Below are 209,782 nucleotides of genomic sequence, written 5' to 3'. Positions count from 1 at the left end.
CTTTTGGGTTCAGTCTATTGTGAGTGGCTCTATATAATTTATTCTTTAGGGCTTACACATTAAACCTGAAGTGCATGATGTCGCCATCTTCCACTACATAGGTTTTTCCTTCTACACCCAGTTTACCTGCATCTTTACACGCGTTTTCAGAACCTAGAGTTACGAAATCGTTGTATTTAATAACCTCTGCACGGATAAAACCTTTCTCAAAATCCGTGTGGATAACACCAGCAGCCTGAGGTGCAGTAAAGCCTTTGGTAATAGTCCAGGCACGTACTTCCTGTACACCTGCAGTAAAATAAGTGTAAAGGTTTAATAATTTATAAGCTGCACGAATCAGTTTGTTTACACCCGATTCAGTTAAACCTAAATCAGCTAAAAACTCCTGACGCTCCTCATAACTTTCAAGTTCTGCAATTTCCGACTCGATTTTAGCCGAAATCACCAAAACTTCTGCATTTTCATCAGCTACATTGGCTTTAACCAAATCAACGTATTTGTTGCCGGTAATTACCGATGCCTCATCTACATTACAAACATACATTACCGGTTTTTGGGTAAGCAGACCTAAATCTCCAATGAAATCGAAATCCTCCTGAGCTAAAGGCGCGGTGCGGATCGATTTTCCACTTTCCAGGTGCGCTTTTACTACCGTTAAAATTTCGTAAGTACGTTTTGCATCCTTATCGCCACCTGTTTTAGCCATTTTTTCAACCTTTTGAATGCGTTTATCCACAGTGTCCAAATCTTTAAGCTGCAATTCGGTGTCAATAATTTCCCTGTCGCGGATCGGATCAACAGAACCATCTACGTGGATCACGTTACCATCATCAAAGCAACGTAAAACGTGGATAATCGCATTTGTAGCACGGATGTTTCCTAAAAACTGGTTTCCCAAACCTTCACCTTTCGATGCACCTTTTACTAAACCGGCAATATCTACAATCTCGATGGTATTTGGCTGTACCTTGTTGGGCTTAACCAATTCAGCAAGTTTAGTCAATCTGTCGTCAGGTACCGTAATTACGCCAACATTGGGCTCAATAGTACAAAAGGGAAAGTTTGCTGCCTGCGCTTTTGCGTTTGATAAACAGTTAAAAAGAGTCGATTTACCAACATTTGGTAAACCTACTATACCACATTGTAATGCCATTTATATTTTAGTATTTATTTTATAGTCAATAGTCTTTTAGTTGATGGTTTATAGTCAAATGTCTATGCACCATGCTTTCCTCCTAAAAATCGGGCAAAGATAAGCTTTTATAACCTTTAATTAAAGGCAGTAATTTGTGGCAGATGGATATTTTATCTAAGTTTAACAAAAATTACAGATAACACACATGGAAGATTTAGAACAAGAAGTGCCCCAGGAGGTAAAATTAATCGTTACCGAAGAAATGCGGAGCTATCTTTACGATATTACAAAATGGGCCAAATTCTTATCAATTGTCGGTTTTGTATTCGCTGCTTTCATTATTTTGGCTGCCTTAAGCATACCTTCTATAATATCAAGCAACCCGGGTTTAGCAAAACAGTTTGCTCCACTTGGGCAGGGAGGTGCAACCATTGTAACCGTGGTTTATTTGCTATTGGGTTTATTTTATTTCTATCCGAGTATATTATTGTTCAGGCTGGCCAATAAAGGTAAACAAGGCGTGTTGTTTGGAGATCAGGAAAGTTTAGATGCCGCAATACTGAGTTTAAAATCCCTTTTTAAGTTTTGGGGAATTATAACCATTGCCATAATTGTAGGCTATTTCTTATTGGTATTTATTGTAGGCGCAGGCTTGGCTATACGTTAGAAAGAGCGCAGCAATAAAAAAAGCCTTTGCAATTTTCATTATGCAAAGGCTTTTTTGTGAAATTATATTACTTAGAAAGAAAAATCATCGCCTGGTCTGCTGCTATGTTCTCCATTTTCTGAATATTCGTAACGTTTTTCAACCACATCCTGATGGGTTTTGATATAATCAACAGTTTCGTTTAGGCCTTCAGCGAATTTTTCGAAATCTTCTTTGTATAAAAAGATTTTATGTTTTACAAATACACCGTCTTCTAATCTTTTCTTGCTTTCGGTAACTGTTAAATAATAATCACCCGATCTCGTAGCCTTCACGTCGAAGAAATAAGTTCTCTTACCTGCTCTTACTTTCTTTGAAAAAACTTCTTCTCTTTCCTTGTTGTCGAATTCTCCCATGGTTGGTATTGATGTTGGTTTTTGGTTTCGGTAAATATAAAGCAAATATTTAAAGTTCAAAATACAATTTTGATACAATTTAAATTGTACGGCTTTCTTCTTCTAAAAGTTGGTTGTTATAAAGCTCGGTATAACTGCCATTTTTACTAAGTAATTCATTGTGTGTGCCTTGTTCAATGATTTTTCCATCATCGAGGACTAAAATTTTATCCGCATTTTTAATTGTAGAAATTCTGTGGGCAATTAAAATACTGGTCTTTCCAAGCATAATTTTACCCAGGTTTTGTAATATTTCCTCCTCGGTTTTCGTGTCAACCGCCGAAAGACAATCATCAAATATTAAAATTTTAGGAGATTTGATCAGCGCACGGGCTATAGAAACCCGCTGTTTTTGCCCGCCAGAGAGTGTAATGCCACGTTCGCCCAGCATGGTTTCGAACTTTTCTTCAAAATCGATGATGTTGTTATAAACCGATGCATTTTTGGCTGCCGTATGCACTTCTTCATCGGTAACGCTATCTAAACCAAAGGCAATGTTGTTTTTAATTGTATCCGAAAAAAGGAAAACTTCCTGTGGTACAAAGCCAATTTGCCCCCTGTAATCTTTCAGGTTTAGTGCCTTAATATTTTTACCGTCCACATCAATCTGGCCGTTTTCTACGTCGTACATCCGCATAATGAGGTTGGCTAAAGTAGATTTTCCAGAGCCTGTTTTGCCGATTATGGCTACAAATTCACCATTTTTAATTTCAAAACTAACATCTTTCAAGGCCTCGATTCCAGTATCAGGGTAGGTAAAGCTTACCTGGTCAAATTTAATATTGCCGGCTAAAACCCTTTCTTGCGTTTCTTTGGATTGGATATCAGAAGGGATATCTAAAAATTCATTTATCCGCTTTTGCGATGCAGCTGCCCTTTGAATTAATGAAGTTACCCAGCCCAGCATGGTTACCGGGAAAGTTAACTGGTTAATGTAAATGATAAATTCGGCGATATTTCCGGCGGTAATACTGCCATTCATTACCTGTATACCACCTACATAAATGGTTAAAATGGTACTTAAGCCAATTAATAGCAACATAGTAGGGTAGAATAAGGCCGAAACCCTTACCAGGCCCATCGAATCTTTTTTGTATGCGTTGCTCTGTATTTCGAACATATTGCGCGTATAATCCTCACGCACATACGATTTGATAATCCTGATCCCCGAAAAGCGCTCTTGTACAAAACTCGATAAATCTGATAAACGCTCCTGTATCTTTCCACTCTTTTTAAATATAAGAGTGTTTACATAATATATAATGATAACCAGAAAGGGCAAGGGGAGCAGACAGTAAATGGCCAGCTTGGAGTTTACATCAAACATCGACCAGATAATAAGTACCGATAATACAAAAGTATTAATGGTGTACATAATGGCCGGACCAACATACATCCGCACGCGGTTTACATCTTCAGTTGCGCGGTTCATTAAATCGCCGGTGTTGTTGCGACGGTAAAATCCTAAGCTCAACTCCTGGTAATGCTGGTAAATGTCGTTTTTCATGTCAAATTCGATATGCCTCGACATTAAAATAATGGTTTGGCGCATAAAGAATAAAAACAGTCCGCGCATTAAATAAAGGGCAATAACCAGTAAACCAAAGTAAAGCAGGTTACTGCTAAAAATATCGTAAATAATAGCTTGACGGTTAAAGCCCCCAAACAAGTTAAAAATCTGTATGTTTTCGGTAATCAGGTCAACCGCATAACCAATTACCTGGGCAGGTACTACGCCAAAAATATTCGATATTACTACGAAAATACTCCCCGGAATAATCCACCACTTGTATTTTAGAAAGTACTTGTTTAATCGGCTCAGATGTTTCATGTTGTACAAACTTAGATAAAATTGTTATTTCGTGTGGTATATTTATCTGTTAAGCACTAAGGTTTAAATAATAATGACATATTTTTTTAAACCCCGGCGTTTTTAATGCTTTGGAGCTTAGTGTGGCAGAATTAATTTTGTTATAGTTTCGTTAAATACATGTAATAATGGTTTTTTATTCTAATTTTGCAGCAGGTTAGCCGAACGTTCATATGCCAGCAAATTCGCAGACAGATTTTTCCATTTTAGATCAATTAAGTGCTTACGGGCATAAAAAGTTGGTTTTTTGCAATGATCCCGATACAGGTTTAAAAGCAATTATTGCTATACACGATACCACATTAGGCCCGGCTTTGGGCGGTACACGCATGTGGAGTTATGCAACCGAAGGCGAGGCCTTAGAAGATGCCCTTCGTTTATCGCGCGGAATGACCTATAAAGCGGCCATTACAGGTTTAAACCTGGGTGGAGGTAAAGGGGTAATCATTGGCGATTCTAGAAAAGACAAAACCGAAACTTTAATGCGTAGCTATGGCAGGTTTATTAAAAACCTGAATGGCGAATTTATTACTGCCGAGGAAATGGGTACCAACACGCGCGATATGGAATATATCCGTATGGAAACCAATTATGTTACCGGCGTGCCCGAATCAATAGGTGGTGCGGGTAACCCAGCGCCATTTACTGCCCAAGGCGTATACTTAGGTATTAAAGCCAGCGTTAAAGAAGTTTTCGGAACAGATATGCTTGCCGGAAGAACTATCGTTGTACAAGGAATTGGTAATGTAGGCGAACATTTGGTAGCACTTTTGAGGAAGGAAAATGCCGAAGTTTTGATTAGCGATATTAACCAGGAGCAATTAACTTACGTAGCCCGTAAATACAAGGCAAAACCGATTGAAGCCGATAAAATTTTTACCACCGAGGCCGATGTTTATGCTCCATGTGCAATGGGGGCAACGGTGAACAACAAAACCATCGAAAAAATGAAATTTGCAATTATTGCAGGTTCGGCAAACAATCAATTAAAAGATGAGGTTTTAGATAGCGAATTGTTGTTGAAAAAAGGAATTTTATTTGCGCCAGATTATTTAATCAACGCAGGAGGTTTAATTTCGTGTTATTCCGAACTAACTGGTTTTGGTAAAAAACGTACCGTACAACTTACCGAGAATATTTACGATGCCACACGTAGTGTTATTAAACTAAGCAAGGCCGAAAATATCTCAACTAATATTGCTGCAAACCGCATTGCCGAAAAACGGATCGCAGATATTAAAAAAATTAAATCGTCATATTAAATAATAATTATTAAAAACAGGTTTTAAAAACCACACTCGTTCTTACATTCATGTTAAACAGAAGGCACTTAAGAATCAAAGCTTTGCAAAACATTTTTGCATGGCACATGGCAGACAAAAAAGACATTAAAGGTGATTTGAAAACTTTAATGCAAAGCATCGATAGCGTGTACGAAATGTACATTTGGATGCTCTCTTTAATGGTAGAAGTTACCGAATTTACTGCTAACGACGCTGCAGAGCGTCAGAACAAGTTTATTAAAACAGCTGAGGATATTAATCCGAACATGAAATTGCTGCACAATAAATTTAGTGTTTTATTACAGCAAAATCCTGATTATGTTGCTGCTGTAAAAAAATACAAAGTAGACTGGGGTTTCGATCCTGAAATCCGTAAAACAGTTTACAATTCTTTAAAAGCATCAAAAGAATATGCCGAGTATCTGGCTGATCCTAACGAGAGCTTAGAATCATCAAAAGATATTATCAAATACATTTTTCGTAAAATTATTTTAAAAAGCCAGGCAATTATTCAGGTTTTCGAAGAGAAATTTATCAACTGGCAGGTAGATCACGAGGTAATGAAAGGTATGGTTGCCAAAACCCTTAAAAACTTTACTTTCGAAGATCCTTTTAAAAACAAACTGACCGAAATTAGTGCCGATTGGGTAGAAGACAGCAAGTTTGTACAGGATCTTTTTGTCCACACCTTGCAAAACGATGCCAAATATCAGGAAATGATTGCTGATAGGACTAAAAACTGGGAATCGGAACGTATTGCTTTAATGGATACTATTTTGATGAAAATGGCAATCTGCGAGCTCTTGAATTTTCCATCTATCCCGGTAAAAGTTACCATCAACGAATATCTGGAGCTTTCAAAAGATTACAGTACACCGAAAAGTAATTCATTTATTAACGGTATTTTAGACAAAATTTTAGGCGATCTTAAGAAAAACAATACCATTAAAAAGATTGGCCGCGGATTAATTGAAGACTAAAAAATGAAGAAAATATTTATCCTGGCCATTGCTGCGATTTCATTTACAGCTTGCCGCAATGCAAACAATCAAACTTCAGAAACAGCTTCGGCGGTTTCGGTTGGAAACGATACTTCAAAAACAGCTAAAGTTGCACCTGCCGATGCACCCGTTATTGTGTTCGAACGCGATATTTACGATTTCGGTAAAATAGAGCAGGGCGAAAAAGTTAAGCACGATTTTAAACTGAAAAACACAGGTAAAAGTCCGCTTATCGTTTCAAATGCAACAGCAACTTGTGGCTGTACCATCCCTCAGGTGCCTGGCGAACCTATTTTGCCTGGTAAAGAAGGTATTATTAGCGTAGTATTTAACAGTGAAGGTAAAATGGGTATGCAGGATAAAGTAGTAACCGTTACATCGAATGCCAACCCAACCACTACTACTGTACATTTGGTAGGCGAGGTATTGGCTAAAAAATAAATTGGCTAATGGTAAGGTAATTTGCCTTTTGGCACATTTCAAAAACCATCAACTACTCACAAAAACAAATAAAATAAGAAATGACATCAACAGTAATTTTACAGGCAGCAGGCGGTAGCAATATGCTAAGTACAATTGTACCAATGGTATTAATCATGGTAGTTTTCTACTTCTTCATGATCCGTCCGCAAGTTAAAAAGGCAAAAGATCATAAAAAATTAGTAGCAGAATTAGGTAAAGGCGATAAAATAATTACCACTGCAGGTATTCATGGCAAAATTGTAGATTTAAACGAAACTACTTTCTTAATTGAAGTAGAAAGCGGAGCTAAAATCCGTTTCGATAAATCGGCAGTTTCTTTAGATGCGACAAAAGCAGTTGCTCCAGCTAAAGCGTAGGCAGAAATAATTAAAATGAAGAGCAGTCCCGAAAACTTTCGGGACTGTTTTTGTTTTACTACATTTGGTTGCGTACATTTTTAGATCAACAGTTTCAGGCTTACATCTAACAATTATTCATTATGCCATTTATTAGATTAACTAAAATTGAAAAAAGACGTGTATTTAGCTTATTAGCCTGTTTATTGCTGGCTATAGCTGCATGGTTTTTTATGGCATTGAACAACAAATATATTTATACAGCTAAAACTGTTCTGGTATTTAAAAATACACCAACCAAAAGAGCTTTTTATCCTTTACAATCAGATACGATAGATTTACAGGTAGAAGGTACTGGATGGCAATTGCTTTTTGCCCGGTTAAGGATTAGTCCACCCTCGGTTTCTGTTAATTTGAGCCAGCTTAATACCAAGGATTTTATTGTGTTTTCCGATCAGCTGTTTAACATCAACAGGCAATTGGAAAGTACCCAAAAGGTGATTTCGGTTAAGCCCGATACCTTGTATTTCGATTTTACTAAACGGATAGTGAAAAAGGTTCCGGTAAAACTGATAGATAAGCTCGATTTTGTAAAGCAATATGGTATTTCGAGCGAAATTATCCTGAACCCTAAGTTTGTAAAAGTAGCCGGACCGGTAGAAGAACTGGCTAAAATAAAAAGCTGGCCAACTGACACACTAAAACTGAATAAAATACAGGGTAGTAGCACCGTTAGGGTAGCTTTACAGCACAGTATTCATAAAAATGTAAGTATTTATCCTTCCTCTGTTGAGGTGAAACTTCCTGTTGACGAGTTTACCGAAAAAACGATAGAGGTTCCTTTAAAATTGCTGAATAACAGGAATTACAACAGTATTAAACTTTATCCTAAGAAGATTAAAGTTACCTTTTTGGTTGCTTTAAGTAATTACGATCAGGTAGATGATAGTTTTATTACTGCAACAGTTGATGCTGATGAATGGCAAAATTTAAAGCACCGTCAATTGACAGTTAAAATAACCCAATTTCCTGATTATTGTAAACTGGTGAGTGTAATGCCCTCCAAAATAGATTTCATTGTAGAAAAATAATGTATAAAGTAGGTATAACAGGTGGTATTGGCAGCGGTAAAACTACTGCATGCAAGGTTTTTGAGGTACTGGGGATTCCTGTATTTTATGCCGATACCGTGGCCAAAGAGATTATGTGCAAAGATGCGGTGCTGGTAGCGGGTGTTAAAGCAGCTTTTGGCAACGAAAGTTATTTTGAAGATGGAAAACTAAACAATAAACACATTGCCAGTATTGTTTTTAATAATGAAACAGCACTTGCACAACTCAATGCGCTGGTACATCCGGCAGTTTTCCGTGCCTTTGATGCATGGGAAGCTACCATGCCATCAGATACTCCCTACACCTTAAAAGAAGCAGCTTTGTTATTCGAAAGTGGTTCATATAAAATGTGCGATACCACCATTCTGGTTACTGCTCCTTATGATCTTAAACTGAAAAGGGTAATGCAGCGCGATGGCGTTTCCGCAGAGCAGGTTAAGGCCCGCATGGATAAGCAGCTTAGTGATGAAGAAAAATCGAAACTGGCCAACTATTTTATCGTTAATGATGAGCAAAAATCCATCATCGAACAGGTTTTAGCTTTACACGAGCAATTTTTGAAGGCTGCAGAAGTCCTCAAAGTTTCTAAAGCATAATCTACTCTAATCATATAATCCTTAAATCCTCTTATCTCAATCATGATTTTAGCAGATTTTATTACCATTACCCCAACGGGTTTATATTGTGTTTACGGCGATTTTTACCTCGATCCGCAACAACCTGTAAAAGAAGCGGTAGTTTCTCATGCGCATGGTGATCATGCAATAGGTGGTAGTCAAAATGTGTATTGTACGGCAGCTACTGAAGCCTTTATGAAACACCGTTACCGTAAATTCGCCGCGGTTGATTTTTATATTAAAGCTTATCACCAGTCGTTTAAAATAAAAGAAGTAATCATTACTTTTTATTCAGCCGGGCACATTTTAGGTTCTGCACAGGTTTTAATGGAATATAAAGGTGTTAAATACCTCTATACAGGCGATTATAAAATAGAACCCGATGACACTTGTGAGCCTTTCGAGTTTGTTAAGGCCGATGTGCTGATTACAGAGAGTACGTTTGCCAATCCGGATACGAAACACCCTTCTGCAGTAGAAGAAATTAAAAAGCTAAATTTAACCAATGCCAATATCATGCTGGGTGCTTACGCCCTGGGCAAGAGCCAACGTATTATTCAGTTGTTGAGCGAACACTGCCCAACTAAAAATGTGATGGTGCACCACAGTATAATGCCCTTTGTTAAAATTTATGAAGATTACGGCATGAAACTAGGCAGTTACAAGATGTACGATCGCAAAGTGATGAAAAATAACCACGAGCACCAGGTGTATATTGTACCGCCAATGGTTTTTCACAGCTACCATAAAGCCATTAATGTGGTGAGGGCCTTTGCTTCGGGTTGGAAAAACCTGCAACAGCAAAATGGCATAGCGCTTTACATTTCTGATCACGCTGATTGGGAAGCCATTTTAGAAACCATTCAAAAAGTAGAACCCCAACAAGTATGGACTTTGCATGGCGATGGTAAGCAACTGAGAGATTATTTTGCAGGTAAACTGGAAGTTAAGATACTCAATTAGGTAATGATGGAATGATGGAGTTTTGAATGATAGCATGCTAAGATAATTCCCAAATTCATTCATTCAATAACTCGATTATTAAGGGTGGAATGATAGGATTTTGAATGATAGTGCGATTCTCAAATTCATTCAATAATTCTATATTCACTCATTCAAAATTACCAAAATGAAAGAAGGTGAAGATTTTTATTTTAACGAAGATGGTCTGATGGTTTTTACAGAAGCTTATCATTTAAAGCGCGGTTATTGCTGTAAAAATAAGTGCAAGCACTGCCCATGGGGTTTTGGAAAGAAAAAAGAAAAAAAATAGTTCAGCTTAACAGTTCGCAGTAAGCAGTTTGCAATTAGCAGTTGATCTTATGGAACTTTTTATCTCAAACTTAACATAGTTATAAATGTCGCTCAGCGCCACATCAAATCCCATCGAAACAAAGGTTAAGGTCTCAGAAATGTCTTTATGCTTGTTTAGCGTCTATTTTTTTTTTCATTAATGTAATATGCCTCTACCGAAATTGATTCAGAATCGATCATGATACATTCCTTTAATGATGGAATATCTTTATACAGGTTAAATCTTTTGCCCTCGTCGTAATTTTTGGTTGAAGGTGATAGGATTTCGATGATCACTGTCGGTAAAATAAAGGTTTCTTCATCAACATCGCTGTGCATTAAACCATTACAATAAATGGATATGTCGGGATAGGTGAATAAGGTATTCTCTGGAATATTCATTCGCATATCACTTCCATAAGGTCTGCAGGGCTTGCTTTTTAGTTTGTTACCTAATTCTAAGAAAATATTACTAAAGATTTCATTGTGATTGCCTCCAGCTCCCGACATGGCCAATATCTCTCCCATATAATACTCATGTTTTGCAGTCGATGGTTTTCCATCTCCAGGTATTTTTCAACGGTGTAACGTCTTTTGTTATAAGCTACAGCAGGTTCATTTGCAATGTTTTCTATATACGAATTTAATTCATTTTGAGCAGATGCAATAAATTTAAACGATTATAAACGTTTAAAACCGGCTGCAGGGGCGATTGCTTGAAAATGGCGAATTGTTAACTATTTAAATTGGTTAATTGCAAACCGTAAACCGCCAACTGATCTAATGCCCAGCGAAGAAGCCGATCAAGGCAACACCGATACCCAGTAAAACAGCAAGCATTTTGCGGGTATTAATTTTATGGTCAGCACTCGATTCGAATAGGATAGTGGTAGAAATATGCAGAAAAATACCAATTACAATGCCCATAATTTTGTTAAAATAAGCATCTACGCCACCAATACTTCCATTGCTCAAGCCTACGCTCACATAAAACCCCAATGGTGCCATTACAGCAAATATGATCAGGTAAAGCATAATGCTGCTCTTTTTAAAATGGTTTTGCATTAAAATGCTTGCCAAGGCAAATGCAGCTGGGATATGGTGTAAAGAAATACCGAAAATCAACTCGTTATGCTGCTCTTTTGCAAGAGGCATTCCTTCTAAAAACGCATGCAAACAAAGGCTGATCATGATACCGAAGGGAAAAACGTGCCCATCGTGGTGTTTATGGATATGGCCATGTTCTACACCTTCCGAAAATTGCTCGAGAAAAACCTGTAAAAGGAAACCTACTAGTATAAAAATACCAATCTGTGCTTTATCCGGGCCGCTGTAGGCATCGGGAATGAGGTGTAAAACCGTAATAGCAAATAAATACGCCCCGCTAAAAGATAAAATAAGCTTTAGCAGCTTCGATTTATCACTTTTAACTAAAAAAATGGCTGTTCCACCTAAAAAGGCGCAAAAAAAGAGTACACAGAGTTTCCAGATTTCCATAGGTTAAAAATCAGGTTGTAATTTTTTAAATATTCTCGAACAAATAATGCCAATAATGATACCCAAAAAAGCACCTGTTGTTACATCTACCGGGTAATGTACACCCACATATACCTGCGCAAAACTGATAATAAAGGCCCAGAATAACCCTATTGGTAAAATGGGTTTCCAGCGGCTATAAAAAAGGCAAATCAAAAATACCGCAATGGCAAAATGATTGGTTGCATGTGCAGAAGGAAAACTTAGTCCGCTGCCGCAGGGTACTCGGTGTATAATATCATTGGCCAGGCTCATATCATTGCAGGGGCGTACTCTTGAAACGAAAGGTTTTATAAGCCTTGAAGCAATTAAATCGCCCATTGCGAAGGTGAAAAGTACCATCCCAATAATGTAATATCCCTGTTTTTTGTATTGCTTTATGCAAAAAACAACAATAAAAAGGTACAATGGCGACCAAAAAAAGCGATTGCGCATTAAGGGCATTAACCAGTCAAAAAAGCTGTTCGAAAGTCCGCGGTGGATTTTCAAAAATAAGGCTACATCAAATTGTTGTATGCTTTCTATCATGCTTTTTTGCAAATTAAAATTAAGCGGTCTGAATCTGATTCGTTGAAATCATCAAGCGCGTAACTACCAAAGGTTTTTTCGATTACCATTCCGGCTTTGATCAGCATGCGCTGAAAATCTTCGAAACTAAAAGCTTGTACACGCTCTTCGAAATTGTAAACCTTTTTGTTGTCTTCGAAATTTATTTTTTTGATAATTTTTCCGTCAACCACATTTTTAGTGATATTAAAAGTAATACCATCCAGGGATTTGGTTTCGCAGGAGTTTAAATTGCGGATGATTTTTTCAGTGTTAAAGTAATCTAAAACCAGAATGCCTTTAGCTGTTAGGCATTTTCTAAAGGTTTTTAGCGCATTTACATGGTCTTTCTCTGTATCAAAATAGCCAAAGCTGGTAAACAGGTTTAGCGCGATATCAAAATAATTGATGTAAAACAGCCTCCGCATATCGTGTACCAGGAAGTGGAGTTTATTGTTTTCGAACTGTTTGGCGTATTTAATGCTCTGTTCCGATAAATCTATTCCGGTAACATCAAAACCTTTTTTGTTAAGGTAAATGGAATGACGGCCTTTTCCGCAGGCAATATCAAGCATTTTTGCATCCTCTTGCGGTTGCAGGTACTGCGTAAGTTTATCGATGAAAAATTCGGCTTCGGCATCATTTCTTTGCTGGTAGAGAATATGATAATATGGCGAATTAAACCAATATTGAAACCACTTGCGTTGCATATATAGCCTTTTATGTTTTGGGAAGTTGCAAATATAAGCTTTTGCTGCCGCTCCTAAAGTTTTGGACATGCTTTTATGCAACATTATTGCATGAAAATTATTAAGCCACTGGCTTACAGATTTACAAACACAAATTTTAGAACAGTGCAAGGGAAAAGAGAAACGGAATAAAACATCGAGCTTTTATCCTGAAAACTCAAAACCGAACATACGTTTGATTTCGGTAAGTGCGGTATTTTTGTCCGTTACATCATATTAATTGATATAAAATCAATGTAAATAAACAGGTTTGAGGGCGTTTTAGATAATGGCTATTTTGTTTTTTTTGTTATTTTTGGGACTCAAATAAATTATACACAGTGACTTTAATAAAATCAATTTCAGGAATACGAGGAACCATAGGTGGGAGAGCTGGCGACGGCTTAACGCCATTTGATATTGTGAAATTTACTGCTGCTTTTGGTAGCTGGGTAGTAAACAAAACAGGCAATAAAAGAATAGTTTTGGGCCGCGATGCACGAATCTCGGGCGAGATGGTAAACAATTTGGTTATTGGAACCTTGCAGGGCCTGGGTATCGAAGTAATCGATTTAGGTTTATCAACCACTCCAACCGTAGAAGTTGCAGTACCAGACGAAAATGCTGGTGGTGGTATTATTTTAACAGCCAGCCACAATCCAAAACAATGGAATGCTTTAAAATTACTCAATGCCAAAGGCGAATTTATTTCTGATGCAGACGGTAAAGAGGTTTTAGATCTTGCTGAAAGCGCTGATTTTGATTTTGCTGATGTAGATAAATTAGGAAAAGTAATTAAAAACGATACTTATCTCCAAAAACACATTGATAAGGTTTTAGCCTTACCATTGGTTGATGTAGAAGCAATAAAGAAAGCCGATTTTAAAGTAGTAATTGATTGTGTAAATTCTACCGGAGGTATTTTTATTCCAGCTTTATTAAAAGCCTTGGGTGTAACCAAAGTAGTAGAATTATATTGTACACCAGATGGACATTTTCCGCACAACCCGGAGCCTTTGCCAGAGAATTTAACCGAAATATCGAAAGAAGTTCAAAAGCAAAATGCCGATTTAGGTATTGTTGTTGATCCGGATGTTGACCGTTTATGCTTTGTGAACGAAGACGGCAGCATGTTTGGCGAAGAATATACCCTGGTTGCCGTGGCCGATTACGTATTGAAAAATACACCTGGTAACACAGTTTCAAACCTTTCATCAACCCGTGCTTTACGTGATGTTACTGAAACTGCAGGAGCCGAATACAATGCATCAGCAGTAGGTGAGGTTAATGTGGTAAATAAAATGAAAGCCAGTAATGCTATTATCGGTGGCGAAGGCAATGGTGGTATCATTTACCCTGAATCGCACTACGGTAGAGATGCTTTGGTGGGTATAGCCTTGTTCTTAACGCATTTAGCTAAGTTTGGTAAATCTATTTCAGTACTTAGGGCCAGCTACCCACAATACCATATCTCTAAAAATAAAATTACCCTTACGCCAGAAATGGATATCGATAATTTGTTGAAACAGGTAGAAGAAAAATATAAAAGTCAGCCTTATAGCACAATTGACGGTTTAAAGATAGAATTTGATAAAACTTGGGTACATTTGCGCCGTTCAAACACTGAACCGATCATCAGGATCTACAGTGAAGCAGAAAATGAAACCATTGCTGAGAATCTAGCAAACAAAATCATTTCTGACATTAAAGAAATATTACACCTTTAATCCGTTTTGATCAACGCAATTTGATCAAACGTTTAAGGTAAAAAACCGTGGTTTAACAATTTGTTAAACCACGGTTAATAAAAATGGGAATTATTGGCAACAGTAGTCCCAAAGTGAACTAACTAATTAATTATTCGTAAAAATGAAAAGGGTCTATTTAGATAATGCGGCCACAACGCCTTTAGATAAAGAGGTAATCGCAGAGATGACAAACGTGATGGAAAATTACTTTGGTAATCCATCTGCCATTCATGCGTTGGGCCGTGAAGTGAGAACGTTGGTAGAAAAGGCCCGTAAAACTGTTTCAGGCTTATTAAACGCATCACCATCCGAAGTATTTTTTACATCAGGAGGTACCGAAGCCGATAATACTGCTATCCGTTGTGGCATTTTTGCCTATGGTATTAAACATGCCATTACTTCTAAAATAGAGCATCACGCGGTTGAGCATACGTTAAATACTATGCTTAAAAATGGCGAAATTGATAAATTAAGTTTCGTTAATATAGACGAAAAAGGAAATATCGATTACAACCATTTAGAAGAACTGCTTCAAAATAATGAGCGTACATTTGTTTCGTTAATGCATGCCAATAACGAATTAGGTACACTTACTGATATGGTTAAAGTGGGCGATATCTGCGAGAAATATAATGCTATTTACCATGCCGATACCGTGCAGACCATGGGGCACTACCGCCACAATGTACGCGAACTGAAAGCACACTTTATTGTTTGTGCTGCACACAAGCTCCACGGGCCAAAAGGTGTAGGTTTCCTTTACGTAAACAGCAACATTAAAATCCCACCAATGATATATGGAGGTGCACAAGAACGCAACATGCGTGGTGGCACAGAAAATGTATATGGCATTGTAGGGTTGGCTAAAGCGCTCGAAATTGCTTATGCAGAAATGGATGAGCACCAAACCTACATTCAGGGCTTAAAAGATTACCTTAAGACACAACTTATTGCCGAAATTCCAGGGATTGCTTTCAATGGCGAAACCGATGCCGATAAGAGTTTATATACGGTGTTAAACGTATCATTCCCCGAAATGGATATGGCCGATATGTTGTTGTTTAATTTAGATATCAATGGTATCTGCGCCTCTGGTGGCAGCGCCTGTTCATCGGGCTCTAATATTGGCTCGCACGTGTTAAATGGCATCAAAGCCGATCCAAATCGTCCTTCAGTACGTTTTTCTTTCAGTAAATACACGACTAAAGAAGATCTGGATTACGTAATAGAAAAAGTAAAAATGGTTGTGAAGCAAAATGCTTTAGCATAAAAATATCAATAACCAAATAGGAGAGTCTCAATGAAAGTTGGGACTTTTTTTGTTTAAAAATTGGCTGTTTTTTTTGAAAAGCAGGCACAGCACTTTGTTTTAATGTTCGTCCTGCTTTTCATTAAATTCCGATGAAGGATTGGAATGCCGTTTTAATCAGGTTTATAAATGGCAGCCGGTGCTACTATTTGCAGTTGAATAGCATGTATCTGATTTATTTGCTTAAAAAAAAGCTCTTGCAAAAACCGAAAATAAAACTTATATTTAATTAAAATAAGGGCAATTCAAGCCATTTTACCTGTAGTTCCTAAACGAAACCTTATCATATTCCCCATGGTATAAGGTTAAGCAAATTTTAAAATAGCTTTTTTGAGGAGGCTCCGTCGCAAACAAAAAAGCATTTGTATTAAAATTCGTTAACCCCGAAAACTAACAAGTTTTCTACAATCTATATCGTCATGGAAAAGAGCCAAACCAACCAAAATCTAAAAAACGCGAAGCCGGAAGAAAATTTAAATGAAGACAGGAAACACATTTACAAGTTTATCCTGGCACCATTTTCATTCGAGTCTTCCAACCATTTTAATAAAATACACAAAAGGAGGTTCCACTCCTTTGGATGTATTCACGAATTAGGAAAACTTCCGGGAGCCATGCTTTAATCCGGGCGTTATTAAATCCCAATGCTTTTTTAGCTTTTCTTCGGAGAGGCAGTGGAAAGGTTTAGCCTTCCTGATAAACATATTCCTGGAACGGCTGATAAAAAACAATCTGATTTTTAGCTTGTTGCTATAGTACATCAATTTAGAGAGCTATGGAAACAAATAAAGAAAAAGGTAAAGTTGTTGAGAACGATTTGCTGGATAAAAAAGCAGAAGCTATGCGGGATGATAGCCTGGATGAAAATAAATCATCGAAAATAACCACTAACCTGTTTAGTAAAAACGATAAAAGGAAAAACAATCCCTTAGGGCCAGGGCACGAGCCCGGACCAACCCCTGGGTCAGGAATATAATGCTGGCCAGCAGAAAAAATACGGCAAATTGATTACATTTAAGCCACGGCAAATGCTGTGGCTTTTTAATTGAGATAAAATGGAAAGAAGAAACTTTATCAAACAATCTGCTTTGGCTATGGCCATGCTTTCTTTATATAAAACAGATGTTTTTGCACAACAGGATTTGTTACGGGCTTATAACTTTAAACCCTTACGTAATAATGTTGGCATATTTACCGAGCAGGGAGGCACCATTGGCTGGCTCAATGCAGGCAATGGTTTTGTGGTGGTAGATGCTCAGTTTCCAACATCTGCTCCCCATGTAATTGAAGAACTGAAAAAGCTGGGTGATAAACCCTTTAAATACCTGATTAATACGCATCACCATGGCGATCATACAGCGGGCAATATTGCCTTTAAAGATTTGGCGCAAAAAATAGTAGCTCACCAAAATTCGCTGGTTAATCAGAAAAGAGCGGCAGAGAAAGCCAATAACCTCGATAAACAACTACTGCCTGATACCACTTTCGGTACTGGCTGGAAAGCCAAGATCGGTGACGAGCGAATCAGTGCATATTATTATGGTTCGGGCCATACCAATGGTGATGCAGTTTACCATTTCGAGAATTCGAACATTGTGCACGTTGGAGATCTGGTTTTTAACCGCAGGTTCCCGTATATCGACAGGGAGAATGGTGCTCACATCGGCAACTGGATCACTGCATTGGATAAAATCATCAGCCAATTCGATAACGATACGCTTTTTATCTGGGGACACAGTCTGGACCCCGAAAAAGTAACCGGAAACAAAGCTGATATAAAAGCTTATCAGAATTACCTACAAAGTTTACTCAGTTTTGTAGGAGCTGAAATTAAAAGTGGCAAAAGTAAAGACGATATTTTAAAAGCCACAACTATTCCAGGTGCACCCGAATGGAAGGGCGATGGCATCCAAAGAAGCTTAACTGCTGCTTATGATGAATTGAAGGGAGTTTAGTCTCCTGGTGGATCGTCATTTCGAGCGAAGTGAAACGAAGTCGAAAAATCTGATTAAAGATGTTTCATTCACTTCGCTATAATTAAAAAAACATTTTTTTGTTTTGGAATTAACCAGTATACGATAATTTTGGCCTTATAACACTTGCAAATCTTTTTTCAATTTATAAACATTCTATATTTAAAATAATTCTAAACAGGGCTTGTTAATCTGACCTAACTAAACCCTTATCTGCTATATTTGTGTTACACAAAATCGAACATCAGATATGGATGATTTTATCGCAGCCCGTTCCCAAATGGCCCTGTCTCTGGGCTTTCACATTATTTTTTCGTGCATTGGTATGGTGATGCCGTTTTTTATGGCAGTATCTCATTACAAATGGTTAAAAACAAATAACGAGGTATATAAAAACCTCACCAAAGCCTGGAGTAAAGGAGTGGCCATTTTCTTTGCCACGGGGGCCGTTTCTGGTACCATGCTTTCGTTTGAGCTTGGTTTGCTCTGGCCTAAATTTATGGACCACGCCGGATCGATATTCGGGATGCCTTTTTCGTTAGAAGGAACAGCGTTTTTTATCGAAGCCATTGCCCTAGGCTTTTTCCTGTACGGCTGGAATAAACTCAACAAATGGTTCCATTGGTTTACCGGCATGGTGGTTGGTGTAAGCGGGCTGGCTTCCGGTATACTGGTTGTGGCTGCAAATGCCTGGATGAACAGTCCGGCAGGATTCGATTTTGTAAACGGCCAGTATCTAAATATCGACCCCATACAGGCTATGTTTAATAAAGCCTGGTTTTCGCAGGCCTTGCATATGTGTTTAGCTGCATTTACGGCCACCGGTTTTGCCGTAGCAGGGGTACATGCTTTAATGATATTGCGCAACAGCAACCGGGAGTTTCATTTAAAAGCCTTTAAAATTGCTGCGGTATTTGCCTGTATTGGTGCCTTGCTGCAACCTTTAAGCGGCGATATTTCAGCTAAAGATGTGGCCAAAAGGCAACCAGCAAAACTTGCTGCTATGGAAGCCCTTTATAAAACCGAAAAACCTGCGCCCTTGTTAATTGGGGGAATTGTAAACGAAAAGGATAAAACGGTTAAAGGGGCGATCAAAATTCCCGGAGCTTTGAGTTTCCTGGCGCATGGAGATTTTGGCGCTGAGGTGAAAGGCCTCGATCAGATTCCGGAGAATGAGCATCCACCGGTAGCGGTAACACATTATGCCTTCCAGATTATGGTGGGGATTGGCACTTTGCTGATGCTGATTTCGCTGGTTTACTTCTTCAATCTAATCAAAAAACGATCTTTATTAGAACAACCCTGGTTGTTAAAACTTTTTGTAATGGCTATACCGCTAGGTTACGTTGCATTAGAGGCCGGTTGGGTCGTAACGGAGGTTGGACGTCAGCCATGGATAATTTATGGTATTATGCGTACTAAAGATGCAGTTACACCAATGCCGGGGATAGCTTACTCTTTTTACATCTTCTCTGTCATTTATTTTTCGCTGAGCATTATTGTAACCTTTCTGCTTTACCGTCAGATTAAAATGGTACCTGTATTGTATAATAAAACTGGACAGAATAATCATTAACCACAGATGAAAAGGATGAAAACAGATGAAAATTCTTTAAAAATCTGTGTTTATCTGTGTAAATCTGAGGCAAAAAATAAATTATGGAACAAGTTGTAATTACCTTTTTATGTATGGCCATTCTGCTCTACTTTTTATTGGGGGGAGCCGATTTTGGTGCCGGAATTATCGAACTGTTTACTTCGACCAAGAACCGGAGTAAGACCCGTAAAACCATGTACCAGGCTATTGGCCCGGTATGGGAGGCCAACCACATGTGGCTGATTATTGCCATCGTAATTCTTTTTGTGGGTTTTCCGCTTATTTATACCACCATGTCGGTTTACCTGCATATTCCATTGGCAATTATGCTAATAGGAATTATTGCCCGCGGAACTGCATTTGTTTTTCGCCATTATGATGCCGTTAAAGACGATATGCAATGGTTATATAACCGCATTTTCAGGTATTCGAGCTTTGTTACCGCTTTGTTTCTGGGCATAATTGCCGGCAGCCTGATTTCGGGGCATATCGATACACAGGCGACAGATTTTTATACAGCTTATATATCCGGTTGGTTAAACTGGTTTTCGGTAGCTGTGGGCTTCTTTACTGTAGCGCTTTGTGGTTTCTTGGCGGCAATCTACCTGATTGGCGAAACGAAGGAAGCGCATGATAAACGCCGCTTTATTAAAAAAGCCGAATTTATGAACATAGCTGCGGTAGTTTTTGGTGCCATGGTATTTATTGCAGCGCAAAGGGATAAAATTCCGTTAATCGATTGGGTTTTTAAAAGTAGTGTTGGTTTATCGGCCATTGTTCTGGCCAGTTTATCGCTTGTATTGTTGTGGTATCTGTTAATTAAAGGTAAAACCAAGGTTTTACGCATTTTAGCGGGCTTTCAGGTAACGATGATCCTTCTGGCGATTAGTTATGCCCACTTTCCCAATTTTATCCGTTTAAAAAGCGGAGAGGCGATTTCGCTACTGGAAACCGCCGGACCAGAGAAAACCATTTACAGTTTGGGTTTGGCACTTTTGCTGGGAAGTGTGCTGATTTTACCTTTTTTAGGATATTTGTTTTATAAGTTTCAGAAAAAAGAGGAGTAGAAAATAAGTTTGGAATGGAAAGTTATTAGTCGGCAGAGAAGCATCATATTTTTAAAAAAAAGTGCTATAATAAGGGCGTAAAATATCCAAATATACAATATCCTATAAAACCCAGGAAAACTGCTAATGTAATCACCGATATTACCATTTTAGTACTTCCTTCTATAAGATCGATGTTTTCTGAATTAGCTTTTAATCTGGTTGATAATTTTAGGCCTATTGTACTGTCGTATAATCCTAAGAATGCGTTTGTAGCTAAAATAATTATTAATTCGAAATGACTAGATAGTAGGTAGCCAATACCAATATAAACTGAAAAAGATAATACGCTTAAGTAAGTATATTTAAAATTAAATTTCCTGGAGGCTACTGCGCCAAGGGTATCAATTAATGTAATGCAAAATAATCCGGTTAAAAAGTAAGCTGTCAGTAAATATAGATACGTATTCATTAGTTCTTTATGATGGTATTACAGTCGTAATTTATAAAAAAAGAGCACCTGTTTCCAAATGCTCTTTTATAAAATGATTCAAAATACTGATCTACAAGCCACCTTTACGGTTCGATTTTGTTTGAACAGGCCAGCTTGCCGGTTTACCCGTACGTTCGTTTACCGGTAAATCTGCAGCTTTTTCAGTAGCAGTTTTTTCAGGGTCTTCTGATGCCATATAAACCATGATGGCAGCTAAAATTACATTGCTTTTAATCTCGTCGAAAACCAGTTTATCGTAACTGTCGCGGTTAGTATGCCAGGTATAGGTGCCGTAATCCCAGCTGGTTGAGCTTAACGAATAACCCAAAGCACCTGCAGCTACAAACGAAGCAAAATCAGATCCTCCTGCACCCGGTGTGCCCGGGAAGCTGGTTTTGATCTGGTTTTTAATCGTATCTGGTACTGCTGCCAACCAACGCGTGATGTAATCTTTTGATTTGGCAAAGCCTTGTCCGCCGATATTAACCACGCGGCCGGTACCGTTGTCTTGGTTAAACAATGCCTGTAGGTTACTTACAATTTCGGGGTGATCTTCTACAAAAGCCCTTGAGCCGTTTAAACCCTGCTCTTCGCTGCCCCAATGGCCAACCAGGATGGTACGCTTAGGATTAGGATAAATTTTCTTTAAAATACGCATGGCTTCCATCATCAAAATGGTTCCCGAACCGTTATCTGTAGCGCCACTTGCACCATCCCATGAATCGAAGTGTGCCGAGAGCATCACGTATTCATTCGGTTTTTGCTTCCCTTTTATCTCGGCAATGGTGTTGAAAGTAGGTACTGCACCTAGTTTCTTTGATTCTGATTCGATTTTAAGCACAGGTTTGTTGCCATTTAAAGCCAAGCGGTAAACCAGGCCATAATCCTCTACCGATAAATCCAGGGTTGGTACTTTTGTTGTATTGGCACCAAAAATTTTATCAACGCCAAAGCCCTGCGACCAGTTGTTGATCACTATTGCTGCTGCACCTGCATTTTCTAAAGCTACAGGTAAAGTTTTAGCGTTATAACCTGTTTTGGCAATACCAGCAGCAAATGCTTTTGCGGCATCGGCCTTTTGTTTTTTAAATTTTTCGAATAAATCTTTTGTGGCAAATTCTTCCCAGTTTTTTTCTGGTCGGCCAGAAAGCTGGTTCATAGAAATCAGTACAATTTTACCTCTTACATTGGGTAACCATTTTTGAAAAGCTACCGAATCGGTTATTTCGGGCAGGATAATTGCTTCGGCATTAATGGCTTTTCCGTTAGTTGACGGACTCCAGGCCAATTGTGTTCCTTCGAGGGTTCTCACCCGCGGACTTACTAAGTCAATATGCGTAACGCCTCTTTCCCAGCCAGCCCATTCGCCCCACTTTTCATTTTTGGCCGAAATGCCCCAATCGCTATATTTTTTTACTGCCCAATCGTTGGCTTGCTTCATTTGTGGCGAACCCACTAAGCGTGGACCCACAACATCCAGCAATTCGTGTGCAAGCTTTTCTAATTGCGAGTTTTCATTTACTTCTTTAACAATATTGTCGATTACTTTTTTGTCTTGTGCGAAAACAATGACCGAAGCGCATAGCAATAGCGCAGAAAACAGTAGCTTTTTATTCATAATTAAGTTAGGTTTAGTTATTTGATAAACTAATTTATGAAATAAGGGCTAGGATAGAGGGATGTTAATGGAAATGTTGCAGTGGAGTTGAGTGGTGTCGGCTGTTACCAGCTGAACGCTAAATTGATGTTCGCAAGTTTGTAAAAGAAAGGTCAGATGGTAAGATCTGACCTTAGGGTTAACTAAAAGCTTTTCTTCTGTACTTTATCGTGAAAAGGTAAGTATTCTGATAGTGCTGCTGAACCATACCAGTTATACAATTCTGGTTCTAACAGCTTGGCCTTAATCGCCGGATCGTTTTCCAATAGTTGTTTGGCCTCGTCCATTGATTTGGTATTTAGAATAAAGATACCGCGGTAATTCTTATCGTTTTTGCCCATTGGTCCGGCAATTACCAGTTTGTTTTGCTCAACCATTTTGCCCATGTTAGCCATGTGGCCGGCAAAAAGGCTATCGGTTTTAGCTTTGGTTTCTGTGGTATTGGTGCCCGATTTCAGGATCACCATGATGTACATCTTCATGCCGTAATCATCGGCGCCGAGTTTTTTTGCAAGCGCTTCATCGTATGGCGCCTTAGCCTTTTTATCTTGAGCGGATACAACCAGGGTAGCAATGCTAAGGCAGATGGCGAGTAATATTTTTTTCATGTTGTTGTGGTTTGGTTAGTTTAAAAATAAGAAAAATTGTGGTGTTTTTATTTTTCTCCATTGGAGAGCGGGCGCAAAAAGACCTTATTTTTCATTGGGAGGGGACTTATAACAAAAAGCAGGACTGAAATAACCGAAGTTCTTCAAGCCCTGCTTTTCTAAATATCAATTAATCAGTTAAACAATTAACTGATTAAGCAAATCTAATTATTCATCATTTTAATAAAAGCGCCCAATTTAGCTTTCATGGCTCTTCTATCTACAATGAAATCGAGGAAACCGTGCTCCAGCACAAATTCTGAAGTTTGGAAACCTTTAGGTAAATCTTTTTTAATGGTTTCTTTAATTACCCTTGGGCCGGCAAAACCGATCAGTGAGCCAGGTTCGGCAATATTGATATCGCCAAGCATAGCATAAGAAGCGGTAACACCACCTGTGGTTGGATCGGTTAATAAAGAAATATAAGGAACTTTAGCCTGACCTAGTAAAGCCAGTTTAGCCGATGTTTTAGCCATTTGCATCAATGAAAATGCAGCTTCCATCATTCGTGCGCCACCAGATTTAGAAATCATCAGGAAAGGCACCTTGTGTTTAATGCTGTAATCGATAGAACGGGCAATTTTTTCACCTACTACCGAGCCCATTGAGCCGCCAATAAAGGCAAAATCCATACAGGCAATAACGATATCCTGACCTTCAATTTTACCCACTCCGGCGCGAATCGCATCTTTTAAGCCGGTTTTAGCCTGGCTTTCTTTAATTCTATCGGTGTAAGGTTTATTGTCGTTAAATTTTAAAGGGTCGCCTGATGTTAAGTTAGGGAACAGCTCTTTAAATTCGTTATCATCAAATAAAACCTCGAAATATTCTTTTGAGCCTACTCTCAGGTGGTAATCGCAGTAATGGCAAACGTATTTGTTTTCCTGAAGTTCTGCCTGATGTAGCGGTTTTTTACAATTTGGACATTTATTCCACAAACCATCCGGTGCTTCTTTTTTCTCTTCGGTTGTGGTAATGATACCTTTTTTTTCTCTCTTAAACCAAGCCATATAATTTTTTGAAGAATTGGATTGCAAAGAAACGAAAAATATCATCAACTTTACCAATTACCCATAACCAAATTCCAATAAGCCTATCAATTTCGTCAAAATTACCTGCAGCCTCCTGTTTGTACACAAATCAGGAATAAACAAAGCAAGCCTTTAGAAATCTTAATTATCAGGGAAGGTATTTTAACAGACTGATCAGGTTTTCTGAATTAAATGCCCTGGAGGGTTTGAAAATAACATATTGAAATATTGCTTATTTCTATAGGTGTGTCTTTTTTACACTAAGGATAATGTGTTTTTTACACTAAATAGCCCTTATTTTGCTGTCAGGCAAATAATTCTGTTGTTATAAAAGCTTGAAATGTTATTTTTTTTTATAACTTCGGACTTAATAAAATTAACAAGAAATGAGTTTAAAAGGCTACAAAGGCGTAATTTACGGAGATGCCGTTCAAGAATTGTTTGAGCAGGCTAAAAAACATCAGTTTGCTTTACCAGCAGTAAACGTTACCGGTACCAATACGGTAAATGCGGTAATGGAAACTGCAAAGGCAGTAAATTCGCCTGTTATGATTCAATTATCTAATGGTGGTGCCCAGTTTTATGCTGGTAAATCGTTAGATAACGAGAAATTACAGGCATGTATTTTAGGTGCTGTATCGGCAGCTAAACATGTACATTTATTGGCAGAACATTATGGTGTTGCCGTGGTTTTACATACCGACCACGCAGCTAAAAAATTATTGCCATGGATTGATGGATTATTGGATCACGGTGAAAAATTCTTCGCAGAAACCGGCAAACCTTTGTTTTCATCTCATATGTTAGATTTATCAGAAGAGTCGATTGAAGAAAACATGGAGATTTCTGCTAAATATTTAGCACGCATGGCTAAAATGAACATGACTATCGAAATCGAGCTTGGTGTAACAGGTGGTGAGGAAGATGGCGTGGATAACAGCGATGTAGACAGCTCTAAATTATATACGCAACCAAGCGAAGTGGCTTATGCTTACGAAGAATTAAGCAAGGTTTCTCCACGCTTTACTGTTGCAGCTGCTTTTGGTAACGTACACGGTGTTTACAAACCAGGTAACGTTAAATTACAACCGGTAATTTTGAAAAACTCTCAGGATTTCATCAAAGAAAAATTCAGCTTAACTGCAGAGAAACCAATTAACTTCGTATTCCACGGTGGTTCTGGTTCTTCTCAGGAAGAAATCAGAGAAGCTATTTCTTACGGTGCAATTAAAATGAATATCGATACTGATATGCAGTGGGCATTTTGGGAAGGTATTTTAGAATATTACAAAAAGAACGAAGCTTATTTGCAAGGCCAGATTGGTAACCCTGATGGCGATGATAAACCAAATAAAAAATATTACGATCCACGTGTATGGTTGCGTAAAGCTGAAGAAGCTTTCGTTAAGCGTTTAACTGCTGCTTTCGAAGACTTAAACTGCATTAACGTTAACGATAAACTGTAAATGGATTTTAAGGTTGGAAAGTTGAAAGGTTTAATGTTATAACCTTCCAACATTTTTAACATTTCAACATCAAACAAAAGCGCCATAGGTATAAAAACTTATGGCGCTTTTGTTTGTTTAATGGTATATTTAAGCAAACAAAAGTGTAATGATAAAATCTAAAGCTGATACTAAAAAAAACAATCTTTTTGAAAGGTTTGCCAATGCTGCGACCAAGTTTACGGGAAGCTCTATAGCCTTTATTGCCGCCACCGCAATTGTTATTCTTTGGGCTGTAACCGGACCAGTATTTGATTATTCTGAAACCTGGCAACTGGTTATTAATACTGGTACGACCATTATTACTTTTTTAATGGTTTTTTTAATCCAAAAAGCACAAAATAAGGATGGAAAAGCAATACAATTGAAATTGAATGAGCTGATTGCTGCGCATGAAAAGGCCAGTAACCGGATGGTAGATATTGAAGATTTAACCGAAAAGGACCTTGATCAGTTACACAAATTTTACGTTACGCTGGCTACATTAGCCAAAAAAGAGGCCGATATTCATTGTTCTCATTCAATTGATGTTGCAAATGAGCTGAATGAGCTAAAATTAGAAAAGAATAAACACTTTAAACACCACAATAATGAGTCTGCAAGTTCAAAAAATTAACCACCCAGAAGATTTAGATAAAGCATTTGTTATTCGCAAAACTGTATTTGTAGATGAGCAGAACTGCCCACCTGAACTGGAGTGGGAGCATGAAGACGAATCAGTACATTTTTTGGCCACACATAACGGGCAGCCTTGCGGCGCCTGCCGCTGGCGTAAAACGGATAGTGGCTATAAACTGGAACGTTTTGCGGTTTTAAAGGAATTTAGAGGTCATGGGGTCGGTCGGGCATTAATTGCCGAGGCTTTATCTGATTTACCCGAAGATGCGCATTACATTTATCTCAACTCGCAATTAGATGCCATGAGTTTATATGCTAAGTTTGGTTTTGTTGCCGAGGGCGAGCAGTTTGAAGAGGCCGGTATACAGCATTTCAGAATGGTGAAGCAGGTTTAGCGATTAACTACGATTTAATTCCTCCGTCATCTCGACCGGAACGCAGCAGAGTGGAGAGATCTACCTCGAGATAGATTTCTCGACTTCGTTGCACTTCGCTCGAAATGACGATAAGCGAGTGAATGTGAGCAGAAAGAAATCAGCCGAATATCCTTCCTGACAAAGCCATCGCCTCGTTCCATTTATCCATGTTCAGGTATAAGCTTTCTCCTTGTGCATTTAAGAAGCTAATCACATCTTCGGTAGCAATGTTGCCTGTAAGGTCATCAGCAGCCATAGGGCAGCCTCCAAAGCCTTTTAAAGCAGAATCGATCCGTTTTACGCCTGAATTGTAAGCAGCGGTTATTTTTTCGAACCGTTGGGCAGGAGTGGAGTGCAGGTGAATACCAATCTCTGTATTCGCAAACCTTGAAATCAGTTTAGGCAGTATACTTTCAATTTTCTCAGGCGTAGACACACCAACCGTATCAGCCAAAGATAAAATCCCGACACCCTTGTTTACCAAGACATCGGCCCATTGCTCTACAATTTCATAATTCCATTCATCGCCGTAAGGGTTACCAAAACCCATTGAGAGGTAAACTACAGCCTCCTTATTCTTTTTAACGCAAAGGGCAAGCATTTCTTCGACCGTGTTTAGTGATTGTGTAATGCTGGAGTTGGTATTGCGTTGCTGAAACGTTTCTGAGATAGAAAAAGGGAAACCGAGGTAGTTGATCTCTTCGTGCCTTATAGCGGCTTCTACGCCCCGTAAATTGGCTACAATGGCCAGTAGCTTGGTCTCGGTATTGCTTAAATCGAGATTAGCCAAAACAGCAGCTGTATCTGCCATTTGCGGAATGGCCTTTGGCGAAACAAAACTTCCAAAATCCAAAGTATCGAAACCTACCTGTAGCAGTAAATTCAGGTATTCGGATTTTAATGCGGTAGGGACAAAATCGTGTAAACCCTGCATCGCATCGCGGGGGCATTCTACTAGCTTGAACTGGTTTGGGCTCATATTTTTGGTTTAAGCGCAAGTTGGGGAAAGTTTTCGTTAAAAAAAAGTTAAAGCATGGCGTTAGTTATCAGTTATCAGTTTGCAGTTAACAATTATCAATTACCGGTTTGCAGTTTTCAATTACCAATATACAATTACCAATTTTCAGTTGAATTTTGGCTATAAATCCAGTTATCTGTTTGCAATTTTCAGTTTGATTATGAAACATTTGGTATAGCCTAATAGCCAATCCCAATGAACCAATGACCAATTATCAGCTCGGTTCTAAAATAATAGCTATTAACTATGGACTATAAACCAATGACCAATGAACTCGTTAAACCTTAACTTCTTTTACACCGGGCACTTCCTCGCGGTAATCTACACTTCTATCTTTTGCAAAGGTTCTGATAATTAAACGGGTACCTCTATCGTAGCTAAAGTAACTCCAGATCCAGTTTACGAACACAATGATCTTATTACGGAAACCCACTAAAGTCATCAGGTGAACGAACATCCAGGTAAACCAGGCAAAAACGCCCTGAAAGCGAATTTTACCGATATCGACCACTGCTTTGTTCCTGCCTACGGTAGCCATAGAACCTTTATCGAAATATTTGAACTTTTCTAAAGGTTTGTTTTCTATAATATTGATCAGGTTTTTGGCCAGATGATGCCCTTGCTGGATCGCAGCTGGAGCAACTCCGGGGTGACCGTTAGGTGTTTCTTCATCAATAATGGCGGCCACATCGCCAATGGCGTAAACATTCGGATAACCCACAATCAGATTTTGGGTGTCGGTTTTTAATCTTCCGCCTCTTACAATTTCGGCTTTATCGAGCCCGTTTATCACCTGACCTTTAACACCGGCGCTCCATATTACGGTTGAACTTAAAATAGGGGCTTTATCTTGTAAAGTAAGTGTATGCCCGTCGTAACCCAGTACCCGTGTTTCGTTCATCACCTGCACGCCCATATCGGTAAGAAAATCTTTGGCCTTTTTTTGCGCCTGGGGCGACATCACACCCAACAATTCTGGCGAATTTTCAATAAGGTAAATATTTACCTTATTTACATTCATCTCTGCATAATCGTTCGGGATAACATGTTTTTTAAGCTCTGCAATGGCTCCAGAGGTTTCTACACCTGTTGGACCACCTCCAACCACGACAAAGTTTAATAAAGCACTCTTTTTATCCGGATCTTTCTCTATCAGCGATTTTTCGAAATTCTGTAAAATCAGGCTTCGAAGGTCAAGCGCTTCCGGAATGGATTTCATTGGCATCGAATTGGCTTCGATTTCTTTATTGCCAAAGAAATTACTGGTAGAACCGGTTGCAATAACCAGATAATCGTAACTAATTCTGCCAATATCGGTTTGCAGACAATTTTCAGAAGCGTTTACTTCGGTAACTTTGGTAACCCTGAAAATTAAATTCTTTTGCCCCTTAAAGATCTTTCTGAGTGGGAAGGCAATCGAATCGGCTTCTAAACCACCGGTTGCCACCTGATATAATAAGGGCTGAAAAGTATGATAGTTATGTTTATCGAGCATGACTACCTGAAAAGGTTTGTTTTTTAAACGTTTAGCTAACTCAATCCCGCCAAATCCTCCGCCAACAATAACTACTCTGGGGTATTCGCTTTTAGGAAGTTGTAAATCCATTTTCTATTGGTTTATCTATTGCTAATGTAACAAAAAGATGGCCAAAAGGTTTAAATAATAGCGTTTTGGCAGGACAAATAAGTAGTTTGGCTGATATATAACGTTTGGATGACTAAGGTAAAATTGGTTGGTTTCTGAACGCTGTTGAATGTTCGTTAAGCCTGATGGGAGCGGGCATAGAGCGCCGCGAAATAAAGCAAACAGCAGGATTATCTGAGCTGAAGCACTACTGGTATTGCTTTTAAAAACGGTTCTGCTAAAGTAAGTAGTAAAGCCGGTTATTAATCACTCCACTTTTAGGATATCGGGCAGTGAATTTCTCTTGTTACAACGCTAAACATCCATTTCCAGATGTATATCCAACGGCTCGAGGTCGAACAGTTCCTGATCAATTTCTTTGGTTAAACAGGCGCCCGACTTCAGGTAAAAATCTACCGAGGCTTTGGTGGGAGTTGCCGAGATATAAAGTTTTTTTGCCTGATAATTCCGGCCCACTTTTTTAATTTCTTCAACCAAATGCTGGCCGATTTTTTTACCTCTCCAGGCATTGCTTACGTAAAGGATATCCATTTTACAATACTCGCATCGAAGACCTCGCTTTCTATTCTCTATAGATGCTACACCAACCAGTGTATGATTGATAAAGGCCCCCACAACCTCGCCGTCACCTTGCTTAAGGTGTTTTTGCTTTTCAATTATGGCAGCAAGCTCGGCTGGCTCAAAAGCAGTAACAGTTTCGTTTACCTGTTCAGTTAAAAGCTGTCCTTTTTTGTAGATATAAACTTCTGATATGTTTTCCGAACGGTCAATCTCCGCTATTTTATTAAGCTCTTCTAAACTTAAAGGACTGTAAGTAATGTTTTGCATAATGCAGGGCAGTTATCCAAAAATATAAAAATGCGAATTATTAAGAACAAAAAAAACGCCCCGATTAAAATCGAGGCGTTTATATATTTTAAGATTTTGAAATCTTATTTTTTCTCTGCAGAGCTACCCAAATCGATTACAATAGGAGTAGAGATACATAGTGATGAGTACGTACCAATGATACGACCGATTAACAGGGCGAAAATAAATCCGCGGATACTATCGCCACCGAAAATAAAGATTACCAATAATACGAAGAATACGGTTAACGAAGTTAAAATGGTACGGCTTAAGGTACTGTTTAACGCGAAGTTGATTAAGTTGTTACGCTCTTCGCCATGTAAATCGTCTTTACCAGCTTCTTTCAGTTTCTCACGGATACGGTCGAATACAACAACAGTCTCTGTCATGGTGTAACCCATTACGGTTAAGATTGCTGCAATGAAATCCTGACCAATTTCTAGTGAGAATGGCATAAGGCCGTCTAAAATGGTGTAGAAAGATAATACCATTAAAACGTCGTGGAATAAGGCGATTACCGCACCTAAACCATATTGCCATTTTTTAAACCTTACAACGATGTAGATAAACATGAACAAGCATGAGATCAATACCGCATAGAAAGCACCGTTTACGATATCGCTGGCGATAATCGGCGTTACTTTTTGCGAGCTTACGATTTCATATTTAGAACCTGCTAAACCTTTGTTTAAAGCATCTTCAACAACTTTATCGGTTTTAACATCTTGATCTGCAATGTGGAAAGTAGTGGTGATTTTTACCTGGCTATCTTCGCCTGCAGTTTTAACCTCTGGAGTTTCGTTATCAAAAACAGGAGTTAATTTCGATTTTATATCTTCAGTACTTACTGCTTTATCGAAGTGTACTAAGTAAGTTCTACCACCTTTAAAGTCTACACCAAGGTTTAAACCACCGTTTTTGAAATACATACCAATACCAGCAACAATGATGATGGTAGAGATAATGTAATAAATTTTACGACGGCCAACAAAGTTGAAGGCTAAGTTTTTGAATGCGTTACGGGTTAAGTTGTTATCGAAGTTAACTTCGATTTTACGGTTTAACAACGAATCGAAAACTACTCTTGAAATGGCTACAGCAGCAAATAACGACGAAAGGATACCAATACATAAAGTAGTTGCAAAACCTTGAACCGGACCACTACCAAAAACATAAAGGATGGCACCTAAAATGAATAAGGTAACGTTCGAGTCGATAATTGATGGCATAGCATGTTTGAAACCTTCTTTAATGGCAGCACCAACATTTTTACCATGTGCAAGCTCTTCACGTACACGTTCAAAAATAAGGATGTTTGCATCAACGGATAAACCGATGGTTAACACGATACCGGCAATACCAGGTAAAGTTAACACAGCGCCCAATGATACCAGGATACCGATAACGAAGAACAAGTTGATTAAAAGGGCAAAGTTAGCAACCCAACCAGCACGGTGATAATATAACGCCATGAAGATTAAGATTACAATAAAGGCAATTACGAAAGAGATTAAACCATCGTGGATAGCTTGTGCACCTAAAGTAGGACCAACAATGTAGCTACCTGCAATACGTGCAGGAGCAGGTAATTTACCCGCTTTTAAGATGTTTGATAAATCTTTGGTATCTGCTTGCGTAAAGCTACCGGTGATTTGCGAAATACCGTTAGGGATTTCGTTTTGAACAGTAGGAGCAGAATAAACCTGGTTATCTAATACGATTGCAATCGCTTTTAAGTTATTTTTATCAGCAGAAGCTTCAGCAGTAATTTTTTTCCATTTTGCAGCACCTTCGCTGGTCATGTACATGGTTACTTCTGGTTTACCTTTTTGGTCAAAGTCAGCACGCGAATCGCTGATCGCCTCACCACCTAAATCTGGTTTACCATCGGCACTTACTACTTTAATGGCATATAGTTCGAAAACTTTAGAACCTTCTCTTGGTCTAACGCTCCACATAAATTTCATCGTAGATGGAATTGCGGCAGCAACCTCAGGCATTTTTAAATAAGCATTAACTTTTGCTGTATCTTTTTGTAACGACATACCCACAACTGCACCTGGCATTAATTGTTGTTGTCCGTTTTGGCCCTGGTAAATAGGCAAATTAAGTACAGCATATAAAGGGTTAGATTTTACCAGCTCAGCTCTAACCGCCGAAGAATCTTTTTTACCTAAACCAGCAAGTTTACTACCTTTTGCAGCAGTATCTTTTGCAGCAGTTTTTTCTAAACCAGCTAATTTGCTTCCGGCAGCAGCAGGAGCAGCAGTGGTATCTTTTGTAACAGGAGCAGCGGTTTTTAATGTTGCAGCTAAAGTTTTGTTAATGTTTTCTAGTAAAGGAGCAACTTCTTGTACCTGGTATACTTGCCAGAACTGTAATTCGGCAGAACCTTGTAAAAGTTTAGCAATACGCTCTTTATCTTGTACACCTGGCATTTCGATTAAGATGCGGTTACTGCCTTCTTGTTTTTGCATGTTCGGACTTACTACTCCGAAACCATCAATACGAGAACGTAATACAGTAAACGAACGGTCAATTGCGCTGGTTGCTTCTTTTTCTAAGAAAGATTCAACGTCGCCATTGCTTGCATTTGGTTTTAACTGCGATGCGTTATCCTGATTTGAAAAATAATCAGCAAGTTTTACACCTGGACTTAATTTTTCAAATTCGTTAACGAAAATTTTGATGTAATCTTTACCACCGGCATTTAACTGGATCTGCGCGTTTTGAACAGCTTTGTTGAAGTTTACATCGGTAGGGTTGCCCGCTAACGATTTAACCAGTTCAGCTAACGATATCTCCATCGTTACGTTCATTCCGCCTTTTAAGTCAAGACCCAAATTAATTTCTTTCGATTTTACCTCCTGATAAGTGAATCCGGTTACGGGATAAACTTTTTCGGTACTCATCGAATCTAAGTAAGCCTTTTCTTTAGCTAAGTCACCTTTCGCATAGTTTTTTGCGTCTTTTTCTACCTTGGATGCAACCAAAGTAAAAGAGAGGGCATACGCACAAACGATAGCCAATACTATCGCTATAAACTTAATAAAACCTTTTCCTTGCATTGTTTGTTTAAAATAATTTTGTCTTTCGCTGTTTTTTAACAAGTCGGCAAATCTAATTAAATTTTTAAATTATAGAACCCCTTAATTGATAATTTATTAAGATTAGTTTCTAAGATAGAATTATCGAGTCAAAATAGTCAGGGATCGGAGGCTCGAAGTCGGAGGCAGATAGGTTTTTCCTATGCAGACACTCTGGTTAAAAATACTAGTCCTGCGTCAAAGCTTTGAATACGGAAGTTTAGTCGGATACAACGCATTGCTTGGGGTGATTTGCGCCTTCTTCTCTGTGAGCTTTGCGGTTAAAGCTGTTTATTTCCTTTCCAGCACCTCAAAAGTGTAATCATATTTATTCTTTTCATCGGCCTTGTATGGCTCTGAGCTGATTACAGTCCATTCACTGCGGTCAAAATCCGGGAAAAATGTATCTGCATCAAAGTTATGATGAATCGTGGTAAGGTAGAGTCTATCTGTTTTAGGTAATGCCTGTCTGTAAATTTCGGCACCGCCAACAATAAACACTGGTTTTTCTTCTGTTTTAGTAATTGCCAATGCCTCATCCAGGCTATTTACCACTTCAACACCTTCAATTTTTAATTCTGTATCTCTTGTAATTATAATGTTTCTGCGGTTTGGCAAAGGCCTGCCCACAGAATCGAATGTTTTGCGCCCCATGATAACCGTATGGCCAGAGGTAGTTTGCTTAAAAAACTTTAAATCGGCCGGCATGTGCCATAAAAGCTGGTTGTTTTTGCCAATAGCGTAATTTTCGCCTACTGCAACAGCTATAGATATTTTGCTCATAATTTATTAGTTAGTTCATTAGTTCATCTGATTTGATGAACTAATGAATGATGTTTTGCCTTATCCTAATACGTGGTGGGCCAATACTCTTTGTACATCGTAAACGTTTACCGATTTGTTAAACTTTTTTGAGATGCTTGGGTTTATTTCACTCGAAACCCAGATTTTCAGCTCTGCATCCAGGTCGAAAGTCCCGGCCGTTTCTACGCTAAAACGTGAAATGCTTTTATACGAAATCGATTTGTATTCTACTTTTGATCCTGTAATACCTTGTTTATCGATCAGTATTAAACGCTTATTGGTAAAAATAAACATATCTCTGATCAATTTGAAACCCATTTCAAATTCTTCGCCTTCTGTAAGAAGTAGTCCGAATTGCTGTTTTAATTCTTCCTGGCTCACTGCACCTGCATTGCCGAGGATTGCGGAAAATAATCCCATTGTTGTTTTAATTTAGATTTATGATGAGAATAATTGTATTAAATTTTTTTTGACATAGTAGTTAACATCACCTCTGTAAAACGTGTCAATTGTTTTAATAAGCTGGGTATGGCTATACCGCTACTATACCTTTAATATGAGGATGTGCCTCATAGTTTTCAAGCGTAAAGTCTTCAAACTTAAAATCGAAGATGCTTGTAACATCCGGATTGATTTTCATGGTTGGAAGTGGTTTAGGTTCGCGGCTTAATTGTAGGTTGGCCTGTTCGATATGGTTATTATATAAATGTGCATCGCCAAGGGTGTGGATAAAATCGCCGGCCTGTAAACCGCAAACCTGCGCTACCATCATGGTTAATAAGGCGTATGAGGCAATGTTAAAAGGTACGCCCAGAAAAATATCTGCACTGCGCTGATACAGCTGACAGCTTAATTTACCATCGGCTACATAAAATTGAAAAAAAGCATGGCATGGAGGCAAGGCCATATTTTCGATCTCGGCTACATTCCAGGCCGAAACAATAATGCGACGCGAATCGGGATTGTTTTTGATTGTGTTGATGATATTGGTAATCTGATCAATGTGCTGCCCATCAGGAGTAGGCCAGCTTCTCCATTGCGAGCCATAAACCGGTCCCAGGTTGCCGTCTTCATCCGCCCACTCGTCCCAAATGCGTACGCCGTTATCTTTAAGGTATTTAATATTGGTGTCGCCAGTTAAAAACCAGATCAGTTCATGTATAATAGATTTTAAGTGCAGTTTTTTGGTGGTGACCATTGGAAAACCGTCTTGCAGGTTAAAACGCATCTGGTAGCCAAAAACACTGATTGTTCCTGTTCCTGTACGGTCGTGTTTTTGTGCGCCGTTATCCAGCACATGCTGCATTAAATCTAAATACTGTTTCATACTATTCTGATAATTTACAAATATCTAAAATTTATCATTGTCAGTGGTTTTTAGTTTTCTACATAATGTAAATTTTAAACAATAAATTTTACTTGTTTACTTTTGCCTATTTTGTATACAACATCGTATGTTTGCGTCGGAACAATATTTGACTTTGGGTGGGAAATCTCAAATCTCAAATCTCAAATCTCAAATCTGCATGCTAGCTTTCCCCAACGCAAAAATAAACCTTGGCCTAAACATCACCGAAAAACGGGTAGACGGTTATCACAATCTGGAAACTGTGTTTTATCCTGTACAAATTAAAGATGCGGTAGAAATTGTGGATGCAGCGACAACTTCCTGTAAAGTTCATGGTATTGATATTCCGGGAGATGCAAACGATAACCTTTGTTTAAAAGCCTATCATTTAATTGCGGCTGATTTTGAAATTCCTGCACAGCAGATTAATCTGTTCAAAAATATTCCGGTAGGGGCAGGTTTGGGAGGAGGATCAGCAGATTGCGCTTTTGTAATCAAATTAATCAACGATAAGTTTGGTTTGGGGCTTTCGGTTTCGCAAATGAAAGGTTATGCTCGGAAGCTAGGTGCCGATTGCGCTTTCTTTATCGAAAATAAATCGGTTTATGCTTTTAATAAGGGCGACGAATTTGAAAAATGCGAAATTGATTTGTCAGCCTGGTATAAAGTTTTGGTAAAACCGCCCGTACACGTAAGCACAGCCGATGCTTATGCGCTTGTAAAACCTCAAAAGCCTTTGCAATCATTAAAAGAAATCATACATTTGCCTCCAACAACATGGGAAAATAAGGTTATCAACGATTTCGAACCATCGGTATTCGCAAAGTATCCCCAAATTCGTCAAATAAAAACCAGTTTATACGATGCAGGCGCAACATTCGCTTTAATGAGTGGTAGCGGTTCATCGGTTTTTGCAATTTTCCCCACTGCGGTTAAATTGCCTGAACTGGAACAAAACAACTTGGTTTATTACAATATTTAAATAAGGTAGAAGGTTAAAAGGTAAAAGGCATAAGGTCTTGATACCCGATACTCACTATCTGGAGCTGACAACATGAACATCAATCTGATCCGCAAAAGCGGTAAATTTAATTTTGAAGCAGAAAACGAGAGCGGTTTTACTGTAGAATTGGATGCAAAGGCTGCTATTGGTGGCGAGGGCAAGGGATTTAGACCAATGGAGATGCTTTTAATTGGTTTAGGTGGTTGCAGTGGTATAGATATGGTTAACGTACTTACCAAGCAAAAAGAACCTTTAAACGATATTAAAATTGCCATCAACGCAACGCGTAAGGACGAAGAAATGCCCCCGATTTTTGATGTAATTGATATCAACTTCGAGCTTTTCGGCAATTTAAGCGAGGCCAAGGTACAAAGAGCACTCCAAATGACCTTCGATAAATACTGCTCGGTATCGAATATTTTAGGCCGGTCGGCAACCATTAACTTTACTTATAACATCAATAAATAGCATAACCGGGTGTTGAAGAGAACATATTAGGTAGCAAGTATTGAGTATCAGGATGAGTTTTCTGTACTTGATACTAAATACTTGCTACCAAAGTACCTTGAATACCCAAATCTTAATCACAATGAAATCTGAAAATTTTGAAACCATAGCTATACGCACTCAAACCGAAAGAAGTTTACATAAAGAGCATTCGGCACCAATTTACCTTACTTCGAGTTATAAGTTTGATGATGCGGAAGAAATGCGTGCTTTATTTGCCAACGAAAAAGAGGGGAATGTATATAGCCGTTATTCAAATCCAAATACATCAGAGTTTATCGAAAAAATGTGCCTGTTAGAAGGAGCAGAAGATGGTTTTGCCACTGCAACGGGGATGGCAGCTATTTTCACCACTTTCGGGGCTTTCTTAAAAAGTGGCGATCATATTGTTTCCAGCCGCTCAGTTTTTGGTTCTACTCACCAGTTGTTAACCAATGTGTTTTCGAATTGGGGTGTAACTTTTGATTATGCCGATTTAGATAAACCTCAGGATTGGGAAGGTCTGATTAAGCCTAATACCAAAATGATCTTTGTCGAAACCCCTTCTAATCCAGGTATCGATATTATTGATCTCCAGTTTTTAGGTGATCTGGCCAAAAAACACAATACCTTACTGGTAGTTGATAATTGTTTTGCTACGCCTTACCTGCAACAACCCATTCAGTTTGGTGCACACATTTCTATTCACTCTGCTACAAAGTATATCGATGGACAAGGGCGCGTATTGGGTGGTATTGTTTTAGGTAGCAAAGCACTGATTGCCGAAGTGGTAGGTTTTGCCCGTCACAGTGGTCCGGCTTTATCGCCGTTCAGTGCATGGATTTTGTCTAAAAGTTTAGAAACTTTGGCTATCCGCATGGACCGCCATTGTGAAAATGCATTAAAAGTAGCCGAATATTTAGAAAAACATCCGAAAATTAAACTGGTGAAATATCCGTTTTTACCTTCGCACCCACAGTACGAAATTGCCAAAAAGCAAATGAAGCAGGGTGGTGGAATTGTAACCATTGTGGTTGATGGCGGTATTGATGCAGCCCGTAAATTTATGGATGGTTTGCAAATGTTCTCGATCTCGGCAAATTTGGCCGATACACGTTCGATTGCAACACACCCGGCAACCAGTACGCACAGTAAACTTACTGAAGAGCAACGCAACGAAGTAGGTATTGAGCAGGGATCTATCCGCTTGTCAATCGGTTTAGAACATATTAACGATATTTTAGCTGATATTGAGCAAGCTTTAGCTTAGGTTCTACTAAAAAATAAATAAGTAAAAATGGAGATGTTTTTTAGCATCTCCATTTTTGTTTTGTATAGAGCCTGTTATTCGTATTTCGAGAAATCTACTGCAAATATGCAACGGTTAACCTGACTGCCATTGTTAGCACCGGCATTGGGTTCAAATTCGGTTAAACTCCATAAATATCCGTATTGGGCTTCAAAGTATAGAGATTCAGCTCCGTATGGCCACCTGTATCTCACAGTGTTGGTATCGCCGTCTGTATATCTGGCTAAACGGGCAGTAGATCCATACGACTCGCTTGGCGATCCGGTGCAAGAAAGCCAGGTTCTGTTGCCTTTTCTAAACACGCCTTGTATGCCATGTGCATGGTCTGAAGCAAATAAACTGTTTTTAGGGATTACGGTTTGAATGCCCGAGTCTTGCAGTTCGCCCGATGTGTTGATCGGAAATCCGAAAATTTTGGGTACAATCGATGCATCTGCGCTACCTGCGTAGTACTGGCCTGTCCATAACTGGTTGTTTTCGTAATTTACCTGAACTGTAGAATAGGGGTCAGCATCATTAATTTTATAGTAACCTACTTGCGGAAGTATATAACGGTAATTAAAAGCATATAGGTTGCCGCTTGCATCCTTGCCGCATTTACTGTCGGTGCCGGTTCCTGTAGTTACTTCAATAATTTTATCTAAATCAAATACCCTTAATCCAAGGCTGGTACTACTTAAATAAACTTTGCCGTTAAAGTAGGCTATTCCGCCGGCATGCACATTTAAAGGTGCATAAACGCCATATTGCGTATAATCTAAGGTGCCGGTAGGAAGTGTGGGTTGTACCAGTAAAATATGTCTGTAAGTTAAATAAGTGGCCGAACTTGGGCTGATATCGATAAGGGTTATTCTCGATCCTTTGCTTTCTGCAGCATCTTTGGCATACCAGCTAACCAGCAAATAACGCACACCGTTTCTGGAGAAACCGGCAATTCCCTGTGGGCGCCATATAGACGTGGTTTCATCATCTTCATTCCACCTTATACCGCGAACCCTATTTTCTTCAGGGATATTAAAACCATATACTTCTGTATAAGCACTGCCGCCAATGGCCACACGGTTTTTATCAACCTGTGTTGGGTTTAAAAAAGTAAAACCGTTATTGATGTAAGCCGATGTATTGGTGTAAGCATTAACACTGGCAGCAGCACTGGTTTCTGCTGCTGTAGCCATGAGACTGTTTTTCTTTTGATTTGTTGTGCTGGCTTTTTCTTCAGTTAACGTGTTCTTTTGACAGGAAACTGCAAATAAGCACGAAGCTAATAGTAACAGGAGGATGTTTTTCTTCATGATTTTCTTTAAAATTTAATTGGTTTTAAAAGGTTGTTAGGGTTAAAAACTAGGCATGTAAAACTTGAACAAGTTAAAATGTATATATAAACTTAAAAATCAGGGGGTGTTAAGGATTGGTTATGTTTAACCTATTTTCCTCGAAAAAACTATATTTGATGAATCATCAAAATGTTACCTCAATGAGAATAAAGAATTTCAGTGCACTGCTGGGCTTAGCCCTTTTTTTTATAACCAAATCTAATTTTGCCCAGGAGCTTAGCATGCTTCCCCAGCCCGAATCAGTTAAAACGCTACAGGGTAAGTTTGTTTTCTCGGGTAGTACGGCCATTGTTGGTAATCAGGATAGTGTTTTTGCGATTGCTACTCAGGAAGTTAAGCTTTTGAAGAAAGATAGGGCAAGTGGGGTAAGCAATAAGCTATTGTTTGTAAAAGATGCCAGTTTAAAACCAGAAGCTTATCGCTTACGGATTAATCCTAAACAAATAACCATTGCCGTTAGCGATAAATTGGGTGCTTTTTGGGCTGTGCAAACACTAAAGCAATTGGCAGGAGCGAATGCATTTAAAACCAAAAATACCTGGACTTTACCTGCGCTAGAGATAAAAGATCAACCTAAATTTTCATGGCGGGGTGTACATCTTGATGTTTCTCGCCATTTTTTTGATATGGCTTATCTACACCGCTTTATCGACAGGCTTTCGTTTTATAAGTTTAATAAATTCCATTGGCACTTAACCGATGATCAGGGTTGGCGCATCGAAATCAAAAAATACCCTGAGCTTACAACAGTTGGGGCCTGGAGAAAATTGAATAACCAGGATTCAGCATGTTTAAAACTGGCCGAAACCAATCCCGATTACAAACTACCCGAAAAGCATTTCAAGGTAATTAACGGAGAAAAATTGTACGGTGGTTTTTATACCCAGCAGGAAATCAGGGAGCTGGTAGCCTACGCCAGCGCTAAGGGGATTGAAATCATTCCTGAAATTGATATGCCGGGCCACATGCAGGCGGCCACCAGGCAGTTTCCGTGGTTAACCTCAACAGGTTCAGTGCAAAAGGAAAAGAGCTTTACCGATCCGATTTGTCCCTGCAAGGAAACAACGTTTGAATTTGCAGAAAATGTTTTTAAGGAAGTTGCACAGCTGTTTCCTTCAAAATACATCCATTTAGGGGCAGATGAGGTTGAAAAAAGCAGCTGGAAGAATATTCCGGAGTGTGAGTCTTTGATGAAACGCGAGAACCTGAAAAGCATTGACGAGGTGCAGAGCTACTTTGTTAAACGGATGGAAAAATACTTCAATAGCCTAGGTAAAAAACTAATTGGCTGGGATGAAATTTTAGATGGCGGTGTTTCGCCAACGGCTACCCTGATGTATTGGCGTACCTGGGTACCAACAGCACCCAAACATGCGGCAGAAAAAGGGAACTATGTGATTATGACGCCTGGTGAATATTGTTATTTCGATGCCCAGCAAGATGCACATTCGCTGCAAAAAGTATATGGATTTAATCCAACTGGTTTTGGTCTTAATGCAAACGAACAACAATATGTTTTAGGTGGGCAGGCTAACCTCTGGACAGAATACATCCCGTCTGAGCAAAGGTTAGAGTATATGCTTTTCCCTCGTTTGCTGGCCATGTCTGACGTTTTATGGGGGCATCAGCAAAATTTCGAAACCTTTAGCCGGAAAATGGATCAGCAGTTTGCAGTTTTGGATGCCATGCACATCAATTACCGCTTTACCGATCTTAAAGGCTTTGCCGAAAATAATGTTTTTCTAAAATCGGCCTACCTCAATATCGAAGCGCCTAAAAATGCTGTTGTGCATTATACCACCGATGGAAGTACGCCAAAAATCGGATCTCCAAAATACATCAAACCCATTAATATCGATAAAACGCAAACCGTAAAAGCTGCCATATTTGGAGCTAACGGCAGGATGGGTGATGTTTTTACGGCCAATTATGTGCAAACCGATTACGTTGATGCCATATCGCTTAATCATCCAAAACCGGGTTTAAATTTTAGCTACTACCCTAAATTTTACAAGGTGGTAAACTTAATAGCAGAAGCTGATAAAACGAAAACTGCAACCACAGCTGCTATCGAAATTCCGGTTGAAGATAAAGCCGCGAGTTTTGCTACACGCCATAAAGGATTCTTTTACGCAGCTGAAGACGGTATTTATTCGTTTTTTCTTCGTTCTGACGATGGCAGTGTGTTGAAAATACAAAACAAAACCCTGGTTGATAACGATGGAATGCATTTTGCAATCGAAAAATCTGCTCAAATAGCGTTAAAAAAAGGCTATCATCCTTTTGAACTCTTGTTTCTCGAAGGTGGCGGTGGTTATACCCTGCAGTTAGAATATAGTATGGGTTCATCGAAACGCAAAGCCGTTTCTGCAGCTGATTTTGCTGTGGAATAATGGAGTGCTAAACATAAAAAAGCCGAATTTCTAAAAAATAGCCATGAACGATTTAGAATTTATTCTTTCTGAACTCAAAAATATTAGCGAGCCTGAATATTTGAAGAAAATGGCCCATTTTGGGATCGATATTTCCAAAGCTTACGGAATCCGGGTGCCAAACATCCGGAAACTAGCCAAACAGATTGGTAAAGATCAGGAGCTGTCGTTGTTGCTTTGGGAAACGGGTTTTCATGAAGCACGCCTGCTGGCCACTTTTATTGGCGATTATAAACAGGTCACAGTATCGCAAATAAACGCCTGGACAAACGATTTTAGTTCCTGGGATATATGTGATCAGGCTTGTGGAAATCTTTTCGTTAAAACGCCTTATTTTAAGTCGAAGCTATTGGAGTTTACGCAAGCCGAACCAGAATTTGTAAAACGTACGGGTTTTGTGCTCATAGCCGAAGCTGCGGTTCACCTTAAAAAAGAGCCCAACGAAACTTTCCTGGCTTTTTTGCCCGTCATTGAGCGCGAAGCTTACGATAACCGCAACTTCGTTAAGAAAGCCATTAACTGGGCGTTAAGGCAAATTGGAAAGCGAAATGCATTCCTGCATGAGCATGCCATTCAAACGGCAAATAATATCCTGGCTCAGAATAATAAAAAGGCAAATTGGGTGGCTTTAGATGCTTTGAGAGAACTGAACAGCGATGCGGTATTGGCCAAAATCAATAAAGACTAAAGCTTAAGGACCAAAGACTAAAGATACCAAAAGTGCACTCCAAACGCTAGCTGCTTATTTGGTGGACTATTTAAAGCGCTTTACGCCCAACGCTCTCCACCCTCTGCTCAGTCACTTCTTATCCTACATCAATGCACAGGTGGTGGCGTGGTATTAACTTTGTATCATAAACAAGAAAGGAAATTTATGTCACAGTTCATTTTGCACAAAGAAAACACCCGCGGTCATGCTAATCATGGCTGGTTAAATGCACACCACTCATTCAGTTTTGCTAACTATTACAATCCTGAAAGAATGCACTTTGGCGTGTTAAGGGTTTTAAATGATGACTTGATAGCTGGTGGAATGGGCTTTGGTGCTCACCCACACGATAATATGGAAATCATTACCATTCCGTTAGCTGGTGCAATTGCCCACAAAGATAGCATGGGGAATTCGGCGGTAATTAAAAACGGCGAAATACAGGTAATGAGTGCCGGTACAGGCGTTAGTCATAGTGAGTTTAATGCCAATGCCGACGAGGAGTTGAATTTATTGCAGATCTGGTTGTTTCCGAACAAGAAAAACGTTACGCCACGTTACGATCAGAAAACTTTGGAAGTTGCTGCCCGTCACAATAATTTTCAGCAAATCCTGTCACCAAATGCCAGCGATGACAACGTATGGATCCATCAGGATGCCTGGTTCTCCTTAGGTAAATTTGATGCCGGATTTGAAACCGAATACAAAATCAAAAAAGCTGGAAATGGTGTTTATGCTTTTGTAATCAATGGCGAGGTAACCATCAACGGTCAAACGTTAAGCAAACGCGATGCTATCGGTGTTTGGGATACAGATGTCATTAGCTTTCAGGCGAACAGTGCAGATGTTGAAGTGTTGTTGATGGATGTTCCGATGGAGCTGAACTAATTTAGAACAATCGTCATTTCGATCGTAGCGGAGAAATCTTTAGGTAGAGAGTAAAGGTTTCGCTTAATATGCGGTCGGAATGACGATTTGTTTTTTGTAGCAATGATGAGTTAAAATCTAAAAAAAACAATTATGCAAACTACTATACTTTACATCGGGAGGGATGCCGAAATTACTGTTGTGATGGATCGCTTACTCAATGCCAGGCCGGAGTGGAAGGGCATTTGTGTTTGTGCCGATGAAGAAGCAATTGCCATTTGCGAAAAACAAACAGTGGATTTGGTTTTGCTGGGAAACGGTATAAACCCTGAATGCGAAAAAGTATTAAGGACGAAACTTACCGCGCTTCAGCCCGGCTTAAAAATCATCCAGCATTATGGTGGGGGTAGTGGGTTGTTGTATGGAGAAATTATGTCGGCGCTAAATTCGTAAAAGAGAATTTCGTCATCTCGACTGGAGCGCAGCGTAATGCTGCCCGTACAGGCGGGGAGAGATCTTTAATTAGATTTCTCAACTCCGTTTCACTCCGCTCGAAATGACGGTTTATTTTTAAAAGATTTAGCTGACATTAACTAATGTAGTCTCTATCCTCATCACTCAACTCCTTTTTATTTCCCGTCGGCTGATTTTTTCGCTCAATCTCATCATCATAACTGCTTATTGTTTTTCTTGGCCTGCCCACAACAAAGCCGATAATGAAACCAATGATAATGCAGACACCAATAACCAAGAGTTTAGATACCGGAATGGTGGTAACCAAAAAGTCGAAATCTACAGGCTCGGTATTCACCATTAAAAAAATGGTTAGCAATGCCGTTAAAATAATAATCGAAATTGTTTTTGTACTCATGGTTTAAAAGCTATAATTGAATGAAAACTCTAATATCGGATTTTGATTGTAAATCTGATTAACAAAAACCAATCTTGCTCCTAAATCTACAACAGGCTGATAGCGCAAAAGGTTTACGCTGGTGTTTAATTCAACGCCATAGGTTTTAGGATCGTTAAACGTTGTGCCCTTGCCAATGTTCTCGTAGTGGCAAAATAAACCCGCCCTGAAATTACGTACATAAGCCAATGGGCCAAGTTCCCAATCCGGAAAGGCAAATGGAAAGCGGTAGTTCAAAAGCAGGCTGTTTTGCAATTTACTTTTTGCCTGGATATTGTTATAGCCGTACACCGTTGCAATTTCGGTAGCGTACTGGTTTACGCCTGTTGCTTTTTGATAATTGAAGCTCGCCAGAACAGAATGATTTTTGGCCAGGCCGGGGAAATATAGAAAACTTTCCAGCGCTAGTATTTCACCTTTCAGATTCTGATCAAACGGCTGGTGGTTATAGGTAAGCCTGAAAACCTGAGCCCACTTTGGCGCAATGTCTCTCTCGGTAGTGCGCACACTGTGGTTAAAAGTAAAATTGTATTCCATCGGAAATTTGAGTTCGCTGATAAAGTTAGTGGGCATGTTCTCGGGCATGTAACGTTGCGTAAAACTGGTAGCTGCATTCAGCGTAAAAGCGTAGTTCTCATTGCGTGCATTAAACGAAAGCGGGAGCGATGCATTCAACTTGATATAGTGTTCGCGCCAATCACCTTGCTGTACCGCATTTTTAGCACGGTAGAACGTTCGTTTTGGTCTGTTTCGATACAGAACGCTTAATACAGGATAAAGTGCTTTATAGCTAATATCTGCCGTGTATTCAAAACGCTTTAAATCGCGGTGATATTTTGCCCCGGTATAAAAGTCCATTGTGTTTAATAAATTGTTCGATTCGAGTTGCAGGCCAAAAATGTACTCGTTATCTATAATCGGAATAATACTGTGAACACTGAAAAGATTTAAGGCCGTTCGGTAGCGTTTAGCTTGGTAAGTGCTATCGGGAATGTTTTCGAAAACATTGCCAGTCTGTTCTTGCTGCTCTGCCGCTGCTGCAAAATCTACAAAGGCATTTTCTTCTACAGGTTTTTCTTCAATCTGTTTTTCTGCAATTTCATACCCGTTGATTTTGTAATCGTTAAAAACCATTTTTCCGTCGCTGGTTTCGCTTGGGTTAAAGGCGCCATATTTAGATGCACTTAACGCATTTATTTTTTTAGTGGCAATGTCGATATCGTAAATATTATCGATACCATTGAAGTGCGCGTTGAAAGCAATTTTGTCGTCAATAAAAACCGGTCTGCTCAATTGTTGCCGGCTGTTTTGGATTAACGCAGTTTTTTGTTCACCATCTATCAGACATAAATTTTTTCCTTTTTCAGTAACGCCGATATAGGTAATCTTTTTTCCGGTCTGATCGAAAGACGGCGTTTGGATAATTTCGTTTTCCGGATTAGGATGACTTTTTAAAATTTGCCCGGTTGTAGCATCAAGCTCTACCAGATTAAACTGGTTGTTCAGCCCAACACTGGCTGCCACAATTTTTTTTCCATCGTGAGAAAGGCTGGGAGAGAAGAGGCGGCTTTTACTGCTTAATTTTTTGAATTTTTTAGTCTTCAAATTGTATGAACAGATTACGCTATAGCTGCGTTGTTTGTAGCGTGGATCATAACGGATTTCATCCCAAACCAGAACATCATTTTTTAAGCTAAACCAAGGCTGTTCTTGATAGCCAATTCCGAATAATTTTTTCTCCGTTTGATCTTCGTTTATAATCACAAAATAACGAACATCTGTTTTGCTTTCCTTAAGCGCTAAAATTTGTTTTGGATTGATGCGTGTCGGTAAAAAATAGCTTGTGGCTAAAGCTGTTTTTTTATTCAGACTTGGATAGCTTTCTGTAGCCGATTTTTCTTCCTGCATTTTCCACTTCTCAGTAACCTGATCTTGTACCGATAGGAAATATTTTCGGGTGTTGGTTGCTGTGAATTTTTTTAAGCTGTTCGAAAAAGGGTAAGGTCTGACCGGTCTTTTTCTGATGTCGCCAAGCAAGCTGTCGGAAATGAATTGCCCGTATTTTTCTTTTAGGTTGGCCACCATCAAATAACCGGTTTGGTAGTAGCCCGGGGTAACGTCTTTGTTCGATCCGAAATAGGCTTTACTATAGCTAATTTTTTTGCCTTCCAAAAGTGAGGTACGGTAAGGCATGATCCAGTTGGGCTGGCGGCCCCGGCCCGAGTAGGTTAGTGCGGTCTCGTTCACAACGGCATCACCTTCGAAAAACCAGGTGGGAATGCCTGCGCCAAAGTAAGCGAAGTACACCAGCTCGGGGAAGGGGTGTGCTTGCGTTCCTGTCAATTTGTCAAACTGTGCAATGTGTCTAAGCTCATGTACTGCGAGGTTGTTTAGCCAGTCCTGACTATCGAAAAACTGCGGAGGAGTAGCATAGAATTCAGACTTCTTCGGAGCCAGCTGAACAAAGCCATTGGCCACTGTTCCGCGGTTCTGTAGCACAAGCGGAATACTGGTTTTTTGCTGCCTTAAACCCAGTCCTATTTGAGGGTAGATATAGGGTAGGGTATTGGCCATTCTTTGGGCTTCTTTTTCGAGTTCCTGGGGATAGATGATTTTAAAGCCTCCTGATAAAATATAGTTCCATTTTACACTAAGTGGGTTTTGTGCAGTGCTGAAAATCTGCCCAAAAACTGATGGTGAAATAAAGCTTAAGCTAAATGCACTTAAATAGCTGATAATTAATTTTTTGTTTGACTTTTTTAAATTCATTTAAATTCTTTGCTAAAATATTTAGTATTTCAAAAATTTCAAGTAGTCCGAATTGTTAATTTTTAATTTAACTGTTGATGTTTAAAATATTGATTTTTAATTATTAATGATTTTAACTTAAATCTATTAAATATTGTTTTAATTGAAAAATTTTTCAAAAAAATATGCTTTAATTGGTGTTATTAAAGCATTTTGTTTCTATTGTAATTTGACGGTTTAATTTACACTTATTAATCGATTTTCTTCAAAAAATTTTCACCCTATTTTGAAAAATGTATAGCTGTTAACGGAGTCTTCTGATTGTGAACAGTCTAAAAAATCAGCGTAAATATGGTGAGAATGCAAGTGTTTTTAACGGTAGATTAACGGTGTTTGGCTATCGGTTTACCTGGCCGTTTTAGACTTGATTTCGGTTTGAGAGTAGGCATTTTTGGTATTGTGATGCTACCCAATTAGCCTGGTTTTTACCTGGTAATTCAGTCTTGTTTTTTGCTTTTTGTAAGTGGTGCCGGAATTTGTTTTTCAGATTGTCGAGTAGGTTGATGACAAAATGTCTTGTGTTTTTGATTTGTAATTTAACTTTGATTTTTGATTTGTAGTCAAACTCTTCGAGTTGAAGCCCCGGTTTTTTAAGGCGATTTGGTCTTTTCGTTAAACAGTTTTTAATACTCATTTCGACCCTTGATTAGGGATTTTTATCCAAAAAATACATCGATTTTCTTGCTTCAAAAAGCTAGGTGCGAGGTGAAATTGTATGCTTTTTGCCTGTTTTGAAGCGAGGAATTAAGCGAAATTTCAATTTGTAAGGCAATTTCCTTGCGATATTCACCGTACGAGAGGGTTTTGCTGTGTTTTTTAATGGGCGGGTGTTTTTGGGGTAAAAAGTGCCATTATTGCTGTTTAAATTGTGTTTTTGACTGGTTTTTATACTTTTTAGCCAATGGGTGGGTTTGCATAGTTTTTAAAGCAATTATTGATAAAACTTCTTTTGTAAAGGCAATAAATAGCTTGTTTCTATGCTGTGGTTTGAGTGATTTTCTAACTCATGATTGACTCTTTTTTATCATGAGAAATGATTTTTGATCTGCTAAATAATACCATTTCGCTTAAGGGTTTTTTATTGATCTTTTGCTAGCTGCTCTTTTAATTTTTCTATGCTGGGCATTTTGAAGTAACCGATGTGCTTTTTGTTTTCTGTCTTTTGGTTCAAAAATATGTGGTTTTTACTTTCGTTTTTATAGCTCAAAATGTCTTTTTATTTCGGGAAAATGTTTGTAAACCACCTGGGTGTTTTACAGGTTTTATCCTGTGAAATTGGCTTATGTTTTGGTGTTTTTTTTTGTGACTTTTTGTGTTGGTTTTATCCCTGATTTGTTTTGTTTTTTTGCTTTGTTTCAAGTGTTAATATGATCTAATTTTTTGCTTTCTATTGGTTGGTGGTTATTATGTTTTTTAGTAGTTTTTGGTGCTCGATTTTATGATGGTATTTTCAGTTATTTTGATGTAATATATCGGTTAGTAAAATAGGCTTTTTTAGAACGAGGAAATTGTATTCTGTCTAGCCTTTTTTTAATATTTATCTGAATATCATTTGCTTCTTTTGAGGCTATTTTGTTTTAGATTTTCATTTTTTTAGTTTAATAATATCCTTGGTTTAAGGCGTCTCTTGTCATTAGTTATGATCAGGTAATTGGAGGGAATTTGGTTAGTTTTCGGTACTGACTGTTGCTCTTATTTGGAAAGCAGAACAACTTATTAATTGGTAAGAGAAGTATACGGCTATCTTGAATTAGTAATTGTTGCTTCGCCATTTTTTTAATCCATTTGGTAGGCTACTTATCTCCGGTTTAGTTTCCTCTTTTTTTGAGTTCTGTCTTCTTTTTTTAACACCTATTCTGCTTAGGAAGTGGATTGTTAAAGTTAATTGTTGCCTTCTCTTTTGCTTTACTAGTGTGCGTGTTTACGCGGTTTATTTGTTGGAATGTTGGTCGTCTTTTTTCCTGCTAGGCGTGTTCTTGTTATCCTATAGGCGCGTAGATCAAAAGCATGTTTTTAGCTCAATGAGTTACTTAGATTTGGCTCTGGTTTTATGTGTTGACAATTAGTTAGTTCATTTAAACTCGGTTGATTTGGGTTTACTGTGTTAGAAATTTTTTCTTAGCGAGAGGCATCGTTTTTTCAGTGTTGCAAGATTCTAGCCGTTAAAAATTATATTGAATTTTCCCGCAGATTTTACAGATTCATACGCAGATTTAAGTAGATCTGATGGCTATAATAAACCTATGTTTTTTGGTTTCAATAGTTGTTTGTTTGGCGCAAATCTGATTAGGTTTTTGATCTTTTTTCTTCTCAGCTTAGTAGAAATTACTTTGTCGGATCCGTAGGGTTCTTATCTGTATTCTTTGGGATGCATTGGTTTTTTTGACTGTCTGTTGCTTCTTAAATTTATGCTCGTATTAGCACAAATCCAGCAGGAACTATTCAGCTAAATCAATAAGAATATATTTCTTTTGTATAAAGCTCGGGGAATGGGTTGAGACGAAAACCGGCATTAAATCTGTTTAAGATTCAAGGCATGCGAGCAAATATGAAGATAATAAGCGTTGTTGCGCCCGGTAACTACAACTTGTTTTTTCGCTTTTTATAGATCGGATAAAGGAAGATAGATCCCAGGATAATGATTGCACCGATGTAAAATCCACCGGTCATCTGTTCCTTATTCTGAAAGAAAATGAAGGCCAATAAGATTCCGTAAACAGGTTCTAAATTGGTAATTAATGCAACCCTGAAAGCCGATAAAGTGCGCATTACCGATACGCCAGCTACATAGGCAACCGAGGTGCAAAGTGTACCTAAAAGTGCTAAATAGAACCAGTCGCTGGTGCTTAAATTAAAGTGCATACTCAACAACGATCCGTCGTACAAACGGTATAAAGTGATCCAGAAAAGGCCGCCAAGCAATTCGTAAAAACCAATAATTGAAGGCTCGCTTTTTTGAACCAGCGTTGAATTGATGATCGAAAAAAGACTCGAGGCTACTGCTGCAAGTAATCCGAAAATAATGCCTAAAGTATACTGACCTTCAAATTTAAAGATCATATAGATGCCTAAAATAATCAGCAGACCGATAAAAATATCTCCTGTTTGTATCGGTTGTTTTTTAATTATCGGCTCTAAAATAGCGGTAAATAAAGTGAAGGAAGAAAGGCAAACCAAGGTTACAGAAACGGTGGAGACCTTAATGGCATGAAAGAAAAATATCCAGTGGATAGCTACAATTGCGCCGGTTAAAAAGAACTGGATAAATTGTGTTCTGGTAATTTTAATGTTCTTCCTTGTGATTAAAAACCAGGCAAAAAGTGTAGCTGCTGCAATTAACACCCTGTACCAAACCATGGGGACAGCATCGATAGAAATTACTTTTCCTAATACACCTGTAAAGCCCCAAACAAAAACAGTAAGATGGAGGATGAGCAGGTTTTTTTTGGTTGCTTCCATTGTTATTTCGGTGCTTTTCTAAGCAGGTAAAAGCCTAGTAAGCCGAAAAATATAGTAGGCATAATTACCGCAGCAAAGGGAGGCAAACCACCCTTGGTAGAGAACATCTGTGTAAACTGGTTAAATACGATGTAAGCGAAGCTAATGAAGATTCCGATACCTAAAGATACTCCGACACCTCCACGCACTTTACGTGAAGATAAAGCCACGCCAATCAGGGTAAGTACAAAGGCCGAAAGTGGGTGCAGATAACGTTTATATTTTTCAAACTGCAGATCGTTCATAACGCCTGTTCCGCGAATCTTTTCTTTTCTGATCTTATCCGACAATTCTTTGGTAGTAAGATTTTGCACCACGTTATCATAGGCTGAAAAATCGTCCGGGCGCATATCCAATATCGTATCTTTAAGCTTGCCGTTGCCGTAAATCATCGTCTCTTTGAGCCCTTCAATCTTACGGATGGAGTAATTTGTTAACTGCCATTTGCGCTTAAGCGAGTCCCATTTTATATTCTCGGCAACAATCTTTTTGGTTAGTACATCGCCACTAAAATTATCCAGTGAAAAACGGTAACCTGAGTTGGTTTTGTTGTCGAAATTATCAATGTAGATATAGGTTTTATCATCCAGTTTCATGTGGATGTTGGATTTTGTTGAAGGATCGTTACGCTTTACGTATGTGTTTTCGAAGCGGTTTTTTAAGGTATTGGTATAAGGTAAAATGTAGAGATTGGATAGCAAGTTTGCCGAGAAAATGATGCTTGCTGAAACCAGATAAGGGAATAAAAAACGGTTAAAGCTTACTCCTCCACTTAATATCGGTACAATTTCTGTTTGATCGGCCATTTTAGCGGTAAAGAAGATTACTGCAATAAAATTGATCAGCGGCGAGAGCATGTTTACGTAAAAGGGGATAGATCCTGCATAATATTTAGTTAGGATACCCCAGAAACTAAGCCCGCTCTTCATAAAATCGTCCATCTTTTCAGAAAGGTCGAACACTACAATTATGATCACAAAAATGGCCAGTGTATATATAAATGTACCCAGGTATTTGCCGATAATGTACCGATCTATAATTTTAATGTTGCCTTTGATGATGTTCATTTTATAGCTTATTGCCTAATATTTTAACCATTTTGTTTTTCCACTCGTAGAATTCGCCTGCAATAATCTTCTCTCTGGCCTGTTTTACCAACCAAAGATAGAAATGCAGGTTATGTAAGGTTGCAATCTGTGCGCCCAACATTTCATTACTGTGTACCAGGTGCCTTAAATAAGCTTTGGTAGTTACCTGATCGGCATGCAGATCGCTTTCCGCATCAAGAGGAGAAAAATCGTTCTCCCATTTTTTGTTCCTGATGTTGATTATTCCATTTCTGGTAAAAAGCATGCCATTTCTTGCATTTCTGGTTGGCATTACGCAATCAAACATATCTATTCCCAGAGCAATGTTCTCTAATATGTTAATCGGAGTGCCAACGCCCATTAAATAACGTGGTTTCTCGGCTGGTAATATATTGCAAACCACTTCTGTCATGGCGTACATTTCTTCTGCAGGCTCGCCTACCGATAACCCCCCTATGGCATTGCCCTCTCGGTTCATACTGGCAATAAATTCGGCCGATTTAATCCTTAAATCTTTATATACCGAGCCCTGAACAATAGGGAAAAGTGTTTGATCAAAGCCGTATTTAGGCTGGGTATTATCAAAATGAGTACAGCAGCGCTCTAACCAGCGGTGCGTCATTTTAATAGAGTTTGCGGCGTAAGTGTAATCGCATGGATATGGAGTGCACTCATCAAAGGCCATAATGATATCGGCACCAATGGTACGCTGGATATCCATGGCATACTCGGGCGTAAAAAGGTGTTTCGAACCATCAATATGCGAATGGAAAGTAACACCTTCTTCTTTAATTTTACGTACTTTACTTAAAGAATACACCTGATAGCCACCGCTATCGGTTAAAATCGGACGGTCCCAGCCAATAAATTTATGTAAACCGCCTGCTTTTTCCAAAATATCAAGTCCTGGTCTTAAGTATAGGTGGTAGGTATTTCCAAGAATGATTTTTGCGTCAATATCATCTTTAAGTTCGCGCTGGTGTACGGCTTTAACCGTTCCGGCGGTGCCCACAGGCATAAAAATAGGGGTTTGTATTTCGCCATGGGCAGTTGTTACTGTTCCGGCCCTGGCTTTGGATAGTGGATCGTTAGCCTGTAAACTAAATTTCATAATGTATTTTTCTCGTCAAAAATCTGCCAAAAATAGCAAAAATTGAGGGCATATTTTTGTTTAATTTTTTATCAACATAAAAGTGTTTTACAGATTAAAAATGAGAAATTTGCGCCTATTTATTTTACCATCGTGATATTAACTCCGCTTGAAATTATTCTGCTCTCCATACTGGGCTTCTGCCTTTTAGTTCAGCTTTATTACGTGCTCTTTGTTCATTTAAAGCTGGCCCGGGTAAGTATAGAAGAAGTACCTTTATCGGCCAGAAAACCTATTAGTGTAATTGTTTGTGCCAGAAACGAAATTGTAAACCTAGAGCAATATCTACCTGCTTTATTGAGTCAGGATTACCCTGAATTTGAAGTGGTTGTGGTTAACGATCGTTCTTGGGATGGTACAGAAGAGTTTTTAGAAGCTTTTGAAAAGAAGCACCGTAACCTTAAAATAGTTAAGATTTTAGATAACGATAAGTTTATTGCCGGTAAGAAATTTGCCGTTACCATGGGAATAAAAGCAGCCAAATACGATTGGTTGGTGTTTACTGATGCGGATTGCATCCCGGCATCGAACCATTGGTTAATGGACATGCAGCAGCCTGCTGATGAACAAACGGAAATTGTACTGGGCTATTCGCCTTATATGAAAAGGAGAAGCCTTTTAAATGCGCTGATTCGTTTCGAAACCTTTTTTACGGCAGTTAATTACCTGTCTTTCGCCATTAAGGGGATGCCGTATATGGGCGTTGGGCGTAATATGGCGTATAAAAAATCCCTTTTTTTTAAGCATAAAGGCTTTGCTGCGCATATGCACATTCCATCGGGCGACGATGATTTGTTTGTAAACGCACATGCCAATGCTTATAATACGGAGGTGCGTTTGCATTCCGATAGCCATGTTTGGAGCGAACCAAATAAAACCTGGGCAGGTTACCTTCGTCAAAAGAAACGCCATTTCGGTGCCGGAAAGCTCTATAAACCGAAGCACAAGTTTATTTTAACCGTTCAGATCGTATTCCAGTTTTTGTTTTATGCTTTTTTTGCGGCTTGCATGTTTTTAAGTCGTGAAGCACAATATGTAGCCGCAGGTATTTTTGTGTTAAGCATCGTCATCAGGTGTTTTATTTATCCAAAACTACTTAAACGGTTAAACTATGGCGATTTGCGTTGGTGGTTCCCGATTTTAGATATACTTTTGTTTCTGTTTTTAATCCTGAATGGGTTTTTATCCATGTTCGGGAAGAAAAAAGTAAATTGGAAATAGTTCATAATCCTTTAGTAATTGCAATATGTCTGATGTAAAGCCAGAAATCATTTTAAAATATTTTCCTGATCTAACAGCAAAACAGTTAGCGCAATTTTCGCAATTGTTTGATTTATATAGTTTTTGGAATGCACAGATCAATGTAATTTCGCGAAAAGATATTGAAGAATTGTACGAGCGCCATGTGCTCCACTCATTGGGCATAGCCAAAATTTGCACTTTTAAAGCTGGCGAATCGGTACTGGACGTAGGTACAGGAGGCGGTTTCCCGGGTATTCCCCTGGCTATTTTATTCCCTGAAACCCAATTTTATCTGGTCGATTCGATAGGTAAAAAAATTAAGGTAGTTAAAGAAGTAGCAGCAGCATTGGGCCTGGAAAACCTGCGTGCCGATCATTTAAGAGCCGAACAGGTGAAAGAAAAGTTTAATTTCGTGGTTTCGAGGGCGGTTACCCGTTTAGGCGAATTTTATCCCTGGATACAAGGCAAGTTTAAAAAAGAATCGGTTAATGCAATTCCAAACGGCATCTTGTACCTGAAAGGGGGCGATTTGGCTGAAGAGATTAAAGAATCGAAACTGAAAGCAGAATTGTATCCGCTTTCAGCTTATTTTGAGGAAGATTTCTTTGAAACGAAATACGTGGTTTACGTATCGCAGTAGTTATTTTATTCTAACATAGCCATTTTTACCTCCAACTAACTTTCCTTCCTTTCTGAAGAGGAAAGTATATGAGTAATTTCCACTGGGAACATCTTTGGCATTCCAGTTATTTTGGTAATCTGAGGTTCTAAATATGGCTTTATTCAATGATGTGTTTAAAACGGTTAGCTCTGCAGTCGCGCCTTCTGGTATATTAACTAATAGCTTTTCATTCTTACTTTTGTCCAAATTATCCTGATATATTGTCTCTACAGCTATTGCCTTATTTTGTTGCCCTGTGGTGGTTAAATTATTCTCTTTTGTTTTAATTTCCTTTACTTCGCTATCCGATTTCACTTCCGATGCTTTATCGTAAGCTTTAATATAAACCTCCTTTAAGTTTTTATTGGACTGTGGAGTCGCTTTGATACTTGTCGCTCCTTCTTTGGTTTGGATTGGGTAGCCCTGAACTGTTCTGCTTGCTAAAGCATCTTTATAAGCTTTTACAGTTACTTCCTGTAGTTTTTTCTTTTCGTTGTTTTCAATAAGATAGCCTTGTACGGTTTTGGTTTCTAATGCATCTTTATCACCTTTTGTGGTTAGCGCCTTTATTTTTCTATTTTCGGTTTTATCTTTTTCAAGCGGAAGTGGAGGTGGCGAAACCTTAGTTAAGTATTTTATATTTTCTCCTGTAATTTCTACTGCTCCATTTTTGCCCTTTTCTTGCCCATATTTCTTTGTTGCAGCTGATTGATCGAGGTATTTTATCGAATTCGTATTGATAACACCGTAAAAAGTGCTATTGTCTGTTACTGGCTTTCCGTTAATTACGATATATCTTTGATCTATTATAGCCGCTTTTTGGGTTTTTATGCTGTACTCATTTTTTGGATAGAAAAAAGTTTGATTATCTGGTACTGCTATTGGTGGAGGGAACTTAATTCGATCTTTTTTTAAGATGGGAGGTTGTAAAGTGAAAACTATATTTTTTCCTGTAATCTCTATTGCGCCAAATTGTCCTTTAGTTTTGCCATATTTTTCAGTTGCCTCTGCTGTCTTTAAAAAATTGATCTCAGTAGCGTCTGCAGCACCATAAAATTTGTTTTTATCTGCAATTTCCTTTCCATTAATAACTATGAGCCTTTTTTCTAAAGAAACATAATTGTTTTTACCATCTCTTTTATAAGGTGGAAAATACGTTTTACTAATGGCGGGCGGGGGCGGAATACGTTTTACTCTAGTGTTAGGCTTTTCTTGTTGAGGTGGCAATTGTACACTTGCTTTCTCAGGTAGCAAGTCCACAAATCCATAATCTTTGGTAAAAGCCATCGTAGAAATGCATAATATTCCTGCAGTAATGGGCAGTACAACTAGCAGTTTGAGCCTTGCCCAACGTGCCGATTTCTTTTGATTTAGCATGCTAATTCTCTTTTTTAATATTGATGAATTGAATATTTGGTTAGTTAAGGTTAGGTTTTGGATACCAGTTGAATTTTGGATCAAAAACATCGCATAATGATATTTTTCTACATCGCACTTAGTGGTTTCTTCATCGGCCAGATACTCGTGAATTAACTTAATGTCTTTTTTAACGAGATAAACGATTGGGTTAAACCAATTGATAATTTGGATGATTTCAAATAACAGCACATCCAGACTATGTTTTTGTTTAATGTGGACCAGTTCGTGTTTGAGTATGGTGTTTTTTTCTGCCAATTGCGGATCTAAAAAGAGGAGGTTGAAGAATGAAAAAGCTATTTTAGAATCCTTTAAATCAATTAGTTTGACTCCATTATCCAATTTAACAGATGGTAATTTGCGCATGCTGATAATTTTGGATAAGTTGAAGAGCATTTTAAACAGAAATGCAATGGTTACCAGACTATAAATTGCGATAATCGCGTTATCGATAGTGAAGATACTTGGCTGATAGGTTTCGAGTGGCATGTTTTCTGTCATTACCACCTGGCTAACAACCGTTTCCGTAGTGGATGCTGCCGTAATTTGTTCGATTACAGGTGCTTTTAAGAAACCCAGCTGAAAAAATGGAAGAAGGAAAGCCAGGATTGAGCCAAAAATTAAATAACTTCTATTTAAACCATAAAAAGTATCATGGTATAGGAACAATCTGTAAAACCCATAAAATATTACGAAGTACAGATTGGCTTCGAGTAAATAATATAGCCAGCTCATCACTTGTTATTTTTAAGTTTTTCTGCCAATTGGATAATTTCATCAAGTTCTTCGGTGCTCATACTCTTTTCTTTAACCAGAAATGAAACCAGGCTTTCGTAAGAGTTTTCGAAGTAATTATTCATCACTTTATTTAGTGCAAACCGTTTATAATCAGTTTCTTTTATAATAGGGAAGTAGATGTAGGTATTGCCAATCGCTTTATGATCTACAAAACCTTTGGTTTCTAAAACCCTGATCACTGTTGAAACTGTATTGTAAGCGGGTTTCGGTTCGTTCATCTTTTCGATTACATCTTTTACCAGGGCTTCGCCCATTTCCCAAAGGATGAGCATAATCTGTTCTTCTGCTTTTGTGAGTTCTTTTATCATAGTAACTATTTTTATAGTTCGGTTTAATGAAGTTAATACTATAAAACTAGTTTTCAAACTATTTTTATAGTATTTGTTTTAATATGTTGATTATCAGTTTAATAATTTTTAACTCAAAATAGTAAGCCATAAAAAAACCTGCCTTTTAGGGGCAGGTTTGTATTTCGTTTGTATGCAATCACTATAACTTTTTGGCTTTTGGTATAAAGCTAAAAATCGTTAATATAAAAGCACCTAAAGTGCATGCAATACCAAGTAGGGATAAATAAAAATTATCAGCATTCATATTTTTAACTATTTGATAAGATATAAAGATAATTATTGGAAAAAACACTGCTGTAATTGCGACTATTATGGGCTTTTTAGTTTTCATAGGTGATTGAATGCTTGCAGAATGATTAACAGTAGAGTTAATTTTTCATGATTATTTTATCCTTTAACAGTTGTTGTAATCCGGTTTGCGCATCAATACGTTTTACTACATCCAAAACTACACCAGCTGCTTTACTAAAAAATGCAGGTGTAATGGTGCTATACTCGTCAGTAGCTTTGTGGTAATCTTTATGGTCTTCTACACCAAAATACAGAAAGGGGATATTTTTAGCATTAAATGCACCTTGATCGCTCTGGTTAGTCCAATCGTCGTGGCCTTGTTTAGGGTTATCGTGTCCTAGGCTCACTTTGATATTGGTTCGGGTGGTATCGATATATTGCTTTAGATCGGGATATTTAAAAGTACCACATACGTACAATTCGCCTTTATCACTATGACTAATCATATCCATATTCAGGTTAATGGCAATGGTACTAATTGGAATAGGGGGATTGGCTACAAAGGCTTTTGCGCCTTGTAAACCCATTTCTTCAGCATCAAAAGCTGCGAAAATGATGGTGTTATTGGGTTTGTTTTTGGCATAGTAGGCTGCAATTTTTAGTAATCCGGCGGTACCCGATGCATTATCATCGGCACCATTGAAAACCTCATCTTTAACCACGCCCAAATGGTCGTAATGTGCCGAAACTACAATAACATTGTTACCTTTTCCGGGAATGTAACCAATAATGTTAGTGCCATTTACTTTGGTGCTGTTTCTGCTGTTAAATGTAAATTCCTGGGCGTAATTTACGTGTTGCGGATAAGATTTTAGGCCCAATTTCTGAAATCGTGCTATAATATATGCCCTGGCCATTTCTGCACCTTTGGTACCTGTTTTCCGGCCCTGATATGCATCCGATGAAAGCACTTCAACATCTTTTAACAATTGGGTATCGAGCTTTTCGTTACTGGCTGTACTTTGGTTCTTTACTGATGAACAGCAGCTTAGCATCATGGCTAAGGGAATAATATAGAGGATTTTCATGAATAATAAGTGTTGCTGTCATTGCTTTTTGCCTCACAACGACGTATTGTTTAAATTTTTCTAAAGATATTAATTATTGGCGTATAGAAAGGAAAACGTTGTTAAAAGCACTGTATTGCGTTTATAAACCTGATGGCAAAGGCAGGCCGAGCTTTTCGCGAGGCTATAGTGTACAGTAGGACTGAAGGCTGCCAAAGGCTGTCTTTTTCATTTTCAAAATGGAAAAATGCTAAAAAGATTGCTTTCCCGAAAATCAGGGCAGGTTGTCGGCAAAAAAGCCTTCTTGCAATGACGAAAAGTTGAGGCTAAGCTGCAACTTCCCTCAAATCGACTGCTACAACCCTCGAAACGCCTTGTTCGACCATGGTAACGCCATAAATAATATCGGTACTGGCAATGGTACGTTTATTATGAGATACAATGATAAACTGCGATTGATCAGAGAATTTGCGGATAATATTGTTGAATTTATCGATGTTAGTATCATCCAACGGGGCATCAACCTCGTCGAAAATACAGAATGGGGCAGGCTTTAACAGGTAAAGCGAAAACAATAAGGCTGTTGCGGTTAAGGTTTTTTCGCCACCCGATAACTGGTTGATAGATAGCGGTCTTTTGCCTTTTGGACGGGCTACAATATCAATATCTGCTTCCAGTGGGTTATGAATATCTGACAAAATCAGGTCGCAGCTGTCTTCATCGTTAAACAAAGAGCGGAAAACCACAATGAAATGCTCGCGGGCTTGCGTAAAGGCCTGCATAAATTTATCTTTTGCTGTATCATCGATCTCTTTTATGGTTTGTAAAAGATCGGTTTTGGCAGCATTGAGGTCTTTTTTCTGGGTTTGGATAAAAGTATAACGTTCTTCCATTTCTTTGAAGGCCTCCATGGCCATTGAGTTAATGGCACCAAATTCATCCAGCTGGCGTTTCATTTTTTCTACCTTCTGGCGGATTTCAAATTCACTTTCAAGCGCTTCAATAGCTGTTTCAGTCTCTAAAAGATCGTTAATATCGATGTTAAACTCTACTGCCAAACGCTCTTTTAAAGCATTCAGGTCGATTTTTAACGCATTCTTTTTATCCTTGATTTCGGTTAAGAGAAAATCGGTTTCTTCGCGGTTTTTGCGGATGTTGATTAAATTGTTCTCAACTTCGTTTATACTGCCTTTGATTTCGAAATACTCTTTTTCAGCTTCGGCAAGACCCTTTTCCATTTCTTCACGCTGCTGATACATCTCTAAAAGGGTATCGTCGTTCAGGTCGGTGTGTTGTAGCGTAGCTGTAATTTGGGTAAGCGCTTCCTGCAGTTCTTTATCGTTTTGGGCAATACGTTTGTTTAGCGCTTCTTCCTGTACAAAGCGATAATCGAGGTCTTTTTCTAAACCCGATAACTTATTTTGTTGCTGGTGAAAACGGATGTTATCCTGGTTGTATTTACCTGCGTTATCGTTTACCAGATCAGCAATCTCCTGATAGTTAAGTTGCTGCTCCTGTAGGTTAATGTGGTCCTGCTGTTGCTTTTTCTGTAGTTCTACTAATGCCGGTAGTTTTTCTGAAAGCGATTTTTCTATCGATACAATTTTCTGTGCGATATCTGTTTTACGGTTTTCGCTGGTAGTAATAAACTCCTGGTATTGATCTCGGCGTGTTTGCACAGAAATATGTTCGTTATTTAAACGGTTCATTTCCTGCTGCAAAGCATTGATTTGGTTGATTTTTGAAGCTTCTTTTAAATTGAAAATCTGATCGGTTTCTACCTTAATTGCTTCGTTATATTTGTTAATCAGCGATTCTGATGCTTTAATTTCTTTGGCTAAATTTTCTAAATTCTTGGCCCGGCCAATCCTTTTACCTTCAAATAGGCCCACCGAGCCACCTGCCAGCGTAAATTTGGTTTGCGCATATTTTCCGTTTTTGGCCAGTACAGTTAAGGTGTCGCCGGGTGTTGTTTTAAAACGGTTTTCTTGTTCGTTAACAGCGATATAAACATTTTGCAACAGCAAAGTGCAAAGGTGCTGGTATTTTTTATCTACTTCGGTAACCGATAAAGCCGATACTAAACCTTCATGTTCGGCCAGGTTAGGGTTTTTATCGGGTATGTTTTCTAAAATAAAGAAATTGGCACGGCCACGGCTAGCATCTGTAAGCAGGTTAATGGCCTGAACGGCATCTGCATACTTATCAACCACATAATGGTTCATTACCGGTTCGAGGTAGTTTTCTATCGCAATGCGGTAATCTTCGTTACAGAATAAAATATCCGATAAAAGGAGAGCCGTTTTGGCAAAAGATGTATTTTTCTTTAAAAAGCGGATCGATTCTGGGAAACCTTCCAGGCTATCAACCAGCGATTTAGTGAGGTTGTACTCGTTCTGTTTGGCGTCTTTTTTCCGGTTTTCTGCAGTAAGTTTTTCTTTATTTGAACTCAGGTTTGTTTCTGAAGTAACAAGCTGTTCCTTCAATACTTCTTCTGCTTCGGTTAGGTTTTTAATGTTAGCCTGTTTCTCTCTCACCTGTATATCAAGTTCAGCCAAAGCATGGTCGAAAGCTTTTAATTCCAGGGTTTTGGTCTCGGTATCATCAACATTTCGGTTGGTTTCCTGCACCAATGCATCTTTCTGGATGTTAAAGATATCTATTTCCTTTTGCGATTGATAGATAGTACTTTGCAGTTCATTAAGCGATTTTAAGAGATTATCGATCCGGTTTTTCTCGGTTTGCTGTTGCTCACGGAGTGTATCCAAAGTAGATTTCAAGATCTTTAAGTCCGATTCCAGCTTGTTAAAAACTTCGGTTTCGGTTAAAATTTCCTCATTTAGGCGCTTAATGTTGTATTTAATGTGGTTAACCTGGTTTTTATCTTTTTCTAGTTCGCCCGATAAACGTGTTTCTTTTTCCTGTAAAAAACGCATCTGCTCGTTTTTTACTTTTTTCTCGCTCTCGTAAGCGCGTATTTTAGAAACAAACTCATTGGTGGCTTTTTGTTGTACCGAAAGGTTTTTCTCCTGACTGATGCTACCAACTTTAAGTTTTTGTAAATCAGCCTCGCCGGTATCGATTTTGGTGCTTAGCTCGGTTCGGTTTAGTAGTTGCTGCTGCTCCTGGGTTTCGAGTGCAGCTAAATCGGTACGAAAAAAGGCAATACGGTGGGTGGCCAGCTGTACACTCAACTCGCGGTATTGTTCTTTTAGCTTATAATAACGTTCTGCTTTACGTGCCTGATTTTCGAGTGTTTTCAGGTTCTTTTCAATTTCGAAAAGTAAATCTTCTACCCGTTCTAAATCGGTTTCAGTATCTTTTAACTTATTGAAGGTCTGTCTTTTGCGTAACTTGTATTTTGAAATACCCGATGCTTCCTCGAACAGCGACCTGCGGCTGTGCTCTTTGTTGGTGATAATTTCATCCACCATTTTAAGCTCAATAATCGAGTAACTGTCCGAGCCAATTCCTGTATCCAGAAAAAGGTCGGTAATATCTTTTAACCGGCATTGCACATCGTTTAAACGGTATTCACTATCGCCGTTCCGATACAGTTTACGGGTTACGGTAACCTGCGAATAGGCTGTAGGCAGAATATTTTTGGTGTTATCGAAACTGAGCGAAACTTCGGCAAGCTGGGCCTGTTTCCGGTTTTTGGTACCATTGAAAATAATGTTCTCCATTTTCTCCGAGCGGAGTGCTTTGGTACTTTGTTCGCCCAAAACCCAGCGCATGGCATCAATTACGTTCGATTTTCCGCAACCATTAGGTCCCACAATAGCCGTAACACCCTCATTAAAGTTGATGGTTACTTTATCGCCAAAGCTCTTAAAACCTTTGATTTCTAACTTAGTAAGCTGCATGGTTGTATTCGGGAAAAACCGACCCCAATATTAAGGATAATTTTGGGCTTTCGGGTTAACAATTTAAAAAAATAAGCCATATTTGATGTTGGAATCAATTTATGGATATAGAATCTTTTTATACAGGCTATCGTACGGCACAAGGTGATAAAATTTATCTTGGAGATAAAATCAGGGGAAAGTTTTTTTATAAAATGCAGGTTCAGTACGAAAAGGAAATGCAGTCATTTGTGCTGGTTTCGCAAAATTCGCAGTCGCCTTACCGAAAATACCTTATATCTGATCTTGAAAAAATTAATGGGTTAAGCATTGTTGGTAACCAGTTGTTCTTTAAAGAGCCCAAAGTAGGGGAAAAGGTAAAAATTACTGTTGACAACAAGGGTGATGATTTTCCTTTTGGTAGTATGGTAGAAGTTACGGAGGTTGCAGATGAATGGAATATTCGGGCTAAATCTTTGGTAAACGGGCAGCTGGTGCAGCTCAAAAGCGGCGAATTTTTGGAAGATAGATCTGGATGGTAGAGGGAATGGATTTAAATTATTTTCTTAACAATTCGCATCCTTATATTGGTAACAAAAAGCGCATCTAAACTTTAGTTGTCACGTTGAACCTGTCGAAACGCCTCCAAAAGTGTTGAGGTAAGCCCTTCGACAGGCTCAGGGTGACAATTTATAGAAAACTACTTCACAATCATCAGTTTTGCAAATTTGAGTAGCAATTGCTTATTACCCAACCCTTGAAAAAATACCGTTGCCTTAACATCAGGTAGTGACCCTTCTAAACTGATTATCTTTCCAAAACCGAATTTTTCATGTTCCACTTCCATGCCGCCCTGAAATTCGTGCGGTTGCGAAGGTGCAAAACCAGCTGTGGGTACATGGGCTTTAGCCAGTAAAGTGGTGGTTTTGGGGCGTACGGGTGGGGTAGAAGTTGTTGTTCCAGCAGGTTTAGGCTTACTGAAGAAATCGCGTGGCTGCGAAGTCCAGGTTTTGCGTTCATCATCAAAACTGCCTTCAATTGAGTTAGATCTGGCTGGTTTAACATCCAATTCCAGAAACTTCGGATTAATTTCGTTGATGAAACGACTTGGCTCGCAGTTGGTTAAAGTTCCCCAACGGTAACGCGAAGTAGCATAGGTTAAGGTTAATTTTACCTCGGCCCGGGTAATGGCCACATAAAACAAACGACGTTCCTCTTCTAAATCGGTACGGTTGGTGAGCGACATTTGAGAAGGGAAAAGATTTTCTTCCAATCCCACTATAAATACGTTCTTAAACTCCAAACCTTTTGCCGAGTGAATGGTCATTAAGGAAACGCTATCCTTGTTTTTATCACCATCTTTGTCATCGTTTGTTAAAAGGGCAACATCCTGCATAAAAACTTCAAGGCCTTTTTCCTCGATATCTTCCCGTTCAGCGAATTCCTTAATACCATTTAACAATTCCTGGATGTTTTCGTAACGGCTACGGCCTTCCACGCTATCGTCGGTATATAATTCTTTTAAAATACCGGCATGTTGCGCAATAAATAAAGCTGCATCGTAAGCATCCAGCTTTTTGGCTTCGGCCTGGAAGCTTTGCACCATCGTAGCAAAATCGTTCAGCTGGTTAGCTAAACGGCCATCTACATACATGTGGGCATTAGCAATAACTTCCCACATGGTTTTGCCATGCTGATCGGCAGCTACAATGATTTTATCTACAGAGGTATCGCCAATACCGCGTTTAGGGTAGTTAATTACCCTTTTTATGGCCTCTTCATCCTTCGGATTAAAAGTTAAGCGGAAGTAGGCAATTAAATCTTTAATCTCTTTGCGCTGGTAGAAAGATTGACCACCAAATATTTTATAAGGGATGTTTAATTTACGCAAACCCTCCTCCATGGCCCTGCTTTGGGCATTGGTACGGTATAAAATGGCAAAATCACTATGCTGAAGTCCTTTACTGGTCCGTTCCTGGATAATGGCTTCGGCAACCAATTTACCTTCTTCATTGTCGGTAAAAGCACGAGAAACTTTAATGCGTTCGCCAGGTTCATTGTCAGAAAAGACATTTTTTTCGAGCTGGTTTTTGTTGTTGGCAATGATACTGCTTGCTGCATCAACAATATTTTGGGTAGAGCGGTAATTTTGCTCTAACTTATATACTTTTAAATCTGGATAATCGCGTTCGAAATTTAAGATGTTCTGGATATTTGCCCCACGGAAAGCGTAGATACTCTGTGCATCATCGCCCACAACGCAGATATTCTGATAAGCAGCAGCCAGCTTTTTCACAATGGTATACTGCGAAAAGTTGGTATCCTGGTACTCATCCACCATTAGGTACCTGAATTTTTGTTGGTATTTATTCAGCACATCCGGGTGTTCTTTAAGTAGGATATTGGTTTTGAACAATAAATCGTCGAAATCCATTGCGCCAGCCCTGAAACAACGTTTGGCATAGGTTTCGTATATCTGGCCAATTAAAGGGCGTTTATTCTGGATATCTTCGGCCTGGATCTGATCGTTAGCCTGGTATTCGCCCCAGGAGATCAGGTTATTTTTAGCAGAAGAAATACGGCTAAAAACAAAATTGGCAGCATATAATTTATCATCGAGCTGCATTTCTTTCAAAATGGCCCTAAGTACGCTTTTACTATCGTCGGTATCGTAAATGGTAAAATTGTTCGGATAACCGATTTTTTCGGCTTCAACACGTAAAATTTTGGCAAACACGGAGTGGAAGGTTCCCATCCAGATGTTTTTTGCCTCGGCACCAACAACTTTACCGATACGCTCGCGCATATCTTTACTGGCTTTGTTGGTAAAGGTTAATACCAATATATTAAACGGATCGGTACCGGTTTGGATGAGGTGGGCCACGCGGAACGTAATTACGCGGGTTTTACCAGATCCGGCACCTGCAACAATCATTACTGGTCCTTTTGTATTCTCTACTGCAGCTCTTTGCTGCGGGTTTAATCCTTCTAAATAATCCAATTCGGCTCCTATTTTTTTGAGGTTCAAAAATAAGAATTCCCTGGTTTTTTAATGAGATTGTGGAGAAATAGAACCTGATTTTTTTTGAAAAGCCAAATCAAAATATTGTAAGCATGTTTGCTTATTCTTTTGTGTGATTTAATGTGGATATATATTGTCAAAATCGACAGGAAGCTCCGGTAGGCTCTCCAAATTAATTAATTGCATGTTTTTGGGATTGTTTTTTGAATATATAACATCTACTTCCAAGCCTTTATAAAATTTTCTGGAATAATTGTAACCATCGATTTCCTTTGTAATTATAAATTCCTTTCCCTCTTTGGTTACAAATTTTACATTTACTTTATTTGTTTTCATTCCAGTTCCACCATGGAGCACTCTTTTATACTCGGTTGAATTACCAGAAATTACAGTACCTATTGTTTGTATCTTTGATGACTGTAAGAGTTCATTTTCGGCATAATCGAATTTTTCAGAGAATAGAAAAGCCAAAATAAAGCAGGGGATTAGAAAAATAATGGCAAAGCTGTATTGGATGTTTGGCTTGTCTAATTCTTTTAGAAAATCAACCGTCCAGGTTCCATAATATGCATATGCGTGTAAAATAAAAAAGCAAACAACAAGAGCCCCAATGATAGATAGTAAAGTGGTGTAACCTATAACATCTTGATAAGGAATAATGGAATAGAAGAGATAAAAAGAGATTATTACACCTATTGTCCAGGCAGAGAAAATCATTAAATTTCTTTTGGGTAGATGTTTTAATTTTTCCTGTAGAACAATTTCTTTTGCTTTTTCGGTTATATCCTTAGCGTCATCATCATCCTTGGCGTTTGCTTTGATGAAATTTTCTATTTCAAATTCGTAAGCTTCGCTTCTGAACATTTGTGCCAGGGCATTAATTTTTTCTTCTTTAAGCATTTTTGAGCATTAATTTCCAAAACTAATATAGATAATTTTTATCCTAAATAAATAGCTAAGACCTATCCGCATACCAAGATTAAACAGAACCATTTTTAACTGCCCAATCTACCATTGAGTCGAGCACGGCGAAAAGATCCTCGCCAGGTTTGGTAAGGCTGTAGGTAACAACAGGCGGAACAACGGCTTGTGCGTCCCTGTATACAATATCATCGGTCTGTAACTGCTTTAAATGTTGGATCAGCATTTTTTCGGTAATCTGCGGGATGGCCCGTTTCAATTCGCTGTAGCGCTTGGGACCACTCATTAAATGGTAAATAATAATCGGTTTCCAGTAACCACCAATTTTTTCCATTACAAAGGTTACCGGGCAGCTGGTTAGTGCCACGCCCTTGTTAAAATTCCTGGTCGAACTCTCTTTAATCGCTGTCATGTTACATACTTTGGGGTAAGTACTTGTATAAAAGTAAGTGCAAATATAACTTTGTATTCATAATTTAAAAACAAAATATCATGAAAATAACATTAACAGGATCTTTAGGAAATATTACCAAGCCAATTGCCGAAACTTTGGTTGCCAAAGGTTACGAAGTAAAAATTATCAGCAGCAATCCCGATAGGGCTGAAGCCATTAAAGCAATGGGCGCTATCCCGTTAATTGGCAGCGTAGCCGATACTGCATTTTTAACAGCAGCCTTTACGGGTGCAGATGCTGTTTACACTATGGTACCTCCCGATTTTTCGGTGCCTAATTTTAAGGCTTATATTAGCGAAATTGGTAAAAACTATGCTGTAGCCATTCAGCAATCGGGTGTTAAGAAGGTAGTGAATCTAAGCAGCGTAGGTGCTGATTTGCCAGATGGAACAGGGCCAATTGCCGGATTGCATGAAGTAGAAAAAACTTTTGCCCAACTGGATGGAGTAGCCGTAAAGCATTTGCGTGCAGGTTATTTCTATATTAATTTTCTGGCCAATGTTGATATGGTCAAACATGCCAATATTTTAGGTTCTAACTTTGGTGCCGATGCAAAATTGGTATTAGTGCACCCAGGCCACATTGCTAAGGTAGCTGCCGAAGCATTTGAAGATGATTTTGCAGGAAAAAGTGTGCAGTATGTAGCCAGCGATGATGAAAGTACGCCAGCAGATGTAGCTAAAGCTTTGGGTACTGCAGTAAGTAAACCAGCGTTACCATGGATCGAATTTAGCGATAAAGATGCTTTTAACGGAATGACAGGAGCTGGCTTACCGGAAGAAATTGCCAAGAACTATGTAGAAATGGGCGATGCCATCAGGAGCAATGTACTTTTTGTAGATTATTTTAAGAACAAACCCGTTTTAGGAGGTGCTACTCTTCAGGATTTTGCAGCTGAGTTTGCTGTAGCATACAATGGCTAATGCACGATTCAGTTGCCTGGTTTTAAAACCGGGCAACTGCTATCCTGTTTACATCCAGCTTTCATTCCGATGCTCTACCTGGTATAGCCAATAGTTTACCAGTTGTTTAATTTCGGTATAGTTACCATATTTAAAGCGAATCTGACCTGCAGCAGTGTGCAGGCACAAATGGCCAACATCTGCACCTTTATGCCATGGATATTGAAATGTAGTGATGGCTTGTATTTTAGCAGGTGTTATAATTTCGTGCGAAATATCCCAGATACCACTCTTTTTTACAATAAACTCATCGCTAACCGAAATACAGTGCTTTTTAAAACTGATATAAATCATTACTATGCCTGTAACCAGATAAATAGCAGCTGCCGCTATAAAGGGCTTAACCTCTGGAACATTTAGAGCTATAATCAGAAAAATAATCACAGGCAAAACGAGTTTAAAGAAAATAGGCAGATTTAAAAAACGCCAGTCGGGAATAAAGGTTTTACCTGGCTTTGGAAGCTTGCTCAATATCATACGTAGCAATTCATCGCGCTCGGTAGGGTTACAGCCCGGAATTTCCATGGTATTGCCCTGCATTTCATGTCCTTTCTTACTTTCGCCAAAATGTGCCTGCTTTAAATTTACATTCAGCATATTTAGCTTCTTCTGGAAATAGTTTTGGCTGTATTTGGTAATCTGCACCTTGGCTGGGTTAACCAGTGTGTTTTTCTTCGCAATTAATCCTGATGAGAGGAGCAGGGCATCTTTATGCTGACTGATTTGAAGTTCAAAATACTTATAAAAAGTCCTAACCATATTAATTACCAGCAATACAACCAGCAATACACCAATTAAAATAAATGCGGTTACAATGGTTAACATGCCGGTAACGGTACTTTCTATTACATTTTTATCAATTTTAAAAGTATCCAGCAGTTGCTTTCCTTCGTAAATTACAGTGTAAAAGAATGCGGCAAGCAGTGCCAGGCTCTGGCCATAATTTGATGTGAGTCCAACCTTAAATAAAGTCCATGAGCTGATTCTTAAAAACGGGGTTTCCTCAACAATTTGAGCCTCTTCGGCCGTTTCCGGTTGGTTTTCAATAGCAACTTTTTTATGGAGTAAATGTGCTTTGAGGTTATATGCAGAGGTTTCATCAATGGCTTTGATGCTTACTTCTTCGCCATGAGCGCCAGCGGTATCTATTTTTAAACCGTAAACACCTATAATTTTCTGCAGGATAGATTGATTGATGTTAACCTGCTGGATTTTATCGAGCTGGATAATTACCTGGTCGCGGTTGAATATCCCTTTATTTACCACAAATTCCTGTTTTTCTTTATCTAAAAAGAAAGTGAATTTTACATACCATAAGTAGGCAAACAAGAAACTCCCCAAAATTATTACCGCCAGGCTCAATAGCACATAAATTAAATATGCACTTTGAATTTTTACAAAAGCGTAAATAATAAAGAAGATAAATGCCCGGCCAATGCTTAAGGTGGTGTGCGCAGCCATGATTACGATTCCGGCTGCCGATTGTCGCTGGGGTTTACTAAAATCGTTGTTCATTATGCTGGGGCAACGGTTTGGTTATCAATTAAATCCAGTTTTTTCAGTAGCAGGTCTCTGATATTTTTGGCTTCTTCAATAGGTATGCCCGAAATGTGGATATGACCTGTTTGGCCGCCTGCAGTAAAGAGCTGCAAAGAACCCAAATGAAAAGCCCTGGATAAAATACCTTCGTTAAGCTCGATGTGCTGAATTCTGTTTAAAGGTACAATTGTAGTAGATTCTGCAATGATACCGCTTTTGTATATCACATCGTGTGTACGGATTGCATAGCCTCTTTTCTTAAAGCTGATCCTGTAAAGAAGGAATAGTATAGCCAAAAGGGCCACATAAACAGCGATTATTAAGAAGGCGTATGCGCTGATTTCCTTGATGAAAATCAATAAAACAGCCGCACCTATTCCAATGATGCTTAAGAAAATAGAAAGGTTAATGCAAATAATTTTCCAGTAATTGGAGTGAGGATGTTGGAGCTCTATTTCTTCATATTTCGGAAGTGAATTGATATCGATCACCTCATTGGTAAATGTTTCTGTTGGCATTGTTAAAGATATAAAACAATTTAATCAGCTATCTGACTAATCATTAATTGTTTTGTTACCGCGCAACGATAAACTTTTTGGCAGCATTGTACTGGCCCGAATCGGATGAGATTTTAAAGAAATAAATTCCTGGAACAAAGGTAGAAGTGTTAATCTCTAACGTATGTTTTCCGGTGTTTAGGTATTCGTTTACAACAGTTTTAACCAGGCGGCCCATTAAATCGTAAATCTGGATATTGATTTTATCCGATTCGGGCAAAACCACATCAATGAAGGTTTGCATGGAGGCAGGGTTGGGGTAATTCTGCGTGACGGTAAATTTTAAGAACTTATCAAAAATAGCTTTGTTAATGGCATCGAAAATAACATAACTTACTAGCCTATAACCACGTGTATTGGGGTGAAAAGCATCCTGATAGAGCGAGAAATCTCTTCTCATGGCAGCGTTTACATCGGCCAGATAGATTTTGTATTCTGCTGCCAGGCGTCTGTATCCGGCATTTATACTTTTAATGTGCGCATTTACGGCAACATAGGATTTGATGTTACGATCATCTACATTTTGCAGGGTGCATAAAATAGGTACCAGCTTTTGTTTCAGGCTGGCTACAATAAAAGCGCGCATATTGGCAATGGTTTCCGCAACACTTCCTTTACCCGAACTAATTGATACAGCATCGTTAATGCCCATGTCTATCACAATAAAGCCCGTTCTATTGCTTATAGCATTGTCAATTCTAAGCAGCCCCTGAAAAGTTGTTTGTCCGCCAATACCATGATTGGTTATATCTATAATTTTATTGGTATAGCAGTTTAGAAAGTTGTTTTTTAACATGGTTTGAAAGCCCTGTCCGTTTACACCTTCAACAGTACTGGCACCAAAAGTTACAATGTTAATACTATCTTTCGAGTAATACTGAGCTGCTTCGGGACAGCTTACGCGTGTAGGATTTTGATTTGGGGCTGGAGCCTGCGCAAAAGACGAATTGCAAACACAAAGCAGTAGCAGCGATAAAAATACTAGTGCACTATGCTTCATTGTAAAATTTCTTTCTTTGCAGGTTTAAGGATATCTGTGTGCGCAATGTACAAAAAAGTAAATATAATTAATACCATAACTTTTCTTTTTTACAAACAATAAATCATTTTTTTGTCTTTTTCGGTATACGTGTTTTGAATTTTAAAAAAATGCGGATTAATCGTAAACCAATTTAAAATTATCAGGTTGCGATAATTAACCGGTTACACCGTCGTTTTGCCATTTCGTAACGATAAATTCAGGCACCTTTTTGCGTCGTTTATCAGGTAAAACCTATATTTGCCCAAACTAATTTTGTTATGCAAGAGATTAAAAATTATGTAGAAACGCACAAACAACGTTTTTTAGATGAATTGTTTGAATTATTGCGTTTTCCATCGGTTAGTGCCGATCCTAAATATAAAGGTGATGTTTTAAAAACGGCCGATTATGTAGCACAGAAACTGAAGGATGCAGGAGCCGATAACGTAGAAATTTGTCCAACAGCCGGATATCCTATCGTTTATGGCGAAAAAATTATTGATGCCTCTTTACCCACCGTTTTAATATATGGTCACTACGATGTACAGCCAGCTGATCCGTTAGAATTATGGCATACGCCGCCTTTCGAGCCAACTGTACGCGATGGTAAAATTTATGCACGTGGTGCATGTGATGATAAAGGCCAGTTTTACATGCACGTAAAGGCATTCGAACTGATGATGGAGACCAATACCCTGGCTTGCAACGTTAAGTTTATGATTGAGGGTGAGGAAGAGGTTGGCTCAGCTAATCTTGGTATTTTTGTTAAGGACAATGCCGAACGCCTGAAAGCTGATGTGGTTTTAATTTCTGATACTTCGATGATTAGCATGGAGCATCCATCAATCGAAACAGGATTGCGTGGACTTGCCTATATGGAAGTAGAAGTGGTAGGGCCGAACCGTGATTTACACTCAGGTGTTTATGGTGGTGCAGTGGCAAACCCAGCTACTATTCTCTGCAAAATGATTGCTTCTTTGCATGACGAAAACAATCACATCACCATTCCTGCTTTTTACGATAAAGTGGTAGAACTATCAGATGAAGAGAAAAAAGCCTTGAATGCAGCACCTTATGATGAAGCTGAATACAAAAAAGATCTTGATATTGAAGAAGTTTGGGGCGAAAAGGGCTATTCTACCTTAGAGCGTACCGGTACCAGACCAACTTTAGAAGTTAACGGGATCTGGAGCGGTTATATTGGCGAGGGAGCTAAAACAGTATTGCCAAGTAAAGCCAACGCCAAAATTTCGATGCGTTTGGTGCCTAACCAAAGCTCAGAAGAAATTGCTGAGATTTTTACCAGACACTTCGAAAGCATTGCACCTAAAAATGTAAAGGTAAAAGTTACCCCTCATCATGGTGGCGAACCGGTGGTAACCCCAACCGATAGTGTAGCTTATAAGGCTGCCGAAAAAGCTATTGAAGATAGTTTCGGTAAAACTGCTATTCCAACCCGTGGTGGTGGTAGTATTCCAATTGTGGCGCTATTTGAAGATGTTTTAGGTATTAAATCGGTACTTTTTGGTTTCGGTTTGGATAGCGATGCCCTGCACTCGCCAAACGAAAAATACGATATCTACAATTATTACAAAGGAATTGAGACATTGCCTTTATTCCACAAATATTTCGCTGAATTAAGCAAATAAAAACGAAAAACCGTCATTTCGGGCAAAGCGCAAAGTAGTTGAGAAATCTGTCTGGATGGATCACAGCGTTTCAGTCGGGATGACGGTTTCTTTTTTTGGAAAATAAAAGGTTTATATTTCATAGGTGCTTTCGTCCCGCTATCGCTTATAGTCCTCATTCAGTTTTCGATGCCCCGTCATGCTGAATTTATTTCAGCATCTCTTTAAATCTCTGTGCATTCCTTTGTATCCTTTGTGGTTAAATTGCTTTTTGTTTTGGCTATTGAATAAATAATATGCTTCACCTCTGTGTCCTCTTTGTGTTCTCTGCGGTTAAATTGCTCCAAGCTTAGCACTCTTTCTTAGCGCCTTTGCGGTTAAACAACAAACCCAATCCCCCAACTCATTGCGTTTAAACGCGAACCCTAATTTTTAAACCACAGATTTTTTTCTAAATTGTACCCATGAAATATTTATTCTCATCTCTTTTGCTTTTATCCGGGCTCGCTTCTTTTGCTCAGGATACTAAAACGATTAACCAATCTGGAAACCCAATTTTTAAAGGCTGGTATGCAGATCCGGACGCGGCCGTTTTCAACAATAAATACTGGATTTACCCCACTTACTCTGCTCGTTATAAAGAGCAGGTATTTCTGGATGCATTTTCATCCGATAATCTTGTAACCTGGAAAAAACACCCACATATTTTAGATACAGCTGCTGTAAAATGGGCCAATAAAGCCATGTGGGCACCTGCAATTGTACAAAAAGACAAGAAATACTATTTGTTTTTCGGTGCCAATGATATTCAGAATGATAAAGAAATTGGTGGAATTGGAGTAGCAGTTGCCGATAAACCTGAAGGACCTTACAAAGATCATTTAGGTAAACCTTTGGTTGATAAGTTCTACAACGGTGCACAACCTATTGATCAGTTTGTGTTTAAAGATAAAGATGGACAATACTACCTGATTTATGGCGGCTGGAAACACTGTAATATTGCCAAATTAAATAAAGATTTTACTGGTTTCCTGCCTTTCGAAGATGGAACTATATTTAAAGAAATTACTCCCGATAATTACGTAGAAGGACCTTATATGTTCATCAGAAATGGTAAATATTATTTCATGTGGAGCGAAGGTGGCTGGACCGGACCTGATTATTGTGTAGCCTACGCAGTAAGCGATTCTCCATTTGGTCCATTTAAAAGGGTAGGTAAAATTTTACAGCAAGATGCAACAATTGCAAGAGGAGCAGGGCACCATTCTTTAATCATCAATGAGAAAAAGAATAAATATTACATTGTTTACCACCGTAGACCATTAACAGAAACCGATGGAAACCATCGAGAAACCTGTATCGATGAAATGAAATTTGATGCAGATGGTAATATCCTTCCTGTAAAAATTACCAACGAAGGTGTTAAAGCACAGAAAGTTAAATAGTTTTACTTTTTAGCTCACAGTTTTTAGTTTACAGTTTGCAAATTGCCAACTGTAAACTAATTCGTTTTCAATACAGTCTCTTGCTGGCGTTTATTCAGCATGCTAAAACCGTAAGCGCAAAGTAACAAGATGCAAGCCAACCCAAACCAAAGCCAGTTATAACCAAATTGTTTGGCAATCAAAAACCCAAAATATGGTCCAATAACCTGCGCACACGACCAGCTCAAGGTATAACCTGCTGCATACAAGCCTCTGTTATGTTCATTGCTCCGACTAATTACAATGGTATTTATGAAGGGTAAGACAAACATTTCGCCGATTGTAAAAGTTACAATGGTTAACACGGCCGATATGACATGAAAAATAATCGGCGCGCTTAACAACAAGTAAGATATCGCAAAGAAAATAGAACCAATAATGATGAAAAACATGGGCGACTTTTTCTTTTCAATCTTATTGATCATAATCATTTCAAACAACGCGATTATGGCGCCGTTTAAACCTATAATAATCCCGATGGCAAACTCATCAATATGCCATTCCTCTTTAAAAAATACCGGCACCACTCTAAACATTAAAAAGGCACAAGTAATAAATAGAGTAGTTAAAAGAATAAATTTCACATAAAAAGTATCTTGCCAAGGCTTTAAAATAACCATAGTGTTGCGGTTTTCCTTTGCCTTTTTAATGAAATCCTGCACTTTCGGTAATAAAACTAAAATAGAAAGTCCAACCAGTATACTTACCGATCCCTCTACAATAAACAAAAGCTTATAATTAATAGAGGCAATAATCCCCGCCATACTAATCCCCGCCGACCAACCGATATTTACAGCCAATCTGTTTAGCGAATAGGAGCGGGTAATGGTTCCTTCAGTTGCATAGTGGGCTACTGCTGTAAAATTTGCCGGCCTAAAGGCTTCCGAAAAAAAGCTGATTACAACTGCCAGTATACATAAGGTAGAGAAATGGGTAATGGTTGAAAACAAGATAAACAACAATCCGCCGATTATCGACGAAATGATCTGCACAGGCCTGAACCCAATCATATCGGTTAATTTTCCACCGGTTGCTGAGCCCAGGATAGAACCTGCTCCAAATAAGGTAATAATCAGGCCGGCATCCATTGCTGATCGATGCAAACTCTGGGTAACATACAAACCCATAAACGGAACAGCCATGCTACCGCAGCGATTAAACATCATTACAATGCTCAATAACCAGGTTTCGCGGCTCAATCCGCTAAAAGAAGATTTATACGTATTTAGTATAAGTTTGTACATATTGTTTTCTTAGCACACAAAAGTAATAAAGCCCTGGCTATTTAGTATTACGAATCAATTTCTGTATCTGTTTTTACAAAAAATGGATATAACGGTTTTCTTTATTTTAAACATCATTTCTTTAAATTAATGCTCCAAAGCCAAAATCTGTTAGAAAAACTACGCAACATTAGCAACGATATATTAGAACCAGGAGATTTTTATGAAAAATTGGCACCTGCAATAACCGCTTATACCGATCTTTTATTTAATCTGGGAAAAATAGAATCGGATGGAGCGGCAGACAGGAAGCATATAAACCTGAAATTAGGTAATGCCATTGGTACCTTCTGGGCTGCAAACTGCGTGAAGGAGATATTTAGAACACAACGTTTTGTAAGAGGGTTATATTGGGCTGTTAAAGATAAACTTGCTCAGAAAGGTAGTCCTGTTCAGGTATTGTATGCAGGTACCGGGCCTTTTGCAACTCTGGCACTACCAATTATGAGTCAATTTAGTCCTGAAGAAGTTCAATTTTCTTTCTTGGAGATTAATCAAAACAGTTATAATAAGTTATTGGATGTAATATCAGCCTTTAACTTTCAGCAGTATGTAAAACGGATTGAACTTACAGATGCTACTAGTTATATTTTACCCGATAAAGAAGTCGATATTGTCTTAAGTGAAACCCTTAATAAGGCGCTGATTACCGAGCCGCAGGTTTTTATTATGCTTAATTTAGCAAGTCAGTTGGATGATCAGGCAATCTATTTGCCAGAAGAAATTACTGTAAATCTTTGTGCAAAAAAGAGAAACGAAAGGAACTTTACCAAGCTTGAAAAGCTAATTACTTTTAATCAGGCTGAAATGAAGCGTATTATAGGCAATTCTGGCGATCAACAATGGGTGTTTGATGAAATAAAAGCAGAATTAGGCGATAATGAAATAGAAGACCTATATTATGCGACTGAAATAAAAGTGTACAAAAATAATTTCTTAGGATATAACGATTCTTCTTTAAATTTTTTAGAAAAAGTAAAACCAGACCAAAAAGATTCGAAAACCCTGTTTTTTAAATATACAGCTAATGAAAGGCCTGGTTTTGTTGCATATGCAGAAAGCTTAGCAAAAGTCTGAATTTCATTTTCCTGGGTTACAATATTATATAGTAATCATTTTTTAATTTAAATAGATTTTACCCAAATTAGCGGTATATATAGTATATGCCGCCAGATAAGAGAGTTCCGACCAACAAGAATCCAGTTAACAGAAAGCCTGCTACCAGAAAACCTGCGGTAAAAAAAACTGCAGCCAATAAAAAAAAGCAGACTAAAATTCCTATACAGCTTAAAATTGCTATTGCTGCTTTATTGTTGGTTTTGCTTTCTCCGTTTTACTATGGTTATGTTTTAAAAGGTTTTGTAGCTACCTGGCGCTGGGTTAAAGATTGGGGACAAGATCCCAACTACCGTACATACGAGAGCTTTAATATCAAAATTCCTAAAAAGTATACCGTTCATGGTATCGATGTTTCCTATTATCAGGGCAAAATAAACTGGCCAAAAGTAAAGTCGATGAAAGAGGATGAGGTGCAAATCAGTTTTGCCTTTATCAAAGCTACAGAAGGCGTTTTAATGGTCGATCCGTACTTCCAACGCAACTGGCGCGAAGCCCCCAAATCGGGTATTATCTGTGGAGCTTATCATTTTTTCAGACCACGTAAAGATGGTAAAACCCAGGCTAAATTCTTTTTGCAGGTGGTAAATGTAGAGAAGGGCGATTTGCCTCCTGTGGTTGATGTCGAATCGCTGGATGGTGTTTCTCCGTTAAAAATGCGTGCCGAACTGTCCGATTTTCTGAATTATGTAGAGCTGAAAACCAAAGTAAGGCCAATTATTTACACCGGACTAAAGTTTTACGAAGATTACCTGGAAAGTCATTTCAGTGATTACCCTTTGTGGATTGCGCATTACTATCAATCTAAATTACGATTGGATAACAGCCGCTGGAAATTCTGGCAACATTCTGATAAAGCGAAAATTAATGGCATTGGCCATGTGGTAGATTTTAATGCCTTTAACGGCGATAGTTTAGCACTGGATAGGCTGTTAGTTCGTTAACTGGTTAATTGCTTAAACCAGTTAACTTGCCAAATTTGTTATCTAACTTTTTGCGTACCGTCCTCCTGAGATTGTTTCAGAATCTATTATACGTGATCCCATTTAATTGTCTAAATCTATCAACCGGTTATAAACAGCAAACAAATTGTTAGTAAGCTGACACTAAATGCCAAACTGATTAAGGAACTTTATACCGTCCAGCTTTCACATTTCTCTAAGAAAAACTCATCCGCTTCTGCGCCGATGCCAATTTCATCGGGTACATCCAGAAAGTAGCCATTATAAGTTAACCCGCCAACAACCGGATCTACCAGGTGGCCTAATAAAGCCGTATCAAGGTCAAAAAACTCTACATTCGGACTCGCATAAGCGAAATGTAGGTTGGCACTCAACGCAATTCTGGTTTCGAGCATACTGCCAATCATGCATTTAACGCCGGTTTGCAAAGCTTCTTCGTGTATTTTCTGTGCCTCCAGTATTCCTCCCGATTTCGAAAATTTGATGTTCAGGTAGGTTGTAGATTGACTATTGATTAGCTTACGGGCATCGTGGTGGTTGTAGCAACTTTCATCAGCCATTAATTTAATTGGCGAGTTGAGGTTGAGTTCGGCTAGTTTGTCATCGTACCAGGTGCGCATAGGTTGTTCACAAAACTCAATGTTGTATTTTTCAAGTGCACCCAAAGCAAACAGCGCATCATCAAAACTCCAGCCCTGGTTGGCATCCAGGCGTAAGGTTATTTCTTCACCAACCGCTTCACGAATATGTTTTACCCGTTCAATATCATCATGAACGTTTTTGCCCAGTTTAATTTTAAGGATTCGACAGCCCTGGCTTTTATATTTTAAGGCGGTATTAGCCATTCCTTCCGGCGTATCAATACCAATCGTCATATCGGTTTCGATGATACGTTTTTGTCCACCTAAAAACTTATAAAGCGGTAAATTGGCATGTTTAGCCGCAATATCAAACAAAGCCATATCAAAAGCACTTTTTATGGTGCTGTTATGATCGGCATAACCCAGCAAATCATTCATTCGCTCGGGAATATCTAACGGATCTTTGCCTTTTAAAATGGCGGCAAAATCCTTTGCCATAGCAATGCAGGTTTCCTGCGTTTCGCCCACAATCATCGGGAACGCAGAACATTCGCCAATGCCGTGGATGCCTGCATCGGTATAGATGCGGACCAATACATTTTGTGCAAAGTGCATGGTGCCTGTTGCAATCACGAAAGGCTCCATGGGGATGCTAAAGCGGTATATTTCGGTATGGGTGATTTTCATGTTTAAGGCTTAAGGTATAAGGCTGAGGGTGTAAGGTTTGTTGATCAGGATAATGTGTCTAACTTAATTTGTGACACAATGCGTCACGAATAGTATTATGAATCTAAAAGTATAAAAACAAAAACTAAATAGAAACAGGTTTGTAGATTATTAATAGATTTACGCTTCAAATTAAAACTCCATTTTCCCTGTTACATTTACATTGGCCGCCATGTCAGAAACTAATAATTTAATCCACGCTTCATCACCTTATTTGCTCCAGCATGCCCATAATCCGGTTAATTGGTACGAATGGGGGGCAGAAGCATTAACAAAAGCCAAAGCCGAAAAAAAACTGATTTTAGTCAGTATAGGTTATTCTGCCTGCCATTGGTGCCATGTAATGGAACGCGAAAGTTTCGAAAACCACGAAGTAGCCGAAGTAATGAACCGGCATTTTGTATGCATCAAGGTCGATCGTGAGGAACGCCCAGATATTGACCAAATTTACATGTACGCCATTCAGCTCATGACCGGAAGCGGCGGCTGGCCCTTAAATTGTATCTGCCTGCCCGATCAGCGTCCGATTTATGGGGGCACTTATTTTAGGAAGAACGATTGGATTAATATTCTGGAAAACGTGGCTGCCTTATGGATAAATGAGCCCGATAAAGCTATTCAATATGCCGAAAGGCTAATTTCGGGTATCCGCGAAAGCGAAAAGATAATTCCGGCAGTTAATCAAGAAGATTATACCTTAACTCATTTAGCTGAAATTATCGAGCCCTGGAAACGCCATTTCGACATCGGTTATGGTGGTTACAACCGTGCACCAAAATTTCCTTTACCCAATAACTGGGTTTTTCTGTTGCGGTATGGATTTTTAAAAGACGATCAATCTGTTTTTACGGCCGTTTGTCATACCCTCGAAGAAATGGGCCGTGGCGGCATTTACGATCAGATTGGGGGTGGTTTTGCCCGTTATTCAGTTGATGATAAATGGCACGTACCTCATTTTGAAAAGATGCTTTACGATAATGCCCAATTAATTAGTTTATATACCGAGGCCTATCAGTGTACCCGGTTCAATTCGTTTAAACAAATTGCAACCGAAACCATTGAATGGGCTTTTAACGAAATGACTTCGGCTGATGGCTTGTTTTATTCGGCTCTGGATGCAGATAGCGAAGGGGTAGAGGGCAAATTCTATGTTTGGGATAAAGCTGCTTTTGATGCTGTTTTAGGCAGTGATGCCGCTTTGATAGGCGAGTATTACAATGTTACTGAAGAAGGCAACTGGGAAGAGGAACAAACGAATATTCTCCGTAAAACCATCAACGACGATGATTTAATACAGAAATTCGGGATTGATGCAGAAACCCTATACAATAAGGTAGAAGTTACCAAAGCTAAACTATTAGCCGAGCGAGATAAACGTGTTAGGCCGGGTTTGGATGATAAATGCTTAACCGCCTGGAACGGGATGATGATTAAAGCCCTGGCCGATGCAGCAACAGTTTTAAACCATAAACCTTATTACGACAAGGCTTCGGCGGCAGCGCAGTTCATCTTAACTAACTTGATGTCCGAAGAAGGTGGTTTATACCGTAACTACAAAAACGGAAAAGCTTCTATTACCGGTTTCCTTGATGATTATGCTTTTCTGATTGAAGCTTTAATTACCCTTTACGAATATGATTTTGAGGAAAAGTGGCTGGATGAAGCCAAAAGTTTGACTGATTATGTATTGGCTAACTTCGTTGATGCCGATTCACCCATGCTCTTTTATACCTCTGCCGAAGGAGAGGATTTAATTGCCCGTAAACACGAGGTAATGGATAACGTAATTCCGGCCTCGAACTCTGCCATGGCACAGAACCTTAAAAAACTTGGACTGCTTTTTGATCTGGAAAATTATACCGAAAAAGCTGCAGAAATGCTTGCTGCGGTAAAACCTAAGATTAAAACCTACGGTTCGGCTTATTCTAACTGGGCCATACAGTTATTAAGCGAAGTTTATAGCACGAACGAAATTGCCATTACCGGATCAGCAACCGAAGCAATTAAATTGGAATTAGGCGGGCATTACATTCCTAACAAAATTGTATTGGGTGGAACAAAAAGTAACCTGCCGCTGTTAAAAGGTAAGCAAAGCAATGAAACAAAAGTTTATATTTGCCGAAATAAAGTATGCCAGTTACCGGTTAACACTGTTGAGGAAGCATTAGCGTATTTACAATAAAGAAAAATAGATGAATATTTCACCAAACTCAGTAGTCGCATTAACTTACGAATTGCATACTACTAACGAAGAAGGACAACAGGTTTTTGTAGAAAAAGCCGATGAGCAAAATCCTTTAGTATTTTTATATGGCGTAGGCATGATGTTGCCTAAATTTGAAGAGCATTTAACTGGCTTAAAAACTGGTGATGAATATGCTTTCGAATTATCTGCTGAAGATGGTTACGGTACAATTGATCCAGGTGCTTTTGCAGATTTGCCAAAAACCATGTTCACAGAAGCTGGTGGCGAATTGCCAAATGTTGGTGATGTGATTCCTTTGCAGGATAACAACGGTAACCAGTTCAGAGCAGGTGTTACTGCTGTACACGAAGATACCATTTCTGTAGACTTAAACCACCCAATGGCAGGTAAAAACCTGGTATTTAACGGTGTGATTTTAAACGTACGCGAAGCTACTCAGGATGAGTTGGCACATGGTCATGCACATGGTGCTGATGGTCATTCAGGTCACTAATTGATCGATAAATAAGATATGGAAAGCTCAGGAATAAACGCCTGAGCTTTTTGTTTTAAAGGTTTAATCCTCGAAAACCTCTTCCAGTATAAGTGTGAAGCCTGGTAAAATGCTGGTGGTTACTTTCTCACCACTAGTTAGTAGTTTGGTAGGTTTAAATTTTCCTTCTTCATCAAGAATATACCTGAAGAATGTTTTATCAGAAGTGCTTACAATCCAATATTCTTTAACACCGGCTTCTTCGTAAACTTCATATTTGTTAACTAGTTCCTTTTTATTATTGCCTGGCGATAAAATTTCTACTACAATATCGGGTGCACCTATACAACCTTGCTTATCCAGCTTTTCCTGATCACAAATTACAACAATATCTGGCTGAACAACTGTGATAACTTCATTGTTCTCATGTGTTTTCTTAGCCAATCGTATATCAAAAGGTGCAGTGTAAACTTCACATTGGTGACCTTTTAATGTATTGTAGATCGGATTATATATCCTTCCTAAATTTTTTTGGTTTAAACGCGAAGCAGCGGGACTCATTCTGAAAACATGTCCTTTAATAATTTCCAAACGTTCTTCAAAAGTAAAATGCAAATAATCGGCATAGCCATAACAGCCAGCAAAATCTACTTAGTTAACAGTTTGAATGGGAGGAAGCTCTTCTTCAGTTGGATATGGTTTAATATTTTTCATAGTGGCGTTAACCAAATATAATAAATATTAAACGATTGGCTAAAAATCGATCTTCAAACGTAAGCCGCCATTGGTAAGGTTCAGGTTTTCTTTAGAGAAAGTTTTCATTGGTAACCTTAAAAAAGGCTCGATTGAAATGTTATTCTTTTTCGAAATTTTCTGCTTATAACCCAGTGAGAAATTATAAAACCCGATGTATTTATCCGGATCTATATTGTTTTCGGGCTGCGGCTCCGTTGTTTTCTCCTGTACAATCAGCATTTTCTGATCGGCCAACCCATTTGCTGTAGAATAAGAAACATTTTGCACCTGATTAACAATATAATTATTCTGCTGGCTGTTGTTGATTACAGCCAATGCCGAAATACCAACACCAGTATAAAGTTTATCGCTAATGTTATATTTTAATTCCAAAGGAATGTTTATTCCGCGCACTTTGGCATCAACCGAAGTCAAATTTTTGCCCGATAAGCTTTGAGGAGCCTGAGCGTTCAGTGATTCGGTGGTACTGATTGAGGCATAAGAAACGCCAGAACTGATCGACAGTTTATTGGCTATGGCATATGATAGGGAAACACCATAGTTCATGGTTACCTTATTGTCATTTCCCATAGAAGGGGCTACATAAACATCGGGTGTCCATTTAGATGGCTGGCCTGTTTTCGAAACCGGCTTATTTTGATTATCGCGACTATCCTGCGCCAACAAATCCTCAAATTTCAATTTTTGGACTGTAGGAGAAGCAGTTTTTTTCTGCGTGCTTAAAATATCGATAGGTTTTACCGAAAAATTAACCAGATTAATTGCTTTAAGGGTATTATTGAGTAGGTTATTATTGGTTAAGTGAGTTTCTTCAGGGATTTGAAGCGCAGCATAGTTTGTGCTTTCGGCTGCTAAAGGTTTTATGTCACTTGTATTTGGAGTATTTCTGTTAATGGATAAAAGTGCCTCATTAGTACCATTAGGGTTGGTTACCTTTGCAGCATTTTCTTTGATTTCTATATTTTTATCAGCTGTTGCTTTAGTATTACTGTTATTATGTTGCTCTGCATGAGGTTTTACTGAAAGGGTATCATTTTTTTGTTCCTGTGTGTTAAGTGCAAAAAATACTCCGCCAAATACAAAAATTAAGGCAGCAGCTGCCCATAACGGCCAAAAAGCAATGCGTCGTTTCTTTTCTTCTTTTCCTGAAAAGCGCTCCCAGGCCCCCGCAGGATATTGTTCCTCGTGGTTTTGAAGCTGTGATTTGATATGCTCAATTAATTCCTTATCCATTTTTTTCATATGAATTAACCAAGGTATTTAGGTAAAGGGTACGTAACTTATTTTTAGAGCGTGTTAAATAAACACGGCTCGAACTCTCGGGGATATTTAGCATTTTCGATATCTCATCGTGTGCAAAACCTTCAATTTCATATAAGTTAAATACCAGTCTCTGCGTATCTGGTAAGTGATTTAGTAAGTTCAAAATATCATTAACATGAAGTTCGGAGGCTACTGAAACATGGGTAACCGGATGTTCGTGTTCTGCCAGATCATCAACATAAAACTGAATTTTCGAACTCCGTAATTTATCTATAGCTGTACGCGAAGCAATCTGCGCAATCCAGCCTTTAAACGAACGCTGTAATTCTTCGGGGTTTTTAGGTGGTTTGAAAGTGCCTACATGCTTGAAAATTTTGATAAACGTGTCATTTACAAGCTCTTCACTGTCCGAAGGGTTCTTGGTGTACCTTAAAATAATGCCCATTAAATAGCCATAAAATGATTTATACATCATTTCTTTACAGCCATTGTCGTTTTTTACACAGCCTTTTAAAATTTCGTCAAAACTGAGTATTTTTTTTACCACCCCTGTAAAGGACTATTTATTAAAGGTTTATCATGATTAATTTTTACAAATTTAAGAAAATAACACTGCCCAAAATGATGTGCAGTGTCATTTTCAGTTTTCCACAGGTAGAGTAGATTATTTGTTTGTCATAACCGACAAACCAACTCCTGTACTATCGGTTTTAGATGATAACCCTTTAGCCCAGATAGTATAAATTTTTCCTTTTTCAATTTTTACAGCAGGTAAAGTAGCTTTAACTGTTCCACCTTGTTTAAGCTGGAAAGTGTAGCTGTCGTTAGGTGCAATGTTGGTAAAGGTTGTAAATTCTTTAAATGCTTTAGCTGTAAATAATGGTGCATCAGTACCTGAAACAGCCAAATCAAAAGGGCTCGAACCCGGGCTTAAGTTTACAAAACGAACTTTAGCTTTGTCGGTTTCAGGTGCTTTTAAATCATCTTCCAAAACCAAAAGCTTGGTCGATTTTAAAGTGTCAACCACGAAAACAGAATAAAAGGATCCTGATTTTAAGGTTGCTGTAGCTGTAGTTAAATATTTTAATGAATCTTTTTTAGCTACTCCAACCAATCTTGTACCTGGATAAGCAGCATAGTAGCCTAAATCTTTGGTATAGGTAAAGCTGTTTATTTTTTGGTTGTCCAGAATAAAATCTAAGGCTGCTGTTCCTGGCGATGCGTGTACGAAGCCAATACCGGCAGCTTCGATCGGATCGTTGTTAAAATCTTTTTTACAGGCAGTTATAGTTAATGTAATTGCTAGGAGAGAGAAAATAATTTTAGTAGTGATACCGAAGTTTTTCAAATTAGTTTTCATTTTAATGTTTTAAATCAATTTTTTGAACAAAATTGGTTAATGGCCATTAACGCTTTTTTCTTGTAAAACGATTAAGGCAATGAAAACGCTACAGCAGGATGAGAATTTTTTTAAAAAAGAAAGCCGCCCAGAAAAATCGGGGCGGCTCATTAAATATATTTTTATGTTTTACGAATACATTTCTTCGCGTAGTTTGGCAACATCTGCATTGTTAATGTACTCATCGTAAGTCATTAACTTATCAATAGTACCTTTTGGCGTAATTTCTATAATCCGGTTGGCAACAGTTTCGGTTAACTGGTGATCTCGCGAAGTAAACAATATCGCACCTTTAAAATCTTTCATACCGTTGTTTAATGCTTCAATCGATTCTAAGTCAAGGTGGTTGGTTGGCTCATCAAACATTAGTAAGTTAGCTTGTTGTAACATCATTCTCGAGAACATACAACGCATTTTCTCTCCTCCTGATAATACCTTAACGTTTTTCAATACTTCCTCGCCTGAGAATAACATACGGCCTAAAAAGCTACGTACAAATTGCTCATCGGCATCAGTTCCAGAGTATTCGCGTAACCAATCTACAAGGTTTTCGTCTTTTCCGGCAAAATACTCAGAGTTATCGTTCGGGATATCGGCAGTACTGATGGTAACACCCCATTTAAATTCACCTTTATGTTTTGCATCGCGACCGGTTAATACATCGTAAAACGCTGCGGTAGCCAAACTGTTTTGTGATAAAATGGCAATCTTATCGCCTTTATTTACCATGAAAGTGATTTTGTCGAACAATACACCGTCATTTCCGGTTTTACCTAAGTTTTCAACCTGTAAAATCTGGTCACCAGCCTCACGGCCGGTATTGTTGAATATAATGGCCGGATATTTACGGCTCGATGCCTTAATTTCGGTAATATCAATCTTATCTAAAGCCTTTTTACGCGAAGTAGCCTGCTTTGATTTCGAAGCATTTGCACTAAACCTGCGGATAAATTCCTGCAACTCCTTCACTTTATCTTCCATTTTCTTGTTCTGGTCGCTACGTTGTTTTAACGCCAGCTGACTAGATTCGTACCAGAAGGTATAGTTACCGGTGTAGATGCTCATTTTAGCAAAATCGATATCTACAATATGCGTACAAACAGCATCTAAAAAGTGCCTGTCGTGCGATACAACCAATACAATATTCTGGTAATCGGCTAAAAAGTTCTCTAACCAGGCAATGGTTTCAATGTCCAAATCGTTGGTTGGCTCATCCAGTAATAAGATATCGGGGTTACCAAACAAGGCCTGGGCCAATAATACACGTACTTTTTGTGTGTTATCGAGCTCTTTTAATAATTTATAATGGTTATCTTCAGTTATGCCTAAGTTACTCAACATGGTTGCAGCGTTACTTTCCATGTTCCAGCCATCCATTTCAGCAAAAAGATTTTCCAGCTCTCCGGCACGTTCGCCATCCTTCTCGGTAAAATCTTCTTTCATGTAAATGGCATCTTTCTCTTTCATAATGGCATAAAGCTCTTTATGACCGATCATAACTGTTTCTAATACCGAAAACTCGTCAAATTCGTAGTGGTTCTGTTTTAAAACCGCCATTCTTTCGCCCGGAGTAAAAGCAACACTGCCCGAAGTTTGGCTAACTTCTCCTGATAAAATTTTTAGAAAAGTAGATTTACCTGCGCCGTTAGCCCCAATTACCCCATAGCAGTTGCCCTGGGTAAATTTTAAGTTAACATCCTCAAATAATGTGCGTTTGCCGTATCGTAACGATAAATTAGAAACTGAAATCATGCTATAATTGAAATAAGGCGCAAAGATAGGCAAAAAGGTTGAGGGTAGGAAAGTAGAAGGCTAAAAGTTGGAAAGTTATAAAATTGAAAGGTTAAAAGGCAGGAAGGTTGAAGGCGGAAGGTATTGAAAAAACAATAAGGTGTAATCTGTTAATCTGTGGCAAAACATTTATTTTAGCCTCATGGAAAACCATCCGCTACTCGAAACCATCAAAACTACCCTCCAAAAAAATAAAGTAGAAAAACTGGCTGCCGTTGCATCTGAAGATACTTTTTCTGTTAAAGATTTAATTGATATCAGTTTTTACGCGGATGAACAGATTGGTTTCAGGGCTGCCTGGATTTTAGAAAATGTATATTCTAGTCACCAGAAGAGGTTTTTGCCCCACACCCTTTATTTTCTGGAGAAGTTTCCGCTCCAAACCAATTTTTCGGCCTTACGGCATTTTGTTAAAATCCTGGCCTTTATGACAAAGAAAAATGCATCGCCAGAAATAAAGGAAATCATTGGTAATTACGATACCGACCATTTGGTTGAAGTGGTTTTTAGCTGGTTAATTGATGAAAAGGTACCCGTAGCCATTAAATCGCATTGTTTGAATATCCTGGCTAATTTAAATACGAAGCATAACTGGATTAAAGACGAACTGGTGGAAACAATGGATTTTTTAGTCGATAAAGAGAGTATTGCTTTTTTTGCAAAAGTTAAACAGATCAGGAAACAGTTATCAGTTAGCAGGTTATAATTTGCAATTAAATAGTTTGCGGTTTTCAGTTAGTTAAACGTCAAATCTAGCCTTAAACCTTCTGTTTTCCGTCTTTTACCTTATATTTACCACATGAGTACTACTTACGAAATTGTATCAAAAGTTATAAAAGAACGCCGCAGTATTTTTCCAGCGAGTTATATTAAGAAAGAGATTCCTGTTGAATTGATTAACCAGATTTTAGAAACCGCTAATTATGCGCCAACACATAAATTAACGGAACCCTGGCGTTTTGTGGTGATCAGAAAGGCTGGCTTAGCTAAATTGGGAGAAGAATTAGTTCGTTTGTATAAAGCTTTGGTGACTCCACAACAGTTTTTGCAGAAGAAATACGATAGTTTTGCCGAAAAAACGAGTCAGGCAGATTGTATTATTGCCATTAATATGCAGGTAAGCGGTAAAATACCAGAGTGGGAAGAATTGGCAGCCGTGGCTTGTGCCGTACAAAACATGGCGATTACAGCTGAGAGTTTAAAAGTTGGCGCTTACTGGAGTTCACCACCACTGATTGATGATTTGGGCGATTTCTTAAAACTGAAAGAAAACGAAAAATGCATCGGACTGTTTTACATGGGCTACCACAACGAAAAACCATGGGAGCCGAACCGTGGACCGATTGCCGAAAAGGTGAGCTGGATTGAAGAGTAGTTTATTGGTTGATAGCTGATGGATTATAGTCAATAGCCCATGGTTAATTTTGCTTACAGTTTGTTATCTTGCACCTTTACGTTTTCCATTTGATCCTGATATGCTAAATCCACTCGATCAATATTTCGAACAAAAAGATGAACCTGTTAAAAGCTGCCTGCAGTATTTAAGGTTGCTTTTAATTGGTTATGCCGGTATTACCGAGCATTGGAAATACGGCATGCCTTTCTATTATCATAAAGGAAAAATGTTCTGCTATCTTTGGATACACAAAAAACTCCATCAGCCTTATATTGGTTTGGTAGATGGAAAGCGCATTGAACACGAAGATTTATTACAGGAAAAAAGAGCCCGAATGAAGATTTTATTAATCAACCACCTGGATGATATTCCCAAAGCGAAGATCGAATCCATTTTGGAACAGGCTTTTGCATTTCGAAAGTAAATCTTCCATCTTACCCCATCTATTTTACATTATTTCATTTTCCAATATGTCTGCTTTAAAGTCGAATTTATATCAATTGTGTTTAACCTTCATTCAAAAAAGAATAGAAAATATAACCTATTCAATGGAGCAGGCACGCCAGGCTTCGAACGATGACACCAAGAGTAGTGCTGGTGATAAATACGAAACTACACGCGAAATGATGCAGCAAGAAATGGATCGTAACAGTAAATTGTTGTACGAAGCGGGGCAACAGAAAATAGCCTTGCAACAGCTTGAAAATGTAGAATCCATTAAGGTGGTAAAAAATGGTAGCATAGTTTTAACCTCTGAGGGTAATTTTTACATCAGCATTAGTGCGGGTGAACTAAATGTAGATGGACAGAAATTCTTCGCGGTATCGCAAGCTTCGCCTATTGGTAAAGCGTTGATTGGTAAAGCCAAAAATGAGGGCTTTAAGTTTAATGGGAAAGAATACCTGGTAAAAGAAATACTTTAAGATTGTAATGGGATATTAAAATCTGGGAATAAATCTGTTTAATCTGCGGGAATGATTTATTAATATTTATTCCCGCTGATTAAGGTGGTAAACGCAGAAAACATCAGTTCGCAATAGGCACTACGCAGTTTTTATGCTCGAGCTCGTTTTTAACGAGTGCGTTATAATTAAGCGTTTAAAACGCGATAAAATTTATTTCAAACCCATTCTTGCTGCAAAAGCAGGCAACAGGTAAGGTTTTAGTTCTGTAAAGGGAATAAACACCACAATCTGTCCCTGTGCGTAGCTGGCCACTTCGTAAGGGTTGTACATAAAAGCAAGGCCGCTGCTATTGAAGTAAAAGTTCTTGTTCGGCTTTAAATAATTATCGAACAAAACCGTGTTTAAAGCGTCGGCTGCTTTAACGTTATATTCTTTTCTGAAGTTTTTCTCTAAAATGCGCTGTAAGGTATTTGAGTCAATTTTGATTAAATCGCTCAAAATCATTTGTTTTTTGTTTTGGACATCCAAGCAATACATGGTACTGCTGTAATTGCCGTGTGCCCCTCCGGTATAGCTATCTGCTAAAAAATCGATAACTATATAACCGTTTCTATTGTAATTTATGCTTTGTTGGCTATTATTGGTGTAGTTCATCCAGGCCTCAAAATCGTCGGTTCTGCCATTTTTTTGCTGATCGGCTACTTCGCTTTTGTAATCCTTAAAGTAAGCCTCGGCTATAGCTTTAAAACCAATCTCGCGATCTACATTATTTTTAATTCCTGATATGCGTTTTAGTTCGGTATTAAGCCAACTAGCCTGCTCATCTTGTTTTTTAGGCTGTAGATATTCAAAACTGATCTGTGCTGAAGGCGATTTTGTTTTATTGGCAAAAGCCTTCGCCGAGTCCTGGTAAATGCCTGCTGTAAATTCGTAGCTGCCTTCAGGATACTCTTCTGTAAGTAAAATCTGGTGCGTTTTGGTTTTATCACCACTTTGCCAGGTGCCCTTAAATCCGTTGCCAGTCCATTTTAACGAAAGGTGTGGTTGTTTGCCATTCTGATCGAAATAATAATCGTAAAAGCTGTTCTCACGTAGCACTACGCTATCCTTACCAATTAAGGTATCGCTTGCCAAATTTAACCACGAACCGTCGTAATAATAGTTTCCATCATAATCTCCGTTTACCTTTTGCAGGTTCATTACTACCGGTTTACCGGCAATGGTACCTTTTAAACGTTTGTAAAAGTTTTCGGGTAAAGCGGTTTCGGTTGTTTTAGTACTGTCGGTACTTTCGTTATTTGCTGTGCTGTTTTTAGCATTGTTACAGGCTGATACAATCAGCAATCCGAAAAGGCAAAGAGGAAGAAGATATTTCATAAGGCAACCATTAATTTGCTTATAACTTACAGTCGAAACTAGGGTTTTGTTTTATTAAAGCTCTTGTTAATGCTGTAATAAAGGTTTTTGGCGGTATATCTTCCCGGGTCAATGATACGTCTGATTGTGTACAGCGGATAGTTTTCATCGCGTGCAGTCGATAAAATAAAGGCAGCCTTAAAACCATGTTCCTTCAGTTTATGCAGGTTTGCCGCTTTGTATACACCATATGGATAGGCGAAATATTCCACTTTTTTACCCGTAATTTCTTCCAGTTTTTTAGTCGGTTCATCAATCTGGGTTTTCCAGTCTTCATCAGTAAACTGGGCAAAGTTTTTATGATCGTAAGTGTGACTGGCAATGGTATTTCCTTCGTCGGCAAGCTGTTTAATCTGCTCTTTAGTCATGTAATTGATGCGGCCTTTTCTACCAATCGATACCGTCATGATAAAATAAACCCCCTTAAAACCGTGTTTTTTCAAAGTAGTAGCGCCAACGGTAAATTGATCTTCATCGGTATCATCAAACGTGATCATGATGGGTTTCTCCGGTAGTTTGGTTCCATACACCAGGTAATCGTAAAGCTGATCGGGCAAAATAGAATGATAACCGCTATCTGCCAGCATTTTCATGTGCTCCCTGAATTTATCGGGCGCAATGATATCATCGTGCGCCCTTTTGCTGTCGCTGGCAGTTGTATTTCTAATTTGGTGATAGCACAAAACCGGAACTTCCCTGCGCGCCAGTATCGTCTTAGCGCCTGCAGGTTTGGTATTGGCCGAATCAATTTTTGCTGTTTCTGTAGCCGTTTTTGCAGCAGGTTTTTCCTTTGCTGCATTTGAGGGCTGACATGAAGCGAATAACAGTGACGAAATAGCACTGTAGAGCAGAAAGTTTTTCATGTTCCTTTGAAAATAGTAAAGAAATTAAAAGCTGTTCTTAATACTGTTGCTTAATGTTTTTGGCGACCAGTAACCACTTGCAATAATACGACGGATGGTAAACAATGGGTCTTTTTCATCGCGTTTGGTTGAAAGTTGGTAAGCCATTCTGAAACCACGTTTTTTCAGTTCAGGAATACCTTCTGCATTCCATAAGCCAAAAGGGTAAGCAAACTCAGTCATTTTTTTGCCTGTAATTTCTTCCAGTTTTTTTGTTGGTTTATCCAGTTGCTCTTCCCAGTCTTTACCAGCATATTTTTTAAAGTTTTTATGGTCGTAAGTGTGGCTGCCAATTACATTTCCTTCATCAGAAAGCTGTTTAATCTGCTCTTTAGACATGTAATCAACAAATTTGCCTTTTTTGCCGATTGAAACCGTCATAATAAAATAAACCGCTTTATAGCCTAACTTATCTAAAGTAGGACGAACAATGGTAAACTGATCCAGATCGGTATCATCAAAAGTTAACATGATGGGTTTGCTTGGCAGGGCTGCGCCGGTGTTCAGGTAAGCATAAAGCTGATCGGGCAGGATGGTATGATAGCCGCTATCTGCCAGCATTTTCATCTGATCTTTAAAATTCTGGATCTCTACAATATAGTCTTTACCCACTTTTCCATCGGTTGGTTTCCAGTTTCTAACCTGGTGGTAGCATAAAATAGGCACTTGTTTTCTGGCTAAAATGGTTTTCGCATCAGCCACTTTTATTTTAGAAACATCGACTGCAGCGGCTCCTGCATTTTCAGTTGCCTGAGCAGTTTTTACAGTCGAATCTTTTCCTGTTGAACTTTCTGTTTGTGATTTAGATTGGCAGCTGGCGAATAGGATTGCACCTGCTGTTAATAACGTTAGTAAGCTGTATTTCATAGTGATAATATATGTTGCAAAACTATAAAATCCCTTAGTTATTTTATATCAAATGTAATGTTGTTGAAAATTATTTGTGCCCGGACGATATTTAAATTAGCTATCGTTTTTATTACAAAATTTCACGGCTTAATCGGCTTTAATTAAATAATTTAGCCGCTCCAAACAATTATTCATGAATAAACTTTATAAACTACTTGTTTGCGCGCAGTTTTTGTCGTTAACTGTTGTTGCACAAACCAAAACATTTACCATTACTGAGAATATTCAGTCACAACCTAAGGCAAATTATCAGCTTGCATCACGTTTTTCGCCAAATAAACTCAAAAAAATGGTGTATTCTACTGCTGTAGACCCACATTGGTTAAAATTGAGCAATCGTTTTTGGTACACTTTCGAAAGCCCGAAAGGCAAATTCTGGTACCTGGTTGATCCGGCTGCCAAAAGCAAAAAAACAATGTTCGATAATGCTAAACTGGCTGCAGATATTACCTTGATTGTACGCGATCCTTTCGATGCCGAGCATTTGCCTTTAGAAAACCTGAAATTTGCTCCTGATGAAAAGAGTATATCTTTCGAAATTAAAAGTACAGTTGATGAGCTGAAAAAAGACCGGAAGGATAAAAAAGCAGCCGATTCGATGCAAAAGAAAATCTATTCTTTTAAATATGAGCTGGCATCGGCAAAACTTACTGAAATCCCAAATTTTAGTAAGCCAAAACCAAAACCATCATGGGGTTCTGTAGCGCCCGATTCATCGGCTATTATCTTTTCACGCAATTATAACCTGTATTGGATGGATAAAGAAAACTACAAAAAGGCCGTTAAAAACGAAGAAGACAGCACTATTGTAGAACACCAGTTAACTAAAGATGGTGTTAAGTTTTATTCGTACGGAAGTGACGGAGATGGCGAAAATAATGTAGAGAACGAAAAAAACAATAAGAAACGCCGCGGTGCTTATGTACTTTGGTCGCCTAATTCGAAGTATTTTGTGTTAGATCGTACCGATTCGCGCAAGGTGAAAGACCTTTGGGTAATCAATAGTGTTACTGCCGGTCGGCCAACTTTAGAAACCTATAAGTATCAGATGCCTGGCGAGGCAGAAGCCCCTCAGGATGAAGTATTATTGTTTGATTTCAATGCAAAAACCTATAAAAAACTAAGTGTTGCTGCATTCAAAGATCAGAGTATTTCGGTTTGGAGTAAACCAGTTTTAAATAAAGACCGCGATAACGAATTCCGTCCATCAGTTTGGTTGGGTAACGACAGCCACTTCTATTTTTCGCGTACCAGCCGCGATTTAAAACGCATTGACATTGGTACAGTTGATATCGCCACAGGTAAAGTTACCCCTATAATCGATGAACGTTTTAATACTTATGTTGAAGTAAACCGCCCTGGTTTGGTAAACGATGGTAAAGAGCTGATCCATTGGAGCGAGCGTGATGGCTGGGCGCATTTTTATCTTTTTGATGAAAATGGTAAACTGAAGAACCAGATCACAAAAGGAGCTTTTCACTGCGAAAGTATTGTAAACATCGACGAGAAAAAGCGTGTGCTTTATTTTACTGCAAATGGGAGGGAAGGGAAAGAAGATCCTTACTATTTGCATTTATACAGCATTAATTTTGATGGTTCGAACATGAAGTTATTAAACGCGGGCGATTTTGATCATGCCAGTAACATGAACGATAACAATTCTTTCTTTGTTGATAACTACTCGAGGGTAAATACGGCGCCAAAATCTACTTTGTATGATGGTTCTGGTAAAAAAGTAATGGAGCTCGAAACTACCGATATTTCTTTGCTGGTAGCTGCCGGTTATAAATTTCCTGAGCCGTTTAAAGTAAAGGCTGATGATGGGATTACCGATTTATATGGCGTAATGTATAAACCTTTTGATTTCGATCCGAATAAAAAATATCCGATTATTGAGTATGTGTATCCAGGCCCACAAACAGAGGCGGTTAATAAAGCTTTTAGCAAAAGCATGGACCGCACCGAGCGCCTGGCACAATTTGGCTACATCGTAATCACAGTAGGTAACCGCGGTGGTAATCCTTCGCGTTCCAAATGGTACCATACTTACGGTTATGGAAACCTGCGCGATTACGGTTTAGCTGATAAGAAAACGGCTGTTGAGCAACTGGCCTCAAAATATGCTTTCATTGATGATACTAGAGTGGGCATTACAGGGCACTCTGGCGGTGGATTCATGTCTACAGCTGCAATGTTGGTTTACCCCGATTTCTTTAAAGCTGCTGTATCTAATGCCGGAAATCACGATAACAGCATTTACAACCGTTGGTGGAGTGAGAAACATCATGGTGTAAAAGAAACCATTTCTTTGAAAGGCGATACTTCATTTAAATATAGCATCGATAAAAACCCTGATTTGGCGAAGAACCTTAAGGGCCATTTATTGCTGATGCACGGTGATGTTGATAACAACGTGCACCCTGCAAACTCAATCCGTGTGGCTAATGCTTTAATGAAAGCTGGCAAACGTTTCGATTTTCTGCTAATTCCGGGGCAACGCCATGCTTTTGGCGATATGACAGAATATGCGTTCTGGAAACTGGCCGATCATTTTAACAAATATTTAATCGGTGATTTTTCAACCCCAAGTGATGTTGACCTGGTAGAAATGGACCGCGATATTGAACAGAACGGGAAGTAATTTTTAGTTATTGAATAATTTAAGAGATGCCTTGTGGAAACACAGGGCATTTTTTATGCTTTTTAAGGTGGTATGGCCACGGATGCACGGAAAAACACTGAGGTTTTGAGTTGTGATGCTACCGCCATGGTTTGTGTCACACAAACCATCATCTGCCTGCCCCGGAAAAACAAAAAAGGTTCCGAATCGCATTCGGAACCTTTAAGGTAATTAGCTGATCTGATTTGTTTTTTACTTGTAAAGGTAGTTTACCGCAATTACGTCGTTTGCATTAAAAGTACGGTTACCACCATTAGAGCAGGCTAGCATAAATGATGCTGCATCTGGTTGTGAAGGTGTACCCGGAATTCTTACCGCTCCCACTGTAGATTTACCTTCATTTCCTGCGCCACTAGCACCACAGCTAAATGCACGGTTCATGTAATCGGTGTGACGGAAACCAATACAGTGTCCTACTTCGTGCTGGATCACAGAAGCGAGGTACAATAAATTTGGATTGGTGCCATAAGCTGCCGCGTTGGTATTCATTTTGATCTGATTATAAGGATTACCTGAAGCGGTTGGGAAACCTGCTGAACCTAAAGTTATGAAACCGCCGCTAGGGCCCTCGTTAAAGCCAACCACATCAATGTTGCCGGTTGCACCGGTAGCCGCTCTCTGGAAGGTTATACGTAAACCCAAAGAGTTATACCTCGAAATCATGGTATTTACCGCATCGCTGTACACCTGTGGCAAGTTGGTTACTGATACGGTAATTACCCGAGGTAGTGCTTTAACTGTATTTGTGGTTCTGTATTGCTCAGTTTCAGCAATATTCAAATTGGCATCTGTCGAAACTTCCGTTAAATTGTCTTCTGTTAACAGGATATCTCCTTCAACTAAATAGCCGCCGTCTACTTTACGGATATTATCGGTACTAAAACCCAATGTTTTGATCTGAGAAAGGGTATTGTTTGAAATATCAGTTTTGTTCTCTACTGCATTTTCTGTATTATTACTCTTACAGGAGTATAGAGCGGTGGATAGAAGGCACGCGGCTGCCAATGATAAAAATCTGGTGTTTTTCATTTCTGTTAGGTTTAAATGAATAATGATTAAATAAGTTAGTTAATAATGTTTGCTAATTACCTTATAAATACTAATTTAGAGAAGAATTGTGATGTAAGCAAAATTTTACAATAAAATATTCTTGAAAGTCAGTACTGTATTTTTAGTTATACTAATTTGTCTTTGTGTAAGCGCTTTAAATGCACAATCACAACCAGGTGGAGTAGATAAAAATTTTCAAAAATTTATTTCCACAAAAGGTAATATTGAAATATTACCGCCGAACGAGCTGTTGTTGGTGCGGTTTAACCATGCTTTAACTGCAAGTGAAATTCAATTGTTAAAACCTAAAAAGAAACTCTCCGGCGATTACTTTATCGTTGAGAAAGGTGCTATTTCAATGCTTTCACCCAGCCTCGTTTTTCAAGGACCTGCCAATGGCTTGTGGAAGGTAAGCGATGGGTTGATGAAAGTGCTGAATAAAGGCAATAAAAAAGGCGACTCGGTGCTGGTTAGGCTTGTCGTTAAAAATTTAACTGCTTCGCCAGGCTTCCTTCAAAATTTAAAGGTAATCTCGGTTGACCTTGCGAATAATATCTGTAGAGTCTATATTTTACCTGATGATCTAATGCTGGTTTTGGCACACAATGAAGTGTTGTATGCTGATATTATAGCGGTTGCCAAAGAAGAAGTGGTAATTAATGGATTAGATTTAGGGCTGAACCAGATTGCCAATGCCCACAGTCTGTTTCCCGGTATCGATGGATCGGGAATCAATCTTTCCCTTAAAGAAGGGATGTACGATGTGACTGATCTTGATATTTTAGGGAAAACGGTAGCAGGAGCAACGCTCACAGGTAAAGCAACCTCGCATGCCACTACTATGGCAACTTTGGCTATAGGTAATGGCAATTCCTTTATTCGGGGTTTGGGAGCTGCCCCAAAAGCAAAACTGGCGTTTTCGAGTTTCGAAAATCTGATGCCTGATTTGCCTGGCGATTTGAATAAATTTCAGATTCGGATTCAAAACCATTCGTATGGTGTGGGCATTGATAATAATTATGGTATCGAAGCTGCTGCATATGATAGACAGGTTTTTGAAAACGATACTTTAATCCACGTTTTTTCGGCCGGTAATAGCGGTACACAAACACCATCTGCAGGGTTTTATCAAGGCATTGCCGCCAGGGCCAATTTAACCGGTAATTTTAAGCAGGCTAAAAATGTATTGGTTATTGGTGGCGTAAACAGGGAAAATGTTTCCGAAAACTTAAGCAGTAAAGGCCCTGCTTACGATGGACGTATAAAGCCAGAGCTGGTGGCTTTGGGCGAGGATGGTACTTCAGGTTCTGCTGCCATTACCAGTGGATCGGTTGTGCTTTTAGAGCAGTTTTATCGCCAGAAGTTTAAAAAGGCTCCTTCAGCTTCGCTCGTTAAGGCTGCTTTGATTAATGCCGCTGATGATTTGGGTACCCCACAGGTAGATTATGTATACGGCTACGGAAAACTGAATGTGGCGCAGTCTTTAAAAACTTTGGACGAAGATAGGGTTGCTGTATATACAGTTGCCAAAGCACAGGAATTGATTATTCCCTTAAACGTTCCGGCCAATGTAGCAGAGGTTAAAGTAACAATAGTTTGGAACGATCCGGCTGCGGTGGTAAACGCGTCGCAGGGTCTGGTAAATGGCTTAGACCTGAGTCTCGAAAATCCGGGAGGGAGTGTAACTCTACCTTGGGTGTTAAACGGCGCAGCTAACCTAAATGCACTTTCTGAGCCTGCAGTGCGTAAGGCCGATCTGATTAACAATATTCAACAGGTTACCCTGGAGAATCCATCAGCAGGGAGTTTTAAAATTCATATAAAAGGAGGCCGCATTACGCAAGGCATCCAGCAGAATTTTGCTTTGGCTTACAGCTTCAAACTTAAAAATGCCTTTTCCTTTATCACACCCGAAAAAGACGGTAGCTTTTTTGCCGCCGAAAGCAATTATATCCGTTGGGATAATACCTATACCTCCCAATCGGGCAATTTAACGGTGAGCTACGATGAAGGTTTAACCTGGAAAACGATTGCTTCGGGCATCGATTTAAGCAGGGGTTTTTATAACTGGATTGCTCCAGATCAGTTCTCGAAAGCCATATTGAAGATGGAAGTGGAAGGAAATATAATTTTTAGTCCCTCTTTTGTGATTTCGAGTCCCAGGGAGCTAAAAGTAGGCTATGTATGTAGCGACGGTGTAGTTTTAAACTGGAATCCCCAGTCTGGTGCAAAAGATTATACCATATATGGTTTGGTTAACAATGTATTAATGCCGGTTTTAAATGTAACTGACACCTTAACTAAAATAGACAGGAGCAAAGTAAACAGTAACTATTTTGCTGTGGCCGCAAATGGCACTGGTTTTACTGGATTAAAGAGTTACACTATCGATTACACGCAACAGGGTATTGCCTGTTATGTAAGAAATTTATCGGCTAATAACACCAGTGACGATAAAATAAGACTCGATTTAAGTATCGGTACCACAATCGATATTAAAAATATCATTTGGGAGAAACAAACTGGTGTAAATACCTACACCGTTTTGAAGCAAACACTGCCAGTTCAAAACCAGCTCGATTACAGTATTTTTGATGAAAAGCCCAAGCCGGGTATACAGTTTTACCGTGTTACTTTCGAAACCGCCAATGGCAAGTACACCAGCGATCTGGCTTCGGCAGTATTCCTGGAAGAAGACGATTTTTCTTTCTACCCCAATCCGGTGACAGACTACCTTACTATTTTAAGCGGGTCATTTAAAGATTATAACCTGTCTGTTTACAATATGCTGGGGCAAAAAGTTTTTGACGAAAAAGCATCGAGTACCAGCCGTTTTGGCCTAAATGCACTAGCCAGTGGTGTTTATGTAGGGGTAATTGTACAGAATGGTCAGCAGGTTAAAAAGTTTAAGCTGATTAAGAGGTAATCGCTCAAATGTTGCCTATTCTTCTTATTTTACAAAAAATAATACTATGTATATGAAAAAAATACTGCTGTTTTCTGCTTGTGCGTTCTCCTTTTTTGCGTCGTGCAGGCAAGGAACAAAAACAGCCGGCGGCTCTGTCGATTCTTTAGCCATTAAAGCCATTAACGAAAGCAGCTTAACGCAATACCTTTCGGTAATTGCTGCCGATAGTCTTCAGGGAAGAAAGCCTTTTACCAAAGGCGAAACCAAAACCATTAATTATTTAAAAGCGCAATTCGAACATCTGGGCTTAAAGCCAGGCAATGGCGACAGTTATTTTCAAGAAGTGCCAATGGTAGAAATTAAATCGGTGCCTGGAGATAACATGGTATTTAAAGGCAAAACCACATCGCTTAGCCTGAATTATTTAACCGATTTTGTGGCTGGTACGAGGCGAGTACAAGAGGAGGTAAGTATTAATAATTCGCCTTTGGTTTTTGCGGGCTATGGTATTGTTGCACCAGAGTATGGTTGGAATGATTACGCTAGCTTAAATGTAAAAGGAAAAACAGTAGTGGTATTGATCAACGATCCGGGGTTTGCTGATTCTACCTTATTTAAAGGGAAAAATATGACTTATTATGGTCGCTGGACTTATAAATTTGAAGAAGCAGCCAGGCAAGGTGCGGCTGGAATTATTATCGTGCACGATACCGAACCTGCAGCTTATCCTTGGACGGTTGTAAGAAGCGGTTGGTCTAAATCCAAGCTCAACCTGCAATCGCCCGATAACGGAATGAGCAGGGCGGTAATTGAAGGATGGATTAGCCTGGATAAAGCAAAACAGCTTTTCGCCTTGGATGGAAAATCATTCGATAAACTGGCTTTAGATGCGCATAAGAAAGGGTTTAAAGCAATTGATTTAAATATTACTACTTCGTTAAAGGTTAAAAATACCATTAAAAAGTCGGTTAGCTATAATGTACTGGCCACCATACCGGGCAGCAGGCAGAAAAATGAGGCCATTATTTATTCGGCACACTGGGATCATTTAGGGATAGGGGAGCAGGTAAAAGGCGATTCTATTTATAACGGTGCCGTTGATAATGCTACAGGGGTAGCCTCTTTATTCGAAATCGCATCAGCATTTAAAAAACTGCCTAAAAACCCCGAACGTACCATTTTGTTTATTTCTTATACTGCAGAAGAGCAGGGTTTATTGGGCTCAGAGTATTATGCCAAACATCCGGTTTTTCCGCTGGCTAAAACCGTAGCCAATATCAATATGGATATGATGGGGATAGCTGGCAAAACAAAAGATATTGTGGTTTATGGTTTCGGTCAGTCGGAGCTGGAAGATTATGCCGGCGAAGCCGCTAAAAAACAGGGGAGGGTAATTGTTCCCGATCCGGTTCCATCTTCAGGCCTATATTACCGCTCCGATCATTTTAACCTGGCCAAAGTTGGTGTTCCGTCTTTATTTACAGGATCAGGTGTTGATAATATTGAGCATGGCAGGGTGTGGGGATTGAAACAGGTAGCCGATTTTACCAAGCTCCGCTACCATTCGCCACAAGATAATTTTGATGCCAAAACATGGGATTTATCAGGTATTGTGGAAGATGTACGTATGCTTTTTGATATGGGCTATCGCTTAAGCAATGAAACTGGTTTTCCAAACTGGAAAGCTGGCTCGGAGTTTAAAGCAATCAGAGAAAAGAAATAAACAAAAAGCGCCCCGATGGTATATCGGGGCGCTCCTTGAAAAAAAAGTCATTAGTTAAATACTTCCTGCCGGAAGGATTTAATTAAAAGTGGAACTGTACACCTAATTTTGGTGCGAAAGTATTAGCTTCTAAACCGAAAGAGTTGCTGGTAGTTTTTGCACCAGTTGCTTCTGCTTTGATTTGGTTGTTTGCATAACCTAAACCGTTAACCGATACTTCGATACCGATTCTTTTGGTTGGGAAGAAAGCAAAACCTGGAGCAACGTTAACACCAATTGATGTAGTAGTACCTACTTTAGCACCTGTATCGCCGTTAGCATCAACTGCTTTTACGGTACCAAAAGCCATAGGAACTGATAATTGTCCGAAGAATTTAAATTGCTCAGATAAACCAACATAGTAACGACCAAATGGCGAAACCTGGAAAGCACCAATCTGGTTTGGAACTGCTCCGCTTACGGTTTTAGAATAAGTATAACCTACACCGGTACCGATTGCAAAGTTGTTGCTTACAAAATAACCAACACTTGGTATTACACTAAAGTCGATATCTGATTTTGCTGCACCTTCTACTTTTGTTGAATTGAAACCAACATTACCGCCTAAAATAAATTTTCCTTTTTCAGTTTGTGCTTTTGCACCAAAAGCTAAACCTGCTACTGCTACTAATGATAATAATAGTTTTTTCATTGTTTTATTAATTATATTTTGTGTTAAAAATATAGCCAGCTTTACTATTTTAATGCCTGACTATATTTGCCTAAAAGTCAACACTTGTGCCAAAAAACTTTGTTTAAGTCATCAAAGAATCAGTTTTCTGTCAACTCCTTAGTTTATAGTTAGATGTAAATTTAAGGTTAACTCAATATTATTTTCGTGTGACCAAAAATCAATCGATCGATTGATTTTTGGCTTATGACAAATTGACAATCTGACTTTTTTTGTATAAATGTCAGATTTTTAGACAGTACAATCTGACAGTTTTTTAGGACAGTTTTAATTTATCGGTTGTTTGAGCAAAAGGGTAGGGTACTGAAATAAAAAAAGCAAACGGGATATTCGCCCGTTTGCTTTTTAACCATCATTTTATGGTTTTATTAAAAAGTATTGAATTTAAATTTCTGGTTATTTCCACTGCCTTCCGACCAGATGTTAAGCAAAGTGCTGTTTGCAGTGCTGCTACCGGGTACATCTACATTTTTTGAAGGTACATTGCGTGGCGATAAAGTATAATAACCTCCATCTATGGGTATAATGTTAAATTGTTGTGCAGTAGTATTACTGTTTGTCCTTATCTCGAGTTTAGTACCGTTAGCTGTGGCGGCACCAACTACAGTAAGCACTTTACCGGGAGCATTTAATGGCGACAACTGGTAATAACCTTCTGCGTTTTTGGTTAAACTCCATCGCGCATTGTTCGAATTTCCGTCTGTATAGAGTATAATCTGCGCGCCATCGCTTGATGAACCACCCGATACGTTAAGCAGTTTATTGTTATCCAGCGCCGTTGCAATTTCATAATTCGTATTGGCAGGGAGGCCGACATAGTTAAAACCACTATACATTTGGTTAATCGTTGCAATATCGCTTGGGGTCAAATTGCTTGTTGGGTAACTGGATTGATAGGTAGAACCATCGAGTTTGGTTATGCTGGGTTGTCCGGTATTAGAGAAAGCGTATGGCTCATACATCATAATCGATTCAAAATCGAAAGGACCAACTGTAGTATTGCTGGTAGCCGAAAGTTTATTGAAATTGAATTCTTTTTCGTCGGGAACATTTTCAGGATAAAAGATTGCATAGCTATCACGATCGGGTCTGCATTGTTCGTGATTTACACCTAACGCATGAAATATTTCGTGCATCAAAATACCCGGATAATTGTAGTTGTAAATGTTAAGGTTTTGGGCACCGCCAACCATACCAACAGAAGAACTGTTTCCGGTACCTTTTACAAAATTGATGTAATTGGCCTGACTTGTCCTTTTTACAAAAACAACGGGTGATACCCTCGAAATATTTTGCATGGCTTTCAGTGTCCAGGAAGTGTCGGCACCTAAACCAGTAAGGTCGTAATAAACAATTCCATTGGTCCACCGTTTTACCAGGTTGTTGATAATCAATCCTCTTTCGGTAGTTGATAACGATTTATTGCTGTTTGCTTTTAACAGGTTAAACTGCTGTGGTGTAAGTGTAATATCGTCGGCAAAATAGTATACACCGTTAATTTCTTTAATAATCACTTTGTTGCCGTCTATTGTGAAGGTATGGGTTTGATCAGGACCGCTTTTATCGGGGCCGGCATTTGTCTCATTTACTTTCTTACAGCTAAAAACGGTGAGCATAATGGCCGTAGCCAGGCATAGCGCCAGCCGGATCTTCATTTTGGTTGTTTTCATAAGGTTTAAGATATTTGGTTAGGTAAAAATGATGGTAGTATGTTGGTATATAGTTTTTTATGTTTTTTAGATTAATGCTATTTCGAAATTATATAGAAAAAACTTGTTTGTTAAGTAGTATTTTAACCAAATATAATTGTATTTTAATATTTACTTTATTGTATTCTTTATTTGTTTTAAGTGTTTTGTGCCAGGCCATTGGATTAGTGAAATGGGTATAAAAATATAATTGTTATTTTTGGCTAATAATATTTTGCCATGACCGAAAATACTTCTACCACTGCTATTATTGAAAAAACTGTTTTTCCGATTCTATTCGCCTTAAGCTTTTCACATCTGTTAAATGATACTATTCAGTCGTTAATTCCGGCAATTTATCCCATCATTAAAACCAGTTACCACCTTAGCTTTTCGCAAATAGGCTTAATTACCTTAACTTTTCAGCTGGCAGCATCTTTATTGCAGCCTTTTGTAGGTTTGTACACCGATAAAAAACCTCAGCCTTATTCGTTAGCTACGGGTATGGGCTTTACTTTAATTGGTTTAGTGTCACTTTCGCAGTCTACGCATTTTTATACCATATTGTTATCGGTTTGTTTTATCGGTATTGGTTCTTCTATTTTTCATCCCGAGGCCTCGCGTATGGCTCATGCCGCGTCGGGCGGGAAGAGAGGCCTTGCACAATCTGTTTTTCAGTTGGGTGGCAATGCCGGCAGCTCTTTAGGTCCGTTATTGGCGGCCTGGATTATTGTGCCTTACGGGCAGTTTAGTGTGATCTGGTTTTCGGTCATTGCCCTTTTGGCCATCATCATTTTAACTTATGTAGGCAACTGGTATAAAGGCTTTATGCTTTCGAGAAGTAAAAAGATTAATATCCAAACAGTTGTTAACCAGTTTTCGAGAACTAAGGTTATTTTCTCTGTATGTATTTTATTGCTGCTGATCTTCTCCAAATACTTTTACATGGCCAGCTTAACCAATTATTTTACTTTCTATTTAATTGATAAGTTCCATGTTTCGGTACAAACTTCGCAGATTTATTTATTTGTGTTCCTGTTCTCGGTGGCTGCCGGAACCTTATTGGGTGGGCCTATTGGGGATAAAATAGGGAGGAAGTATGTAATATGGGCTTCCATTTTAGGTACAGCACCGTTTGCTTTACTGCTGCCACATGCCAGCCTATTTTGGGTAGGTGTTTTAATTGTGCCTATTGGGATGATTTTGGCCTCTGCATTTTCGGCTATACTGGTATATGCGCAAGAGCTTATTCCGGGTAAAGTGGGATTGGTAGCAGGATTATTTTTCGGTTTCGCCTTTGGCATGGGCGGAATAGGATCGGCACTTTTGGGTAAACTAGCCGATTCGACCAGTATTGAATATGTATTTAATGTATGCGCATTTTTGCCTTTGATAGGCTTACTTACGGGCTTTCTGCCTAATATAGAAACGAAGAAGAAATAAAAATAATCCCGCCCTTCTAATAAAGAGCGGGATTATTTGTTAAAAATGGAAGTTTAATCCAAGAAATGGATTAAAGGTGTTAAGGCCAAAATCAAATGCCTCTGCTTCATACCAACTATTAGGCGTTACTGGACCATCATAATCAATTTTATTGTAAGATAATAAAGAGAAACCGATCTCAATACCCAGTTTTTTAGTTGGAAAAAATGCTAAACCTGGATTAATGGATGCATTATACTGGATATACTTTGTATTTGGGGAATAATCGTAATAGGGGAAGGTATTAGTTTGATTGGTTTTTACAACACCTATTGTACCGCTAAACTGACCAAAAATTTTAAGTTTGTCGGTAATATCTGCATAATACCGTACTACAGGACCTACTGAAATATTCTTTTGTTTACTTGTTCTTGTAGAGGTGATGTTGTTATTTGAATCGTAATTATTATTAAAATTTTTAGAATAACCTGCTGAAACAGTTAATCCAATAGCTAAATTTTTAGAAAAGAAATGTGCATACCTTGGATTGATGCTATAAGAATTTCTTTTTTCATAGTTTGGCGACTCTGTTTTTGATGAAGAAATACTGAAACTTCCTCCAATCAGGTTGTCTCCTTTTTCTGTTTGGGCATTAACAGCCATGGCGATAGCACATAGTGCTACCAACGTTAATAATTGTTTTTTCATTTTCATTTGTGTTTTTGTGTATTCAATGATAAACTAAAAAATCGATATAAAACTAATTTTATAGTTAATTAATTGTTAAGATATTGATGTTCAGTAGATAAAAATATCCGATCAGATTTCTGACCGGATAGGGGATGATATTAAGTCTTACTATTTGTTGGTACGGAGAATGAAATGATACAATTTGGCAGGTGCAGCAATAAAATCACTACCTGTTTTACCTGAAATCGACTTAATCCTGCCATTTTCCTGCGGGTAAATACTTCGGTTGTAGGTTACTTGCGCTTCACCCATCGATTTTATTTTGCCGTTTTCTTCAGGGAAAATGCTGCGGTAATAGGATATTTGGGTATTACCAATATTTTTTAGTTTTCCGTTTTCCTCTGGAAAAATACTCCTGTAGTATTCAAATTTTGTATCACCGATGGATTTTATTTTGCCGTTTTCTTCGGGGAAAATGCTGCGGTAATAAGTTATTTGAGTATCGCCAATCGACTTGATTTTACCATTTTCCTCCGGGAATATACTTCGGTAATATTCGAATTTTATATTCCCGATTGATTTGATTTTACCATTTTCTTCAGGAAATATACTTTGGTAGTATTCGATGTGCTTGTATTCGTCATCATCGTCTAAGTAGATATCTTCTCCCTCAAAAATGTATTTATAATATCGGTAGGCTGTGCTTTCTTTTTTCTGTGCATTAACCTGTAACCCCGAAAAAATAAGTAATACAATTCCTAACAGTTTTAAACTGGCAAAGGTGCTAACTGATATGTTTTTCATGGTAAAACCTTAAAAATGGATGTTAATGGTAAAAGTTGGAGTGAAGTTCTGTAAGGCTAATCTGAGGTTATTGGTTTTATCGTAATTGTACAGCGATTCGGAAGCATAGTAACTTTGATGAAAGAACGTTACGATAGGAAACGAAAATTCGAGGCTAGAATCGTTAGAAAGTCGATAAGCAAAGCCTGGGCTTATACTTGCTCCAAATCCTTTTACCTGAGCATCTGTGCGGATCAGGTATCCTTCATCGTCAATTCTGTTAAAGGTATTTACCTGCATAAGCAGATTGGCCTGCGCAAAGAACTTAAAGCGATCTTTCACATCAACATACTTGCGTAGAAAGGGAGAAAAACCAAAGCTAAATTCTTTTGGGCCATAGCGGTCTTCATATCTGCCATCTTCTTCATCCCAAGAAATGTAGCTTTCGCCACGCAATTTAGAAAGGTTTAAAGGAAGCTCGAGCCCTATGGCTAGGTTATTGGCTAAAAAATAGCCTCCACGAGGGGTTACCGTAAAGGTGTTGAGGCTTGGAGCCGAACTGTTTTGTTTAGAAGTACCAAAGCTTACACTGAGGCCGGCAAAGCCAGTTCCCTTTTCAGTTTGGGCATAACAGCGCCAACTGACGGCGCATAGCAGCGCCATGATGATTAATTTAGGTTTCATGATGTTGTGTTTTTGTGTGTAATCAATAATAATCATTATTGAAACAAAAAACAAGCAATGAAACTATTATGTTAGTTATTTTGAATGTTTAATTTAAAGTGTATTCAGTGCTCATGGCGGTTGTATAGTAAAGAACAACTTCAATTGGCACTGATCAAGTAGTGAAATTAAATACTTTTGATTAGATGCTTTAATGAGACTGATAAGAAACAAGTTCTTCAGGTAACCATGTTTTATACATATTTACTTGAGCTTTTGCCTGCCCGCTAACCGGTATTTTCCAGATATCGAAAAACGACGATAAGTTAGCGTTTGTTGCCTTAGAGATAGATGTAAACCAGAGATCTATTCGTCCCTGGTTGTTTAATGGAGTATTGTAGAATTTACGTGGATCTTTTTCACGATATATTTTATTGGCGCTCATGATGGATTCCCAACCAAAATTTTCGATCAGCTGGATATACATGCATAAAGCTGTAAATGGATCTTCGCCCCATTTTTTAAAAGTTGGTTCGTTTTGAAGGTATTCTTTTATTTTCTCCCTAACCATTGATTTGCTTTGGATTGCATCATGGTTGTAAATCCCTTTTTTAAGTACCTTATCATAAACATACATCGAATACAGGTTGGTGGTTACTTCGCCAACTTCGTCCATATCAAGACCCCAAAACTGGTGACGATGGCCGAGCTCATGAAAATGGCCCCAGCTTCCTTTTTCACGGAGTTTTTTTTCATCCAGCATCAACGGGCAGCTTTCATCGTTCGGTGCAACAATTTTATCCCATTGCGTAAACATATAACCGTAAGCAACCTGTTCGTCTATAATTATCCTTTCGGGATGCACCCGCTTTCTATTGATAATTGCTAGATCAGCATCTGCATTCATCACTTCATCCCAGAATTTCATTAAGGAATCGGGGTGTTCCAAATTTTTAATGCGGTACGATGGAACGGTAAGAATAAGATTATCGGTAGCGAGTTCGGCCCAGGGTGCAGGGTTGTTTCTTATGGTTTTCCAATCGGCCAGAGTCGTTTTTCCTAACTGGTAATAAGGTGCCTTAACCACACCATTTGTCAAAATTTTTATTGATTTAAGGGTAGAAGTATCGGGTATTTTAATGTAAAGCAAGCCTCCGTATGGCGAGAAAATAATCGTGGTATCTTTGTTGAGTTCTAAAGTTCTGGTTAAATCAAAACCGGGTCTCACCAGGTTGTCCATATGTTTTAAATTATCATTATGGATACCGATTTGTGCTTTTAAATGCTGGTTTTTGTAGATTGGATCGAGTATTATGCTTACTTTTTCGCCGGCGGGTACATAAACACCGGTACTGTGTAGCCTATAATAATCTGAATAAGGGTCGAGCAAGCCTTGCGTTCCAACTTTTACCGCTATCTCAATTTGTTCAGTGGTGCGGAGTGCGTTTTTTGGCACTTCGCCAGGGAAAAATTTGCTTTCGGGATAAATAAATGCTGTGGTATCGCTTAAAGCGTATTTTTTGTCAAAAAGATACTTTGAGAATCTATAACCTGCTTTCTTTGCAGGGGTAGAAATATCGAGTGGTTTCTTTATGGTAGGGATAGCAAGTGTATCGCCAATAGATAAAATTGACTTTAATTTTTGAATAACCCGACTAGTATCTGCATTACTTAAAAAACTAAGTTCGAGAGTTGGTTCCATTCCGTAGGCGTATTCTGTCGGATCGATAGATTTGAAGGCAGGATTTGCCAATTGTTGTATAATGTATTTTAGATGTAGATAGAATGGGGGATCTTTTAATATTAATGTATCTGCATTGCTACTTGCTTGAATTAAAGTGTAAGCGTTAAAAATACCGGCCTTGCTTAGTAGGTCATTAATTTTAATCAGATCGTTTGTATAGGGCTTGCTTTTGTCGCGATTCTTAAAAATGTTAGGATATGGAGAACCGAAAACCAATATGCCTCCAGTTCTTATAAATTTTTCAAGATTATGTTGTTCAGTAGTATCGATAACATCGGTGGTTAAGAAATAGACATTGGTGCCAGATTCGAGTTTAGTTTTTTTAGATATGTAAACTTTAGCCCCGCTGGTCTTTAAAAAACTTGATAAGGCAGGGTCTGTTGCCGCATCTACAGCTATCTTTAATTTTTTAGTTGAATTGCTGTTGCTATTTAGTATATTTTTGAGTAACTGTTGGATATTTTGGTTGGCCAGCAGGTTGCCAGTTAAATAATCTGAAGAACCAAAAGCGAAAATCTGACCCTTATCCAATTTGCTACTCATGCTCATATTCGCTAACATTGTCATGCCAGGCGCGAGTGGGTGGGTCGCTGTAATCTCAGGATTTTCGTTAGTGGTATAGAATATAGAGACAAATTTGCCGCTATCAGGCATAGGCAAGGTTTTAATATCTTTAAGCAGGGTTGATTTTTGGAATTTCTGTGCAAAAACAGAGGTGCTGACGAATGCTAAAATTAAAAGCGTATAAATTTGTTTGTTCATTTATAGATGGTTGAGGATTAAATGTAACCATCTTCAGTTACCGTGACAATATAGCAAATGTTAAAAAAAGCTAAATTGATTGGTTATAATCAAAAAAAAATCCCATAGAAGTAATCTATGGGATTTTGATTTGATGTGTTTTAATCTGCCTTTTGGTTCAGGAACACAAAATTGTGATCGAACATATCTAACTTAATTTTACTGTCTTTATCTATCTTGCCCGCTAATATCTCTTTCGACAGCTCGTTTAAGATTCTTTTCTGGATTACCCTTTTCAGTGGCCTTGCACCAAACTGCGGATCGTAACCCAGTTGTGCCAACCAGTCTAAAGCTTCGTCGCTGGCTTCCATTTCTATACCCATCTCGGCCAAAGTATGCTGTACCTGTTTAAACTGTAAGCTTACAATATTCCTGATTTCGCTGCGGTTCAATGGCGTGAACATGATCAACTCGTCAATGCGGTTTAAAAATTCCGGACGAATGGTTTGTTTCAACACTTCGAACAGCTCATTTTTGGTTTTCGCAATCACTTCATCGCGGTTTTCATCACTTAAATTTTTGAAATTATCCTGGATTAAGTGTGCACCAATATTCGAGGTCATGATGATGATCGTATTTTTGAAGTTCACCGTTCTACCTTTATTATCGGTTAAGCGGCCATCATCCAGCACCTGTAATAAAATGTTAAACACATCAGGATGCGCTTTTTCAATCTCATCAAGCAATACTACCGAGTAAGGTTTACGTCTTACGGCCTCAGTCAGCTGTCCGCCTTCATCGTAACCCACATATCCCGGAGGCGCACCAATTAATCGCGAAACAGCATGGCGCTCCTGGTATTCACTCATATCGATACGGGTCAACGCGTTTTCATCGTTAAATAAAAACTCTGCCAATGCTTTGGCCAATTCGGTTTTACCTACCCCGGTTGTTCCTAAAAATATGAATGAGCCAATTGGTTTACGTTTATCTTGCAAACCGGCACGCGAACGGCGGATCGCATCAGAAATGGCTTCAATAGCTTCGTCCTGACCAGCCACGCGTTGGTGTAGTTCATGTTCTAAATTTAAAAGCTTTTCGCGTTCGCTCGCAATCAGTTTAGTAACGGGAATACCTGTCCACCGGCCAACTACGCCTGCAATATCGTCGGCTGTCACCTCTTCTTTAAGCATGCGGCTGTCGCTTTGCTGGCTTTCTAAATCGGCTTTTAACTGCTCAACTTTATCCTGTGCTTCTTTAATTTTTCCGTAACGGATTTCGGCTACCTTGCCATAATCTCCGGCACGTTCGGCCTGTTCTGCTTCTAATTTATAGTGCTCAATTTGCTCAATCTGGTTATTTACGGCATCAACCAAATCTTTTTCGCCCTGCCATTTGGCTTTAAATTCATCCCGCTCGGCCGATAAATTGGCAATTTCTTCTGATAACTCCTGAACTTTTCTGTCGTCTTTTTCGCGTTTAATGGCTTCGCGCTCAATTTCAAGCCGCATAATTTCGCGGTCTAATGCATCTACATTCTCAGGTACACTATCCATTTCCATGCGCAGTTTAGAAGCTGCCTCGTCCATTAAATCGATGGCTTTATCGGGTAAGAAACGGTCGGCAATATAACGCTGACTCATTTCAACCGCTGCAATAATGGCTTCGTCTTTAATCCGTACTTTGTGGTGGGTTTCATAACGTTCTTTCAATCCACGCAGGATAGAAATGGCATCCTGGGTATCAGGTTCTTCAACCATTACCTTTTGGAAACGACGCTCCAGGGCTTTATCTTTCTCTAAATATTTTTGATACTCATCCAAAGTAGTTGCACCAATGGCCCTTAATTCGCCACGAGCTAAGGCTGGTTTCAGGATGTTTGCGGCATCCATTGCTCCTTCGCCACCGCCTGCACCAACCAAAGTATGTATCTCATCAATAAACAAAATGATATCGCCATCACTTTGGGTAACCTCTTTTACAACGGCCTTTAAGCGTTCTTCGAACTCGCCTTTGTATTTGGCACCGGCAATTAATGCGCCCATATCAAGCGAGTAAACGGTTTTGCTTTTTAGGTTTTCGGGCACATCGCCTTTAATAATCCTGAAAGCAATCCCCTCGGCAATAGCAGTTTTACCCACACCAGGCTCACCAATTAAAATCGGGTTGTTTTTGGTCCTGCGCGATAAAATTTGAATTACCCGGCGAATTTCTTCATCTCGGCCAATTACCGGATCCAGTTTTCCGCTTTCGGCATATTCGTTTAAGTTACGTGCATATTTACCCAAAGCCTGATAAGTGGCTTCGGCATTCTGATCGGTTACTCGGTTATCGCCACGTAGCTCTATAATGGCTTTTTTTAGGTCTTTCTCATTAACGCCCTGTTCTTTTAATAATTTAGAAACGGAGTCGTTTACCGCTAAAATTCCCAATAATAGGTGCTCTACTGAAACAAACTCATCTTTAAATTCTTTTAAAAATGTTTGTGCTTTTTGTAAAACACTATTGGCATTTGATGACAGATAGACATTGCTTCCGCTCACTTTCGGAAACCTCGCAATCTCTGCATCAAGGTTTTGGTTTAAGGTATTCAGGTTAACGTTAAGTTTCTTCAATACATAAGAAACTACGTTTTCATCAACAGTAAGCAAACCTTTAAGCAGGTGTGCTGTTTCAATGGCCTGTTGCTGGTTGCCCTGGGCTATTTCAGAAGCCTGTTGAACTGCTTCCTGGGCTTTTATGGTAAAATTGTTGAAGTTCATATTCCCTTTAAGGTCAAAACAAATGCCATTGCGATTTTGATTTTCAGAATCGGAAATTTTGTCGGTATGAAATTACTTTTAATGACTAAATTACTGATTTATAGTGTTTTGTTGTGAAAAATTGTCTTGTTTTAGGTTTTAAACCGGGCAGGTTTTCAAAGCCTGCCCGGTTTGGATGGAATTTTCGATTAATTTTTGGCCTTTTGTTCAATTACATACTTACCTGCTGCTAAATCTATTTTACTGTTATTTGTTATTTTACCATTTACATACACATTCATATCACGTGTAAGCGGTAAATTAAACGTAGCAGTAGAATTGGCCGGAACGGTAATGTTGTAAGCAATGCCGTGATTAACCTTTTTCCAGGAACTTATAATTTTGCCGTAAGGGCCAATGTGGCTGACTTCAAAAGCATCCAGTCCTTCTACAACATGCGGTTCTAGAATGATGTGTTTAAAACCTGGCTGTTTTTCATCAGGCCTGATCCCGCCAGGTGATTTATATAACCAGGCACCGATTTCGCCAAACATGATGTGGTTCATCGATATATCCGATTTGGCATCAATCGGCCAGTTTTCATATAAGGTAGTGGCTCCGTTTTCCATCCACCAGCCCCAGCTTGGGTAGGTTTTTTGCACAGCAACTTTATAAGCCATATCGGCATATCCGTTTTCGCTTAAAGCATTTAAAATGGCTTTGGTACCCAACAGGCCAACATCCAAATGGAAACCATCTGCTTCAACTCGTTTTGCTAAATTCTCTGCAACCAGGGCAATTGATTCTTCGGGGACAATTTTCCAGTAAAGCGGCACACTCATTTCTGTTTGTATCCCAGAACCGTAAATTCCTTTTTCTTTGTTCAGGTATTTAGCGTTGAATGCATGTTTTACCTTTTTTACAAGAGCGGTATAACGCAGGTAATCGTCGTTTTTACCCAAAATTTTTGCGGCCTTGGCTAAAATTACTGCATCGGCATAATAATAGCAGGTAGAGGTTAGCTCTACTGGTGATTTAGATTTTACCGGAATCCAGTCGCCCAAACCCCAGGTAGTTAAACCGCTTGGGTAGGTTTCGTCGATGTGGTCTACATATTTTTTGATGTTTATGTAGCAATCGGCCAGTAATTTTTTATCGCCATAAAACAGATACACATTCCAGGGGATAATAGCAATGGTACTTGTCCAGTCTGGTCCGTTACCCCATTCGTAGCCCCAGCCATCGGTAGGGATGATAGATGGCAATACGCCGTTCGGCTGTTGTTCATCGCGGTGATCGGCCAGCCATTTTTCGTAAATGGTAATGCCATCAAAGCCATAAAGTCCTGTTTCAATAGCAATTTGTGCATCACCTGTCCAACCGTTTTTTTCCCGCTGAGGGCAATCGGTTGGGTAGCCAAACAGATTTGACAGGTATGAATTGTTAGTGGCGTAATAAATTTTATTGATAATTGGTTCAGATGACTTTACATCGCCCAAAACAGGAACATCGCTGTGCATAAAATAGCCCACCAGATCTTCTTTTTTTAATTCGATAGGTGTAGAGCTGGTTACTTCTACATATTGAAAACCCTTGTAGTTAAAGTGTGGCATAAAACTTTGTTTCGCTTTGCCATTCAGAATCAGGATATCGGTTTGAAAGGGATCTGTATTATCGGTTGGGCGGTAATGGGCATCAATATTCGAAATATCTAAACGTCCGTTTGGATATAAACGCTCACCATGTTTTAAACGCACAGTTGTTCCGGCAGCTCCGTTCAAAGTAATTTTGCTTACTCCCGAAATATTCCTGCCCAGATCGAACAGGTAAGTGGTATCGTTAATTTTTTTTACAGTTTTGGTAGCGATTTCTTCTACATTGCGGATGGGGTGAAGGGCCTGCGCCACAATATTCCTTGACGGTGCCGAGCGGTAAATCACATCCTTCCAATCTTTATCATCAAAGTTTATGGTATTCCAGCCTGGTTTTTCCATGCGGGCATCGTAATGCTCAGCAGTGTATATGCTGTTAAATACAATCGGACTTAAGGCTGTTTTCCAGTTTTTGCCCGATTTGATGGTTTCAACGGTTCCATCATTGTAGGTAATTCTAACATCTAAGCAGAAAGTTGGCCTGTTTCGCCATGGGGCACGGTCGAAATACCATACTGCAGTAGATTGATGGTTGTACCAGCCATTACCCAGTAATACACCAATGGCATTTTTACCATGATTAATAGCTTCGGTAATATCATAAGTTACATAGAGTGTTCGCCTGTCGAAACGGGTGTACATCGGGTCCATGCGGTGGTTACCAATCTTTTTTCCGTTGATGGATAATTCATATAAACCGGCTGCCGCGATATAAGCCCGTGCCGATTTTACCTTTTTGCCTGTGGTAAAGGTGTGGCGAAAATAGGGGGCAGGTTTTAGCTTAACATTTTCAGTGTCCGAAATCCAGGCCCCCTGCCAGTTGGCCATCTGCATCATACCCATTTCAAAACCAGAAATCTTACTCACCGTTTTTTTATTTCCGTTGGTAACATCCAGTCGCCAGAAATATTTAGTAAAAGGTTTTAGTAATTGACCCGAATAAGTAACTAAACTGAGGTCTGACTGTTTCCAGCCGGTATTCCATTGCGTAGCTTTTCCGTTGAGCAATGCAGCAGAATCGATACCTACCAAAATACGGTATGCGGTTTGTTTTGCATTTTGGCTATTATCCTGCATTTGCCAGGTAAAGCGGGGATTAGGATTATCTAAGCCGATTGGACTGGTTAAATATTCGGTTTTAAGTGCGGTAAGCGTTGTTTGGGCAAAGGCACCAGCAATAGGGGAAAGTGAAAAAAGTAAGGCTGATACCTTTAGAAATTTAGATCTCATTGTTTTCGGTTTATTGAAAACTAAGGTATCAAAATAAAGTGTGGATGGACAAAGCGCAATGGATTTTTTATGCATAAAAAAAGCGAAGACTAAAACTTCGCTTTAAATGCTTATCTGTTGCCGAAATCATTCAGCTCAAGCTATGGGCTTATCCCAATATTTCTTTCAGCTTCTGCGTTTGGTGATCGACAAGTTTTTGTAACGGACCAGATGCCAGCATTTTCATCATCATATTTAAATCGGCTGAAATGATGTGTTTTGCAGTTGTGGTACCATTACCATTATCGGTCACTGTCCATTTTAACTCTACTTCGAAAGGAGCTTTCTCTGTAGGGATGGCTGTTAATTCTTGATTTTCAACACGATTAGAGATTTTAATAGCTAGTTTTGCCATGTTTTGGATGGTAAAACGTGCTTCATCTTCTGTCGATTCCCAGTTATAAATATTCTCTGGCATCAATTGCTGATGATTGTTCATGTTGGATAGAAAGGCATAAACCTCCGCTACGGGCTTATTTACTTCTACAGCGCTTTCAATAATCGTCATTATATATTTTTATAGGTTTTTTTAATAAAAGGAGATTAAGACTCCGGACTTAAAGCCTGTCCCCACTCTGAAGGGTTTAAGCGCCATTTGCCCAATAATTCCATGTCACTTTTAGCAATAATGCTGTGCTCGGCAGCATAATCGATTAACGCACCATAGTTAGATAAAGTTAAGTAACGGCATTTTGCGGCTGCAAAGTTTTCGTCCGCTTTTTCGAAACCGTAAGTAAAAATTGCGGCTAAACCGGCAACTGATAATCCTGCAGCTCTTAATGCTTCAACAGCTTGCAAGCTGCTTTTTCCGGTAGAGATCAAATCTTCGATTACCACTACGCGCTGGCCTTCTACTACTTCGCCTTCAATTAAGCTTCCGGTACCGTGTTCTTTGGCTTTTGCCCTTACATAGATAAAAGGAAGGCCGAGTTCCTGAGCTACCAAAACACCTTGTGGAATTCCGGCTGTTGCTACTCCGGCAATTACATCTACCGAACCAAATTCTTCCTGAATGGCTTGTGCAAGTTTCTGACGGATGTAGGTTCTAACCTGAGGATGGGAAAGAGTAATCCGGTTATCGCAATAAATTGGCGACTTCCAACCAGATGCCCAGGTAAAAGGATTATTAGGTTGTAATTTAATTGCCTTTATTTGTAATAAAAATTCAGCTACCTTTAATTCAATATCACTTTTATTATACATGGCTCAAAATTACAGAATTTATATTAACGATAACACCTTGTTTATATCAGATGTTTTACCAGAACAAAAGGAAAAGATTCAACAGCTTGAATTTCAGGATTTTGATTTGCAAACATTTTATAAAAAATTAAAAAATGGGTCTAAAAAAAGCTACATTTTCTTAACAAAGAATCCTCAGGAGACCTTCAGGAAGCTAAAAAAGGATTGTACCATAATTAAAGCAGCTGGCGGATTGGTAGAAAGTGCCAATAACAATTATCTTTTTATTTTCAGGAACAAGAAATGGGACTTGCCAAAGGGTAAGCTCGAAGAAGGTGAAAATATGAAAGAAACCGCTGTGCGTGAGGTAGAGGAAGAGTGTGGTATTAAAGTTTTTAAACGCGAAGAAAAACTGTGCAAAACTTACCATGTTTACCCCATGGGAACAAAAATGGTAATTAAAAAAACTAACTGGTACAAAATGACAGTAAAAGGTGAACCAAATCTTATTCCCCAAAAGGAAGAGGGGATTGAAGAGGCGGTATGGTTGGATAAAAACCATGTAGGCCCGGTAATTAAAAATACCTTTCCATCAATTATGGATGTAATGCGTGCGGGAGGAATCTTGTAGGTATTTGTGAATCGTCAGGTGTTGCCACCTGACGGCACTCTATTCATAATCCAGTTCATCAACCACTTTTTTAACACGTTTTAGGTATTTTCCATAATAGTACCAGGCCCATAACTCGGTAATAGCCCCAATAATCAGAATGCTAATGAAGCAGTTTAATAAGATGTAAACCGGCGAGAGATTAGCTAAAATCTTATTCATTACCGAGGTTTTTTCGATCAGTAGGTACACTGATAAAAAGCCTGTTGCAATAAAGGCAATGATGTAGGTAAGTGCCTTGTAAAGCTCGATATTCAGTTTCATTTCGTAAAAAAACCAGAGAATACTTTTTCGGCTATCCATACTCATATCGTACGAATTTTTATAGAACCTGTAAAACTTAAAAAAGTAATAGGTTGTAAAACCGCAGGTTATGGCATAAAAAACCAGATAAACCAGTTTCATTTTGTCAGAAAAATTAAAGAGGTAGGGGAAGAGTGCCATAATTAAGAGCGCTATTGCCTGATAAAAAAACTCATGTTTCATCTTCCTCCGAATAATATCTATAGGCGTGTGCGCTTGTTTTATTTTAAGCATATCTGCTGAAATACTGGTTCCTACTTCTTTTTCAGCATTCCATTCGTTTTTTAAATCGTCAAAATTCATAACCGTTCTTCTTTATGATGAATTGTAATTTTTCTTTAGTTCTGTTGAGTTTAACACGAGCGTTTATTTCGCTAATGCCCAGGTTTTCGGCAATTTCACGGTGCGATTGATTTTCGAGAAAAAGGAAGATCAGCGCTTTTTCTACCGCATTTAACTCCTGCACAGCCTTATATAAACAAGCAAGTTTTTCTTCTTTTAATTCGCTCTCATTGATATCAATGATGTCGATGCTTTCATCGAGTGGGGTTTTATCTACCTTTCGGTTGCCTTTTTTGAAATAAACCAGAGCCGTATTTAAAGCAACCCTATACATCCAGGTCGAGAATTTACTGTTTCCTTTAAAAGTTGGGTAGGCTTTCCAAAGCTGCATCACAATTTCCTGAAACAGATCCTGCTGGTCATCAGTATTGTTCATATACATTTTAGCTACTTTATGTATAATGGCTTTATGCTGATTGATCAGGGAGAGAAATATATTTTCTGTTTCTTTCATTTAATGTATAACACATTGGTAACAGATTTTGAAAAACGTTACAGGTTATTTAAAAATAATATTTAACCACAGATAAAAAGGATAAACACGGATAATTATTGGTGTCAGATATTACTATCTGGTGCCTTAGCTGGAATTTTTTGCTGAAATACCATTGATGTAGCGTGTAGAAATCTGTCGGATGGTAACATCCAAAGGCACATTGCTGGTTATTTAAAAATAATATTTAACCACAGATAAAAAAGATAAACACTGATGATTGTAGGTGTCAGGTGTTACTATCTGATACCTTGGCTGGAATTTTTTGCTGAAAATGCCATTGATGTAGCGTGTAGCAATCTGTCAGATGGTAACATCCAACAGCACATTGAAGTGGTGTCCGCTACTGACTATAGAAAACTAAGTGCCTCTTGTGGTACAAAATGGCTCACATCGCCATGGTTGCGTAAAATGTCGCGCACAATGGTAGAGCTAATGGCAGAATATTCGGGTTTGCTTAACAATAGGATAGTTTCTACCTCGGGCATCATGGTTTGGTTAATTTGTGCAATGGCCCTTTCGTATTCAAAATCGGCGGCAGAGCGGATGCCACGAACCATATAAGTTGCATTAATTTTGCGGCAAAAATCAACGGTTAAACCCTCATAGGTTTGCACTTCAATATTTTTATATCCCGAAAACACGGTGTTTAAGATCTGCAAACGTTGTTCGGCAGTAAGGAAATTCTGTTTCGAGCTATTTAAACCAATGCCGATTACAATCTTATCGAACAAGGGAGTAGCACGTTGCAGAATGTTTACATGGGCAATGGTTATCGGATCAAAAGAACCAGGAAATAGCGCAATTTTCATAATTCAAATATAAAAGGTAAGGATGTAAAATGGAAGAGGTAAAATGGAAGATGTAAAATGGAAAGGATAAAATTTTAGGTCTTAACCATTATTGTAAATCTATTTAATCTTTAACTAAACTCGAAAAAGCTAAACGACGAATTGCCATACTTCCGTGTTTCCTGATAGCCCGGCTGATTATTCAGGCGCATGTTACTCTGGTGTTCTACTACCAATAAGCCATCGGGTTTAAGCAACTGTTGCTCTTGCACTAAAACGGGTAATTTCGGAATGTTGGGTAAATGGTAAGGAGGATCAGCAAAAATCAGGTCGTAACTACCTGTTAGCTGTTTCAATAATTTAAAAACATCGCCTTTGCGTACCTCTACCTGATCAAATTCATACTTCTTTGCCGTATTTTTAACCCAGTTTACGCAACCATAATCCATATCCACAGCCAAAATATTTGCGGCATCGCGCGATGCGAATTCGAAAGTCAGGTTACCTGTACCGCAGAACAGATCTAAAACGCTGCAGTTTTCAAAATCGTAACGGTTATTCAAGATATTGAATAAGGCTTCCTTAGCCATATCAGTTGTAGGGCGTACCGGCAAGTTTGCAGGAGGTTGCAAGCGGATGCCCTTTAATTTACCACCAATTATTCGCATAAATCTAAAGCAAGCAAACCGCTGAAATAATGTTTGGGCATATCGGCCAACAGTTCGCTGTTTTGTTTTCCCGCCGGGAGAAAGAAATAAAGTTGATTGAAATATTTTAATAAGCAGTTATAGTGCTCGTCGTCTTCGTTGATAATGCCCTGAATATAAACCGGGATACTCTCGTTTAAGTTGAGCTGCTCAATAATCAACAAGAGGAAATAGTTAAATTCTTCGGCGTTTTCTGATTGATAATGATTTTGAAAAACAACCTTTTTGTTCCGGGTGTACAATACATTGAAAGAGATTGCTGTAAAATCGATTAGCAGCGATTCATCCGCCAGATGGTTAAATAAGGCAACCAGGGGCTCCGATTGTGGAAAAAGGTTTACGTTTTGGGGTAAATGTGCTTTCACCTCATCATTTAAGCAGAAAACGGTATTAAAACCTAAAGCAGGGTTGTGCTTAGTGTAAATTTTGGCGTCTGTACCCAGGTAATTGGAGTACACCGCCAGGTTTTCGCCATCAAACCATTCGTCCGGAATGAATATGAAATTAGCGGTATGCACGGCGGCTTTAATTTCAGCGTAATTGAGCGAGAGGTATCGATCGGTTTCAAAAGCAGTTTTTAAATCCTTTTGTACGTCATCACAGCCTTGTTTGTCGAAAATCAACTTAATCTCGTCCGTATCCTTATTTACCACTGCATAAGAAAAACTATCATTCGTTATTTTTAACAATAAATGGCAGTTTGCAGATGCATCAGCTTTAAAATTCGGGTCGACTAATAAAAGGCTGTTGTTACTCATTGAAACAAAAATAGGTTTTTTTAAGGATTAACAGCAAAGTGGTGGTTAATTTTTAGGTTTGAGCATGAAATAATAGTGTTTTCAGTTTTTTGCCATGCAAACATGCGCTATGGTTTTTATAATTTAATAAGCAATTTCGTGTAGTACAATTAACCGATTTAAGCAATTAACCAGTTAAACATATTTTTACTTAAATCAAACCCTTCGGCTATTCAGAAATCAAAATATTCGGCTTAAATTCGGAACATGAGTTACAAGCCTACCTATAAAGCAGCAAACACAATTGCAACCACTATTGAGCAACATTTTATTAAACTGCACAAAAATGCAATTGCGCAAGGTGAGGTAGATTTGGCTACCCAGCCCAACAGTAAAATAATAGAAGCCATTATAGATGTGGCTTTTTGGAGCAGTTTACGTAAAGAAGAAGGCCACTCCCCGCGCATTTCTATTGCTTTTTTACCTCCGGGACAAGCTTCTAAACCTCTGCATTTCGCCAAGAAACTGGCATTAAATGCCAATACGTTAACCAAAATAGCACCGGGTATCGAACGTTCTGGAATCCACCTGGGGGTTTGGGAGGAAGATGGCGAATTATATATTTGGGGAACCACACTCAATATCCCGAATTTTTGTTTTGTGGTTGATGTTTCGGAACCAGGTTTAATTGTGATTAAACACCGCAGAATATACGGCATTGGGAAGTTTACCAATGTAGCTGTGCTAAAAGGAGAGCAGATCAGGATTGTAGACGATATGAGCTGCACCAACCGTGATTGTCCACCTATTTTAAAAGCTTTACTCGATTTAACGGTGCTGGCCAGCTGGAACGACCCGATTAATATTCTTATTCAGTTTGCGGTTTCTATGCGCGCCCACGGACGCGGAGGAGCGTTGTTAATTGTACCTAAAGGTGATACAAAATGGGAAGAATCGATTATTCACCCCATTCAGTATTTGGTTGAGCCACCATTTTGTGGGTTAGCCAACCTCGCCAAACAAAGCGGTAACCAGAGTGAAATTTTCTCGCAAGGTGCTGTTCGCAGGGAGGTTGATCATCTGGCTGGTTTAACTGCTGTTGATGGAGCAACCATTATCAACGAAGAATTTGGCCTTATTGCTTTTGGCGCTAAAATTGGCCGTGCAAAAGGTAAACCTACAGTAGACCAGATTGCTTTTTCTGAACCGATTGTAGGCGGTGAAGATAAAATTCTGTATCCTGGTCAGCTGGGAGGAACCAGACATTTCTCAGTCGCTCAGTTTGTAAACGATCAGCCCGATGCCATTGGCCTGGTTGCCTCGCAAGATGGTCATTTTACTATTTTTAGTCATAGCAAAAAACAAAATATGGTAATGGCACATCGCATAGAAACCTTACTTTTGTAATTAGCAGAGCAAAAAAAAGCAAAGCGCATAGCGATGTTATTCTTTTGAAAATGTAAGCCATTTCCCTTTGGGATTATTCCATTTTTCCGAAAAATTCAAAAAAACAATCCCACCTATGCTAAAAAACAGGTTCATTTGCCCTGCCAAACAATTAACCAGTTAAAACAATTAACCTTTACATGATTACCGATAAAAGTCAACTCATTGCCCAGGCTTACGCACATCCGCCCACTAAGGAGCAAATGCTTTTTTGCGAACGGATGTCGAAGTTTTTGCAGGATAAAGACGACGAGCGGTGTTTTGTTTTAAAAGGCTACGCGGGTACAGGTAAAACCACTTCTGTAGCAGCTTTGGTAAAGGTTCTGACTAAATTTAACCTCAAAAGCGAGTTGCTGGCCCCAACCGGAAGGGCGGCGAAGGTAATGAGCCAATACGCCAATCGTAAAGCTTTAACCATTCACAAAAGGATTTACCGTAAACGTTCGGCTACATCGCCCGAAATGCAGTTTCAGCTGGCACCAAACCTGGCTGATAACACTGTTTTTATTATCGATGAGGCTTCGATGATTGCAGATGAATTTAATGAAACAGGTTCTTCGATATTGAGGGATTTGCTGGAGTTTGTGTATAATGATAAGAACTGTTTTTTGCTTTTTGTAGGTGATACAGCCCAGTTGCCTCCTGTAGGAAGTTTAGATAGTCCGGCTTTAAACGAGCAATATTTGAAAGACAATTTCTATCTCTCTGTTACTTCGGTAGAGTTAAAGGAAGTGGTACGACAGGGGAAAAAATCGGGTATTTTAGCCAATGCGACCATGTTGCGCAACCAGATTGCTAAAAATCCTGAAAACCCTTTGCCTAAATTCCTGACCAAAAATTATCAGGACATTTACAATATGCCAGGGGCACGTCTGGTAGAGGGGCTCGAATATGCCTACCGCAAATTCGGTATCGAAAATACGCTGGTGGTTTGCCGTTCAAATAAAACTGCTAATGTGTATAACCAGCAAATCAGGGCACGCCTGCTTTACCGCGAAGAAGAGCTTACAGGTGGCGATCAGATTATGGTGGTTCGGAATAATTATTTCTGGCTTCCAGATAATGATGAAACTGCTTTTATTGCCAATGGCGATATGGCTAAAGTAATTCGTGTAAGGGGAGAAGAGGAGCGTTATGGCTTCCGCTTTGCCGATGCGACGCTGGAGTTTATGGATTTTCCGGCGGCAGGGCAAATTAGCTGTAAGGTGATGCTCGATACCCTGAATTTAGAATCGGCCAATTTACCTTATGAGCAGAATAAAAAGCTTTTTGATGGTCTCAATGAGGATTATGAACACATTGCCAATAAAAGACAGCGCATGCTGGCCATAAAAGCCGATCCTTTTTATAATGCGTTGCAGATAAAATTTGCTTATGCGGTAACTTGTCACAAAGCACAGGGTGGGCAGTGGGATGCTGTTTTTGCCGATCAGGGTTATTTAACCGAAGAAATGATAGATCTCGACTTTTTACGCTGGTTATACACTGCTGTAACCCGTGCAAAAAAAGAGTTATATTTAGTCAATTTTGCGTCACAGCTTTTTGCGAAAACCGCGCTTGAAGATTACTATTAAAATGATTACTCAAATTTGAGGAGAACAACGACTACTACTAACCAATTATACTATGAAATTTGCTTTTAGTCTTAAAAACAAAGTGAAAATTGCCTTTTTACTTTTCTGCATCATGTGTTGTACGTTGCTGATCCGTTTTCTGGAAGATAAAAGCGTGAAGAAAATTAACGAATCTTTTATTTCGATGTATAATGACAGGCTGGTGCCTGCAACCGATTTGTATTTTATTGCTGAAAATCTGTACCATAAAAATACGGTGCTGCAGGATGCTTTTATAACGGACAATGTTGTACCTGCCTCGGTAAGTATCACCAAAATTAATCAGCATAATCGCAAAATCGATTCCGCAATTCGTAAATACGGACTAACCCTGTTGGTAAAACAAGAAAAAAGCTTTCTGAATGATCTGAAAAATGCGCTTACCATTCAAAAAGTACTCGAAAATAAAGCATTGAGCCTGGGCAGTGCAGAAGGTAAAAAAGTTTACGAATCAGTAGGCCGTAATGCTGCTAACCAAACTTTCGATAAGCTTTCGGACTTAATTAAAATCCAGTCAAAGGTGGGGGATGAATTGATTAAAGATTCGAAAATTTTCGTTTCCGGAACTAAGGTTTATTCTACTTTGCAGGTTATTCTGGCTATAGTAATCGGTATTATGATTGTAGCCATTATCTCTGCCTCGAATGCTGTTAAAATACAGAACGAGAAGTTTAATTTAAATTGATTACCTGGTTTTTGGCCACGGATGCACGGAAGGCACAGAAAATTAATCTGTGTTAATCCGAGTCTCCGTGGCTGAATTTAGATAATCTGTCATCTCGAATGTAGTGAAGAGATCTTTATTAGATTTCTCCATTCCATTGCACTGCAGTCGAAATGACGACTACTCTGCATCATCATCAGTTAACAACCTGATCGAATCATCAGAAAGCATAATTAAACGCTCTTTATATAAAGACCCAATGGTTTTTTTAAAAGCACTTTTGCTGATCTGGAAACGGTGATAAATCTCTTCCGGAGAGCTTTTGTCGCCCAGTTCAATTATTCCACCACTCTTTTTAAGCGCGGCCAAAATCATTTCTTTCGAATCTAAAATGTGTCCGTAACCACTTGGCTGTAAGGTTAGGTCAATTTTACCTTCCACACGGATTTTTTTGATCCATCCTTTGCGCATATCGCCAATCTGGATATTATCAAAAACCTCGTTGTGATACAATAAACCAATGTAAGTATTGTTAATAATAGCATTGAAACCCAGGTCGGTTTCTTCGGTAATTAATAAACTTACCTCGTCGCCTTCTTCGAAATCAAAATTTTCTTCCTCTACAAAATCGTATAGTTTTGATGATGCGAGTAAGCGATCGTTATTTTCGTCGAGATATACATAAACTACATATTTATAGCCTTTTTGCATTGGCCTTTTTTGCTCGCGGTCGGGCACATACACGTCTTTATCAATGCCCAGATCCATAAAAACACCGTCCTCGTCAGAAACAACCTTTAAAAAAGCAAAATCACCAACTTCGGCGTAGGCTTTTTGTGTGGTCCCCGTTAAGCGGCCATCTTTTTGTACAAACACGAAAACAGAGATATTATCACCAATTTCGAGCCCTTTGGGCACATGTACATAGGGCAGGATAACCAGTTTGTCGCCGTCGGTTAAATTTAAACCAGCTTCGGTTTTACTTAATACTCTTAGTTCGTTGTATTTTCCTATTTCAATCATTTTTTGTGGGTTTAACCATTTTCTTCAATGGCTTTTGCGTTGCAAAGGTAACAATCTTTAAAGGCTAAGTCCGATTTAAATATATGAATTATTGAAGGATTGAATGAGGAGGGATTGAATGCGGGATTTCATAGACATTCGCTCATTCAATCCTTCAATCACTTAGCGCATTCACCCATTCAATAATTTACTGATTTAATCATTTCTTGTCAAATAATTGGGTTAAATTTGAACACCACAATTTAAGGTACTTCGTTGAATGGAAAAACCCAAAGCAGTCAAAAAGCCCAGTATTTTTAGTTTATTAGGAAATTACAGGGGCTTAATATTAATGCTGATCCTGTTTGCCCTGTTAAGTAATGGTATAAACCTGCTCTTACCTAAAATCATTGCACACGGAATCGACGCTTACACTAATAATACATTTCACCTCCAACCGATCCTGATTCAATTTGCCGGTGCCATTGTACTGGTTTTTATCTTTACTTATTTACAGAGTATTGTACAAACCTATGCATCAGAAAGGGTTGCCCGCGATTTAAGGACAAAGCTTTCTGATCAGATTTCGAGACAGAGCCATGCTTACATCATTCAGGCTAACCCCTCAAAATTATTAACCAATCTTACTGCCGATGCCGATTCGATTAAAATGTTCGTTTCCCAGGCCATTGTTTCCATCTGTTCTTCTATTTTTTTAATAGTTGGTGCCAGCATTCTGCTTTTAATCATCAACTGGAAACTGGCATTATGCGTTATTGCTATTGTACCAATTATAGGCGGAGCGTTTTTCTTCGTACTGAGCAAAGTACGGGTGCTTTTTAAAAAGAGCAGGGAAGTAATCGACTGGTTAAACAAGGTAATTAGCGAAAGCATTTTAGGCTCTGCTTTAATCCGCGTAATTAACTCGCAACAGCTTGAATACAATAAGTTTTTAGATGCAAATGCCAAAGCGAGGGACTTAGGACTTTCCATCCTGCGCCTGTTTGCCGGATTAATTCCAATTATCATATTCGTTTCTAACTTATCGGGTTTATGCATTCTGGTTTTAGGCGGGCATTTTGTAATCACCGGTTCAATGAGCCTGGGCGAGTTTGCCGCTTTTAGCAGTTACCTGTCGCTAATTATCTTTCCTATTTTGGTTATTGGCTTCATGAGTAATGTTATTGCCCAAGCCACAGCCTCTTATCAGCGCATTGAAACTGTATTAAATGCTGCAGAAATTAATCATCCGGGTACATTAACCACCACACTTTCAGGCGAAGTAGAGGGCAAAAATATTACTTTAAATTTTGGGCAGAAACCCATTTTAAAGTCCGTTTCATTTTCTGCCAAAGCGGGCTCCAAAACGGCTATTATTGGTCCTACAGCGGCTGGGAAAACACAGTTACTATATATATTAACAGGTTTAATTGAACCCGGAAGTGGCGAAGTGCTTTTTGATGGCCATGAAATTAAAAACTACAACCAGGAAGAGTTTCACAAGCAGGTAGGCTTTGTTTTTCAGGATAGCATTATGTTTAACATGAGTATCCGCGAAAATATTGCCTTTAGCGATACCGTTACCGATGAGTTTTTAGCTAAAGCCATTGCTACTGCCGAACTTAAAGATTTTGTAGAGGCATTGCCCGATCAGTTAAACACGATTATTTCCGAACGGGGCAGTAGTCTATCAGGCGGACAAAAACAACGTATTATGCTGGCGAGGGCATTGGCACTTAATCCTAAGGTATTGCTGCTCGATGATTTTACTGCCCGGGTAGATACCAATACCGAAAAGCGGATTTTAGAAAATATCCAGCAAAATTATCCCGGTTTAACCCTTATCTCAGTTACTCAAAAAATAGCTTCTGTTGAACATTATGATAAAGTAATCTTGCTGATGCAGGGTGAAATTATTGCAGAAGGAACTCATCAGGAACTACTGAAAAGCAGTCCTGAGTATGTTCAGATTTACAATTCACAACAGAGCACCAGTAATTATGAACTACAATCTTAATCAGCTTAGCGAAAAGCGCGAGAAGCAATCGACCTTTAAATCGCTTAATAGCCTGCTTAAACTGATCTCGGCAGAGCGTAGAAACCTTTGGCTGGCGCTTGTTATTATTTTAATTAACTCGGGTTTGCTGCTGCTGGGACCATTGCTGGTAGGCCATACGGTTGATACTTACATCCGCACCAAACAATTTCATGGCGTACTTGTTTTTGGAGGCATTTTGCTGGCCATGTATATGGTTGCAATGGTTACAGGCTACACCCAAACAAAATTGATGGGCGGTGTAGGCCAGCGGATGTTGTACACTTTACGTAATGCTATTTTTAATAAATTACAGGAATTTCCGGTTTCATTTTTTAACCAAAACAAGGCAGGCGACCTCATTTCGAGGGTAAATAACGATACCGATAAAGTAAATCAGTTTTTTTCGCAGTCGCTGATGCAGTTTATCAGCAGTATTGCAACGATGATTGGTGCGGGTGTTTTTCTGCTGTCCATCAACATCGAATTGGGTGCAGCAACACTTTCGCCCGCAGTAGGGATTGTTCTTTTTACGGTGGTGTTATCACCCTGGGTAAAAAGACGGAATGCCAAAAATTTAAAAAGTGTAGGCGGTATGAGTGCCGAAATTCAGGAAAGCCTGAACAATTTTAAGGTAATTATTGCTTTTAACCGGCGCGATTATTTCAGAAAACGTTTTGATGAGGCCAATAAAGAAAACTATAAAACTGCTATTGGAGCAGGTTTAGCCAATAATATTTTTGTACCTGTTTATGGTTTGTTGTCGAGCACTGCACAGCTGATTACGTTGTTATTTGGTATTTATTTAATTTCGACCGGAAGTTTTACGCTGGGTTTATTGGTGAGTTATATTGCCTACACCACCAACTTTTATAATCCATTAAGGCAACTGGCAGCCCTATGGACGAGCTTTCAGGTAGCGATGGCCAGTTGGGATCGTATTTCGCAGATTTTAATGCTCGAAAGTGATTTAAAGCAGATCGAAGATAAAGGAACTGTTAACGGTGATGCTTTACTGGAATTTAGAAACGTGCATTTCTCTTACGATGAATCGAAAGAGATTTTGCACAACATTAACCTCAAATTTGAGAAAGGCAAAACCTATGCTTTAATCGGCCCAACTGGTGGCGGTAAAACCACTACGGCCTCGTTAATTTCGCGTTTATACGATTCTACCAAAGGAACTGTGCTGTTAAATGGCAAAGATATCCGTTCATTTTCGGCTGCAGAGCGAACACAGAAAATTGGTTTTATTTTACAGGAACCATTCTTATTTACCGGAACGGTGAAAGAAAATATCCTTTACGGCAACAGCCAGTACCAGAATGTAAGTGATGGGGAGCTCGAAAAAATAATTGAAGGAGCCAATTTAAATGCCCTCCTGGCCATTTTTGACGAGGGGTTGAATACACCAATTAACTCCCTATCGGATAGTATAAGTCTGGGCCAAAAGCAATTGATAGCCTTTATGCGTGCAGTTTTGCGCAATCCAGAGTTGCTGATCTTAGACGAAGCCACAGCAAATATCGATACCATTACTGAGCAACTTTTGAGCGATATTTTAAATAAATTATCAAAAGAAACCACATTGGTAATTATCGCACACCGTTTAAATACGATCGAAAATGCTGATGAAATTTATTTTGTGAATGAAGGCGAGGTGCAAAAGGCCGGTACGCTTAACGATGCATTAAATATGTTACTCAAAGGAAAGCGGGTAAGTTAATATTTTTATAGACCTTACAGGTTTTAATAACCTGTAAGGTCTGGAAATCAAATCATCATCAATGAAAAAATATTTTTTCGCTCTGGCATTTTCTGTCATTAGTGTAGCAGCAGTTGCGCAAAGCGCAAAGCAGCAGATTTTTGTTCAGGACAGCCTAAAGCTTGTTTCTTCGCAGTTTAAATTTACCGAAGGTGCTTCGGTAGATAAGCAAGGCAATGTTTTTTTTACCGATCAACCGAATGATAAAATCTGGAAATATGGTACGGATGGCAAACTGAGCATGTACATGGACAAATCGGGTAGGGCCAACGGAACTTATTTTGATAAGAGGGGTAACCTGATTGTTTGCGCCGATGAGCACAACGAAATCTGGAAGATAGATAAAAATAAAAAGGTTACGGTGCTTTTTAGCGATTTTGAGGGTAAGAAGGTAAATGGCCCCAATGATATTTGGTTGGATGCCAGAGGCGGCATTTACTTTACCGATCCTTATTACCAGCGTGATTACTGGACACGGAAATCGCCTGAAATTGAACCTCAAAGGGTTTATTATCTACCAAAAGGCAAGAAAACAGCCATTGTTGTTGCCGATAATGTATTAAAACCGAATGGAATTGTGGGTACACCAGATGGCAAGTTTTTGTACGTGGCCGATATGAAAGCCAATAAAACTTACCGTTACAATATTGAACCCGATGCATCATTAACCGGTCAAACGTTAATTTTAAACCAACATTCTGACGGCATGACGCTCGATACCGAAGGCAATATTTATGTAACCGGTAAAGGCGTAAATATTTACAAGCCAAATGGCGAACAAATTGGCCATATTAATATACCTGAGGAGTGGTGCGGCAACATTTGTTTTGGTGGAAAGCAAAGAAACATACTTTTTATAACGGCTTCGAAATCGATTTATACCATACATGTAAATGCTAGAGGAGTAGAGTAGTGGCTTTAAATAGTGCTATAATGTATTAGAACGCATAAAATTCCGTAAACGTTAGCAGAAATTTTTTTCTGTTCAGTTTATTCAGAAGTCAAAAATATTAAACGCATTAATTAGTTTTGGGTTCCTACTTATAGGGATAGACGACTATGAAAAAGCCCTCTCAGGATTGAAGGGCTTTTTTACTTTTTACAGTCAGCTACGATTTTAAATTCTGCAAATACCCCGTTGGGGTAACCCCAAACTCTTTTTTAAATGCCTTTGTAAAGTACGATTGGGTTTGTATCCCTATACGGTACATTACTTCAGTCATCAGTACATCTTCAGTCTTCATAATTTCGATGGCTTTTCTAAGCCTTGCCGATCTTACAAACTCTCCGATGGATTGCCCGGTAATTGATTTAATTTTTTGATAAAGTTTGGTTCTGCTCATGCCAATTTCCTTACACAAATAATCTATATCCATTTCAGGATTAATCATTTCAGCATCGATAATGGCCAGTAATTTGGTTAAAAAGGCCTTGTCTTTTTCCGAATGGGCCAGTGTTTTGGGTTCGGTATCTTTATGTTTTAAATAATGGTCTTTCAGTTTTTGTCGCTGCTCAAAAATATTTTTGATAGTTAACTGAAGCAGATTAATATTGATGGGTTTGGTAAAATACATGTCTGCGCCTGATGTTGCACCTTCAATTTCGGCTTCTAAACTATTTTTGGCGGTAAGCATTAAAAAAGGGATATGGCTGGTTTCAATATCATCCTTAATTAAACGGCAAAATTCTGTTCCGTTCATTCCGGGCATCATCACATCGCTGATGATTAAGTCGGGCAGCTCTTTCCGGGCTTGCTCCAGTCCTGTATGGCCATCAATGGCTTCACTAATCTGATAAACCGGACTTAAAGTATCTTTTAAAAATGTTCTCAGCTCGTCGTTATCATCTACAATTAGAATGCGGGTTTCGGTACCGGCTGCTGGGCCGACTGTGTTTTGTATAGGCATTTCTGTTTCCGAGCGGTAGCTGATGCTTTCTAAACGGGTACCACCCGCTTCTGTATGCTGACTAAACTGTTCTGCCGGACTGTAATCTTCCTGGTTGTATGGAATGCCAATTATAATTTCTGTTCCCTCATTGCGCTCGCTCGATACCTGTATTAATCCTTTATGCAAGAGGGTTAAGCTCTTTACAAAGGCAAGGCCAACACCCGAGCCTAAATGTGTTTCAGTAATGCGGTAATAACGCTCAAACAAATGCTGGATAGAGCTTTTCGAAATGCCAATACCGCTATCTATTACACGCATATAGATATACGCACTGGCTTGGTACTCGCTTTTTACAACCAGTTGGTTTTCAAAAGTCGGTTTTAAAGCTGCTTCACCTGTAAAAATCTGAAGCTTGAGCGTACCGCCAGATTTGGTATATTTAAGCGAATTGTTGATCAGGTTGAGAATAATTTTCTCGATTACCTGCCTGTCGAACCAGATATTGGCTGGCAGGCTTTCCTTTTCTACCGTAAAACGGATTGCTTTTTCGGCTGCCATTTCTGAAAATTCTTCAGCAAGCTCATCGATAAACAAACTCAGATTACCGTTAATTACATTTAGTTTTAAAGCTCCTGAAGCTGTTTTTCTAAAATCCATCAACTCGTTTATCAACCTTAACAAGCGGTTAGCGTTGCGGTGTATGGTTTGGTAATAATTTTGGAAACTTTCCTGTGTATCTTCTTTCAGTAAACGCTCTATTGGCCCGAGTATTAACGAAAGTGGGGTGCGGAATTCATGCGAAATATTAGTAAAGAACTGGAGCTGGGTTTGATGCATTTCCTCCCTTTTTTCTTCTTCGATTTTTCTGATCTCGAGCCTTCGTTTAAAGCTTAATGCAGCATAAGTGAGATACAGGGTAGTGGCTATAACCAGTAACCTAAACCACCAAGTGGCCCAAAAAGGTGGCGATATTACAATTTTTACCGCGGTACCTGTATTGTTCCATACATTGTCGTTATTGGATGCCCGTACATTGAAAGTATAGGTTCCGGGATCGAGGTTAGTATAAAATGCTTGTTTTGCATTGCCTACATTGATCCAGTTTTCGTCTTCGCCTTCAAGTTTATAGGCGTAATTATTATTCTCGTTGGCTACATAATTTAGGCTTGCAAAGCGGAAAGATATGGTAGCCTGATCGTAGTCGAGATGGATTTCTTTGGTATAGCTGATTTCGTTTTCGAGTACCGATCCTGGTATATTGGGTAAAATCTGCTGGTTAAAAATCCGGAATTCGGTGAGGTAAACAGGCGGAATAAATTTATTGGTTTTAATGTCGTCAGGTAAAAACGAATTAAAGCCATTGGTGCCTCCAAAAAACATTTCGCCGCTTTTGGTTTTTAAATAAGCATTGGCTTCAAATTCGAGGCCCTGCAAGCCGTCGCCGGTATTGTATTTTTTATAACTATGGTTTTGCGGGTTAAATTGGGTAAGCCCTTTTGCTGTCGAAATCCAAAAATTGCCCTTGGCATCCTCTGTTATTCCTTTAATAAATTCGGTAGAGAGGCCTGCTTTAGTGGTATATAGTTCGAATTTATTCTGGCTGCGATTAAAGCGGTATAAACCCGTTTGTCCAATCCACAAATTTCCTTTGCTATCGATAAAGATTACACGTAAATCGGGCCTTTTACCACTGCCCATAAAATAATGTGTAAATACCTGTGTGTTTAAGTTGTAGCAGTTTAATCCGCCATCATCGGTACCAATCCACAGGTTTTTGTAGTGGTCTTCATTAATCGAAACCACATTGTTTCCGATAAGCTGGGTACCATTCCGGCCTTTTTCTATTCGCTTAAATTGTCTGGTTTGCAGGTCGAAAAGGTTAAGTCCACCATAATAAGTGCCTATCCAGATGTTTTTATTGCTGTCTTCAAACGATTTCTGCACATAATCTGACGAGATAGAAGCCGAATTGGCTGGATTATGGTTAAAACGCGTAAAAGTGCCATCGCCACGCATCAGGTTCAGTCCGCCTGCCCAGGTGCCAATTAATATAGTACCATTCTGGCTTTCGGTGATATCGAGCACAGCGTCGGCTCCAATAGTGCTGGCATTAAATGGATTATAGCGATAATGGGAAAAAGTTTTGTTTGCTTTATTGTAGATGTCGAGCCCGCCACCATCAGTACCAATGTAAATATTGCCGGCCCTGTCTTCGTGAAAAGCCTTTACATCATTGTAGCTTAAACTGTTTTTATTGTGTTCCTGGCGTACCAGTTTAAACTTGTCAGCCTGCGGACTATACAGGTTTACACCTCCGCGGTGGGTACCAATCCACAAATTTTCCTGCCGATCGATAAAGAGGGCCGAAACTGTGCGTTGCGATAAGCTGAAGGCGTTGCCAGGTTCGTTTTGGTAATGGGTAAAAGTTTCTGTTTTTGGGTCCAGATGATCTAAACCACCATTAATGCCGCCAATCCAGATGTTGTTTTGCCTGTCGAAAGCAATTGCCCTAACCAGATCACTCCCTAAACTGTTTTTGCTGGTTTCCTGGTGCTGGTAAGTTTTTATTAAATTATTTTGAGGGTTGTAATGGATCAACCCGCTTTCTTCTGTTGCCAGCCAAAAAGAACTATCAGCTGCTTTTTTTATGGCCCTGAATACTTTGTTTTCTAAACCGTCTATTGGGCTCGATATACCTGATTTAAGGTTTAAAACATGGATGCCGGCATCGGTTGCCATCCAGATATTTCCATTGGTGTCGCTATAAAGGTCGTTAATATAATCTTTTCGACTCGCTTTAGCGGTCGATTTAAATGGATATCTGCTAAAACTGTTCTTTGCTACATTGAGTAGGTTAAGGCCGCTGCCATAAGTACTCACTAAAATTCCTTTACTGGTTTCTTTAACCGAGGTAATGAAGTTGTTGGTTAAAACATTTTTTTCGTTAGTGCGGTAAGTGGTAAAATTATTTTGCTCGGCATTAAACCTATTTAAGCCATCGGAGGTTCCCACCCAGAGGGTATGGTTTTTATCTTCAAATATACATCTGATGAAATTATCGCTAAGGCTGTTGGTGTCATTACTGTGTTTGTAGTAAGTAATCTGGCCGCCATCATATTTGTTTAGCCCATCGCGTGTACCAAACCAGATAAAGCCCCGGTGATCCTGAAAAATGCATTCGATGGTGCTATTCGATAAGCCATCTTCTACACTTACATGTTTAAATTTTAAATTCTGGGCCTGCACGTTTCCCAGTGATAAAATCAAAATAAAGAAGAAAATGGTTTTAATTAGTGCAGTCATTCGGTGTTCGGTCAGACGGTTTCTGAAGCGGTAAATATAATTTATTTTTCACGAACCTATTCATTTAAGAAAACGGTCCTTCCCAGCTTGCCTGGGAATCCTAATGCTTTGGCTATGCTAGTATAATGCTTTAGGATTCCCGTTTTTACGGGAATGACGGATCGGGGTAGGGTGATTTTCTATAGGGAATCCGTTGTAAAGAATCCGACCTCCCCAGCTTGCCTGGGAATCCTAATGCTTTGGCTATTCTGGTATGGTGCATTACGATTCCTGTTTTCACGGGAATGGCGGATTTGGGTAAGGTGATCTTCTATAAAAAATCTCTCAAAACCTGTTTTAAATGCCTTAAATGAATATAATATGTCGATTAGCACAAAAGATATGAACGATAGCACAAAGCCAATTGGGGCATATAGTGTTCTTTTGTAGGTATAATTCTAACCATAATATTCTATGCACAATTTTACATCTTTCTTCAGGAGTAACAAGCGAATCTTAATGCTTTTACTGTTGATTTTTACAAACGGATATCTTTTTGCACAGCAGGCTACCATTACCGGTGTTGTAAAATCGGCACCCGATAATTTAGGCGTGCCTGGCGTAAGTATCCGTTTAAAAGGTACATTAATTGCCACATCAACCGATGCACAGGGTAATTTCAGTATTAAGATTCCGGCAAAGGCAGGTATACTGGAGTTTACTTCTGTAGGCTACCAAACCAGGGAAATCCAGGTTACTAAAACCACTAATTTTACCGTTACCTTAACCGAAGATGCGGCAACATTAAACGATGTGGTGGTAGTAGGTTACGGAACCACCCGAAAGCAAGACCTTACAGGCTCTGTAGCAGTTGTAGGGGTAAAGGATTTCCAGAAAGGAAGTATTACCACACCCGAGCAAATGTTATCGGGTAAAGTTTCGGGTGTAGCCATTACTTCTAACAGTGGCCAACCGGGCAGTGGAAGCACTATTCGTATTCGTGGAGGTTCTTCGCTCAACGCCAGTAACGATCCTTTATTCGTAATTGATGGTGTTCCGTTAGAAAATGGCGGCGTTTCAGGTGCGTCCAATCCGCTTAGCTTTATTAATCCGAACGATATTGAAACATTTACAGTTTTGAAAGATGCTTCAGCAGCTGCTATTTATGGTGCCAGGGCCGCAAATGGTGTTATTATCATCACTACAAAAAAGGGATTGGGTGATGGTTTAAAGGTAAGTTTCAATTCGGTTAATTCTATTTCGAAAATTGTTAAGCAGCTCGATGTGCTTAGTGCAGATCAAATCAGATCGATTGTGAATGCCAATGGTACCGTGGCCCAGAAAGCGCAATTGGGCGGTTTTAATACCAACTGGCAGGACCTGATTTATCAGGATGGGATTTCTACCGATAACAACATCAGCATTAGCGGCGGGATTAAAAAATTGCCTTACCGTTTATCTGTTGGTTATCAGAACCAAAGCGGCATACTAAGAACCGATCAGCTGGAAAAAAGATCAGCAGCATTTGTACTCAATCCGCGCTTTTTTGATAACCATTTAAAAGTTGATATCAATCTGAAAGGAAGCATGCAGAAAACCCGTTTTGCCAATTCTTCCGCTATTGGTGGTGCTGTAAGTTTCGACCCTACACAGGCTACTTATACCAACCGTGCGGATTACAACGGCTATTGGGAATGGCTCGACCCGACAACACCAACGGGTTTGGTTAATTTGGTAGGGCGTAACCCTGTCGGATTGCTTGAGCAACGCGAAGACCGTGCTAAACCCTTGCGCAGTATCGGCAATATTCAGTTAGATTATCAATTTCACTTTTTGCCCGAATTGCATGCCAATTTTAATGCTGGTTACGATGTAGCTTCGGGTAAAGGAACTGTTTATGTAGATCCGAATGCTGCAGAATCTATTTTAAGTAACGGGGTGGGTAATCAGTACAAAACAAACAGGAGAAACACTGTAGTCGATTTTTACCTCAACTACATCAAAGAATTTAAATCGATAAAAAGCAGGATCGATGCTACTGCCGGTTATTCTTATAACGATTATTTAACCACACAATATTTTTATCCCAGTTTTGATGCAAATGGCAATAAAGTGCCCAATTCAGATCCCGCTTTTGCTTTTAACAAGCCTCAGTACCGCTTAATCTCTTATTTCGGGAGGTTAAATTACAATTACGATGAACGTTTTCTGTTAACGGCAACATTGCGCCGTGATGGTTCATCGCGTTTTGGTCCAGCCTATAAATACGGCCTTTTTCCTTCGGTAGCCTTGGCGTGGACCGTTAAAAACGAATCGTTTTTAAAAGATATTAAAGCCATTTCGGCAATGAAACTACGTGCCAGCTATGGTATTACCGGTCAGCAGGATGGTATTGATAACTATGGTTATTTGTCTACTTACGGTTTGAGCTCGCTAAATGCCCAATATCAGTTTGGCAATACTTTTTATCAGATGTACCGCCCAAGTGCCTACATTGCCAATATTAAATGGGAAGAAACTGCAACCGCGAATATTGGTTTGGATTTTGGCCTTTTCGATAACCGCATTACCGGTAGCCTGGATGTTTACCAGAAAAAAACCAGCGATTTACTGAACAGAATTCCTCAACCCGCCGGAACCAATTTTGCGGCCACAGCCATCGTGAATGTGGGCGATATGAAAAATGAAGGGGTAGAGCTTACCTTGAATTTTAATCCCGTTAAAGCAAAAGACTTCGACTGGAATTTCAGCTTCAATGCTACCTATAATAAAAACACCATTACCAATTTAACGGTTGTACCTAACGATCCAAATTACGCAGGTTTCCCGAGTGGTACCATTGCAGGTGGTGTAGGTGGGCAGAATGCCTTTATTAATGCAGTTGGCGGACCAAAAAATACCTTTAACCTTTTCGAGCAAGTGTACGATCAGGCGGGTAACCCAATTGAGGGTGTGTATGTAGATCAGAATGGCGATGGTATTATCAGTCCGAGCGACTTTAAGAAAGGCAAACAAGCCGATCCAAAGGTGTTTTTAGGTTTTAGCAATAACCTGAGCTATAAAAAATGGAACTTGTCTTTCACCTTAAGGGCTAACCTGGGCAATTATGTGTACAACAATAATTTTAGCCAGAGTGGCAACCTGACGCAGATTTTAGGTACAGCCATTATCTTAAACGGATCGCCAAACTACCTGACAACCAATTTTAAAGGGCAACAGTTGTTGAGCGATTACTATGTGCAGAATGCGGCTTTCCTGCGTATGGATAATGTAAATCTGGGTTATTCGTTTGGTCAACTTTTTAAAAGCAAAGCCAGCCTGCAGCTTACCGGTAGTGTACAGAATGTATTTGTGGTAACCAAATACAAAGGACTCGATCCTGAAGTAGCTTCTGGTGTAGATAACAACATCTATCCAAGGCCCCGCGTATTCTCTTTAGGCTTAAACCTTAATTACTAAACAATGAACTGTTTAATCAAAAAATATATGAAACTACGTGTTTTACAATTAAGCACACTGGCTTGTATGGTATCTGTTTTACTGGCAGCATGCAACAAGTTAGATCTCACGCCAACCAACGATTTAACGGCTGATAAAGTTTATACCACCGCTGCAGGTTACAAGCAAGCGCTGGCTAAAGTTTACGGTGCTTTTGCCCTTACCGGAAATGCATCTGTTGGCCAGCCCGATATTCCATCAGAAATTATCAAAGATGAAGGGAACTCTGATTTTTTAAGGCTGTACTGGAACTTACAGGAATTAACTACCGATGAAGCCGTATGGTCGTGGAAAAACGATGCGGGCATTCAGGGATTGCACGAGCTGAGCTGGTCGTCAATCAATTCCATCATCAATGGATTGTATTACCGTTCTTTCTTTCAGATTACCTTGTGCAACGATTTTATCAACCAATCGTCGGATGATAACCTGAGCAAACGAGGCATAGTGGGAGCTGATGCAGACCAGGTGCGTAAATTCAGGGCCGAAGCGCGATTTATCAGGGCTTACCAATATGCGGTGCTAATGGATATTTACGGAAATCCGCCATTGGTAACTGAAACCACTGAAATTGGTGGCAAAGACCTTCCGAAACAGATTCAGCGCAAAGATTTGTTTACTTATGTAGAAACGGAACTGAAAGCAATAGAAAATGAACTAAGCGCACCAAAAGCCAACGAGTACGGCAGGGCCGACAGGGCTGCAGACTGGGCTTTATTGAGCCGGATTTACCTCAATGCCGAAGTGTACACCGGTACAGCCAGATATACCGATGCCATTACCTATTGCAATAAAATTACTGCTGCGGGTTATACTTTGCATGGCAATTACCGCGAACTAACCATTGCCGATAACCACTTAAATACCGACGAAAATATTTTTACCATTAATTATGACGGTACCAATACCCAGAATTATGGCGGTACAACTTATTTAATGCATGGGCCTGCAGGGGTGCCAGCTGATGTTTCGGGTTCGAACGGTAACTGGGGAGGTTTACGCATTACCCAGCAGTTTGTAAATCTTTTTGCCGATAAAACAGGCGCAACCGATACCAGGGCACAGTTTTACATGTCGGGACAGAACATGGAGATCAATGATCTTTACACCTCTACCGATGGTTATTCGAGCACCAAATACCGCAATAAAACCCGTTCGGGCGGTCCTGCACCACACCAGGATGTAGCCAAAGATTTTTCTGATATCGATTTCCCGTTGTTCCGCCTGGGCGAAACCTATTTAACCTACGCCGAAGCTGTGTTGCGCGGCGGATCGGGTGGTAGTTTAACTACTGCGTTAGATTATGTGAACAAATTGCGTACCCGCGCCTACAATGGCAGTACAGCAGGTAACATTAGCTCGAGTGCTTTAACCACCGATTTTATCCTGGATGAACGTGGACGTGAGCTTTGGTACGAAGCTTCGCGAAGGACAGATTTGATCCGCTTTGGAAAATTTACTACCGCTGCTTATTTGTGGGCCTGGAAAGGCGGGGTTAAAACAGGCACGGCAGTAAACAGCAAGTATAATCTTTATCCATTGCCACCTACTGATCTTTCAGCCAATCCAAATCTACGTCAAAACACAGGTTATTAATTCAGCTTTAACAACATGAAAACGATATTTAAACTATTTGCGATTACCTTGCTTTTGGGCAGCATTTTGTTTGCCTGTAAAAAAGAAGCGAGCACCAATATTGTCAATCCGCCCAATTCAGCGGCGCTGGCTTTCAAAAGCTCTGCCTCTGCAGTGGTTTTAACTGCGGCAAACGATGCAGAAAAAGTAGTTACCTTTAATTTTAAGGCCGCTAACTTTGGTGTAAGCATCATACCTACTTATTCTTTGGAGTTCGATTTGCCTTCAGATACCGTTGGTGCCAATGCCTGGGCCAATGCTATTGTGGTAAAAATACCTGCCGGAACATTTGAAAAAGCCTATTTAGGTGCAGATCTAAATTCGCTGGCGGGTGTTCAGCTCAATCTGCCTACCGGAACGGTAAGTACTTTGGCGGTGCGTTTAAAGGCAGAGGTTACTCAAAACACCGGAACTGCATCAAGCATCAAACCAATTTACGCTGCTTTAACCCTAACCGTTACCCCTTATAAGGCAACAATCGAATATCCTGCCTTGCTGGTTAAAGGAGGTAATTCATGGAAAACACCAGCAACAAGAACCAATGGCTTGCTATTAACCTCATCAAAATTCAATTCGAAATATGAAGGTTACCTGAACCTGCCCAATGCCGATGGCTGGGGAGGAGACGGGTTTCAACTGGTATCGACAAAAGATGTTAGCAAAATTTATGGCTGGGGTACTTCAGCCACTACAATGAGCCTGGGTGGAGGTAATTTATGGCTTACACCAGCACCAGCATACATGAAGGTAAATGCCGATGTAGACGCTTTAACCATTAGCTATACACCTGTTAAGTTCTTTATTTCGGGCGATGATAACGGATGGAGCACTTCATCAACCCCAATGGTTTATAACGCCGGTACCGGTAAATGGGTGGCGGCCAATGTAGCTTTAACCGCCGGAAAAACATTTGTTTTTACCTGTAACGGTGGTTACGACATCAGTTATAAAGTAGATGCCACTGGCGCATTGGTTTATGCCGGTGCACCAACCTGGGGCGGTATCAATATTCCGGTGGCCAAAACCGGGGTGTACACGGTTACTTTAGATTTAAGCGCCGGAGATGGAAATTATAGCTATTCAGTTAAATAAAATGATTATGTTAACGATAAAAAATATAAAACAGATGAAATGTTTTGCATTAATTGCCTTATTAATTACAGCCAATGTAAGCTGCAAAAAAACGGTTAAAGGTGAAACACAGCTTTATCCCGCACCCGATCTGGTAGGAACTTATGCCAAAGGTGCCGATGTAAGCTGGATTACAGAAATGGAAGCTGCCGGTAAAAAGTTCTACAACAATGCAGGCGAACAGCAGGATATATTCAAAATACTGAAAGATAAAGGGATCAATACCATTCGCTTACGGGTTTGGGTAAATCCAGCATCGGGTTACTGTAATACTGCCGATGTGCTGGCTAAGGCGAAGCGGGCAAAGGCAGCTAACATGCGTTTGCTGATCGATTTCCATTACAGCGATTCGTGGGCCGATCCGGGCCAGCAAAATAAACCAGCTGCCTGGGCAACACAGGATTTTGCCACATTAAAAGCTTCAGTGTATAACCATACGGTGGAGGTATTGACGGTTTTAAAAAACAATAAAATTGTACCCGAGTGGGCGCAGGTAGGCAACGAAACCAACAATGGCATGCTATGGAACGACGGAAAAGCATCGGTGAATATGAAAAACTTTGCTGATCTCGTAAGCTCTGGTTATAACGGGGTTAAAGCCGTAGATCCTGCCATTAAAGTGGTGGTACACATTTCAAACGGATATGACAATGGCTTGTTCCGCTGGATTTTTGATGGATTGAAAAATAATGGCGCCAAATGGGATGTAGTGGGTATGTCTATGTATCCCTCAGCCAGCGATTGGTCGGCAAAAAATACGCAGTGTTTAACCAACATGACGGATATGGTTTCGCGTTACGGATCGGAAGTAATGATTTGTGAGCTGGGTATGCCCGTTACTGATGCTGCGGTATGTAAGGATTTTATTAAAGATTTAATGGCAAAAAATAAATCTCTGCCAAACAACAAAGGCCTCGGCGTTTTTTATTGGGAACCACAATCATACAACAGCTGGAATGGCTATAAGTTAGGCGCTTTTGATGACACGGGCAAACCAACCGTTGCCATGGATGCATTTTTGCCTTAATATAAAGTTGGTCCGGATTTGTAACTAGAGTTGGTCCGGATTTGTAATCCGGATCAGTTAAATACGGGATTTTAAATCCCGACTAGCGAACAGAAAATCATCTATCTATTTATTTAAAGTAATTACCCTATACATGTTCCTTTTAAGAAAAATATTTTTTACCATTTTAGTGCTTAACCTTTTTTATATCAATGCTTTTGCACAGCGAACGGAGGTTTTGTTAGATGAGGGCTGGAAATTTTCTAAAGGGAATTTCCCCACTGCGGCCGAACCTGGTTTTAACGATACGCGCTGGGAAACAGTAAGTGTACCACATGATTGGGCTATTAGCGGACCGTTTGATAAAGAAATTGATAAACAGGTAACAGCAATTACCCAGAATAACGAAACCAAGGCAACTGAAAAAACTGGCCGCACTGGTGCTTTGCCTTACGTTGGCGAGGGCTGGTACAGGAAAAAGCTCAATCTGCCGGTAATTAAACCAAACCAAAAAGTTTTACTACAGATTGATGGTGCCATGAGCGAACCACGTGTGTACCTGAATGGAAAGCTGGTAGGGCAGTGGAATTATGGCTACAACTATTTTTATATCGATATTACCAATGCGTTAAAAACGAACGATAACCTATTAGCCATTCATTTGCAGAATAAGCCTAAATCATCGCGCTGGTACCCCGGTGCTGGTTTGTACCGTAATGTGCACCTCATTATCAAATCAGGTCAAAGTGTCGATCAATGGGGCATTACCGTAACTACACCTGTTATTAAAAAAGAATTTGCGAAGGTGAACATCAAGACCAGGTTAACAGGCAAAGGCCTGCGTTTGGTTACGCAGATTTTGGATAGCTTAGGCCAGCAGGTGGCTCTTGATACCGCTAAATCAATTTTTGGCAACGAAGCAGAACAAAATATAGCCGTAACAAACCCACATTTGTGGAGTCCCGAAAGCCCGTACCTGTACACCGCGGTTTCGACGGTCTACGAGGGGAATGTGCCTAAGGATGTGGTGCGTACCCGGTTTGGGATCAGGGAAATTAAGTACACTGCCGGCCTTGGCTTTAGCCTGAACGGGAAAGTGCGCAAGTTTAAAGGGGTTTGTTTGCATCACGATTTGGGGCCGCTGGGTACTGCCATTAATACAGCCGCGCTTAAAAGACAACTCACTATTTTAAAGGAAATGGGTTGCGATGCCATCAGAAGCTCACACAACATGCCTTCGCCCGAGCAACTGGAGCTTTGTGATGAAATGGGTTTTATGTTCCTGGCCGAAAGTTTCGATGAATGGGCAAAAGCCAAGGTAGAAAACGGTTATCACCTGTATTTCAATACCGATGCAGAAAAAGATATTGTTAACCTGGTGCAGGCAACCAAAAACCATGCTTGTATTGTAATGTGGAGCTCGGGTAACGAAGTGCCCGACCAGTTTGGTGCAGAAGGAGTAAAAAGAGCGAAATGGCTGCAGGAGATTTTCCACCGCGAAGATCCTACCCGGCCGGTAACAGTGGGTATGGATCAGGTTAAAGCCACCATGCAGTCGGGTTTTGGCGCATTGATGGATATTCCGGGTTTAAATTACCGCGTACATCTTTATGAAGAAGCAAATAAGGTATTTCCACAAGGATTTATCCTGGGCTCAGAAACGGCATCAACGGTAAGTTCAAGAGGGATATATAAATTTCCGGTTGTAAAAGGATTTGATAAACAATATCCTGATTTTCAGTCCTCTTCCTATGATTTGGAATATTGCAGCTGGTCTAATGTGCCTGATGACGATTTTGTTTTGCAAGACGATAAACCATGGGTAATAGGAGAGTTTGTTTGGACTGGTTTCGATTACCTGGGCGAACCTACGCCTTACGACAGCAGCTGGCCATCAAGAAGTTCATATTTCGGGATTTCTGACCTTGCAGGTTTGCCTAAAGACCGTTACTATTTGTACAGAAGCCGCTGGAATACAACAAAACCAACCCTGCACTTGTTGCCTCATTGGAACTGGGCCGGTAGAGAAGGAGAAACCACTCCGGTTTTTGTGTACACCAGCTACGATAGTGCCGAGCTCTTTTTAAATGGTAAAAGCCTTGGTGTGCGTAAAAAAGACAAATCTACACCTCAAAACCGTTACCGCCTGATGTGGATGGATGTTAAGTACGAGCCAGGAACTTTAAAAGTAGTTGCTTTGGATAGCAATGGGAAACCGGTAGCCGAAGAGCAAATCACCACGGCAGGTAAACCCTATAAAATTGTGCTAACACCCGATAGAAAGGAAATAAAAGCAGATGGTAAGGATTTATCTTTCGTAACCGTTTCGATAGTGGATAAAAATGGAAATCCATGCCATACGGCGAGCGATCAGTTAAATTTTGAGGTAAGCGGAGCAGGAGCATTTAAGGCTGTTTGTAATGGCGATGCAACTTCGCTCGAGTCGTTCGAGAAACCTACTATGAAACTTTTTAGCGGTAAACTGGTAGTGGTGGTACAGGCCAATAAAAAAGGCGGACCGATAAAATTAAATGTGAAGGGAAAAGCCTTAAAGAGCGAGCCTTTGCAGATTGTTGCCGTGCAATAATAAAGCTGTTTTTACCCGGGATGACGATGCTGTGCTGCAATCGTCATCCCGACATTGCTTTTATAATCTTTCATCTCTACAGATTTAGCTACGTTAAGCAGCCCTGGCCCTTGGTTGTATTACTTTCGATCGAAACGATTAGGGTTTTGTAAAAATAAAGTGGGTACACAATTTCTGCTACATTTTTGGGTTTAATGATAAAGGTTTTAATTTGAAAACTGAATGTATAGGTGCTGTTACAATTCACCACCATTCAGATAATTTTTTAAATTAGCATATATTAAAAAAAACCTGATAGCTTATGGAAAAACTTAAAGAAGAAACCAAAATCAAAGCTTTCTTAAGCAGGATAAAAACAGAGTGGCCCGGAATAGTCGAGCGCTTTGAATTTAAAACAAAAAGTGTAATCTATGTTCATTTAAAAGAAGGCGTATCCAGCATGGATTTTTTGGGTAAACTTTCGCGACAGGTTGAACGTTTTGTCGATTTTACCATGCCAATTATCCTTTATCACATTGAAAGTGATGGCATGAATTTAAGATCGCATCCAATTAATTGGTATTCATCTCTTGCACAAAGAAAGGCGTGATAATCTTATTTTGGGATGCAATTAGGCTGATTTTTTAGTCGAAGGTGTAAAGATAAACTTTACAGTTGTGAAACTTTTTGCGCATTATTATCAATTTTATTTGCTTGTAATTTTGGTTTTTGGGTTTTAATCCTATTTTTGGGTCTTTAAATTTAAAAACATCCAGTATAATGAAAAACGGAACAGTAAAATTTTTTAACTCAGAAAAAGGCTTTGGCTTTATTAAAGAGGAAAGCGGAACTGAGATTTTTGTGCATGCATCAGGCCTGATTGACGAAATCAGAGAAAATGATACAGTTGAATACGAAGTTCAAGAAGGCAAAAAAGGCCTTAATGCAGTGAAAGTAAGAGTTGTATAATTCTTCCCCTAAAAAGATTTTGAGCAGGATTTAGTCCTGCTTTTTTTTTGCCTTATTTTTCGATTTTACCTAAATCCACTGCTATACACCTGAGTGTAGCCACACTCCATTGTTGTTCAGAAAATGAATAGGGGAGGTTGAAAAAAAATCGTGCTCATTTTTAACGAATTACCTTTTTTAACACTTTCTAGCGGCTTTTGTATAGTTGTTTTCTGGATTGGATTTTTATTTTTGTTACTGTCGATACAGTCGGCCGGAACCAGAAAAACTAAATATTTTTGCAACTTTCTATTTTTTCAGCATCTACGCCTGCCACATACAATAAACGTCTGGATGAAGGCACTTTTATGGCAGCCGCTCAATTTGTGATGGCGCTTAATTTTGCAACAGAATTTGAGCTTCTAAGCCTTTCGGCTATGAATGTGCAGGCTACCAATAAAAAAGGAGGACTCGTATTTGTAAGAAACGGAAAGCTGAAAATGCACCCCGAGATTTACGATCACCTTGCACTTATATCCATATCTTCTATCTGCGCTTCGAGTGTTTATGCTCACGGGCTTGACAAAATTTCGACGGAAATTATACACCTGCCATACAGCGATGGTTTATTGGATGTTAAGGGGGCAGAAGAAGATTATATGTCGTTTAAGCGTTTATGTAGTCCCGTTTGCAGGTTTTTCTTGCTTCATCCTAAAAAAGTGCAGTGGTCGGCTATTTTGACTGCATTCAGGTTCTTTTTAATGGATGGCATATGGGAAGTAGTTGCTTTTGTAGCTAAGGCCATTCATCAGGCCGATGCTGATGTATGTTCATGTGCACAACTGTTAGATGAAATGCATAAACAGGATTGGTATGCCGATTTTGCTGTATCCCTTCAAAATTTTCACCAATCCAGATACCCTTTAAGCAAAGCCAGCTTAACCGCTGAACTTCCTGAAATGGCGTAAATGGGGCTATTTTAAATAGTTTTCGAGCATTTCAAGAATTGGGTCTTCTATACTTCTGTTGCCCATGTTATTCAATTTCTGCTGGGAAGAATTGTGTTTTTCGATATATGTGGCTTCTGTTTTGTTGAATTTTAGATAACCCTGTTCAAAATAACGTTCCTCTATCTCCGAAGAAGAATCAAGCGAACGGAACCATAATTTGATCAATGAGCCTGTCATTTTATCAAAATAAAGCCAGTGATAAGTTGCCTCCGCATCTGCATTTGGAGGTAAATCAAGACGTTGTATTTCTAGGATAACCGTTTCTGAATTTTGGAAGAAGTATAAAACCCTGTATTTAGCCGACATGTGGGCAAAAATAAGACTTAATTTTTGATCAGAAAAGGGAATTATGTTGTTTAGATTGAATTAAGATTAAGACATTTATTGTATAAAAATACAGATGGTCTGGTAATGAGGAGGGTACTAGCTTGCTTAAGGTTTAAGGTGGAAGTTTTAGGGTTCGCCGAACAAGGTTGAAGGTCAAACGTTTAAGCTTTAAGCTCATTTACATGTTTCATTACGATTCCCGCCTACACGGGAATGACGATCCGCTATATTAAAATAGCCCCTTATATGTACTTAGGTGTCTTAGGTGGTAAATTTAAGCGCATTAATGTTTTTCGCCCTTAATTACTTTGAACAAATGAAAAACATGCGGAAATAAAACATCCATACTTTCTTCCACACCGTTTTTGGAGCCTGGAAAGGTGAGTACAAGCGTTTGACCAATAAAACCCGCTACGCCTCTGGAAAGCATCGCATAAGGCATACGCTCTTGCCCGTACTGGCGTGCAGTTTCCATAATACCCGCTATAGGCCGGCCAATTAAAGGCAAAATGGCATCGGGGGTAACATCACGTGGCGAGAGCCCGGTGCCTCCGGTAAAGATCAGCAACTGGTAGCCTGCATTGCTCAGTTCAGTGGCTTTATTGCCAATGGCTTTAACATCATCCGGTACAATTTCATATTGCCCGGTATCAATACCAAACTGTTCGAGACGTGCAATAATGGCCTTGCCCGAGCTGTCTTGCGCTTTGTTCTCATAAACCGAATCAGAGCAAACCACAACTGCAGCCTTAATTTCAGGAAACCGTGCATTTTTAAGGTCTGATTTGCCGCCCGATTTTTTAAGCAGCTTAATATTGGCTATTTCTATGCCTTTATCAATCGGCTTAAGCATATCGTACATGGTTAATGCCGCCACAGAAGCACCATGCATGGCTTCAACTTCAACACCGGTTTTATAAACGGTATGTACTTCAACGGTAATGACAACCTCCAGATCGATGATCTCGTAGGTAATAGCCGTATACTCGACCGGGAGCGGGTGGCAATCGGGAATAACATCACTGGTTTTTTTTACGCCAAACAGTCCGGCAGCACGTGCAAATTCGAATACATCGCCTTTGGGTATTTTACGTTGCTCAATGGCTTCGATAGTTTCCTGCTTCGATACTTTTACAGTAGCACAGGCAATGGCAATCCTTAAACTGTTTGATTTTTTTGTGATGTTAACCATATTAAATATTTTCTTTCCACTGGTGGGTTTCGTCTTCAAATATTTCTTTACCCCACACCGGTAACTCTGCTTTTAGGCGCTCCACCACTTCGCTACAGGCATCAATTGCAGGTTTGCGGTGCGCAGAAGAGGTAAATACAAACAGGCAGATTTCGCCAGCCTTAATGTTACCCAAACTGTGGTAAACGTGCATACAGTTAAGCGGGTATTTTGCAAAAACAGCTTCCCTTATCTCGTGCATTTTTTCGAGTGCAAGGGGTTCGTAAGTGGTATATTCGATTGCCGAAACAAGTTTGCCACCTATTTCATCTTTCCGTACCTGGCCCATGAAAATACTGTGGCCACCAATACCCGTTTTACAGCTGTGTTTTGCAATGCTATCGGCAATAAAGGCCGGATCTATTTTGCCCTGTACAAATATGTTTTTGATCTTCTTTTCGCTCATGTTAGGGTCTGATAAAATAATCTCTCCATTTAACAATTCCGCCTTTTAAGCTGTATATTTTTTTAGTATTACCAAATTTCTCCTGTAATGCTTCGGCGGCGGCAACGCTTCTAATTCCGTGCTGACAAATTAAAACCACATGTTTTTGCGAAAATCCTTTGGTTATAAAGTTAGCCAGTTCAGACATGGGTACCTGTGTGAAAATCTGTTTATCCAGTACTGGTACTTCGTGTTTTTCGCGTACATCGATCAGTATTACCGATTCTTGTTGCCTGAGTTTGGTAAGCGTTGCTGTATCTATTTCTTCGTATCCGTAGGGAGCTTCGCAGGTATCCTGATATTCCATAGTTAAAAATTCAGCAACGGTTTTGGGCAAAATATAGTTATTGGCCTGACTGATGCTGATGATGTATTGCTGGTGTGTAAGTAAATTGTAGTTAAGTATTTTGTTGCGCAGCGACTCGCCCGTTTTGGTAATCAGTTTAATCGTTTCGGCTGCTGCCATTGTGCCAATTATGCCCGGTAGAACTCCTAAAACGCCATTTTCTGCACAATTTGGAATTTCGCCCTTGCCTGGTGGTACCGGAAAAATATCACGGTAATTGGTACTTTCGGCTAAATTATCAGCAGCATTAAATATGGCCAGCTGACCTTCAAAACCCGAAACGGCTGCAAATATCAAAGGTTTGCTCAGCAAGGCACAGGCATCGTTAATCAGATACCTCGATTCAAAATTATCGGTTCCATCCAGAATATAGTCGTAGCGGGATAAAATATTGAGGATATTGCCTTTCTGCAGCCGGATAGGGTGCGTAACAATCCCAATCTGGGGATTCATTTCCTGCAACCTTTTTGCAGCTATCTCGGTTTTTAATTTTCCGATATCGGCAGTGGTAAACAAGATCTGGCGGTGGAGATTAGACAACGATACCGTATCATCATCCACAATCCCTAAATGGCCAATGCCTGCTGCCGCCAGGTACTGCAATGCCGGGCAGCCCAGTCCACCGGCGCCAATAACCAGCACCTTTGCTTTTAACAGCTGCTGCTGTGCCGCTTCGCCAAATCCTTTCAGAATAATCTGCCTGTTGTATCGTTCTGCACTCATTCTTATTATCCTCCTGAAAAGGGCGGCATGATGGCCAATGTATCTTTATGGTTAATTGCGCTGTTATCTTGTACCAGGTGGTTGTTTAACGCAAATTTGTATTTAATATCTTTCAGCTTTGGAAACAGCGTTTCTAAATGTATTTTTAACTTATCGGTATCGGCAATTTCAGCGATATCAATTTTTTGATTGCCTATAAATTCTGCAATCTTTCCAAAACTGATGATTTCAATTTCCATGGGGCTAATTTACCTGTAAGATGTTGATTTTACTCAATCCTTTTACAAATCGCCTGCCAGTAGCAAAATCACTCGCTGTAATGACGGCAATATTACCTTTTTCGGCTTTGGCCGGATTGGTATCATAACTGGTTAAAACGAGTAACTGATTTCCGGTTGGGGAGTTAAAAATCTCGTTCCATGAATATACTACCTTATAATTATCAGTTGCGGTAAATACCAGATAAAACTCACTCAGTTTTTTAGGCGAATCGGTATCGATTTCTACTTTGGCCAGAATATCTTTTAACAACACCCCTTTAACATTTTTGATACTGCTTTTGCGCTGCATCAAGTGGTTAAAAACAGTAATACTATCTAAACTAACGGTTTGGTATTGTTTTAAATCAGAGAGGTTAACGGTTAAAGTGTTTTTAACTTTTCCTTCAATTGTAAATTGTTTGCTTTCCTGAGCTTTAGCTGTAAAAGTGGCAAATAGTAAGGCGATAAATAAATATTTCATATTAAGCATGGGTAAATAACAGTTTATAAGCGGCTAAGGCCAATACACAAGCCAGCACATTTTTTAATACGGTTTGAGGAAATTTTAGGGCTCCGAAATAAGCCCCGCATATCCCTCCTGCAAAGGCAACACCTACATAAGCCAGCATATGGCTGTTAAATTCAAAACCTTTAATTAACTGGCCACCCAAACCTGAAACGGAATTTACAAAAATGAAAGCTGCACTAATGGCTGCGGTTTGTTTCTGATCGGTCCATTTTAACAACAATAATATCGGCGAGAGGATAATGCCGCCACCAATACCAATCATACCCGATAACAGGCCGATAATGCCACCAATGGCCAGTGATAAAGGAACGTTTGAAGGTTTAAAATCTTTGGGATCGGTGTTTTTAAAAAAGAAAAAACGGATTACCGGAATGAGTAGGAGTATCCCTAATATTTTTTTATAGATGGAACTTTCAATTGCCATCATACCGCCCACAAAAGATAGGGGAATGGAGGCCAGGGCAAATGGCCAAAAGGTTTTCCATTTAAAATGCCCACCACGGTAAAACTGAATAAACGAGGTAGATGAAACAAAAAGGTTAAGCAACAGCGCTGTTGGTTTCATAACGGCAGGCGAAATGGCAAAAATGGCCATTAATGCCAGATAGCCGCTCGCACCACCATGACCTACCGAGGCATATAAAAAGGCTACGATAAAAAGTAAACAGTAAAAAAGGATTAAGCTCTCTTGCATAGTTATTGGGGTAAAATCAGAACGGTTACAGTTTCTCCCTTTTCGAAATTTTCTTGTGTTTCGTTAAGGCATATCAGACAATTGGATTGGGCAAAGGAGCTCAAACGGTACGATTCCTGTGCGCCAAGGGGGCTAACCTTTCCGTTTTCGTATTTGCCTTTAAGGAAATGGGTAAGTCCGGCAGGTTTGGTATAAGCATGGGTAAGCATGGCCTGCACTTCTGTTACCGAATTATTTTTTTGCGTGAGTGCCTTGATGGAAGGCAATACATAGTTGTAATAACAGCTTAACACCGAAGATGGATTGCCGGGTAAGTCAAATATTAATTTCGAGATATATGTGCCGAAGTATAACGGTTTACCTGGTTTTTGTTTTACTTTGTGGAAAACCTGTTTTACCCCACAACGAGTAGCGGCTTCAATTACAAAATCATAATCGCCTACACTCACGCCCCCAGTTAAGAGCACCAGATCGTTGTGGTTCAATGCTTTTTGAAGTACATTTTGCAGGATATCCAGGTCATCATCAGCCTCATAAACCGTAATATGGGTTATGCCTTCTGTCTTTAGTGCGGCAGATAGTGAATAGGAATTAGATTCGTAAACCTGGCCAAATGCAAGTGTTTCTCCGGGTTTTTGCAATTCTTTACCGGTTACAATAATGGCAATTTGTGGTAAAGGAAATACTGTGACTTCGGTAATACCAATGCCTGCTAAAAAGCCTACTGCAGCGGGGTTCAACAAGTCGCCTTTTTTCATAGCCAATGCACCTGAAGCAATTTCAGAACCTATGGCGCGTACATTTAGGCCCGGCTTTAAATTAGCATCCTGTAAAGTAATTTTATCTCCTGTACGGGTAATTTTTTCCTGTATTACCACCGTATCGGCTCCATCGGGTAATGGGGCACCGGTAAAAATTCGGCTGGTTTCTCCTTCTTTAATGGTCAGATTTGTTGGGGTACCAGCCGCCATTTCGCCAATCAGTTGCAGTTCTTTTTCAGCGTCTGAAAATTTGAGCGCATAACCATCCATTGATGATTGTCTGAATGCAGGAATATCTAAATGTGCATAAACATCGGCAGCCAAAATATGGCCCGAAGCCTGGCTCAGCGGAATCAGAACAGGTGTTAAGGGTGTAATATTTTCTGAAATGAGGTCTTTTGCCGCTTTAACGCTAATCATGAATAGTTTATCCTCCAATGGTAATCATACTCCTGTTTTGAATGGTTGCCGCATCTATTTTTTCGAAATCAGGCACCAATTGACCGCCAAGGGCTTTTTTCTTGCTCCAAATAGACGCTTCAATGAGTGGGAGTACGTCTTCTTTTTTTCTGAGTGCTGTAAGCAAATCGGTTTCGCTATCCGAAAAGAGACAGTTTTTTAATTTGCCATCTGCGGTTAGTCGCATGCGGTTACAGGTATCACAAAATGGGTTGGTCATGGTGCTAATTACGGCGAAAGAGCCATCGTGACCGGGTATCATAAAGTTTTTGGCTGTATCGTGTGCTTCGCCCTTTAGTGGTAGCGCCGTGAAATCTTTTTCAATAATGGCTAAAATCTCGGCTAAAGAAAACATTTTGTTACTGGTCCATTTGTTGCCGCTAAAAGGCATAAACTCAATAAACCGCACCTGGATAGGGTTGTGTTTGGTCCAGCTGATAAAATCGATGATTTCGTTATCATTGAGGCCTTTCATCACCACCATGTTAATTTTTACCTTGATTTTGTGCTGTAAAAGCAGTTCGATATTGCTGCGTACCTGGTGAAATAAATCTCTCCGGGTAATGAGGAAAAATTTTTCAGGTTGCAAGGTATCCAGACTGATATTGATGGATTTAATACCTGCTGCGATTAAAACGGGCAGCATTTCGGCGATACGCGTTCCGTTAGTGGTAATGGTTAGCTCAACAGGGAGTTTCCCGAGTGCGGTAATAATTTGCGCAGCATCTTTACGCACTAAAGGCTCGCCACCGGTTAACCTGATTTTTCTTACCCCATTGGCTACAAAAACTTCTGCCAGCTGGATAATTTCGTCCGTTTGCATCAATCGCGAGGCAGGAGTGAAGTCGTATTCTTCCTCGGGCATACAATAAAAGCAGCGGAAATTGCAGTTATCTGTGAGCGATATCCGCAGATAATCATGTACCCTTCCAAAAGAATCTTTTATCATTTGCCTTTTGTTTATTTAATTTAACCTGATTAATGGGCCGAATATACGGTTGTTTATAAGCCAATGTCGGGTTAGGGGATAAAATATGTTAGCGAATTGCTAAAATATTTCATTAGCTACTGCTAATTTATGAATTATCTGTTGTAAAATAATGAAAATGCAGGCAAAAGAATGTAGAAAATGACAATCCGTTGTTAGGGAAGCTATTATACTGTGATTAAAACGGATCGGAATGGAAAACTTCGAGATGGATGCAGTTTAAACCGATGCTGTTAAACACCTCGGTAATTTCTTTTGTCCAGTCTTTGTTCGAATCTACACGAAGGATTTTATCATTGTCCCACAAATCGATATTCCATTTAATTTCTTTAAAGTAACGGTTCAGTAACGGACTAATTTTACTCAATTCGTTATCTGTGAATACATTTGTTTTGAAAACAGAGATCATAAAAGCAAGATTTAGGTTTATTTTATGCTGTAGACGGATGACTGGAGAAATTACTTTAAATCATTTTGTTTTTTTATATTAATTTAAATCTCATTCTCAAAACCCGAATTTATAATCCGGAATAATAATCGTAGCCTTGTTCTGCCCAGTAATCCCTTGGCCTGTTATTACTAAATGATATTTGCCCTATTCTTTTTAAGTTTTTAATGCCATATTTTACTGGTACAATGAGCCTTAGTGGTGCACCATGTTCTATACTTAGGCTTTTTCCGTTCATTTCGTAAGCAAGTAAGGTTTGTGGATGAAGTATGCTTTCTCTTTCTAGTCCTACATAATAAGCACCATTTGGAGTTTCTAAGCCCATATACTGCATGTGCGATTGACCATCTAATTTAAAATGTGTTAAAAAATCACTCAATTTTACACCTGCCCAGTATTGGATTTCGTCCCAGCCCTCTACACATTTAAAATCATAAACAATTTCAGTTTTGGGCAATGCCTTTATTTCTTCCAGTCGGATGTTTAGGTTTTTCTCATTTGTACATTTAACAATTAGTTTCCATGCGTTAATATCAAAATCTTTGTCATCTTCAATCCCAATTAAGCTGTTAACCCTGGGCGTGGTGGCCGCCAGTTCTTTTGGGTAGGTTTTAACCAGATGATTGTTGCTAAACAAATTGCGGAAAAAAAGCTCTGTTTTGTTGAGCGCTCTTCGTAATGGTGCCCTTGTACCCGCGGTAACTCCAGGTGTTTCTTCTGGAGCATCTAAAAGCCATTTCCATCCTAAAGTTGCAGCTCCACCGAGAGCGAAAAAAGTCCCGAATGAAATAAAACTCCGGCGTTTAATTTTTTGCTCAATGGTTAATGGAGCTTTCAGTTTCTTTTTATGATCTGCTTTCTTCATCACTTTCTGGTTTATGGTGGATTGGTTGTTCTTTTTTGGACAATGGCTTTTTTTCTATCACTTCAAAACCGGCAACCACGGCACGGAAGTTATTCCATCCGGAAAGTACTACCTGTACAATATGAATGATAAAGAATAGCACATATCCGATGGTTAAAGCAAAGTGGATAATTCTTGCAAAATGGTACCCCCCGCATAACCAACATAGCCAATATAGTTGTACAGGCTTGTAAATAGCCAAACCGGTTAATGCAGAGCCAATACCCATTAATATAATAGCCGAATAGGCAATGCGCTGGGCCGCGTTGTATTTTTTTTGGGGTGGAACGGTTTTACTGAGGTGAAGATCGTGCAAGAGTACTAACCAGGCCTCTTTAAACGAATTTTTATTGGGTAAAAGCTCACGCCATGAACCAGAAAAAAAGGTGTATAAGAGATAAATCAGTCCGTTGATAAGGAAGAACCACATAAAAAGAAAGTGAAATGCCATTCCTTCTGCCAGGCGTTGTGGAATATGAAAATAATTGTAAAACCACTCTGGGAAAAATTTAATCAGCGTAATACCGAAAACGGAAATCCCATAGGCATCGTTTGCCCAATAAATCAATAAACCGCTCCAGGTCATGATGGTCAATACTGGGAAATTCACCCAATGGGTCCATCGTATTAGCAAAGCGTGTTTTTCCTTAATTTCTTTCATAATGATTTGAAAAAATAGAACAGTGTAAGTTATGATGTGCCAATTTTTAAGCTTGGTCGTTTTTAACTGCTAATCCTTACAAGAAAAAAATAAAATATTTGTAAGGATATACGGATTTACCCGACTAAGCGATTAAGCAGTATATTTATGCTAGATACACACAACATGCAAAAAGAAATAGATCGCAATGTTAATCAGAAGTATACCGGCTCTGATCCGATTACCTGGGTAGAACAATATGCCGATTATCTTTATGGCTTTGCCATGTCGAGATTAAGAGATGAAGATGTAGCAAAAGATTTGGTACAGGATACTTTTTTGGCTGCCTTGCAACGTTTAGGTCAATTTGAAGGGAACAGTCATGAGAAAACATGGTTAACGGCCATTCTTAAAAACAAGATTGCCGATTTTTACCGAAAGCAGTTGTCGGGTACTTTAAAAGTAACGGATGCCGAAAATGAGCAAAACGTTTTTTTTGATGCAGAAACAGGTCATTGGAATGAGCATTTCAAGCCAAAGGCATTCGGCTTAGAAACGCACGACCCATTGATTTTAAAAGAACTCGGTAAAATTTTAAATGCATGTTTGGCCAAATTGCCCAGCTTATGGTTTTCGGTATTTGCCATGAAACATATGGATGACCTTGAATCGGAGCACATTTGCGCCGAGTTAAAACTCAGTTCGCCCAATTTTTGGGTAATTATGCATCGTACAAAATTAAACCTTCGGAACTGCCTTGAAAAAAACTGGAATTAACATGACTAATGCACTAAAAAATATTATTTACAACTGTAAGCAGGCTACTTTTTTAATAGAAAAAAGAATGGCTGGTAAAATTACCGCTTCAGAAACGGTACAGTTAAAAGTTCATTTGGCTGGCTGCTCGGTCTGCAGGCTTTATCAAGAGCAAAGTGTGCTGATAAACAGGTTGTTTACGGGTTTTCCGGTAAATGGTTTTAAGTTGGATGAAACTTTTAAAAATAATTTGGTTAAAAAGCTGGAAGCAGAAATGAATAAAAACTGATTTTTATTGTAAGGTATTTGATTTTGCTCCGACAAAGGTGTAAAAACACATAAAACATGAAAAATCAAATTTTAAAATCGACAGGAAAATTGTTTGTAGCTACTTTAGTTGTAGCCAATCTTTATTCATCAGCTTTTGCTGCTACCCAACCTTTGCAGGAAAAAGAAAAAATGACCTCAGTGAAGCAAGACAAAATGGGTAAAAGGAAAATGGACAAAATGGAAAAGGATAAAATGAGCAAAATGAAAGGTGATTCAGTGAAAAAGGTTAAAATGGAAAAGTCAAAAATGGCCAAAGACAAAATGTCAAAAAGTAAAATGTAAAAACTTTGGCAGGAAGGGGAAATCTTTCCTGCCTTTAAACTATTAATATTATGAAAAGAATTATACTATCCATAGCCTTAATTACAGCCCTGTGTTTGCAGGTAAAAGCACAAAAAGGTTTAACCCTTGGCTCAAAGGCACCACTGTTTAGTGGGCTAGATCAAAACGGTAAAACAGTGAGCCTAAAAAATGCACTTAAAACACACCGTTCAGTTGTATTGTTTTTTTATCGTGGGCAATGGTGCCCGTTTTGCAATAAGCACATTAAAGAACTTCAGGATTCTTTACAGCTGTTAACGAGCAAAGATGCTTATGTGATTGGTGTAACACCCGAAAACAAAGAAAATATAGCAAAAACAATAAAAAAAACTAATGCAGGTTTTTCTATTCTGCAAGATAAAGACGATACCATTATGACAGCTTATGGTGTAAACTTTATGATGGATGAAGCTACATTTACAAAATACAAAGGTTACGGAATAAATCTCGAAACCAATAATGGCAATAGCAGGCATACACTTCCGGTACCGGCCACCTATATTATCGATAAATCAGGGAAGATTAAATATATTCATTTTGACCCCGATTATAAAAAGAGAGCCTCGGTACAACTTTTGCTGAGCGAACTTTAAGCTTAAATGGCTTAGGTTTTTAAGGCCATTTTTAATTGATACTTAGTTTTTGTATACTCTTATCAATCATTTTTTTATCGGCTGCAGTAACTGCAAAATCAATCGCAGTTTTAAAATGCTTTAGAGCTTTTTGATCATCAATTCCAGTGTACAGATTGCCCAGGAGTGAAAAATAAAGGTGATTATCGTCTAGGTTCAGCTTTTCTGCTTCTGCTATGGCGACAGCTTTTCCATTGGTTTTGGCCAGGGCAAAAGTGCGGTTCATGGCGATAATAGGAGAGTATTCAAGAATAAGGAGCTGATTGTACAGTTGGAGGATATTTTCCCACTTTTCAGCGCGATCTGCTTTATGGGTATGCCAGTAGGCAATGGCTGCTTCGAGGTGATATTTAGTTAAGGTATCGCCCTTCGAAGCGCGGTTGAGGTAATAAATACCCTGTTCAATCAGTTCTTTGTTCCACAGTTTCTCATCCTGGTCTCCGTATAAAACAGGGGTGCCGTCGGCATCTGCTCGCGCATCAAATCTGGAGGCGTGGAAACACATGAGTGCAAACAAAGCATTGGCTGGAGGTAAATCGGTAAGGGGATTGCTGATTAACAGGTAATTTAACCGCATAGCCTCTGCACAAACATCTTTGCGGAGGGTAACGTCGTTCGATACCGAATAATAACCTTCTGAGAAGAGCAAATAAAGCGTGGTGAGTACAGTTTCAAGCCTTTGGTTAATGGCAGAAACTTTTGGCTGTTCGATTTTAATACCCGCCTCTTTCAGTTTCTCTTTGGCCCGTTTTAGCCTTTTGTAAATGGTATCCTTACCTGTTAAAAATCCATCGGCAATTTCCTGCACACCGAAACCGCACAACAGGTTCAGGGCCAATGCAATTTGGGCTTCTTTTGAAACGACAGGGGCACAGATGGTAAACATCATGGCCAGCTGACTATCGTTGATGTTTTTGTCTGATAAATCGAGATCTATTTCTGTCTCAGTCTCTGTTTCGATCTGGATCTGCTTAGCCAGTTTTTGCTCGAAAACAGCATGGTGCCTGAGGTAATTTTTGGTTTTATTTTTGGCGACAGTGTACAGCCAGGCAGTAGGATTTTCAGGAATCCCCTTCATGCTCCACGTTTCGGTGGCTGTTAAAAAAGTGTCGCTCACAATATCTTCAGCTGTTTCGATATGATCAATACCGAAGCGGTAACAGAGTACCGAAACAATTTTGCGATACTCTGTTCGGAATAAATGTGGTATAAGTACGCTCTCTTCCATGGATGGATTAAAGATAAGCTTTTTGGTTATATCAGTTAGGCCGTTGGTGTAACAGCCATTCTGATTTCCACATTACCACCCAGTTTTAATATCGGGCAGTCCTTGGCAATTTCTGCCGCTTCATCATAGTCTTTGGCTCTGATTAACACCAAACCACCAATCGATTCCTTAATTTCGGCATATGGGCCGTTGATTACATTTTTATCGGCATGTACTACTCTGCCTTCCAGATCCCAGCGTTGTAATGGCCTAACCAGTTTATCTTGTGCAGCGATACCGCCAAACCAATCCTGCCATTGTTTAATTGATTCCTGAAGCATCTCAGGCGAGGGCTGATCTTCGTGGGTAAAGGCCCTTCGGAAGATCAATAAAAATTCGTTCATGTTATGTTTTTTGTAAGTTTACAAATCATTTTGTTTCATGCAAAGGTCGGTGGAGACACCAACCTTTAGGGTAGTTCAGTAATTCCTTCCTAACCAAACATACCAACTTTGTAGGTGCCAACAGCATTCGGGAAAGCGATATTTAAGCGGTTCCAGGTATTGATGTTGGTTACCAAAAGGGTAAGTTCGATCATTTCTATCTCTGTAAAATGTGCTGCTGCTTCCTGATATACTTCATCAGTAACATGGCTGGCGGTAACTGCTTCGGCCCAGGCCAATGCAGCTCTTTCGCGATCGGTATAATAAGGGGTTTCTCTCCAGGCGCTTAAGCCGTAAAGGCGTTGCTCGGTTTCGCCGTTGGCGCGGGCATCTTTCGAATGCATATCGAGGCAGAAGGCACAGGCATTGATTTGCGATACACGGAAATCGACCAGTTCGATTATGGTAGGACCAATTGATGATTTTTTTAATTGCTGTCCTATTACAAATAATGGTTTCAACGTGCTCATTCCTTGTTCAAATAAATTAATTCTCTTTTCCATTTTGTTTTAAATTTTGATTGTTAAAACCTAATGACACGCGAAGGCTGGAAATTGGACAGATTTTTAAAATTTTTTTAATTAAAATTTTAAAATATTTATAAGTATTTGATTATTAGTTGTTTATTTTTTTATAAGTAAGCTGATTTTGATCTGGTTTTAGGGGTTAATCCTCCGCAAAAAGACGGTTAAAATGATTTTCGAGGTGATTCCTCATCGCGTTGCGGAAAAGCTCAGGCGATCCGTTTTCTAAAATATCTACCAAACCTTTGTGAGAGACAAACTTGTGCAGTTGCCCTTGCTTTTTAAGCAAGCCGCTGTTGTGCACAAAATCGAATATAGGCAGCAACATACTCTGGAATTTTCGGAGGGTTTCATTTCCGGTTATATCGTACAATTTACCATGAAAGGCAATTTCGTGTTCAATATTAAACAAATGATCCTGCGCCGCTTCTGGTTCGTTATCCACTATTCTTCTCAGTTCTTTTAAATCTTCGTCGGTAATGCGCTGAAATAAAAAATCGGCCATTCCGATTTCCAGCACCAGCCTAATTTCGAAAATCTCTTTCAAGGTGCCCTGGTCAAGAATGTGCGGGTTCATGCTTTTAGAAAGGATACCAAACAGATCGGGACTTGTAATTACAGCACCTTTTTTCTTTTTGGATTCAATTAGGCCCATCATGCGTAATCGCAACATGGCTTCGCGCACAACTGTACGGCTAACGCCCAACGCGGCACAAAGTTCGAGTTCGGTAGGGATGCTGTCGCCAACTTTTAGCTTACGTTCCTGCAAAAGTTGAACAAGCTTATCTTCAACACGATCTACCAACGAACTGGTATCCACTTGTTTAAAATCACTGATGCTATCCATTATTATGTATAATTTATTTTTTAACCTAAAACTGCCTTTGCGACCGCTTAGAGCACAAATATAAAGCTAAGTACTTAAAGTCTAGTTCAAAATAAGCAGAAATTATTTGCAAATAACTAAAATAAATCGGTACTTAGTATTATTATGTATAACATAATACAAAATAAAATAACCAAATTATGAAAGAAACTTACTTAAAACTCATCAGGCATTGCCTGCCATTTGTGTTGCTGCTGGCAACCATATCGGCATTTGCCCAACAAACCATTACCGGGAAAGTTACAGAAGCAAGCGGAGAGGGAATTCCAAGCGTTACCGTAATGATCAAAGGAACTAAAAATGGAACTTCAACCAGTCCGGCAGGAGCCTACAGTATCAAAGCCAGTAAAGGCGATGTACTGGTTTTCAGTTTTACCGGCTACTTAACTCAGGAAATTGTAATTCAGGGTCAGTCGACAATTAATATTAAACTTTTAGAAGATAGCAAAGGCCTGGATGAAGTAATCGTTGTTGGCTATGGAGCGATCAAAAAGTCGAAACTTACAGGTTCGGTATCTAAACTTGATCCTAAGGTTTTGGAAACTGGTGTACGTTCCAATCCAGCATCAGCCTTAGCCGGAACAATTCCGGGCTTAAGGGTTCAGCAAACTTCCGGACGGCCTGGCGCTGTTCCCAATATTGTATTGCGTGGAGGAACAGGTTATACCGGAGGAGGTTCGCCATTGGTGATGGTAGATGGTTTATTAAGATCCGGATTCAGCGATATTAATCAGGATGATATTGAATCCATCGAGGTTTTAAAGGATGCTTCTGCTACAGCAATTTATGGAGCCAGAGCAAGCAACGGGGTGGTGCTCATTACGACTAAAAAAGGGAAGGAAGGGGTCTCAAATATCGCGGTAAAATCTAAAGTAGGTATCAATAAGTTAAACATTCCATTCGAATTTTTAAATGCTGAACAATATATCTATTGGTCTAGAAAGGCAATTGAAACCTCTGGTTCGTATGAGCCAAGTCGCTTAAGCCAGTTAAATACAACCGGACCATTTGGCACAGGTAACTTATATAAGGATGCAGCAGGCAATATTCTTGATGGTAATGTGACTTCTTCGGCAGTTTGGAGTCCGATGTTTAGAAGTGCTGCCAACGAAGAATTACTGGGAAAAGGGTGGCAGGTAATGACTGATCCATTAAAAACAAATGCTTTAGGTGCGTATGATCCATCAGGAATTAATCGCGAAATTATCTATAAAGATTTCAATTATGCTGATTATGCACTTAGAGATTATAGCTTAACCCAGGATTACAACGTGTCTATGACCGGCGGGAATGAAAAGGGTAAATATTACGCGGGCTTAGGTAATTATGATGAAAAAGGAATGCCGATTAATACATTTTATAAACGCCTAACCTTTGTGTTCAATGGAGAATATAAAATCAAGCCTTGGTTAACCTCTATTTCGAATTTAAATTTTGCCAATGCCAAGTGGCGTGATGCAATTAACTCTGAAGGAAACTACCTTACGCGTGCTTTAGGAGCTCCCCCAACAATGAGAGGAATGAATGAGAATGGCGATTTATTGGTTGGTAGAGATTACAGGGATGGTAACCCGGCCGTAAATGATGATAAATTTATTAGAAAGAACAATACTGATAAATTTACCTTAAGCCAGGCTTTAAAAGTAGATTTTTTAAAGAATCTCTCATTAAGACTTAGTGGTAATTACTTCTTTAATAATGGTAATTACGAATCTTTCAATAGAGATTTCTTGTCAAGTCCGGGAAATTATGACAGAACCCGTACTTCGTCAGCATCATTCGACAAAGCTTTAAGTCAGACTTATAATGCGGTAGTTAATTATAACACCACTATAGCATCTAAACACCATATCGATGTGATGGCAGGTAGTGAATATTATGATATTTATTCGCAAGGTTTATCCGCATCAGGAAGTGGTGCACCTACTGATGATTTTTCTGATTTAGCTTTAACGAATTCAGAAAAGGACAGAAGAAGTACTGATACTTACCATACCAATCAACGTATTTTATCATTCTTTGGTCGTATGAACTACGATTATGATGAGAAATACCTGTTAACCGCAACTATCCGTCGGGATGGATATTCAAGGCTGTTAAACAACCGTTGGGGCAATTTCCCAGGATTATCGGTAGGTTGGAACATCCATAAAGAGAAATTCTTTGAGCCCCTTACCAAGGTGGTAAATAGCTTAAAGTTAAGGGCAAGTTACGGTGCTAATGGCAATGTGAGTGATGATTTCATTGGAGCTTACACCCTGCAAGGATCATATGGTACCAATAAATACAATAGCAGTATTGGTTATTTGCTTGGAAATATCCCCAATCCTAATTTGCGTTGGGAAAGTTTAATTACAAAAGAGGTTGGTTTAGAAGCTCGTTTGTTCAATAAGATCGACCTTTCTGTGGACTATTATCACAGAACAACAAGTGATAAAATTGCAAACTTAACATTTCCAATCACCGCAGGGATAACCTCAATTGCCACTAATAATGGCGATATGCAGAATCAAGGTGTTGAGGTTGATCTGAATTATAGTGTGCTGAGAAACAGAGATTGGAACGTAAATTTTAATCTTAACATGGCTTATAACGCCAATAAGATTTTAAAACTTCCTAACAATGGCTTGCAAAACAATCTTCAGGGCGGCTTTCAGGTATACGATCCGGATACTAAACAGTTAATTTGGGTTGGCGGCTTGCAAGAAGGTCAGGATCCGAACGTGGCTTATGCGTATCAGGCCAAAGGTATTATCAGAACACAGGCTGATCTGGATGCCTATGCTTCATCATCTTTTGTCGATTTACTGGGTGCAAGAAAACTTGTTCATCCTGCTGTGTACAATGCCATGAGTGCGGCTGATAAAAACCTAAATTTTCCAATTGCTTTGGGAGATGTAATGTGGACAGATGTAAACGGTGATAATATTATCAATAGTTTCGACCGGGTTTATATGGGCCGGACTGTTCCCCGCTTTACCGGTGGTTTTGGTGCAAATGCAAGCAGGAAAGGCTTCACATTAAGTACCCGTTTTGATTATGCTTTAGGTTTTGTTGCCTATGATGGCCCGCGTACCTGGTTTGCAAGTAATGCACAAGGTACATTTAATACCACTACTGACGTTTTAGATACCTGGACACCAGGCAACCCTAATGCAAAGTTTCCAACTTATTACTGGGCAGATCAGCTTTACAAAAACAATACTTTCCGCGAATCCAGCATGTTTTACCATAAAGGAGATTATTTAGCGCTTAGAGAAGTTAATCTGACCTATAAGTTGCCAACCAAATTAGCCAACAGACTAAAAAGTGAAGGAATCAGCTTATCCGTTAGTGGCCAGAATCTGGCTTATTTCAGCGAGTCGACGCTTTATTCACCAGAGAGCAGCAGTATAGGTACTGGTGGTGCCGGATCAGGTGGCTACCCTTTACCTAGAACAATAATTTTTGGTCTTCAATTTACTTTCTAATTAAACTACAATGAAAAAGATATTAACAGGCTTAGCCTTAATTATATTGAGCACTACATTTAGTGCATGTAAAAAATTACAGCTGACACCCGAAGATTATTTTGCAAGTGAAACTTTCTGGAAAAGCCCTGCCCAGGTAGATGGCGGAATGATTGGTCTTCATAGTCAATTAAGGGGCTTCCAGTTTACCATTTTTACGCTGGGTGAATTACGTGGCGGAACTTTAAGAACGGGGACCAGTTTTACTGGTACAGCTTCTTTGAATTCGGCAGGCATAATCAATCAGGATATCCGCGAATCAAGTACGGGCATATCTGGTTGGTCTGGATTTTACCGGCCTATTTTTGACGTTAATAATTTTATTTATCAGGTAGAACAGGCAAGCTATCTTTCCTCAACTGATAAGGCTTATTATTTAGGTCAGGCTTACGGAATAAGAGCATTTTATTACTTTCATTTGTTCCGTACCTTCGGTAGGGTACCTTTGTCAGTGGAGCCAACCTTATTGCTTAAAAATCCAAAATCGGCCCAGGAAATGTATTTGCCAAGGGCGAAAACTGAAAAAGAAACCCTCGATTTTATTAAAGCTGATATAGACAAATCGACATCAAGCTTCGGAACCAATTATACCACTAAATTTCAAAAGGCTCAATGGTCACTTGGCGCTACACAAATGCTAAAGGCGGAGGTTTACCTGTGGTCGGCTAAAGTTAAAATAGATGGTGCTGCTCCAACCACTACTGTGGCCGACTTAGCTATTGCAAGAACAGCTCTGGAAGATGTAATTTCGAAATATACCTTGTTAACCGACTTTGGGAATGTTTTTAAATCGGCAAGTATAACGGCGAGTAAAGGCAACAGCGAAATCATTATGGCAATGCGAAACCAGTTTGGTGAGGCTACAAATAGTTATGCTCAGTTTGTTTATGCCATTACCGATCCTTTAACTGGTTATGTTGATGATAAAGGTGTTGCCATTCCAGCCGATCCATTGCAGGTAAATGGTGGTGGAACAATTATTCGCTATGAATACAAAATAGAATTGTACAACTTATTCGATGCTAACGATACACGCGCAAATGCTACATTTCTAAATTTCAATAAAGGAACTATTCATGCTACAAACCTACGTAAGTTTCCAGGCGTCGTGGTAGAAGGAGCGCGTAGTTACGCTGACGATTTTCCGGTATATCGCGTTGCAGATGCATATTTAATGTTAGCCGAAGTGAAAAACAAACAAGGCCAGAGTCCGGCAGCAGAAATGATGATTATTCGTAACCGTGCATATGCACCAAACACTGCCCCTGCATTTGTTAATGGTACTTTTGAACAAAATGAGTTGGCAATATTTACCGAAAGGACTAAAGAATTTGTAGCTGAGGGGAAACGCTGGTACGATTTGCGCAGAATGCAGGATGCTTCGGGTAATCCGCTGGCTTTCCGTAAAGATTTGCCATTGGTTGGTGTTTTGGATAACATTAGCGGCCAAAATCACAAGCTTTTATGGCCAATCGATTTATCGACGTTGAACCAGGATGAAACCTTAAAAAACGATCAGAATCCTGGATATAAAGGAACGTAATAAAACAATTAACTACCGGGGATGATATTGCCCGGTAGTTAATTTAGGTCAGAATACATTTTATCTATTTTAAATTTTAATATGAACTACGAACATTTACAAGGGTTAATTGCTGCTCCTTTTACACCCTTTCACGCCAACGGGGAATTAAACCTGGAGGTGATTCCCGAATACTATCAGTTTTTAAAGCAAAACGGAGTTACCGGTGCTTTTATCTGCGGATCAACAGGCGAAGGCGTTTCCTTAACCAAAGAAGAAAAAATGAAGGTTGCAGCGGCCTGGGGTAAGGCAACAGCGCGGGATGCTGACTTTAAAGTAATGACTTTATTGGGCGGTACTTGCCTGGCCGATTGTAAGTCGCTGGCCAAACATGCTCTTGAAGTTGGTTTGTACGGGGTTTCCTTTACCGCACCTTCTTATTTCAAGCCGGGTAATGTTTCGGTTTTAGCCGAAATGTGTGCCGAAATTGCTGCCGAAGTTCCCGATATGCCTTTTTACTATTACCATATACCTGTATTAACAGGTGCAAACCTCAATATGATTGATTTGCTGGCCGCTGTAGATGGTAAAATACCCAACTTTGCCGGTGTAAAATACACCCATGAGGATTTTATGGATTTCCTTTCCTGCATGAATTTTAATGGCGGTAAATACGATATGCTTTGGGGACGCGATGAAAATATGCTTTCGGCGTTGGTTTTAGGTACAAAAGGAGCTGTAGGCAGTACTTTTAACTACCTTACGCCGCTATACCACAAGCTAATTGCTGCTTTTGAAAAAAACGATTTGCAAACTGCAGCTGGCCTTCAGCAGAAATCGATCGATTTTATCCGTTTATTGGGTAAATACGGAGGCATTGCAACAGGTAAAGCTTATATGAAACTGGTTGACATCGATTGTGGTGAATTTAGGCTGCCAGTCAAAAATATGGATCAGCAACAATTTGAAAGTTTTAAAAGCGAGGTCGAAAGTTTAGATTTTGCTGCTTTCAGGTCAACGAATTAATCAAAAAACAGAAAAGGTTTAAAGGTGAAGCATCGTCTTAATTATCGTTCGGCAATGGTTATCTTTATTTAAATACCATTTCGCATTAATGAAAAAACTCATTTTATATTTTACTTTCTTGCTTACCTCAATTATATCTCCAGAATTACGGGCACAGCAGCACATTCAAAACATGAGTTGGGATGTGGTAGCTAAAATTCCACCTGCACAGTTGCAAAGCCAATCTATTGGTTTGGCTGGTGCCATTACGGGCAGTCACCAACACTTGCTTTTTATAGCCGGTGGAACAAATTTTCCCGATAAAATGCCTTGGGAAGGCGGTAAAAAGCAATATTACAATGATATTTTTATTTACCGGAAAATGGCCCGTGGATTAGTTTTAAGGCAATATCAAGCCAAATTGCCATTTAATCTGGCTTATGCGGCTGTATGTAGCACGCCCGGAGGAATTGTAATTGCCGGTGGCGAAAATGAAACAGGGTTAAGCAAAAGCGTTTTTATCATGAAATGGGAAAATGGCCAGTTAGCCTTTAGTACCCTGGCTGATTTGCCTGCTGGCTTAACCAATGCCGCTTTAACACTGGTGGGCGATATTTTGTACCTGGCAGGAGGTGAAACAGCGGGTGGAGCTACAGATCAGTTTCTATCGCTCGATCTGAAAAATGCGCAGCAGGGCTGGAAAAAACTAATTAACCTGCCGCAAGCAGTTTCGCATAGCGTATTGCTAAGCGCGGGAACGAAAATCTTTATGATAGGTGGCAGGAAAAGCAATGCCGGCGATACGAGTACGATTTATAAAAACGTATGGATGTTTGATGTAAATGATCCGGTTTGGAAAGCCAAAGCAGCTTTGCCAAATCCATTGGCTGCAGCTTCTGGTATTACTGCAAAACAAGAGCTTCTGGTATTTAGTGGCGACGAGGGTAAAACTTTCCATCAGGTAGAAAAGCTGATCGGGGAGATAGACCGGGAAAAAGATCCTGAAAGAAAAGCGAAACTCAACCAGAACAAGGCCATTATTCAGGCCGCTCACCCTGGTTTTAGCCCTAAGGTGTTAAAATACAATATTGCCAGCAATACCTGGGCGGTAATTCAAGGAATTATGCCTTACGGAACGGTTACCACCCAGGCCGTATGGTTTGGAAATGAAATTATTATTGCAGGAGGAGAAATTAAAGCGGGTGTACGCACCCCTAAAATTTTGTCGGGTAAAATAAAAGCAACCAAATGAAAGAAACAAAAAGATATGCGTGGGTAGTGGTTGGCTTACTTTGGTTTGTGGCCCTGCTGAATTACATGGATCGCCAAATGCTTTCTACCATGCGGCCGGCTATGCAGCTGGATATTGCAGACTTGCAATCAGCAACTAATTTTGGTTACCTGATGGCCATTTTTTTATGGATTTATGGCTTTATGAGCCCCATATCTGGTATTATTGCCGATAAACTGAATCGTAAATGGTTAATTGTTGGTAGTTTACTAGTGTGGTCGGCGGTTACTTTTTTAATGGGCTATGCCACCACTTTTAACCAAATTTATTGGCTCAGGGCATTGATGGGGGTGAGTGAGGCATTGTATATTCCGGCAGGTTTATCGCTTATTGCCGATTATCACAGTTCCAAAACACGGTCGGTGGCTATTGGCATCCACATGACTGGTTTGTACATGGGGCAGGCCCTGGGTGGTTTTGGAGCAACTATTGCTTCAAAATTTTCCTGGCAGGCTACCTTTCATTCTTTTGGTTTGGTCGGAATCGTTTATGCACTTGTACTGGTTTTCTTTTTACACGAGAAAAAGGCTTCCACAATAGAGGAAAGTGAAAGCATTCGGGTAAAGCCAAATCTTTTTAAAGGCCTGGCACTGCTTTTTAGTAACATTTCCTTTTGGGTAATCCTTATTTATTTTGCTATTCCGAGTTTGCCAGGCTGGGCTACTAAAAATTGGCTGCCTACTTTGTTTGCCAATAACCTGAAAATAGACATGGCACAAGCCGGACCCATATCGACTATCACTATTGCCGCGTCCTCGTTTTTAGGGGTTATTTTCGGCGGGATTTTGTCAGACAGGTGGGTACAGAAAAATATTAAAGGCCGCATTTACACCAGTGCCATTGGTTTGGCCTTAACCATTCCGTCGCTATTGTTAATTGGTTTTGGCCATTCCTTATTTAACATAATCGGGGCAGCTTTTTGTTTCGGTTTCGGATATGGCATGTTCGATGCCAATAATATGCCCATACTTTGCCAGTTTGTTTCGGCCAAATACCGCGCCACTGCCTATGGTATTATGAATATGACGGGGGTATTTGCCGGGGCTTTTATTACCGATTTTCTGGGCAAATCGACCGATTCGGGCAGTTTGGGGAAAGATTTTGCCATGCTTTCGGTTATTGTATTGATTGCTTTAATAATTCAGCTCTATTTTCTGCGTCCGAAGTTTAATGATTTTGAAGATGCTTAACTCAATAAAAATGATGATGAAATTTATAAAATTTAAAATACAGCTCGGTTTATTCACCTTGCTTACCATCTGTACACTCAATGCTTTTTCGCAAAAAGGTGTCGAAATTGTTTCCACTTCGCAGGTTATTCCGGTTTTAAAAGGAATAGAAACCAATCAGCTTTTGCGGTTAATGGTTTATGTTCCGGCCGGGGCAGAAATTCCGGTAAAAAAAATAAAGGCAAAGCTAAATCCCGATGGGATGAAAGCCATCGAAAAAATTGAGGTCTACTTTACCGGTATTGAGCCGCTTTTTTCAGGAAAAAACAAGCAGATTGCCGTTAATCCTACTACTGTAAACCTAGGATTTGATATCAATCTTAACCTGAAACCGGGCATGCACTACATTTGGTTTACCGCCAAACTTAAGCCTGATGCTGATATCGATTCGAAAATTGAATTTCATGTGAACCAGCTGGAAGATGCCCGTTCAAAAGTTTATCGCGTTGTAGAAGAAGGCACAGGTTATGTGAAAAGATTGGGCGTAGCAGTTAAAAAAGCAGGCGATGATGGAGTGAACACTTACCGGATTCCAGGCATGGCCACTACTGACAAAGGTACTTTGATTACGGTTTATGATATCCGCTATAAAAATTCGGGCGATTTGCCAGGAAATATTGACGTAGGCATGAGCCGCAGTACCGATGGCGGCCGAAACTGGCAAGCCACAAAAGTGATTATGGATATGGGCGAACCCAACGAAAACAATGGGGTAGGCGATCCGGCTGTGCTTTTTGATCCGGTTACCAAAAAAATATGGGTAGCAGCCTTGTGGAGCAAGGGAAACCGCTCCATTGCTGGTTCTAAACCTGGTTTATTGGAAGATGTTACCGGTCAGCTCGTATTGGTGAGTAGCGACGACGATGGCCTTACCTGGTCGGCACCCAAAAGTATTACGGCAGGTACAAAAGATCCCGCCTGGAACCTGTTTTTTAATGGTCCAGGCAGTGGAATTGCCATGGCAGATGGTAAACTGGTATTTGCCGCACAGTACTGGGACGAACACGCCATGCCTTATTCTACATTGGTGTACAGTAACGATCACGGCAAAACCTGGAAAACCGAAGATGGGCCAAAACCGAACACGACCGAAAGTCAGATTATAGAAACAAGACCAGGCGTTTTAATGCTGAACATGCGCGATAACCGCGGGAGTTTTAGAAGTGTAGCCACTACAAATGATATGGGTAAAAGCTGGCTCGAGCATCCTACCTCTTACCGTACCTTAGCCGACCCTGTATGCATGGCCAGTTTTATAAAAGCCAGTGTAAATGTTAAAGGAAAGCAAAAAGATGTGGTGTTTTTCGGTAACGATAATGCACAAACCATGCGCTACAATTTAACCATTAAAGCCAGTTTAGATCTGGGCGAAAGCTGGGATCTTAAAAACCAGTTGCTTATTGATGAACGGAAATTTTACGGTTATTCATCACTCACTAAAATTGATGATAAAACAATTGGTTTCTTTTACGAGGGGGTAAGGGATCTGTATTTTGTGCGCGTTCCCGTAAGTGAAATAATTAAGTAAACCAGTCATGAAGATTTTTTGTAGGTTCATTATCCTGCTGGTCTTTTTGAATGGTGCCAACCTATACGGGCAAAAAATGAAAGTAGCCTGTATAGGTAATTCGGTTACCGCTGGTTATTTGTTAAATCAGCCTGAAAAGCAGGCTTATCCTGCACAGTTACGGCAGCTTTTAGGTGATGGCTATCAGGTTGCAAATTTTGGGCACAGCGGCGCAACCTTGTTGAAAAAGGGACACAATCCTTATTTTAAAACCAAGGCTTTTCGCGAAGCACTGAATTTTGGGGCTGATATAGCCATTATTCATTTGGGCTTAAATGATACCGATCCGCGAAACTGGCCCAATTATAAAGATAACTTTCAGACCGATTATCAATGGTTGATTGATACCTTAAAGCAACAAAATACAAAGCTTAAGGTGTTCATCTGTAAGCTTACGCCAATTTTTAGTGGTCACCCAAGATTTAAATCGGGTACGCGCGATTGGTACTGGCAGGTACAGGAAAAGATTTTAGGGGTTGCAAGGGCAAATAAACTGGTGCCTGTCGACCTCAACGCGCCTTTAAATAACCGGCCGGAGCTTTTTGCCGATAACCTGCATCCCGATAGTATAGGTGCCGCTATTATTGCCCAAACAATTTACAGTACCATAACCGGTAATTTTGGTGGTTTTAAATTAAACGGCCTGTTTAGCGATAACATGGTGCTGCAGCGCGATAAAGGTATCCCGGTTTATGGCACGGCCAATGCGAACGAAGAAGTAACCGTTTATTTTAACCAGCAGGTGAGGCGCGCTGTTGCAGGTGCCGATGGCAAATGGGTGGTAAACTTCCCGGCCATGAAATTCGGTGGCCCTTACCAGATGAAGCTTGTTTGCAACGGTAATACCCTGATGCTTAAAAATATCCTGATCGGTGATGTATGGCTGTGTTCGGGGCAATCGAATATGGCTTTTCCTTTAAAATCATCGGCTACAGGCCAGGCCACGCTAAATCATTTGAATAAAAAACTTCCTGTCAGGTTACTAAAGTTCAACCCCCTGGCCGAAACCGATAATGTTTCATGGAATGCGCAAACATTAAACAGCATCAATTCCCTAAGTTATTTCTCGGGTAGCTGGGCAAAATTGGATGAAAACGCAGCAGGCGATTTTTCGGCAGTGGCCTATTATTTTGCGGAGAAACTGGTATCTAATGAACAAATCCCCGTAGGATTGATTCAAATGGCTGTTGGTGGTTCACCACTCGAATCGTGGCTGGATAGAAAAACCATGGAGCACGACGATTTACTGGTAGATATGCAGGATAACTGGCGCAAATCTGACTTTTTACAAGATTGGGTTAGGGGTAGGGCTGATGTAAACTTAAAAAATGCGGTCAATCCGAAACAACGGCATCCTTACGCGCCGGCCTACAATTACGAAGCAGGCATATCAAAACTTACTGATTTTCCGATAAAAGGAGTGATCTGGTATCAGGGCGAAAGCAATGCACACAATGTTGAGCTTTTTAGCCACGAATTTCCCTTGCTGGTTAAAAGCTGGCGGGCAAAATGGAACGATAATTTTCCGTTTTACTACGTACAGCTGTCGGCTATTGAACGGCCTTCGTGGCCCTATTTCAGAGATGCACAACTGAAATTGCAGGCGGTTATTCCCAATTCGGGTATGGTAGTGAGTTCCGATCTGGGCGATTCGCTGAATGTCCATCCTACACATAAAAAAGAAATCGGCGAACGACTGGCCCTGCTTGCATTAAGAAATACCTATCATAAAAAAATAACTGCAAGCGGGCCTGTAGTTTTGAAGGTAATGAAGGTTAAAAATACCATTGTGGTACACTTTACCAGTGCAAAAAAGCTTAAAACCTCCGGGGCTAGCGTATTAATCGGATTTGAACTTGAAGACATTACCGGCGCACATTTTCCGGTTAAAGCTAGTATTGTCCAAAACAGGGTGTTAATCAACATTCCACCTGGGAAAACGATAAGCAAGGTGTTGTATGCCTGGCAGCCCTTTACCAGGGCCAATTTAGTTAATGAAGCGGGATTACCCGCTTCTACATTTTCCATTTCTATACCTTAATTAAAATGAGATATACTTCGAAAGAATTGCAGCAACTGGCCGCATTTTATCAAAACCAGCTGCTTAACAATACAGTTCCCTTTTGGTTTCCGCGATCAATCGATCACGAACATGGGGGCTATATGTTTATGCGTGATGCAGACGGCAGCCTGATTGACGATGATAAAGCCGTTTGGATTCAGGGGCGAGCAGCCTGGTTGTTATCCACGCTGTATAACACCGTCGAAGCCAAGCAAGAGTGGCTCGATGCGGCCAAATCGGGCATAGATTTTCTAAATCAACATTGCTTTGATACCGACGGACAGATGTTTTTCCACGTTACACGCGAGGGAAAACCGATCCGTAAAAGACGTTACTATTTTTCAGAAACCTTTGCGGTAATTGCAAACGCTGCTTATGCAAAAGCCAGTGGAGATGAAACTGCGGCCGAAAAAGCCAGGTATTTGTTTGGGAAATGTATCGAATATGCCACCCAACCGGGCTTATTGCCAGCGAAATTTACAGATATCAGGCCTGTAAAAGGGATAGGAGTACCCATGATTATGATGAATACCGCGCAACAGTTGAGGGAAACCATTGGCGACCCACGTTGCGATGAATGGATATCGAAATGGATTGAGGAGATTAAACGCGATTTTGTTAAGGATGATATTCAATGTGTGATGGAGCAAGTGGCACCGGATGGTTCGATTATCGATCACATTGATGGCCGAACTTTAAACCCCGGTCACGCCATTGAAGGGGCCTGGTTTATCTTACATGAAGCAAAGTACCGCAATAATGATCCTGAACTGATTAAACTGGGTTGTAAAATGCTCGATTACATGTGGGCACGTGGTTGGGATGAGGAGCACGGAGGTATTTTATATTTTAAAGATGTGTATAATAAACCAGTCCAGGAATATTGGCAGGATATGAAATTCTGGTGGCCGCAGAATGAAACCATTATTGCCACTTTACTGGCTTACACCTTAACCGGCGATGAAAAATATGCACACTGGCACAAAATGGTGCACGATTATGCCTACGATAAATTTCATGATAAAGAACATGGCGAATGGTTTGGATACCTGCACCGTGATGGTTCTGTTGCCCAAACAGCCAAAGGCAACCTGTTTAAAGGACCTTTTCACCTACCCAGGCAAGAATGGTATTGTGCACAGTTATTAAGCAACCTGGGCTATTAATTTAGCTCAGGATGCCGCATGAAGATCGGCAACCAAAAATTTGGTGCTAATCCTGCTCATGGTTTCCAAACGTATGCCTAAATAACTGGCCAGGTAGCGTTTGGGGACTTTATCAAAAGCCAACCCATTGGCTTCGAGTTTACGGTACCTTTTCGATGCATTGGGGATTCTTGCCAGAATTGCCCTGTCAGATGCAGCGTAGTAATGCAGCTCAAAAAGTTTTCTGCCAATCAGGTTAGCTTCCGGATAGTGCGAGTAAGCCGCCTCGATCAGGTTATACGGAATGCTAATCAACACGCAGTCTTCCAGCGCCTGTAAATATTCTATCGAATGGTTGTCATGGTCAAACGGGTGACGTATCGCACCAATAATCTCATTGCCGAAACTAAACCAGGTGCTGATATCTTTTTTTCCATCCTTAACAAATCCACGTACCAGGCCACTCACTAAAAAGTAAAGCGAAGTATTGTTGTCGATCGGTGAGAGTACATGTTTATACTTTTTTACATGAATTACCTTACAATTTTTTTCGTAAGAAGCTTTAAATTCACCCGAAAGGGGATGAAACTTTTCCAGGTACTGAAAAAGCGGAAGCATAGAAGAATGAGTGCTCAGATATTGCATTTATTAAACCTGCTAAATAGAAAAATTAATGGGACAGCATTTTCTCTGTAACCTCAAATCTGCTTGCCTGGCAAGTCATCGGATTTGTTTGGTTAACTATGCAAAGTTATTCCTCAATGCCAGAATCGCCCGCTATTGAAGGGCAATCGACCTCTAACTATTCAGCCGTTAGACCAAAAACAGGCCAAAAAGGGGCTTTTTAGCTTAATTCTTTGTTGAAATAGTTGGTAGGCATAACTCCCTTTTCTTTTTTAAAAGCATTGTAAAAAGTGGCCAGACTTTTAAAACCCGATTCAGATGCAATGGCCTCGATGGTTAACTTGTCGCTTTTTATGGGGTGCTGGACTAAAAAATGCTCGACCCTGTAACCGTTTATCCAGTCGCGAAAATTTTTGCCAATCGTATTGTTGATGATATAAGAACAATGGTGAACAGGGATATTGAGCTTTGCAGCCAGATCAATAATCTGAAACTCGTGAAGCAAATAAAGTTGTTCCTGTTCCATCAAAGTTCCCATGGATTGCGAGAGTTCAGCAAGCTGTTCTTCCGATAAGTTTACCTTTTTTGTGGGTTTTGCAATTTGTTCATCCTTTAAAGGCTGTAAGTTTAGGCTTGCCGCCTCGCTAAGGGCTACATCTGGTTCAAACTGCTCTCGTATATTTTTTTTATCCAAGTCTACCGATACTAGTAAATAACCATAAAAAATGTACGGTTTGTGCAGGGCATACAATACCAGGAATAGTAACGACAAGCAATTGATAATTACAAACGAGGGCTGGGTGTAGGAGATATGTAGTCCCCTTAAAATTACAGGGGTTAAGCTTAACAATTGAAAAAACGTGGCTACGCGGAGAAAGAAAACAATCCAGCGCTTTCCGGGTTCGTCGGTTTTGGTTGTTTTATCCATTTTTCGGTAATAATACACCCAGGCCAGGCATAAGTAAGAGAATACCAGAATAGGGCGTAAGGTGTAATGGAAATAGTTAGGGAAAAGCCCCGTTTGAGTTTTAAGTGAGAAGTAGCCATTGTCTGCCAACTGTTTCGGAATGGTGGCCCAGTCTAGCTCGGGCCAGCCTTGCCAGGGCAGCACATGGATAAGTGCCAACAACGCAGGAATAAAATGTAGCCACTGCCACTTTCGTAAAGCAGTACTTTTATTGATAAAGCCTGAAATATAAAGGTAAAAGCAAGCAGGAGCCGCGTAGTAGAGCGGGGTAAAGGCCTGAAATACATATACCAGTGTTATCGGTTTTTCGGCGGCAATGAGTGCAGAAATTAAAATCTGACCGAAACGGGCAAAAAATAAAAGTGAAAGTAAAACATTGAGTGTTTTGTTCCCTTTTTTTGCGAAAAATAGATTTATAGAGAATAGAAGCAAAAAAAGGCAGCAGGTGCTGACTAAAAGATTCAAAAACTGCATATTCCCAGCCAATATAAAGCTTTGTTAGAAAATAGCGCTGTACGAATTTATTTACAGCCATATCGTCTTGTTTTGTAAGCGGAAAGCGGTATTTCCCATTCATATGAAGCGCGTTTTCGCTACAGGTAACTCATCTTGCTGCTTTGGTAATGATAAAATTGCAAGGAAAAGAATGGATAATTACGAATTGCTAATAAATGAGTAGGTAGATAGGTTACGTTTCATGTCTTAAAAAAACAATCCTTTGTAAATCGAATAATTTTTGTTGCTATATTTTTTTACGCCATCGTTGCCGGAAGTCTAAAAATTATCAAAATCGTAAAATTTGCTAAAAGTTTGTAGGGTATGTTAGGATAATATAATTTTGACTACTAATACGATAGATTTAATATAGATTATGATTATTAAAAATAATACCTCTAATACTGTTCTGCTATCTGGTGTATCCTGTAGTCATTTTTCTGGTTTTTGCTGAACCTGATTTTTCTTTCAAATGATGTATGATCTTGCCTACATCAGTAATGCAATAAAATAACGCCACCGCCAAAAAAATGCGCTGGTTTAGGCTAACACAAAATATTAAATATGATACCCTGGTATAGAAAGGAGCGCACTAACAACAGATAATTACACTATTAATACAAAGGGAAAGTGCATTGCTGCACTCTCCACAAATCCGACCATTTAACCGGAGATCAATTGGCGTTGCATCCGGTCAATTTATTCAATGATCATGCTAAAATTATGAATTCTGCAGGAGAACTTTTCATGCTGATGAAGCTTGTTGCAAATTCATGATTGGCATAAACCAATATCCATTATGAAAATACGCGGAAAGTCCTGGAAGGACTCGCATAGTGCCCACTTTTCCAAAACATTTTTATTGCCCGGTTTAACAGGAATGCTCCTCATTGCTGCTCTTATACCGGCCTCGGCAAAAATAAACGGTGAGCAACCAAATATTAATTTCCCCAATCATTTAAATGTGGCTGGTACGGCCTTTAATCCGGTTTCTGGAGCAAAGCTGAAAGCAGTTACCATTAAGGGGAAAGTAACCGACGAAAAGAACCTGCCTTTACCTGGCGTAAGCGTTAGGGTTAAAGGAACTACTCAGGTGGTTTCAACTAATCCCGATGGTGAATTTCAGCTTGTTACCGATTTGAACCAGCCAACTTTAGTTTTCACGTATGTAGGTTACAAAACAAAAGAACTTGTTTACAATGGCCAACCGGTATCGGTAAAACTCGATCCCGATCAAAGTAAGCTCGAAGAAGTGCTTGTAGTAGGTTATGGTAGCCAAAGAAAAAGCGATGTACTGGGCGCTGTGGCCTCCTTTAATGCGAAAGCAGTAGAAGAAAAACCTATATCACGGGTAGAACAGGCGCTAATTGGTCAGATGGCTGGTGTGCAGGTAAGACAGCAAAGTGCTACGCCGGGTGCAGGTTTAAGTATTCAGGTGCGTGGTGCGGGCTCAATTACTGCAGGTAACGAGCCGCTTTATGTGTTAGATGGTTTCCCTTTAGATGTAGCCAGCCAAAATGCTGCCGGCGGTATTGCCAACAGTTCGCTAGATAACCTTAATCCTAACGATATCGAAAGTGTACAGGTGCTGAAAGATGCAGCAGCAGGAGCCATTTATGGGGCGCGTGCAGCAAACGGAGTGGTAATTATTACAACCAAGAAAGGGATTACAGGCAAAGCAAAAATTAGTGTAAATGCCAATGCAGGCATCAGTACTATAGCGCGGAAAATTGATATGCTCAGGGCCGATGAATGGGTGGCGCAGGCTACAGAATTGGCCAACAATGCCTGGGTGGCTTCTGGTACAGGCAGAACGAGCAGCCAAACCAATGTAGAACGCGCGGCGATTTTGGGGCTGGCCGCAGGAACGATTAATACAACTTACATGACTGATCCGCGCTGGGCACAGGCCGGGCACCCCGGACTTGATTATATAGACTGGCAGGATGCGATCTTTACGCGGGCACCCTATCAAAACTATGAGGTTTCGGCCAGCGGAGGCTCCGAAAATGTAAGTTATTTTATCTCCGGCAATGTGCTTAACCAAAATGGAACACTAATTAATTCCAACTTTAAGAATTACGGTATAAGGGCCAATGTAGAGGCTAATGCCAGCAAGAAACTCAAATTCGGAATCAATCTGGCACCATCTTATTCGGTTAACAATGCGCCTCCGGGAGAGGGAAAAGATAATCAGTTGATGAATGCCCTGCAAATGGTGCCTGTGGTTGAAAGCACCGCCGGGTTAAATTCTGGTGCTTACGGAAACAGTACCTATACCTGGGCAAGTCCTAGGCTCATCAGCCCCTATGCTTATCTCGAAACGGCCATCAATAAAATTAAAACTTCCAGATTACTGGCCTCCATCTATGCCGATTATCAGATTGTAAAAGGCTTATCACTCAGATCGAGCGTAAACTACGATAACGTAGACCGCAATACTTCAAGGTATACTTCCGATCAGGTTACGGTTGGCGTGGCTTCGGCATTATTAACCAATCCGGGCCTTTACTCTACAGGTGCTTATGCGGTAACCAAAAAACAGAATTTCCTGAATGAAAATACCTTGAATTATACCATCACAATCGCTGGCTTGCACAAAATATCGGCCATTGCCGGTGTATCGTACAATATTGTGCATACAGAAGGAGTGAGCCTGGCTACAGCCGGAGGTTTTGCTAACGATATCATTAAAACCTTAAGTAATGCCATTGCCAACTCGGCAGGGGTAACCACTACCGGAACTTCAACTGCGGCAAATAATACCTTGTTTTCGTATTACAGCAGGTTGCAATACGCCTTTAAAGATACATATCTCTTATCGGGTACCCTCAGAAGAGATGCTTCATCTAAGTTTGGCTCCGAAAATCGCTGGGGAACCTTTCCTTCAGTATCGGCCGGATGGAAAATTTCAGAAGAATCTTTTCTTAAGGATGTTAAAGCCATTAATGAGCTGAAACTGCGCTTAAGCTGGGGTAAATCGGGCAATAACAATATTGGCGATTACAATGCCATCAGTACACTGGTGAATTCGAATTACGTTTTTGGAGGCAATACACCTACCACGGCTACAGGCCAGGTGGTATCGGGCCTTGCCAATAAAGCGTTGAAATGGGAAACCTCCAATACATACGATTTGGGTATAGATTTAAGTCTTTTGGCCAACAGGATCAATTTTACTTTCGATGCTTATCATAAAAAGAATACCGACCTGTTGTTGAATTTGCCTGTATTATCGGCAAGTGGTTTTAGTACTAGCCTGCAAAACATTGGCTCTGTGGTAAACAAGGGGTTGGAGTTCGGTTTGAATACCGTAAACGTAAAAACAGCCAGTTTTACCTGGTCAATGAGCGCCAATATTGCCTTCAATAAAAATACGGTAACTGAGCTTGGGCCAACACATGCCGATATTGAAATTGCTTCTGCCTACAGTGGTAGTAATGCGCCCTATTTATTGCGCGAAGGGTTGCCCACATTTAGCTATTACATTACCAAAACAGACGGAATTTTAACTGCCGCCGATCTTGCGAATCCTGCAGTGGCCAAAGTATCTGGTCAGAAAGTAGGCGATGCAAAGTATATTGATGCCAACGGCGACGGAAAAATCAGTGCTGCAGACCGGGTAATTGGTGGTCAGCCTTCACCTAAATATACCTGGGGCTGGACAAACAATTTCAAGTACGGAAATTTTGATCTCGGTATACAGTTATATGGCCAGCACGGCGGATCGATACTTTCTTACCTCGGCAGAGCGATTGATTTTTCGGGTAGCACCACAGCAAATGTGCTCGGGGTGTGGAGAGACCGATGGAGTGCCGCAGATCCCAATCCAGATGCCCCGAGAGGTAAATTGGGCGCAAGCTATACTTATCCTAACGTAACCTCTGACTGGGTTTATTCGAGCGATTTTTTACGGGTGCAGAATATTACTTTGGGCTATAACCTGAAAGGTTTAATCAAAACATCGGGTATTTCTTCGGCAAGGATCTTTATCGCCCTTGAAAACTACTTCTCTTACGATGAATATAAAGGTGGGGCAAATCCCGAAGCCCAAAATACAAATGTAAGTGGCGATGCCAGTTACGCCATATCGGGCGATTATGGTTCTGCGCCATTAAGTAAAACTGCTTCAATTGGTATAAACATTGGCTTTTAGTAAAATAAGATGAAAACGAAAATATACTTAACCCTGTTCGCCGCATTGCTGCTACTAACCAGTTGCGAAAAACAGTTAAATCAAACACCAGAGTCGAGCTTAGCTACCGAAAACTTTTTTACCAACAATAACGACTTTCTTCAGGCGGTAAATGGGGTTTATTCGCAATTAAACAATTACCCCAGTCAGGCATTGTGGCTGGGCGAAATGCGCAGCGATAACATCAATGCAACTTCTGATGGTAACCGCGACTGGGACGGAATTAATAATTTTACCCCCAGTATTACCACTACTGGCTTTATATCAACTGCCTGGAAGGCCAATTTTAATGGTATTTATAATGCAAATACCGTGTTGGCTGCCCTCGAAACCAAAGGAAGTGTGCTTACGGCTGCAAATGCTACGCGTTACACTGCCGAAGTACGGTTTTTAAGGGCGTTTTATTATTTCTCTTTGGTAAGGACTTTTGGTCAGGTGCCATTAATTTCGACAGTAAAGAGTGCCGCCGAGGTGGCAACGATCCCCAGGAGTCCAGTGGCTGATGTGTATGCATTGATTGAATCGGATCTGCAATATGCAGCCACCAATTTACCCACAACCTTTACCGGTGCCGATCTGGGCAGGCCAACATCATATGTTGCAAAAGGGCTATTGGGATTGGTTTACCTCACCAAATCAGGGCCAACTTACGGTATAAACGGACCGGGGCTAAACAGCAACGAATACAATAAGGCTGCTGCCCAGTTCGATGCCGTACTTACTGGTAGTCCTTACAGTTTTGCCAATAATTATTCATCTATATTTTCTTATATCAACGAGAACAATAGCGAAGTCGTTTTCGATGTGCAGTTTGCGTCGAGTTTAAACGGTGCCGGTTTTCCTTCGCATTTGGTGCCTGTAGCTTACTGGACCAGCAATGGCATTTCCAATAGTTATGGAAATGGCTATGGGGCAAGTACTTTTCTGGTGGCTAAAAGTTTAGTAACTGCCTATACCACCAATACCGTAAGTGGAACAGATATCAGGTATTCTTTTAATGTGGCTACGAGCTACACACCAGGTCCATTTATTAAAAAATATATCGACGTGGCTAAAAAAGGTCTGTCTGGAAGAGATTGGTCTGTTAATTTTATTGTGCTGCGGTATACCGATATATTGCTCATGAAAGCAGAATGTATCTTGCATGGCGCTCCGGGTACGCAGGCCGATGTGGATGCTGCGGTAAACCAGGTAAGGGCCAGGGCAGGGGTAGGCGCATTATCCAATGTAAATATCCAAACCCTAATGCAGGAGCGGCAGAGAGAGTTTTTAGGCGAAGGTTTGCGCTGGAACGATCTGGTGCGCGAAGGATTGGCCATTTCGCAAATGAATGCCTGGAGAATTGCCGATGCAATTACCAAAATCAATGAGATTGTGCCGAATTATGTTATTTATCCGGTGCCGGCATCAGAAATTCAGACTGCTCCAGGACTTTATGTGCAAAATCCCGGCTACAATTAAGTTATATTTACGAAATGATCAGAAAAAGTTTAATTATAGCAGGTTTCTCCATCCTTTTTAGCGGATTGTCTGTTGCCCAGCGAAAACCAGGGCAGAAACCCAATATTGTTTTTATTCTGGCCGATGATCTCGGTTATGGGGATGTGGGTGTTTACGGACAAAAACTGATCCTTACACCCAATATCGATAAACTGGCCCGGGAAGGTACACGCTTTACCGAATTTTATGCCGGGGCACCAGTTTGTTCACCTTCAAGGGGTTCTATCCTTACCGGTCTCAATACCGGGCATGCTACCATCAGAGGCAATGCAACAGAGCAAGGCGGCCTTCCGGGTAAAAAAGGGAAAAATGTGGTGTACAGGGCAAACCTTACGCCGAACGATTATACCATTGGCAACCTGATGCAGGATGCAGGATACAATACCTCGTTGGTAGGGAAATGGCATGTTGACGGTTACGATTCGCTGGCTACGCCATTGCAAAGGGGTTTCGATAAGTTTTCGGGCTGGCTTATCAATGTACCGGCTACCTACGCCAGTACTTATTGGCCCGACCACCGTTATGTTAACGGAAAACTCGTAACGGTTGAGCCCAATACCAATGCCAGAAAGGGCTATTACGAAACCAATATCTGTACAGATGAGGCATTGGCTTACCTGAAAACGCAAAAAGACAGTAAAAAACCTTTCTTTTTGATGCTGAACTTTAACAATCCGCATTCGCCACTCGATGTGCCGGACCAGGCCATTTATAAAAATAAAAACTGGCCGGAAGATATGAAGACTTATGCCGCCATGGTGTATTACATGGACCAATCGGTAGGTAAGATTAAAGATTATTTGATTAAAAGTGGTTTATCGGAAAATACGATCGTCTTTTTTGCTTCCGATAATGGACCGCGGTCAGAACCTACCAGTCAGCTGAAGGCTGTATCCGAGTTTTTTGATTCGAATGGTCCGCTTAAAGGTTATAAAAGAGATATGTATGATGGTGGAATCCGTATTCCTTTTATTGCATGGGTACCATTTATTAAGAATGCCCCTAAAATGAGCGATGTACCCGGGTACTTTCCCGATATTATGCCCACATTTGGCGAAATTGCAGGTAAAACCAGCGGATTTAAAACCGATGGAGCCAGTATTTACCCCGTACTTAAAGGCGTTAAACCAAAAACAGACCGTTTTCTGTATTGGGAGTTTTTTGAGTTGGGCTTTGAACAAGGTGTTCGTTATGGCTGGTGGAAAGGCGTAAAAAGACACCATAAACTAGAGCTTTACGATTTAAAGACCGATATTGGCGAGACAAAAGATGTGGCGGCAGCCCATCCGGATATTGTTAAGGAAATAGAAGATTATCTTTTAACAGCAAGAACGGATTCGCCTTACTGGACGGTAAAATAAAGTAACCGTTGGAAGTTAAATGCTGCGTTGTAGCTTACTGATTGAGGTAAGCTACAACGCAATATTATTGTCTCTTTTAAACGATAACGGCGATAAACCCGCATGTTTTTTAAAGTATTTTCCAAAAAAGGAAGGATTGCTGAAATGAAGCTCTTCGGCAATTTCCGAAATGTTCAGCACATGTCCGGTAAGCAATAATTTAGCTTCCCTGATTACAAAATCGTCTATATGCTCTCCGGCCGATCGGCCTGTAACCTGTTTAACAACCTGTGAAAGATGCCTTGGGGTAATGTGCAGGCAGTTTGCGTAATAAATTACCCGTTTTTCTATTTTGAAACGCTCTGCTACCAGCGATAAAAACCGATTGGTAAGTTCTACTTTGCTGTTTATGGCGGCTGAAGGTAGTTTCTTTTGCTTTTCGTTCAGCAAAAAAATATCATATACAATAGATAAGAAGCTATTGTGTATAATATCGTCGATATGACGGGTGTGTTTTGAAATGGAAAGCCGGTTTTGAAGCGCCATCATATCGGCCAGTACCTGCTCATATTCGGCTTTTGAAAGCGAAAACTTTAACAATTCCTGTCCATTAAATATCTTGTAAGTTTCGGCAATATTAAAAAATATGCCCTTGCGTGCGAGGTAGCTTTTGTTGAAATGCGTAAAAATAACGGTGGCATTGGGTTCCTCGGGTATTTCGTAAATATGATCGGGCATCATACATAAAATATCGCGGTAGTTTAAAGTATGCTCTACAAAATTGATTTTTATTTTCAGGCTTCCCTTTTTTACCATTAAAATTCCGAAATCGGCAGATCGGAAAGGCGATTTAGGACAATCACTTTCACTGGCACTATTGTATATCGACACCATAAGCTCAATGCCCGTTAGGGTATCAGGATAATCTGATGATGATGGCTTTTTGACCGGATGCAATTGTCCCATGCTGGTGTTAAATTATTAGGCTAATTAGTCGTTTAAATCGTTTAGGTTTTTCCGTTTCTGGTTGTGCTGAAAACGCCCGGTTTTTCCTGCCTTCAAATGTATGTTTCGACGCATAATTTTTTATTATTTTTTAAAAATTTGACGAAAATTTGATAAAAAACCAATCATTTGATTAATTTTTTGTGATGGTGTTTTGTTTCTTAATTTATTAAAAATTAGTGTTTTATATTGTTTATTGTGGTTTTTGTGGTGTTTTTGAGGTGGTTTTTTGAATTTTACTATTTTATTTAAAAAGTCAAATAGTAGAACGGTCAACTCATCTAAATGTCATATTCAACCGATCCACCTTTTTGACCAATATATCCTACCTTTCAACCTTTTTTTAGGTCAGATTCTGCGTTAAAATTGTGTTAACAAAACATCAGATAAAAGTGAAGGCTAGCGGCTTTTTGCTAATGGAATTGATGCGTTTGGTGTAAAATGATATGCTTAAACCAAGACAGAATAACAGCATTCGGCATGCGTAAAAAACTACAGGATAGAATTGCTTCATTTAAAGATGCAACACTTATAAAAGAAAAAGGATTGTACCCATATTTCAGGTCAATTGAATCGGCTCAGGATACCGAGGTGGTTATTAACGGGAAAAAAGTGCTCATGTTTGGCTCCAACTCCTATTTGGGACTTACCAATCACCCCGAAATTAAACAGGCTTCGAAAAATGCCATCGATAAGTATGGTACGGGTTGTGCAGGTTCGCGCTTTTTAAATGGTTCACTCGATATTCACCTGGAGCTGGAGCAACGGCTTGCAGCCTATGTAGGGAAGGAGGCGGCGGTACTGTTTAGTACAGGCTTTCAGGTAAACCTGGGGGTAATATCCTGCCTGCTCGATCGGAACGATTACCTCATTCTGGATGAGTACGACCATGCCTCTATTATAGACGGAAGCAGGCTTTCCTTTTCGAGGACGATAAAATACGCCCATAACGATATGGATGATTTGCGGAGTAAACTGAGCCGCTTACCGGCGGATTCGGCCAAACTCATCGTTTCTGACGGTATTTTTAGCATGGAAGGTGATTTGGTTAATTTACCCGAAATGGTCGAAATAGCCGACGAATATGGTGCAAACATCATGATGGATGATGCGCACAGTTTGGGGGTAATTGGTTTTAACGGGGCAGGTACTGCATCACATTTTAACCTTACCAATCAGGTAGACCTCATTATGGGAACTTTCAGTAAATCTTTGGCTTCATTAGGCGGTTTTATTGCCGGCAATACCGAAACCATCGAGTTTATTAAGCATCGGGCCCGCTCGCTGATGTTTAGTGCAAGTATGCCACCTTCGGCTGTAGCCAGTGTTATTGCTGCTCTCGATATTATAGAAAGAGAACCCGAGCGTATTGATAAACTTTGGGCCAATACCAATTATGCTAAACAGCTTTTGTTAGATGCCGGATTTGATATCGGTCACAGCAACAGCCCCATTATTCCGGTTTACATCAGGGATAATACAGCAACTTTTATGATCACGAACATCTTGCAGGAGAATGGCATATTCGTTAATCCGGTGGTATCGCCTGCAGTGCCTTCCGATTCTTCGCTAATCCGCTTTTCGCTTATGGCAACGCATAGTTTTGAGCAAATAGAAACGGCTGTTGAGAAATTGAAAGCGGCTTTTGTTGCGGTTAATGTTAACCTGTTAAACGTGAGGTTATGAGGGTAATTAAGCCAGTTTCGGATAAAAAAGATTTAAGGGCCTTTATTGATTTCCCACATACACTCTATGCCAGCGACCCCAATTATGTGCCCGAACTTTTTATTGCCCAAAGAGATTTACTTACACCGGGCAAACACCCGTTTTTTAAACATTCTACCATTGCGCTTTTTTTACTGATAGATGAAAATGAAATTGTCGGGCGTATTGCAGCCATCGAAAATACCCGCCACAATGAGGTTTATGATGCAACAGATGGTTTTTTCGGCTTTTTCGATTGTATAAATGATGAGGCGGCAGCTAAACAATTAATCCATACGGTACACCAATGGCTGGAGGCAAGGCAGCTTACGCGTGTACTTGGCCCAGTAAATTTTTCTACCAACGAGGTTTGTGGTTTATTGATTGAAGGTTTTGATGGGCCACCGGTTGCCATGATGCCCTACAACGCACCCTATTATTTGCCACTGCTCGAAAAAATGGGTTATGTAAAAAATGTAGATCTGCGGGCATATCGCTATACCGCCGGAAACTATAGCGACAGGTCGCTTAAGCTGATGGATCGGATTAAAGAAAGGCTGTTAAGAAACAACATCACCATTCGTACCATCAACATGAAAAAATTTGCTGAGGAACGTGATGCCTTACGCGAGGTGTATAACCGTGCCTGGGATAAAAATCTGGGTTTTGTGCCTATGAGCGATGCTGAATTTGAATACACCGCCAATGATCTTAAACTGATTCTCGATCCTAAATTCTGCATCATGGCCGAGCAGGATGGCAAGATTGTAGGTTTTGCACTGGCTATCCCTGATATCAATCAGGTACTGATCAAGATCAAAAGGGGAAGACTGTTTCCAACCGGGCTGATTAAGTTACTGGCCAATAAAAAGAAGATCGATGGCATCAGGATTATGCTGCTTGGTGTGGTAGATGGTTACCGGAAGATAGGGATAGAAGCCTGTCTTTATGGTGAAATTATCAGGCACTTTTTGGAAAAGAAAATGAAATATGCCGAGGCCAGCTGGACACTCGACCACAACGATATGGTAAACAGGCCCATTGAAGATATTGGCGGAAAACTGTACCGTAAGTATCGAATTCTGGAAAGAAACCTATGAAAAAGCGGATTTTAATTACCGGGGCTACAGGTTTTGTTGGCTTTCATTTAATTGAAGCTGCCTTGGCAAAGGGGCTGGAAGTGTTTGCCAATGTACGCAAATCGAGCCAAACCGCGCATTTGCAAGGCTTAGGGATCAATTTTGTGGAGCTAGACTTCGAATCGATTTACCAGATGGCGAAGCATGTGCAGGAGTATAAATACGATTATGTGATCCACGCTGCAGCAGTAACCAAAGCCGAAAACCTCGATCAATATCATAAATATAATGCAGGCTATACCCGTAATCTGGCCATTGCGGTAGCGCAGGCAGCACATCAGGTAGAAAAGTTTGTGTTTGTAAGTAGCCTCGCTGCATTGGGACCATTAAAAAACGCAGGTAGTCAATTGAGCGATAACGGAGCATCAAACCCGGTAACCCATTATGGTAAAAGCAAAGCTTTGGCCGAAACCTATTTGCAGCATATCGATAACCTGCCCTGGCTGGTGTTTCGGCCAACGGCGGTGTACGGCCCGCGGGAGCGCGAAATATTGATGGTAATTAAAGCCATAAACAGAGGCCTGGAGGTGTACATGGGCGATAAAGAACAGCAACTCAGCTTTGTTTATGTAAAAGACCTGGCTCAAATTATGGTCAGCTCGCTGCAATCGGCAATGGTTAACAAAAGTTACAATGTTTCTGATGGGCATGTTTATGGCCGGTCGGCTTTTGCTGAACACGCAAGGGCGATTATGCAAAAGAGAACATTTAAAGTACAGGTACCTCTGTCGCTAATTAAAGGAATTGCCTGGAGCCTTGAAAAAGGGTATAAGCTGATCCGTAAAATGCCAACACTAAACATCGATAAAGTGAACGAGCTCACGGGCATTAACTGGAGCTGCGACATTAAAAATATTAAAAACGACCTCGGTTACAGTCCGCAATACCAGCTGCAACAAGGTTTGGAAGAAACAATAAAATGGTATCAGATTAACAAATGGTTATAAGTATTTAAATAAGATAAGATGACAGAACAAGTAAAATCAGCAAATGGCAAACTTGGAATATTAATGCCAGGCCTAGGTGCAGTAGCTACAACCATGATTTCTGGTGTAGCAGCAGTGAAAAAAGGATTATCAAAACCAATTGGCTCGCTTACGCAGATGGGTACGATCCGCATTGGCAAACGTACAGAGAAGAAAGAACCTAAAATTAAAGATTTTGTTCCTTTGGCGGCACTGGAGGATTTGGTTTTTGGCGGTTGGGACGTTTACGAAGATAACGTTTATGAGGCGGCCATGAACGCACGCGTATTGGATGCCAATTTATTGCGCGATGTAAAAGAAGAATTGCAGGCCATTAAACCCATGCGTGCTGCTTTTGATCGCAACTATGTTAAAAACCTGGACGGCAAATATGTAAAAGATATCGATAACCGTTACGAACTTGCACTGGCAGTGATGGACGATATTAAAAACTTTAAGGCCGATAACAATTGCGACCGCATTGTACTGGTTTGGTGTGGTTCTACCGAAATTTATTTTGAGCCTTCGGAAGTGCACAGTTCGCTGGCTGCTTTTGAGCAGGGATTAAAAGACAACGATTCGCGTATTGCCCCAAGTATGATTTATGCTTATGCCGCTTTAAAACTCGGTATTCCTTTTGCCAATGGCGCGCCTAACTTAACGGTCGATATTCCGGCCCTGATTGAGCTGGCTAAAGAAACCAATACGCCGATTGCCGGAAAAGATTTTAAAACCGGACAAACCCTAATGAAAACCATTCTGGCTCCAGGCCTTGCAGCCCGGTCGCTGGGTGTAAACGGTTGGTTTTCGGATAATATTTTAGGTAACCGCGATGGTTTGGTACTTGATGATCCGGATAACTTTAAAACCAAAGAGGTATCTAAACTAGGCGTGCTTGAAGATATTTTTAAACCAGAAATCAATGCCGATTTATATGGCGATATGTACCACAAAATCAGGATCAATTACTATCCGCCTCATGGCGATAATAAAGAGAGCTGGGATAACATCGATATTTTTGGCTGGTTAGGTTATAAAATGCAGATCAAAATCAATTTCCTTTGCCGCGATTCGATTTTAGCTGCCCCAATTGTATTGGATTTAGCCTTGTTTATCGATTTGGCCAAACGTGCAAACCTTTCAGGTATTCAGGAATGGCTTTCGTTCTACTTAAAATCGCCGCAAACCATTCCGGGAGTACCTGCAGAGAACGATATTTTCAAGCAGTTAATTAAGCTTCAAAATACTTTACGCTACATTATGGGCGAAGAGCTGATTACCCATTTAGGGCAGGATTACGAAGAAGAAGTGGTAGAAACGGCATAGTGTTTTTTCACAAGTTCATATCTACAGCCCTGGGTATAGGCTACATTGGCAAGGGGGCAGGTACCGTCGCTGCGGCGGTTACCTGCGTCCTCTGGTGGTTTTTACAAACGCCGTACACCAATCCGCACCTCTGGCCTTTTTTATCATCCATATTTATTTTGCTGATTGGTGTAATTACAGCCGATGAGGTAGAAAAAGTATGGGGCAAAGACCACCAAAGGGTAGTGATAGATGAAGTAGCCGGAATGGGCATAGCTTTGCTTTGTGTGCCGTTAAAATGGCCGTATTACCTCATGGCGTTAATCCTTTTCAGGTTTTTCGACATTGCCAAGCCTTTTTACATCCGGCATCTGGAAGTACTACCAGGTGGCTGGGGTGTAATGGCTGATGATGTACTGGCAGGGATTTATGCCAATGTGGTTTTGCAGGGTATTATCCTTTTAGGCCTGTTTTAGTATGCTTATCTTTTTAAAAGCCCAGGCTTCTTCGTTAACGGCTTCGGCAACCGATTTTTTAATCACAGCCTTAACCGTAAGCATTTTCGGTTGGTGGTACCTGGCCGGAAGCATGATCGGAACAATTTCGGGGGGAGCTGTTAATTTTTACATCAACCGGAATTGGGTTTTTAATGCCAGCTTAGCAGCAATGAAGAAACAAATCATCAGATATATGCTGGTATGGCTGGGCAATTTATTACTGGTAACCTTTTTCGTTTACCTGCTTACCCGTTTTTTCAATCTCAATTACCTGTTCTCCAAAATAGCCGTTTCCGTAGTAATGGGACTCAGCTATAATTATTATATGCAAAAGCAGTTTATTTTTCCCGTAAAATGAAAGTTATTTATTCATTTTTTATAGTCTTGGTTTGGGTTGCAACAGGTTTAAGTGCTTTTGCACAGAAAACAGTTGTTACCGGTAATGTGCGCGATGCCGTTTCCAAAGAGCCGCTACCTTACGTATCTGTATTTTTTAAAGGCACTACTATCGGAACCCAAACCGACCTTAACGGGAATTATGCGCTCAGTTCGTCGAGCCAGCAAGAAGGATTGAGCTTTAATTATATCGGCTACATTACCTTGTCGAAAAACATAATGCCGGGTTTTGAGCAAAAACTGGATGTTGCGCTAGTACCCGATGCAAAAGCACTGGGTGAAGTTACTGTGGTGGCTGGTAAAAAAGCGCGTTACCGCAATAAAGATAACCCGGCCGTTGAACTGATCAGGCAGGTAATTGCCCACAGGGAAGAAAACCGGATTAGCAATTTCAATACAGCCGCCTTCAGGCAGTATGATAAAATGCTTTTTTCGATGAGCAATGTATCCGAAAAATTTAAAAATAAGCGCATTTTCAGAAATTATCAGTTTCTTTTTCAGCAGCAGGATTCTACCTTAATTGGTGGTAAAAACCTGTTGCCCATTTATATACAGGAGAAATTAACCGATAAATATTTTGCCAGCGATCCAACACGGAACAAATCGGTTATCATTGGCGAGAAACAGGTTAATTTCGATCAGCAGCTGGTTGATAACAACGGCATGAAGGTTTATTTCGAACGCATGTACCAGGATATTGATATTTATAAAAACAATATCTCGGTGATCAGCAACGAGTTTTTAAGCCCGATTGCCAATGCTGCACCTTCTTTCTATAAGTTTTTTATTACCGATACCATTAAAACAGGTCACGGAGAGGTAATTGAACTTGCTTTTACCCCCAGAAACGGTACTGATATGCTTTTTGAAGGGAAATTATATGTGAGCAACGATTCGCATTTTGCCGTTACAGGAGTATCGATGGGGGTAAATAAAAACATCAACCTTAATTTCGTAAGGGCTTTAAAAATTGATCTGGATTTTGAACCCACGCTTTCGGGCAAATACAGTTTAGCCAAAAGCAAGCTAATTGCCGATTTTGGACTGGGCAAAACCAAGGGGATGGGCTTTACAGGTGAGCGTTCTTCGACCTATAAAAATTACCAATACGATATTAAACTACCCGATACTATTTTTCAGGGTAGGAGTATTGTATCGGTTGCAGGCGCCTCTGCCCGCGATGATCAGTATTGGGAAAAGAACCGATTAGATCCGTTATCAAAAGAACAGGCAAAGATCTACCACAACATCGATACCCTTCAAAAAATACCTTCTTTTCAGCGTACGGTAAAAATTGCGACGCTGCTTTTTGCCGGCTATGGTAACCTTGGTCCATACGAAATCGGCCCTGTTAATACCTTTTACAGCTTTAACAATGTAGAGGGGTTTCGACTGCGCTTTGGTGGCCGCACTACACCCGAACTCAGCAAGCGGTTTTATTTTGAAAATTATGCCGCTTATGGTTTCAAAGATGAAAAGTGGAAATTTTTTCTTTCCGCAACCTATTCCATTAACAACAAATCCATTTATCAGTTCCCACAAAATTATGTGCGGGCAAGCTTTCAGCGCGATACGAAAATTCCTGGTCAGGAGCTGCAGTTTGTGCAGGAAGACAACTTTCTCCTGTCGTTTAAGCGTGGATTAAATGATATGTTGCTCTACAACGATTTTTACCGCCTGGATTATGTGCATGAGTACGAAAATCACTTTTCTTATGCTTTTGGGTTTAAAAAGTGGAGCCAAACACCTGCAGGAGGTTTGAACTATCAGGCCAATGGTGGCGGATTTATTAACCGCTTAACCACCAGTGAGCTTTCGCTCGCTTTGCGTTATGCGCCTAACGAAAAGTTTATCCAGGGCAAAATTTACCGTGTACCCATTGCCGATCGTTATCCGGTATTTAACCTGCGTTACACGGCCGGAATAAAAGGATTGTTGGGTGGCGAATACAATTACCATAACCTTACCGGAAGCGTAGATAAGCGCTTTTATCTTTCGCAGCTGGGTTACAGCGATGTTACTTTCGAAGGCAGTTATATTGCTGGCAGGGTGCCTTTTCCATTACTAGCGATCCATCGGGCTAACCAAACCTATGCCTATCAGCTCAATTCGTATAACCTGATGAATTTCCTGGAGTTTGTGAGCGATCACTACGTAAGCATTAACATCGACCATAATTTTAACGGGTTTTTCTTCAACAAATTACCGCTAATCAAAAAGCTGAAACTAAGAGAAGTGGTTTCGTTCAAAGCGCTTTACGGTGGTTTACGCGATGAAAATAACCCGGCATTCGGCAGTGGTCTTTACCAGTTGCCGGCATTCGATAATGGTTTGCAGAGAACCTATTCGCTGGGCAAAGAACCTTATATGGAAGGTAGTGTGGGCATTGGCAATATTTTTAAATTATTGAGGGTTGATCTGGTTAGGCGTTTTACTTATCTGGATAATCCGGAGGTGGCTAAATGGGGGATCAGGGCAAGGGTTAAATTTGATTTTTAAATAAAAATATATGGAAAGCGTAAAATTAAGAGATCGCCTTCAGTTGGCTATTTACAAGGTGATTAATCCCTTTGTAAAAGGACTCATTAAAATAGGCTTAACGCCCAATATGGTAACCAGCATTGGTCTGGTACTGAACATTGGTGTGGCCGTAATTTTTGTACTTGGTGCCGAAAAATCTAACCGTGGCGACATGTCGTACATTGGTTGGGGCGGTGCATTGGTGCTTTTTGCCGGCCTTTTCGATATGCTGGATGGCCAGGTGGCTCGCCTGGGCAACATGAGCTCCCGGTTTGGGGCACTGTACGATTCGGTACTCGATCGCTACAGCGAAATGATTATGTTTCTGGGCATTTGCTATTATCTGGTAGCGCACCATTATTTTTTAAGTTCGCTGTTTGCGTTTATTGCGCTTATTGGTTCTATGATGGTGAGCTATACCCGCGCCCGGGCAGAAGGTTTGGGCGTTGAGTGTAAAGGAGGATTGATGCAGCGGCCGGAAAGGGTAGTAACCATTGGTGTATTTGCTATTGCCTGTGGGGTAACAGGACATTTTATAGGTGGCGATTATAAAATCTACCTGCCGGGTATTTCCTTTCATGTATTTGAAACCATGTCGGTTTTTACTTTACCCATTACTTTAATGGCAGTTTTAACCAATATTACAGCCGTTAGGCGCTTGCAGGAGGCCAAAAAAGGCCTGGAAGCACAGGAGCGAAATGAAAAAAAGACCAGTAATAAAGCCGCTTTGGTGGCAGCTGCACTGCTAGCTTTAGGCCTGGGTGCATTGGCTCCGGTAAAAGCAATGGCACAGGGCGATAATCCTTCACCCATTGTTTTTCCTACCCCCGAAGGCATTGCCAATCAGCTTTTCTATTTACAACGCGATCCCAATACCAATACCATTGTTTGCCAGTTGAATGTGGATAAACATGGTGAGGTGAATAAAGAGCAGCCGATTAATGTTTTCTGGATGCGTTACGACGATAAAGGAGAGAAGAAAGAACTCAGCTACATACAGCGCAAATTTGCCTATGGCATTGTGAGTAAAGATTTAGGCAACGGGCAATTCGAACTCCGGTTTGTTTCGCACAAAAAGCTGCCCATGTATCTGCGAAAATCTACAGCCGATAAAAAATACCATGTTTACGCCACCATCAACGATAAAAAGATGGAGATAGATCGCATATTCCTGCGCATAGAAGGGGGCACTTTCTGGTTCCCGAACGTAAAATATGTAGAAATAAAAGGGCGCGATGCAGCAGCCCCAGTCAAGCAATTTACAGAAAGGATCAAAATATAAGGTATGAAGAAGAATTTTGTATCCAACAGCACCGCATCGGTAAGGATGTTTAAAAGCGATTTGATGGAAAGCCTTTCGAAAGTTCGTTTTTATGTGCCTTTAATTGTTTATGTTCCGGTTATAGCCTTTCTGAGCTATAAGTCGCTGTGGCAAAACGACATGGCCTTTGTTAATTTCGCAGCATGGTTGCTGTTCGGATTGGGGATATGGACCATTACCGAATATTTTCTGCACCGGTATGTGTTTCACTTCGAACCCAAATCGGACTGGGGGCAGCGCATCCATTTTATTTTTCATGGCGTACACCACGATTACCCTAACGATGCCAAAAGATTGGTGATGCCACCTTCTGCCAGTATTCCCATGGCTTTGGGCTTTTACTTCCTGTTCGACTGGCTGCTTCCACAAAATTGTGAATATCCATTTTTTATCGGCTTTATGATCGGATATTTGTTTTACGATATGGTGCACTATGCGCTTCACCATGCCAGTTTTAAAAGCGGTTTCTGGAAAAAATTGAAACAGCACCACATGTTGCATCATTATTCCGATTCGACCAAAGGCTATGGCGTAAGCTGGACATTCTGGGACCATATATTTCGCTCAAATTTTGATAAGAAGCAGGATGGAAGAACAACAGGCCACTAAAGGCTTTTACCACCGCAGTTTCGTTTACACTTCGATAGCCATTTCGGTGGGCTATTTATTGCTTTCCTTGTTGCTGGTTGGTTTTAAAACAGATCAGCTGGTGCTGGTTTTCATCTTTAACGTCTTGTTCTTTTTTTCAAAAGCAACACGGAAATTTATTCTGGGTTTTTCTATTTTTATCGTGTACTGGATCCTTTTCGATTATATGAAGGCATTCCCGAATTACCGCTACAATGCTGTGCATATCGAAGATCTTTATGATGCGGAGAAACGCATTTTTGGGATCAACCTGCATGGCTTGATGGTGACCCCAAACGAATTTTGGAAAATAAACAGCAATGCTTTTTTAGATGTATTAACCGGCCTGTTCTATCTGATGTGGGTTCCAGTACCCTTAGCGTTTGCAGTATATTTATTTTTTAAAAAGAAGTTTGAGTTTGTGCATTTTTCGCTGGTATTTGTTTGGGTAAACCTGCTCGGCTTTGTTGTTTATTACCTTTTTCCGGCTGCACCGCCCTGGTACGTACAGGAGCACGGTTTTGTACTCATACCCGGTACCCCCGGAAATACAGCAGGCTTAGCCCGATTCGATCAGTTTTTTAACATTACACTATTTAAAGGAATTTACAGCAAAGGCTCTAACGTTTTTGCAGCAATGCCATCTTTACACTCTGCCTATCCGGTTATTGTAGTGTATTATGCACTCAAAAATAAACTGGGAGCCATTAATGTATTTTTTGTAACGGTAATGCTCGGTATCTGGTTTTCGGCCATTTACAGCAGTCACCATTATTCGTTAGATGTGCTGGCTGGAATAAGTTGCGCCATACTAGGCATTGTTTCCTTTCAGTTTCTTGTGAAAAAGACTCCGCTGAAGCATTTGGTGGCCGCCATGGTGAAGAAAATTACTTAAAATGCCTGGATTTTGTGTTTGGTTTGAAGCCAGGTATGGCAGGGGATAGCTGCGCTGTTTTTTCTTGAAAAAGACTGTTTTTTCGCTATGCGAAAAATAAAATTTAATTCCTGTGTATTGCAATATTGGTAATTCAATTCGGATAAACTTATTTTTTTTGTCAATTTCTTAACGTAAAGCGCTGATAATTTAATGTTTGCAATAAATCTACTATATCTATAGATAATATAGATATATTTATATATTTGCAGAGTCAATGTTACACATAACAATATGAATCAACTTTACATTAACAATGCTAAACTGCCTGTACTTAAATCTGAAACTGTTTTAAGCCTTGCTGAAATTTGTTGTAGTACTGATTCCATGCGTTGTTGTATGTGCATGTAAACATTAGCGCTCGCCACAAACATTATTCAGTATATCCTTATTTTCTTTTTTATGAATCCCCTTTTCAGGAAAGTTATAATCAGCTTTTTGATTATTTTTCTGGCCTACTTTTTTTTGAACTTTAAGCAAACCGAGCCTGCTGTAAAGCCACATCCGCTGGCTACTGCAACTGCATTGTGCTGTTCATCTAAGCTTCCAAACCGTTATGGCATAAAAATTACCACGAATACCAGGGTTTTCGATAGAACGAAAGAAATAGCTAAATCATACAATAACCACGATGCAGCGATAAGAGATATTTCCTTTTGGTTTAATGCCAGCCATGAGCTAACCGTGAAAATAAAACCAACAGAGAATAGAAGCCTGGGGCACCTGGGCTTCAGCTGCATCAAAGATAAATAACCAGATTGCTAACTTATAAACTAATCACAAATGAACTGTAGCAAATAAAAAAAGGGAAAAACTTTCATTTTTCCCTCCGAACCAAATAAATTTTCGAACCAGGTTCTCAATTGGCGTTGGCCCTGATTCAAATGGTAACTTAATTCTAAACAAAATTATGCAAAATTTCTATGAAGTACATGCCGGGGGCATGCTTACTTCAAAATTTCCTACACCAAACTTTAGGAAGCTATTTCCTGCGCATACAGGCGGGAAAGAAAGCAGGATCTTCGGCTTCTTAATTTTATTCATGTTGTGCGCATTTACAAAAAATGCAGTTGCGCAAACCACCCCGCTCATTAATTCTACTTTAACCGGAACGGTAAGAGATGCCAAAACCGGCGAAACCCTGCCGGGGGTAAATGTGAGTATTAACGGAACTACACATACCGCATTAACTGATAATAATGGCATTTTCCGTTTCATAACCGGTCAAAAATTCCCTTACACCCTAACTATCAGTTTTGTTGGCTATAAATCTTTACAAATTGTGGCCAATGGCTCGCCCATCGAAGTAAAGCTCGAAGAACAGGTAAATACACTTAACAATGTGGTGGTAGTGGGTTACGGTACGCAGAAAAAAAGCGATTTTACCGGATCGCTTTCGTCAGTGCCAACCGAGTTGAAAAACGTTCCGGTGGCTTCGCCCGACCGGCTGATTCAGGGAGCAATTTCAGGGGCACAGGTTACCCAGTCGAGCGGTCAGCCCGGTGGTGGTGTGTCTATTCGTGTACGTGGCGGAACCTCTATAAACGCTGGTAACGAACCTTTATATGTGATTGATGGTTTTCCGGTTTATAACGGCGATGCTACTGTTGACGCAGGGATTACCAACGGACCGGCCATTAACCCGCTATCGGCAATCAATCCGGCCGATATCGAATCAATCGATGTACTTAAAGATGCTTCTGCAACAGCCATATATGGCTCTCGTGGTGCAAACGGGGTAATTCTGATTACTACCAAAAGAGGGAGTAAAAACAGCTTCTCTATTAATTACAGTGGTTATTATGGCAAACAAAAAGTAAGCAAAAGAATTGCTTTGCTGAATGCCCGCGAATGGGGCGCTTTAAAAAATGATGCCCTTACCGATGCCGGCAAAGCGCCATTTTATACACAGGCGCAGTTAGATCAGCTTGGCGAAGGAACCAATTGGCAAGGCGAGGCTTTTAGAACAGCACCGGTACAAAACCACAGTCTTTCGATATCATCGGGCAATGAAAAAACACGTTTATTGCTTTCAGGAAATTACTTTAAGCAGGAGGGGGTAATTTTAAACAGCGGTTTTGACCGGTATTCGGCAAAGCTGAATGTAGACCACGAAGTAAATTCGAAATTTAAAGTAGGCGTTTATCTGAATGGAAGCACCACCCGTGCCGATGTTGCACCAAGCGGTATTGTTGCCAATATTCTATCCATGGTGCCTGTAGTGCCGGTAAAAGATGCCAATGGCAATTTTACAGCCAACAGCAGTTTCGGCGCTACCGTAGCCAACCCCATAGCAACCCTAAGCCTGCAAACCAACGAAACCAAAACAACCCGCGTGCTGGCTAACAGCTTTGGAGAATATACCATTATTGAGGGCTTAACAGCTAAGGTTTCCTTAGGTACCGACATCATTAACAACAAGCAGAACAGGTTTCTGCCTTCTACACTTTACGAAAGCCTTCCGGGGGGAAATGCATCAATCGGTTCCTTATCTACTTTGAACTGGTTAAACGAAAATACCATCAACTACAAGAAAAGAATTGCCGAAAAACACAGCTTTGAAGTACTTTTAGGTAATACGCAACAAAAATCGGTTACCGAAATCTTTACCGCCGGTGCTTCAAATTTTGTTAGCGATGCCTTTAAATACAATAACCTGGGCTCGGGTACTGTGCTTACCACCCCAACTTCATTAAAAACAGAATGGGCGCTGCAATCTTTTCTCGCCAGGGTTAATTATGCTTACGATAACAAATACCTGTTAACCTTAACCGCCCGTGCCGATGGCTCGTCGAGGTTTGGTATTAACAATAAATGGGGAACATTCCCATCAGCAGCCATTGCCTGGAATGCTTCGAACGAAAAATTCCTCCAGGATGTTAAAGCCATCAGCTCCCTTAAATTCCGCTTTAGTGCCGGGGTAACGGGCAATCAGGAAATCGATCCTTACCGTTCACTTTCGCGCTTATCGAGTTACCAGTACACTTTTGCCAATACACTGGTTAATGGTTTGGCCATTGCCAGCTTTGCAAACCCCGATTTAACCTGGGAAAAAACAGCACAGTACAATTTCGGTATCGATCTGGAACTGTTTTCGAACCGCATTCAGCTTACAACTGATATTTATTACAAAAGAACTTCCGATTTATTGTTAGAAGTGCCTGTGCCATACTCATCAAGCTTAACCAGTGCTTTCCAAAACCTGGGGGTGGTGAGAAACAAAGGCGTAGAGCTTGGACTTAAAACCGTCAACTTTCAGGGCGATTTTAACTGGACAACCAACCTCATATTTTCTGCCAACAGGAATAAAATCCTTACGCTGGGTGGTTCTCCTTATTTCTTTGTTACCGATCCGGCAAGCCCAACCACTTTACCTACACAGATTATTAAAGTTGGCGAATCGGTTGGTGCGTTTTATATGTACGAGGCAGATGGGGTTAATCCGGCCAATGGTTTACAAAAATACAAAGACCTTAATGGCGATGGCCTGATTACACAAGATGCCGATCGTAAAATTGTGGGCAGCTCGCAACCCAAATTTTTGGCCAGTATCACCAATACTTTCAGGTACCAGAATTTCGATCTCTCTGTTTTTTTTAATGCATCGTACGGCAACAAAATTTTTAACTGGACACGGGCCAACTTAGAAACCGGTACTGGTTACACTGGTGCGGTGGCCACATTGCTCGATCGATGGACACCATCAAACCGGAATACAGATGTACATAAAGCCATAGAAAACCCGGCAGTAACCATTTCTGACCGTTTTGTAGAAGATGGATCATTTATCAGGCTAAAAAATGTTACCCTGGGTTACAGCTTGCCAAGCCATTTGCTTTCTAAGCTGAAACTAAGCGGACTACGGGTTTATGTATCGGGCAGCAACCTGTACACCTGGACCAATTATACCGGTTACGATCCTGAGGTGAGCACCAACGGACAAAATTCGATAAGTACAGGGATGGATAGGGCAGCTTATCCAAATGCACGCTCAATACAAGGAGGCATCAGCCTGACGCTTTAATTTTTCAACATTTAATTTTTATTGCGATGAAAATAAAATATTTACCCCTGGCCATTGTGCTTGCCAGTCTTTCAGCTTGTGTAAAACTGGATGAAAGCCCAAAATCATTTATCTCTCCCGAGCAATTTTATAAAACAGCTGGCGATGCAATTTCCGCTGTGAATGCCATTTATTATCCCATGGTTGACAACAGCACCGGAGCGCAACCCATCTACAACAGGCTGTTTTACACCGGGCTAGATTTCCTTACCGACGATCTGGACGCAGGGCCGGGCTCGCCAAATGCAGAAGTAAGGGCATTGGCCAAGCTCACCCACGCATCAACCAACTTACGCATCCAGCAAATCTGGACAGAACATTACGAAGGGATTAACAAGGCCAATATTGCCCTCGAAAGAATCCCTGCCATTGAAATGGATGGAAAGCTTAAAAACCGTTTGCTGGGCGAAGCCAGATTTTTGAGAGGCTTTTATTATTTCAATTTGGTAAGGCTTTACGGCGATGTTCCCTTGCTGTTAAAAGACCAAACACAGTTAAGTCTGGCCGAATTGCAGGTACCACGCACGCCTAAGGAGCAGGTTTTTCTGCAGATTATTAACGATCTGGAAACTGCTGCATCCTTATTTAAAGCCGCATCGACAGGCGAAGCCGGCAGGGCAACCGAAGGTGCTGCGGTATCGCTTTTATCAAAAGTGTATTTAACGCGCCGCGATTGGGCAAATGCGGTGAAATATGCCGATGCAGTAATTAATGGTTCATACGGTTATGCCTTGTTTGATGATTATGCACAGGTTTTTCTGCCGGCGTATAAAAATGGCAAAGAGCATATTTTTTCTGCACAGATAAAAGGAAGTACAATTAGTACCGGGCATTTAATCACCTCGAGCGATATTCGTTCGGGTGTACCCGGATTAAAGGGCTCGTACGGCAATCAATTGGCTTTTTATACCGTTGGCAGCGATAATTTCTTTAGCCTGTACAAACTGTATTCGGCTAAGGATAAAAGGAAACGGACATCATTTGTTACTTACTATATCAGTCCAACCGACGGGAAAAAATATGCAACCATTAATGCTCCCGGCGATTCAGTGCCTTTCATTAACAAAAACTGGGATCCCAACTACGCCAGTACCGGAAACTCTGATGCGAACATGAACATCCTGCGTTATGCAGAGGTTATTTTAATTGATGCAGAGGCCGAAAACGAACTCAATGGTCCAACCACGAAGGCCTACGGTGCCATCAATAAAATCAGAAAAAGGGCAGGATTGGCTGATTTAACTACCGGATTAACCAAAGATCAGTTCAGGGATTCTGTTTACCTCGACCGCAGGTTAGAGCTGGTAGGCGAGTGCCAGCGCTATTTCGATCTGATCAGGCAAACAGGTACAGAAGTTACGGGCGTTGGTCCGGAGGGGAAAGGTATTTTGCTTAAAAACCTGAAACTGGTAGGCAAAAACAATGTAGCCGCACGCCACTATTTGTACGCCATTCCACAGGGCGAAATAGACAGAAACCCAAAACTTACCCAAAACCCAGGCTGGTAAAAAGAAGAATTTTTTAGAAAAATTATAAAATAAAACGATGCGTATTATGAAAAAAATACCGAATAAAATTGCAGGTGCAGTAGTCTTACTGGCTGCGCTGCTGCAAATGGCCTCAGCACAAACATTAACCTCCGATAAAGGCTTTAAAGGTAAGATTGGCCGTACCGCTGCCGAGTCTCAGGAATATTTTCCCGAAAAGAAGAAAGCACCCGCAGGTGCACCGAATGTAATTGTCTTTTTAATTGATGATGCCGGATATGGCACCTCAAGTGCTTTTGGTGGTTTAATGCAAACCCCGGTGTTGGATAGTTTGGCCAACAACGGTTTACGCTATACCAATTTCCACTCTACAGGAGTTTGTTCGCCAACACGGGCGGCGCTACTAACGGGCCGTAACCACCATTCGGTACACATGGGTGCCTTAAATTACAGTTCGAGTGGTTTTCCGGGTTATGATGCCATTATGCCTGCCGATAAAGGAACAATTGCCGAAGTACTGCACGAAAATAATTACAGCACCTTTGCCGTAGGGAAATACCATGTTGCACCCATTAACGAAATAACCGCAATAGGGCCTTATGACCGATGGGCTGTTGGCCGTGGTTTCGATCATTTTTACGGCTTCCAGCTAGGCCATACCGATCAGTACCACCCCAATTTGTACGAAGATACCAAGGTTGTTGATGTAGAACCCAACGGAAAACATCTCACTACTTTGCTGGCCGATAAAGCCATTAACTACATTTCCAATCAGAAATCTGTTGCACATGATAAGCCTTTCTTCCTTTATTTTGCTACAGGCGCAATTCATTCGCCGCACCAGGTAGATAAGAAATGGAGCGATTTATACAAAGGCAAGTTCGATAAAGGCTGGGATTGGTACAGGGAAGAGGTTTTTGCCCGTCAGAAAAGGCTGGGGGTAATACCTGCCAATGCAGTACTGCCAGATCGCGATCCGACAGTTAAAGCCTGGAACAGTTTATCGCCTGAGCAAAAGAAGGTTTATGCCCGTTTTATGGAAATTTATGCCGGTTTCTTAACCCATGCCGATTACGAGTTTGGCCGCATTGTGAATTACCTGAAAGAAATAGGAGAGGCCGACAATACCGTTATTCTGGTTAGCATTGGCGATAACGGATCGAGCCATAGTCCCGAACATGGCAGCTTAAACGGTTATATCAGCTCATTGGATGAAGATAAACAAGTGGCCGAGTTGTATAAAAACATCGATAAACTGGGTACCGAACATTCATTTCAGGATGCGCCATCAGGCTGGACCCAGGCAACCAACACCCCTTTCAGGTTGTGGAAAGCCGATCCGAACAGCGAAGGCGGTACTCACCAGCCATTAATTGTATATTACCCTAATGGCGGGTTGAAAAAAGGCGATATCCGTGGGCAGTATGGTCATGTAATTGATATAGCACCAACCATTTACGAGCTTACAGGCGCAAAAGTTCCCGAAACCATTAAAGGCTATGTACAAAAGCCGTTGGAAGGAACAAGTTTGGTTTATTCGTTTAAAGATGCCAAAGCCGAAAACCGCCACAAAATTCAATACTACGAGTTATTTGGCAAACGGGCCATTGTTAAAGATGGCTGGAAAGCTTCGGTTTTCCACAAATCGGGAAGTGATTTCAAACAGGATGTTTGGGAGCTTTATAACCTGAACGATGATTTTAACGAAAGGATAAACCTGGCTGCAAAATACCCTGAAAAAGTAAAAGAATTACAGGCACTTTTCGATCAGGAAGCCATTAAGTATAATGTATTTCCATTAAACGACAATGCTCTGGGGCATAGTGTTGGCGGAAGGGCACGCAGTCCCTTTGGCCTGGATAAAAAGGTGGTTTTGTATGCTGGTATCGAACAGTTTTTAACCCTTACCGGGCCACAGTTTCAGAATGATCCGTTTTCGATAACGGCTGATGTAAACATAAAATCGGCCAGTGATGAAGGGGTATTATTTGCCACCGGTTCTGAGTTTGAGGGCTTAAGTTTATTTATCAAAAACGGAAAATTTGTGGTTGCGCACAACACAGGTAGTATTGTGAAATATCTCGAATCGGACACAGCTGTGCCTGTAGGTAAATCGAAGTTAAAGTTCGAATTTAATTTTACGCCACCTGCTCATGAAAGTAAAGATAAAAATGCACCCGCTGGCACCGAAGCCATTTATATTAACGATAAAAAGGTTGGCGAGCGAAATGTGGTGGCTGCCGAAGGTAGGATTGCAATTTATAAAGATGGTATCGACGTAGGCGCAGACCGAAATTCGCCGGTAACTGATCGGTACAAAGCTCCATTCAATTTTACCGGAAAATTGAACAATGTAACTATCGAATATAAATAATATGATAAAAACAGACTGCCAGATAACTGACAGCCTGTTTTTTGCAAAATAATTGATCAAAAGAAAGATGAAAATAATATTGAAGGTTTTTTTCCTGCTGGGCTTAACCCAAACCTTATGGGCACAAAACAATCCTGGTGATGAGTCTTTTAATGGAAATAAACTGTTCGACGATGTTAAACAGTATGTTAATTTCGGCGTGCATAGAACTGCAACAAGTGGCGATAACGCAACATCGGCCTGGCTTAAAAATAAACTGGATGGTTTCGGCTTTCAAACCGAATACCTCTATTTTCCTGTTAAACAGTATTTTCTCGAAAGCGCTTCGTTAAAAATCAAAGATAGTACCTTAAATGTATTTCCGCTTTGGCCTGTGGCTGCTGCAAATGTTGCTTTAAATGCCGAGCTTATTGATGCTGATAACGATAAACAATCTGTTTCGGGCAAAATAGCCGTAATCAGGTTAAAAAAAGAAGACCGTAAATACATTGATCGTTTAGAAAAACTAGACCGTTTTAATGATTTAATAGCCCAACATGCCAGTGCTATTGTTTTAATTGTTGATAACGATGCAGGCGAAATAGCGGCATTAAATACCCAGCCTAAAGCGTCGTGGAAAATTCCGGTAGTTCAGCTAGCACCAAAAGATACCACACAGCTTATATCAGGTACGCGGGTTTCGCTTCAAATTAAGGGCAGTTTAAAAGACGTGCAGGCACGTAATGTCATTGCCAAAATTGGCTCTGGCAAGCAAACCGTAATCGTTTCTACCCCAATTAGCGGTTGGTTTACCTGTGGTGGCGAACGTGGCCCGGGTATTGCAATTTTTAACGCCATTGCTAAATGGGTAAGCGTGGCTAAACCGCCTTATACTTTCGTTTTTATAGCCAATTCATCACACGAATTGGAAGATCATAGGGGTACACATGTATTTATTGATAAAAAGGCTCCTAAACCTTCAGATGTGAGGTTATGGGTGCATTTGGGCGCCAGTTTTGCGATAAACGGCTACCAGAAAACAGCAACAGGTATTAATAAACTCGAAACTGTTGATCCGAAAAGAAGGGTTTATTACAGTTCGAACCTCGAAAATACCATGCACCAGGCTTTCGATAGGAAAACCATTACACAATTGGGCAATGTGGCTTTAGGCGAACTTAGTGTCGCTGCAAAATATGGCTACGCTACTTATTTTGGCTTTGTGGGTGCCGATTTTAATCCCTTCTTTCATACACCCGTTGATAACGAAACAGCTACATCGCCAGAAATACTGGAACAAACCGCTTTGATGATCAAAGAGGCAATTCAATTGGAATTAGCCCAACAGCTGTAACTCAGCTGGCCTAAAATCATTTCATAAAACCGGGAGGTTAATACAAATAGCCTTCCGGTTAAATACGCCATATTGCTTGCAAATCCTGCCACGTGCCCTAATGCTGCACATTTAAGCCACTGCTTAAAATAAGCTATTTGATCTCATTTCTTATCATACTGAATATTTTTTTGTTCATAGTGATGATTTTGGGGCACTAATCCCCAGTTATCTTTTAGCTCATTTCAATGTCTAAAGGTTTTTATCCATAATACATTTGTACGATGAAAAAATACTTTTTTTAATTTTCACATTGTCATTTGTCAATATCCAGTTGCAGCGTGTCAGGTTGAAACTTAATTTTAGCTGGATTATTTTAATGAATAATGAACGACTTAAAAAAACTGGAAGATTTAAGAATGGCTTTACTTCAAAAAATTAAGCCTGCCACTATCGATAGGAACTTTTGTAACCTACTCTCGATTAAAATTTTTACCGCACAGAATGATTACCTGAGTACACGCACACTGATGCAGTTGTTTGGCCTTTTGCCTCTGGATCAAGGAAGCTTAAACCCCTGGGCGGTTGATATGCTCCATAAATACACGGGTTGCAAATTAAAATTGATGTAAAAAAATCCCTTGGCTACTTTAAAAATAACATTTAGGCCTGCGGCTTTTTTTGGTTACCAGGTAATAACCTACTGAAATTTCGTGCGAGCCATAATCATAATTGCTCAGTTTATTTAAGCTATAATCGTAACCATAACCAATGCGGAGGTTACTGCGTACAAAAAGTTCAGAAATTAACCCGACTGCGCTTCTTGCTGTTAAACTGCTTTGCAAATTGGATTTCGGATATAGCTTAACCGAACTTCGGTACACCCCACCAATCCAGAAACGTTCTTTAACCAAAAGAAAAGCATTTAAATCCAGAGAGGTTGGGCCATGTAAATCATCTTTAATCAAGAAAGTAGGTTTAAACACAAAATCTTGGGCAAAGGGCAAAGCTACTCCGGCGCTCAGGTAAAAATGCGGCTGAATCTTAAGATTAAGTAATTTGTAATCGCCGAATAATGATAAACTCTTGCTCAGTAAATTATTGGCTGAGAAACCAATAAAAAATTTCTCGTTGGAGTAATGTATACCTGCTCTGATATCAGGAGTAATCTGGCTTACACTGCCCAGCGGAATACGGTTGTCGCCCTGCTCAATCGGGTCGAGTAAATTCCCGTTCAGGCCTGCCTGCATTACGCCAACACCCAGACCGAAGGCCAATATGTTGGTTTCGGTACGATCGAGTTTAATGCGATAAGCAAAATTAACCGAAGCATTTAACGAATTCTGCGCCCCGATTTTGTCTTTGGTAATAATGGCACCTATGCCCAGGCTTTCATCGTTAATGGCTTCATCGGCCGAGATAGAAAGCGTTTGCGGAGCACCTTTAACGCCTGTCCACTGTGCACGGGCAAAAGCTTGTAAGTACAGCTCTTCCTTGTATCCAGTATAGGCCGGGTTAATGTACATGCCGTTGAAAACATATTGTCCAAACTGTGCGTCTTGCTGTGCAAAAGCCATTTTGGTAAAGCAACACATCATCACCATCATTAATTTCGCTATCGTTTTCATGTTGTTTTATTTTATCTGATCACGGTTACATATCCTTTATAGGCAATCCAGTCGGCGCTGCCATTTTTAACTTTCACTACATAAAAATAAGTGCCATCACTCAGGCCGGGCGCCGTCCAGTCGTTCTTATAGTCGCTGGTTTGGTAAACCGTACTTCCCCAGCGGTTAATAATAGTAACCTCATTAAATTGATAAGAGTTCAGGTGTTCGAGGTAAAACGTTTCGTTTTTGCCATCCCCATTAGGCGTAAACACGTTTGGTATCCTTAAACCCGAAATTTCTTTATTATCGGTTGAGCTATTGTTACTAAGATTTGGATCGGCTTCATTTGCACTTACTGTTGCGGTATTGCTAACTAAACCCATTTGTTTCGATTTGACTTTAATTACCAGTTCTGCAAACTTTCCATTGGCCAGTCCATCAATTTTCCATTTCACTGTGCGTAAGGCAGGGTCGTAATCAGCGGTTCCATCAGTAGGTGCCGAAAGGCTTTCAAAACTGAGGTACTCCGGTAGTTTATCTTCAATAACCAGTCCTGTGGCATCATCTGCGCCATTATTTCTTACGTTGAGGTAATATTCAAAAACCTCCTCGTTCACCACCGTTCTCGATGCCGAGCGTTTGGTAATAGATACATCTGCCGAGCGACCAGGAACAACCAGTATTTGTACATCTTCCGATAAATCAGAAGTACAGCCGCCTTTATTAATGGAGGCTACCTTGTAAAATCCTGCTGTTGCGGTAATCAATGTCGATTTATTTTGCCCCTGAATCAGTATCCCGTCTTTAAACCATATGTAGGTATTGGCCCCATCCGATTTGGCACGCAGGATTACCGACGACCCTTCGGTGATCGTAATCGTTTGGTGCCCTGGCGGAGCATCCTGGCTGTATCCGTCTATTTTAAATAATAAAAGGAATAGCAGCAACAAGAAGGTATAAAACCTCAGTTTCATGTATCAGACTTACCGGGAAATTGATGGGTACTTTTAGAAAGTTACCGCAGTTGCCGTACCCTGTGCCGTACCGATACTAATTGTTGGTTTGGTTGGTTTAGCGGTTACAGTAATGGTTTTATCTACAATTTGAGGGCAATATTTACTGCCGTTAATTTCATATCCCACTTTTAAACGATAAGTAATGCTTCCAACAGTTGGTGCCGTAGGTGTATAGCTTAGTGTGTTTGCACCGGCTATAATGGTTTCGGCTCCTCCTGCTACAGTGTACCACTGATAAACCAATGCTGCTTTGGTTGGATCTTCTGGGTTGGTAACGCTACCTACCTGCGCCAATGGACTTTCTACGCAGAAATCGGCAGGATTAATGCCAGGTGCCAACGCTTTTAATACATATACCGGAATTTCCTGCATTTCCGATTCGCAGGAACCTGGTGTAGTAGATTTTGAACTGAGATAGTAGTAACCTGTTTTTAAATCAGCATTGGCAACTTTATTCCCACCGGTTAATGTAATGCCGGTTGAAGGCGTAGTGGTAGAAGTTGCACTGTATTTTACAATCCAGTCTGTACCTGCAGTAGCAGCAGGCAGTGTAAGCTCGCCATCTGAGCAAAAAAGATTTACTCCGGCCGTATTTGGTGCTAAAGTTTGTGCCGATGCAGTTAAAAAGCTACCGAATAATACGATCGTTGCAATAATTAAAACGGTTTTGGTAAAGAAATTCTTCATGGGGATTTTTTTTAAGTGATTTAATATTGTGAATTAGTGTTAACCAGCACATGTGGTGCTGTAGGTTTTGGATTTACTTTTATGTTAAAATTGATTTGTGTAGTACAGCCTGCTGCATTTTTAATTGTTAAAATCCCGGCATGAGTGCCAATAGGGGCATCAATGGGAACAGTAACAGGTATCGTTGAAGCCGGAAGTGTCAGGTTGTTTTCAGCAGGAAAACCCGACGATACCCAGCTAATGCTATAGGTAGTAGGAGTGTTTACCGGGTTGGTATAACTGAGCAGAGCAGTGTTATAACCCTGGCAAAGCTCTGGATCGCTTCCCAATGTGAGGCCTGGAGGCGGATTTACCGTAACTAAAAAAGTCTGTGTTTTTTCTTCACAACCCTTGGCTGTTGCCGTAATTGTTGCTGTGCCACTAAAACCAGCCGACCAGGTTACCAGCCCGGTTGAAGCATTAATTAGCCCGGCAGATAAAGGTGATAAACTGTAAACAATGCCGGTGGTGTTGCTTGCAGTAGCCAGATAGGTATCGGTTCCGGCACCCGCGCAGCGACTGCTGGTTAAGCCGCTATTAAATAGAAGATTACTCACATTGCCATTTACGGTAATGCTTCCCGACGAATTAAAACTTGATGAAGGCGTGGTAGAAATGCTGTAAGTAGCTGCTGCACCTGCCACTGTTGGCGTACCGCTAATGGTTAATTTTTTAGCGGGTTTGCTATAGCTATAGGTTATTCCAGCAGGTAAGTTGCTAACCACAACAGTGTTGGTCCCATTTGGCATGGTGTAAATAATCGGATCCATAACGGTATTGATACACACAATTCGGTCACCCGATCCAGTAGTGGTAGATACGCTGCTCTGATCGTTATAAGTTACCTGATCTGGTTGCGAACCGGTAATGGTAGCCGTATTGGTAAGCACCCCGGTTTGCACAACTTTGGCGGTAATTTTTAATGTTGCGTTGGCCATACTTGCTAAATCGCCAATCGTCCAGATTCCTGTTGTTGCATCGTAAGTGGTACCCGACGGAGCAATGCTGGAAACATAGATATAACCTGTTGGTAATTGATCAGAAACCGATACGCCCACTGCATTACCATTGCCTAAATTTTCTGCCTTTAAAGTAAACTCAACATTGGTGTTCAGCTCAGGGTAATCTACATCAACGGTTTTGGTAATGGCCCTGTCGATATTACAAAGCGAAATGTTGATGGGTAGAGAGGGGGCACTAGTGCCACATTCGAGCTGGTAACTCACACTGTAGTTGCCAGATGCGCTTGCTACATAAATATTGGAGGTAGCGCCACTAATGGCTACTCCGTTTAAATACCATTGGTAAGGCGCTGCATTGGCAACAGCGGTAAGTGTGGCTGTTGCACAATTTGTCTGACTTACATTAGGCTGCTCAGCCATTTCAGGAAAACGCGTAATAAAATTCGACATCGAAAAGCCGGCTCCCTGTTGTACCATCGAAATGGTAAGTCTGCCTAAACTGGTAATTGCAACAATACTGGGTTGGCCAATGGTGGTGTTGGTAAAACTGATTAACGAAAGTCCGCTGCTGCCCAGTGGTTTGCGGGTACCTATACCTGCAATAGTTTCAATACTCTGGTTGGTATAGGTTGGGCTACCGCCTGTGGTGGTTAACAATATAGGATCGGCACTTTTGGTTAAAATATAACCGAAATAAGGAAGATCGCTACTGGCAGTATAGGCTGTAAACTTAGTTGTTTCTACACGTTTAGAACCCGAACAGCCTGATATAGGAACTAATGTCGCCACATCTACCTCGCAGCCTCCGCCAACCGAAACTCCGCCAGTTCCGGAAAAAACTTCGACATTTTTATTGGCTACAATGATAGAGGAGGAGAAGCGCGCAGTGTTAGTGGTATAATCGTAAGTGCCATAAACATAGCCATGGTTAAAAGTATATTTATCGCCAGGCTGTAGCAGTGTAACAGTTAATGTTGTTTTCTGCGTTCCGCTAATATCGAAATGAGTTATGGTTACTGTAGTGTTTGCTTCGGTAGCAATAACTGTCGATTGTTCGGCCGTAAGATTTCCCTCACCCCTTACAATTACATATTCTTTACCCAGTGCTGCTATGGGTGGAATTGGATTAAAGGCCCCGTCGCCACAACCACCTGGGGCATCAAGGTCGGCAGCCGTATTCATCACTGCAGAAGAAGAAGATTCGACCAAAGTACCTATTGGCGCATGGAAGAGATAACTTTGCCCTGCATTTAAAGTGGCCGTTGCCACCCCGCCAATTTTAACAATGGTATTGTTGTCAATAGCCATGATGCTGTAAATGGGAGTATGTGATGAACCTGCAAGATTACCATCCCGGTAATAACCCACCCTAAAAGAGTTGCCAATTGCCGCATCGCCAAAACTGAACAAAGAGGCATTTCCTTTTATATCTCCATCGCCTCCATCAGTGCCCAGCGCATCAGAAGCCACATTTCTTAAATTAACAGCAATTGAAGTGGTAGCCTCTACGATAATACCTGCAGCCGATATTACCGTATTTAAACTATAAGCAGGAGCATCTTTTGGTAAGCCAGCAAAACGATAGGTAAAAGGGTTATTTTGCGAGCAGC

175 protein-coding genes (1 of these 175 running past the window's edge) are annotated in these 209,782 nt (G+C 39.9%); 89 read left to right on the top strand and 86 right to left on the bottom strand.

Annotated features, from left to right (window positions below; genetic code table 11):
* Window positions 1–52 precede the first annotated feature (52 nt).
* On the bottom strand, window positions 53–1,153 hold the full coding sequence (ychF, locus tag DBR40_RS19070) for a redox-regulated ATPase YchF (RefSeq protein WP_124561331.1): 1,101 nt from the start codon (window positions 1,151–1,153) through the stop codon (window positions 53–55).
* Window positions 1,154–1,340: 187 nt separating this feature from the next.
* On the opposite strand from ychF, the gene DBR40_RS19065 reads away from it, so the two are divergent.
* Window positions 1,341–1,802 carry a DUF5362 family protein gene (locus DBR40_RS19065; RefSeq protein WP_124561330.1) on the top strand — a complete coding sequence of 154 codons (462 nt, stop codon included), beginning with the start codon at window positions 1,341–1,343 and terminating at the stop codon, window positions 1,800–1,802.
* A gap of 71 nt (window positions 1,803–1,873) precedes the next feature.
* On the opposite strand, the gene DBR40_RS19060 is transcribed toward DBR40_RS19065, so the two are convergent.
* Both DBR40_RS19060 and DBR40_RS19055 read right to left on the bottom strand, forming a co-directional pair.
* Window positions 1,874–2,197: a DUF3276 family protein gene (locus DBR40_RS19060; RefSeq protein ID WP_124561329.1), complete on the bottom strand. Its 324-nt coding sequence runs from the start codon at window positions 2,195–2,197 to the stop codon at window positions 1,874–1,876.
* A 79-nt stretch (window positions 2,198–2,276) separates the two neighbouring features.
* Window positions 2,277–4,067 carry an ABC transporter ATP-binding protein gene (locus DBR40_RS19055; protein ID WP_124561328.1) on the bottom strand — a complete coding sequence of 597 codons (1,791 nt, stop codon included), beginning with the start codon at window positions 4,065–4,067 and terminating at the stop codon, window positions 2,277–2,279.
* A 212-nt stretch (window positions 4,068–4,279) separates the two neighbouring features.
* Here DBR40_RS19055 and DBR40_RS19050 point away from each other — a divergent pair, with 212 nt between their 5' ends.
* The 8 genes from DBR40_RS19050 to DBR40_RS26730 all read left to right on the top strand — a co-directional run bounded on the left by DBR40_RS19050 (window position 4,280) and on the right by DBR40_RS26730 (window position 10,210).
* Window positions 4,280–5,368: a Glu/Leu/Phe/Val family dehydrogenase gene (locus tag DBR40_RS19050; RefSeq protein WP_124561327.1), complete on the top strand. Its 1,089-nt coding sequence runs from the start codon at window positions 4,280–4,282 to the stop codon at window positions 5,366–5,368.
* A gap of 50 nt (window positions 5,369–5,418) precedes the next feature.
* The gene (gene nusB / locus DBR40_RS19045) at window positions 5,419–6,369 is read left to right on the top strand and encodes a transcription antitermination factor NusB (RefSeq protein ID WP_124561326.1); all 951 of its coding nucleotides are present in this window, start codon (window positions 5,419–5,421) and stop codon (window positions 6,367–6,369) included.
* Window positions 6,370–6,372: 3 nt separating this feature from the next.
* Window positions 6,373–6,831, top strand: coding sequence for a DUF1573 domain-containing protein (locus DBR40_RS19040; protein ID WP_124561325.1), 459 nt, complete (start codon window positions 6,373–6,375; stop codon window positions 6,829–6,831).
* Window positions 6,832–6,911: 80 nt separating this feature from the next.
* Window positions 6,912–7,229: a preprotein translocase subunit YajC gene (yajC, locus tag DBR40_RS19035; RefSeq protein WP_124561324.1), complete on the top strand. Its 318-nt coding sequence runs from the start codon at window positions 6,912–6,914 to the stop codon at window positions 7,227–7,229.
* 122 nt (window positions 7,230–7,351) lie between these two features.
* On the top strand, window positions 7,352–8,299 hold the full coding sequence (locus tag DBR40_RS19030; protein WP_233603934.1) for a CdaR family protein: 948 nt from the start codon (window positions 7,352–7,354) through the stop codon (window positions 8,297–8,299).
* Window positions 8,299–8,916, top strand: a complete 618-nt coding sequence (gene coaE, locus DBR40_RS19025) for a dephospho-CoA kinase (RefSeq protein ID WP_124561323.1) — start codon at window positions 8,299–8,301, stop codon at window positions 8,914–8,916. The genes DBR40_RS19030 and coaE overlap by 1 nt, the downstream gene beginning before the upstream one ends.
* 42 nt (window positions 8,917–8,958) lie before the next feature.
* Complete coding sequence (locus tag DBR40_RS19020) at window positions 8,959–9,900, top strand: exonuclease (protein ID WP_124561322.1); 942 nt, start codon at window positions 8,959–8,961, stop codon at window positions 9,898–9,900.
* Window positions 9,901–10,066: 166 nt separating this feature from the next.
* Window positions 10,067–10,210, top strand: coding sequence for a DUF5522 domain-containing protein (locus DBR40_RS26730; RefSeq protein WP_158674084.1), 144 nt, complete (start codon window positions 10,067–10,069; stop codon window positions 10,208–10,210).
* 155 nt (window positions 10,211–10,365) lie between these two features.
* Here the strand turns inward: DBR40_RS26730 and DBR40_RS19015 are convergent, their stop codons facing one another.
* The 4 genes from DBR40_RS19015 to DBR40_RS19000 all read right to left on the bottom strand — a co-directional run bounded on the left by DBR40_RS19015 (window position 10,366) and on the right by DBR40_RS19000 (window position 13,022).
* Window positions 10,366–10,803 (bottom strand): Uma2 family endonuclease, encoded by a 438-nt coding sequence (locus DBR40_RS19015; RefSeq protein ID WP_255420125.1) that lies wholly within the window; start codon window positions 10,801–10,803, stop codon window positions 10,366–10,368.
* Between the two features lie 207 nt (window positions 10,804–11,010).
* Window positions 11,011–11,727 (bottom strand): ZIP family metal transporter, encoded by a 717-nt coding sequence (locus DBR40_RS19010; protein ID WP_124561320.1) that lies wholly within the window; start codon window positions 11,725–11,727, stop codon window positions 11,011–11,013.
* 3 nt (window positions 11,728–11,730) lie between these two features.
* On the bottom strand, window positions 11,731–12,294 hold the full coding sequence (locus DBR40_RS19005) for a phosphatase PAP2 family protein (protein WP_124561319.1): 564 nt from the start codon (window positions 12,292–12,294) through the stop codon (window positions 11,731–11,733).
* Window positions 12,291–13,022, bottom strand: coding sequence for a class I SAM-dependent methyltransferase (locus tag DBR40_RS19000; RefSeq protein ID WP_124561342.1), 732 nt, complete (start codon window positions 13,020–13,022; stop codon window positions 12,291–12,293). The genes DBR40_RS19005 and DBR40_RS19000 overlap by 4 nt, the downstream gene beginning before the upstream one ends.
* A 359-nt stretch (window positions 13,023–13,381) precedes the next feature.
* On the opposite strand from DBR40_RS19000, the gene glmM reads away from it, so the two are divergent.
* The 6 genes from glmM (at window position 13,382) to DBR40_RS18970 (ending at window position 20,734) form a co-directional block, all read left to right on the top strand.
* Window positions 13,382–14,767 (top strand): phosphoglucosamine mutase, encoded by a 1,386-nt coding sequence (gene glmM / locus DBR40_RS18995; protein WP_124561318.1) that lies wholly within the window; start codon window positions 13,382–13,384, stop codon window positions 14,765–14,767.
* 142 nt (window positions 14,768–14,909) lie between these two features.
* Window positions 14,910–16,058 (top strand): cysteine desulfurase family protein, encoded by a 1,149-nt coding sequence (locus tag DBR40_RS18990; RefSeq protein ID WP_124561317.1) that lies wholly within the window; start codon window positions 14,910–14,912, stop codon window positions 16,056–16,058.
* Window positions 16,059–16,872: 814 nt separating this feature from the next.
* On the top strand, window positions 16,873–17,073 hold the full coding sequence (locus tag DBR40_RS18985) for a hypothetical protein (protein WP_124561316.1): 201 nt from the start codon (window positions 16,873–16,875) through the stop codon (window positions 17,071–17,073).
* A gap of 79 nt (window positions 17,074–17,152) precedes the next feature.
* Complete coding sequence (locus tag DBR40_RS18980; protein ID WP_124561315.1) at window positions 17,153–18,052, top strand: MBL fold metallo-hydrolase; 900 nt, start codon at window positions 17,153–17,155, stop codon at window positions 18,050–18,052.
* Window positions 18,053–18,320: 268 nt separating this feature from the next.
* Complete coding sequence (locus DBR40_RS18975) at window positions 18,321–19,646, top strand: cytochrome ubiquinol oxidase subunit I (protein WP_124561314.1); 1,326 nt, start codon at window positions 18,321–18,323, stop codon at window positions 19,644–19,646.
* 83 nt (window positions 19,647–19,729) lie between these two features.
* Window positions 19,730–20,734, top strand: coding sequence for a cytochrome d ubiquinol oxidase subunit II (locus DBR40_RS18970; RefSeq protein ID WP_124561313.1), 1,005 nt, complete (start codon window positions 19,730–19,732; stop codon window positions 20,732–20,734).
* Between the two features lie 542 nt (window positions 20,735–21,276).
* Here DBR40_RS18970 and DBR40_RS18965 read toward each other — a convergent pair.
* From DBR40_RS18965 to accD, 3 genes are all read right to left on the bottom strand, one after another.
* Window positions 21,277–22,824 carry a M20/M25/M40 family metallo-hydrolase gene (locus DBR40_RS18965; RefSeq protein ID WP_124561312.1) on the bottom strand — a complete coding sequence of 516 codons (1,548 nt, stop codon included), beginning with the start codon at window positions 22,822–22,824 and terminating at the stop codon, window positions 21,277–21,279.
* A gap of 182 nt (window positions 22,825–23,006) precedes the next feature.
* The gene (locus DBR40_RS18960; protein ID WP_124561311.1) at window positions 23,007–23,471 is read right to left on the bottom strand and encodes a YciI family protein; all 465 of its coding nucleotides are present in this window, start codon (window positions 23,469–23,471) and stop codon (window positions 23,007–23,009) included.
* A gap of 203 nt (window positions 23,472–23,674) precedes the next feature.
* The gene (accD, locus tag DBR40_RS18955; protein ID WP_124561310.1) at window positions 23,675–24,520 is read right to left on the bottom strand and encodes an acetyl-CoA carboxylase, carboxyltransferase subunit beta; all 846 of its coding nucleotides are present in this window, start codon (window positions 24,518–24,520) and stop codon (window positions 23,675–23,677) included.
* 407 nt (window positions 24,521–24,927) lie between these two features.
* On the opposite strand from accD, the gene fbaA reads away from it, so the two are divergent.
* The 3 genes from fbaA to DBR40_RS18940 all read left to right on the top strand — a co-directional run bounded on the left by fbaA (window position 24,928) and on the right by DBR40_RS18940 (window position 27,059).
* Window positions 24,928–26,007: a class II fructose-bisphosphate aldolase gene (gene fbaA / locus DBR40_RS18950; RefSeq protein ID WP_124561309.1), complete on the top strand. Its 1,080-nt coding sequence runs from the start codon at window positions 24,928–24,930 to the stop codon at window positions 26,005–26,007.
* A gap of 148 nt (window positions 26,008–26,155) precedes the next feature.
* Window positions 26,156–26,662: a low affinity iron permease family protein gene (locus DBR40_RS18945; protein WP_124561308.1), complete on the top strand. Its 507-nt coding sequence runs from the start codon at window positions 26,156–26,158 to the stop codon at window positions 26,660–26,662.
* Window positions 26,637–27,059: a GNAT family N-acetyltransferase gene (locus DBR40_RS18940; protein ID WP_124561307.1), complete on the top strand. Its 423-nt coding sequence runs from the start codon at window positions 26,637–26,639 to the stop codon at window positions 27,057–27,059. Before DBR40_RS18945 ends, DBR40_RS18940 begins: the two co-directional genes overlap by 26 nt.
* Before the next feature lie 139 nt (window positions 27,060–27,198).
* Here the strand turns inward: DBR40_RS18940 and DBR40_RS18935 are convergent, their stop codons facing one another.
* The 7 genes from DBR40_RS18935 to DBR40_RS18905 form a co-directional block, all read right to left on the bottom strand.
* Window positions 27,199–28,059, bottom strand: a complete 861-nt coding sequence (locus DBR40_RS18935; RefSeq protein ID WP_124561306.1) for a hydroxymethylglutaryl-CoA lyase — start codon at window positions 28,057–28,059, stop codon at window positions 27,199–27,201.
* A gap of 316 nt (window positions 28,060–28,375) precedes the next feature.
* Window positions 28,376–29,704, bottom strand: coding sequence for an NAD(P)/FAD-dependent oxidoreductase (locus tag DBR40_RS18930; RefSeq protein WP_124561305.1), 1,329 nt, complete (start codon window positions 29,702–29,704; stop codon window positions 28,376–28,378).
* A gap of 333 nt (window positions 29,705–30,037) precedes the next feature.
* Window positions 30,038–30,571 (bottom strand): GNAT family N-acetyltransferase, encoded by a 534-nt coding sequence (locus tag DBR40_RS18925; RefSeq protein WP_124561304.1) that lies wholly within the window; start codon window positions 30,569–30,571, stop codon window positions 30,038–30,040.
* 104 nt (window positions 30,572–30,675) lie between these two features.
* Entirely contained in the window at window positions 30,676–33,660 is a 2,985-nt protein-coding gene (secDF, locus tag DBR40_RS18920) for a protein translocase subunit SecDF (protein WP_124561303.1), read from the bottom strand.
* A 309-nt stretch (window positions 33,661–33,969) separates the two neighbouring features.
* Window positions 33,970–34,461 (bottom strand): dihydrofolate reductase, encoded by a 492-nt coding sequence (locus tag DBR40_RS18915; protein ID WP_124561302.1) that lies wholly within the window; start codon window positions 34,459–34,461, stop codon window positions 33,970–33,972.
* Window positions 34,462–34,521: 60 nt separating this feature from the next.
* Window positions 34,522–34,902 (bottom strand): PH domain-containing protein, encoded by a 381-nt coding sequence (locus DBR40_RS18910; RefSeq protein ID WP_124561301.1) that lies wholly within the window; start codon window positions 34,900–34,902, stop codon window positions 34,522–34,524.
* A 112-nt stretch (window positions 34,903–35,014) separates the two neighbouring features.
* The gene (locus DBR40_RS18905) at window positions 35,015–35,809 is read right to left on the bottom strand and encodes a thymidylate synthase (protein WP_124561300.1); all 795 of its coding nucleotides are present in this window, start codon (window positions 35,807–35,809) and stop codon (window positions 35,015–35,017) included.
* Window positions 35,810–36,008: 199 nt separating this feature from the next.
* Between DBR40_RS18905 and ispE the strand changes: the two genes are divergently transcribed.
* The 3 genes from ispE to DBR40_RS18890 all read left to right on the top strand — a co-directional run bounded on the left by ispE (window position 36,009) and on the right by DBR40_RS18890 (window position 38,589).
* Window positions 36,009–36,812, top strand: a complete 804-nt coding sequence (gene ispE, locus DBR40_RS18900) for a 4-(cytidine 5'-diphospho)-2-C-methyl-D-erythritol kinase (RefSeq protein WP_124561299.1) — start codon at window positions 36,009–36,011, stop codon at window positions 36,810–36,812.
* Window positions 36,813–36,884: 72 nt separating this feature from the next.
* Complete coding sequence (locus tag DBR40_RS18895; protein ID WP_124561298.1) at window positions 36,885–37,301, top strand: OsmC family protein; 417 nt, start codon at window positions 36,885–36,887, stop codon at window positions 37,299–37,301.
* Window positions 37,302–37,422: 121 nt separating this feature from the next.
* Window positions 37,423–38,589, top strand: a complete 1,167-nt coding sequence (locus DBR40_RS18890) for a trans-sulfuration enzyme family protein (protein ID WP_124561297.1) — start codon at window positions 37,423–37,425, stop codon at window positions 38,587–38,589.
* Window positions 38,590–38,663: 74 nt separating this feature from the next.
* Here DBR40_RS18890 and DBR40_RS18885 read toward each other — a convergent pair whose 3' ends face one another.
* Window positions 38,664–39,920 (bottom strand): hypothetical protein, encoded by a 1,257-nt coding sequence (locus DBR40_RS18885; protein WP_124561296.1) that lies wholly within the window; start codon window positions 39,918–39,920, stop codon window positions 38,664–38,666.
* 182 nt (window positions 39,921–40,102) lie between these two features.
* Here DBR40_RS18885 and DBR40_RS18880 point away from each other — a divergent pair, with 182 nt between their 5' ends.
* From DBR40_RS18880 to DBR40_RS18865, 4 genes are all read left to right on the top strand, one after another.
* Window positions 40,103–42,355, top strand: a complete 2,253-nt coding sequence (locus tag DBR40_RS18880; RefSeq protein ID WP_158674083.1) for a family 20 glycosylhydrolase — start codon at window positions 40,103–40,105, stop codon at window positions 42,353–42,355.
* Between the two features lie 43 nt (window positions 42,356–42,398).
* Window positions 42,399–43,082 (top strand): DNA alkylation repair protein, encoded by a 684-nt coding sequence (locus DBR40_RS18875; RefSeq protein WP_124561294.1) that lies wholly within the window; start codon window positions 42,399–42,401, stop codon window positions 43,080–43,082.
* 186 nt (window positions 43,083–43,268) lie between these two features.
* Entirely contained in the window at window positions 43,269–43,991 is a 723-nt protein-coding gene (locus tag DBR40_RS18870) for a pirin family protein (RefSeq protein WP_124561293.1), read from the top strand.
* Window positions 43,992–44,123: 132 nt separating this feature from the next.
* Window positions 44,124–44,423 carry a hypothetical protein gene (locus tag DBR40_RS18865; protein WP_124561292.1) on the top strand — a complete coding sequence of 100 codons (300 nt, stop codon included), beginning with the start codon at window positions 44,124–44,126 and terminating at the stop codon, window positions 44,421–44,423.
* Window positions 44,424–44,559: 136 nt separating this feature from the next.
* Here DBR40_RS18865 and DBR40_RS18860 read toward each other — a convergent pair whose 3' ends face one another.
* The 6 genes from DBR40_RS18860 to tgt all read right to left on the bottom strand — a co-directional run bounded on the left by DBR40_RS18860 (window position 44,560) and on the right by tgt (window position 53,385).
* Window positions 44,560–44,841, bottom strand: coding sequence for a lipopolysaccharide assembly protein LapA domain-containing protein (locus DBR40_RS18860; RefSeq protein WP_124561291.1), 282 nt, complete (start codon window positions 44,839–44,841; stop codon window positions 44,560–44,562).
* A 3-nt stretch (window positions 44,842–44,844) separates the two neighbouring features.
* Window positions 44,845–47,649 (bottom strand): hypothetical protein, encoded by a 2,805-nt coding sequence (locus DBR40_RS18855; RefSeq protein WP_124561290.1) that lies wholly within the window; start codon window positions 47,647–47,649, stop codon window positions 44,845–44,847.
* A 397-nt stretch (window positions 47,650–48,046) separates the two neighbouring features.
* Window positions 48,047–48,322, bottom strand: coding sequence for a hypothetical protein (locus DBR40_RS18850; RefSeq protein ID WP_124561289.1), 276 nt, complete (start codon window positions 48,320–48,322; stop codon window positions 48,047–48,049).
* A 1,946-nt stretch (window positions 48,323–50,268) separates the two neighbouring features.
* Entirely contained in the window at window positions 50,269–51,147 is an 879-nt protein-coding gene (locus DBR40_RS18845; RefSeq protein ID WP_124561288.1) for a DMT family transporter, read from the bottom strand.
* 2 nt (window positions 51,148–51,149) lie between these two features.
* Window positions 51,150–52,253 carry an LptF/LptG family permease gene (locus DBR40_RS18840; protein ID WP_124561287.1) on the bottom strand — a complete coding sequence of 368 codons (1,104 nt, stop codon included), beginning with the start codon at window positions 52,251–52,253 and terminating at the stop codon, window positions 51,150–51,152.
* 1 nt (window position 52,254) lies between these two features.
* Window positions 52,255–53,385: a tRNA guanosine(34) transglycosylase Tgt gene (gene tgt / locus DBR40_RS18835; RefSeq protein ID WP_124561286.1), complete on the bottom strand. Its 1,131-nt coding sequence runs from the start codon at window positions 53,383–53,385 to the stop codon at window positions 52,255–52,257.
* A gap of 132 nt (window positions 53,386–53,517) precedes the next feature.
* Here tgt and DBR40_RS18830 point away from each other — a divergent pair, with 132 nt between their 5' ends.
* Both DBR40_RS18830 and rsmG read left to right on the top strand, forming a co-directional pair.
* Window positions 53,518–54,645, top strand: coding sequence for a glycosyltransferase (locus DBR40_RS18830; RefSeq protein ID WP_233603933.1), 1,128 nt, complete (start codon window positions 53,518–53,520; stop codon window positions 54,643–54,645).
* Window positions 54,646–54,670: 25 nt separating this feature from the next.
* Window positions 54,671–55,306: a 16S rRNA (guanine(527)-N(7))-methyltransferase RsmG gene (gene rsmG, locus DBR40_RS18825; protein ID WP_124561285.1), complete on the top strand. Its 636-nt coding sequence runs from the start codon at window positions 54,671–54,673 to the stop codon at window positions 55,304–55,306.
* On the opposite strand, the gene DBR40_RS18820 is transcribed toward rsmG, so the two are convergent.
* From DBR40_RS18820 to smc, 5 genes are all read right to left on the bottom strand, one after another.
* Entirely contained in the window at window positions 55,307–57,109 is a 1,803-nt protein-coding gene (locus DBR40_RS18820) for a M56 family metallopeptidase (protein ID WP_233603935.1), read from the bottom strand.
* Window positions 57,110–57,477: 368 nt separating this feature from the next.
* Window positions 57,478–57,849, bottom strand: coding sequence for a BlaI/MecI/CopY family transcriptional regulator (locus DBR40_RS18815; RefSeq protein WP_124561283.1), 372 nt, complete (start codon window positions 57,847–57,849; stop codon window positions 57,478–57,480).
* A 181-nt stretch (window positions 57,850–58,030) separates the two neighbouring features.
* Window positions 58,031–58,222, bottom strand: a complete 192-nt coding sequence (locus DBR40_RS18810) for a hypothetical protein (protein ID WP_124561282.1) — start codon at window positions 58,220–58,222, stop codon at window positions 58,031–58,033.
* 37 nt (window positions 58,223–58,259) lie between these two features.
* Complete coding sequence (locus DBR40_RS18805) at window positions 58,260–59,210, bottom strand: M28 family peptidase (protein ID WP_124561281.1); 951 nt, start codon at window positions 59,208–59,210, stop codon at window positions 58,260–58,262.
* Between the two features lie 305 nt (window positions 59,211–59,515).
* Entirely contained in the window at window positions 59,516–63,055 is a 3,540-nt protein-coding gene (gene smc / locus DBR40_RS18800) for a chromosome segregation protein SMC (protein ID WP_124561280.1), read from the bottom strand.
* Window positions 63,056–63,156: 101 nt separating this feature from the next.
* On the opposite strand from smc, the gene DBR40_RS18795 reads away from it, so the two are divergent.
* Window positions 63,157–63,576: a hypothetical protein gene (locus tag DBR40_RS18795; RefSeq protein ID WP_124561279.1), complete on the top strand. Its 420-nt coding sequence runs from the start codon at window positions 63,157–63,159 to the stop codon at window positions 63,574–63,576.
* 158 nt (window positions 63,577–63,734) lie between these two features.
* On the opposite strand, the gene DBR40_RS18790 is transcribed toward DBR40_RS18795, so the two are convergent.
* The 3 genes from DBR40_RS18790 to DBR40_RS18780 all read right to left on the bottom strand — a co-directional run bounded on the left by DBR40_RS18790 (window position 63,735) and on the right by DBR40_RS18780 (window position 67,389).
* Window positions 63,735–66,035: an ATP-dependent helicase gene (locus DBR40_RS18790; RefSeq protein WP_124561340.1), complete on the bottom strand. Its 2,301-nt coding sequence runs from the start codon at window positions 66,033–66,035 to the stop codon at window positions 63,735–63,737.
* A gap of 138 nt (window positions 66,036–66,173) precedes the next feature.
* The gene (locus DBR40_RS18785) at window positions 66,174–66,956 is read right to left on the bottom strand and encodes a hypothetical protein (RefSeq protein ID WP_124561278.1); all 783 of its coding nucleotides are present in this window, start codon (window positions 66,954–66,956) and stop codon (window positions 66,174–66,176) included.
* A 79-nt stretch (window positions 66,957–67,035) separates the two neighbouring features.
* On the bottom strand, window positions 67,036–67,389 hold the full coding sequence (locus tag DBR40_RS18780) for a winged helix-turn-helix transcriptional regulator (protein ID WP_124561277.1): 354 nt from the start codon (window positions 67,387–67,389) through the stop codon (window positions 67,036–67,038).
* 80 nt (window positions 67,390–67,469) lie between these two features.
* Between DBR40_RS18780 and DBR40_RS18775 the strand changes: the two genes are divergently transcribed.
* Window positions 67,470–68,354, top strand: coding sequence for an NAD(P)H-binding protein (locus DBR40_RS18775; RefSeq protein WP_124561276.1), 885 nt, complete (start codon window positions 67,470–67,472; stop codon window positions 68,352–68,354).
* Between the two features lie 48 nt (window positions 68,355–68,402).
* Here the strand turns inward: DBR40_RS18775 and DBR40_RS18770 are convergent, their stop codons facing one another.
* Genes DBR40_RS18770 through DBR40_RS18760 form a run of 3 tightly spaced genes read right to left on the bottom strand, consistent with a single transcriptional unit; the run spans window position 68,403 to window position 71,489 of the window.
* Window positions 68,403–69,908 carry a PH domain-containing protein gene (locus DBR40_RS18770; protein ID WP_124561275.1) on the bottom strand — a complete coding sequence of 502 codons (1,506 nt, stop codon included), beginning with the start codon at window positions 69,906–69,908 and terminating at the stop codon, window positions 68,403–68,405.
* Complete coding sequence (locus tag DBR40_RS18765) at window positions 69,908–70,450, bottom strand: PH domain-containing protein (RefSeq protein ID WP_124561274.1); 543 nt, start codon at window positions 70,448–70,450, stop codon at window positions 69,908–69,910. Before DBR40_RS18765 ends, DBR40_RS18770 begins: the two co-directional genes overlap by 1 nt.
* A gap of 55 nt (window positions 70,451–70,505) precedes the next feature.
* Window positions 70,506–71,489 (bottom strand): SGNH/GDSL hydrolase family protein, encoded by a 984-nt coding sequence (locus DBR40_RS18760; RefSeq protein ID WP_124561273.1) that lies wholly within the window; start codon window positions 71,487–71,489, stop codon window positions 70,506–70,508.
* Window positions 71,490–71,788: 299 nt separating this feature from the next.
* Between DBR40_RS18760 and DBR40_RS18755 the strand changes: the two genes are divergently transcribed.
* Both DBR40_RS18755 and DBR40_RS18750 read left to right on the top strand, forming a co-directional pair.
* The gene (locus DBR40_RS18755) at window positions 71,789–73,159 is read left to right on the top strand and encodes a dipeptidase (protein WP_124561272.1); all 1,371 of its coding nucleotides are present in this window, start codon (window positions 71,789–71,791) and stop codon (window positions 73,157–73,159) included.
* Between the two features lie 443 nt (window positions 73,160–73,602).
* Complete coding sequence (locus DBR40_RS18750) at window positions 73,603–74,583, top strand: glycoside hydrolase family 43 protein (protein WP_124561271.1); 981 nt, start codon at window positions 73,603–73,605, stop codon at window positions 74,581–74,583.
* Between the two features lie 56 nt (window positions 74,584–74,639).
* Here the strand turns inward: DBR40_RS18750 and DBR40_RS18745 are convergent, their stop codons facing one another.
* Window positions 74,640–75,866, bottom strand: a complete 1,227-nt coding sequence (locus DBR40_RS18745) for an MFS transporter (RefSeq protein ID WP_124561270.1) — start codon at window positions 75,864–75,866, stop codon at window positions 74,640–74,642.
* Between the two features lie 345 nt (window positions 75,867–76,211).
* Between DBR40_RS18745 and DBR40_RS18740 the strand changes: the two genes are divergently transcribed.
* Window positions 76,212–76,982 (top strand): hypothetical protein, encoded by a 771-nt coding sequence (locus DBR40_RS18740; RefSeq protein ID WP_124561269.1) that lies wholly within the window; start codon window positions 76,212–76,214, stop codon window positions 76,980–76,982.
* An 86-nt stretch (window positions 76,983–77,068) separates the two neighbouring features.
* Window positions 77,069–77,965, top strand: coding sequence for a glycoside hydrolase family 25 protein (locus DBR40_RS18735; RefSeq protein ID WP_124561268.1), 897 nt, complete (start codon window positions 77,069–77,071; stop codon window positions 77,963–77,965).
* Window positions 77,966–78,153: 188 nt separating this feature from the next.
* Here the strand turns inward: DBR40_RS18735 and DBR40_RS18730 are convergent, their stop codons facing one another.
* Window positions 78,154–79,251 (bottom strand): mandelate racemase/muconate lactonizing enzyme family protein, encoded by a 1,098-nt coding sequence (locus tag DBR40_RS18730; protein WP_124561267.1) that lies wholly within the window; start codon window positions 79,249–79,251, stop codon window positions 78,154–78,156.
* A 211-nt stretch (window positions 79,252–79,462) separates the two neighbouring features.
* Between DBR40_RS18730 and DBR40_RS18725 the strand changes: the two genes are divergently transcribed.
* Both DBR40_RS18725 and DBR40_RS18720 read left to right on the top strand, forming a co-directional pair.
* Window positions 79,463–81,472 (top strand): thioredoxin domain-containing protein, encoded by a 2,010-nt coding sequence (locus tag DBR40_RS18725; protein ID WP_124561266.1) that lies wholly within the window; start codon window positions 79,463–79,465, stop codon window positions 81,470–81,472.
* A gap of 10 nt (window positions 81,473–81,482) precedes the next feature.
* Window positions 81,483–81,989 carry a peptidylprolyl isomerase gene (locus DBR40_RS18720; RefSeq protein WP_124561265.1) on the top strand — a complete coding sequence of 169 codons (507 nt, stop codon included), beginning with the start codon at window positions 81,483–81,485 and terminating at the stop codon, window positions 81,987–81,989.
* A 63-nt stretch (window positions 81,990–82,052) separates the two neighbouring features.
* Here the strand turns inward: DBR40_RS18720 and DBR40_RS18715 are convergent, their stop codons facing one another.
* The 5 genes from DBR40_RS18715 to DBR40_RS18695 form a co-directional block, all read right to left on the bottom strand.
* On the bottom strand, window positions 82,053–82,583 hold the full coding sequence (locus tag DBR40_RS18715) for a Uma2 family endonuclease (protein ID WP_233603932.1): 531 nt from the start codon (window positions 82,581–82,583) through the stop codon (window positions 82,053–82,055).
* 138 nt (window positions 82,584–82,721) lie between these two features.
* Entirely contained in the window at window positions 82,722–83,957 is a 1,236-nt protein-coding gene (locus DBR40_RS18710) for a hypothetical protein (RefSeq protein WP_124561264.1), read from the bottom strand.
* Entirely contained in the window at window positions 83,950–84,534 is a 585-nt protein-coding gene (locus tag DBR40_RS18705; RefSeq protein ID WP_124561263.1) for an RNA polymerase sigma factor, read from the bottom strand. The genes DBR40_RS18710 and DBR40_RS18705 overlap by 8 nt, the downstream gene beginning before the upstream one ends.
* 117 nt (window positions 84,535–84,651) lie before the next feature.
* On the bottom strand, window positions 84,652–85,347 hold the full coding sequence (locus DBR40_RS18700) for a DUF4397 domain-containing protein (RefSeq protein ID WP_124561262.1): 696 nt from the start codon (window positions 85,345–85,347) through the stop codon (window positions 84,652–84,654).
* A 168-nt stretch (window positions 85,348–85,515) separates the two neighbouring features.
* Complete coding sequence (locus DBR40_RS18695; RefSeq protein ID WP_124561261.1) at window positions 85,516–87,138, bottom strand: ABC-F family ATP-binding cassette domain-containing protein; 1,623 nt, start codon at window positions 87,136–87,138, stop codon at window positions 85,516–85,518.
* Window positions 87,139–87,319: 181 nt separating this feature from the next.
* Here DBR40_RS18695 and DBR40_RS18690 point away from each other — a divergent pair, with 181 nt between their 5' ends.
* The 4 genes from DBR40_RS18690 (at window position 87,320) to DBR40_RS18675 (ending at window position 89,496) form a co-directional block, all read left to right on the top strand.
* The gene (locus DBR40_RS18690) at window positions 87,320–87,883 is read left to right on the top strand and encodes a hypothetical protein (RefSeq protein ID WP_124561260.1); all 564 of its coding nucleotides are present in this window, start codon (window positions 87,320–87,322) and stop codon (window positions 87,881–87,883) included.
* Between the two features lie 93 nt (window positions 87,884–87,976).
* Window positions 87,977–88,552 carry a nitroreductase gene (locus DBR40_RS18685; protein WP_124561259.1) on the top strand — a complete coding sequence of 192 codons (576 nt, stop codon included), beginning with the start codon at window positions 87,977–87,979 and terminating at the stop codon, window positions 88,550–88,552.
* 100 nt (window positions 88,553–88,652) lie between these two features.
* Window positions 88,653–88,997, top strand: a complete 345-nt coding sequence (locus DBR40_RS18680) for a DUF1801 domain-containing protein (protein WP_124561258.1) — start codon at window positions 88,653–88,655, stop codon at window positions 88,995–88,997.
* Between the two features lie 46 nt (window positions 88,998–89,043).
* Complete coding sequence (locus DBR40_RS18675; RefSeq protein WP_124561257.1) at window positions 89,044–89,496, top strand: 3-oxoacyl-ACP synthase; 453 nt, start codon at window positions 89,044–89,046, stop codon at window positions 89,494–89,496.
* 192 nt (window positions 89,497–89,688) lie between these two features.
* On the opposite strand, the gene DBR40_RS18670 is transcribed toward DBR40_RS18675, so the two are convergent.
* From DBR40_RS18670 to DBR40_RS18660, 3 genes are read right to left on the bottom strand one after another with little or no spacing between them, the layout of a single operon-like run.
* Window positions 89,689–90,855, bottom strand: a complete 1,167-nt coding sequence (locus tag DBR40_RS18670; protein ID WP_124561256.1) for an RsiV family protein — start codon at window positions 90,853–90,855, stop codon at window positions 89,689–89,691.
* Between the two features lie 38 nt (window positions 90,856–90,893).
* Window positions 90,894–91,757, bottom strand: coding sequence for a polysaccharide deacetylase family protein (locus DBR40_RS18665; RefSeq protein WP_124561255.1), 864 nt, complete (start codon window positions 91,755–91,757; stop codon window positions 90,894–90,896).
* 24 nt (window positions 91,758–91,781) lie between these two features.
* Complete coding sequence (locus DBR40_RS18660) at window positions 91,782–92,663, bottom strand: polysaccharide deacetylase family protein (protein ID WP_124561254.1); 882 nt, start codon at window positions 92,661–92,663, stop codon at window positions 91,782–91,784.
* Window positions 92,664–92,838: 175 nt separating this feature from the next.
* Here DBR40_RS18660 and DBR40_RS18655 point away from each other — a divergent pair, with 175 nt between their 5' ends.
* Window positions 92,839–95,346, top strand: coding sequence for a S9 family peptidase (locus tag DBR40_RS18655; RefSeq protein ID WP_124561253.1), 2,508 nt, complete (start codon window positions 92,839–92,841; stop codon window positions 95,344–95,346).
* Between the two features lie 231 nt (window positions 95,347–95,577).
* Here DBR40_RS18655 and DBR40_RS18650 read toward each other — a convergent pair whose 3' ends face one another.
* Window positions 95,578–96,414 (bottom strand): M57 family metalloprotease, encoded by an 837-nt coding sequence (locus DBR40_RS18650; protein ID WP_124561252.1) that lies wholly within the window; start codon window positions 96,412–96,414, stop codon window positions 95,578–95,580.
* Window positions 96,415–96,535: 121 nt separating this feature from the next.
* Between DBR40_RS18650 and DBR40_RS18645 the strand changes: the two genes are divergently transcribed.
* Complete coding sequence (locus DBR40_RS18645) at window positions 96,536–99,361, top strand: S8 family serine peptidase (protein ID WP_124561251.1); 2,826 nt, start codon at window positions 96,536–96,538, stop codon at window positions 99,359–99,361.
* A 52-nt stretch (window positions 99,362–99,413) separates the two neighbouring features.
* On the top strand, window positions 99,414–101,066 hold the full coding sequence (locus tag DBR40_RS18640) for a M28 family metallopeptidase (RefSeq protein WP_124561250.1): 1,653 nt from the start codon (window positions 99,414–99,416) through the stop codon (window positions 101,064–101,066).
* Window positions 101,067–101,148: 82 nt separating this feature from the next.
* On the opposite strand, the gene DBR40_RS18635 is transcribed toward DBR40_RS18640, so the two are convergent.
* Both DBR40_RS18635 and DBR40_RS18630 read right to left on the bottom strand, forming a co-directional pair.
* Window positions 101,149–101,757, bottom strand: a complete 609-nt coding sequence (locus DBR40_RS18635) for an outer membrane beta-barrel protein (RefSeq protein ID WP_124561249.1) — start codon at window positions 101,755–101,757, stop codon at window positions 101,149–101,151.
* A 407-nt stretch (window positions 101,758–102,164) separates the two neighbouring features.
* Window positions 102,165–103,466, bottom strand: coding sequence for a M12 family metallopeptidase (locus tag DBR40_RS18630; protein WP_124561248.1), 1,302 nt, complete (start codon window positions 103,464–103,466; stop codon window positions 102,165–102,167).
* Window positions 103,467–103,724: 258 nt separating this feature from the next.
* Between DBR40_RS18630 and DBR40_RS18625 the strand changes: the two genes are divergently transcribed.
* Window positions 103,725–104,927 (top strand): MFS transporter, encoded by a 1,203-nt coding sequence (locus DBR40_RS18625; protein WP_124561247.1) that lies wholly within the window; start codon window positions 103,725–103,727, stop codon window positions 104,925–104,927.
* A 39-nt stretch (window positions 104,928–104,966) separates the two neighbouring features.
* Here the strand turns inward: DBR40_RS18625 and DBR40_RS18620 are convergent, their stop codons facing one another.
* The 8 genes from DBR40_RS18620 to pyrE all read right to left on the bottom strand — a co-directional run bounded on the left by DBR40_RS18620 (window position 104,967) and on the right by pyrE (window position 116,392).
* On the bottom strand, window positions 104,967–105,614 hold the full coding sequence (locus tag DBR40_RS18620) for an outer membrane beta-barrel protein (protein ID WP_158674082.1): 648 nt from the start codon (window positions 105,612–105,614) through the stop codon (window positions 104,967–104,969).
* A gap of 150 nt (window positions 105,615–105,764) precedes the next feature.
* Complete coding sequence (locus tag DBR40_RS18615) at window positions 105,765–106,400, bottom strand: hypothetical protein (RefSeq protein ID WP_124561245.1); 636 nt, start codon at window positions 106,398–106,400, stop codon at window positions 105,765–105,767.
* A gap of 9 nt (window positions 106,401–106,409) precedes the next feature.
* Window positions 106,410–107,063 (bottom strand): hypothetical protein, encoded by a 654-nt coding sequence (locus tag DBR40_RS18610; protein WP_124561244.1) that lies wholly within the window; start codon window positions 107,061–107,063, stop codon window positions 106,410–106,412.
* Between the two features lie 190 nt (window positions 107,064–107,253).
* Window positions 107,254–109,548: a M60 family metallopeptidase gene (locus DBR40_RS18605; protein WP_124561243.1), complete on the bottom strand. Its 2,295-nt coding sequence runs from the start codon at window positions 109,546–109,548 to the stop codon at window positions 107,254–107,256.
* A 140-nt stretch (window positions 109,549–109,688) separates the two neighbouring features.
* On the bottom strand, window positions 109,689–112,289 hold the full coding sequence (gene clpB / locus DBR40_RS18600) for an ATP-dependent chaperone ClpB (RefSeq protein ID WP_124561242.1): 2,601 nt from the start codon (window positions 112,287–112,289) through the stop codon (window positions 109,689–109,691).
* 188 nt (window positions 112,290–112,477) lie between these two features.
* The gene (locus tag DBR40_RS18595; RefSeq protein ID WP_124561241.1) at window positions 112,478–115,150 is read right to left on the bottom strand and encodes an alpha-L-rhamnosidase; all 2,673 of its coding nucleotides are present in this window, start codon (window positions 115,148–115,150) and stop codon (window positions 112,478–112,480) included.
* Window positions 115,151–115,298: 148 nt separating this feature from the next.
* A complete protein-coding gene (locus DBR40_RS18590; protein ID WP_124561240.1) occupies window positions 115,299–115,697 on the bottom strand; it encodes an SRPBCC family protein in 399 nt (132 codons plus the stop codon).
* 35 nt (window positions 115,698–115,732) lie between these two features.
* Window positions 115,733–116,392, bottom strand: coding sequence for an orotate phosphoribosyltransferase (gene pyrE, locus DBR40_RS18585; protein ID WP_124561239.1), 660 nt, complete (start codon window positions 116,390–116,392; stop codon window positions 115,733–115,735).
* Here pyrE and DBR40_RS18580 point away from each other — a divergent pair.
* Entirely contained in the window at window positions 116,391–117,002 is a 612-nt protein-coding gene (locus DBR40_RS18580; protein ID WP_124561238.1) for an NUDIX hydrolase, read from the top strand. The genes pyrE and DBR40_RS18580 overlap by 2 nt on opposite strands.
* Window positions 117,003–117,041: 39 nt before the next feature.
* Here DBR40_RS18580 and DBR40_RS18575 read toward each other — a convergent pair whose 3' ends face one another.
* The 5 genes from DBR40_RS18575 to DBR40_RS18555 form a co-directional block, all read right to left on the bottom strand.
* Complete coding sequence (locus DBR40_RS18575; RefSeq protein WP_124561237.1) at window positions 117,042–117,647, bottom strand: hypothetical protein; 606 nt, start codon at window positions 117,645–117,647, stop codon at window positions 117,042–117,044.
* Window positions 117,637–118,140 (bottom strand): RNA polymerase sigma factor, encoded by a 504-nt coding sequence (locus tag DBR40_RS18570; RefSeq protein ID WP_124561236.1) that lies wholly within the window; start codon window positions 118,138–118,140, stop codon window positions 117,637–117,639. Before DBR40_RS18570 ends, DBR40_RS18575 begins: the two co-directional genes overlap by 11 nt.
* A 389-nt stretch (window positions 118,141–118,529) precedes the next feature.
* A complete protein-coding gene (coaD, locus tag DBR40_RS18565) occupies window positions 118,530–118,991 on the bottom strand; it encodes a pantetheine-phosphate adenylyltransferase (protein ID WP_124561235.1) in 462 nt (153 codons plus the stop codon).
* A 110-nt stretch (window positions 118,992–119,101) separates the two neighbouring features.
* Complete coding sequence (gene rsmD / locus DBR40_RS18560) at window positions 119,102–119,638, bottom strand: 16S rRNA (guanine(966)-N(2))-methyltransferase RsmD (RefSeq protein ID WP_124561234.1); 537 nt, start codon at window positions 119,636–119,638, stop codon at window positions 119,102–119,104.
* Window positions 119,629–120,435 carry a DUF3822 family protein gene (locus tag DBR40_RS18555; RefSeq protein WP_124561233.1) on the bottom strand — a complete coding sequence of 269 codons (807 nt, stop codon included), beginning with the start codon at window positions 120,433–120,435 and terminating at the stop codon, window positions 119,629–119,631. Before DBR40_RS18555 ends, rsmD begins: the two co-directional genes overlap by 10 nt.
* Before the next feature lie 246 nt (window positions 120,436–120,681).
* On the opposite strand from DBR40_RS18555, the gene DBR40_RS18550 reads away from it, so the two are divergent.
* The 3 genes from DBR40_RS18550 (at window position 120,682) to DBR40_RS18540 (ending at window position 124,158) form a co-directional block, all read left to right on the top strand.
* Entirely contained in the window at window positions 120,682–121,821 is a 1,140-nt protein-coding gene (locus DBR40_RS18550) for a putative sensor domain DACNV-containing protein (protein WP_124561232.1), read from the top strand.
* A gap of 179 nt (window positions 121,822–122,000) precedes the next feature.
* On the top strand, window positions 122,001–123,434 hold the full coding sequence (locus DBR40_RS18545) for an ATP-dependent RecD-like DNA helicase (RefSeq protein ID WP_124561231.1): 1,434 nt from the start codon (window positions 122,001–122,003) through the stop codon (window positions 123,432–123,434).
* A 52-nt stretch (window positions 123,435–123,486) separates the two neighbouring features.
* A complete protein-coding gene (locus DBR40_RS18540; protein WP_124561230.1) occupies window positions 123,487–124,158 on the top strand; it encodes an MCP four helix bundle domain-containing protein in 672 nt (223 codons plus the stop codon).
* A gap of 159 nt (window positions 124,159–124,317) precedes the next feature.
* Here the strand turns inward: DBR40_RS18540 and DBR40_RS18535 are convergent, their stop codons facing one another.
* A complete protein-coding gene (locus DBR40_RS18535) occupies window positions 124,318–125,160 on the bottom strand; it encodes a S1 RNA-binding domain-containing protein (RefSeq protein WP_124561229.1) in 843 nt (280 codons plus the stop codon).
* 259 nt (window positions 125,161–125,419) lie between these two features.
* On the opposite strand from DBR40_RS18535, the gene DBR40_RS18530 reads away from it, so the two are divergent.
* From DBR40_RS18530 to DBR40_RS18520, 3 genes are all read left to right on the top strand, one after another.
* Complete coding sequence (locus tag DBR40_RS18530) at window positions 125,420–127,156, top strand: ABC transporter ATP-binding protein (RefSeq protein WP_124561228.1); 1,737 nt, start codon at window positions 125,420–125,422, stop codon at window positions 127,154–127,156.
* Complete coding sequence (locus DBR40_RS18525) at window positions 127,140–128,900, top strand: ABC transporter ATP-binding protein (protein ID WP_124561227.1); 1,761 nt, start codon at window positions 127,140–127,142, stop codon at window positions 128,898–128,900. The genes DBR40_RS18530 and DBR40_RS18525 overlap by 17 nt, the downstream gene beginning before the upstream one ends.
* A gap of 61 nt (window positions 128,901–128,961) precedes the next feature.
* Entirely contained in the window at window positions 128,962–129,852 is an 891-nt protein-coding gene (locus tag DBR40_RS18520) for an SMP-30/gluconolactonase/LRE family protein (protein WP_124561226.1), read from the top strand.
* A gap of 196 nt (window positions 129,853–130,048) precedes the next feature.
* On the opposite strand, the gene DBR40_RS18515 is transcribed toward DBR40_RS18520, so the two are convergent.
* Window positions 130,049–134,131: a hybrid sensor histidine kinase/response regulator transcription factor gene (locus tag DBR40_RS18515; RefSeq protein WP_124561225.1), complete on the bottom strand. Its 4,083-nt coding sequence runs from the start codon at window positions 134,129–134,131 to the stop codon at window positions 130,049–130,051.
* 453 nt (window positions 134,132–134,584) lie between these two features.
* On the opposite strand from DBR40_RS18515, the gene DBR40_RS18510 reads away from it, so the two are divergent.
* The 8 genes from DBR40_RS18510 (at window position 134,585) to DBR40_RS18475 (ending at window position 145,862) form a co-directional block, all read left to right on the top strand.
* Window positions 134,585–137,569, top strand: coding sequence for a SusC/RagA family TonB-linked outer membrane protein (locus DBR40_RS18510; protein ID WP_124561224.1), 2,985 nt, complete (start codon window positions 134,585–134,587; stop codon window positions 137,567–137,569).
* Window positions 137,570–137,596: 27 nt separating this feature from the next.
* Window positions 137,597–139,204: a RagB/SusD family nutrient uptake outer membrane protein gene (locus tag DBR40_RS18505; RefSeq protein WP_124561223.1), complete on the top strand. Its 1,608-nt coding sequence runs from the start codon at window positions 137,597–137,599 to the stop codon at window positions 139,202–139,204.
* Window positions 139,205–139,219: 15 nt separating this feature from the next.
* Window positions 139,220–140,335: a SusE domain-containing protein gene (locus DBR40_RS18500; RefSeq protein WP_124561222.1), complete on the top strand. Its 1,116-nt coding sequence runs from the start codon at window positions 139,220–139,222 to the stop codon at window positions 140,333–140,335.
* 7 nt (window positions 140,336–140,342) lie between these two features.
* The gene (locus tag DBR40_RS18495; RefSeq protein WP_233603931.1) at window positions 140,343–141,401 is read left to right on the top strand and encodes an arabinogalactan endo-beta-1,4-galactanase; all 1,059 of its coding nucleotides are present in this window, start codon (window positions 140,343–140,345) and stop codon (window positions 141,399–141,401) included.
* Window positions 141,402–141,534: 133 nt separating this feature from the next.
* Entirely contained in the window at window positions 141,535–143,967 is a 2,433-nt protein-coding gene (locus tag DBR40_RS18490) for a DUF4982 domain-containing protein (protein ID WP_124561221.1), read from the top strand.
* A gap of 301 nt (window positions 143,968–144,268) precedes the next feature.
* Entirely contained in the window at window positions 144,269–144,556 is a 288-nt protein-coding gene (locus tag DBR40_RS18485; protein ID WP_124561220.1) for a hypothetical protein, read from the top strand.
* Between the two features lie 170 nt (window positions 144,557–144,726).
* Window positions 144,727–144,915 (top strand): cold-shock protein, encoded by a 189-nt coding sequence (locus DBR40_RS18480; RefSeq protein WP_124561219.1) that lies wholly within the window; start codon window positions 144,727–144,729, stop codon window positions 144,913–144,915.
* A gap of 278 nt (window positions 144,916–145,193) precedes the next feature.
* On the top strand, window positions 145,194–145,862 hold the full coding sequence (locus DBR40_RS18475; protein ID WP_124561218.1) for a hypothetical protein: 669 nt from the start codon (window positions 145,194–145,196) through the stop codon (window positions 145,860–145,862).
* 6 nt (window positions 145,863–145,868) lie between these two features.
* On the opposite strand, the gene DBR40_RS18470 is transcribed toward DBR40_RS18475, so the two are convergent.
* The 12 genes from DBR40_RS18470 to DBR40_RS18415 form a co-directional block, all read right to left on the bottom strand.
* A complete protein-coding gene (locus tag DBR40_RS18470) occupies window positions 145,869–146,210 on the bottom strand; it encodes a hypothetical protein (protein WP_124561217.1) in 342 nt (113 codons plus the stop codon).
* Between the two features lie 304 nt (window positions 146,211–146,514).
* On the bottom strand, window positions 146,515–147,423 hold the full coding sequence (moaCB, locus tag DBR40_RS18465; protein WP_124561216.1) for a bifunctional molybdenum cofactor biosynthesis protein MoaC/MoaB: 909 nt from the start codon (window positions 147,421–147,423) through the stop codon (window positions 146,515–146,517).
* 1 nt (window position 147,424) lies between these two features.
* A complete protein-coding gene (locus DBR40_RS18460; RefSeq protein WP_124561215.1) occupies window positions 147,425–147,868 on the bottom strand; it encodes a molybdenum cofactor biosynthesis protein MoaE in 444 nt (147 codons plus the stop codon).
* A gap of 1 nt (window position 147,869) precedes the next feature.
* Complete coding sequence (locus tag DBR40_RS18455; RefSeq protein ID WP_124561214.1) at window positions 147,870–148,976, bottom strand: ThiF family adenylyltransferase; 1,107 nt, start codon at window positions 148,974–148,976, stop codon at window positions 147,870–147,872.
* Between the two features lie 5 nt (window positions 148,977–148,981).
* Complete coding sequence (locus DBR40_RS18450; protein WP_124561213.1) at window positions 148,982–149,215, bottom strand: MoaD/ThiS family protein; 234 nt, start codon at window positions 149,213–149,215, stop codon at window positions 148,982–148,984.
* A 4-nt stretch (window positions 149,216–149,219) separates the two neighbouring features.
* Window positions 149,220–149,717 carry a molybdopterin-dependent oxidoreductase gene (locus tag DBR40_RS18445; protein ID WP_124561212.1) on the bottom strand — a complete coding sequence of 166 codons (498 nt, stop codon included), beginning with the start codon at window positions 149,715–149,717 and terminating at the stop codon, window positions 149,220–149,222.
* Between the two features lies 1 nt (window position 149,718).
* Window positions 149,719–150,459 (bottom strand): sulfite exporter TauE/SafE family protein, encoded by a 741-nt coding sequence (locus DBR40_RS18440; protein WP_124561211.1) that lies wholly within the window; start codon window positions 150,457–150,459, stop codon window positions 149,719–149,721.
* Window positions 150,460–150,461: 2 nt separating this feature from the next.
* The gene (glp, locus tag DBR40_RS18435; protein ID WP_124561210.1) at window positions 150,462–151,640 is read right to left on the bottom strand and encodes a gephyrin-like molybdotransferase Glp; all 1,179 of its coding nucleotides are present in this window, start codon (window positions 151,638–151,640) and stop codon (window positions 150,462–150,464) included.
* 7 nt (window positions 151,641–151,647) lie between these two features.
* A complete protein-coding gene (gene moaA, locus DBR40_RS18430; RefSeq protein ID WP_124561209.1) occupies window positions 151,648–152,628 on the bottom strand; it encodes a GTP 3',8-cyclase MoaA in 981 nt (326 codons plus the stop codon).
* A gap of 217 nt (window positions 152,629–152,845) precedes the next feature.
* Complete coding sequence (locus tag DBR40_RS18425; protein WP_124561208.1) at window positions 152,846–153,076, bottom strand: hypothetical protein; 231 nt, start codon at window positions 153,074–153,076, stop codon at window positions 152,846–152,848.
* 109 nt (window positions 153,077–153,185) lie between these two features.
* A complete protein-coding gene (locus tag DBR40_RS18420) occupies window positions 153,186–153,980 on the bottom strand; it encodes a molybdopterin-dependent oxidoreductase (protein WP_124561207.1) in 795 nt (264 codons plus the stop codon).
* Window positions 153,961–154,680 carry a cytochrome b/b6 domain-containing protein gene (locus tag DBR40_RS18415; RefSeq protein WP_124561206.1) on the bottom strand — a complete coding sequence of 240 codons (720 nt, stop codon included), beginning with the start codon at window positions 154,678–154,680 and terminating at the stop codon, window positions 153,961–153,963. The genes DBR40_RS18420 and DBR40_RS18415 overlap by 20 nt, the downstream gene beginning before the upstream one ends.
* A gap of 147 nt (window positions 154,681–154,827) precedes the next feature.
* On the opposite strand from DBR40_RS18415, the gene DBR40_RS18410 reads away from it, so the two are divergent.
* From DBR40_RS18410 to DBR40_RS18395, 4 genes are read left to right on the top strand one after another with little or no spacing between them, the layout of a single operon-like run.
* Window positions 154,828–155,436: a sigma-70 family RNA polymerase sigma factor gene (locus DBR40_RS18410; protein ID WP_233603930.1), complete on the top strand. Its 609-nt coding sequence runs from the start codon at window positions 154,828–154,830 to the stop codon at window positions 155,434–155,436.
* A 1-nt stretch (window position 155,437) separates the two neighbouring features.
* Entirely contained in the window at window positions 155,438–155,704 is a 267-nt protein-coding gene (locus DBR40_RS18405) for a zf-HC2 domain-containing protein (protein WP_124561205.1), read from the top strand.
* Between the two features lie 56 nt (window positions 155,705–155,760).
* Window positions 155,761–156,027 carry a hypothetical protein gene (locus DBR40_RS18400; protein ID WP_124561204.1) on the top strand — a complete coding sequence of 89 codons (267 nt, stop codon included), beginning with the start codon at window positions 155,761–155,763 and terminating at the stop codon, window positions 156,025–156,027.
* 50 nt (window positions 156,028–156,077) lie between these two features.
* Window positions 156,078–156,659 carry a peroxiredoxin family protein gene (locus DBR40_RS18395; protein ID WP_124561203.1) on the top strand — a complete coding sequence of 194 codons (582 nt, stop codon included), beginning with the start codon at window positions 156,078–156,080 and terminating at the stop codon, window positions 156,657–156,659.
* Window positions 156,660–156,690: 31 nt separating this feature from the next.
* Here DBR40_RS18395 and DBR40_RS18390 read toward each other — a convergent pair whose 3' ends face one another.
* From DBR40_RS18390 to DBR40_RS18375, 4 genes are all read right to left on the bottom strand, one after another.
* Complete coding sequence (locus tag DBR40_RS18390) at window positions 156,691–157,926, bottom strand: RNA polymerase sigma factor (protein ID WP_124561202.1); 1,236 nt, start codon at window positions 157,924–157,926, stop codon at window positions 156,691–156,693.
* 35 nt (window positions 157,927–157,961) lie between these two features.
* Window positions 157,962–158,309 (bottom strand): YciI family protein, encoded by a 348-nt coding sequence (locus DBR40_RS18385; protein WP_124561201.1) that lies wholly within the window; start codon window positions 158,307–158,309, stop codon window positions 157,962–157,964.
* Window positions 158,310–158,398: 89 nt separating this feature from the next.
* A complete protein-coding gene (locus DBR40_RS18380; RefSeq protein WP_124561200.1) occupies window positions 158,399–158,851 on the bottom strand; it encodes a carboxymuconolactone decarboxylase family protein in 453 nt (150 codons plus the stop codon).
* Window positions 158,852–159,014: 163 nt separating this feature from the next.
* A complete protein-coding gene (locus DBR40_RS18375) occupies window positions 159,015–159,719 on the bottom strand; it encodes a FadR/GntR family transcriptional regulator (protein WP_124561199.1) in 705 nt (234 codons plus the stop codon).
* A gap of 179 nt (window positions 159,720–159,898) precedes the next feature.
* Between DBR40_RS18375 and DBR40_RS18370 the strand changes: the two genes are divergently transcribed.
* The 8 genes from DBR40_RS18370 to DBR40_RS18335 all read left to right on the top strand — a co-directional run bounded on the left by DBR40_RS18370 (window position 159,899) and on the right by DBR40_RS18335 (window position 173,109).
* Window positions 159,899–163,228 (top strand): SusC/RagA family TonB-linked outer membrane protein, encoded by a 3,330-nt coding sequence (locus DBR40_RS18370; RefSeq protein ID WP_124561198.1) that lies wholly within the window; start codon window positions 159,899–159,901, stop codon window positions 163,226–163,228.
* Between the two features lie 10 nt (window positions 163,229–163,238).
* Window positions 163,239–164,810, top strand: coding sequence for a RagB/SusD family nutrient uptake outer membrane protein (locus tag DBR40_RS18365; RefSeq protein ID WP_124561197.1), 1,572 nt, complete (start codon window positions 163,239–163,241; stop codon window positions 164,808–164,810).
* An 81-nt stretch (window positions 164,811–164,891) separates the two neighbouring features.
* Window positions 164,892–165,815 (top strand): dihydrodipicolinate synthase family protein, encoded by a 924-nt coding sequence (locus DBR40_RS18360; RefSeq protein ID WP_124561196.1) that lies wholly within the window; start codon window positions 164,892–164,894, stop codon window positions 165,813–165,815.
* Window positions 165,816–165,903: 88 nt separating this feature from the next.
* Complete coding sequence (locus DBR40_RS18355; protein WP_124561195.1) at window positions 165,904–167,046, top strand: hypothetical protein; 1,143 nt, start codon at window positions 165,904–165,906, stop codon at window positions 167,044–167,046.
* On the top strand, window positions 167,043–168,275 hold the full coding sequence (locus tag DBR40_RS18350; protein WP_124561194.1) for an MFS transporter: 1,233 nt from the start codon (window positions 167,043–167,045) through the stop codon (window positions 168,273–168,275). The genes DBR40_RS18355 and DBR40_RS18350 overlap by 4 nt, the downstream gene beginning before the upstream one ends.
* Window positions 168,268–169,842, top strand: a complete 1,575-nt coding sequence (locus tag DBR40_RS18345) for a sialidase family protein (RefSeq protein ID WP_233603929.1) — start codon at window positions 168,268–168,270, stop codon at window positions 169,840–169,842. The genes DBR40_RS18350 and DBR40_RS18345 overlap by 8 nt, the downstream gene beginning before the upstream one ends.
* A gap of 7 nt (window positions 169,843–169,849) precedes the next feature.
* On the top strand, window positions 169,850–171,922 hold the full coding sequence (locus DBR40_RS18340) for a GDSL-type esterase/lipase family protein (protein WP_124561193.1): 2,073 nt from the start codon (window positions 169,850–169,852) through the stop codon (window positions 171,920–171,922).
* 5 nt (window positions 171,923–171,927) lie between these two features.
* Entirely contained in the window at window positions 171,928–173,109 is a 1,182-nt protein-coding gene (locus tag DBR40_RS18335) for an AGE family epimerase/isomerase (RefSeq protein WP_124561192.1), read from the top strand.
* 6 nt (window positions 173,110–173,115) lie between these two features.
* On the opposite strand, the gene DBR40_RS18330 is transcribed toward DBR40_RS18335, so the two are convergent.
* Window positions 173,116–173,733, bottom strand: coding sequence for a Crp/Fnr family transcriptional regulator (locus DBR40_RS18330; protein WP_124561191.1), 618 nt, complete (start codon window positions 173,731–173,733; stop codon window positions 173,116–173,118).
* A 199-nt stretch (window positions 173,734–173,932) separates the two neighbouring features.
* On the bottom strand, window positions 173,933–175,111 hold the full coding sequence (locus DBR40_RS18325; protein WP_158674081.1) for a helix-turn-helix domain-containing protein: 1,179 nt from the start codon (window positions 175,109–175,111) through the stop codon (window positions 173,933–173,935).
* An 862-nt stretch (window positions 175,112–175,973) separates the two neighbouring features.
* Between DBR40_RS18325 and DBR40_RS18320 the strand changes: the two genes are divergently transcribed.
* Genes DBR40_RS18320 through DBR40_RS18310 form a run of 3 tightly spaced genes read left to right on the top strand, consistent with a single transcriptional unit; the run spans window position 175,974 to window position 182,230 of the window.
* Window positions 175,974–179,330 (top strand): SusC/RagA family TonB-linked outer membrane protein, encoded by a 3,357-nt coding sequence (locus tag DBR40_RS18320; protein WP_233603928.1) that lies wholly within the window; start codon window positions 175,974–175,976, stop codon window positions 179,328–179,330.
* A 9-nt stretch (window positions 179,331–179,339) separates the two neighbouring features.
* Window positions 179,340–180,830, top strand: a complete 1,491-nt coding sequence (locus DBR40_RS18315; protein ID WP_124561189.1) for a RagB/SusD family nutrient uptake outer membrane protein — start codon at window positions 179,340–179,342, stop codon at window positions 180,828–180,830.
* A 14-nt stretch (window positions 180,831–180,844) separates the two neighbouring features.
* Window positions 180,845–182,230, top strand: a complete 1,386-nt coding sequence (locus DBR40_RS18310; RefSeq protein WP_124561188.1) for an arylsulfatase — start codon at window positions 180,845–180,847, stop codon at window positions 182,228–182,230.
* A 51-nt stretch (window positions 182,231–182,281) separates the two neighbouring features.
* Here the strand turns inward: DBR40_RS18310 and DBR40_RS18305 are convergent, their stop codons facing one another.
* Entirely contained in the window at window positions 182,282–183,175 is an 894-nt protein-coding gene (locus tag DBR40_RS18305) for an AraC family transcriptional regulator (protein ID WP_124561187.1), read from the bottom strand.
* A 519-nt stretch (window positions 183,176–183,694) separates the two neighbouring features.
* Here DBR40_RS18305 and spt point away from each other — a divergent pair.
* The 16 genes from spt (at window position 183,695) to DBR40_RS18225 (ending at window position 204,490) form a co-directional block, all read left to right on the top strand.
* A complete protein-coding gene (gene spt / locus DBR40_RS18300; RefSeq protein WP_124561186.1) occupies window positions 183,695–184,900 on the top strand; it encodes a serine palmitoyltransferase in 1,206 nt (401 codons plus the stop codon).
* A complete protein-coding gene (locus tag DBR40_RS18295; RefSeq protein WP_124561185.1) occupies window positions 184,897–186,018 on the top strand; it encodes a hypothetical protein in 1,122 nt (373 codons plus the stop codon). Before spt ends, DBR40_RS18295 begins: the two co-directional genes overlap by 4 nt.
* The gene (locus DBR40_RS18290; protein WP_124561184.1) at window positions 186,015–187,004 is read left to right on the top strand and encodes an NAD-dependent epimerase/dehydratase family protein; all 990 of its coding nucleotides are present in this window, start codon (window positions 186,015–186,017) and stop codon (window positions 187,002–187,004) included. Before DBR40_RS18295 ends, DBR40_RS18290 begins: the two co-directional genes overlap by 4 nt.
* Before the next feature lie 18 nt (window positions 187,005–187,022).
* Window positions 187,023–188,348, top strand: coding sequence for an inositol-3-phosphate synthase (locus DBR40_RS18285; RefSeq protein ID WP_124561183.1), 1,326 nt, complete (start codon window positions 187,023–187,025; stop codon window positions 188,346–188,348).
* Window positions 188,348–188,803 carry a phosphatidylglycerophosphatase A gene (locus DBR40_RS18280; RefSeq protein WP_199748384.1) on the top strand — a complete coding sequence of 152 codons (456 nt, stop codon included), beginning with the start codon at window positions 188,348–188,350 and terminating at the stop codon, window positions 188,801–188,803. The genes DBR40_RS18285 and DBR40_RS18280 overlap by 1 nt, the downstream gene beginning before the upstream one ends.
* Window position 188,804: 1 nt before the next feature.
* Entirely contained in the window at window positions 188,805–189,182 is a 378-nt protein-coding gene (locus tag DBR40_RS18275) for a GtrA family protein (protein ID WP_124561181.1), read from the top strand.
* Window positions 189,179–191,719 (top strand): DUF5686 and carboxypeptidase-like regulatory domain-containing protein, encoded by a 2,541-nt coding sequence (locus DBR40_RS18270; protein ID WP_124561180.1) that lies wholly within the window; start codon window positions 189,179–189,181, stop codon window positions 191,717–191,719. Before DBR40_RS18275 ends, DBR40_RS18270 begins: the two co-directional genes overlap by 4 nt.
* Before the next feature lie 10 nt (window positions 191,720–191,729).
* Window positions 191,730–193,022 carry a DUF4833 domain-containing protein gene (locus tag DBR40_RS18265; protein ID WP_124561179.1) on the top strand — a complete coding sequence of 431 codons (1,293 nt, stop codon included), beginning with the start codon at window positions 191,730–191,732 and terminating at the stop codon, window positions 193,020–193,022.
* 3 nt (window positions 193,023–193,025) lie between these two features.
* Window positions 193,026–193,670 carry a sterol desaturase family protein gene (locus tag DBR40_RS18260; protein ID WP_124561178.1) on the top strand — a complete coding sequence of 215 codons (645 nt, stop codon included), beginning with the start codon at window positions 193,026–193,028 and terminating at the stop codon, window positions 193,668–193,670.
* On the top strand, window positions 193,648–194,583 hold the full coding sequence (locus tag DBR40_RS18255) for a phosphatase PAP2 family protein (RefSeq protein ID WP_124561177.1): 936 nt from the start codon (window positions 193,648–193,650) through the stop codon (window positions 194,581–194,583). The genes DBR40_RS18260 and DBR40_RS18255 overlap by 23 nt, the downstream gene beginning before the upstream one ends.
* Before the next feature lie 441 nt (window positions 194,584–195,024).
* Complete coding sequence (locus tag DBR40_RS18250) at window positions 195,025–195,375, top strand: hypothetical protein (RefSeq protein ID WP_124561176.1); 351 nt, start codon at window positions 195,025–195,027, stop codon at window positions 195,373–195,375.
* A gap of 157 nt (window positions 195,376–195,532) precedes the next feature.
* Entirely contained in the window at window positions 195,533–198,646 is a 3,114-nt protein-coding gene (locus DBR40_RS18245; RefSeq protein WP_199748383.1) for a SusC/RagA family TonB-linked outer membrane protein, read from the top strand.
* 26 nt (window positions 198,647–198,672) lie between these two features.
* The gene (locus DBR40_RS18240) at window positions 198,673–200,193 is read left to right on the top strand and encodes a RagB/SusD family nutrient uptake outer membrane protein (protein WP_124561175.1); all 1,521 of its coding nucleotides are present in this window, start codon (window positions 198,673–198,675) and stop codon (window positions 200,191–200,193) included.
* A gap of 46 nt (window positions 200,194–200,239) precedes the next feature.
* A complete protein-coding gene (locus DBR40_RS18235; RefSeq protein WP_124561174.1) occupies window positions 200,240–202,546 on the top strand; it encodes an arylsulfatase in 2,307 nt (768 codons plus the stop codon).
* Between the two features lie 67 nt (window positions 202,547–202,613).
* Window positions 202,614–203,879, top strand: coding sequence for a hypothetical protein (locus DBR40_RS18230; protein WP_124561173.1), 1,266 nt, complete (start codon window positions 202,614–202,616; stop codon window positions 203,877–203,879).
* Window positions 203,880–204,244: 365 nt separating this feature from the next.
* A complete protein-coding gene (locus DBR40_RS18225; protein WP_124561172.1) occupies window positions 204,245–204,490 on the top strand; it encodes a hypothetical protein in 246 nt (81 codons plus the stop codon).
* A gap of 18 nt (window positions 204,491–204,508) precedes the next feature.
* Here the strand turns inward: DBR40_RS18225 and DBR40_RS18220 are convergent, their stop codons facing one another.
* The 4 genes in view from DBR40_RS18220 to DBR40_RS18205 are tightly spaced (at most 33 nt apart) and all read right to left on the bottom strand, a layout consistent with a single transcriptional unit that may run on beyond the window.
* Window positions 204,509–205,486, bottom strand: a complete 978-nt coding sequence (locus DBR40_RS18220) for a type IX secretion system membrane protein PorP/SprF (RefSeq protein WP_124561171.1) — start codon at window positions 205,484–205,486, stop codon at window positions 204,509–204,511.
* Between the two features lie 11 nt (window positions 205,487–205,497).
* The gene (locus DBR40_RS18215; protein ID WP_124561170.1) at window positions 205,498–206,442 is read right to left on the bottom strand and encodes a gliding motility-associated C-terminal domain-containing protein; all 945 of its coding nucleotides are present in this window, start codon (window positions 206,440–206,442) and stop codon (window positions 205,498–205,500) included.
* 33 nt (window positions 206,443–206,475) lie between these two features.
* Complete coding sequence (locus DBR40_RS18210; protein ID WP_124561169.1) at window positions 206,476–207,171, bottom strand: hypothetical protein; 696 nt, start codon at window positions 207,169–207,171, stop codon at window positions 206,476–206,478.
* Window positions 207,172–207,191: 20 nt separating this feature from the next.
* Window positions 207,192–209,782 carry the 3' portion of a DUF11 domain-containing protein gene (locus DBR40_RS18205; RefSeq protein ID WP_158674080.1) on the bottom strand. The gene runs 241 nt beyond the window's last position, so 2,591 of the gene's 2,832 nt are visible here — the last part of the coding sequence; its start codon lies off the right edge, out of view; it ends in the stop codon at window positions 207,192–207,194.

Origin of the sequence: Pedobacter sp. KBW01 (assembly GCF_003852395.1) — a bacterium.
GTDB lineage: Bacteria > Bacteroidota > Bacteroidia > Sphingobacteriales > Sphingobacteriaceae > Pedobacter.
Note: the sequence above shows the minus strand (reverse complement) of the source record. Positions and strands in the feature narration are given on the sequence as shown.

Excerpts from the sequence above, each read along its gene's own strand:
- DBR40_RS18255 (WP_124561177.1), top strand. The coding sequence starts at position 193,648 with ATGGAAGAACAACAGGCCACTAAAGGCTTTTACCACCGCAGTTTCGTT.
- DBR40_RS18865 (WP_124561292.1), top strand. The coding sequence starts at position 44,124 with ATGCAAACTACTATACTTTACATCGGGAGGGATGCCGAAATTACTGTT.
- DBR40_RS18730 (WP_124561267.1), bottom strand. The coding sequence starts at position 79,251 with ATGAAAATCACCCATACCGAAATATACCGCTTTAGCATCCCCATGGAG.
- DBR40_RS18405 (WP_124561205.1), top strand. The coding sequence starts at position 155,438 with ATGACTAATGCACTAAAAAATATTATTTACAACTGTAAGCAGGCTACT.
- DBR40_RS18265 (WP_124561179.1), top strand. The coding sequence starts at position 191,730 with ATGGAAAGCGTAAAATTAAGAGATCGCCTTCAGTTGGCTATTTACAAG.
- ispE (WP_124561299.1), top strand. The coding sequence starts at position 36,009 with ATGCTAGCTTTCCCCAACGCAAAAATAAACCTTGGCCTAAACATCACC.
- DBR40_RS18545 (WP_124561231.1), top strand. The coding sequence starts at position 122,001 with ATGATTACCGATAAAAGTCAACTCATTGCCCAGGCTTACGCACATCCG.
- DBR40_RS18410 (WP_233603930.1), top strand. The coding sequence starts at position 154,828 with ATGCTAGATACACACAACATGCAAAAAGAAATAGATCGCAATGTTAAT.
- DBR40_RS19050 (WP_124561327.1), top strand. The coding sequence starts at position 4,280 with ATGCCAGCAAATTCGCAGACAGATTTTTCCATTTTAGATCAATTAAGT.
- DBR40_RS18815 (WP_124561283.1), bottom strand. The coding sequence starts at position 57,849 with ATGATAAAAGAACTCACAAAAGCAGAAGAACAGATTATGCTCATCCTT.
- DBR40_RS18985 (WP_124561316.1), top strand. The coding sequence starts at position 16,873 with ATGGAAACAAATAAAGAAAAAGGTAAAGTTGTTGAGAACGATTTGCTG.
- DBR40_RS18420 (WP_124561207.1), bottom strand. The coding sequence starts at position 153,980 with ATGAAGAAAGCAGATCATAAAAAGAAACTGAAAGCTCCATTAACCATT.
- DBR40_RS18480 (WP_124561219.1), top strand. The coding sequence starts at position 144,727 with ATGAAAAACGGAACAGTAAAATTTTTTAACTCAGAAAAAGGCTTTGGC.
- DBR40_RS18840 (WP_124561287.1), bottom strand. The coding sequence starts at position 52,253 with ATGAACATCATCAAAGGCAACATTAAAATTATAGATCGGTACATTATC.
- DBR40_RS18315 (WP_124561189.1), top strand. The coding sequence starts at position 179,340 with ATGAAAACGAAAATATACTTAACCCTGTTCGCCGCATTGCTGCTACTA.
- DBR40_RS19020 (WP_124561322.1), top strand. The coding sequence starts at position 8,959 with ATGATTTTAGCAGATTTTATTACCATTACCCCAACGGGTTTATATTGT.
- DBR40_RS18535 (WP_124561229.1), bottom strand. The coding sequence starts at position 125,160 with ATGATTGAAATAGGAAAATACAACGAACTAAGAGTATTAAGTAAAACC.
- spt (WP_124561186.1), top strand. The coding sequence starts at position 183,695 with ATGCGTAAAAAACTACAGGATAGAATTGCTTCATTTAAAGATGCAACA.
- smc (WP_124561280.1), bottom strand. The coding sequence starts at position 63,055 with ATGCAGCTTACTAAGTTAGAAATCAAAGGTTTTAAGAGCTTTGGCGAT.
- DBR40_RS18450 (WP_124561213.1), bottom strand. The coding sequence starts at position 149,215 with ATGGAAATTGAAATCATCAGTTTTGGAAAGATTGCAGAATTTATAGGC.
- DBR40_RS18905 (WP_124561300.1), bottom strand. The coding sequence starts at position 35,809 with ATGAAACAGTATTTAGATTTAATGCAGCATGTGCTGGATAACGGCGCA.
- yajC (WP_124561324.1), top strand. The coding sequence starts at position 6,912 with ATGACATCAACAGTAATTTTACAGGCAGCAGGCGGTAGCAATATGCTA.
- DBR40_RS18375 (WP_124561199.1), bottom strand. The coding sequence starts at position 159,719 with ATGGATAGCATCAGTGATTTTAAACAAGTGGATACCAGTTCGTTGGTA.
- DBR40_RS18455 (WP_124561214.1), bottom strand. The coding sequence starts at position 148,976 with ATGAGTGCAGAACGATACAACAGGCAGATTATTCTGAAAGGATTTGGC.
- DBR40_RS18965 (WP_124561312.1), bottom strand. The coding sequence starts at position 22,824 with ATGAATAAAAAGCTACTGTTTTCTGCGCTATTGCTATGCGCTTCGGTC.
- DBR40_RS18990 (WP_124561317.1), top strand. The coding sequence starts at position 14,910 with ATGAAAAGGGTCTATTTAGATAATGCGGCCACAACGCCTTTAGATAAA.
- DBR40_RS18720 (WP_124561265.1), top strand. The coding sequence starts at position 81,483 with ATGAATATTTCACCAAACTCAGTAGTCGCATTAACTTACGAATTGCAT.
- DBR40_RS18935 (WP_124561306.1), bottom strand. The coding sequence starts at position 28,059 with ATGAGCCCAAACCAGTTCAAGCTAGTAGAATGCCCCCGCGATGCGATG.
- DBR40_RS18390 (WP_124561202.1), bottom strand. The coding sequence starts at position 157,926 with ATGGAAGAGAGCGTACTTATACCACATTTATTCCGAACAGAGTATCGC.
- DBR40_RS19010 (WP_124561320.1), bottom strand. The coding sequence starts at position 11,727 with ATGGAAATCTGGAAACTCTGTGTACTCTTTTTTTGCGCCTTTTTAGGT.
- DBR40_RS18970 (WP_124561313.1), top strand. The coding sequence starts at position 19,730 with ATGGAACAAGTTGTAATTACCTTTTTATGTATGGCCATTCTGCTCTAC.
- DBR40_RS18525 (WP_124561227.1), top strand. The coding sequence starts at position 127,140 with ATGAACTACAATCTTAATCAGCTTAGCGAAAAGCGCGAGAAGCAATCG.
- DBR40_RS18345 (WP_233603929.1), top strand. The coding sequence starts at position 168,268 with ATGCTTAACTCAATAAAAATGATGATGAAATTTATAAAATTTAAAATA.
- DBR40_RS18425 (WP_124561208.1), bottom strand. The coding sequence starts at position 153,076 with ATGATCTCTGTTTTCAAAACAAATGTATTCACAGATAACGAATTGAGT.
- DBR40_RS18415 (WP_124561206.1), bottom strand. The coding sequence starts at position 154,680 with ATGAAAGAAATTAAGGAAAAACACGCTTTGCTAATACGATGGACCCAT.
- DBR40_RS18725 (WP_124561266.1), top strand. The coding sequence starts at position 79,463 with ATGTCAGAAACTAATAATTTAATCCACGCTTCATCACCTTATTTGCTC.
- DBR40_RS18605 (WP_124561243.1), bottom strand. The coding sequence starts at position 109,548 with ATGAACAAACAAATTTATACGCTTTTAATTTTAGCATTCGTCAGCACC.
- DBR40_RS18620 (WP_158674082.1), bottom strand. The coding sequence starts at position 105,614 with ATGAAAAAACAATTATTAACGTTGGTAGCACTATGTGCTATCGCCATG.
- DBR40_RS18485 (WP_124561220.1), top strand. The coding sequence starts at position 144,269 with ATGGAAAAACTTAAAGAAGAAACCAAAATCAAAGCTTTCTTAAGCAGG.
- DBR40_RS18365 (WP_124561197.1), top strand. The coding sequence starts at position 163,239 with ATGAAAAAGATATTAACAGGCTTAGCCTTAATTATATTGAGCACTACA.
- DBR40_RS18880 (WP_158674083.1), top strand. The coding sequence starts at position 40,103 with ATGAGAATAAAGAATTTCAGTGCACTGCTGGGCTTAGCCCTTTTTTTT.
- DBR40_RS18670 (WP_124561256.1), bottom strand. The coding sequence starts at position 90,855 with ATGAAATATCTTCTTCCTCTTTGCCTTTTCGGATTGCTGATTGTATCA.
- DBR40_RS19040 (WP_124561325.1), top strand. The coding sequence starts at position 6,373 with ATGAAGAAAATATTTATCCTGGCCATTGCTGCGATTTCATTTACAGCT.
- DBR40_RS18500 (WP_124561222.1), top strand. The coding sequence starts at position 139,220 with ATGAAAACGATATTTAAACTATTTGCGATTACCTTGCTTTTGGGCAGC.
- DBR40_RS18615 (WP_124561245.1), bottom strand. The coding sequence starts at position 106,400 with ATGAAAAACATATCAGTTAGCACCTTTGCCAGTTTAAAACTGTTAGGA.
- DBR40_RS18335 (WP_124561192.1), top strand. The coding sequence starts at position 171,928 with ATGAGATATACTTCGAAAGAATTGCAGCAACTGGCCGCATTTTATCAA.
- DBR40_RS18220 (WP_124561171.1), bottom strand. The coding sequence starts at position 205,486 with ATGAAAACGATAGCGAAATTAATGATGGTGATGATGTGTTGCTTTACC.
- DBR40_RS18960 (WP_124561311.1), bottom strand. The coding sequence starts at position 23,471 with ATGAAAAAAATATTACTCGCCATCTGCCTTAGCATTGCTACCCTGGTT.
- DBR40_RS18570 (WP_124561236.1), bottom strand. The coding sequence starts at position 118,140 with ATGAAAGAAACAGAAAATATATTTCTCTCCCTGATCAATCAGCATAAA.
- DBR40_RS18340 (WP_124561193.1), top strand. The coding sequence starts at position 169,850 with ATGAAGATTTTTTGTAGGTTCATTATCCTGCTGGTCTTTTTGAATGGT.
- DBR40_RS19030 (WP_233603934.1), top strand. The coding sequence starts at position 7,352 with ATGCCATTTATTAGATTAACTAAAATTGAAAAAAGACGTGTATTTAGC.
- rsmD (WP_124561234.1), bottom strand. The coding sequence starts at position 119,638 with ATGCGAATAATTGGTGGTAAATTAAAGGGCATCCGCTTGCAACCTCCT.
- glp (WP_124561210.1), bottom strand. The coding sequence starts at position 151,640 with ATGATTAGCGTTAAAGCGGCAAAAGACCTCATTTCAGAAAATATTACA.
- DBR40_RS18855 (WP_124561290.1), bottom strand. The coding sequence starts at position 47,649 with ATGAATTTAAAAAAGTCAAACAAAAAATTAATTATCAGCTATTTAAGT.
- moaCB (WP_124561216.1), bottom strand. The coding sequence starts at position 147,423 with ATGGTTAACATCACAAAAAAATCAAACAGTTTAAGGATTGCCATTGCC.
- DBR40_RS18685 (WP_124561259.1), top strand. The coding sequence starts at position 87,977 with ATGAGTACTACTTACGAAATTGTATCAAAAGTTATAAAAGAACGCCGC.
- DBR40_RS18395 (WP_124561203.1), top strand. The coding sequence starts at position 156,078 with ATGAAAAGAATTATACTATCCATAGCCTTAATTACAGCCCTGTGTTTG.
- DBR40_RS18520 (WP_124561226.1), top strand. The coding sequence starts at position 128,962 with ATGAAAAAATATTTTTTCGCTCTGGCATTTTCTGTCATTAGTGTAGCA.
- DBR40_RS18330 (WP_124561191.1), bottom strand. The coding sequence starts at position 173,733 with ATGCAATATCTGAGCACTCATTCTTCTATGCTTCCGCTTTTTCAGTAC.
- DBR40_RS18875 (WP_124561294.1), top strand. The coding sequence starts at position 42,399 with ATGAACGATTTAGAATTTATTCTTTCTGAACTCAAAAATATTAGCGAG.
- DBR40_RS18980 (WP_124561315.1), top strand. The coding sequence starts at position 17,153 with ATGGAAAGAAGAAACTTTATCAAACAATCTGCTTTGGCTATGGCCATG.
- DBR40_RS18760 (WP_124561273.1), bottom strand. The coding sequence starts at position 71,489 with ATGAAGCATAGTGCACTAGTATTTTTATCGCTGCTACTGCTTTGTGTT.
- DBR40_RS19005 (WP_124561319.1), bottom strand. The coding sequence starts at position 12,294 with ATGATAGAAAGCATACAACAATTTGATGTAGCCTTATTTTTGAAAATC.
- DBR40_RS18320 (WP_233603928.1), top strand. The coding sequence starts at position 175,974 with ATGAAAATACGCGGAAAGTCCTGGAAGGACTCGCATAGTGCCCACTTT.
- DBR40_RS18915 (WP_124561302.1), bottom strand. The coding sequence starts at position 34,461 with ATGAGCAAAATATCTATAGCTGTTGCAGTAGGCGAAAATTACGCTATT.
- DBR40_RS18695 (WP_124561261.1), bottom strand. The coding sequence starts at position 87,138 with ATGATTTCAGTTTCTAATTTATCGTTACGATACGGCAAACGCACATTA.
- secDF (WP_124561303.1), bottom strand. The coding sequence starts at position 33,660 with ATGCAAGGAAAAGGTTTTATTAAGTTTATAGCGATAGTATTGGCTATC.
- DBR40_RS18210 (WP_124561169.1), bottom strand. The coding sequence starts at position 207,171 with ATGAAGAATTTCTTTACCAAAACCGTTTTAATTATTGCAACGATCGTA.
- DBR40_RS18930 (WP_124561305.1), bottom strand. The coding sequence starts at position 29,704 with ATGGATTTACAACTTCCTAAAAGCGAATACCCCAGAGTAGTTATTGTT.
- DBR40_RS18360 (WP_124561196.1), top strand. The coding sequence starts at position 164,892 with ATGAACTACGAACATTTACAAGGGTTAATTGCTGCTCCTTTTACACCC.
- DBR40_RS18275 (WP_124561181.1), top strand. The coding sequence starts at position 188,805 with ATGCTTATCTTTTTAAAAGCCCAGGCTTCTTCGTTAACGGCTTCGGCA.
- ychF (WP_124561331.1), bottom strand. The coding sequence starts at position 1,153 with ATGGCATTACAATGTGGTATAGTAGGTTTACCAAATGTTGGTAAATCG.
- DBR40_RS18495 (WP_233603931.1), top strand. The coding sequence starts at position 140,343 with ATGTTAACGATAAAAAATATAAAACAGATGAAATGTTTTGCATTAATT.
- DBR40_RS18890 (WP_124561297.1), top strand. The coding sequence starts at position 37,423 with ATGAAATCTGAAAATTTTGAAACCATAGCTATACGCACTCAAACCGAA.
- DBR40_RS18750 (WP_124561271.1), top strand. The coding sequence starts at position 73,603 with ATGAAATATTTATTCTCATCTCTTTTGCTTTTATCCGGGCTCGCTTCT.
- DBR40_RS18640 (WP_124561250.1), top strand. The coding sequence starts at position 99,414 with ATGAAAAAAATACTGCTGTTTTCTGCTTGTGCGTTCTCCTTTTTTGCG.
- DBR40_RS18650 (WP_124561252.1), bottom strand. The coding sequence starts at position 96,414 with ATGAAAAACACCAGATTTTTATCATTGGCAGCCGCGTGCCTTCTATCC.
- DBR40_RS18755 (WP_124561272.1), top strand. The coding sequence starts at position 71,789 with ATGCAAGAGATTAAAAATTATGTAGAAACGCACAAACAACGTTTTTTA.
- DBR40_RS18370 (WP_124561198.1), top strand. The coding sequence starts at position 159,899 with ATGAAAGAAACTTACTTAAAACTCATCAGGCATTGCCTGCCATTTGTG.
- DBR40_RS18575 (WP_124561237.1), bottom strand. The coding sequence starts at position 117,647 with ATGAATTTTGACGATTTAAAAAACGAATGGAATGCTGAAAAAGAAGTA.
- DBR40_RS18610 (WP_124561244.1), bottom strand. The coding sequence starts at position 107,063 with ATGAAACCTAAATTAATCATCATGGCGCTGCTATGCGCCGTCAGTTGG.
- DBR40_RS18630 (WP_124561248.1), bottom strand. The coding sequence starts at position 103,466 with ATGAAAACAACCAAAATGAAGATCCGGCTGGCGCTATGCCTGGCTACG.
- DBR40_RS19065 (WP_124561330.1), top strand. The coding sequence starts at position 1,341 with ATGGAAGATTTAGAACAAGAAGTGCCCCAGGAGGTAAAATTAATCGTT.
- DBR40_RS19060 (WP_124561329.1), bottom strand. The coding sequence starts at position 2,197 with ATGGGAGAATTCGACAACAAGGAAAGAGAAGAAGTTTTTTCAAAGAAA.
- DBR40_RS18765 (WP_124561274.1), bottom strand. The coding sequence starts at position 70,450 with ATGCCAACAGAAACATTTACCAATGAGGTGATCGATATCAATTCACTT.
- moaA (WP_124561209.1), bottom strand. The coding sequence starts at position 152,628 with ATGATAAAAGATTCTTTTGGAAGGGTACATGATTATCTGCGGATATCG.
- accD (WP_124561310.1), bottom strand. The coding sequence starts at position 24,520 with ATGGCTTGGTTTAAGAGAGAAAAAAAAGGTATCATTACCACAACCGAA.
- DBR40_RS18735 (WP_124561268.1), top strand. The coding sequence starts at position 77,069 with ATGCCGCCAGATAAGAGAGTTCCGACCAACAAGAATCCAGTTAACAGA.
- DBR40_RS18505 (WP_124561223.1), top strand. The coding sequence starts at position 137,597 with ATGAAACTACGTGTTTTACAATTAAGCACACTGGCTTGTATGGTATCT.
- DBR40_RS18250 (WP_124561176.1), top strand. The coding sequence starts at position 195,025 with ATGAATCCCCTTTTCAGGAAAGTTATAATCAGCTTTTTGATTATTTTT.
- DBR40_RS18910 (WP_124561301.1), bottom strand. The coding sequence starts at position 34,902 with ATGGGATTATTTTCCGCAATCCTCGGCAATGCAGGTGCAGTGAGCCAG.
- DBR40_RS18660 (WP_124561254.1), bottom strand. The coding sequence starts at position 92,663 with ATGAAATACAGCTTACTAACGTTATTAACAGCAGGTGCAATCCTATTC.
- DBR40_RS18270 (WP_124561180.1), top strand. The coding sequence starts at position 189,179 with ATGAAAGTTATTTATTCATTTTTTATAGTCTTGGTTTGGGTTGCAACA.
- DBR40_RS18635 (WP_124561249.1), bottom strand. The coding sequence starts at position 101,757 with ATGAAAAAACTATTATTATCATTAGTAGCAGTAGCAGGTTTAGCTTTT.
- DBR40_RS18655 (WP_124561253.1), top strand. The coding sequence starts at position 92,839 with ATGAATAAACTTTATAAACTACTTGTTTGCGCGCAGTTTTTGTCGTTA.
- DBR40_RS18895 (WP_124561298.1), top strand. The coding sequence starts at position 36,885 with ATGAACATCAATCTGATCCGCAAAAGCGGTAAATTTAATTTTGAAGCA.
- DBR40_RS18945 (WP_124561308.1), top strand. The coding sequence starts at position 26,156 with ATGATAAAATCTAAAGCTGATACTAAAAAAAACAATCTTTTTGAAAGG.
- tgt (WP_124561286.1), bottom strand. The coding sequence starts at position 53,385 with ATGAAATTTAGTTTACAGGCTAACGATCCACTATCCAAAGCCAGGGCC.
- DBR40_RS18295 (WP_124561185.1), top strand. The coding sequence starts at position 184,897 with ATGAGGGTAATTAAGCCAGTTTCGGATAAAAAAGATTTAAGGGCCTTT.
- DBR40_RS18385 (WP_124561201.1), bottom strand. The coding sequence starts at position 158,309 with ATGAACGAATTTTTATTGATCTTCCGAAGGGCCTTTACCCACGAAGAT.
- DBR40_RS18795 (WP_124561279.1), top strand. The coding sequence starts at position 63,157 with ATGGATATAGAATCTTTTTATACAGGCTATCGTACGGCACAAGGTGAT.
- DBR40_RS18230 (WP_124561173.1), top strand. The coding sequence starts at position 202,614 with ATGAAAATAATATTGAAGGTTTTTTTCCTGCTGGGCTTAACCCAAACC.
- DBR40_RS18595 (WP_124561241.1), bottom strand. The coding sequence starts at position 115,150 with ATGAGATCTAAATTTCTAAAGGTATCAGCCTTACTTTTTTCACTTTCC.
- DBR40_RS18215 (WP_124561170.1), bottom strand. The coding sequence starts at position 206,442 with ATGAAACTGAGGTTTTATACCTTCTTGTTGCTGCTATTCCTTTTATTA.
- DBR40_RS18445 (WP_124561212.1), bottom strand. The coding sequence starts at position 149,717 with ATGAAATATTTATTTATCGCCTTACTATTTGCCACTTTTACAGCTAAA.
- DBR40_RS18350 (WP_124561194.1), top strand. The coding sequence starts at position 167,043 with ATGAAAGAAACAAAAAGATATGCGTGGGTAGTGGTTGGCTTACTTTGG.
- DBR40_RS18785 (WP_124561278.1), bottom strand. The coding sequence starts at position 66,956 with ATGCTTAAAGAAGAAAAAATTAATGCCCTGGCACAAATGTTCAGAAGC.
- clpB (WP_124561242.1), bottom strand. The coding sequence starts at position 112,289 with ATGAACTTCAACAATTTTACCATAAAAGCCCAGGAAGCAGTTCAACAG.
- DBR40_RS19000 (WP_124561342.1), bottom strand. The coding sequence starts at position 13,022 with ATGCAACGCAAGTGGTTTCAATATTGGTTTAATTCGCCATATTATCAT.
- DBR40_RS18580 (WP_124561238.1), top strand. The coding sequence starts at position 116,391 with ATGGCTCAAAATTACAGAATTTATATTAACGATAACACCTTGTTTATA.
- DBR40_RS18245 (WP_199748383.1), top strand. The coding sequence starts at position 195,533 with ATGCAAAATTTCTATGAAGTACATGCCGGGGGCATGCTTACTTCAAAA.
- fbaA (WP_124561309.1), top strand. The coding sequence starts at position 24,928 with ATGAGTTTAAAAGGCTACAAAGGCGTAATTTACGGAGATGCCGTTCAA.
- DBR40_RS18380 (WP_124561200.1), bottom strand. The coding sequence starts at position 158,851 with ATGGAAAAGAGAATTAATTTATTTGAACAAGGAATGAGCACGTTGAAA.
- DBR40_RS18540 (WP_124561230.1), top strand. The coding sequence starts at position 123,487 with ATGAAATTTGCTTTTAGTCTTAAAAACAAAGTGAAAATTGCCTTTTTA.
- DBR40_RS18550 (WP_124561232.1), top strand. The coding sequence starts at position 120,682 with ATGAGTTACAAGCCTACCTATAAAGCAGCAAACACAATTGCAACCACT.
- DBR40_RS18925 (WP_124561304.1), bottom strand. The coding sequence starts at position 30,571 with ATGCAAAACATTACTTACAGTCCTTTAAGTTTAGAAGAGCTTAATAAA.
- DBR40_RS18260 (WP_124561178.1), top strand. The coding sequence starts at position 193,026 with ATGAAGAAGAATTTTGTATCCAACAGCACCGCATCGGTAAGGATGTTT.
- DBR40_RS18810 (WP_124561282.1), bottom strand. The coding sequence starts at position 58,222 with ATGAAAACTAAAAAGCCCATAATAGTCGCAATTACAGCAGTGTTTTTT.
- coaD (WP_124561235.1), bottom strand. The coding sequence starts at position 118,991 with ATGAAAATTGCGCTATTTCCTGGTTCTTTTGATCCGATAACCATTGCC.
- DBR40_RS18240 (WP_124561175.1), top strand. The coding sequence starts at position 198,673 with ATGAAAATAAAATATTTACCCCTGGCCATTGTGCTTGCCAGTCTTTCA.
- DBR40_RS18860 (WP_124561291.1), bottom strand. The coding sequence starts at position 44,841 with ATGAGTACAAAAACAATTTCGATTATTATTTTAACGGCATTGCTAACC.
- DBR40_RS19055 (WP_124561328.1), bottom strand. The coding sequence starts at position 4,067 with ATGAAACATCTGAGCCGATTAAACAAGTACTTTCTAAAATACAAGTGG.
- DBR40_RS18975 (WP_124561314.1), top strand. The coding sequence starts at position 18,321 with ATGGATGATTTTATCGCAGCCCGTTCCCAAATGGCCCTGTCTCTGGGC.
- DBR40_RS18710 (WP_124561264.1), bottom strand. The coding sequence starts at position 83,957 with ATGGATAAGGAATTAATTGAGCATATCAAATCACAGCTTCAAAACCAC.
- DBR40_RS18665 (WP_124561255.1), bottom strand. The coding sequence starts at position 91,757 with ATGAAAAACTTTCTGCTCTACAGTGCTATTTCGTCACTGTTATTCGCT.
- DBR40_RS18305 (WP_124561187.1), bottom strand. The coding sequence starts at position 183,175 with ATGGGACAATTGCATCCGGTCAAAAAGCCATCATCATCAGATTATCCT.
- DBR40_RS18285 (WP_124561183.1), top strand. The coding sequence starts at position 187,023 with ATGACAGAACAAGTAAAATCAGCAAATGGCAAACTTGGAATATTAATG.
- DBR40_RS18820 (WP_233603935.1), bottom strand. The coding sequence starts at position 57,109 with ATGCGCAAATTACCATCTGTTAAATTGGATAATGGAGTCAAACTAATT.
- DBR40_RS18490 (WP_124561221.1), top strand. The coding sequence starts at position 141,535 with ATGTTCCTTTTAAGAAAAATATTTTTTACCATTTTAGTGCTTAACCTT.
- DBR40_RS18625 (WP_124561247.1), top strand. The coding sequence starts at position 103,725 with ATGACCGAAAATACTTCTACCACTGCTATTATTGAAAAAACTGTTTTT.
- DBR40_RS18290 (WP_124561184.1), top strand. The coding sequence starts at position 186,015 with ATGAAAAAGCGGATTTTAATTACCGGGGCTACAGGTTTTGTTGGCTTT.
- DBR40_RS18870 (WP_124561293.1), top strand. The coding sequence starts at position 43,269 with ATGTCACAGTTCATTTTGCACAAAGAAAACACCCGCGGTCATGCTAAT.
- DBR40_RS18310 (WP_124561188.1), top strand. The coding sequence starts at position 180,845 with ATGATCAGAAAAAGTTTAATTATAGCAGGTTTCTCCATCCTTTTTAGC.
- DBR40_RS18850 (WP_124561289.1), bottom strand. The coding sequence starts at position 48,322 with ATGAGTATTAAAAACTGTTTAACGAAAAGACCAAATCGCCTTAAAAAA.
- DBR40_RS18940 (WP_124561307.1), top strand. The coding sequence starts at position 26,637 with ATGAGTCTGCAAGTTCAAAAAATTAACCACCCAGAAGATTTAGATAAA.
- DBR40_RS18460 (WP_124561215.1), bottom strand. The coding sequence starts at position 147,868 with ATGAGCGAAAAGAAGATCAAAAACATATTTGTACAGGGCAAAATAGAT.
- DBR40_RS18675 (WP_124561257.1), top strand. The coding sequence starts at position 89,044 with ATGTCTGCTTTAAAGTCGAATTTATATCAATTGTGTTTAACCTTCATT.
- DBR40_RS18510 (WP_124561224.1), top strand. The coding sequence starts at position 134,585 with ATGCACAATTTTACATCTTTCTTCAGGAGTAACAAGCGAATCTTAATG.
- DBR40_RS18680 (WP_124561258.1), top strand. The coding sequence starts at position 88,653 with ATGCTAAATCCACTCGATCAATATTTCGAACAAAAAGATGAACCTGTT.
- DBR40_RS18225 (WP_124561172.1), top strand. The coding sequence starts at position 204,245 with ATGAACGACTTAAAAAAACTGGAAGATTTAAGAATGGCTTTACTTCAA.
- rsmG (WP_124561285.1), top strand. The coding sequence starts at position 54,671 with ATGTCTGATGTAAAGCCAGAAATCATTTTAAAATATTTTCCTGATCTA.
- DBR40_RS18690 (WP_124561260.1), top strand. The coding sequence starts at position 87,320 with ATGGAAAACCATCCGCTACTCGAAACCATCAAAACTACCCTCCAAAAA.
- DBR40_RS18845 (WP_124561288.1), bottom strand. The coding sequence starts at position 51,147 with ATGGAAGCAACCAAAAAAAACCTGCTCATCCTCCATCTTACTGTTTTT.
- DBR40_RS18555 (WP_124561233.1), bottom strand. The coding sequence starts at position 120,435 with ATGAGTAACAACAGCCTTTTATTAGTCGACCCGAATTTTAAAGCTGAT.
- DBR40_RS18530 (WP_124561228.1), top strand. The coding sequence starts at position 125,420 with ATGGAAAAACCCAAAGCAGTCAAAAAGCCCAGTATTTTTAGTTTATTA.
- DBR40_RS18805 (WP_124561281.1), bottom strand. The coding sequence starts at position 59,210 with ATGAAAATCCTCTATATTATTCCCTTAGCCATGATGCTAAGCTGCTGT.
- DBR40_RS18400 (WP_124561204.1), top strand. The coding sequence starts at position 155,761 with ATGAAAAATCAAATTTTAAAATCGACAGGAAAATTGTTTGTAGCTACT.
- DBR40_RS18780 (WP_124561277.1), bottom strand. The coding sequence starts at position 67,389 with ATGACAGCGATTAAAGAGAGTTCGACCAGGAATTTTAACAAGGGCGTG.
- pyrE (WP_124561239.1), bottom strand. The coding sequence starts at position 116,392 with ATGTATAATAAAAGTGATATTGAATTAAAGGTAGCTGAATTTTTATTA.
- nusB (WP_124561326.1), top strand. The coding sequence starts at position 5,419 with ATGTTAAACAGAAGGCACTTAAGAATCAAAGCTTTGCAAAACATTTTT.
- DBR40_RS18885 (WP_124561296.1), bottom strand. The coding sequence starts at position 39,920 with ATGAAGAAAAACATCCTCCTGTTACTATTAGCTTCGTGCTTATTTGCA.
- DBR40_RS26730 (WP_158674084.1), top strand. The coding sequence starts at position 10,067 with ATGAAAGAAGGTGAAGATTTTTATTTTAACGAAGATGGTCTGATGGTT.
- DBR40_RS18440 (WP_124561211.1), bottom strand. The coding sequence starts at position 150,459 with ATGCAAGAGAGCTTAATCCTTTTTTACTGTTTACTTTTTATCGTAGCC.
- DBR40_RS18775 (WP_124561276.1), top strand. The coding sequence starts at position 67,470 with ATGAAAATAACATTAACAGGATCTTTAGGAAATATTACCAAGCCAATT.
- DBR40_RS18590 (WP_124561240.1), bottom strand. The coding sequence starts at position 115,697 with ATGACGATTATTGAAAGCGCTGTAGAAGTAAATAAGCCCGTAGCGGAG.
- DBR40_RS18770 (WP_124561275.1), bottom strand. The coding sequence starts at position 69,908 with ATGAACAACGATTTTAGTAAACCCCAGCGACAATCGGCAGCCGGAATC.
- DBR40_RS18235 (WP_124561174.1), top strand. The coding sequence starts at position 200,240 with ATGAAAAAAATACCGAATAAAATTGCAGGTGCAGTAGTCTTACTGGCT.
- DBR40_RS18355 (WP_124561195.1), top strand. The coding sequence starts at position 165,904 with ATGAAAAAACTCATTTTATATTTTACTTTCTTGCTTACCTCAATTATA.
- DBR40_RS18470 (WP_124561217.1), bottom strand. The coding sequence starts at position 146,210 with ATGTCGGCTAAATACAGGGTTTTATACTTCTTCCAAAATTCAGAAACG.
- DBR40_RS18700 (WP_124561262.1), bottom strand. The coding sequence starts at position 85,347 with ATGAAAACTAATTTGAAAAACTTCGGTATCACTACTAAAATTATTTTC.
- coaE (WP_124561323.1), top strand. The coding sequence starts at position 8,299 with ATGTATAAAGTAGGTATAACAGGTGGTATTGGCAGCGGTAAAACTACT.
- DBR40_RS18745 (WP_124561270.1), bottom strand. The coding sequence starts at position 75,866 with ATGTACAAACTTATACTAAATACGTATAAATCTTCTTTTAGCGGATTG.
- DBR40_RS18515 (WP_124561225.1), bottom strand. The coding sequence starts at position 134,131 with ATGACTGCACTAATTAAAACCATTTTCTTCTTTATTTTGATTTTATCA.